The organism is Sphingobium sp. EM0848 (genome assembly GCF_013375555.1).
Classification (GTDB): domain Bacteria; phylum Pseudomonadota; class Alphaproteobacteria; order Sphingomonadales; family Sphingomonadaceae; genus Sphingobium.
Map to the genome: position 1 here is coordinate 115,343 of NZ_JABXWB010000001.1, position 221,786 is coordinate 337,128.

General features: G+C 64.1%; 219 protein-coding genes, 2 tRNA genes, 3 pseudogenes and 1 riboswitch (2 of these 225 running past the window's edge). Of the genes and pseudogenes, 112 read left to right on the plus strand and 112 right to left on the minus strand.

Going from position 1 to position 221,786, the window contains the following annotated elements:
* On the minus strand, window positions 1-1,343 hold the 5' portion of the coding sequence (locus HUK73_RS00475) for an aldehyde dehydrogenase (NADP(+)) (protein ID WP_176590144.1). 235 nt of this gene lie to the left of the window's left edge; the window shows 1,343 of its 1,578 coding nt (coding positions 1-1,343); it begins with the start codon at window positions 1,341-1,343; the stop codon falls past the left edge of the window.
* A 29-nt stretch (window positions 1,344-1,372) separates the two neighbouring features.
* Window positions 1,373-3,175 (minus strand): IlvD/Edd family dehydratase, encoded by a 1,803-nt coding sequence (locus HUK73_RS00480; protein ID WP_176590145.1) that lies wholly within the window; start codon window positions 3,173-3,175, stop codon window positions 1,373-1,375.
* 122 nt (window positions 3,176-3,297) lie between these two features.
* Here HUK73_RS00480 and HUK73_RS00485 point away from each other — a divergent pair, with 122 nt between their 5' ends.
* Complete coding sequence (locus HUK73_RS00485; RefSeq protein WP_176590146.1) at window positions 3,298-4,206, plus strand: 2-dehydro-3-deoxygalactonokinase; 909 nt, start codon at window positions 3,298-3,300, stop codon at window positions 4,204-4,206.
* 3 nt (window positions 4,207-4,209) lie between these two features.
* Complete coding sequence (locus tag HUK73_RS00490; protein WP_176590147.1) at window positions 4,210-4,845, plus strand: 2-dehydro-3-deoxy-6-phosphogalactonate aldolase; 636 nt, start codon at window positions 4,210-4,212, stop codon at window positions 4,843-4,845.
* 46 nt (window positions 4,846-4,891) lie between these two features.
* Here HUK73_RS00490 and HUK73_RS00495 read toward each other — a convergent pair whose 3' ends face one another.
* Window positions 4,892-5,047, minus strand: a complete 156-nt coding sequence (locus HUK73_RS00495) for a hypothetical protein (protein ID WP_176590054.1) — start codon at window positions 5,045-5,047, stop codon at window positions 4,892-4,894.
* A gap of 97 nt (window positions 5,048-5,144) precedes the next feature.
* Here HUK73_RS00495 and HUK73_RS00500 point away from each other — a divergent pair, with 97 nt between their 5' ends.
* The 5 genes from HUK73_RS00500 to HUK73_RS00520 all read left to right on the plus strand — a co-directional run bounded on the left by HUK73_RS00500 (window position 5,145) and on the right by HUK73_RS00520 (window position 9,338).
* Window positions 5,145-6,191: a COX15/CtaA family protein gene (locus HUK73_RS00500; RefSeq protein WP_176590148.1), complete on the plus strand. Its 1,047-nt coding sequence runs from the start codon at window positions 5,145-5,147 to the stop codon at window positions 6,189-6,191.
* A complete protein-coding gene (gene cutA / locus HUK73_RS00505; RefSeq protein WP_176590149.1) occupies window positions 6,188-6,508 on the plus strand; it encodes a divalent-cation tolerance protein CutA in 321 nt (106 codons plus the stop codon). Before HUK73_RS00500 ends, cutA begins: the two co-directional genes overlap by 4 nt.
* Before the next feature lie 130 nt (window positions 6,509-6,638).
* Window positions 6,639-7,118: a 50S ribosomal protein L13 gene (gene rplM / locus HUK73_RS00510; protein WP_176590150.1), complete on the plus strand. Its 480-nt coding sequence runs from the start codon at window positions 6,639-6,641 to the stop codon at window positions 7,116-7,118.
* On the plus strand, window positions 7,118-7,651 hold the full coding sequence (gene rpsI, locus HUK73_RS00515; protein ID WP_087576223.1) for a 30S ribosomal protein S9: 534 nt from the start codon (window positions 7,118-7,120) through the stop codon (window positions 7,649-7,651). The genes rplM and rpsI overlap by 1 nt, the downstream gene beginning before the upstream one ends.
* Before the next feature lie 364 nt (window positions 7,652-8,015).
* A complete protein-coding gene (locus HUK73_RS00520) occupies window positions 8,016-9,338 on the plus strand; it encodes an aminopeptidase P family protein (protein ID WP_176590151.1) in 1,323 nt (440 codons plus the stop codon).
* Here the strand turns inward: HUK73_RS00520 and HUK73_RS00525 are convergent.
* Window positions 9,335-10,708: a sodium:alanine symporter family protein gene (locus HUK73_RS00525; protein ID WP_176590152.1), complete on the minus strand. Its 1,374-nt coding sequence runs from the start codon at window positions 10,706-10,708 to the stop codon at window positions 9,335-9,337. The genes HUK73_RS00520 and HUK73_RS00525 overlap by 4 nt on opposite strands.
* 91 nt (window positions 10,709-10,799) lie before the next feature.
* On the opposite strand from HUK73_RS00525, the gene glmM reads away from it, so the two are divergent.
* The 5 genes from glmM to HUK73_RS00550 all read left to right on the plus strand — a co-directional run bounded on the left by glmM (window position 10,800) and on the right by HUK73_RS00550 (window position 14,454).
* Entirely contained in the window at window positions 10,800-12,140 is a 1,341-nt protein-coding gene (glmM, locus tag HUK73_RS00530) for a phosphoglucosamine mutase (RefSeq protein WP_176590153.1), read from the plus strand.
* Window positions 12,140-12,364, plus strand: a complete 225-nt coding sequence (locus HUK73_RS00535; RefSeq protein WP_176590154.1) for a DUF1272 domain-containing protein — start codon at window positions 12,140-12,142, stop codon at window positions 12,362-12,364. The genes glmM and HUK73_RS00535 overlap by 1 nt, the downstream gene beginning before the upstream one ends.
* Window positions 12,361-13,128: a bifunctional hydroxymethylpyrimidine kinase/phosphomethylpyrimidine kinase gene (gene thiD / locus HUK73_RS00540; protein WP_176590155.1), complete on the plus strand. Its 768-nt coding sequence runs from the start codon at window positions 12,361-12,363 to the stop codon at window positions 13,126-13,128. The genes HUK73_RS00535 and thiD overlap by 4 nt, the downstream gene beginning before the upstream one ends.
* Window positions 13,121-13,720 (plus strand): ribonuclease HII, encoded by a 600-nt coding sequence (locus HUK73_RS00545; RefSeq protein WP_176592740.1) that lies wholly within the window; start codon window positions 13,121-13,123, stop codon window positions 13,718-13,720. The genes thiD and HUK73_RS00545 overlap by 8 nt, the downstream gene beginning before the upstream one ends.
* 89 nt (window positions 13,721-13,809) lie before the next feature.
* Window positions 13,810-14,454 (plus strand): L,D-transpeptidase family protein, encoded by a 645-nt coding sequence (locus tag HUK73_RS00550; protein WP_176590156.1) that lies wholly within the window; start codon window positions 13,810-13,812, stop codon window positions 14,452-14,454.
* Between the two features lie 83 nt (window positions 14,455-14,537).
* On the opposite strand, the gene ahpF is transcribed toward HUK73_RS00550, so the two are convergent.
* The 3 genes from ahpF to betI form a co-directional block, all read right to left on the minus strand.
* Window positions 14,538-16,118, minus strand: coding sequence for an alkyl hydroperoxide reductase subunit F (gene ahpF, locus HUK73_RS00555; RefSeq protein WP_176590157.1), 1,581 nt, complete (start codon window positions 16,116-16,118; stop codon window positions 14,538-14,540).
* 166 nt (window positions 16,119-16,284) lie between these two features.
* Complete coding sequence (ahpC, locus tag HUK73_RS00560; RefSeq protein WP_066559466.1) at window positions 16,285-16,848, minus strand: alkyl hydroperoxide reductase subunit C; 564 nt, start codon at window positions 16,846-16,848, stop codon at window positions 16,285-16,287.
* Window positions 16,849-16,967: 119 nt separating this feature from the next.
* Complete coding sequence (gene betI, locus HUK73_RS00565; RefSeq protein ID WP_176590158.1) at window positions 16,968-17,618, minus strand: transcriptional regulator BetI; 651 nt, start codon at window positions 17,616-17,618, stop codon at window positions 16,968-16,970.
* Between the two features lie 121 nt (window positions 17,619-17,739).
* Here betI and HUK73_RS00570 point away from each other — a divergent pair, with 121 nt between their 5' ends.
* Window positions 17,740-18,216 (plus strand): hypothetical protein, encoded by a 477-nt coding sequence (locus HUK73_RS00570; protein WP_369805413.1) that lies wholly within the window; start codon window positions 17,740-17,742, stop codon window positions 18,214-18,216.
* Window positions 18,217-18,277: 61 nt separating this feature from the next.
* Window positions 18,278-18,517 (plus strand): hypothetical protein, encoded by a 240-nt coding sequence (locus HUK73_RS00575; RefSeq protein WP_176590160.1) that lies wholly within the window; start codon window positions 18,278-18,280, stop codon window positions 18,515-18,517.
* Window positions 18,518-18,634: 117 nt separating this feature from the next.
* Here HUK73_RS00575 and HUK73_RS00580 read toward each other — a convergent pair whose 3' ends face one another.
* From HUK73_RS00580 to HUK73_RS00595, 4 genes are all read right to left on the minus strand, one after another.
* Window positions 18,635-19,162 carry a CarD family transcriptional regulator gene (locus HUK73_RS00580; protein ID WP_150294899.1) on the minus strand — a complete coding sequence of 176 codons (528 nt, stop codon included), beginning with the start codon at window positions 19,160-19,162 and terminating at the stop codon, window positions 18,635-18,637.
* 292 nt (window positions 19,163-19,454) lie between these two features.
* Window positions 19,455-19,793 (minus strand): ferredoxin FdxA, encoded by a 339-nt coding sequence (gene fdxA / locus HUK73_RS00585; protein ID WP_176590161.1) that lies wholly within the window; start codon window positions 19,791-19,793, stop codon window positions 19,455-19,457.
* A 97-nt stretch (window positions 19,794-19,890) separates the two neighbouring features.
* Window positions 19,891-20,187 carry an RNA-binding S4 domain-containing protein gene (locus HUK73_RS00590; protein ID WP_176590162.1) on the minus strand — a complete coding sequence of 99 codons (297 nt, stop codon included), beginning with the start codon at window positions 20,185-20,187 and terminating at the stop codon, window positions 19,891-19,893.
* Window positions 20,180-22,858 (minus strand): helicase-related protein, encoded by a 2,679-nt coding sequence (locus HUK73_RS00595; protein WP_176592741.1) that lies wholly within the window; start codon window positions 22,856-22,858, stop codon window positions 20,180-20,182. Before HUK73_RS00595 ends, HUK73_RS00590 begins: the two co-directional genes overlap by 8 nt.
* A gap of 206 nt (window positions 22,859-23,064) precedes the next feature.
* On the opposite strand from HUK73_RS00595, the gene HUK73_RS00600 reads away from it, so the two are divergent.
* Both HUK73_RS00600 and HUK73_RS00605 read left to right on the plus strand, forming a co-directional pair.
* The gene (locus HUK73_RS00600) at window positions 23,065-24,594 is read left to right on the plus strand and encodes a M23 family metallopeptidase (protein ID WP_176590163.1); all 1,530 of its coding nucleotides are present in this window, start codon (window positions 23,065-23,067) and stop codon (window positions 24,592-24,594) included.
* 36 nt (window positions 24,595-24,630) lie between these two features.
* The gene (locus HUK73_RS00605) at window positions 24,631-25,419 is read left to right on the plus strand and encodes a nucleotidyltransferase family protein (RefSeq protein WP_176590164.1); all 789 of its coding nucleotides are present in this window, start codon (window positions 24,631-24,633) and stop codon (window positions 25,417-25,419) included.
* Here HUK73_RS00605 and HUK73_RS00610 read toward each other — a convergent pair.
* On the minus strand, window positions 25,413-25,754 hold the full coding sequence (locus HUK73_RS00610; RefSeq protein WP_176590165.1) for a helix-turn-helix transcriptional regulator: 342 nt from the start codon (window positions 25,752-25,754) through the stop codon (window positions 25,413-25,415). The genes HUK73_RS00605 and HUK73_RS00610 overlap by 7 nt on opposite strands.
* A 289-nt stretch (window positions 25,755-26,043) precedes the next feature.
* On the opposite strand from HUK73_RS00610, the gene HUK73_RS00615 reads away from it, so the two are divergent.
* From HUK73_RS00615 to HUK73_RS00625, 3 genes are all read left to right on the plus strand, one after another.
* On the plus strand, window positions 26,044-27,168 hold the full coding sequence (locus tag HUK73_RS00615; protein ID WP_304413747.1) for a site-specific DNA-methyltransferase: 1,125 nt from the start codon (window positions 26,044-26,046) through the stop codon (window positions 27,166-27,168).
* Window positions 27,169-27,216: 48 nt separating this feature from the next.
* Window positions 27,217-28,341, plus strand: a complete 1,125-nt coding sequence (gene folP / locus HUK73_RS00620; RefSeq protein WP_176590166.1) for a dihydropteroate synthase — start codon at window positions 27,217-27,219, stop codon at window positions 28,339-28,341.
* A 137-nt stretch (window positions 28,342-28,478) separates the two neighbouring features.
* Window positions 28,479-28,724 (plus strand): hypothetical protein, encoded by a 246-nt coding sequence (locus HUK73_RS00625; protein WP_176590167.1) that lies wholly within the window; start codon window positions 28,479-28,481, stop codon window positions 28,722-28,724.
* A 31-nt stretch (window positions 28,725-28,755) separates the two neighbouring features.
* Here HUK73_RS00625 and HUK73_RS00630 read toward each other — a convergent pair whose 3' ends face one another.
* Entirely contained in the window at window positions 28,756-29,385 is a 630-nt protein-coding gene (locus tag HUK73_RS00630) for a hypothetical protein (protein ID WP_176590168.1), read from the minus strand.
* Between the two features lie 69 nt (window positions 29,386-29,454).
* Window positions 29,455-30,903 carry a sigma-54 dependent transcriptional regulator gene (locus tag HUK73_RS00635; protein WP_176590169.1) on the minus strand — a complete coding sequence of 483 codons (1,449 nt, stop codon included), beginning with the start codon at window positions 30,901-30,903 and terminating at the stop codon, window positions 29,455-29,457.
* Window positions 30,904-31,055: 152 nt separating this feature from the next.
* Between HUK73_RS00635 and HUK73_RS00640 the strand changes: the two genes are divergently transcribed.
* From HUK73_RS00640 to HUK73_RS00660, 5 genes are all read left to right on the plus strand, one after another.
* The gene (locus HUK73_RS00640; RefSeq protein ID WP_176590170.1) at window positions 31,056-31,181 is read left to right on the plus strand and encodes an aa3-type cytochrome c oxidase subunit IV; all 126 of its coding nucleotides are present in this window, start codon (window positions 31,056-31,058) and stop codon (window positions 31,179-31,181) included.
* A gap of 25 nt (window positions 31,182-31,206) precedes the next feature.
* Window positions 31,207-32,325: an NAD(P) transhydrogenase subunit alpha gene (locus HUK73_RS00645; RefSeq protein WP_176590171.1), complete on the plus strand. Its 1,119-nt coding sequence runs from the start codon at window positions 31,207-31,209 to the stop codon at window positions 32,323-32,325.
* Between the two features lie 69 nt (window positions 32,326-32,394).
* Window positions 32,395-32,661, plus strand: a complete 267-nt coding sequence (locus HUK73_RS00650) for a proton-translocating transhydrogenase family protein (RefSeq protein ID WP_176590172.1) — start codon at window positions 32,395-32,397, stop codon at window positions 32,659-32,661.
* Window positions 32,661-33,485 (plus strand): NAD(P)(+) transhydrogenase (Re/Si-specific) subunit beta, encoded by an 825-nt coding sequence (locus HUK73_RS00655; protein ID WP_176592743.1) that lies wholly within the window; start codon window positions 32,661-32,663, stop codon window positions 33,483-33,485. The genes HUK73_RS00650 and HUK73_RS00655 overlap by 1 nt, the downstream gene beginning before the upstream one ends.
* Window positions 33,486-33,526: 41 nt before the next feature.
* Window positions 33,527-34,219, plus strand: coding sequence for an aspartate/glutamate racemase family protein (locus tag HUK73_RS00660; protein ID WP_176590173.1), 693 nt, complete (start codon window positions 33,527-33,529; stop codon window positions 34,217-34,219).
* A gap of 33 nt (window positions 34,220-34,252) precedes the next feature.
* Here HUK73_RS00660 and HUK73_RS00665 read toward each other — a convergent pair whose 3' ends face one another.
* The 8 genes from HUK73_RS00665 to HUK73_RS00700 form a co-directional block, all read right to left on the minus strand.
* Complete coding sequence (locus tag HUK73_RS00665; RefSeq protein ID WP_176590174.1) at window positions 34,253-34,684, minus strand: DUF2147 domain-containing protein; 432 nt, start codon at window positions 34,682-34,684, stop codon at window positions 34,253-34,255.
* 133 nt (window positions 34,685-34,817) lie between these two features.
* Window positions 34,818-35,810, minus strand: coding sequence for a type II secretion system F family protein (locus HUK73_RS00670; RefSeq protein ID WP_176590175.1), 993 nt, complete (start codon window positions 35,808-35,810; stop codon window positions 34,818-34,820).
* A 16-nt stretch (window positions 35,811-35,826) separates the two neighbouring features.
* Entirely contained in the window at window positions 35,827-36,825 is a 999-nt protein-coding gene (locus HUK73_RS00675) for a type II secretion system F family protein (RefSeq protein WP_176590176.1), read from the minus strand.
* 48 nt (window positions 36,826-36,873) lie between these two features.
* Window positions 36,874-38,157, minus strand: a complete 1,284-nt coding sequence (locus tag HUK73_RS00680) for a pilus assembly protein CpaE (RefSeq protein WP_176590177.1) — start codon at window positions 38,155-38,157, stop codon at window positions 36,874-36,876.
* Window position 38,158: 1 nt separating this feature from the next.
* Complete coding sequence (locus HUK73_RS00685) at window positions 38,159-38,815, minus strand: CpaD family pilus assembly protein (protein ID WP_176590178.1); 657 nt, start codon at window positions 38,813-38,815, stop codon at window positions 38,159-38,161.
* A 17-nt stretch (window positions 38,816-38,832) separates the two neighbouring features.
* Window positions 38,833-40,407: a type II and III secretion system protein family protein gene (locus HUK73_RS00690; protein WP_176590179.1), complete on the minus strand. Its 1,575-nt coding sequence runs from the start codon at window positions 40,405-40,407 to the stop codon at window positions 38,833-38,835.
* Between the two features lies 1 nt (window position 40,408).
* Window positions 40,409-41,425, minus strand: coding sequence for a Flp pilus assembly protein CpaB (gene cpaB / locus HUK73_RS00695; protein WP_176590180.1), 1,017 nt, complete (start codon window positions 41,423-41,425; stop codon window positions 40,409-40,411).
* Between the two features lie 51 nt (window positions 41,426-41,476).
* Entirely contained in the window at window positions 41,477-41,950 is a 474-nt protein-coding gene (locus tag HUK73_RS00700; RefSeq protein ID WP_176590181.1) for a prepilin peptidase, read from the minus strand.
* A 42-nt stretch (window positions 41,951-41,992) separates the two neighbouring features.
* Between HUK73_RS00700 and HUK73_RS00705 the strand changes: the two genes are divergently transcribed.
* Window positions 41,993-42,958: an alpha/beta fold hydrolase gene (locus HUK73_RS00705; RefSeq protein ID WP_176590182.1), complete on the plus strand. Its 966-nt coding sequence runs from the start codon at window positions 41,993-41,995 to the stop codon at window positions 42,956-42,958.
* Window positions 42,955-44,058: an FAD-binding oxidoreductase gene (locus tag HUK73_RS00710; RefSeq protein ID WP_176590183.1), complete on the plus strand. Its 1,104-nt coding sequence runs from the start codon at window positions 42,955-42,957 to the stop codon at window positions 44,056-44,058. Before HUK73_RS00705 ends, HUK73_RS00710 begins: the two co-directional genes overlap by 4 nt.
* Before the next feature lie 33 nt (window positions 44,059-44,091).
* Here the strand turns inward: HUK73_RS00710 and rnhA are convergent, their stop codons facing one another.
* From rnhA to ispH, 3 genes are read right to left on the minus strand one after another with little or no spacing between them, the layout of a single operon-like run.
* Window positions 44,092-44,538 (minus strand): ribonuclease HI, encoded by a 447-nt coding sequence (gene rnhA / locus HUK73_RS00715; RefSeq protein WP_176590184.1) that lies wholly within the window; start codon window positions 44,536-44,538, stop codon window positions 44,092-44,094.
* Window positions 44,535-45,512: a homoserine kinase gene (gene thrB, locus HUK73_RS00720; RefSeq protein ID WP_176590185.1), complete on the minus strand. Its 978-nt coding sequence runs from the start codon at window positions 45,510-45,512 to the stop codon at window positions 44,535-44,537. The genes rnhA and thrB overlap by 4 nt, the downstream gene beginning before the upstream one ends.
* Before the next feature lie 4 nt (window positions 45,513-45,516).
* Window positions 45,517-46,464: a 4-hydroxy-3-methylbut-2-enyl diphosphate reductase gene (gene ispH / locus HUK73_RS00725; RefSeq protein WP_176590186.1), complete on the minus strand. Its 948-nt coding sequence runs from the start codon at window positions 46,462-46,464 to the stop codon at window positions 45,517-45,519.
* A 154-nt stretch (window positions 46,465-46,618) separates the two neighbouring features.
* Here ispH and HUK73_RS00730 point away from each other — a divergent pair, with 154 nt between their 5' ends.
* The 9 genes from HUK73_RS00730 (at window position 46,619) to tatC (ending at window position 53,758) form a co-directional block, all read left to right on the plus strand.
* Window positions 46,619-47,227, plus strand: a complete 609-nt coding sequence (locus HUK73_RS00730) for a hypothetical protein (protein WP_176592744.1) — start codon at window positions 46,619-46,621, stop codon at window positions 47,225-47,227.
* A gap of 109 nt (window positions 47,228-47,336) precedes the next feature.
* Window positions 47,337-49,064 carry an arginine--tRNA ligase gene (gene argS / locus HUK73_RS00735; RefSeq protein ID WP_176590187.1) on the plus strand — a complete coding sequence of 576 codons (1,728 nt, stop codon included), beginning with the start codon at window positions 47,337-47,339 and terminating at the stop codon, window positions 49,062-49,064.
* A gap of 20 nt (window positions 49,065-49,084) precedes the next feature.
* The gene (locus tag HUK73_RS00740) at window positions 49,085-49,801 is read left to right on the plus strand and encodes an SPOR domain-containing protein (RefSeq protein ID WP_176590188.1); all 717 of its coding nucleotides are present in this window, start codon (window positions 49,085-49,087) and stop codon (window positions 49,799-49,801) included.
* A gap of 50 nt (window positions 49,802-49,851) precedes the next feature.
* Entirely contained in the window at window positions 49,852-50,865 is a 1,014-nt protein-coding gene (gene nagZ, locus HUK73_RS00745) for a beta-N-acetylhexosaminidase (protein WP_176590189.1), read from the plus strand.
* Window positions 50,866-50,868: 3 nt separating this feature from the next.
* Window positions 50,869-51,651, plus strand: a complete 783-nt coding sequence (locus HUK73_RS00750) for a ScpA family protein (protein WP_176590190.1) — start codon at window positions 50,869-50,871, stop codon at window positions 51,649-51,651.
* Window positions 51,648-52,241, plus strand: coding sequence for an SMC-Scp complex subunit ScpB (gene scpB / locus HUK73_RS00755; protein ID WP_176590191.1), 594 nt, complete (start codon window positions 51,648-51,650; stop codon window positions 52,239-52,241). Before HUK73_RS00750 ends, scpB begins: the two co-directional genes overlap by 4 nt.
* A gap of 28 nt (window positions 52,242-52,269) precedes the next feature.
* Window positions 52,270-52,506, plus strand: a complete 237-nt coding sequence (locus tag HUK73_RS00760) for a twin-arginine translocase TatA/TatE family subunit (protein WP_176590192.1) — start codon at window positions 52,270-52,272, stop codon at window positions 52,504-52,506.
* Between the two features lie 29 nt (window positions 52,507-52,535).
* Window positions 52,536-52,976 (plus strand): Sec-independent protein translocase protein TatB, encoded by a 441-nt coding sequence (gene tatB / locus HUK73_RS00765; RefSeq protein WP_176590193.1) that lies wholly within the window; start codon window positions 52,536-52,538, stop codon window positions 52,974-52,976.
* On the plus strand, window positions 52,973-53,758 hold the full coding sequence (gene tatC / locus HUK73_RS00770) for a twin-arginine translocase subunit TatC (RefSeq protein ID WP_176590194.1): 786 nt from the start codon (window positions 52,973-52,975) through the stop codon (window positions 53,756-53,758). Before tatB ends, tatC begins: the two co-directional genes overlap by 4 nt.
* Before the next feature lie 54 nt (window positions 53,759-53,812).
* On the opposite strand, the gene HUK73_RS00775 is transcribed toward tatC, so the two are convergent.
* Both HUK73_RS00775 and HUK73_RS00780 read right to left on the minus strand, forming a co-directional pair.
* Window positions 53,813-53,941: an entericidin A/B family lipoprotein gene (locus HUK73_RS00775; protein ID WP_176590195.1), complete on the minus strand. Its 129-nt coding sequence runs from the start codon at window positions 53,939-53,941 to the stop codon at window positions 53,813-53,815.
* 393 nt (window positions 53,942-54,334) lie between these two features.
* On the minus strand, window positions 54,335-55,306 hold the full coding sequence (locus HUK73_RS00780) for a cell wall hydrolase (protein WP_176590196.1): 972 nt from the start codon (window positions 55,304-55,306) through the stop codon (window positions 54,335-54,337).
* Between the two features lie 155 nt (window positions 55,307-55,461).
* On the opposite strand from HUK73_RS00780, the gene HUK73_RS00785 reads away from it, so the two are divergent.
* The 28 genes from HUK73_RS00785 (at window position 55,462) to HUK73_RS00920 (ending at window position 86,599) form a co-directional block, all read left to right on the plus strand.
* Window positions 55,462-56,457, plus strand: coding sequence for a cysteine synthase A (locus HUK73_RS00785; protein WP_176592745.1), 996 nt, complete (start codon window positions 55,462-55,464; stop codon window positions 56,455-56,457).
* A gap of 41 nt (window positions 56,458-56,498) precedes the next feature.
* Complete coding sequence (locus HUK73_RS00790; protein ID WP_176590197.1) at window positions 56,499-56,804, plus strand: hypothetical protein; 306 nt, start codon at window positions 56,499-56,501, stop codon at window positions 56,802-56,804.
* Between the two features lie 15 nt (window positions 56,805-56,819).
* Window positions 56,820-58,085 (plus strand): hypothetical protein, encoded by a 1,266-nt coding sequence (locus tag HUK73_RS00795; protein WP_255326148.1) that lies wholly within the window; start codon window positions 56,820-56,822, stop codon window positions 58,083-58,085.
* A 184-nt stretch (window positions 58,086-58,269) separates the two neighbouring features.
* The gene (locus HUK73_RS00800) at window positions 58,270-58,767 is read left to right on the plus strand and encodes a division/cell wall cluster transcriptional repressor MraZ (protein ID WP_176592747.1); all 498 of its coding nucleotides are present in this window, start codon (window positions 58,270-58,272) and stop codon (window positions 58,765-58,767) included.
* Window positions 58,764-59,732: a 16S rRNA (cytosine(1402)-N(4))-methyltransferase RsmH gene (gene rsmH, locus HUK73_RS00805; RefSeq protein WP_176590198.1), complete on the plus strand. Its 969-nt coding sequence runs from the start codon at window positions 58,764-58,766 to the stop codon at window positions 59,730-59,732. Before HUK73_RS00800 ends, rsmH begins: the two co-directional genes overlap by 4 nt.
* The gene (locus tag HUK73_RS00810; RefSeq protein ID WP_176590199.1) at window positions 59,729-60,382 is read left to right on the plus strand and encodes a colicin transporter; all 654 of its coding nucleotides are present in this window, start codon (window positions 59,729-59,731) and stop codon (window positions 60,380-60,382) included. Before rsmH ends, HUK73_RS00810 begins: the two co-directional genes overlap by 4 nt.
* Window positions 60,382-62,082, plus strand: coding sequence for a penicillin-binding protein 2 (locus tag HUK73_RS00815; protein ID WP_176590200.1), 1,701 nt, complete (start codon window positions 60,382-60,384; stop codon window positions 62,080-62,082). Before HUK73_RS00810 ends, HUK73_RS00815 begins: the two co-directional genes overlap by 1 nt.
* Window position 62,083: 1 nt before the next feature.
* The gene (locus tag HUK73_RS00820; RefSeq protein ID WP_176590201.1) at window positions 62,084-63,526 is read left to right on the plus strand and encodes a UDP-N-acetylmuramoyl-L-alanyl-D-glutamate--2,6-diaminopimelate ligase; all 1,443 of its coding nucleotides are present in this window, start codon (window positions 62,084-62,086) and stop codon (window positions 63,524-63,526) included.
* The gene (gene murF, locus HUK73_RS00825) at window positions 63,523-64,911 is read left to right on the plus strand and encodes a UDP-N-acetylmuramoyl-tripeptide--D-alanyl-D-alanine ligase (protein ID WP_176590202.1); all 1,389 of its coding nucleotides are present in this window, start codon (window positions 63,523-63,525) and stop codon (window positions 64,909-64,911) included. The genes HUK73_RS00820 and murF overlap by 4 nt, the downstream gene beginning before the upstream one ends.
* Window positions 64,911-65,984: a phospho-N-acetylmuramoyl-pentapeptide-transferase gene (gene mraY, locus HUK73_RS00830; RefSeq protein ID WP_176590203.1), complete on the plus strand. Its 1,074-nt coding sequence runs from the start codon at window positions 64,911-64,913 to the stop codon at window positions 65,982-65,984. Before murF ends, mraY begins: the two co-directional genes overlap by 1 nt.
* 2 nt (window positions 65,985-65,986) lie before the next feature.
* Window positions 65,987-67,372, plus strand: coding sequence for a UDP-N-acetylmuramoyl-L-alanine--D-glutamate ligase (gene murD / locus HUK73_RS00835; RefSeq protein ID WP_176590204.1), 1,386 nt, complete (start codon window positions 65,987-65,989; stop codon window positions 67,370-67,372).
* A gap of 21 nt (window positions 67,373-67,393) precedes the next feature.
* The gene (locus HUK73_RS00840; protein WP_176590205.1) at window positions 67,394-68,596 is read left to right on the plus strand and encodes an FtsW/RodA/SpoVE family cell cycle protein; all 1,203 of its coding nucleotides are present in this window, start codon (window positions 67,394-67,396) and stop codon (window positions 68,594-68,596) included.
* A complete protein-coding gene (gene murG, locus HUK73_RS00845; RefSeq protein WP_176590206.1) occupies window positions 68,593-69,759 on the plus strand; it encodes an undecaprenyldiphospho-muramoylpentapeptide beta-N-acetylglucosaminyltransferase in 1,167 nt (388 codons plus the stop codon). The genes HUK73_RS00840 and murG overlap by 4 nt, the downstream gene beginning before the upstream one ends.
* Window positions 69,756-71,177, plus strand: coding sequence for a UDP-N-acetylmuramate--L-alanine ligase (gene murC / locus HUK73_RS00850; RefSeq protein ID WP_176590207.1), 1,422 nt, complete (start codon window positions 69,756-69,758; stop codon window positions 71,175-71,177). The genes murG and murC overlap by 4 nt, the downstream gene beginning before the upstream one ends.
* On the plus strand, window positions 71,177-71,374 hold the full coding sequence (locus HUK73_RS00855; RefSeq protein WP_176590208.1) for a hypothetical protein: 198 nt from the start codon (window positions 71,177-71,179) through the stop codon (window positions 71,372-71,374). The genes murC and HUK73_RS00855 overlap by 1 nt, the downstream gene beginning before the upstream one ends.
* Window positions 71,371-72,312 (plus strand): UDP-N-acetylmuramate dehydrogenase, encoded by a 942-nt coding sequence (gene murB / locus HUK73_RS00860; RefSeq protein WP_176590209.1) that lies wholly within the window; start codon window positions 71,371-71,373, stop codon window positions 72,310-72,312. The genes HUK73_RS00855 and murB overlap by 4 nt, the downstream gene beginning before the upstream one ends.
* On the plus strand, window positions 72,309-73,262 hold the full coding sequence (locus HUK73_RS00865; protein WP_176590210.1) for a D-alanine--D-alanine ligase: 954 nt from the start codon (window positions 72,309-72,311) through the stop codon (window positions 73,260-73,262). The genes murB and HUK73_RS00865 overlap by 4 nt, the downstream gene beginning before the upstream one ends.
* Entirely contained in the window at window positions 73,255-74,202 is a 948-nt protein-coding gene (locus tag HUK73_RS00870) for a cell division protein FtsQ/DivIB (RefSeq protein ID WP_176590211.1), read from the plus strand. Before HUK73_RS00865 ends, HUK73_RS00870 begins: the two co-directional genes overlap by 8 nt.
* Window positions 74,203-74,205: 3 nt before the next feature.
* The gene (gene ftsA / locus HUK73_RS00875) at window positions 74,206-75,492 is read left to right on the plus strand and encodes a cell division protein FtsA (RefSeq protein WP_150295162.1); all 1,287 of its coding nucleotides are present in this window, start codon (window positions 74,206-74,208) and stop codon (window positions 75,490-75,492) included.
* Between the two features lie 110 nt (window positions 75,493-75,602).
* Window positions 75,603-77,060, plus strand: a complete 1,458-nt coding sequence (gene ftsZ / locus HUK73_RS00880) for a cell division protein FtsZ (RefSeq protein ID WP_176590212.1) — start codon at window positions 75,603-75,605, stop codon at window positions 77,058-77,060.
* A 121-nt stretch (window positions 77,061-77,181) separates the two neighbouring features.
* Window positions 77,182-78,996 (plus strand): SPOR domain-containing protein, encoded by a 1,815-nt coding sequence (locus HUK73_RS00885; protein WP_176590213.1) that lies wholly within the window; start codon window positions 77,182-77,184, stop codon window positions 78,994-78,996.
* Between the two features lie 10 nt (window positions 78,997-79,006).
* Window positions 79,007-80,161 carry a deoxyguanosinetriphosphate triphosphohydrolase gene (locus HUK73_RS00890; RefSeq protein WP_176590214.1) on the plus strand — a complete coding sequence of 385 codons (1,155 nt, stop codon included), beginning with the start codon at window positions 79,007-79,009 and terminating at the stop codon, window positions 80,159-80,161.
* 59 nt (window positions 80,162-80,220) lie between these two features.
* Window positions 80,221-80,320, plus strand: a riboswitch (glycine riboswitch).
* A 174-nt stretch (window positions 80,321-80,494) separates the two neighbouring features.
* Window positions 80,495-81,646: a glycine cleavage system aminomethyltransferase GcvT gene (gcvT, locus tag HUK73_RS00895; protein ID WP_176590215.1), complete on the plus strand. Its 1,152-nt coding sequence runs from the start codon at window positions 80,495-80,497 to the stop codon at window positions 81,644-81,646.
* Between the two features lie 79 nt (window positions 81,647-81,725).
* The gene (gcvH, locus tag HUK73_RS00900) at window positions 81,726-82,097 is read left to right on the plus strand and encodes a glycine cleavage system protein GcvH (RefSeq protein WP_176590216.1); all 372 of its coding nucleotides are present in this window, start codon (window positions 81,726-81,728) and stop codon (window positions 82,095-82,097) included.
* 51 nt (window positions 82,098-82,148) lie between these two features.
* On the plus strand, window positions 82,149-83,507 hold the full coding sequence (gene gcvPA, locus HUK73_RS00905; protein ID WP_176590217.1) for an aminomethyl-transferring glycine dehydrogenase subunit GcvPA: 1,359 nt from the start codon (window positions 82,149-82,151) through the stop codon (window positions 83,505-83,507).
* Window positions 83,504-85,075, plus strand: coding sequence for an aminomethyl-transferring glycine dehydrogenase subunit GcvPB (gene gcvPB / locus HUK73_RS00910; protein WP_176590218.1), 1,572 nt, complete (start codon window positions 83,504-83,506; stop codon window positions 85,073-85,075). The genes gcvPA and gcvPB overlap by 4 nt, the downstream gene beginning before the upstream one ends.
* Window positions 85,072-85,713, plus strand: a complete 642-nt coding sequence (locus tag HUK73_RS00915; RefSeq protein WP_176590219.1) for a DUF938 domain-containing protein — start codon at window positions 85,072-85,074, stop codon at window positions 85,711-85,713. The genes gcvPB and HUK73_RS00915 overlap by 4 nt, the downstream gene beginning before the upstream one ends.
* 10 nt (window positions 85,714-85,723) lie before the next feature.
* Window positions 85,724-86,599: a hypothetical protein gene (locus HUK73_RS00920; RefSeq protein ID WP_176590220.1), complete on the plus strand. Its 876-nt coding sequence runs from the start codon at window positions 85,724-85,726 to the stop codon at window positions 86,597-86,599.
* Here HUK73_RS00920 and HUK73_RS00925 read toward each other — a convergent pair.
* From HUK73_RS00925 to HUK73_RS00935, 3 genes are all read right to left on the minus strand, one after another.
* Window positions 86,556-88,529, minus strand: coding sequence for an ATP-binding protein (locus tag HUK73_RS00925; RefSeq protein ID WP_255326150.1), 1,974 nt, complete (start codon window positions 88,527-88,529; stop codon window positions 86,556-86,558). The genes HUK73_RS00920 and HUK73_RS00925 overlap by 44 nt on opposite strands.
* A 140-nt stretch (window positions 88,530-88,669) precedes the next feature.
* Complete coding sequence (locus HUK73_RS00930) at window positions 88,670-89,887, minus strand: aminotransferase class I/II-fold pyridoxal phosphate-dependent enzyme (RefSeq protein WP_176590222.1); 1,218 nt, start codon at window positions 89,885-89,887, stop codon at window positions 88,670-88,672.
* Window positions 89,888-89,988: 101 nt separating this feature from the next.
* Window positions 89,989-90,231, minus strand: coding sequence for an acyl carrier protein (locus tag HUK73_RS00935; RefSeq protein WP_176590223.1), 243 nt, complete (start codon window positions 90,229-90,231; stop codon window positions 89,989-89,991).
* Between the two features lie 109 nt (window positions 90,232-90,340).
* Between HUK73_RS00935 and HUK73_RS00940 the strand changes: the two genes are divergently transcribed.
* Complete coding sequence (locus HUK73_RS00940; RefSeq protein WP_255326151.1) at window positions 90,341-90,898, plus strand: Pycsar system effector family protein; 558 nt, start codon at window positions 90,341-90,343, stop codon at window positions 90,896-90,898.
* Here HUK73_RS00940 and HUK73_RS00945 read toward each other — a convergent pair.
* The 4 genes from HUK73_RS00945 to HUK73_RS00960 are packed head-to-tail and all read right to left on the minus strand — an operon-like array spanning window position 90,895 to window position 95,584.
* Window positions 90,895-91,173 (minus strand): ETC complex I subunit, encoded by a 279-nt coding sequence (locus HUK73_RS00945; protein WP_176590224.1) that lies wholly within the window; start codon window positions 91,171-91,173, stop codon window positions 90,895-90,897. The genes HUK73_RS00940 and HUK73_RS00945 overlap by 4 nt on opposite strands.
* Before the next feature lie 58 nt (window positions 91,174-91,231).
* A complete protein-coding gene (gene hrpB, locus HUK73_RS00950) occupies window positions 91,232-93,709 on the minus strand; it encodes an ATP-dependent helicase HrpB (RefSeq protein ID WP_176590225.1) in 2,478 nt (825 codons plus the stop codon).
* 33 nt (window positions 93,710-93,742) lie between these two features.
* Window positions 93,743-94,522: a TSUP family transporter gene (locus HUK73_RS00955; protein WP_176590226.1), complete on the minus strand. Its 780-nt coding sequence runs from the start codon at window positions 94,520-94,522 to the stop codon at window positions 93,743-93,745.
* Between the two features lie 33 nt (window positions 94,523-94,555).
* Window positions 94,556-95,584, minus strand: a complete 1,029-nt coding sequence (locus HUK73_RS00960; RefSeq protein WP_176590227.1) for a polyprenyl synthetase family protein — start codon at window positions 95,582-95,584, stop codon at window positions 94,556-94,558.
* Between the two features lie 160 nt (window positions 95,585-95,744).
* Here HUK73_RS00960 and HUK73_RS00965 point away from each other — a divergent pair, with 160 nt between their 5' ends.
* Entirely contained in the window at window positions 95,745-96,029 is a 285-nt protein-coding gene (locus HUK73_RS00965; protein ID WP_176590228.1) for a chorismate mutase, read from the plus strand.
* 16 nt (window positions 96,030-96,045) lie between these two features.
* Here HUK73_RS00965 and HUK73_RS00970 read toward each other — a convergent pair whose 3' ends face one another.
* Genes HUK73_RS00970 through HUK73_RS00985 form a run of 4 tightly spaced genes read right to left on the minus strand, consistent with a single transcriptional unit; the run spans window position 96,046 to window position 98,664 of the window.
* Complete coding sequence (locus HUK73_RS00970; protein WP_176590229.1) at window positions 96,046-96,942, minus strand: DMT family transporter; 897 nt, start codon at window positions 96,940-96,942, stop codon at window positions 96,046-96,048.
* Between the two features lie 50 nt (window positions 96,943-96,992).
* Window positions 96,993-97,640 (minus strand): heme exporter protein CcmB, encoded by a 648-nt coding sequence (locus HUK73_RS00975; RefSeq protein ID WP_176590230.1) that lies wholly within the window; start codon window positions 97,638-97,640, stop codon window positions 96,993-96,995.
* Window positions 97,637-98,242, minus strand: a complete 606-nt coding sequence (gene ccmA, locus HUK73_RS00980) for a heme ABC exporter ATP-binding protein CcmA (RefSeq protein WP_176590231.1) — start codon at window positions 98,240-98,242, stop codon at window positions 97,637-97,639. Before ccmA ends, HUK73_RS00975 begins: the two co-directional genes overlap by 4 nt.
* Window positions 98,239-98,664 (minus strand): metallopeptidase family protein, encoded by a 426-nt coding sequence (locus tag HUK73_RS00985; RefSeq protein WP_176590232.1) that lies wholly within the window; start codon window positions 98,662-98,664, stop codon window positions 98,239-98,241. The genes ccmA and HUK73_RS00985 overlap by 4 nt, the downstream gene beginning before the upstream one ends.
* Before the next feature lie 74 nt (window positions 98,665-98,738).
* Here HUK73_RS00985 and HUK73_RS00990 point away from each other — a divergent pair, with 74 nt between their 5' ends.
* Window positions 98,739-99,026 (plus strand): 4a-hydroxytetrahydrobiopterin dehydratase, encoded by a 288-nt coding sequence (locus HUK73_RS00990; protein WP_176590233.1) that lies wholly within the window; start codon window positions 98,739-98,741, stop codon window positions 99,024-99,026.
* Here HUK73_RS00990 and HUK73_RS00995 read toward each other — a convergent pair.
* The 3 genes from HUK73_RS00995 to HUK73_RS01005 are packed head-to-tail and all read right to left on the minus strand — an operon-like array spanning window position 99,018 to window position 102,683.
* Window positions 99,018-99,605, minus strand: a complete 588-nt coding sequence (locus HUK73_RS00995; RefSeq protein ID WP_176590234.1) for a hypothetical protein — start codon at window positions 99,603-99,605, stop codon at window positions 99,018-99,020. The genes HUK73_RS00990 and HUK73_RS00995 overlap by 9 nt on opposite strands.
* Window positions 99,602-101,941, minus strand: coding sequence for a patatin-like protein (locus HUK73_RS01000; protein WP_176590235.1), 2,340 nt, complete (start codon window positions 101,939-101,941; stop codon window positions 99,602-99,604). The genes HUK73_RS00995 and HUK73_RS01000 overlap by 4 nt, the downstream gene beginning before the upstream one ends.
* Before the next feature lie 43 nt (window positions 101,942-101,984).
* Window positions 101,985-102,683: an endonuclease/exonuclease/phosphatase family protein gene (locus HUK73_RS01005; protein WP_176590236.1), complete on the minus strand. Its 699-nt coding sequence runs from the start codon at window positions 102,681-102,683 to the stop codon at window positions 101,985-101,987.
* Window positions 102,684-102,772: 89 nt separating this feature from the next.
* Between HUK73_RS01005 and radA the strand changes: the two genes are divergently transcribed.
* Together radA and HUK73_RS01015 are read left to right on the plus strand one after the other, a co-directional pair.
* Window positions 102,773-104,140 (plus strand): DNA repair protein RadA, encoded by a 1,368-nt coding sequence (gene radA, locus HUK73_RS01010; protein ID WP_176590237.1) that lies wholly within the window; start codon window positions 102,773-102,775, stop codon window positions 104,138-104,140.
* Window positions 104,141-104,151: 11 nt separating this feature from the next.
* A complete protein-coding gene (locus tag HUK73_RS01015) occupies window positions 104,152-104,664 on the plus strand; it encodes a CvpA family protein (RefSeq protein ID WP_176590238.1) in 513 nt (170 codons plus the stop codon).
* Window positions 104,665-104,712: 48 nt separating this feature from the next.
* On the opposite strand, the gene HUK73_RS01020 is transcribed toward HUK73_RS01015, so the two are convergent.
* The 6 genes from HUK73_RS01020 to rplU form a co-directional block, all read right to left on the minus strand.
* Window positions 104,713-105,630, minus strand: coding sequence for an NAD(P)-dependent oxidoreductase (locus HUK73_RS01020; protein ID WP_176590239.1), 918 nt, complete (start codon window positions 105,628-105,630; stop codon window positions 104,713-104,715).
* A gap of 3 nt (window positions 105,631-105,633) precedes the next feature.
* Complete coding sequence (proB, locus tag HUK73_RS01025) at window positions 105,634-106,764, minus strand: glutamate 5-kinase (RefSeq protein ID WP_176590240.1); 1,131 nt, start codon at window positions 106,762-106,764, stop codon at window positions 105,634-105,636.
* Window positions 106,765-106,837: 73 nt separating this feature from the next.
* Complete coding sequence (gene obgE / locus HUK73_RS01030; protein ID WP_176590241.1) at window positions 106,838-107,932, minus strand: GTPase ObgE; 1,095 nt, start codon at window positions 107,930-107,932, stop codon at window positions 106,838-106,840.
* Window positions 107,933-108,061: 129 nt separating this feature from the next.
* Window positions 108,062-108,652, minus strand: coding sequence for a GNAT family N-acetyltransferase (locus HUK73_RS01035; RefSeq protein ID WP_176590242.1), 591 nt, complete (start codon window positions 108,650-108,652; stop codon window positions 108,062-108,064).
* Window positions 108,653-108,927: 275 nt separating this feature from the next.
* Window positions 108,928-109,197: a 50S ribosomal protein L27 gene (gene rpmA, locus HUK73_RS01040; protein WP_007683600.1), complete on the minus strand. Its 270-nt coding sequence runs from the start codon at window positions 109,195-109,197 to the stop codon at window positions 108,928-108,930.
* A 29-nt stretch (window positions 109,198-109,226) separates the two neighbouring features.
* Window positions 109,227-109,523 (minus strand): 50S ribosomal protein L21, encoded by a 297-nt coding sequence (gene rplU, locus HUK73_RS01045; protein ID WP_013848855.1) that lies wholly within the window; start codon window positions 109,521-109,523, stop codon window positions 109,227-109,229.
* A 188-nt stretch (window positions 109,524-109,711) separates the two neighbouring features.
* On the opposite strand from rplU, the gene HUK73_RS01050 reads away from it, so the two are divergent.
* The 3 genes from HUK73_RS01050 to ybaL are packed head-to-tail and all read left to right on the plus strand — an operon-like array spanning window position 109,712 to window position 111,982.
* A complete protein-coding gene (locus HUK73_RS01050; RefSeq protein WP_176590243.1) occupies window positions 109,712-110,113 on the plus strand; it encodes a hypothetical protein in 402 nt (133 codons plus the stop codon).
* A 56-nt stretch (window positions 110,114-110,169) separates the two neighbouring features.
* The gene (locus tag HUK73_RS01055) at window positions 110,170-110,310 is read left to right on the plus strand and encodes a hypothetical protein (RefSeq protein WP_176590244.1); all 141 of its coding nucleotides are present in this window, start codon (window positions 110,170-110,172) and stop codon (window positions 110,308-110,310) included.
* A gap of 49 nt (window positions 110,311-110,359) precedes the next feature.
* Window positions 110,360-111,982: a YbaL family putative K(+) efflux transporter gene (ybaL, locus tag HUK73_RS01060; RefSeq protein WP_176590245.1), complete on the plus strand. Its 1,623-nt coding sequence runs from the start codon at window positions 110,360-110,362 to the stop codon at window positions 111,980-111,982.
* Between the two features lie 43 nt (window positions 111,983-112,025).
* Here ybaL and HUK73_RS01065 read toward each other — a convergent pair whose 3' ends face one another.
* The 11 genes from HUK73_RS01065 to HUK73_RS01115 all read right to left on the minus strand — a co-directional run bounded on the left by HUK73_RS01065 (window position 112,026) and on the right by HUK73_RS01115 (window position 122,062).
* Window positions 112,026-113,771 (minus strand): DEAD/DEAH box helicase, encoded by a 1,746-nt coding sequence (locus tag HUK73_RS01065; protein WP_176590246.1) that lies wholly within the window; start codon window positions 113,769-113,771, stop codon window positions 112,026-112,028.
* A 316-nt stretch (window positions 113,772-114,087) separates the two neighbouring features.
* Complete coding sequence (gene rplA / locus HUK73_RS01070) at window positions 114,088-114,786, minus strand: 50S ribosomal protein L1 (protein ID WP_176590247.1); 699 nt, start codon at window positions 114,784-114,786, stop codon at window positions 114,088-114,090.
* 4 nt (window positions 114,787-114,790) lie between these two features.
* Window positions 114,791-115,222 carry a 50S ribosomal protein L11 gene (gene rplK, locus HUK73_RS01075; RefSeq protein WP_176590248.1) on the minus strand — a complete coding sequence of 144 codons (432 nt, stop codon included), beginning with the start codon at window positions 115,220-115,222 and terminating at the stop codon, window positions 114,791-114,793.
* A 119-nt stretch (window positions 115,223-115,341) separates the two neighbouring features.
* Complete coding sequence (gene nusG, locus HUK73_RS01080; RefSeq protein WP_176590249.1) at window positions 115,342-115,878, minus strand: transcription termination/antitermination protein NusG; 537 nt, start codon at window positions 115,876-115,878, stop codon at window positions 115,342-115,344.
* 61 nt (window positions 115,879-115,939) lie between these two features.
* Window positions 115,940-116,146, minus strand: coding sequence for a preprotein translocase subunit SecE (gene secE, locus HUK73_RS01085; RefSeq protein WP_176590250.1), 207 nt, complete (start codon window positions 116,144-116,146; stop codon window positions 115,940-115,942).
* Between the two features lie 168 nt (window positions 116,147-116,314).
* A tRNA-Trp gene (locus tag HUK73_RS01090) sits at window positions 116,315-116,390 on the minus strand.
* 55 nt (window positions 116,391-116,445) lie between these two features.
* Window positions 116,446-117,669 (minus strand): dihydroorotase family protein, encoded by a 1,224-nt coding sequence (locus HUK73_RS01095; RefSeq protein WP_176592749.1) that lies wholly within the window; start codon window positions 117,667-117,669, stop codon window positions 116,446-116,448.
* 32 nt (window positions 117,670-117,701) lie between these two features.
* Window positions 117,702-118,697: an aspartate carbamoyltransferase catalytic subunit gene (locus HUK73_RS01100; RefSeq protein ID WP_176590251.1), complete on the minus strand. Its 996-nt coding sequence runs from the start codon at window positions 118,695-118,697 to the stop codon at window positions 117,702-117,704.
* Between the two features lie 62 nt (window positions 118,698-118,759).
* Entirely contained in the window at window positions 118,760-120,385 is a 1,626-nt protein-coding gene (locus HUK73_RS01105; protein ID WP_176590252.1) for an NAD(P)/FAD-dependent oxidoreductase, read from the minus strand.
* 173 nt (window positions 120,386-120,558) lie between these two features.
* The gene (locus HUK73_RS01110; RefSeq protein ID WP_176590253.1) at window positions 120,559-121,068 is read right to left on the minus strand and encodes a phosphoribosyltransferase; all 510 of its coding nucleotides are present in this window, start codon (window positions 121,066-121,068) and stop codon (window positions 120,559-120,561) included.
* 4 nt (window positions 121,069-121,072) lie between these two features.
* Window positions 121,073-122,062: a bile acid:sodium symporter family protein gene (locus tag HUK73_RS01115; protein ID WP_176590254.1), complete on the minus strand. Its 990-nt coding sequence runs from the start codon at window positions 122,060-122,062 to the stop codon at window positions 121,073-121,075.
* Window positions 122,063-122,172: 110 nt separating this feature from the next.
* Here HUK73_RS01115 and HUK73_RS01120 point away from each other — a divergent pair, with 110 nt between their 5' ends.
* On the plus strand, window positions 122,173-122,928 hold the full coding sequence (locus HUK73_RS01120) for an enoyl-CoA hydratase (RefSeq protein WP_176590255.1): 756 nt from the start codon (window positions 122,173-122,175) through the stop codon (window positions 122,926-122,928).
* Between the two features lie 124 nt (window positions 122,929-123,052).
* On the opposite strand, the gene HUK73_RS01125 is transcribed toward HUK73_RS01120, so the two are convergent.
* From HUK73_RS01125 to HUK73_RS01135, 3 genes are all read right to left on the minus strand, one after another.
* A complete protein-coding gene (locus HUK73_RS01125; protein WP_176590256.1) occupies window positions 123,053-123,943 on the minus strand; it encodes a DMT family transporter in 891 nt (296 codons plus the stop codon).
* Window positions 123,944-124,017: 74 nt separating this feature from the next.
* Window positions 124,018-124,332: a hypothetical protein gene (locus tag HUK73_RS01130; RefSeq protein WP_176590257.1), complete on the minus strand. Its 315-nt coding sequence runs from the start codon at window positions 124,330-124,332 to the stop codon at window positions 124,018-124,020.
* Window positions 124,333-124,403: 71 nt separating this feature from the next.
* Window positions 124,404-124,925: a MarR family winged helix-turn-helix transcriptional regulator gene (locus HUK73_RS01135; RefSeq protein ID WP_176590258.1), complete on the minus strand. Its 522-nt coding sequence runs from the start codon at window positions 124,923-124,925 to the stop codon at window positions 124,404-124,406.
* A gap of 129 nt (window positions 124,926-125,054) precedes the next feature.
* Between HUK73_RS01135 and HUK73_RS01140 the strand changes: the two genes are divergently transcribed.
* The 4 genes from HUK73_RS01140 (at window position 125,055) to HUK73_RS01155 (ending at window position 129,667) form a co-directional block, all read left to right on the plus strand.
* Window positions 125,055-125,129 (plus strand) — tRNA-Gln (locus HUK73_RS01140).
* A gap of 570 nt (window positions 125,130-125,699) precedes the next feature.
* The gene (locus HUK73_RS01145; protein WP_176590259.1) at window positions 125,700-126,536 is read left to right on the plus strand and encodes a SirB1 family protein; all 837 of its coding nucleotides are present in this window, start codon (window positions 125,700-125,702) and stop codon (window positions 126,534-126,536) included.
* Between the two features lie 25 nt (window positions 126,537-126,561).
* Window positions 126,562-127,050: a YaiI/YqxD family protein gene (locus HUK73_RS01150; RefSeq protein ID WP_176592750.1), complete on the plus strand. Its 489-nt coding sequence runs from the start codon at window positions 126,562-126,564 to the stop codon at window positions 127,048-127,050.
* 310 nt (window positions 127,051-127,360) lie between these two features.
* Window positions 127,361-129,667, plus strand: coding sequence for a TonB-dependent receptor (locus tag HUK73_RS01155; RefSeq protein ID WP_176590260.1), 2,307 nt, complete (start codon window positions 127,361-127,363; stop codon window positions 129,665-129,667).
* A gap of 105 nt (window positions 129,668-129,772) precedes the next feature.
* Here the strand turns inward: HUK73_RS01155 and HUK73_RS01160 are convergent, their stop codons facing one another.
* Window positions 129,773-131,035, minus strand: a complete 1,263-nt coding sequence (locus tag HUK73_RS01160) for an MFS transporter (RefSeq protein ID WP_255326153.1) — start codon at window positions 131,033-131,035, stop codon at window positions 129,773-129,775.
* A 14-nt stretch (window positions 131,036-131,049) separates the two neighbouring features.
* On the opposite strand from HUK73_RS01160, the gene HUK73_RS01165 reads away from it, so the two are divergent.
* The gene (locus HUK73_RS01165; RefSeq protein ID WP_176590261.1) at window positions 131,050-131,928 is read left to right on the plus strand and encodes a LysR family transcriptional regulator; all 879 of its coding nucleotides are present in this window, start codon (window positions 131,050-131,052) and stop codon (window positions 131,926-131,928) included.
* Between the two features lie 81 nt (window positions 131,929-132,009).
* Here the strand turns inward: HUK73_RS01165 and HUK73_RS26630 are convergent.
* Window positions 132,010-132,156, minus strand: a pseudogene (locus tag HUK73_RS26630) (IS5/IS1182 family transposase); the annotation flags it as partial.
* 21 nt (window positions 132,157-132,177) lie between these two features.
* Between HUK73_RS26630 and HUK73_RS26635 the strand changes: the two are divergent.
* A pseudogene (locus HUK73_RS26635) lies at window positions 132,178-132,336 on the plus strand (TetR/AcrR family transcriptional regulator); the annotation flags it as partial.
* 6 nt (window positions 132,337-132,342) lie between these two features.
* Window positions 132,343-132,522: pseudogene (locus HUK73_RS26640) on the plus strand (integrase core domain-containing protein); the annotation flags it as partial.
* On the opposite strand, the gene HUK73_RS01180 reads toward HUK73_RS26640, so the two are convergent.
* Together HUK73_RS01180 and HUK73_RS01185 are read right to left on the minus strand one after the other, a co-directional pair.
* On the minus strand, window positions 132,514-133,131 hold the full coding sequence (locus tag HUK73_RS01180; RefSeq protein ID WP_176590263.1) for a TetR/AcrR family transcriptional regulator: 618 nt from the start codon (window positions 133,129-133,131) through the stop codon (window positions 132,514-132,516). The pseudogene HUK73_RS26640 and the gene HUK73_RS01180 overlap by 9 nt on opposite strands.
* A gap of 56 nt (window positions 133,132-133,187) precedes the next feature.
* Complete coding sequence (locus HUK73_RS01185) at window positions 133,188-133,352, minus strand: hypothetical protein (RefSeq protein WP_176590264.1); 165 nt, start codon at window positions 133,350-133,352, stop codon at window positions 133,188-133,190.
* 15 nt (window positions 133,353-133,367) lie between these two features.
* Between HUK73_RS01185 and HUK73_RS01190 the strand changes: the two genes are divergently transcribed.
* The 4 genes from HUK73_RS01190 (at window position 133,368) to HUK73_RS01205 (ending at window position 139,052) form a co-directional block, all read left to right on the plus strand.
* Window positions 133,368-134,663 carry a DUF1214 domain-containing protein gene (locus tag HUK73_RS01190; protein WP_176590265.1) on the plus strand — a complete coding sequence of 432 codons (1,296 nt, stop codon included), beginning with the start codon at window positions 133,368-133,370 and terminating at the stop codon, window positions 134,661-134,663.
* A 27-nt stretch (window positions 134,664-134,690) separates the two neighbouring features.
* A complete protein-coding gene (locus tag HUK73_RS01195; protein WP_176590266.1) occupies window positions 134,691-136,829 on the plus strand; it encodes a TonB-dependent receptor in 2,139 nt (712 codons plus the stop codon).
* 64 nt (window positions 136,830-136,893) lie between these two features.
* Entirely contained in the window at window positions 136,894-137,976 is a 1,083-nt protein-coding gene (locus HUK73_RS01200; protein ID WP_176590267.1) for a Rieske 2Fe-2S domain-containing protein, read from the plus strand.
* Complete coding sequence (locus tag HUK73_RS01205) at window positions 137,973-139,052, plus strand: alkene reductase (RefSeq protein WP_255326154.1); 1,080 nt, start codon at window positions 137,973-137,975, stop codon at window positions 139,050-139,052. The genes HUK73_RS01200 and HUK73_RS01205 overlap by 4 nt, the downstream gene beginning before the upstream one ends.
* Before the next feature lie 493 nt (window positions 139,053-139,545).
* Here HUK73_RS01205 and HUK73_RS01210 read toward each other — a convergent pair whose 3' ends face one another.
* A complete protein-coding gene (locus tag HUK73_RS01210) occupies window positions 139,546-140,718 on the minus strand; it encodes an AraC family transcriptional regulator (RefSeq protein WP_176590268.1) in 1,173 nt (390 codons plus the stop codon).
* Between the two features lie 355 nt (window positions 140,719-141,073).
* On the opposite strand from HUK73_RS01210, the gene HUK73_RS01215 reads away from it, so the two are divergent.
* Together HUK73_RS01215 and HUK73_RS01220 are read left to right on the plus strand one after the other, a co-directional pair.
* A complete protein-coding gene (locus HUK73_RS01215; RefSeq protein ID WP_255326155.1) occupies window positions 141,074-142,351 on the plus strand; it encodes a sulfotransferase in 1,278 nt (425 codons plus the stop codon).
* A gap of 65 nt (window positions 142,352-142,416) precedes the next feature.
* Window positions 142,417-143,598 carry a DUF1214 domain-containing protein gene (locus HUK73_RS01220; RefSeq protein WP_176590269.1) on the plus strand — a complete coding sequence of 394 codons (1,182 nt, stop codon included), beginning with the start codon at window positions 142,417-142,419 and terminating at the stop codon, window positions 143,596-143,598.
* 147 nt (window positions 143,599-143,745) lie between these two features.
* On the opposite strand, the gene HUK73_RS01225 is transcribed toward HUK73_RS01220, so the two are convergent.
* The 3 genes from HUK73_RS01225 to HUK73_RS01235 form a co-directional block, all read right to left on the minus strand.
* A complete protein-coding gene (locus HUK73_RS01225) occupies window positions 143,746-143,889 on the minus strand; it encodes a hypothetical protein (RefSeq protein ID WP_176590270.1) in 144 nt (47 codons plus the stop codon).
* A gap of 173 nt (window positions 143,890-144,062) precedes the next feature.
* A complete protein-coding gene (locus HUK73_RS01230; RefSeq protein ID WP_176590271.1) occupies window positions 144,063-144,833 on the minus strand; it encodes an SDR family NAD(P)-dependent oxidoreductase in 771 nt (256 codons plus the stop codon).
* 31 nt (window positions 144,834-144,864) lie between these two features.
* Window positions 144,865-145,935 carry a Rieske 2Fe-2S domain-containing protein gene (locus tag HUK73_RS01235; protein WP_176590272.1) on the minus strand — a complete coding sequence of 357 codons (1,071 nt, stop codon included), beginning with the start codon at window positions 145,933-145,935 and terminating at the stop codon, window positions 144,865-144,867.
* 136 nt (window positions 145,936-146,071) lie between these two features.
* On the opposite strand from HUK73_RS01235, the gene HUK73_RS01240 reads away from it, so the two are divergent.
* Window positions 146,072-146,830: a helix-turn-helix domain-containing protein gene (locus tag HUK73_RS01240; RefSeq protein WP_176590273.1), complete on the plus strand. Its 759-nt coding sequence runs from the start codon at window positions 146,072-146,074 to the stop codon at window positions 146,828-146,830.
* A gap of 30 nt (window positions 146,831-146,860) precedes the next feature.
* Here the strand turns inward: HUK73_RS01240 and HUK73_RS01245 are convergent, their stop codons facing one another.
* Together HUK73_RS01245 and HUK73_RS01250 are read right to left on the minus strand one after the other, a co-directional pair.
* Window positions 146,861-147,076, minus strand: coding sequence for a hypothetical protein (locus HUK73_RS01245; RefSeq protein ID WP_176590274.1), 216 nt, complete (start codon window positions 147,074-147,076; stop codon window positions 146,861-146,863).
* Entirely contained in the window at window positions 147,037-148,122 is a 1,086-nt protein-coding gene (locus HUK73_RS01250) for a YeiH family protein (RefSeq protein WP_176590275.1), read from the minus strand. The genes HUK73_RS01245 and HUK73_RS01250 overlap by 40 nt, the downstream gene beginning before the upstream one ends.
* A gap of 106 nt (window positions 148,123-148,228) precedes the next feature.
* On the opposite strand from HUK73_RS01250, the gene HUK73_RS01255 reads away from it, so the two are divergent.
* The 5 genes from HUK73_RS01255 to HUK73_RS01275 all read left to right on the plus strand — a co-directional run bounded on the left by HUK73_RS01255 (window position 148,229) and on the right by HUK73_RS01275 (window position 155,383).
* Entirely contained in the window at window positions 148,229-149,107 is an 879-nt protein-coding gene (locus HUK73_RS01255) for a LysR family transcriptional regulator (RefSeq protein ID WP_176590276.1), read from the plus strand.
* Between the two features lie 225 nt (window positions 149,108-149,332).
* Entirely contained in the window at window positions 149,333-149,674 is a 342-nt protein-coding gene (locus HUK73_RS01260) for a hypothetical protein (RefSeq protein WP_255326156.1), read from the plus strand.
* Between the two features lie 68 nt (window positions 149,675-149,742).
* Entirely contained in the window at window positions 149,743-151,005 is a 1,263-nt protein-coding gene (locus tag HUK73_RS01265) for a TolC family protein (protein ID WP_176590277.1), read from the plus strand.
* A gap of 3 nt (window positions 151,006-151,008) precedes the next feature.
* Window positions 151,009-152,172, plus strand: coding sequence for an efflux RND transporter periplasmic adaptor subunit (locus tag HUK73_RS01270; RefSeq protein WP_176590278.1), 1,164 nt, complete (start codon window positions 151,009-151,011; stop codon window positions 152,170-152,172).
* A gap of 4 nt (window positions 152,173-152,176) precedes the next feature.
* Window positions 152,177-155,383, plus strand: coding sequence for an efflux RND transporter permease subunit (locus HUK73_RS01275; RefSeq protein WP_176590279.1), 3,207 nt, complete (start codon window positions 152,177-152,179; stop codon window positions 155,381-155,383).
* Window positions 155,384-155,417: 34 nt separating this feature from the next.
* On the opposite strand, the gene HUK73_RS01280 is transcribed toward HUK73_RS01275, so the two are convergent.
* The 12 genes from HUK73_RS01280 to HUK73_RS01335 form a co-directional block, all read right to left on the minus strand.
* Window positions 155,418-156,065, minus strand: coding sequence for a TetR/AcrR family transcriptional regulator (locus HUK73_RS01280; protein ID WP_176590280.1), 648 nt, complete (start codon window positions 156,063-156,065; stop codon window positions 155,418-155,420).
* 75 nt (window positions 156,066-156,140) lie between these two features.
* A complete protein-coding gene (locus HUK73_RS01285) occupies window positions 156,141-156,932 on the minus strand; it encodes an SDR family oxidoreductase (RefSeq protein ID WP_176590281.1) in 792 nt (263 codons plus the stop codon).
* A gap of 4 nt (window positions 156,933-156,936) precedes the next feature.
* A complete protein-coding gene (locus HUK73_RS01290) occupies window positions 156,937-157,464 on the minus strand; it encodes a VOC family protein (protein ID WP_176590282.1) in 528 nt (175 codons plus the stop codon).
* A 143-nt stretch (window positions 157,465-157,607) separates the two neighbouring features.
* Window positions 157,608-158,597, minus strand: a complete 990-nt coding sequence (locus tag HUK73_RS01295; protein WP_176590283.1) for an NADP-dependent oxidoreductase — start codon at window positions 158,595-158,597, stop codon at window positions 157,608-157,610.
* 147 nt (window positions 158,598-158,744) lie between these two features.
* Window positions 158,745-159,584, minus strand: coding sequence for an SDR family oxidoreductase (locus HUK73_RS01300; protein WP_176590284.1), 840 nt, complete (start codon window positions 159,582-159,584; stop codon window positions 158,745-158,747).
* A complete protein-coding gene (locus HUK73_RS01305; RefSeq protein WP_176590285.1) occupies window positions 159,581-160,246 on the minus strand; it encodes a Dabb family protein in 666 nt (221 codons plus the stop codon). Before HUK73_RS01305 ends, HUK73_RS01300 begins: the two co-directional genes overlap by 4 nt.
* Window positions 160,239-160,595, minus strand: coding sequence for a hypothetical protein (locus tag HUK73_RS01310; RefSeq protein WP_255326157.1), 357 nt, complete (start codon window positions 160,593-160,595; stop codon window positions 160,239-160,241). Before HUK73_RS01310 ends, HUK73_RS01305 begins: the two co-directional genes overlap by 8 nt.
* Before the next feature lie 213 nt (window positions 160,596-160,808).
* Window positions 160,809-162,974 (minus strand): TonB-dependent receptor, encoded by a 2,166-nt coding sequence (locus tag HUK73_RS01315; RefSeq protein ID WP_255326158.1) that lies wholly within the window; start codon window positions 162,972-162,974, stop codon window positions 160,809-160,811.
* An 85-nt stretch (window positions 162,975-163,059) separates the two neighbouring features.
* A complete protein-coding gene (locus HUK73_RS01320) occupies window positions 163,060-164,583 on the minus strand; it encodes a DUF1254 domain-containing protein (RefSeq protein WP_176590286.1) in 1,524 nt (507 codons plus the stop codon).
* A 390-nt stretch (window positions 164,584-164,973) separates the two neighbouring features.
* Window positions 164,974-166,143 (minus strand): TetR/AcrR family transcriptional regulator, encoded by a 1,170-nt coding sequence (locus HUK73_RS01325; protein ID WP_176590287.1) that lies wholly within the window; start codon window positions 166,141-166,143, stop codon window positions 164,974-164,976.
* 171 nt (window positions 166,144-166,314) lie between these two features.
* Window positions 166,315-167,649, minus strand: coding sequence for an MFS transporter (locus HUK73_RS01330; RefSeq protein WP_176590288.1), 1,335 nt, complete (start codon window positions 167,647-167,649; stop codon window positions 166,315-166,317).
* 60 nt (window positions 167,650-167,709) lie between these two features.
* Window positions 167,710-168,933, minus strand: a complete 1,224-nt coding sequence (locus HUK73_RS01335; protein ID WP_255326159.1) for a TetR family transcriptional regulator — start codon at window positions 168,931-168,933, stop codon at window positions 167,710-167,712.
* A 127-nt stretch (window positions 168,934-169,060) separates the two neighbouring features.
* Between HUK73_RS01335 and HUK73_RS01340 the strand changes: the two genes are divergently transcribed.
* Both HUK73_RS01340 and HUK73_RS01345 read left to right on the plus strand, forming a co-directional pair.
* Window positions 169,061-171,367 (plus strand): TonB-dependent receptor, encoded by a 2,307-nt coding sequence (locus tag HUK73_RS01340; RefSeq protein ID WP_255326160.1) that lies wholly within the window; start codon window positions 169,061-169,063, stop codon window positions 171,365-171,367.
* 20 nt (window positions 171,368-171,387) lie between these two features.
* Window positions 171,388-172,446 (plus strand): tyrosine-protein phosphatase, encoded by a 1,059-nt coding sequence (locus tag HUK73_RS01345; RefSeq protein ID WP_255326161.1) that lies wholly within the window; start codon window positions 171,388-171,390, stop codon window positions 172,444-172,446.
* A gap of 92 nt (window positions 172,447-172,538) precedes the next feature.
* Here the strand turns inward: HUK73_RS01345 and HUK73_RS01350 are convergent, their stop codons facing one another.
* From HUK73_RS01350 to HUK73_RS01370, 5 genes are all read right to left on the minus strand, one after another.
* The gene (locus HUK73_RS01350; RefSeq protein ID WP_176590289.1) at window positions 172,539-172,985 is read right to left on the minus strand and encodes a hypothetical protein; all 447 of its coding nucleotides are present in this window, start codon (window positions 172,983-172,985) and stop codon (window positions 172,539-172,541) included.
* A complete protein-coding gene (locus HUK73_RS01355; protein WP_176590290.1) occupies window positions 172,985-173,824 on the minus strand; it encodes an FAD:protein FMN transferase in 840 nt (279 codons plus the stop codon). The genes HUK73_RS01350 and HUK73_RS01355 overlap by 1 nt, the downstream gene beginning before the upstream one ends.
* Window positions 173,817-174,344, minus strand: coding sequence for an FMN-binding protein (locus HUK73_RS01360; protein WP_176590291.1), 528 nt, complete (start codon window positions 174,342-174,344; stop codon window positions 173,817-173,819). The genes HUK73_RS01355 and HUK73_RS01360 overlap by 8 nt, the downstream gene beginning before the upstream one ends.
* Before the next feature lie 8 nt (window positions 174,345-174,352).
* Window positions 174,353-175,285, minus strand: coding sequence for a DUF6662 family protein (locus HUK73_RS01365; protein ID WP_369805414.1), 933 nt, complete (start codon window positions 175,283-175,285; stop codon window positions 174,353-174,355).
* Window positions 175,286-175,446: 161 nt separating this feature from the next.
* Complete coding sequence (locus tag HUK73_RS01370) at window positions 175,447-175,803, minus strand: hypothetical protein (RefSeq protein WP_176590292.1); 357 nt, start codon at window positions 175,801-175,803, stop codon at window positions 175,447-175,449.
* 271 nt (window positions 175,804-176,074) lie between these two features.
* Between HUK73_RS01370 and HUK73_RS01375 the strand changes: the two genes are divergently transcribed.
* From HUK73_RS01375 to HUK73_RS01400, 6 genes are all read left to right on the plus strand, one after another.
* The gene (locus tag HUK73_RS01375) at window positions 176,075-177,454 is read left to right on the plus strand and encodes a hypothetical protein (protein WP_176590293.1); all 1,380 of its coding nucleotides are present in this window, start codon (window positions 176,075-176,077) and stop codon (window positions 177,452-177,454) included.
* A gap of 485 nt (window positions 177,455-177,939) precedes the next feature.
* Window positions 177,940-178,230, plus strand: a complete 291-nt coding sequence (locus HUK73_RS01380) for a hypothetical protein (protein ID WP_255326162.1) — start codon at window positions 177,940-177,942, stop codon at window positions 178,228-178,230.
* Entirely contained in the window at window positions 178,223-178,873 is a 651-nt protein-coding gene (gene alkB, locus HUK73_RS01385) for a DNA oxidative demethylase AlkB (protein ID WP_176590294.1), read from the plus strand. The genes HUK73_RS01380 and alkB overlap by 8 nt, the downstream gene beginning before the upstream one ends.
* Window positions 178,874-179,113: 240 nt before the next feature.
* Entirely contained in the window at window positions 179,114-179,668 is a 555-nt protein-coding gene (locus HUK73_RS01390) for a methylated-DNA--[protein]-cysteine S-methyltransferase (protein ID WP_176590295.1), read from the plus strand.
* Window positions 179,668-180,402 carry a 2OG-Fe(II) oxygenase gene (locus tag HUK73_RS01395; RefSeq protein WP_176592762.1) on the plus strand — a complete coding sequence of 245 codons (735 nt, stop codon included), beginning with the start codon at window positions 179,668-179,670 and terminating at the stop codon, window positions 180,400-180,402. Before HUK73_RS01390 ends, HUK73_RS01395 begins: the two co-directional genes overlap by 1 nt.
* A 172-nt stretch (window positions 180,403-180,574) precedes the next feature.
* Entirely contained in the window at window positions 180,575-184,138 is a 3,564-nt protein-coding gene (locus tag HUK73_RS01400) for a hydantoinase B/oxoprolinase family protein (protein WP_176590296.1), read from the plus strand.
* A gap of 46 nt (window positions 184,139-184,184) precedes the next feature.
* Here HUK73_RS01400 and astD read toward each other — a convergent pair whose 3' ends face one another.
* From astD to HUK73_RS01425, 5 genes are read right to left on the minus strand one after another with little or no spacing between them, the layout of a single operon-like run.
* Window positions 184,185-185,588, minus strand: a complete 1,404-nt coding sequence (gene astD, locus HUK73_RS01405; protein ID WP_176590297.1) for a succinylglutamate-semialdehyde dehydrogenase — start codon at window positions 185,586-185,588, stop codon at window positions 184,185-184,187.
* Between the two features lies 1 nt (window position 185,589).
* On the minus strand, window positions 185,590-186,594 hold the full coding sequence (locus HUK73_RS01410; protein WP_176590298.1) for an arginine N-succinyltransferase: 1,005 nt from the start codon (window positions 186,592-186,594) through the stop codon (window positions 185,590-185,592).
* Window positions 186,594-187,790: an aspartate aminotransferase family protein gene (locus HUK73_RS01415; RefSeq protein WP_176590299.1), complete on the minus strand. Its 1,197-nt coding sequence runs from the start codon at window positions 187,788-187,790 to the stop codon at window positions 186,594-186,596. Before HUK73_RS01415 ends, HUK73_RS01410 begins: the two co-directional genes overlap by 1 nt.
* A gap of 2 nt (window positions 187,791-187,792) precedes the next feature.
* Entirely contained in the window at window positions 187,793-189,217 is a 1,425-nt protein-coding gene (locus tag HUK73_RS01420) for an FAD-binding oxidoreductase (protein WP_176590300.1), read from the minus strand.
* The gene (locus HUK73_RS01425) at window positions 189,214-190,239 is read right to left on the minus strand and encodes a 2-oxoadipate dioxygenase/decarboxylase family protein (RefSeq protein ID WP_176590301.1); all 1,026 of its coding nucleotides are present in this window, start codon (window positions 190,237-190,239) and stop codon (window positions 189,214-189,216) included. The genes HUK73_RS01420 and HUK73_RS01425 overlap by 4 nt, the downstream gene beginning before the upstream one ends.
* Window positions 190,240-190,334: 95 nt before the next feature.
* On the opposite strand from HUK73_RS01425, the gene HUK73_RS01430 reads away from it, so the two are divergent.
* Window positions 190,335-191,231: a LysR substrate-binding domain-containing protein gene (locus HUK73_RS01430; protein ID WP_176590302.1), complete on the plus strand. Its 897-nt coding sequence runs from the start codon at window positions 190,335-190,337 to the stop codon at window positions 191,229-191,231.
* Window positions 191,232-191,234: 3 nt separating this feature from the next.
* Here the strand turns inward: HUK73_RS01430 and hutC are convergent, their stop codons facing one another.
* Window positions 191,235-191,972, minus strand: coding sequence for a histidine utilization repressor (hutC, locus tag HUK73_RS01435; RefSeq protein ID WP_176590303.1), 738 nt, complete (start codon window positions 191,970-191,972; stop codon window positions 191,235-191,237).
* Window positions 191,969-193,342, minus strand: a complete 1,374-nt coding sequence (locus HUK73_RS01440; RefSeq protein WP_176590304.1) for a formimidoylglutamate deiminase — start codon at window positions 193,340-193,342, stop codon at window positions 191,969-191,971. The genes hutC and HUK73_RS01440 overlap by 4 nt, the downstream gene beginning before the upstream one ends.
* A gap of 78 nt (window positions 193,343-193,420) precedes the next feature.
* Here HUK73_RS01440 and hutI point away from each other — a divergent pair, with 78 nt between their 5' ends.
* The 4 genes from hutI to hutU are packed head-to-tail and all read left to right on the plus strand — an operon-like array spanning window position 193,421 to window position 198,623.
* Window positions 193,421-194,617 (plus strand): imidazolonepropionase, encoded by a 1,197-nt coding sequence (hutI, locus tag HUK73_RS01445; RefSeq protein WP_176590305.1) that lies wholly within the window; start codon window positions 193,421-193,423, stop codon window positions 194,615-194,617.
* Window positions 194,614-196,143, plus strand: a complete 1,530-nt coding sequence (gene hutH / locus HUK73_RS01450; RefSeq protein WP_176590306.1) for a histidine ammonia-lyase — start codon at window positions 194,614-194,616, stop codon at window positions 196,141-196,143. The genes hutI and hutH overlap by 4 nt, the downstream gene beginning before the upstream one ends.
* Complete coding sequence (hutG, locus tag HUK73_RS01455) at window positions 196,140-196,952, plus strand: N-formylglutamate deformylase (RefSeq protein WP_176590307.1); 813 nt, start codon at window positions 196,140-196,142, stop codon at window positions 196,950-196,952. The genes hutH and hutG overlap by 4 nt, the downstream gene beginning before the upstream one ends.
* Before the next feature lie 3 nt (window positions 196,953-196,955).
* Window positions 196,956-198,623 (plus strand): urocanate hydratase, encoded by a 1,668-nt coding sequence (hutU, locus tag HUK73_RS01460; protein ID WP_176590308.1) that lies wholly within the window; start codon window positions 196,956-196,958, stop codon window positions 198,621-198,623.
* 16 nt (window positions 198,624-198,639) lie between these two features.
* On the opposite strand, the gene HUK73_RS01465 is transcribed toward hutU, so the two are convergent.
* The gene (locus HUK73_RS01465; protein ID WP_176590309.1) at window positions 198,640-198,948 is read right to left on the minus strand and encodes an alkaline phosphatase D family protein; all 309 of its coding nucleotides are present in this window, start codon (window positions 198,946-198,948) and stop codon (window positions 198,640-198,642) included.
* A gap of 95 nt (window positions 198,949-199,043) precedes the next feature.
* Between HUK73_RS01465 and HUK73_RS01470 the strand changes: the two genes are divergently transcribed.
* Window positions 199,044-199,313 (plus strand): hypothetical protein, encoded by a 270-nt coding sequence (locus tag HUK73_RS01470; protein ID WP_176590310.1) that lies wholly within the window; start codon window positions 199,044-199,046, stop codon window positions 199,311-199,313.
* Window positions 199,314-199,435: 122 nt separating this feature from the next.
* Here HUK73_RS01470 and HUK73_RS01475 read toward each other — a convergent pair whose 3' ends face one another.
* The gene (locus tag HUK73_RS01475) at window positions 199,436-201,061 is read right to left on the minus strand and encodes an alpha-glucosidase family protein (RefSeq protein WP_176592763.1); all 1,626 of its coding nucleotides are present in this window, start codon (window positions 201,059-201,061) and stop codon (window positions 199,436-199,438) included.
* Between the two features lie 147 nt (window positions 201,062-201,208).
* Window positions 201,209-203,155, minus strand: a complete 1,947-nt coding sequence (locus HUK73_RS01480) for an FAD-dependent oxidoreductase (RefSeq protein WP_176590311.1) — start codon at window positions 203,153-203,155, stop codon at window positions 201,209-201,211.
* A gap of 65 nt (window positions 203,156-203,220) precedes the next feature.
* Between HUK73_RS01480 and HUK73_RS01485 the strand changes: the two genes are divergently transcribed.
* A complete protein-coding gene (locus tag HUK73_RS01485; RefSeq protein ID WP_369805415.1) occupies window positions 203,221-203,964 on the plus strand; it encodes a TetR family transcriptional regulator in 744 nt (247 codons plus the stop codon).
* A gap of 2 nt (window positions 203,965-203,966) precedes the next feature.
* Here HUK73_RS01485 and HUK73_RS01490 read toward each other — a convergent pair whose 3' ends face one another.
* The gene (locus HUK73_RS01490; protein ID WP_176590312.1) at window positions 203,967-206,303 is read right to left on the minus strand and encodes an arylsulfatase; all 2,337 of its coding nucleotides are present in this window, start codon (window positions 206,301-206,303) and stop codon (window positions 203,967-203,969) included.
* A gap of 150 nt (window positions 206,304-206,453) precedes the next feature.
* Between HUK73_RS01490 and HUK73_RS01495 the strand changes: the two genes are divergently transcribed.
* Window positions 206,454-206,696, plus strand: coding sequence for a hypothetical protein (locus tag HUK73_RS01495; protein WP_176590313.1), 243 nt, complete (start codon window positions 206,454-206,456; stop codon window positions 206,694-206,696).
* A gap of 6 nt (window positions 206,697-206,702) precedes the next feature.
* Here HUK73_RS01495 and HUK73_RS01500 read toward each other — a convergent pair whose 3' ends face one another.
* The 6 genes from HUK73_RS01500 to HUK73_RS01525 are packed head-to-tail and all read right to left on the minus strand — an operon-like array spanning window position 206,703 to window position 211,646.
* Window positions 206,703-207,380, minus strand: a complete 678-nt coding sequence (locus HUK73_RS01500; RefSeq protein WP_176590314.1) for a cytochrome c family protein — start codon at window positions 207,378-207,380, stop codon at window positions 206,703-206,705.
* A 3-nt stretch (window positions 207,381-207,383) separates the two neighbouring features.
* A complete protein-coding gene (locus HUK73_RS01505; protein WP_176590315.1) occupies window positions 207,384-207,734 on the minus strand; it encodes a cytochrome C oxidase subunit IV family protein in 351 nt (116 codons plus the stop codon).
* A gap of 8 nt (window positions 207,735-207,742) precedes the next feature.
* Window positions 207,743-208,444: a heme-copper oxidase subunit III family protein gene (locus HUK73_RS01510; protein WP_176590316.1), complete on the minus strand. Its 702-nt coding sequence runs from the start codon at window positions 208,442-208,444 to the stop codon at window positions 207,743-207,745.
* A gap of 12 nt (window positions 208,445-208,456) precedes the next feature.
* Window positions 208,457-209,032, minus strand: a complete 576-nt coding sequence (locus tag HUK73_RS01515) for a heme-copper oxidase subunit III (protein ID WP_176590317.1) — start codon at window positions 209,030-209,032, stop codon at window positions 208,457-208,459.
* Complete coding sequence (locus HUK73_RS01520; RefSeq protein WP_176590318.1) at window positions 209,029-210,762, minus strand: cbb3-type cytochrome c oxidase subunit I; 1,734 nt, start codon at window positions 210,760-210,762, stop codon at window positions 209,029-209,031. The genes HUK73_RS01515 and HUK73_RS01520 overlap by 4 nt, the downstream gene beginning before the upstream one ends.
* Window positions 210,762-211,646 (minus strand): cytochrome c oxidase subunit II, encoded by an 885-nt coding sequence (locus HUK73_RS01525; RefSeq protein WP_176590319.1) that lies wholly within the window; start codon window positions 211,644-211,646, stop codon window positions 210,762-210,764. The genes HUK73_RS01520 and HUK73_RS01525 overlap by 1 nt, the downstream gene beginning before the upstream one ends.
* A gap of 504 nt (window positions 211,647-212,150) precedes the next feature.
* On the opposite strand from HUK73_RS01525, the gene HUK73_RS01530 reads away from it, so the two are divergent.
* From HUK73_RS01530 to HUK73_RS01545, 4 genes are all read left to right on the plus strand, one after another.
* Complete coding sequence (locus HUK73_RS01530; protein WP_176590320.1) at window positions 212,151-213,392, plus strand: pilus assembly protein TadG-related protein; 1,242 nt, start codon at window positions 212,151-212,153, stop codon at window positions 213,390-213,392.
* A gap of 1 nt (window position 213,393) precedes the next feature.
* Complete coding sequence (locus tag HUK73_RS01535) at window positions 213,394-213,843, plus strand: TadE/TadG family type IV pilus assembly protein (protein WP_176590321.1); 450 nt, start codon at window positions 213,394-213,396, stop codon at window positions 213,841-213,843.
* Complete coding sequence (locus HUK73_RS01540; RefSeq protein ID WP_176590322.1) at window positions 213,840-214,220, plus strand: TadE/TadG family type IV pilus assembly protein; 381 nt, start codon at window positions 213,840-213,842, stop codon at window positions 214,218-214,220. Before HUK73_RS01535 ends, HUK73_RS01540 begins: the two co-directional genes overlap by 4 nt.
* A gap of 112 nt (window positions 214,221-214,332) precedes the next feature.
* Window positions 214,333-215,373 carry a rod shape-determining protein gene (locus HUK73_RS01545; RefSeq protein ID WP_176590323.1) on the plus strand — a complete coding sequence of 347 codons (1,041 nt, stop codon included), beginning with the start codon at window positions 214,333-214,335 and terminating at the stop codon, window positions 215,371-215,373.
* Window positions 215,374-215,420: 47 nt separating this feature from the next.
* On the opposite strand, the gene HUK73_RS01550 is transcribed toward HUK73_RS01545, so the two are convergent.
* From HUK73_RS01550 to alr, 5 genes are all read right to left on the minus strand, one after another.
* Complete coding sequence (locus HUK73_RS01550) at window positions 215,421-216,428, minus strand: class 1 fructose-bisphosphatase (protein ID WP_176590324.1); 1,008 nt, start codon at window positions 216,426-216,428, stop codon at window positions 215,421-215,423.
* A 133-nt stretch (window positions 216,429-216,561) separates the two neighbouring features.
* Entirely contained in the window at window positions 216,562-217,401 is an 840-nt protein-coding gene (locus HUK73_RS01555; RefSeq protein WP_176590325.1) for a shikimate 5-dehydrogenase, read from the minus strand.
* Between the two features lie 2 nt (window positions 217,402-217,403).
* Window positions 217,404-217,754: a RidA family protein gene (locus HUK73_RS01560; protein ID WP_176590326.1), complete on the minus strand. Its 351-nt coding sequence runs from the start codon at window positions 217,752-217,754 to the stop codon at window positions 217,404-217,406.
* Between the two features lie 17 nt (window positions 217,755-217,771).
* Entirely contained in the window at window positions 217,772-219,025 is a 1,254-nt protein-coding gene (locus HUK73_RS01565; RefSeq protein ID WP_176590327.1) for a D-amino acid dehydrogenase, read from the minus strand.
* The gene (gene alr, locus HUK73_RS01570) at window positions 219,022-220,149 is read right to left on the minus strand and encodes an alanine racemase (RefSeq protein ID WP_176590328.1); all 1,128 of its coding nucleotides are present in this window, start codon (window positions 220,147-220,149) and stop codon (window positions 219,022-219,024) included. The genes HUK73_RS01565 and alr overlap by 4 nt, the downstream gene beginning before the upstream one ends.
* A gap of 116 nt (window positions 220,150-220,265) precedes the next feature.
* On the opposite strand from alr, the gene HUK73_RS01575 reads away from it, so the two are divergent.
* On the plus strand, window positions 220,266-220,736 hold the full coding sequence (locus tag HUK73_RS01575; protein ID WP_176590329.1) for an Lrp/AsnC family transcriptional regulator: 471 nt from the start codon (window positions 220,266-220,268) through the stop codon (window positions 220,734-220,736).
* 99 nt (window positions 220,737-220,835) lie between these two features.
* Here HUK73_RS01575 and HUK73_RS01580 read toward each other — a convergent pair whose 3' ends face one another.
* Together HUK73_RS01580 and HUK73_RS01585 are read right to left on the minus strand one after the other, a co-directional pair.
* Entirely contained in the window at window positions 220,836-221,555 is a 720-nt protein-coding gene (locus tag HUK73_RS01580) for a TIGR02186 family protein (RefSeq protein ID WP_218036483.1), read from the minus strand.
* 41 nt (window positions 221,556-221,596) lie between these two features.
* Window positions 221,597-221,786, minus strand: the 3' end of a protein-coding gene (locus HUK73_RS01585; protein WP_176590331.1) for a sulfite exporter TauE/SafE family protein. 725 nt of this gene lie beyond the right edge of the window; 190 of the gene's 915 nt are visible here — the last part of the coding sequence; its start codon lies beyond the right edge, outside the window — the gene reads right to left on this strand; the stop codon is at window positions 221,597-221,599.

The window sequence follows — 221,786 nt, forward strand, 5'->3', positions numbered from 1 at the left end:
AGGACGCGGCCTACCTTGCGGGAAAGAGTAGGCAGCAGCTTTGCGGCATTGTCGGTGTCGCTTGCATCCATCTGGAGCGTGGCCGTCAACTGGCCCTCCAACCGAGCGATGGTGGCGACGACTTCATCAATGGTCGCGCATTTGACGAGGATCGAGGAAGAGCCGAACACCTCATGCGCCAAAGCCGGGTTGGACCGGAACCGGTCGCCGGTGGTGGCGAACAGCGCATGCCGGCCACGGTTCACGCCTTCGGCTTCGGCGCCGCGCGCCAGGGTGGTGACGCCTTCCGCTCCCGCCAGCGCGGCGACGCCCTGCTCATAGGCGGCGTGGATGCCGGGCGTCAGCATGACCTGCGCGCCATTGGCGGACAGGGCTTCGGCGGCCGAGGTCACGAACCGGTCGAGATCGGGGCTGTCGAGCGCGATCACCAGACCCGGATTGGTGCAGAACTGGCCCGAAAAGAGCGTCAGCGATCCGACAAAGGCCGTGCCCAGCGCTTCGGCGCGGGCCGCGAGCGCGCCCGGCAGCAGCACGACCGGATTGATGCTCGACATTTCGGCATAGACCGGGATCGGTTCCTCGCGGTTCGCCGCGATCTTCATCAGGGCAAGGCCGCCGCCGCGCGATCCGGTGAAGCCGACCGCCTTGATGCGGGGATCAGCGACCAGCGCCCCGCCCAGTTCGTTGGTGGTGCCGGGCAGATAGGAAAAGACGCCTTCATGCAGGCCGCTTGCCTTGACGGCGGCGGCGATGGCGCGGGCGACCAGTTCGCCGGTGCCGGGGTGGGCCGGGTGGCCCTTGACGACGACCGGGCAACCGGCGGCGAAGGCCGATGCGGTGTCGCCGCCCGCGACGGAGAAGGCCAGCGGGAAGTTGGAGGCGCCGAAGACGGCGACCGGACCGACCGCATGGTTGACGCGGCGCAGGTCGCTGCGCGGCAGCGGGGTCCGGTCTGGCAGGGCGGAATCGATGGTGGCGTCCAGCCAGTCGCCCTGACGGACATAGCTGGCGAACAGCCGGAGCTGGCCGACGGTGCGCCCGCGCTCTCCCTCCAGACGGCCGCGCGGCAGGCCGGATTCGCTCATGGCGGTGGTGATCAGCAGGTCGCCAATGGCCATGATCTGGTCGGCCACCGCCTCCAGAAAGGCGGCGCGGTCATTGGGCGTCAGTGTCGAGAAGCTGTCGAATGCGGCGTCGGCCAGCGCGCAGGCGTCGGCAACGTCGCTGGTCGAGGCGTTGTGAAAGGCGACGTCGCCTTTTGCGCCGGTGGCCGGATCGATGGCGTGGAAGGACTCGCCGCCCTGGCGCTCAGTCGCGCCGATGAGAATGGCTCCGTTGAACATGGATGTCTCCTGAAAGTTCGGAATGATGCTCAATGATTGTCGCGCGGCAGGCCCATGGTCTGGGCAATGCGCTGATATTTTTCGGCGCCTTCCAGAATCGCGCCGGTGTTCATCTGACCGACGACGGAGCGCTGGATTTCCTGCCAGGGCGTCTGGGAGGCAGGATATTTGAACCCGCCCTCCGCTACCAGCCTCACCCGGCGCGCTTCCAGTTCCTCATCGGAGATCAGGACGTTCACGGCGCCCTGGTTGAGGTCCATGCGCACCCGGTCGCCGGTCTGAAGCAGCGCGAGGCCGCCCATCGCCGCCGCTTCGGGCGAGGCATTGAGGATGGAGGGGCTGCCGGATGTGCCCGACTGGCGGCCGTCGCCGATGCAGGGGAGTGCGCTCACGCCCTCGGTGATGAGATAGGCGGGCGGCCGCATGTTCACGACCTCGGCCGCGCCGGGATAGCCGATCGGTCCCGCGCCGCGCATGAACAGCAGCGTGTCCGGGGTGATGCCGACCGCCGGATCGTCGATGCGGCGGTGATAGTCCTCCGGTCCGTCGAACACGACCGCCGGGCCTTCAAAGGCATTGGGGTCCCGCGGGTTGGAGAGATAGCGGGCGCGGAACTCTTCCGAAATCACGCTGGTCTTCATCACCGCCGCGTCGAACAGATTGCCCGAGAGGACGAGGAAGCCCGCTTCCTCCCTGAGCGGCTGGGCGAAGGGACGGATGACCTTCTCATCCTCGATCTCCACACCCTTGCAGTTCTGGCCCATGGTCCTGCCGTTGACGGTCATCGCGTCTTCGTGGATCAGGCCCTGTTCGATAAGCTGGCTGACCACCGCCGGCACGCCGCCGGCACGATAATAATCCTCGCCCAGATATTCGCCCGCAGGCTGGAGGTTGACCAGCAGCGGAACCTTGTGCCCGACCGTTTCCCAGTCCTTGAGCGGCAGCTCGACGCCGATATGGCGCGCAATGGCGGCAAGGTGGATCGGCGCGTTGGTCGATCCGCCAATGGCCGAATTCACGACGATGGCGTTGTGGAAGGCATCGAGCGTCAATATGTCCGAAGGCTTCAGATCCTCCGCCACCATCTCGACGATCCGCTTGCCCGTCAGATAGGCGACCTCCTGCCGGTCGCGATAAGGTGCCGGTATGGCCGCCGATCCGGGCAGCATCATGCCCAGCGCCTCGGCCAGCGAGTTCATCGTCGTCGCCGTGCCCATGGTGTTGCAATAGCCGGTCGAGGGCGCCGAGGACGCCACCAGCTTGATAAAGCCCTCATCGTCGATCTTGCCCGCCGCGAGCAATTGCCGGGCGTGCCAGACGATAGTGCCGGAGCCCGTGCGCTCGCCCTTGTGCCAGCCGTTCAGCATCGGCCCGACCGACAGGGCGATGGCCGGGATGTTGACGGTCGCCGCCGCCATCAGCAGCGCTGGCGTCGTCTTGTCGCAACCCGTGGTCAGCACCACACCGTCCAGCGGATAGCCGTAGATCGCCTCGACCAGCCCCAGATAGGCAAGGTTGCGGTCCAGCCCCGCCGTCGGCCGCTTGCCGGTTTCCTGAATCGGATGCACCGGAAATTCCAGCGCGATACCACCCATTTCGCGAATGCCGTCCCGAATACGCTCGGCCAGCACCATATGGTGGCGGTTGCAGGGCGACAGGTCACTGCCGGTCTGGGCGATGCCGATGATCGGCTTGCCGCTGCGCAGTTCTTCCAGAGAGAGGCCGAAGTTCAGATAGCGCTCCAGATAGAGCGCGGTCATGTCGATATTGTCGGGGTTGTCGAACCAGGCGCGACTGCGCAGCTTATTGGCAGATTTGGGCGAATCGTTCATAGGAAGGGCATCCTGACGAAGAAAAGGGCAGATCGAATTGGGGGCACGTTGACGCGCTTTTCTCTCCGATATACTCATACAAATTGGAATTCAAGGATGCTTGAGGACAAGTGCCAAATTTGATGAGTCGATATGTGGTCATCGGCGATTGGGGCACCAGCCGCCTGCGCCTGTTCCGCGTGGAGCAGGGGCGTGTCACGGCGCGCCGCGACGGCCCCGGTATCGGTGCGGTCGGTGGAGCGGGCGGCCACGCCGCCGAAGCCGCTTTTGCCGCCACCATCGCCCCCTGGCTGGAGCAAGGCGCGCCCACCGAAATCCGCCTCTCCGGCATGGCCGGTGCCCGCGACGGCTGGATGGAGGCGCCCTATGCCGACTGTCCCGCCGATATCGAAGCATGGCGCGCCGCCGCTGTCCGATCCGACTGGCGCGGCGTGCCGCTCAACATCATGGCGGGCCTTGCCTGCATGGGCGCCGATGGCGTGCCCGATGTGATGCGGGGCGAGGAAGCGCAGATTTTCGGTGCGATGGCTCGCGATCCGGCGCTGAAGCAGGGGCGTCGCCTCATCGTCCTGCCCGGCACGCACAACAAATGGTCGGTGGTGGAGGATGGCCGCGTCCTGTCGTTCCGCACCGTGCCGACGGGGGAGTTGTTCGCCTTGCTGCGGGATCGTTCCACCCTTGGCCCGAAGATCGCTTCCAGCGATCCCGTGCAGGAGGCGGAAGGCTTTGCCGAAGGGCTGAAACGGGCAGGGGAGGGCCATCTTCTCTCCTCGCTCTTCGCCGCGCGTGTCATGCGCCTGCGCGTGGGCCGCTCGGCGGACTGGGCGACGGGCTATTTGTCCGGCCTCATCATCGGTTGCGAGATCGCGGAAATTCGCGACATGTTGGGAGAAGCGGACGGCATTTTCCTGATCGGGGACGCGAAGCTGTCGGTTCGTTATGCGCAGGCGCTCGGGAAGCAGGGGCTGGCGTCACAACTGCTCGACGGCGATGCCTGCGCGCTCGCTGGCCTCGGTTATGTGGAGACCTGAACGATGACCCTTGACGACCTGCTGGCCGAAGCCGTGCCACCCGTCTGCGCGATCCTGCGCGGCCTGAAGCCCGAGGAAGCGCTGGACATGGGCGCCGCGTTGATCGAGGCTGGCATTCATATCATCGAAGTCCCTTTCAACTCGCCCGACCCGCTGAAGAGCATCGCCGCGATGCAGGTGGAATTTGGCGATCGCGCGCTGATCGGCGGCGGCACGCTGCTGTCGGTCGAGGCGGTGGAAAGCCTCCATGATGTCGGCGGCCGCATCATGGTGACGCCCAATACCGACCCGCAGGTCATTGCGCGCGGCGCGCAACTCGGCCTTGAGCTGCTCCCCGGTTTCATGACCCCCAGCGAAGCCCTCGCCGCGGTCAAGGCGGGCGCGCGCCGCATCAAACTCTTCCCCGCAGCGCGTCTTGGCCCCGCCTATGTGAAGGCGGTGAAGGAGGTGCTGCCCAAATATGTCGGCATATGGGCGGTCGGCGGCACCGGCGCCGGAACGATCGGCGAATGGCTGGCGGCCGGCTGCGAAGGGATTGGCGTCGGCGGTGCGCTCTACCGTCCGGGCGACACCGTGGCGGTGGTCAGGGAGCGCGCGAGGGAACTGGTCGCGGCTTGGACGGCCATCAAAATGTGTTAAATCTTGCCGGCCTGCCGCGTTTCGGCGCGATCCAGCATCTCGCGCATTAATGGCCAGATTCAGCTAACGCTTTTTCCATCCGGTTGACGTCGACATCGATCGGCCAGATGCGTGCGCTCTGGATCGTCTCGACCTCCATGGCCTCGCCCAAAGTCCGGCGCAGCCGCGCCTGATCCTCACCCAGCCAGATGCGCCTGTCCAACCATGTCTATCCTTTGGCGCAGTCGCCATCATGACCTTTTGTCCATGTTCGGCGTTACCCTTGCAACGGGGCGGACAAGGGGGCATGGATCGGCCCTATGACTGCGCTGACCCTTAGCCGCCCGGCCATAGCCGTTCCACGTCCCGCCTCGATCGCGCGCTGGCTGCTGGCTGTCGCGGCTCTGGTCTTTTGCATGGTGGTCGTCGGCGGCATCACCCGCCTGACGGAATCCGGCCTGTCCATCACCCAATGGAAGCCGATCACGGGCGCCATCCCGCCGATCACGCATGACCAATGGATGGAGGCGTTCCACGATTATCAGCAGATTCCCGAATATCAGCAGCTTCGGCAGGGCATGACGCTGGGCGATTTCCAGTTCATCTTCTTTTGGGAATGGGTGCACCGGCTGCTCGGGCGCCTGATCGGCGTGGCCTTTGCCCTGCCGCTGCTGTGGTTCGCGTGGAAACGGGCGATCCCGCAGGGCTATGGCCTGCGTCTGCTGGCGCTGTTGGCGCTGGGTGGATTGCAGGGCGCGATCGGTTGGTGGATGGTGATGTCGGGTCTGTCGGTGCGCACCGATGTCAGCCATTACCGGCTGGCCGTGCATCTGCTGACCGCGCTGTTCATCATGGGCGGCCTCATCTGGACCGCGCTTGACCTGCTGACCCGATCGAAGACACCGTTCGCCAAGCCGGCGATGCTGCACCCCTTCGCGATCGCGGCCCTTGTGGCGTTGCTGGTGCAGCTCATGTTCGGCGCCTTCACCGCGGGACTGGATGCAGGCTATGTCTCCAGCACCTGGCCGCTGATGAACGACCATTTCATACCGCAGGGCATCCAGTGGCTCGGCTCGCTCTGGGCCACGGTGTCGAGCGATCCCTATCTGGTGCATTTCATCCATCGCTGGTGGGCCTGGGTCGCCGCGATCATGCTGATCCTGCTGGCGCGCATGGCGAAGCAGGCCGGGGAGCGCGGCCCGTCGATCGCCCTCAATACCGCCGTCGGCACGCAGATCGTGCTTGGTATCGCCACGGTGATCAGCGGCATCGCGCTGCCGCTTGCGGTGCTGCACCAGGCGGTCGGCGCGCTGGTGGTCGCCTCCGCGACCTGGGCCGCACACAGCCTTGGCGAGCGGCGGGGATGAGCGGCGTCGCGCTGGTCTATACGCTGTTCGGCTCGCGCGAGGCGGCGATGCGGGCGGCGCGCCAGCTTATCGAGGAACGGTTGATCGGCTGCGCCAATCTGTTGGGGGAGGCGACCTCCCTTTATGAATGGAACGGCGTGCTGGAGGAGGCGGCCGAAACCCCCGTTCTCTTCAAGACCACGCCTTCGCGCCGCGACGCGCTCATGGCGCGCATCGCGCAGCTGCATGATTATGAGGTTCCCGCGATCCTCGCTCTGCCGGTGGAGGCCGCCGATAGCACCTTCGCCCGGTGGGTGGGCGACCAGCTCGCAAAGTGACAGGTATTATTTTACCCGTCAGCAAAGCCGCCGAATCTCTTGACTTGGGGCACGTCACCCGTCATTAGCGCGCATCTTCCGAAAGCCGGCGACGGCGATCGGTTTATGCATTTAAACGGAGATTGGCACCATGAAGGCGCTGATGAAGACCACGAAGCCGGCAACCCCGGCAACGGTCGAAAAGAAGTGGATCCTGATCGACGCGGAAGGTCTCGTCGTCGGCCGCCTCGCCTCGACCGTCGCGAACATCCTGCGCGGCAAGCACAAGCCGAGCTTCACCCCTCACGTCGATTGCGGTGACAATGTCATCATCATCAACGCGCAGAAGGTGAAGTTCACCGGCCGCAAGCTGACCGACAAGGTTTACTACAAGCACACCGGCTATGCCGGCGGCATCAAGGAAACCACCCCCCAGAAGGTTCTGGAGGGCCGTTTCCCCGAGCGCGTCCTGGAAAAGGCCGTTGAGCGCATGATCCCCCGTGGTCCGCTGGGCCGCCAGCAGATGCGCAACCTGCGCATCTTCGCCGGTGCCGAGCATCCCCACGAAGCGCAGAACCCCGAAGTGCTCGATTTCGCGTCGCGCAACCGCAAGAACAAGGTGGGTGCATAATGTCCGATAACCGCCAGTCCCTGTCCGACCTCGCGTCGCTGACCGCCAACGCTCCGGCGCCTGCCGCTGCCGAAACCGTCGCCGCCGACGCGCCGATCGCTCCGGTTCAGCCTTCGGCTCCGCTGCGCGCCCAGGAAATCGACAGCCTCGGCCGCGCCTATGCGACCGGCCGTCGTAAGGACGCCGTCGCTCGCGTCTGGGTGAAGCCCGGCACCGGCAAGATCACGGTCAACGGCCGCGATCAGGAAATCTACTTCGCTCGCCCGACCCTGCGTCTGGTGATCAACCAGCCTTTCGGCGTCACCGAGCGCGAAGGTCAGTATGACGTGATCGCCACCGTCAAGGGCGGCGGTCTGTCGGGCCAGGCCGGTGCGGTCAAGCACGGCATCGCTCAGGCTCTGTCGAAATATGAGCCGGCGCTGCGCAGCGCGGTCAAGGCCGAAGGCTTCCTGACCCGCGACAGCCGCGCCGTCGAGCGTAAGAAGTACGGTAAGGCCAAGGCCCGCCGCAGCTTCCAGTTCTCGAAGCGCTGATCGGTTCGATCGAAACGATTTGGGGAAGGGGCCGGATTTCCGGTCCCTTTCTTTTTGTCGCGATGGAATCCGCTTAAAGCCTTCATTTCGCTTCCGAACCCAAGGCAACTTTTCCTTCCGCCCGCTGCTTGGTCCCGCAACAGCAATCGAAAGGATGAACTGACCGACAAGGCAAAGGCGGCTGGCAACAAGGCGGCGGGCGCCATCAAGGAAGCCGTTGGCAAGCATCAGCGCGATCTCGCGCTGCGCTCATCAAAGCAAGGCTTCGCCCCATGGCGAGGCCTTTACTGTATCAGTGCTCTCATACGCCTCTTGCCGCTCGCTCCCTTTCATGCTCCTGTCCGGCGCAGCAAGGGAGATATTCATGTATAATCGGCGGACCATGCTGGCGGGCGCTACGGCATCGCTGGTTCTTTCCACGCGACTCATCGCACAGACATTGCCGCCGCAGGGCTTCGCGACCCCGGCGGGTACATCGCCTTTCACCCCGGACGTGTTCCGTGAGCGCCGCCGCCATGTCATGGAGATGTTGAAGGATGGCGTCGCGGTCGTTTACGGGGCCGGGCCGGTGGAGAGCAGCGCCGCCGTCGCGCCGCCCTTCGTGCAGGACGGCGACTTCGCCTGGCTGACCGGCATCGTCGATGAACCGGGCGCGATCCTGGTGATGGCGCCTGCCGAGCGGACCGTCCGGGAATGGTTGCTGCTCCCCTCCCGCGATCCGGAGGCCGAACGCTGGGAAGTCGAGCGCCTGCCGCTCGGCACGATACTGGAACAGCGCACCGGCTTTGCCCGCGTGTCCCGCACCGGCAGTCTTGGCGGCCTGGTCACGACTCTCGCCGAGCGGTCCAAGACCCTGCATTTCCTCGGTCCCATCGTCGGCGCCTCCGCGCCGGTGCCTCCGGCGCTGGAGCTTTACGGCAGGGTGATGCAGCGGGTGCCGGGCGTCTCGCTCAAGGATGAGAGCGGCCTGCTGCCCTCGCTCCGCATCGTCAAGGAAGTGCGCGAACTTGATCTGATGCGCAAGGCGGCGGCGGCAACCGCGCGCGGCCATATCGCGGCGATGAAGCAGGCGCGGCTCGGTATGACGGAAAAGCAGTTGAAGGCCATTCTCGAAGACGCCTTCCGCGCCGGGGGTGGGGAGGGGCTGGCCTATGACAGCATCGTCGCCACCGGACGCAACGCGGCTTCCCTGCACTATACCGGCGGCAGTGGCGTGATCGGGGCCAATGACCTGATCCTGATCGACGCGGCGGCCTCGGTCGGCGGCTATGCCTGCGACGTGACGCGGACCTTCCCGGCCAACGGCAAGTTCACGGCGGAACAGCGCGCCGCCTATGAACTGGTCCTCGCCGCGCAGGCCGCTGCCGTCGCGAAACTCAAGGCCGGGGTCTATTATGAGGATCTGGTCGAGGCGGCGAAGGACGTGTTCCGCAAGGCCGGCCGGGTCGATGATTTCACCCATGGCCTCGGTCATCTGGTCGGCCTCGACGTCCATGACGCGGGCGATCTGTCGAAGCCGCTGCCTGCGGGCGCGGTCATCACCGTCGAACCCGGCCTTTACGTCCAGTCCGCCAATTATGGCATCCGCATCGAGGATCTTTATCTCATCACCCAAAGCGGATCGCAGCGGCTGAGCGAAGGCATTCCCCGGACGGTCGAGGAAATCGAGGCCGCGATGGCGCGTTAATCCTCTTCAGGCGTCGCCAGATATTCCCGCACGTCGCGCCGCAACTCCCCGCCGCAAAGATAGAGCGCGATCACATTGGGGATCGCCATCAGGAAGAAGCTGCTGTCGACGATGCCGACCACCCGGCCCAGATCGATGGCAGCGGCGGGAGGCAGGGCGACGATGTAGAGGATCTTGTAGGTCCACTGCGCCCTGGGGCCATTGCCGAACAGATAGCCCCAGGCCTGCAGGCCATAGAAACCCCAGGCCACCAGCGTCGAATAGGCGAACAGCACCACGACCACCGCCAGCAACCATGGGAAGGAGGGCGACACCTGCGCAAAGGCGGCGGAGGTGATGGCAATGCCCTCCAGCCCGCCCTGCCATGTGCCCGCGACCACCAGCGCCAGCCCGCCCAGCGCACAGACGATCATCGTGCCGAGCAGCGGTTCCAGCAGCGCGACCAACCCTTCGGACACCGGATGCCGCGCCCGCGCCAGACTATGTGCCATGACCGCCGAGCCGACGCCCGCCTCACTGGCAAACACCGCGCGCCGCATGCCCGCGACAAATGCGCCCACCGCGCCGCCCGTCGCGGCCTGTCCGCTCCATGCTCCGTGCCATATTTCCGCCAGCGCGCCCGGAATGGCGGTGGCGTGCAGGATCAGCACCGTCGCCACGCCGATCAGATAGACCGCGACCTTCAGCGGCGTCAGCCTTTTCGCCACTTCACCCAGCCACGCCGCGCCGCCCAGCGTCACCAGCGCCACCGCCCCGGCGAGGATCGTGCCATAGGCCCAGCCATTGCTGAACCCCGTCACCACCTTCACCTGCGCGAAACTCTGGTTGACCTGCACCATTGGGATGGCGCCGAACAGCGCGAAAAAGGCGTAGAGGCCGCCCAATATCAGCCCGATCTTCGGCCAGCCCCGCGCCGCGCCCACGGCCTTCAGCACATACATCGGCCCGCCATGGACATGGCCTTGCGCGTCGAAGGTGCGATATTTGAGGCCCAGCGTCACCTCGGCCATCTTCACCGTCATCGCGAACCAGCCGATGATGAACATCCACAGGATCGCACCGGGCCCGCCCATGGTCAGCGCCACAGCCACGCCCGCAATATTGCCAAGGCCGATCGTGCCGGACAGTGCCGTGGACAGTGCGCCCCACTGGCTGACATCGCCCTTCGCCTCGCCCTCATGCGGCTGGGTCTTGAGGATGCGCAGCGCCCGGCCCACCGCCGTGACATTGGGGAAGCCGAGCCAGATGGTGAAGAAGAGCATCGGCAGGGCCAGATAGAGCACGATCAGTTCGATCTGCGTCTCCAGCACGGGAACCTTCATGAAGACCGCGCCGGAAAGGGCGTCCACCGCTGCGTTAAATCCGTTCATTTGTTGCGGCATGGCGGCTCTCCAGTGGAAAGTCGAACAAAGATTGCTATGGGAGAAAAGAGCGGCTTCACCGCCAAAGCGGGCAGGGATCATGAGCAGAAAATATTTCGGCACCGACGGCATTCGCGGACGGACCAACCAATGGCCGATGACCGCCGAACTGGCGATGAAGGTCGGTATGGCGGCGGGCAAGCATTTCCAGCGCGGCACGCATCGCCATCGCGTGGTGATCGGCAAGGATACGCGGCTGTCGGGCTATATGGTGGAAAATGCGCTGGTCGCCGGTTTCACCGCCGTCGGCATGGATGTCGTGCAGTTCGGACCGATCCCGACTCCGGCCGTGGCGTTGCTGGCCCATTCGATGCGCGCCGATCTGGGCGTCATGATCTCGGCCAGCCACAATCCTTATTACGACAATGGCATCAAGCTGTTCGGGCCGGACGGCTACAAGCTGTCCGATGAGGATGAACTGAAGATCGAGGCGATGCTGGAGCAGGAAATACCGCTCGCCGCGTCGCAGGACATCGGCCGTGCCCGCCGCGTCGAGGACGCCCGCGGGCGCTATATCCACGCGGTCAAGTCCAGCTTCCCTGCCGATCTGCGGCTGGATGGGCTGAAGATCGTGGTCGATTGCGCCAACGGCGCCGCCTATCAGGTCGCGCCATCGGCCTTTTGGGAATTGGGGGCGGAGGTCGTGGCCATTGGCGTCTCGCCCGATGGCACCAATATCAACGACCGTTGCGGATCGACTTCGCCGCAGCTTTTGCAGGAAACGGTGGTGTCGTCCGGCGCGGATATCGGCATTGCGCTGGATGGCGATGCCGACCGGCTGATCGTCGTGGACGAACATGGCACGATCGTCGATGGCGACCAGATCATGGCGTTGATCGCGGGGAATTTCGCGCGGGCCGGGACGCTGCGTGGCGGCGGGCTGGTGGCGACGGTCATGTCGAATCTGGGGCTGGAGCGTTTCCTGTCCGGGCAGGGCATGGCGCTGGAGCGCACCAAGGTTGGCGACCGCTATGTGCTGGAGCGGATGCGCGAGGGCGGGTTCAATGTCGGCGGCGAACAGTCGGGGCATATGATCCTGTCCGACTATGCGACGACCGGCGACGGCACGGTGGCGGCCTTGCAGGTGCTCGCCGCGCTGGTGCGTTCCGGCAAGCCCGCCAGCGAAGTGCTGCACCAGTTCGATCCGGTGCCGCAGCTTTTGAAGAATGTCCGCTTCTCCGGTGGCAAGCCGCTGGAGCATGAGGAGGTGAAGCGGGTGATCGCCCAGGCCGAGGCGGAACTCAACGGCTGCGGGCGGCTGGTGATCCGGCCGTCGGGCACGGAGCCTGTCATCCGCGTCATGGCTGAGGGCGACCGGGAGGATCAGGTCAAGGACGTGGTCGAGCGCATCTGCGACGCCGTGGCGAAGGCTGCAGCCTGATGCTGGACATGCGGCCCGATTGCGAGCGGTGCGGCACGGACCTTCCCGCCGATGAGCCGGGGGCGTTCATCTGTTCGTTCGAATGCACCTTTTGCGCGCCGTGCGCCGAGGCGCTGGACGACCGTTGCCCCAATTGCGGCGGGGAACTGATGGACCGGCCGACGCGGGTCGGGGACGCGCTGAAGCGGCACCCGGCCTCGACGGAGCGCAAACACAAGGCATGACCGTCGCCCGCATTCTCATCATTGCCGGGTCCGACAGCGGCGGCGGGGCCGGTATTCAGGCCGATATCCGCACGGTGACGCTGCTGGGCGGCCATGCCATGACCGCGATTACCGCGATCACCGCGCAGAACACGCTGGGCGTGCAGGGCGTTCATCCCGTTCCGACTGAGATGGTGCTCCAGCAGATGGAGAGCGTCATCAGCGACATCGGCGTCGATGCGGTGAAGATCGGCATGATCGGATCGGCGGAGACGGCGGCTGCGGTGGCGGAGCGGCTGGCAGTGCTGGAGGGCGTGCCGATCGTCTTCGATCCCGTCATGGTGGCGACCAGCGGGGCGGCGCTGGCGGACGGGGCGACCATCGCGGCTTTTGAAAAGCTGATGGCGCTGGCGACGCTGGTGACGCCGAACATTCCCGAACTTGATGCTCTGGGCGGGGAGGAGGTCGCGATCCGTTTCGCGACCCATGTCCTTGCCAAGGGCGGCCATGGCGAGGGGCCGATGCTGACCGACCGGCTGATCGGGCCGCAGGGCGTGGTGAAGGCATGGAGCAATGCGCGGATCGACACGCCGCACACTCATGGCACCGGCTGCACGCTCGCCAGCGCGATCGCGACCGGGCTGGGGCAAGGCTGGGACCTGATCGACGCCATTGAACGCGGCCGCAAATATGTGCGGGAGGCGCTGAGCCTTGCGCCGGGGCTGGGGCAGGGGCAGGGGCATGGGCCGATGGGCGCACCCTTCGGTTTCCATCATCATGCCTGATTTCTCCCATGAACTGCTGCATCATCCGGGGTTGGTCGCCGGAGTGGACGAAGCCGGGCGCGGGCCGCTGGCCGGGCCGGTGGTTGCGGCGGCCGTCATCCTGCGCGCGGAGGATTGTCCCGACGGCCTCAACGACAGCAAGCAGTTGAGCGCGGCGAAGCGGGCCGCACTGGAAGGCGAGATCAAGGCACGGGCATTGTGCTGGGGGCTGGGCGTCGCTTCGGTCGAGGAGATTGACAGCCTCAATATCCTCTGGGCGACGATGCTGGCGATGACGCGGGCGGTCGAGGCGCTGACTCAGGATTGCGCCCATGTGCTGGTGGACGGCAATCGCTGCCCGCAATGGCGCTGGGCCTCGACGGCGATTGTCGAGGGCGACGCCAAATGCCTGTCGATCGCGGCGGCCTCGATTCTGGCGAAGGAAGCCCGCGACCGGATGATGATCGAGGCGGCGCAGGTCCACCCGCATTATGGCTGGGAAACCAACAAGGGCTATGGCAGCGCCAGGCATCTGGCGGCGCTCCGCGAGCATGGACCGACACCGCTGCATCGCCGCAGCTTCGCGCCGGTCGCGCAACTCAGCCTGCTGTAAATCCGGGTAACATGCCCTGTCTCACGGTGGGATAAGGGAGATGCTCGGCAGGGCTGGCGTGGCGGCAACTTGTAGTTAAAAAAGAGTTTATGGCCCTGTTCCGAACCCTTTTTGCCTTTGCCGCCTTCGCCCTGCTGGCGCTGGCGCCGCCTGTTTCGGCCCAGGATATGGAACCGGGCGCTTATCGCTGGCTGGCGGAAGGGCCGTTCACCGGCCCGCTCTACATGGTCATCAGCATCGAACGGCAGATGGCGCATGTCTATGACGGCGACCGGCTGGTCGGCATGGCCAGCATCTCCACGGGCATGAAGGGCCATCGCACCCCGACCGGCGAATTTCCGATCCTGCAGAAGCGGGAATGGCATCGGTCCAACATCTATTCCAATGCGCCCATGCCCTTCATGCAGCGGCTGACCTGGGACGGGATCGCGCTGCATGCCGGGCATAATCCCGGTCATCCGGCCAGCCATGGCTGCGTTCGCCTGCCCTATGCCTTTGCGCGCACCTTGTTTGGTCTGACGCAGATCGGCACGCTGGTCAGCGTGACATCGGACCGGCTGGGTCCGGCGTTGATGGTGGATGCGCTGGTGGTGGGCGATCCGGGCAGCGCCATCGTTACCTTCACCCCGCCGCAGCCCGCGATTTTGCTCGCGCAACGGGACGAGGCACCGGCCGACGCGCCGGTGCTGGCGGTCGATCCGGGGATTTTCCGGCTGCGGCTGATGCGGCGGTAGTTTCTCGGCAGAAACGCGAAAGAGCGGCCGATTCCTTCGAGGAATCGGCCGCTTTTCTTCCCTGGCCTCGCAGGAGTGGGCGATCAGGCCGCTTCGGCCGTTTCCTCGCTGGTGGGCAGGCGGATGAGATAGTCGAAGGCGGAAAGCGCCGCCGTCGACCCGGCTCCCATCGCGATCACGATCTGCTTATAGGGGACCGTGGTGCAGTCGCCCGCAGCGAAGATGCCCGGCTGGCTGGTTTCGCCGCGCGCGTCGATCTCGATCTCGCCGCGCGGGGAAAGGGCGATGCCGTCCTTCAGCCATTCGGTGTTGGGGACAAGGCCGATCTGGACGAAAATGCCCTCCAGTTCGACATCATGCTCCGTGCCGTTGGTGCGGTCCTTGTAGTTGAGGCCGGTGACGCGCTCGCCATTGCCGTTCACCTTGGTCGTCAGGGCCGAGGTGATGATCCTGACGTTCGGCAGGCTGGCGAGTTTGCGCTGCAACACCGCGTCAGCGCGGAGCTGGCTGTCGAACTCGATCAGCGTCACATGGGCGACGATGCCGGCGAGGTCGATGGCCGCCTCGACGCCGCTATTGCCGCCGCCGATCACCGCCACGCGCTTGCCCTTGAAGAGCGGGCCGTCGCAATGCGGGCAGTAGGCCACGCCCTTGTTGCGATAGTCGTCCTCGCCCGGCACGCCCATCTGCCGCCAGCGGGCGCCGGTGGAGAGGATGACGGTCTTGCCCTTCAGCGAGGCGCCGTTTTCGAGGACGACTTCATGATAGCCGCCTTCGGTCCGGGCCGGGATCAGCCTGGCTGCCTTTTGCAGGTTCATGATCTCGACATCATAATCCTTCACATGCGCTTCGAGGGCGCTGGCCAGCTTGGGGCCTTCGGTGCGGCTGACCGAGATGAAATTCTCGATATCCATGGTGTCGAGCACCTGACCGCCGAACCGCTCCGCCGCGACGCCGGTGCGGATGCCCTTGCGCGCGGAGTAGATCGCTGCCGCCGCGCCAGCGGGGCCGCCGCCGACGACCAGCACCTCGAACGGGTCCTGCGCCTTGATCTTCTCGGCCGCGCGGGCTTCGGCGCCGCTGTCGATCTTCGCGACGATCTGTTCCAGTTCCATGCGACCGCTGGCGAAGGGTTCGCCGTTCAGGAAGACGGTGGGGACGGCCATGACCTTGCGGGCATCGACCTCTTCCTTGAACAGCGCGCCGTCGATGGCGGTGTGGCTGATGCGCGGGTTGAGGACGGCCATCAGGTTCAGCGCCTGCACCACATCCGGGCAGTTCTGGCAGGACAGCGAGAAATAGGTTTCGAAGGCGAAGTCGCCGTCAATGTCCTTGATCTGCTGGATCAAATCCTGCGCCGCCTTGGACGGGTGGCCGCCGACTTGCAGCAGGGCGAGGACGAGCGAAGTGAATTCATGGCCCATGGGCAGACCGGCGAAGGTGACGCCGATATCCGTGCCCGTGCGGCGGATCATGAAGCTGGGGACGCGCTTGTCATTGCCGGTGGCGATGGAAACCTTGTCCGACAGTTCGGCGATTTCCTCCAGCAGCGTCTTCAGTTCACGGCTCTTCGCGCCTTCGTCCAGCGACGCCACCAACTCGATCGGCTGGGTGATGTTCGCCATATAGGCCTTGAGCTGGCCCTTGAGATTTGCGTCCAACATCTTGTTCTCCATGGGGTTGGGCGCGCCGATCCGGGGCACGCGGCTATGCTGTCGCCGCGAAGGGGGGAGGGCGGCGTTCGGCGATAGCGATGAATATCGTGATAAAAACCCCGCCGGGCCGGGGAGGGTGCCTCGACCCGGCCCGGCGGAGTGCCGTTTCAGGTCTTTAGATCTTGCCGACGAGGTCGAGCGAGGGAGCTAGTGTGGCTTCGCCTTCTTCCCACTTGGCCGGGCAGACTTCGCCGGGGTTGGCGGCGACATATTGCGCAGCCTTCACCTTGCGGAGCAGTTCGGTCGCGTTGCGGCCGACGCCTTCCGAGGTGATTTCCATGAACTGGATCACGCCTTCGGGATCGACCAGGAAGGTGGCGCGGTCAGCCAGGCCGACGCCCGGACGCATCACGTCGAAATTGTTGGTGATGGTGCCCGACTGGTCGCCCAGCATGAAATAGTTGATCTTGCCGATCGCCGGCGAGGTGTCATGCCAGGCCTTGTGGCTGAAATGCGTGTCGGTCGAAACCGAGTATACTTCGACGTTCAGCTTCTGCAGCGTCGGGTAGATGTCGGCCAGATCCTCCAGCTCCGTCGGGCAGACGAAGGTGAAGTCGGCGGGGTAGAAGAAGAAAACGGCCCACTTGCCCTTCACGTCGGCGTCGGTGACGTCGACGAACTTGCCCTGCTTGTACGCGGTGGCGGTGAACGGCTTGATGGTCGTGTTGATAAGAGCCATGGGCTTTCCAGTTCCTTTTTAGAGGTTTGCTGTTGCCCGACCTACCTAGGGATGATGACGCTTTGGGGGAAATTGGTTTTATTGAAAGCAGTCATTGAGAAAATCGATCATGGATGGTCTTATTGATCGATCGAGCCATCTCTTGGTTTGCTGAGAACATAGTTCATCGTTTCCTCGATCATGCCCAGCGCTTCCCCGGTGGTGAAGGTGGACGAATCGAGGCACAGTTCCAGCCACAGTCCGTCGATCATTGCGGTGATGGCAATGGCGGCGATGCGCGCGGCGGGGCGGGGAATCTGGGGTGCTGCCTCACGCAACAACACCTCCATGCGTTCGCGCCCGCCGCCATAGGTTTCGGCATGGGTGGCGGCGATGGCGGGATTGGTCTTGTTGAGGCTCCAGAAGGAAATCCAGGTGGCGAGCAGATTGGGGTCCAGCACCGGAGGCTGGAAATTGGCGCGGATATAGGCCCAGAGACGGTCGCGTGGATTGGGTCCGGCCTCCGCCACGGCCTTTTCCATCGCGGCGGAAACTTTTTCCCCGACATCGCGATAGGTTGCGAGGATCAGCGCGTCGACGCCGTCGAAATAATGGGTGAGCAGACCCGCCGATACGCCCGCATAGGCGCAGATCGCCCGGACCGAGGTGCCGCCCGCCCCCTTTTCGGCCAGACAGCGCGCCGTCGCCTCAATCAGCGCCTGCCGCCGGACATCCGCGGACTCCCGAACGAATCGCGCCCTTTCCGGGCGCCCCTCTGCCTTCAGTTCCATCTTTCTTCCCCGCCGCTATCCTGCTTCCCATCGGACTGGCTGACAAGCCGTCCGTCCCCCTGCATGAGAAGATGGATCGAAGAGCCGCGTTCAGCCGTTGACGTCATAAATGCAAGGAGAAATGTGGATGAAGCGCAGGAAAATTGCGTCTGTCCTGCTTCCGGCAATTCTGTTGCTGCCAACCCTTGGTGGCTGCGCCAGGAGCGCGGACAAGGGGAATGTGGCCGACAACGCCACGGCGGCGCCGAGCGTGGAGGCCATCGAGGAGCCTGATGCCGTGAATGCCGGGGCTAATGAAGCCGCCGGACTGCCGACCGACGATTGGGTGGGGCGATGGGCCGGACCGGAGGGGCTGTTCCTTGACATACAACCTTCGCCCGACGGCAAGAGCGGCCATTATGCGATTGCGAACAAGGATAATCTGGATCGTCAGGGCGATTATAATGGCGTGGCCGACGGGGCGACGATCCGCTTCGTGCGTGACGGCAAGGATCTGGCGATCCGGCCCGGAATCGGTGCCGAAACGGGCTTCAAATATCTCGCGGGGAAGACGGACTGTCTGATCGTCGTGCCGGGCCGCGAGGGTTATTGCCGTTAAGGAACCCGGCTGGCGTCCCGAGCATTGATGATGCGGGTGGCGCGGTGAGAGGAGGATGAACATGGCGGATTATCAGGAGCGCCCGACGACGACCACGGTGATTGAGAAGCGTGGCGGCGGCGGCACTATGGTAGCCGTTCTCCTGCTGGTCGTGGTGGTGGCGATTGCCGCCTTCTTCCTGATCAGCAGTCAAACCCGCAAGGACAGTGCCGTGGAAAGCGCTGCATCGCAGGTCGGTCAGGCGGCGAGCGACGTTGGCGCTGCCGCCAGGGATGCGGCCGGCAGTCTGAAGAACGAATAGGCCGGGGTGCGTCGCGATCGACACTGCGTCTGATTGCCGTATAGAAAAAGGGCGCCCCGCCAGGGACGCCCTTTCTTTTGGGATCGGCCTGCCGTTGTCGGCTCGGCCGGGATAGTGTCAGGCTTCCGCCTTCGCATGCTTGGGCGCGGCCTCGTTGAGGATGCGCAGGATCTTCTTGAGCGCGCTCGGCTCGTCCGTTTCCTCCATCGCCGCGAGCTCGCGGGCGAGGCGGCTGGAGGCGGCCTCGAAAATCTGCCGCTCGGAATAGCTCTGCTCCGGCTGGTCGTCGGCGCGGAACAGGTCACGGGTCACTTCGGCAATCGACACCAGGTCGCCCGAATTGATCTTCGCTTCATATTCCTGGGCGCGGCGCGACCACATGGTGCGCTTCACCTTGGGCTTGCCCTTCAGGGTTTCGACCGCTTCCTCCAGCGTCTTGTTGGAGGACAGCTTGCGCATCCCGACGCCTTCGGCCTTGTTGGTCGGAACGCGGAGCGTCATCCGCTCCTTTTCGAAGCGGAGCACATAGAGTTCCAGCTCCATGCCCGCGATCTGCTCCTTCTGCAGCTCGATGACGCGGCCAACGCCATGCTTGGGGTAAACGACATAATCACCAACGTCAAAGGACAGCGCCTTGGCAGCCATTTGAAACCTTTCCATTCTACCGGGGGGGAGCAGTGACATTCGCGTTGCAGGTGCGAAATGCGCACGAGTCGGGGGAACGCGACGCCACCATCAAAACATCAGGCATTTGTCTCCGTAGCGGACGCGACCATGTCCACCTGTTGATGCCTGTTTAGCAGATTCGTAACAAAATTGCCACCCCCGGACACAAAATCCGGGGATGGGGCATCCGATGAAGCGCAATCGGTAGTTTCGGAAGCATCGCCCAAAGCTTTTCGCAACAGCGATGCGGCAATTGCGATTTGCTATGCGATCAGTTGCCCGCGCCGGGTTCGGGGGAGAAAAACTGTTCCAGCTTGTTCTCGACACCCTTCATTGCGTCGGCGTCGGCGGGGGCTTCGCCCTTGACCGTGATATTCGGCCATTCGGCAGAATATTTGGTGTTCAGTTCCAGCCATTTTTCCAGGCCGTTTTCGGTGTCGGGCAGGATCGCCTCTGCGGGGCATTCCGGTTCGCACACGCCGCAGTCGATGCATTCGTTCGGGTTGATGACCAGCATATTCTCGCCCTCGTAGAAACAGTCCACGGGGCAAACCTCGACGCAATCCATATATTTGCAGCGGATGCAGTTATCGGTCACGACGTAGGTCATGGGTCAACACTCTTGGAATAAGGACAATGGGCGCCCTGCTATGCGCGGTCGGCGCGAAGGTCAATGAGGATATTGTTGGGCGGCTGATTGACGAGCTTCAGGCGCCGACCGTCAACTCCTCGTAGCAGGATTGGGCTTCGGGGGCTGGGCCGCGTCTGCCCGGCAGCTGGACGATGCGGACGACGCGGACGCCGCTTGGGTGCGGGAAGGTGATGAGATCGCCTGCCCGCACCGGAGAATGCGCGCGGTCGATCCGCCGGCCATTGAGGCGGATATGCCCGTCCTCCGCCATTTTCTGGGCGACCGAACGGCTCTTCGCAAGGCGCGCGAACCAGAGGAATTTGTCTATCCGCAGGCTTGGCCCATGGGCCGGAGCCATGCCCGCGTCAGCCATTGCGGCCCAGCAGTTCGGCCAGGCCCGCAAAGGCGTGGTTCCCTGCGGGCGCGGGGCCGGACGAGGCGGCGGGGCGCGGTGCCCGGTCGCCGCGCGGCTTGCCCTGGGGCTTGCCCTGCGCGGGCGTGCCCCGCTTGTCGCGGTTCTGCTGATGCTGATGCGGGCGCGGCTTCTGGCGGCCGCGGAAGACCCAGTTGGGGCCGCCCTCGGCGGGGGCGTCGACGGCACGGAAACCGGCGAGGCGCATCAGTTGCAGGAAGGCGTCTTCCGACAGGCCCAGCGAGACGATCTGGGGGCTTTGCGCGGTGAAGGCTTCGTTCTTGGCGATGGCTTCATGCGCGGTGCGGGCCATGCGTTCGGCCATGTCGATGCGCAGCATCTGTTCGCCAAAGCCCCGGAAGCCGGCGATGCGGGCGCCCATCTGCTCGGGCTTCTCGCCCGCGGGGATGAGGGTGAGGCCGGCGCCGGGCAGCGGCAGGCAGGGCTTGCCGAGGCGAGCGGCGAGCAAAGCGGCGCGCCAGCGGGCCGATCCGGGCTTCAGCAGGCCGGGATGATAGATGTCGAGCACGCCGATATCGATCCCGGCGCGGCGCAGCAGGTGCCGCTGGTCCTTGTCGAGATGGGCGAGCGCCGAATCAAGTTCCGTGCGCGCGATCACGCCGCCCGCATCGGCCAGTTGCGCGAAGACGGCGCGGACGACGGCGGGGACCTCCGGGTCGGATGAGCTGGCGACCATCTTGGTCAGCGGCAGCAGGTGTTTTTCCTTCTGCGCATCGAACCATGTGGCCAGCCGTGTCGCGACCTGCTTCTGTACATCCTGGCCCAGCGCCAGAAGCGCGCGATCGAGCCGGATTTCCGGAGTCAGCAGCGCGGGACCACCATGCAGCGCGGCCACCACGTCACCATGCCAGCTGATGCCGGGGGTCTGTCCTGCTTCGTCCATGAGCGCGAAATCAGTATCGGGTGCGCCCAGTAATTCTTCAGCCTTCACTCGCAATATCCTTCCAAGGCGCCGTTCCGCGGCCGCCAACAGCATCTTCCTGTCCTGATGCCGGGTAGCGGGATCGACCGAGAAACGAAATCCGTCAAGTCGCCCGATCGTCTCGCCATCGACGCAGACTGTCCCATCCTGTTCTATTTCGACCGGCAGATTGGCCGCGCTCTGGCCGATATCCCTTAGCAGAACCGTGGTGCGGCGGTCCACGAAACGCTGCGTCAGCGCGGCGTGGAGCGCGTCGGAGAGTTTTTCTTCCAGCGCGCGGGTGCGCTCCGCCATTTCGGCGGGATGGGCCAGCCAGTCGGCGCGATGGGCGATGTAGGACCATGTGCGCGCGGCGGCGATCCGGCCGGAAAGCGTGTCGATATCGCCCTGAACCGAATCGAGTCGTGCGATTTGCTGGGCGAACCAGTCTCTCGGGATATGGCCATGGCCTTCGGAGAGGAAGCGCCAGATGCGGCTGACGGCGCGGGCATGATGTTCCGCGCCCAGCTTCTGGAAATCAGGTAGGCCGCAGGCGGCCCAGAGGCGTTCGACTTGTTTCTTGCCCCTGGCGCGCTCGATCACCAGCGGATCGTCGGCGAGGCGTTTCAGCACCGCGAGGTCGACGGCTTCCGGGGCTGCGCGCAGTTCAGGGCGTTCGGGCTTCTGTTCGAGGTCGAAGAGCAGATGGTCGAGCCGATCGGTGCGCGGCGTGCCGTTGCGCCAGAAAAGTTGCTCCACCGGGGGGAAGCGGTGGGCTTCGATCGCTTCGATCTCTTCGGGGGTGAAGGCGGCTTCGCCATCCTCATGGCCGAGGCTGCCGAAGGTGCCGTCCCTGTGGTGGCGGCCCGCGCGGCCCGCGATCTGGGCCATTTCGCTGACCGTCAGGCGGCGGGCGCGGCGACCGTCGAACTTGCGCAGCGAGGCGAAGGCGACATGGGCGACATCGAGGTTGAGGCCCATGCCGATAGCGTCGGTGGCGACCAGATAGTCGACCTCGCCGTTCAGGAACATCTGCACCTGCGCGTTGCGAGTGCGGGGGGATAGCGCGCCCATCACCACCGCCGCGCCGCCCCGGAAGCGGCGGAGCATTTCGGCGACCGCGTAAACCTCCTCGGCGGAGAAGGCGACGATGGCGGAGCGCTTGGGCAGGCGGGAAAGCTTTTTCGCGCCCGCATAGCTAAGCGTCGAGAAGCGGGGGCGGCCGATGATCTCTGCGTCGGGGACGAGGGTTTTGACCACGCGACTGATGCTGGCGGAGCCGAGGATCATGGTTTCCTCCCGTCCCCGCGCGCGAAGCAGGCGGTCGGTGAAGATATGCCCGCGTTCCGGGTCGGCGCCGAGTTGGGCTTCGTCCAGACCGACGAAGGCGAAATCCTTCAGGCCGTCCTGCCCAGCCTCCCGCCCTCCACCGATCGGCATGGATTCGGCCGTACAGAGGAAATAGCGGGCGCCCGGCGGGACGATTTTCTCCTCGCCGGTGATGAGGGCGACCTGCTGGACACCCTTCATCCCGACCACCCGGTCATAGACCTCGCGCGCCAGAAGGCGCAGCGGAAAGCCCATCATTCCGGAGCTATGGCCGCACATGCGTTCGACGGCGAGGTGGGTCTTGCCGGTATTGGTGGGGCCCAGAACGGCGGTAATGGGCGAGCGGGCAAATAAGGCCATGACCCCCGCTATGTCGGGCATGGCGCGGGCGAGGGCAAGGGGAAAGGGACGGGAAATCCGGATCATGCCGCAAAACGGGGCGTCGGTCGGCTAAGGGGCACGTCCGGTCGCGGAAAGGCGGCTGGAAAAGGCGTCTTTATTTGACTTTAACCTAATGCCTTTACAGAAAACGCCGATGAACGCGCGGCGGGGGTCGTGGCGAACTTGCCCCGGGGGCCTTTTTTACCGTGTTCCATGGCAGTCAGATCAATGCCCAGCAGGGCGGCGCCTCTGCGTCGCTCTGGCTGACTGACTCCCTGCGTCATGCACAGCCGATGGCGGATCGTCGCGGCTGGCGTGAGAAGCTGCGCGACTGGGCCGAGGATGTGGAGCTTGTCCCCGACCTTGGGCAGCGGGTGGGCAGTTTCTCCTGGTTCCGGGGTTTGGCGACCTGTTTGGGGCTGTGCGCTGCGGCGCTTTATCTGTCGCCGGGTTTCCATGCACTGCCCGGCGAGCCGCAGCCGTTGATGGCGTCGAAACAATTTGACGAAGTGCGCAGCCAGATGATCACGCCGCTCGCCATGGGCGCGGACAGCGGACGGCGCATGGGGCCGACCGATGCGGTGCAGCCGCTGCGCGAGACGCCCGAGCGGCCGCAGATCGAATTGCGCGCGCAGATCGGCGGGAGTGATTCGCTGGGGCGGGCGCTGGCGCGGGCCGGGGTCAGCGGCGGCGACGTGGCGACGGTGACGAGCCTTGTCGCGGGCGACACCAGCGCCGGGCTGAAGCCGGGGACGCCGCTCGACATCGTGCTGGGGCGGCGGGCGAGCCGTGATATGCCGCGGCCTCTGGACAAGCTGGCCTTCCGGGCGCGGCTGGACCTGGGGATAGAGATCAAGCGGGTCGGCGGGGTGTTGCAGGTGCAGCGGACCGCCATCCATGTCGACGATACGCCGCTGCGCATTCAGGGTGTTGTGGGCGAAAGCCTATACCGCTCGGCGCGGGCGGCGGGCGCGCCGCCCAAGGCGATCCAGAGCTTCCTGCGCGTCGTGGCGCAGCAGGTCGACCTGGGGTCCATCTCGGCGGGCGATCGCTATGACATCATCACCGAATATCATCGGGCCGACACGGGCGATGTGGAAGTGGGGGACCTGTTGTTCGCGGGACTGCGCCGGGCCAATGGGCGCAGCGTCGACATGCTCAAATGGACCAGCGACGGCCACAGCCAATGGTTCGAGGCATCGGGCGTGGGTGAACGGCGCGGCGTGCTGTCTTCCCCGGTGGCGGGGCGCATGTCGTCCAGCTTCGGCATGCGGCGTCACCCGATATTGGGCTATACGCGGATGCATGCGGGCATCGATTTCGCCGCGCCTTACGGGTCGCCAATCTATGCGGTGACGGATGGCGTGGTGTCCTATGCCGGGCGACATGGTGGACATGGCAATTATGTGCGGCTGGAGCATGGCCATGGGCTGGCCACCGGCTATGCGCATATGAGCCGGATCGCGGCGTCTCCGGGCCAGCGGGTGCGGCAGGGACAGGTGATCGGCTATGTCGGATCGACGGGCCTCTCGACCGGGCCGCATCTGCACTATGAACTGTATCGGAGCGGGCAGGTGGTCAATCCGCTGTCGGTGCGCTTCACCACCACTTCGCAGCTTGCCGGGCGGGAACTGACGGCGTTCCGGATGCGGCTGGGGCAACTTAAGAGCCTGCGCGTCGGCTTGCCGGTGCAGGTGGCGCAGAAGAGCGCGGCTCCAGCGGCGAGCGGGAAATAGCTTTTCGCGATGCGCGGCCTCCGCTAACGGGCAGGCATGACCGCACCAGCTTCCGATATTACCGCAATATTGTTGGCCGGTTGGCGGCCCGTGCCCGATCCTCTGGCGGTGGCGGCGGGCGTCGAGGCCAAACCGCTGGCGCCGGTCGGCGGCGAGCCGATGATCAACCGTCCGGCGCGGGCCTTGCTGTCGCATCCGGCGATCGGGCGGGTGATCGTGCTGACGCAGGCGCCGGAACTGTTTGCCGCCGATCCGGCGACGGCCTGGATCGCCGGGCATCCCAAGGTACGGTTCGAGACGAGCGGGGGCGGCATTGCGTCCTCGCTGGTCGCGCTGCTGGATCGGGGCGATTTGCCTTTTCCCATGCTGATGACCACGGCGGACCATGTGCTGCTGGACGGGGCGATGCTCGATCAGATGGTGCGGGAGGCGTCCGGGACGGACATTGCCGTGGCGATGGTGGAGCGCGGGACGCTGCTGGCGCGCTATCCGGGGTCGCGGCGGACCTGGCTCAAATTTCGCGACGGCTGGTGGTCAGGGGCGAATATCTTCTGGTTCGGGAGCGTGAAGGCCCGCTCCGTGATCGCGCTGTGGCGGGAAGTCGAGCAGGACCGGAAGAAGGGGTGGAAGATATTGTCCGCCTTCGGGCCTTTGGCTTTGCTGGGGGCGGTGCTGCGGATTTCCACGTTGCGGGGAGGCATTGCGCGGGTGGGACGGCGCTTTGGGCTGGTCGCCCGGCTGGTGGCGATGGACAAGGCGGAAGCCTGTATCGACGCCGACAAGCCGGACGATGTGGTGTTGATCGAGAAAATCCTGGCTCAATAGCCTTCCAGATCCTCCAGCGCGGTGAAGCGCTGCGACCAGAGCGCGCCGTAAACGGCCATCCACTGGACAACCGGCGCCAGCCCCTTGGCTCGGGCGGTGTAGAAGGTTTCGCGGCCTGACCTGCGGGCCGTCACGAGGCTGGCCCGTTTCAGCTTGCCAAGGTGGCGGGACACCATGGGTTGCGATACGCCGGAAATGGCGGTCAGGGCGTGGACGCTCTGTTCCCCTTCGCGCACCAGATATTCGAGCAGCGTGCGCCGGGTGCCGTCGGACAAGGCCTTGAAAAGTTCGTCGCAGGAGGCGGAGCGATCCCCCCTCAAAATATGTTCTGTCATCGCTCTTTCATAATCAATGGGTTATGAATTGGTCAAGCGGAGGGCCATTTTTGCGGGTCCCGGCGGCGTTAACCAAAAAAACTTTTTCGGCCTTCCCGGCTGAGTCTTTTGAGTCACACTACTTCATCTTGAGTCTGGCGAGTCGCGCTTGACTCAATATGTCGTGGCTACCCGGTTCGTTCCGGCGCGCGTTAACCATTTTCTGAGGCGTGTATGCTAAGTTGCTGATCTTGACGGCGGACTCTCGAGGACTCATCGCTGGGCCTCAGAAGCAAACGGGGGTCACATAATGGGTGTCATGGAACGCGTCGCGCCGCGGCGGAAGAAGGCGATTGCGCCGGTCGAGATCGAGGCCAATCGCCTGCTGCGTGGCGACTGCATTTCCGAAATGGCGAAGCTGCCCGACGCCTGCATCGACATGATCTTCGCCGATCCGCCGTATAATCTTCAACTGGGCGGGGACCTGTTCCGGCCCGAGGGCAGCCGCGTGGATGCGGTCGATAACGACTGGGACAAGTTCGACACGCTGGGTAGCTATGACCGTTTCACCAAGGCGTGGCTGCGTGAGGCGCGCCGCATCCTGAAGCCCAATGGCTCGATCTGGGTGATCGGCAGCTATCACAATATCTTCCGCGTCGGCACGGCGTTGCAGGACGAGGGCTTCTGGATTCTCAACGACATCATCTGGCGCAAGTCGAACCCCATGCCCAATTTCAAGGGCACGCGCTTCACCAATGCGCATGAGACGCTGATCTGGGCCAGCCAGGGCGAGGACGCCAAATATACGTTCAACTATAAGGCCATGAAGACGCTCAATGACGAGTTGCAGATGCGCTCCGACTGGGTGCTGCCGATCTGCGGCGGGCAGGAGCGGCTGAAGCGCAACGGCACCAAGGCGCACCCGACGCAGAAGCCCGAGGCGCTGCTCTATCGCGTGCTGCTGGCCTGCACCAAGCCGGGCGATGTGGTGCTCGATCCCTTTTTCGGCACCGGCACGACCGGCGCGGTGGCGAAGCGTCTAGGCCGCAAATGGATCGGCATCGAGCGCGAGAACGACTATATCGAGGTCGCGCTGGAGCGGATCGAGGCGGCGCTGCCGCTGGATGAAAGCTCGCTCACCATCATGCAGACCGCGCGGCAGCAGCCCAAGGTGGCCTTCGGCACGCTGGTCGAGACGGGTTATCTCCAGCCGGGCGCGGTGCTGACCGACAGCAAGCGGCGCTGGCAGGCCGTGGTGCGGGCGGATGGCTCGCTCAGCGACGGGACGGATACGGGATCGATCCATAAAATGGGCGCAACGCTTCAGGGTGCGCCGAGCTGCAATGGCTGGACCTTCTGGCATCATGAGGTCGACGGCGCGCTGAAGCCGATCGATACGCTGCGCCAGACCTATTTGCTGGCCAACGAGCCTTAATCGGCTGGCGGGTCGACAGACACGATCCGGCCGGATTAGAGGGCGGACATGACACTCTCCTCCATTCCCGCCGATGCGCGCCTTTATCTGCGCCCCACATGGTTCGTGCCTACGCCCATCGGTCTGCCCGATGGGGCGGCGGCGCGGATGGGCAATGGGCTGATCTGGTTCCAGGGCTATGAACTGACCGCGCGCAAGGATGGCCAGCGCGTGGCGCGGGTGACGATCCCGGTGGCCGAGTTTGCCGATGCCGTGACGGGTCTGCCCGATCCTCTGGCGGAGCGGGCGCAGCGGCTTGCCGCCAATATCTCGGCCCAGCGCCCGCCCTTGGCGCTGGGCGAGCGTATCATTCGTTTCGACGCGCCGCAGGTGATGGCGATCCTCAATATCACGCCGGACAGCTTTTCCGACGGCGGCAAGCATATGGACGATCCGCAGGCCGCCGCTGATGCGGGTTTCGCCATGGCGGCGGCGGGAGCTTCGCTGATCGATGTGGGCGGGGAATCGACCCGGCCCAAGGCGCCGCGCCTGTGGGAAGGCGATGAGATTGCCCGCATCGTGCCGGTGATCGAGAAGCTCGCGGCGGCCGGTATCGCCATGTCCGTCGACACGCGCAAGGCGGCGGTGATGGAGGCGGCGCTGGCGGCGGGCGCGCATGTCATCAATGATGTGAGCGCGCTGCTGCACGATCCCAGAGCGATGGAAGTCGTCGTGGCGGCGGGTTGCCCCGTCATCCTGATGCACGCCCCGTCCGCCGGGGACGATCCGCATGAGAATCCGAACGGCTATGGCGACGTCGTGGCCGATGTGTTCGATTATCTGGAGGCGCGGGTGGAGGCCTGTCTGGCTGCAGGTGTCCCGCGCGAGAAGATCATGGTCGATCCGGGGCTGGGCTTCGGCAAGTCGCTGGCCGACAATCTGGCACTGGTGAATGGTGTTGCGACCTTCCAGGGGCTGGGCGTGCCGTTGCTGTTCGCGGGCAGCCGCAAGCGGTTGATCGGCGCGCTGTCCAATGAGGCGCCCGCGCCGGAAAGGCTGGGTGGATCAGTGGCTCTGGCCTTCCGCGCGGCGGAATTGGGCGCGCAGATGGTGCGTGTGCATGACGTCAAGGAAAGCCTACAGGCGCTGCATCTTTGGCGCGGATTGGCGGATGCCGGATTGAGCGCGGTCTGATCGAGAGAAAAAGTCCGCAAGAATTTTATGGGCAAAACCAAAATCTAATTTGGAGACGTTGACTCGAATCGGCGGGCCAGTCACTTTCCGCTACGGAATGCGAGAAAACATCGCATCCGAATGGAGAGGATGCCACCATGGCGATTATCCAGCCACTTTCGGCAAAGCTTTTTCACGCCCTGTTGATTCAGTGCATCGCGGAAGAGCGCAATCCGACCGATGCCGAAATCGAATCCGTCGCTTCGAAAATCTGGCAGGACAGCCATGGTGCGACCACCGGGCAGGACTGGCTGGACGTCGCGCGTGGCAGCGATGCCCATGCGCAGATGATCAATGCGGCGCGCATGGCCTTTGGTTGTCATCAGGGCGCGGTTGCGGCCTGAGTTCAGCTTCAAACCCGGCGGGATTTAAGCTTTATCGAGGGGTCGCGGCGTTGGCGGCGGCCTCGGGCGCTGGCGTGCCTTCGGGTGTCTGGGCCTTGGGCGCGAAGACATGCAGGCTGTCGAGCGTCTTTTCCGCCATGGCCGAATATTGTTCGCTCAGCATTTCGGGGTAGACGAAACTGGCGGTGACGATGGACCCGTCGGCTTGCTTGATCAGGCGCAGCGCGACATTATTGCCTTCGCCGTCATTCGCCGTGCCGCGATATTCATTGTCGCCGACATAATCGCCGCTGACCCCTTCGGACCCCTGGCTCACGGTTTCGACAATCTGTTGCAGCGTCTGCTCGCCATCCTTCTTCTGCCAGAAGATGCGGACGTCCGCCCCCGCGCCGGGGTCCTGATAGACCACGCCGTCGGCATTGCTGGCCGACGCATCCTTTTCCCAACCCTCGGGGAAGGTGACGGAAAAGCCCCGCTCGACATTCACATAGTTGCGAGAGGCCGGGGTGTCGTTCTTGGCCTTGGCCATTGCTTTTGCGGCGGCGGCGTTGGCGGCATTGGCCAGTTCGTCCTGACTGGGCAGATCCTCCACCGGTTCGGCACGCCCGCAGGCGACCAGCAGCAGGAGAGGCGTGACGGCGGCAAGGGAGGTTTTTTTCATGCCCCCTCCCAAAGCATAGCCGCCGCGACATTTCAACGCCGCAGCCGCAGCGCAAGCGATGGGGCGACGCTATGCCGCGCTGTCGATGCCCAGTTCCGCCAGCTTGCGATAGAGGGTCGATCGGCCGATCCCCAGACGGCGCGCCACTTCGGTCATGCGCCCGCGATAATGGCCGATGGCGAGGCGGATGACGTCCGCCTCGATCTCAGCCAGTTGGCGGACATGGCCATCGCTTTCGAACAGGGTGATGCCCCCGGCTTCGCGATGCGGCTGCGGCACGGCGCGCAGCCGGCCATGATGGGTGTCGCCATGGGCGCGGCCATGGATATGGGCGGCGATCTGCGGAAAATCCTGTGGCGTCAGCGCGTCGCCCTCGCACAGCACGGCGGCGCGGAACAGGGCGTTCTGGAGCTGACGGACATTGCCGGGCCAGTCATGCTGCATCAACAGCGCCAGCGCATCGTCGGTAAGGCCGAGGCCCCGCAGCCCCGGCTGGGTCGCGATGCGGGCCAGCAGGTGGCGGCAGAGGGCAGGCACGTCGCCCAGCCGCTCGCGCAACGGGGGAATGGTGAGCTGCACCACGTTCAACCGATAATAGAGGTCCTCGCGGAAACGGCCTGCCTCTATCTCGTCATGCAGCCGCTTGTTGGTGGCGGCGATGATGCGGACGTCGACATGGATCGGGCGGCGCGCGCCGATGGGCTGGACTTCGCCGTCCTGCAACACGCGCAGCAGCTTCACCTGGGCGTCGAGCGGCATTTCGCTGACTTCGTCGAGGAAGATGGTGCCCATGTCGGCGGCGACGAACTTGCCGACCTGCCGGTCGAAGGCGCCGGTGAAGGCGCCGCGCTCATGGCCGAACAGGTCCGATTCGACCAGATTGGCGGGAATGGCGCCGCAATTGACCGTCACCATGGCCTGCTTGTGCCGGGGGGAGGCGGCGTGGATGGCGCGGGCGATCACATCCTTGCCGACGCCGCTTTCGCCTTCGATCAGCACCGGGATGCGCGCGCGGGCGGCCTTGGCCGCGATGGCGAGCGCGGCGCGGAACTGGGGGGCGGCACCGACAACATCCTCAAAGGAAAGAGAGGCGGAAATCTTCTCCGTCAGGGGGCGCAGTTCGCCCCGGCCATGATCGCCGTTCAGCGTCGCATTGAGCGCGGCGAGCAGGCGTTCGGGCGCGATCGGCTTGGCCAGATAGTCGGTGGCGCCCGCGCGCATCGCCTCCACCGCGACGGCGACATTATTGTGCGCGGTCAGGATCAGGATCGGCAGCGCCGGGCGGCGGGCGTGCAGTTCACGGATCAGGCCGGTCGGCTCGTGACTCGGGCTCCACTGGTCGAGGATCACGGCGTCGAGCCGCATTCCGTCCTGCGTGCCCAGCATGGCAATCGCCGTGTCGCCGTCATTGGCGAAGATCGTGCGCCAGCCCGCACGGGCGGCCAGGGCGGACACCAGCCTGCGCTGCGCGGGCTCGTCATCGATCAACATCAGCATCGGAACGCCGTCGCGCGCCATTCTACCCCCTCATCTGAGAACTTGTCGTCGATGGTAGGGAAAAGGGGTAAAAAGCGGCTTAACCGGAAAGATTTTCTTGTTCGTTCCACGCTTGAGGGGGGCAAGGCTTGAGGATAAGAGAGGCCAGCAAACAGGTTGAGGAGAGATCGGGCATGTCTTCGGAAGGAAATATGGAAAGCGCGACCCAGACTTATGCGGGATTCGTTTCCGTCATGAAGTGGGGTACGATTGCCTCTGCCGTGGTGGCTGCTCTGGTCGTGGTGCTGATCGCTCACTGAAGCGGGCGGCAGCAGGGGGATGTCCATGAAAATTGCGATAGTGAAGGAGCTTGCCGAGGGTGAGCGCCGCGTTTCCGGCACGCCGGAGACGGTCAAGAAGTTCAAGGCGCTGGGTGCCGAGGTTGCGGTGGAGGCAGGCGCAGGCCTGACCGCCGCCATTGCCGACGCCGACTATGCCGCCATGGGCGCGACCGTGGCCGATCGCGCCGCGACGGTGGCGGGCGCGGACATCATCCTGGGCGTGCAGGGGCCTGACGTCGCGAGCATCGCGGGCGCCAGGCCCGGCGCGTGGATCGTCGCGGGCCTCAACCCCTTTGTCGAGCGGGCGCGGGTCGATGCCTATGCGGCGGCGGGCTATGAAGCGCTGGCGATGGAGTTCATGCCGCGCATCACCCGCGCGCAGTCGATGGATATCCTCTCCTCCCAGTCGAACCTGTCGGGCTACAAGGCGGTGCTGGACGCGGCGGCCGAATATGGCCGGTCCTTCCCGATGATGATGACGGCGGCGGGCACGCTGTCCCCGGCCAAGGCCTTCATCATGGGCGTGGGCGTCGCGGGCTTGCAGGCGATCGCCACCGCCAAGCGGCTGGGCGCGCAAGTGTCGGCGACCGACGTGCGGTCGGCCACCAGGGAGCAGATCGAGAGTCTGGGCGCCAAGGCGATCTTCGTCGAGAGCGTCGCGGGCATCGAGGGCGAGGGCAAGGGCGGCTATGCCACCGAAATGTCCGAGGAGTATCAAAAGGCGCAGGCCGAGCTGGTATCGGGCCATATCGCCAAGCAGGACATCGTCATCACCACGGCGCTGATCCCCGGCAAGCCCGCGCCGCGCCTGATTTCGGATGCGCAGATCGCGTCGATGAAGCCGGGCAGCGTGATCGTCGACCTGGCCGTCGAACAGGGCGGCAATGTCGAGGGCGCCGTGCTGGGCGAGGTGGTCGAGCGCCATGGCGTGAAGATCGTGGGGCATAAGAATGTGCCCTCGCGTCTGGCGGCGGATGCCTCGGCGCTGTTCGCGCGCAACCTGTATAATTTCCTCTCGGCCTTCTGGAACAAGGATCAGAATGCGCCGGTGCTGGACGAGGAAATCGGCAATGCCATCCGCGTGACGCAGGGCGGCAAGGTCGTGAACGAACGGTTGCTCTGATCACGGGACGGCCCGGTCCGGCAAGGCGGGGCTTGACCATCGGTGACTTCATGCAATGAGGAGGAACAGATGATCCTGTTCCTCCTCATTTCCTTTTTGGCCGCCTCTGCCTTGGGCGGCGTCCTTGGCTGGCGGATGCGGCCGGAGAGCGGCTGGTCGCTGGTCGCGATTCTGCAACTGCTGTCGTCCGTCATCCTGATCGGCGCGATCATCGTCGCGGCGGAAGCGGGGAGCGCGGCGGCGCGGACCCTGGGGCTGTTGGCCATCGTGGCGAGCAGCGCGGGGCTGAGCGGCGGTATGATCGCGGCCCGGCGGATGGATATGTCGCGCTCGTGATGGAGGCCATCAACCCGACGGTCGCGGTCGGCTGGTCCGTGGCGGCCTTGCTGTTCGGGCTGGCGCTGCTGGCGTCGGTGGGGGGCAGGCTGCGGCAAGGCGCCTATCTGATGATGGCGGGAATAATGGTGATCGGGGCGGTCACGCTCTACAGCCATGATGTCATGGCCATGCCGCAGATCTGCGCTGCGCTGATCACCGGAGGGGCGGTCGGGCTGGTGCTGGGGCAGGGTGTGCCGCGATCGGCGATTCCGGCTGTGCTGACCGGGCTGATCGGGCAGGCGGGGATGGCGGCGGTGTTCGTCGGCGTGGCGGCCTGGCGCAATCCTCATGCTTTCGGGTTGCTGGACGAGACGACGGATCGGATGCTGACCGATGCCGCTGCCTTTGTCGGGCTTGCCATCGCTTTCGGGGCGATGGCCGGTGCGGGCGCGGCGGCGATATTATGGCATGGGATGACGCGGCAGGGCGAGGGGAGGCGCGGACCGCCCCTGTTCGCTGGCGCGATGCTGGTGGCGACGGGCGCTGTGACTTCGGTTTTCGCCTTGTCACCCGACACCGGCTGGCTGATTGGCTCTATCGGAGTCGCCCTGCTGGCCGGGCAGGCGTTGGCGAGATGGGCCATGGGCGTGGGGACGGGGGCTGCGGCGGCGCTGGTCGGTGGACTGGCGGGCTGGGCCGTCGCTGGCTCGGCTTTCCTGTTGGAAAATATGGGGATGGCGGTTGCCGGGGGTCTTGCGGGCGCGGCTGGAACTGTGCTGGGCTTGCGTCTTTGCGGCGGGGCGGTCAGGAAGGGGCTTGCCGATGCGGGGCGCCATCCTTAACGATTTGCGGCAGGAACCTTTGCATTGGGGTAAGCGGATTCATGAAGAAGCTCGGTCTGATAGGCGGTCTTAGCTGGACGTCGACGGCGCGCTATTATCAGATCATCAACCAGGCGGTGTATCGCGCCCGGGGCGGGCAGCACAGCGCGCCGCTGTTGATCGAGAGCCTGGATTTCGCGGATATCGGCCGGTCTACCACCGATGAGGAATGGGCGCATGCGGCGCAAGTGCTGATGGCGTCGGCACGGCGGCTGGAACAGGCGGGCGCCGCGGCGCTGCTGATCTGCGCCAACTCCATGCATCGCGTCTATGACGAGGTACAGGCGGGCGTCGATATCCCGATCATCAACATTGCCGAGGCGGTCGGGCGCAAGATGCAGGCCGACGGCATCGAAAAGGCGGCGCTGATCGGTACGCGCAATGTGATGACCGAGAAATTCTATCGCCAGCGGCTGGTGGCGCACGGCATATCGCTGCTGCCGCCCGACATGGAACTGGCCGAGCGGATCGACCGGATCGTCTATGACGAACTGACCATCGGCAAGATCAGCCGCGAATCCGAACGCTATATGAAGTCGGAACTGACCGACATCGCCAAGGAGCATGTGCAGGCCGCGATCCTGGCCTGCACCGAGCTGGAGATGATCGTCGACGTGAGGGCGAATGTGCTGCCGATCTATGACGGCACCAGCATCCATGCCCGCGCCGGCGTGGATGTGATTTTGGGGGAATAGGGGAGCGGATTACCCGCTCCTCCCAAAATCCGGTTATCGCACGGGTGTCCAGGTCTGCGTCTTGCAGAAGAACATGATGCAGCCCTGCACTTTCAGCGTACCGTCGCTATTGCGGCTGACCTTGCTGTTATAGGTCTTGCCGCTTTCGGGGTCGTAGATCGATCCCTTCCAGAGATCGCCGCCATCGGTGAAGCCGGTGAGCAGCGCCAGACCGGTCAGCGGCTTGCTGCGCAACGCGGGATCGGGATTCTTGATGTCGGTCTGGGGGCGGCCGGGGGTGGGCTTCACGATCTTCTCGATCCGCCCGCAGAGTGTCTGGCCGCAATTGGCGATCTGGACGATGGCCTTGCCGTCGACCGTCGCCCAGCGGCCGGTGATGGGCTGGGCCGCCTCAGCCGGCAAAGCGGCGATCAGGGGCAGGATGAGCAGCGCGGCGCGGGCGGCGATGCGGGGGACAGCGACCATGAATCTCTCCAGTTATGCGTCTTTGCAGGACAGATAAGACAGGATCGGGATCGCCGCCAAGGCGGAAAATCCATGGCTTTCCATCGATTTCGAAGGGACGTTACGGCAACGCAGGAACGCCCCCTCTGAAATTTTAGAAAGCCTTGCTGATCGAGCAGGCCGCCGGGCCCAGAATGACGACGAACAGCGTCGGCAGGATGAAGAGAATCAGCGGCACGGTCATGATCGCGGGCAGGCGCGCGGCCTTTTCCTCGGCGCGCATCATGCGTTCGTGGCGGAACTCGGCGGACAGGACGCGCAGCGCCGAGGCGAGCGGGGTGCCGTATTTCTCCGTCTGGATCATGGTCGTCACCACGCCCTTCACCGCGTCCAGCTTGACGCGGGTGGCGAGGTTTTCGAACGCCATGCGCCGTTCGGTGAGGAAGCTCAGCTCAATCGCCGTCAGGTGGAATTCGTCGCCCAGTTCCGGATAGGCCTTGCCCAGTTCACGGGCGACGCGGCTGAAGGCGGCGTCGACGGTCAGGCCCGCCTCGGCGCAGATCACCAGCAGGTCGAGCGCGTCGGGCAGCCCCTTGCGGATCGCGGCGGAGCGCTTGGCGATCTTGTTGTCGATGAAGATGTCGGGCGCCTTGTACGCCAGCAGCAGCGCGCCTGCGAACGCCATGAAACGCTTGGCGCCGCCCCATTCGGGGTAGATGCCCACCGCATAGAGCAGCAGCGCGGCCAGGCCGCCGATCACGACCGGCAGGATCAGGCGGCCGAAGATCACGGCGACGGCCCAGTCCTTCGACCGGATGCCCGCCTGCGCCAGCTTGATCTGCGCGTCCTTGAGCTGGTCGTCCTGCAACACCTTCAGGCTGGAGAGGAAGGACCGCATCCGGTCGGTCGCCTGGTTCTTCTGCACCAGCTTGGCACGGCGGCGGCCGGTGGAGGCGGTGATGCCGGCCTTGAGCTGTTCGCGCCGTTCGTTGAGCGCCTTGACGCGCTTGGCCATCGGATCGCGGACGGTCATCACCGTGTAGAGCGCGAACAGCACCGCCAGCGTCGCCAGCGCGGCGAGCAACGTGCCGAAATCGGTGGCGGTCAGACCGAACAGGGTGCCGGCGGGGACGGGATTGGTTTCCATCGGGCGGGCTTCCTCGTCAGATCTCGAAATTGATCATCTGTGCCATGATGAACGCGCCGATCGCCATCCAGCACATGCCGCCAATGCCGATGACCTGCATGGTCGAAAGGCCGAAAACCCCCGCCGGATCGGGCGTGAAGAAGGGCGACATATAATTATAGTTGATGTAGCAGATGAGGCCGAAGACCAGAAAGGGCAGCACGCCGATGATATAGGCGGACGCCTTGGATTCCGACGACATGGCGCGAATCTTGAGCTTCATCTGCGCGCGCTGGCGCAGCACGGTGGCGAGGTTCGACAGGGTTTCGGCCAGGTTGCCGCCGGTTTCCCGCTGGATCGCCAGACTGATGACGAAGAACTGGAATTCCGGCGTGCCGAGGCGATCGGCCGTTTCCTGAAGCGCCTGATCCATGGACTTGCCGATCTTGATCCGTTCGGTGATCAGCTTGAATTCCTCGCCGACCGGACCCGGCACTTCGCTGGACACCACGGTCAGCGTTTCGGCGATGGGCAGGCCCGACCGCAGACCGCGCGTCAGCAGTTCCAGCGCGTCGGGGAATTTGGCGTTGAATTTCTGGATTCGCCCCTTGATGAGGCGGCCGATCCACATATGCGGCAGGCCAAGCCCTGCGGCGAGGCCCAGCATCACCGCGAAGAGCGGCGGGAAGCCGCGCAGCATCAGCAGCGCGCACAGGACAAGGAAGATCACCGCGCAGGCCGTCATATACTGGCTGACGGTCCATTTCTTGCCGGTCATGCGGATGCGCTTGGCGAGATTCTCCGGGTTGGGCACCAGCGACACCAGCATGGAGGCTTCATTGCCGACCGGGCGGTTGGAAATCGCCCGGCGCATGCGCGCTTCCAATATCGCGTCGGTCGAATCGCTGTGCCGACCCCGGATCATGTCCATCCGGCGCTTCTGCGCCTTTTCCGGCGACGGGCCGGCAAAGGCCATGACGACCAGGCCCAGCAAGACCGAAAGCAACACCGCTATCAGGATCACATTGCCGTTCATCTGCCTGTCTGCTCCCAATCCGCGTCCGTCAAAGAAGGTTTATCGGCGTCACGCCGAATTCTTGTCCTTGCGGCGCGAGGGGATCATGCTCTTGAGATCGCTGATCTTGCCCAGCAGGGAATCGCCCTTCTTCGCCGGCGCGCCATTGTCATCGGCCTCGCCTTCTTCCACTGCGCCCAGCACGGCGTCGAGCATCGCGGCGCAGGAAGCGCCGACCTTGCTGCCCTTGGCCGTTTCCGCCAGCGTCTTGCCCAGCTTCGCCGCCTGCGCCGCGACCTTGAGGTCGAAGGGGACAAGGATGTCGACCTTGCGCTCGATCGACTGTTCGAAGTCCTTGCGGGTGATTTCCAGCGAACCGGCATGGACGCGGTTGGCGACCACCAGCACGCGTGTCTGCGGTGCATTGGTCTTGAGCCAGGAAAGGATGCGGATCGAATCCCGCGCCGCCGCCAGCGTCAGTTCCGAGACCACCACGGCGACATTCACGTCGCTCATCAGGTGGGGATGCTGGATCAGCATATTGCGCGGCAGGTCTATGATGCTGCATTCGAAGGCGGCGCGAAATTCTTCCAGCAACTGATAGAAGGCGCCGCCATCGGTCAGCATCGGCTGGCTGATCGGCGCTTCGGCCGACAGGATCGCCAGATGGTCGCTGGCGCGGACCATCGCGCGTTCGATGAACAGCCCGTCGATGCGGCTGGGATTCTCGATGGCGTCGGTCAGGCCGCGGCCCGGCTCCAGGTCCATCGCCAGTGCATTGGTGCCGAAATGAACGTCGAGGTCGAGCAACGCGGTCGAGCGCTTCTTCTTCTCGCTCATCAGCCAGGCGAGCGAGGTGGCGAGGCTGGATGCGCCGACGCCGCCGCGCGTGCCGATGACCGCGGTGGTCATGTGCGGATGTTCGGGCGCCGCGTCGCGGGGCGCGAAAAACACCGCCTGAGCCTGTGCCAGCGCGTCGCGCAACTGGTCGGCGCCGAAGGGCTTGAGCAGATAATCCTGAATGCCGCTGGCCAGAAGGTCGCGATAGAGGCGCACGTCATTGACCTGGCCCGCCGCGATGACGACCGTGCCCGGTTCGCACACTTCGGCCAGGCTGTTGATGTCGCCCAGCGGATCGCCGCTTTCCGACATGTCGATGAACAGGATTTGGGGCGAGGCGGTGACGGACAGGCTCTGCACGGCGTTGCGCATGCCGCCCTTGCTCACCTTTTCCGGTGCCCAGCCCATTTCGGCCGCGACCACGCGCAGCAGGTCGAAGCTGTGATCGTCGCAGACGAAGGCGTGGAAGGGATCACGCTGGCCGGTCGCGCCGGGTCTCCAGGGAGCATTCATGTCACTTGCCTCCATATTGCGACTTGAGATCGCCCGCGCCGGTCGGGGCCTTTTCGCGATAGGTCGAGATCGCGCGGTTCGACGTGGCCGTGCGCAGCTCGCTGTCGGTGGTCTGGCCGCGGACCAGATCCTCCGGGTTGGCGACCATGGCGGCGAGATTACCGTTCACGCCGCAGCCGAAATTCTTGGAGGCACCCATCTGCTGGTCGGTTTCGGCCTTGTCCGACCAGTCGGGGCAGCCCGGCACGCGGGCGACCGCGCGGCGCACGACCAGGCGGACGGCGCCCTGCGGCGCGACGCCGGCGGCGGCCGAGCTGTCCTCTCCCACCAGCATGCCGTGGCGGGCGACGACATCGGCAATGCCATCGCGCAGCGAGGGGCTGTAGCTGGCGGTGTCGGTCGCGATCGCGACCTGATCGCCATAGCCAAGGCCGATCGACACGAACCAGTCGTCCAGGCGACGGGCCTCCGCATTGGTCATGCCGCCGTCCGGGCCGGCTGCGACGTCAAAGGTGAAGGCGGTATGGCTGACGATCGGCTGATGGATCGATTCGACGCTGCGATTGGCGCCCTGGTCGGTCTGGCAGGCGGCGAGCGGCAGCGCCATCAGGGCAAGGGCGCCGAAGCGGACGATATTTTTGCGGGACAGAGAAGCCATGTCTTTCGTCCTTCGGATCAGAAGCTGAAGCCCGGCGCGGCGTCCTTCGAACGCTTGCCAGAGTCACGGACGACGGGCGGCGGCGTGACCGAACTCTGCGGTCCCGGCATGGGGACCGGCCCCTCGGGCGCGTGGCGCGGCATCGCGGCGCGGGCGCCGCTGACGCCGTCCTGGCCCTGTTGCAGGAACAGGCCCTGGCCCTCATTGGCGTTGCGGAAGCCGTCGGTCGGCAGGCGCACGTCCGATGCGTTCATCGGCTTCACCAGATAGGGGGTGACGACGATGACCAGTTCCGTCTCATTGCGCTGGAACTGGCGTGACTTGAACAGGCTACCCAGGATCGGCAGGTTGCCGAGGCCCGGAACCTTGTCGATCGTGTTGCCGGTGTCTGCGCTTATCAGGCCTGCGATCATGAAGGCCTGGCCGGAGCCGAGTTCCACCGTGGTTTCGGCGGTACGGGTTTTCAGGGCCGGTTGACTTTGCAGGATGGAGAAGTCGAGCGTGGATACCGTCGGACGGACGCGCAGGGAGATGCGGCCATCGGCCAGCACCGTCGGCGTGAAGGCGAGTTGCACGCCATATTGCTTCCATTCCAGGCTGTTGCCCTGCGTGCCGTTGCTGACGGTATAGGGGAACTCGCCGCCTGCCAGGAAGCTGGCGGTTTCACCTGAAAGCGAGGTCAGATTCGGCTGGGCGAGGGTGGTTGCAAGACCGCTCGATTCCGCGAGATCGAGCGCACCCGCAACATCCATGCCCAACATTTTGGCGACAAAGCCCAAGGTCGTGGAGCCGTCGGTGGGTTGGTTGAACTTCCATTCGGTTGAGCCTGGAAGCGACATGAAGGGCGGTGAAATGGAGCCGTCCGGGTTACGCACTGCGGGGCTGATCGTCGGCTTCGTCACGGTACGCGTAACAAAATCCCGTGAGGATCGGCCGATATAACCCGAAAAGGAACCGGCGCCGCTGCCGAAAGCCGCCAGGTTCATGCCGATCTTGTGCCCGATATCGCGGGCCACTTCCGACACCTTCACCTGCAACATGACCTGCAGCGGCGTCGCGGTGCGCAGACGGCTCACCACGGTCACTTCCTTGCCGACGAAGGCCTGGGTCAGGCGCTCGGCTTCGGCCGCGTCTTCCGGCGCGGCAATGGTGCCGGTCAGCAGGACCATGCCGTTCATCTTGTTAACCGCAATGTCGGCATTGGGCATCGCCAGCTTCAACATCTCATCGACGCTGGCCAGGTTGTTGCCGACGCGCACCGTGCCGGAAAACAGCACCTTGCCGTTGGTCGCCGTCGCGAAGACGGTGGTTTCGCCCGCCTTCTTCGCGATCAGGTAAAGCTGGTTCTGCGAGCGGACATGGACGTCGACCACATCCGGGTTGCCGATCACCACGTCGGACATTTTCGCGGGCAGGTTGATGACCTTGCTGCTGCCAACCGACATCAGGATCGCATTGTCCTGCATCGAAACGGGCGCGGCGTTGAGGGCGGCGGTCGGTACGGCGGCGGCGGCGATCGCCAGCCCCAGCGCGATGGCCGGGCCGAGCAGCGGCCTGGCCGTGCCCGTGGCGTGAACAGGAAACCCCTTCATCTTACTTCCCCCCGACCGGAACGACGGTCACATTGGTGCCGCGGGCGACGCGGATCACAGGGCCCTGGCTGACGATGATATTGGCGGGTGCGCCACCCATGGGAGCGCCGCCTGCGGGCAAGGCCTGCATGGGCTTGGCGGGGACGCTGCTGCGCTGATAGCGCGAGACGTCGGCGCCGGTGGAATAGGTGCCGCCCTTGTCGACCGGGCGGGTGGCGATGCTGGCCAGCATTGTCTTTTCGGCATGGGGATTGCTGCCGTCGGGCAGATCCACATCGCTGCCCGCAATGGCCGCATCCAGTTCCGAGCTGTTGTCGGCCAGCGAGCGCAGGGAGAGCGAGAGCGAGCCGATGGTCTGGGCGACCGCGATCTTCTCCGCGATCTTGGGCGTCACTTCGATAGTGACGTTGGAATAGGTTTGAACGACAGGCTTGCCGTCCGCGCCCAGCGCATCCATGCGCTGGTCGGTGGCGAGCACGCGCAGGTTGCGCAGGATGGTTTCGGAGACCTTGAGCGGATCGCCGTCGCCGCCGCCATTGACGCTTTGAGTCAGGACGAGGTCGACGCGATCGCCCGGAAAGACGAAGCCCGCGACCGAATTGGTGGCCGACACCGGCACGGTCACGGCGCGCATCCCCGGCCCGAGCGCGGCGGCCAGGAAGCCGCGATCACCCGGCTTGATGACCGAGCCCAGCGTCATCGGCTGGCCCGCTGAAATGGCGGTGCGCACGACGCTGCCCACCAGTTTCTGGGGATCGGACTGGCCCTTGAGATAATAGGCCTGTTCGATCAGATCCTTGGGCCAGGGCTGGAAACGGAAGCTTTCCGCGTCGAGGATGGTGCCCACGGGCAGCGCCTTGGTCGCGACCAGCACATGGGGCTGGTCCGCCTCGACCGGCATGGACGACGCGCCTGCCTGAGGCGTTCCCGACGAACTCAGCATGTTGCGTGCAAGCAATGCTGTAGTGACCGCTATGATCAGCGCCCCCACCAGCAGCACGATCTTCTTGGCATCCATGATGAAATTCGCCTCCCTTAATCAGACGAGTTGCGTCTGAAGCCCCGGTTTTCACGCAAATTGGTTAATATATCGTTCGCCAAGAAGCCAAAGCGCGGCGCACGATATGGCTATGCCATAGGGGATTTGCGGCTGCCCCAGCCGCCGGGTCATGCGATGGTGCACGACGGTTATGATGGTGACGAAGCCCCCCAGCACCGCCATCAGCATCAGCATCGACAGGGTCGCCTGCCACGGGAACCAGAGCGCCAGCGCACCCAGCAGCTTCACGTCGCCCCCGCCCATGCAGCCAAAGGCAAAGAGTATCGCAAACAGGATGAACACGATCAGAGCGACCAGCAGTTGCACCGCCATGCCCGGCCAGAGCGGCAGTCCGCATGCCAGCCACCAGAGCGGCGCCAGTCCGGCAACGCACAGGTTCAGGCGGTTCGAAATGATGCGCGACCGAAGATCCGTTACGGATGCCACGATCAGCAGCACGGCCAGGGCGCCGATCAGCGCCAATCTGAAAATATCCCCGTTCATGGGTTCGAAACTGTAGACCGGATGGCTTACCAAAGCGTAACCATGCCGCCGATGGATTCGCCCCGCCTCGTTGCCCCGCCTTTTGATCGTCGTGCCTGGCCCATGGACGGGCGGCTGGACTATTGGTCCGCGCCCGATGGCTGGCCGGTGCGGCGTTACCGGCTCGGCACTGGCGCGCGCGGGCGGATGCTGGTGCTGGGCGGCCGGGGCGACATGATCGAGAAATATCTCGAGGTGATTCAGCATTGGGCTGCGCGCGGCTGGGCCGTCACCAGCTTCGACTGGCGCGGACAGGGCGGGTCGGGGCGGCTGACCGACGATCTGCTCTGCGGCCATATCGAGGATTTCGGCCAGTGGATCGCGGACCTGAATGCCTTTGCCGCCGATTGGCGTGCGCAGGGGGAGGGGCCGGCGGTGATGGTCGCGCACAGCATGGGCGGGCATTTGCTGCTGCGTGCGTTGCTTGAGGGCATGGTGGCGCCCGATGCCGCAGTGACGGTGGCGCCGATGATGGGCGTGCATAGCGCGCCTCTGCCGCGCTGGCTGGCGGTGGCGATTGCCGAGACGATGTGCGCTTCGGGCTTCGGGCGGAAGCAGGCCTGGACGCAGAAGGAAGAGTCGGAACGCCAGCGGCGCATGCGGCAGAAGCGGCTGACCCACGACCCGGACCGTTATGCCGATGAACTTTGGTGGCGCGAACATAGCCGGGACGTGGCGTTGGGATCGCCGAGCTGGAGATGGGTGGAGCAGGCGCTTCATTCGACCCACAGGCTCGCCACCCGGCCGGGGCTGGAGCGGATATCGGTGCCGCTGTTGATGCTGGCGGCGGAGAATGACCAGCTCGTGTCGACTCCGGCCATCCGAAGGACGGCGGCGCGGATTCCGGGCGCGCGTCTGCATGTCTATGGGCATGAGGCGGCGCATGAAATCCTGCGCGAGCTGGACCTGGTGCGGCTGGATGCATTGGCCCGGATCGACGGCTTTCTGGATGAAGTCGCGCCCCGATGAACCGGCCCGATATCGTCATTGTCGGGGGCGGGATCGCCGGAACGAGTCTGGGCGCGGTGCTGGCGGAGCGCGCGCGCGTGCTGCTGCTGGAGATGGAGCCGAGCGCGGGCTATCACGCCACCGGGCGGGCGGTTTCCTTCTGGGAGGAGACTTATGGCGGGCTGGCGGTCCAGCCCTTGACGACGGCTTCCGGACCGATGCTGGCCGCGCCCGATCCCGACTTTTCGACAAGCGCCTTCCTGTCGCCGCGCCGGACGCTCCATGTGGGGCGGGCGGGCGATGCGGCGGCGCGGGACCGGTTGCTGGCGGAATTTGGCGGTAAGGTGGCCTTGCACCCGGTCGATCCGGCCGGGCTGGTGCCGGGCCTGCGGCCCGACTGGACGCTGGGCGTGCTGGAGCCGGGGGTTTGCGACATAGACGTGGCGGCGCTGCATCAGGCCTGGTTGCGGCGGTTCCGGCGCTTGGGCGGAGAGATTCGGCTGGGGACGCCGCTACGACGGGCCGAGGCGCGGGACGGTGGCTGGCGGATCGAAACGGACGATGGCGCGATCGACTGCGGCCTGATCGTCAATGCGGCGGGCGCCTGGGCGGACGATGTCGCCAAAGCTTGCGGGGTGGCGCCGATCGGTATTACGCCCTTGCGGCGGACGGTGGTGCAGTTGCGCGTGCCCGCCATGCCTTCGGCGGACCTGCCGCTGGTCATGGACCTCGCCTCGCAATTTTATTTCAAGCCCGAGGGGGAAGGGCGCATCTGGTTGACCCCGCATGACGAGGTGCCGTCCCCGCCCTGCGACGCCGCGCCGGAGGAACTGGCGGTGGCCGAGGCGATTGCCCGGTTCGAGGCGGTGGTGGACTGGCCGGTCGCGGCGGTGGAACGCAAATGGGCTGGCCTGCGCAGCTTTTCCCGCGATCGGGCGCCGGTCTATGGTTTCGATCCTGCGGAACCGGGCTTCTTCTGGTTCGCGGGGCAGGGGGGATTTGGCATTCAGACGTCACCGGCGGCGGCGCTGTTGGCGGGGAGCCTGCTGCGGCGCGAGGCGCCTCCGCACGCCGTCGCCGGTATCGATGCGTCTACCTATTCTCCGGCGCGGTTTCGGTAGAATTGGGGAAGGGCGGGCGGCGGACCCTGGCGCCTATGTCCGAAAACTCTCCGCCGCGGCGCAGGCCAGCTGATCGGCGCGTTCGTTTTCCGGATGGCCGGCATGGCCCTTCACCCATTGCCACGTCACCTTGTGGCGGGCTGCGGCCTTCACCAGCAACTGCCAGATTTCGGCATTTTTGACCGGCTTCCTGTCCGCTGTCTTCCAGCCGTTCTTCTGCCAGCCGAAGACCCATTTGGTGATGCCGTCCATCACATATTTGCTGTCGGTATAAAGCGTCACCTGACAGGGGCGTTTCAGGGTTTCCAGCGCCTGCACCGCCGCCATCATTTCCATGCGGTTGTTGGTGGTCTGTGCCTCGCCGCCGGAGATTTCCTTCTCCTTGTCGCCAAAGCGCAGCACCGCGCCCCAGCCGCCGGGGCCGGGATTGCCCTTGCACGCGCCGTCTGTGAAGATTTCGACCTGCGGCAGATCGCTCATGCGCCGAGCAGATCCGCCGGGTCGGCGCTGGCGTAGAAATCGAGACGGCGCAGATAGGCCAGCGGGTCCTTGCGCGTCACCAGCGCATCGGCGGGCGTGTTGATCCAGTCATAGGCCCGCGTCAGCAGGAAGCGTAGCGCGGCGCCCCGGCAGAGGACCGGGAAAGCGGCTCGCTCGGCTTCGGACAGGCCGTGCGTGGCCGCATAGCCCGCGCCCAAGGCAGCCGCGCGCTCCGCGAACCAGGTCGCGCCATCATTGCTGAAGCACCAGGCGCTGTGCGTGACCGCCAGATCATAGGCGCGGATGTCGGTGCAACTGAAATAAAAGTCGATGAGGCCCGTCACCTCATCCCCCAGCATCAGCACATTGTCGGGAAAGAGGTCGGCATGGATCACCGAATGGGGAAGGTCGGCGGGCCAGTGCGCGTCCAGAAAGGCAAGTTCCTGACGGACCCGCGCGCCGAGGGCAGGGGCGATCCGGTCGAAATCATCGCCGCATTTCGCCGCCAGATCGTGCCAGCCGGGCAGGTCCAGCGCATTGCGGCGCTCTGCGGTGAAGCCCTCCGCCGCCCGGTGCATCGCGCCCAGCGCCGCGCCCGCCGCGCGGGTCTGGCCCACGGTCGGTTCGGTGACGGAGATGCCGGTCAGAAATTCGATCAGGCAGGCCGGGCGCCCGGCGAGCTGCTGGAGCCGCTTGCCCTCCCGGTCCGCGATGAAGCGCGGCACCAGACATCCGCGCGCACCCAGATGGTCGAGCAGGTCCATGAAGAAGGGCAGGTCCGCCTCATCGACGCGCTTTTCATAGAGCGTCAGTATGTAGCGGTGGCCAGTACCGTCGGCGCCGGTGGTTTCGAGCAGATAATTGCTGTTCTCCACCCCTTCCGCAATGCCCTTGGCGGAGACGAGTCGTCCGGCCTCGTAGCGGGTGAGAAAAGCGTCGATCTCTTCGGCGGGAACCTGGGTGTAGACGGCCATGGACTTACGCGGCCTCCAGTCCGCGGGGGAGTTTGAAGGAGATGTTTTCGCGGGTGGTTTCCACCTGCTCTTCCGTCACTGAAAAACGTTCGCTTATCCGGTTCACCACTTCGCGCACCAGTATTTCGGGTGCGGAGGCGCCGGCGGTGAGGCCCAGGGTGCGAACCCCCTTCAACCAGGCGAAATCGATATCGTCGGCGCGCCCGATCAGGCGGGCGGGGGTGCCTTCGCGTTCGGCCACTTCGACCAGCCGCACCGAATTGGAGCTGTTGGGCGCGCCGATCACATAGAGCGCGTCGCAATTGGCCGCGATCGCCTTCACCGCCGCCTGCCGGTTGGAAGTGGCGTAGCAGATGTCTTCGCCTCTGGGCGCATGGATCGTGGGGAAGCGGCGCTGGAGCGTCGCCATGATCGCGGCGGTATCGTCGACCGAGAGCGTCGTCTGCGTCAGGAAGGCAAGATTGTCGGGATCGGCGGGCGTGAAGGCCTCGGCATCCTCGACCGTCTCGATCAGCGTCATGTGGCCTTCGTCGACCTGTCCGAAGGTGCCGACGACTTCGGGATGCCCCTTATGGCCGATGAAGAGGATATGGCGCCCTGCCTCCACCTGGCGTTCGGCCTGGCGGTGGACCTTGCTGACCAGCGGGCAGGTCGCGTCGAGATAGTCCAGGCCGCGTTCCTCCGCCTTCGCCGGGACCGCCTTGGGCACGCCATGGGCGGAAAAGACCACCGGCAGGCCGTCGGGCACCTGATCCAGCTCTTCCACGAAGATCGCGCCCTTCGCCTTCAGGCTGTCGACCACATATTTGTTATGGACGATTTCATGCCGGACATAGACCGGAGCGCCATATTTCTCGATTGCCCGCTCGACGATGGTGATCGCGCGGTCGACACCGGCGCAAAAGCCGCGCGGGGCCGCAATCAGAAGCTTCAGGGGCGAAAGGGGGGTCATGCGTTGCCGCTTAGGCGAATGTGGCTTCATATGAAAGCCGCTTCCTTTATGGTGCGCCAGTTTCGGTTGCGTGCCGGACAGCCTATGGATAAGAAGCCCAACGCCTGTTCCCAAGGGATTGCCTGTGACCTTTTCTCGAATTGCGCTGACCGGAATGCTGGCCCTGGCCCTCGCGGGCTGTTCGCGGCGGGGGGAAATCGACCCGACCGGCGGTATCGTGGCCGTGCGTTCGGCCTGCCCGGTGGCGGCGATCCCGGCCTATACCGGCGATGTGACCCTGTTCAATCCGGCGGAAAGTACGGATGCCCGCGCCATCGACGTGGTGGCGAACATCACCGATCTGCGCTCGACCTGTGCGGATGGCGAGCAGCTTTATACCGAGGCGACCTTCATCGTGAACGCCCGTCGCAGCGATGCGAGCGCGGCGCGGCAGGTGACGTTGCCTTATTATTCCGCCGTGGTGCGCGGCGGCAATGCCGTGGTCGCCAAGCGGATCGGCCAGGTCGTGCTGGATTTTCCGGCCGGGCAGTATCGCGCCACCGCGACCGCCAAGGCGGGGTCTTATGTCAGCAAGGCGGCGGCCACGCTGCCCGACGATATCCAGCGCAAGATCACGGAAAAGCGCAAGGCGGGCGATGCCGACGCGGCGATCGATCCCTTCGCGCAGCCGGAGGTCAAGGCGGCCTTGCAGCGAACCAGCTTCGAGTTGCTCGTGGGTTTCAACCTGACCCAGGATCAGCTCCGTTACAACGCTACCCGCTAAGCCCATTTTCCCGTTCGGGCTGAGCCAGGTCGAGGCCCCGGTACTTTTGAAGAAAGGACGGCCCTTCGACTTCGCTCAGGGCGAACGGAGTTGAAGGAAAGTTCGTCCCTTGTCTCTTTACAACCGCTTTACCGCTCATCTTGACGCCGTGCTCGACGCACTGGAGGCTGACGGCACGCTGCCTGCTGGCCTCAACCGCAAGCCGGTCACGGTCGAGCCGCCGCGCGACGCCAGCCATGGTGACCTTGCCACCAATGCCGCGATGGTGCTGGCCAAGCCGGCGGGCACCAATCCGCGCGCGCTGGCGGAAAAGATCGTCGCGGGCCTGGAAAAGTTGGACGAGGTCGAGGGCGCGTCGATCGCCGGGCCCGGTTTCATCAACCTCAGGCTGACCGACGCCACCTGGCGCGCCGAACTGGCCGCGATCCATGCCGAGGCGGCCGATTATGGCCGCTCCGCCACGGGTGAGGGCGTGACGGTGAACGTCGAATATGTCTCCGCCAACCCGACCGGCCCCATGCATATGGGCCATTGCCGCGGCGCGGTGGTGGGCGACGCGCTGGCGACCCTGCTCGAACATATCGGGCATAAGGTCATCCGCGAATATTATATCAATGACGCGGGCGGTCAGGTCGACGTGCTCGCCCGTTCGGCGCATGTCCGCTATCGCGAGGCGTTGGGTGAGGCTGTGGGCGAGATTCCCGAGGGACTCTATCCGGGCGACTATCTCGTGCCCGTGGGGCAGGCGCTCGCCGCCGAATATGGCGACAAATATGTGGGTGCGCCGGAAAGCGAATGGCTGGTGGCGTTCCGCACCAAGGCCGTTGCCGCGATGATGGACATGATCCGCAGCGACCTCGCGCTGCTGGGCATTCATCATGACATTTTCTCGTCCGAGGCCGAATTGCAGGTGGCGGGCAAGCCCGATGCCGCCGAGAAATGGCTGCGCGATCATGATCTCGTCTATGACGGCGTGCTGGAAGCGCCCAAGGGCGAGACGCCGGAGGATTGGGAGCCGGTCGAACTGCCGCTGTTCCGCTCGACCAAGTTCGGCGACGATCAGGACCGGCCGATCAAGAAGTCCAATGGCAGTTGGACCTATTTCGGCGCCGACATGGCCTATCATTATCAGAAGGCCCAGACCGCCGACCAGTTGATCGACATCTGGGGCGCCGACCATGGCGGCACGGTGAAGCGGATTCAGGCCGCCGTCGCCGCGCTGACGGAAGGGCGCGCGCGCTTCGACGTCAAGCTGATCCAGATGGTCCGTCTGCTGCGCGATGGCGAGCCGGTGAAGATGTCCAAGCGGGCGGGCAATTTCGTGACGCTGGCCGATGTGGTGCGCGAAGTGGGCAAGGATGTCGTCCGCTTCACCATGCTGACCCGCAAGGCCGATGCGCAGATGGACTTCGATTTCGCCAAGGTGGTGGAAGCATCGAAGGACAATCCGGTTTTCTATGTGCAATATGCCCATGCCCGCATTTCCTCGCTCGGTCGCCGGGCGGAGGAGGCGGGGATCGACCTTCCCGTACCCGACCTGTCCCGCCTTGGGACGGAAGAGCTGGGTCTGGTGAAGCTCGCCGCGCAGTTCACGCGCGTGGTGGAGGGCGCCGCCTCGGCCCGCGAGCCGCACCGTATTGCCTTCTATCTCAATGACTTGGCTTCGGCATTCCATAGCTGGTGGAACCTCGGCAACGACAATCCGCAGGCGCGGGTCATCCTGACGGACGATCCGGCCACCACTTCCGCGCGGCTTTTCTTGAGCCGTGGAATCGGGCAGATCATCCGTAATGGGCTGGCGCTGATGGGCGTCGCGGCCTTGACCGAGATGCAGTAACCGTCGGAGGCACGGACAAGATGGGCGACTTTGCGCGGGGACGGCTGGACCTGGACGATGAAGATCGTCTGCCCTGGCTGGAACCCGCCATTGAGGATGAGGAGGAGCAGGGGCTGTCGCCATTGCGGCTGCTGGGCTTCATCCTGTTCGGGCTGGCGCTGATCGGCGCGGTCGTCGCCGGGGTGTGGCTGATTCAGAACCGTTCGGGCGGGGCTGGCGGCCAGGGCAAGCTGATCGCGGCGCCGGAAGGGGATTACAAGATCCCCGCCAGGGAAGCCGATGCCAAGAAGTTCGAGGGTGAGGGTGACGCCAGCTATGCCGCGAGCGAAGGCGTGGCGCGCGATGGTAGAATCGATCCGACTCGCGTGCCGGAAGCGCCGATCACGCCCAGCGGCGCGGCGGCCAATGCCAAGCCCGTGGTGCAGGGCAAACCCGCGCAGAGCGTCACGGCGCGCGTGACGGACGAAACCAACGTCAAGCCCGCAACGGCGGCGGCGCGGCCTGCCGGTGGCGGGATGATCCAGTTGGGCGCCTATGGCAATCAGGCCTTTGCCAAGGATGCCTGGAAGCGCCTGTCCAAGCGCTTCACCTATCTGGAGCCGCTGCCCATGACGATCGAGGAAGCGCAGGTGGGCGGCAGCACCGTCTATCGCCTGCGCGCGGCGGCGGGTGGGCAGGCCAGCACGCTCTGCGGCAAGCTGAAGGTGGCGGGCGAGAGCTGCATGGTGGTCAATTAAGGGGACAAAGCCCTTCGACAGCGGGGCTTTCAGCCGCTACCATCCTGTCCATGAAACCCGTTATCTTCGGCCTTTCCGGCGAGACCCTGACCGCGGATGAGCGCGCCTTTTTCGCTGCTGCGAATCCGGCCGGCTATATCCTTTTCCGGCGCAATATCGTGGACAGGGATCAGCTTCGGGCGCTGACCGATGATCTGCGGTCGTTGCATGGTCGCGACGACCTGCTCATCATGATCGATCAGGAAGGCGGGCGCGTCGCGCGGATGCAGGCGCCGGTCTGGCCCAGCTTTCCCCCCGGAGCCGTGTTCGACCGGCTTTACGAGGTCGCGCCGTCCAGTGCCATTGCCGCCGCCCGCGCCAATGCCCGCGCCATCGCGACCACGCTGGCGGAGGTGGGCATCACCGTGGATGCGCTTCCCCTGCTCGATGTGCGGCAGGATGGGGCGAGCGACATCATGGGCGACCGGACGCTGGGCGCCGAGCCGATGCGGGTCGCCGCCCTTGGGCGCGCCGTGATCGAGGGGTTGGCCGACGGCGGCGTGGTGGGCATCGTCAAGCATATGCCGGGTCATGGCCGGGCGCTGGTCGACAGCCATCATGAACTGCCCATCGTCACCGCCGACGAGGATGCGCTGGCGGTCGATCTGGCACCGTTCCAGGCGCTCAAGGACGCGCCGATGGGGATGACGGCGCATGTCGTCTATTCCGCCTGGGACCCTGATTTGCCCGCCAGCCTGTCGCCCTCGGTGATCGAGACGATCATCCGTGAACGCATCGGTTTCGACGGGCTGCTGATGTCCGACGATCTCGACATGAAGGCGCTGAAGGGCGGCATAGCCGAACTGGCGGCGGCGACGGTCGCGGCGGGTTGCGATCTGGCGCTCAACTGTTGGGGCCGGATGGATGACATGACCGGCATCGCCGATTTGCTGCCGGAGATCACGCCGCAGGGCAAAGCGCGGCTCGATCGGGCGATGGGGTCGACGCACAGGCTGAAGGAGGGGCCGCCGCTGGAGGAATTGCTCGCTACCCGCGACGCATTGCTGGCGCCGGTCATGGTTTGACAGGTGGACGATCTCTTCACGCCTCAAGCCGTTCCCCGGCCTGAAACGCTAACGGTCAGCTTCGAAAGCTGGGAAGGGCCGCTCGACCTGCTGCTGGCGCTGGCGCGGACGCAGAAGGTCGATCTGCGCGAAATCTCCATCCTCGCGCTGGTCGAGCAGTATCTCGCCTATATCGACGGGGCGCGGAAGCTGAAGCTGGAACTGGCGGCCGACTATCTGGTGATGGCGGCCTGGCTCGCCTATCTCAAGTCCGCGCTGCTGTTGCCCAAGGAGGCGCAGCCTGAACCCGGCCCGGAAGAACTTGCGTTGCGGCTGCAATTGCGGCTCCAGCGCCTGTACGCCATGCGGGAGGCGGGGGCGCGGCTGCTGGGGCGGGACCGGATCGGGCGCGATGTGTTCGTGCGGGAGAAGCCCGAAGGCCTGCGCCTTGTCCGCAAGGCGAAATGGGCGGCGAGCCTGTTCGATCTGATCCAGTCCTATGGGCAGATCCGCGCCCGCACCCAGCCCGTCGTGCATATGGTCGCGGTGCGGCCGGTCATGACGCTGGACGAGGCGATCCAGCGGGTCGGCACCCTGGTCGGCGCGGCGATCGACTGGACCGCGCTGGAAGCCTTCCTGCCCAGCGGGCAGGATGGACCGATGGCGAAATCGGCGCTTGCCAGCAGTTTCGTCGCCGCGCTGGAACTGGCGCGGCAGGGGCGGCTGGAAATCCAGCAGGAGGGGATTTTCGAGCCCATTTTCCTGCGCGCTGCTGTACCGGAACCGACTGCGGGGCGTTTATTGTGATCGAAGAACCGGACGATTTCCTCCGCGCTGTGGAGGCTGTGCTGTTCGTGTCGGAACAGCCGCTGACACTGGCGGAACTCAGGCTTCATGTGGGGGAGGCGGGCGATCTGCCCGGCGCGCTGGCGACGCTCGGCCACCATTATGCCGGACGGGGCGTCAATCTGGTCGAGCGTGGCGGGCGCTGGCATTTCCAGACGGCGGCGGACCTTGCCCACATCCTCCGCCGGGAAAAGGACGAGACGCGCAAGCTGTCCCGCGCGGCCATGGAAACGCTGGCCATCATCGCTTATCATGAGCCGGTGAGCCGTGCGGAGATCGAGGCTATTCGCGGGGTTCAGGTAGCGAAGGGCACGCTGGACGTGCTGATGGAGGCGGGCTGGGTGCGGCCGGCGGGACGGCGCGAAGTGCCGGGGCGTCCGCTGATTTACGCCACCACGCACGAATTCCTGTCACATTTCGGCCTTAGCAGCCGCCGCGACCTGCCCGGACTGGACGACCTGCGCGCGGCAGGTCTGCTCGATCCGGTGGATTTGGCGCTTGAGGGTCTGGGCGTCCAATCCGTTGTGGAAAATGATGAGGAAGATGCCTAGATAGGCGGAGTTTCAGGAGTACGTTCAAATGGGTTCCTTTTCGCTGATGCACTGGGTCATCGTTCTCCTGGTGGTCATGCTGCTGTTTGGCGGTGGCCGGATTTCCGGGCTGATGGGTGACGTTGCCAAGGGCATCAAGAGCTTCAAGAAGGGCATGGAAGACGATGACGATGTCGTCCCGACCAAGCCTGCGACGCGCATCGAGGGCCATCGCGTTCCCGAACAGGACGCGCCGACTGCCACGGAAGAAAAGACCAAGGCCTGATTTTCCTCGGGCCTGGGCGGTAGGCACACATGTTTGGCATCGATTCGTCTGAACTTCTGGTGATCGTGATCATTGCGGTGATCGTCATCGGCCCGAAGGACCTGCCCCGCGCTCTTTACAAAGTGGGGCAGATTGTGGGCAAGGCCCAGTCCATGGCGCGCCATTTCCGCACCGGCATCGACGCGATGGTGCGCGAGGTCGAGCTGGAAGAGCTGGAAAAGAAATGGGCCGCGCAGAACAAGCGGATCATGGAAGAGCATCCGCCCGAAATCACCGGGCAGCCGATGGAGTCGTTGCCGGCTCCCACCGCTGAAGCCGCCATGGACCAAGCGGATATGAAGCCACCCTTCGTTGCTGAATCCGCACCTACCGGCGATGCGCCGCCTCATGTGGCGCAGGTCCAGCCCGCGACGGACGGCCCGCCCTATGTGGCGCAGGAATCGGGGCGGAAGGGTGACGCGGCGGCATGAAGGATATCGACGATAGCAAGGCGCCGTTGCTCGACCATCTGATCGAACTGCGCGGGCGGCTTTTGAAATGCGTCTATGCGCTGTTCATCACGGGCGCGATCTGTTTCTATTTTTCGGAGCAACTGTTCGCGATCCTCGTCCACCCGCTGAAGGAAGCCTTTGGCGACGGTGGCGGGCGGCTGGTCTATACCAAGCTCTACGAAGCCTTTTTCGTACAGGTGAAGATCGCGGTTTTCGGTGCTTTCTGCCTGTCCTTCCCGATCATCGCGAACCAGCTCTGGGCCTTTGTCGCGCCGGGGCTCTATGCGAAGGAAAAGAAGGCGCTGCTGCCCTTCATCATCGCCACGCCCTTCCTCTTCGCCATGGGGGCGAGCCTCGCCTATTTCGTGGTGATGCCGACCGCCTTCCATTTCTTCCTGGAGTTTCAGGGGAACAGCAGCGGCTTGCAGGTGGAGGCGCTGCCGAGCGCCGACGCCTATCTGGGGCTGGTGATGCAGTTCATCCTGGCCTTCGGCGTCAGCTTCCTGATGCCGGTGCTGCTGATGCTGCTCAACCGGGCGGGGTTCGTCAGCCGGGCGCAACTGATTGGCATGCGCCGCTATATGATCGTCGCGGCCTTCATTCTGGCGGCTGTGCTGACACCGCCGGACGTCGTGTCGCAGCTCATGCTCGCGTTGCCGTTGCTGGCGCTCTATGAGATCACGATCATCGCCATCTGGTTCACCGATCGGAAACAGGCGAAGGAACTGGCGGCGTCCGAAGCGGCTGACGCGGCACACTGAAAAAAGGCTTGCCCTTGGCGCGCGCGCCTTTTTTTGATGGAAGCCAGTGCGCTCTTATTTGGCCGCGTTTTCTACTGCTTGCCCGGCGCTCTGCACGTCTTTGCCTGCGCCTTCGACCGTATTGCAGGCTGCGACCATCAGCGAACCGGTTAACAGAAGGGCGGCTAGGATCTTCCTGGTCATCTTCGTCTCCTTTTTCAGAGCCTTTCTTTCGTACATGCCCTTGTCAGGACATGCCTCAACCGGACGCCATGCCGGTGACCATGGAACAACCCATCGATCGGAAAAGCGTTCCGAAGGCGAAAATATCCCTGATTTCTGCGAGGTCCCCGGAAAAATTCTGAGCCCGGAACGCGTCGGGGGGGGGAGATGCGTTCCGGGCTCATGTTTTTTTGGATAGCAAGAGCGGGGGGCAAAAGATTTGCTATCCGGACTACAGAACTATCGGAGAGAGGATTAGGTTCCCAGCGTCGCGAAAATTCATCGGATTTAAATATTGTTGTTTCTCAATGATTTGATTGGTTTATCACCCGTTAACCAGAAAATATTCCACTCCCGCGGAAAAATTTGGAACGATCAGATCAGCGGGCGGCCGCTGTCGCGATATTCCGGCCGGATGTCCGATTGGGGAAGAGCCGGTCCGGGGGCGGGCAGGGCTTCGGTGCCTGTGCGGCCTGGCGCGGGCGCGTTCTGCGGAAGTGGGGCGGCCAGTGCCATGCCCGGATCGAGCGGAACGGGTTTCGTCGACCAGATCGGGCGGGACGGCCCGGACTGTGTTTCCCGGCCCGGATAGGGAAGGCGAAAGGCGGAAGCCGCACCATCGAAGCCCAGGGCACGATAGAAGATATGCGCGCCGATGACGGCAACCGGCCGCATCGTTGCCGCCCAGCCGGGGCGAACCGCCAGCGTGTGATAATGGGTGGCAAGGCCGACCGGCCGGTAGACCAGACCGGCAAGGGCCTGACTCGCAATGCGGCGGGCGCGGCCCCATCCTTCGGTGCTTGCCATGCGCGCCATGGAGCCGTCGCAACTGAAAGTGAACTGGCAGCGGTCGTCGGTGCGCTCCGATCCCTGATAGACGACGCCGCAGACGCTTTTCGGCCAGGCCGGATTGCGCACGCGGTTCAGCACGATCTGGGCCACGGCGCGCTGGCCGTCCTCCGGCTCGCTTCCAGCCTCATAGTAGATGGCGGAAGTCAGGCAGTTGAGCGCCCGGTAGCTGTCGAGAGGGGTGAGGCCCCGAAACGCCATGGCGGGAGCGGCCTGCACCCTGTCGAGGCCGAGGACATGCTCGCTTCGCAGCGCGCCGGGCACGGGATCGAACGCGCCTTGGGCGAAGAAAAAGGCCGATCCGGGCCAGTTCTCACCCGGCTTTTCGGCGGGATCGTCCTGCGTGCCGGACGCCGCCAGCAGGTCGAGCGGCGCGGCGGTGATCAGGCGCGGCACGGCAAGCGCAACCAGCGCCGCTGCGACGATCGCGCCATGCCTCACCGCTGTGCTCCTATCCGCCAAATCTGACTTTTCCTTGAAAATCCGTGCCCTGCGCATCGCCCATAAAGGAAAAGCCTTGCCAATTCCTCTGCGGATTCCGGCCTGTCCCGCCATGGGACGGAGCGGTGAAGCGGAGGGCGACAACCCGGACTTTCGCCCCATCATCATTCCCTTGCTTGGCAAGCCTGCCTCTGGTCCGCTATGCGGAGGACATGCTGGTTCAGAAAGATAGCCTCGCACTGATTGGCAACACGCCGATGGTGCGCCTTGCCGGCCCTTCCGAAGAGACGGGTTGCGACATTTACGCCAAGTGCGAATTCGCCAATCCCGGCGCGTCCGTAAAGGATCGCGCGGCCCTGTTCATCGTCAACGATGCCGAGGAAAAGGGGGTGTTGAAGCCCGGCGGCACGATTGTCGAGGGCACGGCGGGCAATACCGGCATCGGTCTGGCGTTGGTGGCCAATGCCAAGGGCTATAAATCCATCATCGTGATGCCTGAAACCCAGAGCCGCGAGAAGATGGACACGCTGCGCGCTCTGGGTGCGGAGTTGGTGACGGTTCCGGCGGCGCCCTATTCCAATCCGGGGCATTTCGTGCACACCTCGCGCCGTCTGGCGGAGGAAACGGAAGGGGCGGTGTGGGCCAATCAGTTCGATAATATCGCCAACCGTAAGGCGCATATCATCGGCACCGCCGAGGAAATCTGGACTCAGATGGAGGGCCGGATTGACGGCTTCACCTGCGCGGCGGGGACAGGCGGCACGATCGCTGGCGTCGGGCTGGGCCTGAAGGCGCATGACGAGAATATCACCATTGCCTTGAGCGATCCGCATGGCGCGGCGCTCTACAATTATTACGCCCATGGCGAACTGAAGGCCGAGGGCAATTCGGTGGCCGAGGGTATCGGTCAGGGCCGCATCACCGCCAATCTGGAGGGCGCGCCGATCGACACCCAGTTCCGTATTTCGGACGAGGAAGGGCTGCTCTGGGTGCGGCGTCTTCTGGCGGAGGAAGGGCTGTGTCTGGGCCTGTCGTCGGGCATCAATGTCGCGGGCGCGGTGGCGCTGGCGAAGCAGCTTGGGCCGGGCAAGCGGATCGTCACGATTCTGTGCGATACCGGCTTTCGTTATCTTTCAACGCTCTACAATCGCGAATGGCTGGAATCGAAGGGCTTGACGGTCTTCCCCTGGCTCGCGCACAATCGTTGACCGCCGACACGGGTCGCGGCGGCGAAGAAAAAGAGCGCTTCATGGCTGAAACACCCCGCCAACAGGAAGGGTTGCAGCGTGTCCAGATCGGCCTCACCGGGCTGGCGGGCGTGGTGTTGCTCGTGGGTCTGGCGAATATCGTGATCGACAAGGCGCGGATCGACGATCCGGCGGTGCCGCCGCCGACCGTGCCGACGATGGACGTCAATGCCGTGTCGCCCAAGGAGCCGCTGGCGGAACTGGGCGTGCAGCCCGCGCCGGAGCAGGCGCCGATCGTGCCGGACCTTCAGCCGGACCCCAATCTTAAAAAACCCATGGATCGTGAGATTCAACCGGCGTCGCGCTGATTCCGGCCTGATCGCTTGAAATTTCTGGTCCGAACTTGGGTGATGCTGGGCGTGCCGGGGTTGCTGGTGCTGCTCGGTGGGTTGCCGGGGATGTTGCGGACGGGGCAGGTCGATCCGCGGGGTTGGATGCTGCCCGCATTGATGTTGGTTCCAGCGGCGGCCTTGCTGAAGCGCTGGCGGAGTGAGGGTGCGGCCTGGTGGGCGGGGCTGGGAACGGTTGGGGCGGTGCTGTCCTGTGCGTTTCTGGCGAGTTGGCGGGTGCCGGGCTTGGTGCCGGTGGCGTGGCTGGTCGGTGGGATGGCGCTGGCGATCCTGGCGGGGCTGCAATTTAGAGCTTTTCGTACTCCTGCTTTCACAGGAGTACGAAAACTGGTCGGGATAGGGTTGGCTCTGCTGGCGCTGGCGATGTGTTGGCTTGCAGGAGAGCCTCGCATCGAACCTTCGCAAAAGTCGCCGGAACTGGCGGTGATCAGCGGCCTGCCCCTCTTCTGGCGGGAGAATGGGCAGGGGCTGGCGGCCAAGGTTGATGCGCCCATCATCACCCTGTTACGCCAGCGTTTCACGGTCATGCCCCTCGACAGCCCGCTCGCGCTGGAAAAGAGCCGCGCCAAGACGCTCCTTCTCGCCCAGCCGCGCGCCTTTTCGATGGATGAGCTTGTGGCGCTCAATGCATGGATCAGCAGAGGCGGCACAGCGCTGATCCTGGCCGATCCGCAACTGCGCTGGCCGATGGATCTTCCCTTGGGCGACCGGCGCAGGCCACCTGCCGTCACCTTGCTCTCCGCCATGTTCGAAGTCTGGGGCGTAAAGCTGACGCCGCCCGCCGCCGGAGCGGGTGAGGGGCGCCATTTCCTGAGCGATGGGCGGGTGCTGACCGTCTATGCGGCCTCCGGTTTCAAGGATGCGGGGCCGGATTGCCGCATCGTCGGGCGCGGGCTGGTGGCGCGCTGTACGGTGGGGAGGGGGAGTGCGACCATGGTGGCCGACGCCGATCTGATCGATGACCGGCTCTGGCTGGCCGATCCGGCCGCGCCGCTCGACCCCGGTCAGTGGACTGCCGACACGCCGCAATTCATTGCGCAGGCTTTGGGCGGAGAGCTTCCCGCCGGGCACCGCTGGGTCAGGTCGGCCGACGCGCTGGTCAATGCCGTTCGCTGGGCGGTTCTGGTCGGGATTTTCTGGGCAGCCTTGGGCGCGGTGCTGTTTCGGCGGCGGAATCGGCCTCCTTTGGACCGCTCCGTGCCACGTCCCGCCCTGCTGAAACCGGAAAATGGAGACTAAATACCAGAACAAAACAGGATTTCCCGGTTTCTCCCAAAATATCCCTTTTCTTGAACCCCGTGGCTTGGTATTTGATGGCCATAGGGGTTTGTCAGGCTTTGCTAGTCCTGTGGGCCGGGTCGCGAATGGCGCATCCGGACGGCGATGACCTGTGCCCTGGGAACAGAAGGGCAGCGATCCAAAAGTGTCGGAACTCATTCTCTATACGGGCAACGCGTTCAGCGTCGCGGACGGCAAGGGCCGTTTCGTGCTGCCCCTGGAGATGCGCCGGCAGGTCAAGCTCTCCAGCGGCAACGAAACGCGGCTTTTTCTCTCGGTCCATGGTGGCAACCCCTGCGCCACGGGCTTTGGGGAGTCGCACCGCGGCCATCTGTTCACCGAAGTCGAGGAACTGGCCCGCGAAGCGCGCGCTCAAGGGCGCGACTATGATGCCGATCTGGAGCTGGAACGCCGCCTCGGAACCATCGAGGAGGTGAATTTCGACGAAGGCGGCCGCTTCGCCATGCATCCCGACATCAAGGAAGAATATGGCATCACCGACGCCGTGTTCTTCTATGGCGTGGGCCGCTACATCCAGATCTGGAAGCCCGAAACGCTGGTCGACAGCAAGGATCGGCCGGAGTTGATCCGCAACAAGGTGCGCCGCTGGCTGGACCAGCGGGCGGCGGGAGGCGGCAAGTGAGCGCTCCTGTCGATCCAGACCGCCACATTCCGGTGCTCATCGACGAAGTGCTCGACGCCCTCGCCATCAACCCCGACGAGGTCCATGTCGACGGCACTTTCGGCGCGGGCGGCTATTCGGGCGCGATGGCGGGCAAGGGGGCGAATGTCTTTGCGTTCGACCGCGATCCCGATGCGATCCGTGAGGGGCAGGCCTTGGCTGACGAGAAGGGGATCACCCTGATCGCGGGCGAGTTTTCGCGGATGGAAGCATTGCTGGCCGAACGGGGCGTAACCTCCGTTTCGGGCGTGACGCTGGACATCGGCGTGTCCTCGATGCAACTCGACCGGCCTGAGCGGGGTTTCTCCTTTCAGGCGGACGGGCCGCTCGACATGACCATGAGCCAGAGCGGAATGAATGCCGCCGATTTCCTGAACACGGCCCCGGAGCAGGAAATCGCCGATATACTGTATCTCTATGGCGAGGAACCGCGCTCGCGCCGGGTGGCGAAGGCGATTGTCGAGGCGCGCCCGCTGGAGCGCACCGGGCAACTGGCCAGCGTCGTGCGCCGTGCCCTGGGGTACAAGCCGCATGACAAGAAGGACCCGGCGACCCGGACCTTCCAGGCGATCCGCATTCATGTGAACCGCGAACTGGAAGAACTGGAGCGCGGACTGGAGGCGGCCGAGGCGATTTTGGAGGAAGGCGGCCGTCTGGCGGTCGTGACCTTCCATTCGCTTGAGGACCGCATCGTCAAGCAGTTCCTGCGCAAACGGAGTGGCGGGGAGGGGGGCGGATCGCGCCACCTGCCTGAAAAGAAGGCGGGGGATGCGCCGACTTTCCAGAAGCCCGCCAAGGCGGTGCGGCCCGGAGAGGCGGAACTGGCCCGCAACCCCCGAGCCCGATCCGCCACTTTGCGCAGCGCCATTCGGACTTCCGCTCCCGTTTCCCCTCGCCCAACCCAAGACAGGAATCCCCGCTCATGATCGCGGTCAAGAGATTGCAGAGCCTGATCTGGATCCTGCTCGTCGCACTGGGCGCGCTGGGGGCCTATATGGTGTCGCTGAAGGTGGCGACCGAGCGCAACGAGTTGATGAAGGTGCGGGTGCAGATCGCGCGGGCCAAGGCCGATATCCGCTATCTGGAAACCGAGTTCAGCGCGCGCGCGAACATGCGCCAGCTGGAGCGTTGGAACCAGGACGATTTCATGTATGCGACGCCGACCGCCCAGCAATATCTGGCGGGGGAGCGCGCTCTGGCGCATCTGGACGGCGTGCAGCCCAACGGCCCGGACTATGTCGCGCCGCCGGTGATGGTGGCGATGGTGCAGACGCCTGCCGATCTGCCCTCCGCGCCGCAGGCCGTGCCCGCCAGCCCCGCCGCAACGCAGATTCGCAGCGATATCGCCGTGATCCGCGAAGCCCATGCCGCCGACAATGTCGACAAGATCGCCAAGGCCGCGCCGGTCAAGACGCCTAAGGAAAAGGCGAAGGACGATGCCGACACGTCGAAGCCCAACCCCGTTGCTCGCCGTGCCGAGCGGATGGCGATGCTGGACGCGAAGCTGCTGGATGACAGCACCATGGGCGACTTGACCGCGCAGGCGAAGCGCGAGCGCCGGAAGGGGGATCGTTAATGGCGACGATCATCGTCCAGCCAGGCGGTCCAAGGGCGGGTAAACAACGCGTCGACCTGACGGCGATCGCGCATAATCGCCTGATGCTGCTGCTGATCCTGTTCATGGTCATCACGGCGGTCGTGATCCTGCGCCTGACCTGGGTGGGGATTTTCGCAGGCGGTGGACGGGGCGGCGACGTCATGTCCGGCGTGCCTGCCCGTGCCGACATTGTGGACCGCAATGGCGTGCCGCTGGCGCGGACCATGGATGCCTATTCCATCGCCGTTCGGCCGTCCAAGCTGATCAGCGATCCCGCGGACCTTGCCCGCAAGCTGCATGAAATCTTCCCCGACGAGCCCGAGGCGGCCTTCCGCAAGAAGCTGACCGGCAGAGGCTGGGCCTATCTGCGCCGCCGGGCGCTGCCTGAAGAAGTGGCGGCGGTGAACGCGCTGGGCGAGATCGGCATCGAATTCCCGCGGGAGAAGGAACGGCTCTATCCGCAGCGGACGCTGGCGGCCCATATATTGGGTTTCGCACCCAATGCGGACGGCAAGGGTGGCATGGGCGTGGAGGCGGCGTTCAACGACCGGTTGACCGATCCGGCATTGCGCGGCCAGCCCTTCACCATGTCCATCGACAGCCGGGTGCAGGGCGCGCTGGAGAGCGAGCTTTACGCGCAGCTGGTGCAGACCCGTGCCAAGGGCGCCGGTGGCGTCATTCTGGATGCGAACACCGGCGAAGTGATCGCCATGGCCTCGATTCCCGTGTTCGATCCCAACAAGCTGGAAAATTACGCGGGCAAGACATGCAGCGAATCGCCGCTCTGCAACCATATGGTGCAGGCGCGCTACGAATTGGGATCGGCGTTCAAGCCGCTCTCCATCGGCGCGGCCATGGATCGGGGGATCGTCACCTCCATGTCCAAGACCTATGACGCGACCGCGCCGCTCGCGGTCGCCGGTTTCCGCATCAAGGACGACCATCCGCTCGGCCGCTGGATCAACGTGCCCGAAATCCTCGTGCACAGCTCGAACATCGGCACGGCGCGGATCGCGGACCAGATGGGCGCGGAGCCTTTGCAGCATCTTTTCCGGGAGTTGCACTTCAACGATCGCGCGCCGATTGAACTCAATGAGCGCGCCGGGACGCTGTGGCCGGCCAATTGGGGACGCATCACCACGCTCACCGTTTCCTATGGTCACGGCATCGCCGTAACGCCTTTGCATCTCGCTTCGGCTTATGCGGCGCTGGTCAATGGCGGCCTGTGGCGGCCCGCTACGCTGCGTAAATTGAAGGCGGAGGAGGTGCCGGAGGGGCGTCGCGTCTTTTCCGCCGCCACCAGCGCGCGGATGCGGCAACTGTTGCGCATGATCGTCGCGGCGGGTACAGGACGCAGCGCCGACGCCAAGGGATACCGGGTGGGCGGCAAGACGGGTTCGGCCGAAAAACCGCAAGAGGGCCGGTATAACAAGACTTCGCTGGTGACGACTTTCGCTTCTGCCTTCCCGATGGACAATCCGCGCTATGTGGTCCTCGTCACCATGGACGAGGCGACGGGCCAATATGGTCTGCGCACGGCGGCCTGGACTGCCGCGCCAGTGGTGAAGCGGGTGGTGGAGCGCACCGGGCCGATGCTGGGCGTGCTGCCCGACGAGCGGCGCGATGTCGATATTTCCGACCTCATGCCGTTGCTGCACGGCGATAAGGAGAAAGAATAAAATGCGCCTCGGGTCGCTAATCGAGGGGCTGGATGCAAAGCTCGACACCAAGGCATCGTCAGATATGCCGGTGTCGGGCTTTGCAATCGATAACCGGAAGGTCGCGCCGGGCACGGTGTTCGGGGCCTTTCAGGGCGTGCGGGTGAATGGCGAGGACTTCATTCCCGCGGCCGTGCAGGCCGGGGCCGTGGCGGTGGTTGCGCGGCCCGAAGCGAAGGTCGAGGGCGCGATCCATATCGCCCATGACAATCCGCGCCGCCTGTTCGCGCAACTGGCCGCGCGCTATTTCGCGCCATTTCCCGATGTGACCGTTGCCGTCACCGGAACCAACGGCAAGACCTCCACGGTGGAGCTGGCCCGGCAATTGTGGCGGATGCTGGGGCATCATTCGGCCTCCATCGGCACTCTGGGCGTCACCACCTCGGTCGATCAGGTGTCGACCGGGCTGACCACGCCGGACATCGTGACGTTCCTGTCCAACATGGCGGGGCTGAAGCGCGAGGGCATCACCCACGCCGCGTTCGAGGCGTCGAGCCACGGTCTGGCGCAATATCGCACCGAAGGGCTGCGGGTATCGGCGGCGGCCTTCACCAACCTGTCGCGCGATCATCTCGATTATCATGGCGACATGGACAGCTATTTCGAAGCCAAGATGCGGCTGTTCGACGAGGTTGTCGCGCCGGATGGCGCGGCGGTCGTCTGGGCCGATGACGAGTGGTCGGACAAGGTACTCCAGCGGGCTACGAAGCGGGGGCTTCGTGTGCTGAGCGTCGGGGTGCAGGGGCAGGCATTGCGCCTGGCCAACCGCACCCCGACCCAGTTGGGCCAGACGCTGGACGTCGAGGTTGAGGGCAAGCTCTATAAGGTCAACCTGCCGCTGATCGGCGCCTATCAGGCGGCCAATGCGCTGACCGCCGCTGGCCTTGTGATTGCGGGTGGCGAGGATGTGGGCAAGGTGCTGGAACTGCTCGGCCGGGTGCAGCCCGTGCGCGGGCGGCTGGAGCGCGCTGTCATCACCCGCGCGGGCGCGCCGGTCTATGTCGATTATGCGCATACGCCCGATGGCCTGCGCGCGGCGATCGAGGCGCTGCGGCCGCATACGCGTGGGCGCCTGATCGCGCTGTTCGGCGCGGGCGGGGACCGCGACGCGGGCAAGCGGCCGCAAATGGGCAAGGTCGCGGCGGAACTGGCCGACCATGTGATCGTGACCGATGATAATCCGCGTTCGGAGGAGCCTTCGGCCATCCGCGCAGCCATCATGGCGGGCGCACCGGGGGCGGAGGAAATTGGCGGGCGCCGGGCCGCCATCGCCGCCGCCATTGCGCAGGCCGGTGCAGATGATATCGTTCTTCTCGCGGGCAAGGGGCATGAACAGGGCCAGATCATCGGCGACCGCGTGCTGCCGTTCGATGATGTGACCGTGGCGCGGGAATGTGCCGGATGAGCACGCTCTGGACCTCCGAAGAGATTGCGCAGGCAACGGGGGGCGTCGCTTCGGCGCCCTTCGCCGTTTCGGGCGTGGCGTTCGATAGCCGTGAAGTGACCGGCGGCGACCTGTTCGTCGCGATGAAGGGCGAAACGACGGACGGTCATCGTTTCGTGGAAAAGGCTTTCGGACAGGGGGCGGCGGGCGCCATCGTCAGCGAACCGATCGCCCAGCCGCATGTGCTCGTGCCGGATAGCGCGGCGGCGCTGGAGGCGCTGGGCCGGGCTTCGCGTGTCCGGATGCAGGGCAAGGTGGTCGGCGTCACCGGCTCTGTCGGCAAGACTGGCACCAAGGAAGCGCTGTTCCTGGCGCTGGACCGGATCTGCCCCGGTGAGGTGCATCGATCGGTCAAGAGCTACAATAATCATGTCGGCGTGCCGCTCAGCCTGTCGCGCATGGCGCGGGAGTCGGCATTTGGCGTGTTCGAAATGGGCATGAACCATGCGGGCGAGCTGGCCGCGCTGACCCGGCAGGTGCGGCCGCATGCCGCCATCGTTACTGCCATTGCGCCCGCCCATATCGAATTTTTCGGCACCGAGGAGAAGATTGCCGAGGCCAAGGCAGAGATTTTCGAGGGGTTGGAACCCGGCGGCACGGCGATCATCCCCTATGACAGCCCGCATGTCGCGACCCTTTATGCCAAGGCGGAGCAGCATGCCGGGCGCATCCTGACTTTCGGTTTCGACGCGCAAGCCGATGTCTGCGCCCGCGACATGGTGCCGGCGGCGGGTGGCGGAACGCTGGTGACGGCGACGCTGCCGGGCGTGGAGCTGTGCTTCACCGTAGGCGCGCCGGGGGATCATTGGGTGTCCAATGCGCTGGCCGTGCTGGCGACGGTCGAGGCGTTGGGCGGCGATCTGGCGGCGGCGGGGCTGGCGCTGGCGGAAATGCCGGGCCTGCCGGGCCGGGGCGAGCGGCGCATGGTGCAGGCCAAGGGCGGCGAGGCGCTGCTGATCGACGAAAGCTACAACGCCAATCCGCTGAGCATGGCCGCGACGCTCAAGCAGCTTGGCCGGGAGTCGGCCGAACGGCGTATTGCCGTACTGGGCGGGATGCGCGAATTGGGCGACCGCAGTCGGGAGCTTCATGCGGGCCTCGTTGAGCCGCTGATGGGGAGCCAGGTCGACTATGCCATCCTCGTCGGTGACGAAATGCAGCCGCTGGCCGAAGCGCTTGCCCAAGCGCAAAAGGGCGTGATGGCCTTCGATCATGTGTCCGACGCGGCCCGGGCGACCGATCTCATTCAAACCGAAATGCGCGCGGGTGACGCGATACTTGTCAAAGGCTCGAACGGCATCGGCCTCTCCCGCCTCGTCGCCGCGCTACAGGAAGCTAAGAACTGATGCTCTACTGGCTTGCCCAGACTCTGGATTTCGCGGGTGCGTTCAACCTCATCCGCTATTTGAGTTTCCGCGCCGGCGCCGCGATTGCGACCGCGCTGATCATCGGCCTTGTCATCGGCCCGCGCTTCATCGGCTGGCTGCGGGTGCGGCAGGGCAAGGGGCAGCCGATCCGCGACGATGGCCCGCAGACGCATCTTGCCAAACGCGGCACCCCGACCATGGGCGGGTTGATGATCCTCACCTCCATGGTGACTTCGGTGCTGTTGTGGATGGACCTGTCGTCCATCTATGTCTGGGCGTGCCTGTTCGTGACGCTCGGCTTTGGCGCCATCGGTTTCCTCGACGATTATGACAAGGTGACGAAGGCCAGCCACAAGGGGCTTTCCGGTAAGATGCGCCTTGCCTTCGAATTTCTGATCGCGGGCTTCGCGGCGTGGCTGATCGTCAGCCAGCATGGCAATACCGCGCTCTATGTGCCCTTCTACAACGGTCCGGCGATCGAATTGGGACCGTTCTACTTCCTGTTCGCTGCCTTCGTGATCGTGGCGTTCGGCAATGCGGTGAACCTGACCGATGGGCTGGACGGCCTTGCCACCATGCCGGTCATCATCGCCTGCATGGCCTTCATGGCGATCGTCTACCTCGTCGGGCGCGCGGACTTCGCTCATTATCTGGGACTTCCGCATGTGCCCGGCGCAGGCAACCTCACCATATTGTGCGGCGCGATCATTGGGGCGGGGCTGGCCTTCCTCTGGTTCAACGCGCCGCCCGCCGCCGTGTTCATGGGCGATACGGGGAGCCTTGCTCTCGGTGGGACCATTGGCGTGATCGCCGTCACCGCGCATCATGAGATCGTGCTGGGCGTGATCGGCGGCCTGTTCGTGGTGGAGGCCATGTCGGTCATCATCCAGGTCTTCTTCTACAAGCGTACCGGCAAGCGCGTGTTCAAAATGGCGCCGATCCACCATCATTTCGAGCAATTGGGCTGGGCCGAGCCGACGGTCGTGATCCGTTTCTGGATCATCTCCTTCGTGCTGGCGCTCGCCGGTCTTGCAACGCTGAAGCTGAGGTAGGGATGATCGTTTCGGACGCTTTTGCCGGCAAGAAATATGCGGTGCTGGGCCTTGCCCGTTCCGGCCTCGCCACGGTCGAATGCCTCGCGGCGAGCGGAGCCGAGGTCGTTGCCTGGGACAGCCGTGATGAAGCCCGCGCCGCCGTTGCGGGCAAGGCGGAGCTGGCCGATCCCACCGAAATCGACCTCAAGGGCTTTGACGGCGTGGTCGTGTCGCCCGGCGTGCCGCTCAACAAGCATCCTATCGCCATGCACGCCAAGCTGGCGGGCGTGCCCGTCATCGGCGACATAGAGCTGTTCGCGCTCGCCCGTCCGGCGCTGCCGAAGCATCGCGTGGTCGGGATCACCGGCACCAACGGCAAGTCGACCACCACCGCTCTGGTCCATCATATCATCGAGACGGCGGGCATCCCGACCCGCATGGGCGGCAATATCGGCCTGCCGATTCTGGGGCAGGACCCGCTGCCTCAGGGCGGAGTCTACGTGCTGGAGCTGTCGAGCTACCAGATCGACCTGACGCTCAGCCTCGATTGCGATGTGGCGGTGCTGCTCAACATCACGCCGGACCATCTGGACCGCTATAATGGCTTTGAAGGCTATGTCGCGTCCAAGGCGCGGCTGTTTGAAATGCAGTCGGCGGGGCATATTGCCGTCATTGCTGCTGAGGATGAGCCCAGCCGCTCAATTCTTTTATCTGTTCGTCATTCCCGCGAAAGCGGGAACCCATCTCCTGACCTTGCGACTGGGCGCAAGGCTGGGGAGATGAATCCCCGCCTTCGCGGGGATGACGGTGTCGTGGAAGTGAAGGCCGCCGATATCGATCGTGCCGCGCAGGCCGCTTGGCCTTCGCTGCAAGGGCCGCATAATGCCCAAAACGCTGCCGTCGCTATCGCCGTCGCCCGCGCGCTCGGCATTGATGAGGCGATCATCGAGCAGGGCCTGCAAAGCTACGCCTCGCTCCCGCACCGGATGCAGCGGGTGCGCGAACTGAACGGCGTCCTCTACGTCAACGACAGCAAGGCGACCAATGCCGCTTCGACCGCGCCCGCTTTGGCCGCCTATCCGCCGGTCGATGGGCGCAAGCGGTTGCACTGGATCGTCGGAGGCCTCGCCAAGACTGATAATCTGGACGAATGCGCGCCCTGGTTCGGTCATGTCGCGCAGGCCTATACCATCGGTGAAGCGGGGCCTATGTTCGTTGAACTGTTGAAGCCGCATATGGCGGTTGACGATTCAGAAATGCTATCCGCCGCCGTTCGCCGCGCGGCGCGGGTGGCCCAGCCGGGGGATGTGGTGCTGCTGTCGCCCGCCTGCGCGAGTTTCGACCAGTTTCGCGATTTCGAGGCGAGGGGCGATGCCTTCGCCGCTGCCGTCGCGGCGTTGGAATAGGGCCTGAAGGGGTTAAGGGGCATGTTCAGGGCAGGCGAACTTGTCAAAGAGTTCAAGAACCGCACCGTCCCGCGGGAACGCACGGCGCTTGCCATCTGGTTCTGGGAAATCGACCGCGTCCTGCTGTCGCTGATCGTCGCGCTGATGGCGATCGGGCTGGTGGCGGTCGCGGCGGCTTCGCCCGTGGCGGCGATTGACCGGTCGACCAGTGCGGTTTCGGTGACGCCGCTCATCTATTTCTATCGCCAGCTGATGTGGGTGTTCCTCGGCCTGCCGATCATGCTGATCATTTCCATGCTGCCCCGGACGCAGGCGCGGCGGCTGGCCGTGGGCCTCTGCATTGTCTTTGCGCTGGCGCTGCTGTTGGTGCCGGTGCTCGGTTCCGTGGTGAACGGGGCAAAGCGCTGGATCGACCTGCCGGGCTTCCGTTTCCAGCCGTCCGAGTTTCTGAAGCCGGTCTATGTCGTCACCATGGCCTGGCTGCTGTCCTTGCGCGGCAAGGACATGACGTTGCCGGTGATCCCGCTGACGGGCGTGACGACCGCGTTGATCGCGGCGATCCTGATGAAACAGCCGGACTTTGGCCAGACGGTGATCTTCCTTGCCTGCTGGGGCGGGCTGCTGCTGCTGTCGGGCGTGTCGATGCGCGCGATTGGCGTCCTGGCCGGAGCGGCGCTGGGCGGGCTGGTGTTGATGTACATGTTCTATGAGAATGGTCGTCAGCGCATCAACGACTTTCTGGGCATCGGCGTTGCGCAGGACATGGGGCCGGACCAGACCGAACTGGCCTTCCGCACCATTTCCCATGGCGGGTTCCTGGGTGTCGGGCCGGGCGGGGGGCAGGCCAAATTCCGCCTGCCCGAGGCCCATACCGACTATATCTTCTCCGTCATTGGGGAGGAATTCGGGCTGCTCGCCTGCATCGGCATCGCCTGTGTCTATCTGGCGATCGTGGTGCGCGTTTTCCTGCGGATGCTGGATGAGGACGATAATTTCACGATCCTCGCCGCCGCAGGGCTGACGACCCAGTTCGGGTTGCAGGCGATCATCAACATGGGCGTCAATGCGCAGATATTTCCTTCAAAGGGCATGACGCTGCCCTTTATCAGCTATGGCGGCTCCTCTATGCTGGCGCTTTGTATCGGCGTCGGCCTGTTGCTCGCGTTCACGCGGCGCAATCCCTTCATGGGTCGGCACACGGTCGTCAAATGGAGTGGTCGATGAGCATTTCCCGTCACTTCGTCCTCGCCGCAGGCGGGACGGGTGGTCATATGATTCCGGCGCATGCCGTCGCGGAGGAGCTGATGGCGCGCGGCCATCATGTCGCGCTGGTGACGGATGAGCGCGGCGCCAAGATTCCTGGCATTTTCGACAAGGCTCAGGTCCATGTCATGCCCGCCGGGCGCATGACCAAGAATCCGAAGAGCTGGCCGGGTGCGTTGAACGCGATTCTGGCGGGCCGGGCGATGGCGCGGCGGTTGAACGAGACTTTTCGCCCGACCGCCGTGGTCGGTTTTGGCGGCTATCCGGCCATGCCCGCGCTGCTGGGCGCGCTGGCCGATGGCATTCCGACCGCCATCCATGAGCAGAATGCCGTGCTGGGCCGGGTGAACCGCTATCTGGCGGGGCGGGTCGATGCCATCGCGACAGCCTATCCGGTGGTCGAGCGGCTCAAGGACAAGTTCGCCGACAAGGTGCATCTGATCGGCAATCCGGTGCGCGAAGAAGTGAAGCAGCTTCGCGACGAGGAATTTCCCGCGCTGACCGATGAAAGCGTCTTCCGCGTGCTGGTGATCGGGGGCAGCCAGGGGGCGACCATCCTCTCCAGCGTCGTGCCCGATGGCCTTGGCATGTTGCCGCTCAGCCTGCGCCGCCGTTTGCAGGTGACGCAGCAGTGCCGCGCCGAGGATATCGAGCGGGTCCGCAAGCTCTATGCCGACCTCGAAATCCCGGCTGATCTGGCGACCTATTTCAACGATGTGCCGGAAAAGCTGGGCTGGTCGCATCTGGTGATCGCCCGTGCGGGGGCTTCGACTCTGGCGGAACTGACCTGCGCGGGGCGCCCGGCGATCCTGATCCCGCTGCCGAGCGCCATGGACGACCACCAGACCGCCAATGCCCGCGAAATGACCGAGGCGGGCGGCGCGCGCACGATTCCGCAGGCGCGCTTCACGGCGGTCGAACTCGCCAAGCAGATGCAGAAGATGGCGCTGGAACCCGGCGCCCTCCAGAACGCCGCCAAGCGCGCCCGCGCCTGCGGCCGTCCCAATGCCGCGCGCGACATGGCCGACCTGCTGGAAAGCATCGGCACCGCGCCCATCGTCAATGACCCGCTGCGTGTCGGCCCGACGCCGACCAGCCTCAATCTCCAGGGAGTTCCCGCATGAAGGGTGTCGGCACCGACATCGGCACGATCCATTTCATCGGCATTGGCGGCATCGGCATGTCCGGCATCGCCGAAGTGATGCATAATCTGGGTTACAAGGTTCAGGGCTCCGACGTCGCCGAAGGCTATGTCGTGGAAGGCCTGCGCAAGAAGGGCATCCCGGTGATGATCGGCCATAAGGCCGAAAATCTGGGCGATGCCGCCGTGGTCGTGACCTCCACCGCGATCAAGAAGGGCAATCCGGAAGTCGATCTGGCGCTGGAAAAGCGCGTCCCGGTCATCCGCCGCGCGGAAATGCTGGCGGAGCTGATGCGCCTGAAGTCGACCGTCGCCGTCGCGGGCACGCATGGCAAGACCACGACCACCTCCATGGTCGCGGCGCTGCTGGACGCGGGCGGGGTGGACCCGACCGTCATCAATGGCGGCATCATCAACAGCTATGGCTCCAACGCCCGGCTCGGCAAGAGCGACTGGATGGTCGTGGAAGCCGATGAGAGCGACGGCAGCTTCCTGCGGCTCGACGGCACGCTGGCGGTCGTGACCAATATCGATCCCGAGCATCTCGATCATTATGGCAGCTTCGACAAGGTGAAGGACGCCTTTGTCGAGTTCGTCGAAAATGTGCCCTTCTATGGTGCGGCGATGCTCTGTCTCGACCATCCCGAAGTGCAGGCGATCCTGCCCCGCGTGCAGGACCGGCGCATCGTCACTTACGGTTTCTCGGCGCAGGCCGATATTCGCGGCGAGAATGTCCAGCCCATCCCCGGCGGCAATCGCTTCGACGTGCAGATTCGCGAGCGGGACGGCTCGACTCGTCGCATCGAAGGGATCGAAATGCCGATGCCCGGCCGCCACAATGTGCTGAACGCCATGGCGGCGATCGGCGTGGCGCTGCAAATGGGGATCAACGACGCGACGATCCAGACCGGCTTCGCCAAATTCGGCGGCGTGAAGCGGCGTTTCACCAAGGTTGGAGAAATCGCTGTCGAGGGCGGCATCGCGACTGTGATCGACGATTATGGCCACCATCCGGTCGAGATCAAGGCGGTGCTGGCCGCCGCCCGCGAAGGGGCGAAGGGCCGGGTCATCGCCGTGGTTCAGCCGCACCGCTTTACCCGCTTGCGCGACCTGATGGATGAGTTCCAGCAGGCCTTCAACGACGCCGACATCGTCTATGCCGCCCCGGTTTATCCGGCGGGCGAGCAGCCGATCGAGGGTGTGGACAGCGCTGAACTGGTCGCGGGTTTGAAGCGCCGGGGGCATCATCGCGCTTCGACCATCGAGGGGGCGGATGACCTTGCTCGCGTGATTGCGGCCGATGTTCAGGCGGACGATATGATCATCTGTCTGGGTGCTGGCGACATCACGAAATGGGCGGCGGGGCTTGCTCCGGCGGTTACGGCAAAGGAAGCGGCCTGATGTTCGAACTGCTCAATGTCGGCCTCGAAATGCAGAAGCGCATGATCGACGTCCAGATGCAGGGCATCGAAGCGGCGCAGCAGATGGTCGATGCGGCCCAGCGCAATGTGGAAGCCGGCATGGCCGCCAATCAGGCGGGCGAAGCGGGGATGAGGGCGATGAAGGGCTGGATGCGGCTCTGGGGGATGCGCGATTGACGCTGGCGACAACGTCCCTTCCTTCGGTTCGCGGCTCGCTCAAGGCTGATGCGCCGCTTGGCCCCCTCGTCTGGTTCAAGGCGGGGGGCCTTGCGCAATGGCTGTTCGAGCCGAAGGACGTGGCTGACCTCTCCGATTTTCTGCGGGATCTGGCCCCGGCGATCCCCGTGATGGCGCTGGGGCTTGGCTCGAACCTGATCGTCCGCGATGGCGGCGTTCCGGGCGTGGTCGTGCGCCTTGGCAAGCCCTTCGCCAAGGTCGAGCAGATCGATGCGACGGCCCTGCGTTGCGGGGGAGGGGCTTCGGGGATTCTGGTTTCTTCGACCGGACGGGATGCAGGGATTGCTGGGCTGGAGTTTCTGCGCTCGATCCCCGGCACGGTCGGCGGTTTCGTGCGGATGAATGGCGGCGCTTATGGCCGCGAAACCTGCGATATTCTCGTGGAGTGTGAGGTCGTGTTGCGTTCGGGCGAGGTGGTCACGCTGTCGCTTGATGCGCTGGGTTACACCTATCGTCACAGCACTTTGCCCGAAGGCGCTGTGGTGGTGAGCGCGGTGTTCCGGGGCATGCCGGGCGAACCTGCCGCCATTCAGGCGGAGATGGATCGCATCGCCGCCGCTCGCGAGGAAAGCCAGCCGCTCCGCAGCAAGACCGGCGGTTCGACCTTCAAGAATCCCGATGGCCATAAGGCCTGGCAGCTTGTGGACGAAGCCGGATGCCGGGGCCTGCAACTGGGCGGCGCGCAGGTGTCGGAGAAGCACACCAATTTCCTCCTCAACCTGGGTGAGGCGACCAGCGCGGATATCGAGGCTTTGGGCGAGGAAGTCCGCCGCCGGGTGAAGGCAAAGAGCGGCATTGAACTGGAATGGGAAATTCAGCGTGTCGGCCTGTCTGCCGACGACGCCAATCAGGAAAAGCTAGTGGGGTTGTCGAAATGAGCCGTGGTCCTTGGCATGTTGCCGTCCTGATGGGTGGCTGGTCCGCCGAGCGGCCCGTTTCGCTGTCGAGCGGTGAAGGTGTTGCCAAGGCGCTGGAATCGCGCGGGCATAAGGTCACGCGCATCGACATGGACCGTGATGTTGCGGCTCGCCTCACCGAAGCCAAGGCCGATGTCGTGTTCAACGCCCTCCACGGTGTCCCCGGCGAGGATGGCACGGTGCAGGGGATGATGGACCTGATGGGCCTCACCTACACCCATTCGGGCCTTGCCACCTCGGTCATCGCCATCGACAAGCAACTCACCAAACAGGCGTTGGTGCCCCATGGCATTCCCATGCCCGGCGGCCATATCGTGCAAAGCGCCAGCCTGTTCGAAGCCGACCCTCTGCCGCGTCCCTATGTGGTGAAGCCGGTCAATGAGGGCAGCTCGGTTGGCGTCGCCATCGTGACGCAGGACGGCAATTATGGCTCGCCCATCGGCCGCGATGTCGAGGGGCCGTGGCAGCATTTCGACGAACTTCTGGCCGAACCCTATATTCGCGGCCGGGAACTGACGACCGCCGTGCTGGGCGAAGAGGCGCTGCTGGTCACGGAACTCCGCCCGAAAAGCGGCTTCTACGATTTCGACGCCAAATATACCGACGGCATGACCGAGCATGTCTGCCCGGCGGAGATTCCCAATGAAATTGCGGAAGCCTGCAAGGCCATCGCTCTGCGGGCGCATCAATTGCTGGGCTGCAAAGGGGCGTCGCGCTCCGATTTTCGCTGGGACGACAATCAGGGGATAGAGGGGCTGTTCCTGCTGGAGGTCAACACCCAGCCGGGCATGACGCCCTTGAGCCTGGTTCCCGAACAGGCGGCGAAGCTGGGCATTGACTATGCCGAACTGGTGGAGCGCATAGTCGAGGACGCGCTCAGGGAAGGCGCAAAGGGGGCAAAGCATGGCTGAAGCACGCATCCGGCGTGGCGGGACGGCGCGGTTGACGCGCACGACCGGCGCGCGCGGTCGCAGCGGGGGACGCGGGCGTCCGGTCAAGCGCCGGAGCTGGGTCGACAGCCTGCTGAATCTGCTCCCTTTCAGCGAGGAGACGCTGCAACGAATGGCGAGTTGGGCCATTGTGGGCATCGTGCTGGCAGGCGTGGTCGGCATTGCCATGCTGCTGGGCCTTCCCGCCATGGCCGGGCAGAAGGCATCCGAACTGGCGGCGAGTGCGGGTTTCGAGGTCGAGAAGGTCGAGGTCCGCGGCGTCGAGCGGATGGACGAGTTGCCGATCTACAATATCGCGCTGGGACAGGTGAACCGCTCCATGCTGTCGCTCGACCTGCCCAGGGTGCGCGATGAGATGCTGAAGCTCGGCTGGGTCAAGGATGCGCGCATTTCCCGCCGCCTGCCCGATACGCTGGTGGTCGATGTCGTCGAGCGCGATCCCGTCGCGGTGTGGCAGCATGACGGGCAGCTTCACCTGATCGACGTGGCTGGCGTGGTGCTGCAATCGGTGTCGCCGGGCGCGATGCCCGATCTGCCGCTGGTGGTGGGGCCTAATGCCAATCTCCAGACGGCGGGCCTCAACAAGCTGATGGAAAATGCGCCCGCGCTCAAACCCATGCTGGCCGGCGCCACCTGGGTCGGGAACCGGCGCTGGGACCTGCGCTTCCAGTCGGGGGAGACGCTGTCGCTGCCGGAGGGGGACAAGCCCTCCGCCACGGCGCTGGTCAATTTCGCGCGCATGGACGGCGTGAACCGGCTGCTCGGCCGGGGCATCGTCAAGTTCGACATGCGCGACCCGGATCGTTTCATACTGCGTCTGCCGCAAGGCCAAGGAACCAGCGCGACCAGCGAGAAGCCCGCCGCGAGCGCCGACGCGCCCGCCAAGGGCGAGGAAGGCTGACCCATGGCACAACCCAAGGTCGATAAGCTCGTCACCGCGATTGACATCGGATCGTGGAAGGTGTCCGCGCTGATCGCGGGACGCACCGAAAATGGTGAGTTGGCGATTTTGGGCACCGGCCAGCGGGAGAGCCGGGGCGTGCGGCGCGGTTTCATCGCCGACATGGAGCGCACCGAACTTGCCGTGCGCGAAACGGTCGAGCAGGCCGAGCGCGTCGCGGGCACCAATATCGAGGATGTCTGGGTCAGCTTCTCGGGCGGTAGCCTTGTCAGCGATGTCGTCACCGTCGAGCGCGACATGGGCGGCTATCGCGTCGAGCAGGCCGATATTGACGATCTTCTGACCACCGGCCAGCAGGGCATCGATCCCGATGGCCGCGTCGTGCTCCATGCCCAGCCGACCTGCTTCACCATCAATGGTCGCGTGCCGGTGAAGAAGCCGCTGGGGATGCATGCGGACCTGCTGGGCGTCGATATCCATGTGGTGCTGGCCGATGGCGCGCCGCTTGCCAATCTCGACCTGTGCGTGCGCGGGGCCTATCTCAACGTCAATAGCATCGTTGCATCGCCTATCGCCACGGGCCTCGCCTGCCTGTCCGAAGAGGAAAGGGACCTGGGTGTCGCGCTGGTGGAACTCGGCGCGGGCGTGACCAATGTTTCGCTCTATGCAGGCGGCATGCTGGTCGGGCTGCACAGCATTCCCATCGGCGCGTCCGACATTACCGACGACATCGCCTCCGCCTTCGGCATCCGTCGCAGCCAGGCGGAGCGGATCAAATGCTTCTATGGGTCCGCGATGCAGAACCGCCGCGACTTCCGCGACATGATCGAGATCGCCGCCCCCCATGGCGACGTCGCCATTCCGGGGCAAAGCGCCGGTCCCAATGCCGATGGCGGCAAGATCACCCGCGCGGCGCTGGTGGCGGTGATCTGCGAACGGCTCAACCAGATCATGGTAGAGGTGAACGGGGCGCTGGCGGGCATGGGTTTCAACACGCCGACCGGGCGGCAGGTGGTGCTGACCGGCGGCGGGGCGGAGATGAAGGGCATTGCCGACTATGCCCAGGGCGCGTTAGGGCGCGCCGTGCGGATCGGTCGCCCCCGCGGTCTGGCGGCGTTGCCGGAGGCGCATAGCGGACCGGCCTTCGCGACGCTGGCCGGTCTTGCGCTTTATGGCGCTTCAAACCCGGTTGATCTTAGAACGATAGCGCCCGCTCCTCAGACCGTTCATCGTATCGGAGCGCCTGCCTGGTGGCAGAGAATGGTCAAGGCGATGAAGACGAACTATTGAAATAAAGTGAAATCCGGCGAAATTACCTAGTGAAACTCGCCATTATCTGTTGCATTAACCTTCGTTGACAGTTTCGCTCACGTCATCGAAGCTGGAGGGAGCTAAAATTTATGAGCATTGAAATCAGCCCACCGCATGTGGACGAATTGAAGCCACGCATCGCGGTGATCGGCGTCGGCGGCGCGGGCGGCAACGCCATTGCGAACATGATCGCCGCTTCGGTCGAGGGCGTTGATTTCATCGTCGCCAATACCGACGCGCAGGCGCTCAACTCCTCTCCGGCGGAGCGCCGCATCCAGCTTGGCCCGCAGATCACGGAAGGTCTGGGCGCCGGTTCGCGCCCGGAAATCGGCAAGGCGGCCGCTGAGGAAACCATCGCCTCGGTCGAAGAGGCGCTGAACGGCGCGCATATGTGCTTCATCACCGCCGGCATGGGCGGCGGCACCGGCACCGGCGCGGCTCCCGTCATCGCCAAGGCCGCGCGCGATCGTGGCATCCTGACCGTCGGCGTCGTGACCAAGCCCTTCACCTTCGAGGGCAATCGCCGCATGAAGTCGGCGGAGTCCGGCATTGAGGAACTGCAGAAGCATGTCGATACCCTCATCGTCATTCCGAACCAGAACCTGTTCCTGATCGCCAATCCCAACACCACCTTCAAGGAAGCCTTCCAGATGGCGGACGAGGTGTTGCAGCAGGGCGTGCGCAGCATCACCGACCTCATGATCATGCCGGGCCTGATCAACCTCGACTTTGCCGACGTCCGCTCGGTGATGGGCGAAATGGGCAAGGCGATGATGGGCACCGGCGAAGCCGAAGGCGACGGCCGCGCGCTTCAGGCCGCTGAAAAGGCGATCGCGAACCCGCTGCTCGACGGCGTGTCGATGCGCGGCGCGAAGGGCGTGATCGTCTCCATCGTCGGCGGCGATGACATGCGCCTGATGGAAGTCGACGAAGCCGCCAACCATATCCGCGAACTGGTCGATCCGGACGCGAACATCATCTGGGGTTCGGCCTTCAATGACGGTCTGAACGGCAAGATCCGCGTCTCCGTGGTCGCCACCGGCATCGATAGCGAGGTTGGCGCATCAGCTGCGCCCTTGACCCAGCCGTTCAGCTTCGCCAGCCGTCCGGCGGTCGCCGTGCCGACGGCGGCAGCGCCCAAGCCCGCGCCGCAGCCGGCGCCCGCTCCGGTCGCCGCGCCGGAACCGGAACCTGAAACGCTGGAACTGGATGTCCCCGCCGCGCCCGCGCCGGCTCCGCTGACCCCGCCGGCTCCCGTGGCGGCAGCCAAGCCCGCCCCCTTCGCGCCGCCGCGTCCGGCCGCCGTCTTCTCGGACGAAGATCCCTCCCAGGACGAATTGCTGCTGGGCGCGGAGGAAGCCGCGGAAAAGCCCGCACCTGCTCCGGCCCCGGCGCCGCAGGCCGCGCCCCGCGTCGCCACCGGCGGTACGCTGTTCGAGCGCATGGCGGGCCTGACCCGCGGCGCGGAAAAGGGTCCCGCCGCCAGCGATGACGGCGCGTCCACGCCGGATATCCCGCGGTTCCTCAACCGCCAGAGCAACCAGTAATCGGGCGCGGGTTCGCCCCGCACCGACAGGACAAGCGCGCCATCGGCTGCCATGGGCAACCGGGCGCGCTTTTTCTTTTGGCATATTCCCTTGCCCCGCCTCCATCCGCTAAAGGGTCCCTGTGAGACGTTATGACATTTGGATTCTCGGCGGACTGCTTCTGGCGGGAACCGCGCCCTTTCAACCGATATTGGCGCAACCGGGGCAGGTGCAGGCGGTCCGTCCCTCCAGCGCCGAAAATCTCAACAGCAATCTGGCCCGGCTGGCGACCAATCCGCGCGATGTGAACGCGCTGATCGGCGCGGGAGAGGCGGCGCTGGACATGGACGATGCGCGCGCCGCCGCCGGTTTCTTTGCCCGCGCCGACACGCTCCAGCACAATAACGGCAAGGTGAAGGCGGGCCTTGGCCGGGTCATGCTGAAGAATCAGAATCCGGGTGAAGCGCTGCGCCTGTTCGATCAGGCGACCCGGCTGGGCTATCCGGAAACGTCGCTGTTGTCCGACCGTGGTCTGGCCAAGGATATGACCGGCGATCAGGCCGGGGCCCAGCGCGACTATCAGACCGCGCTTCAGCGCACGCCCGACGATGTCGAACTGACCCATCGCTATGCCGCCTCGCTCGGCATATCGGGTCAGGTGGATGCGGCGGAACGGGTGTTGAAGCCGCTGCTCTACAAAAGCGACCGTGCCGCCTGGCGCTATCGCGCCTTCATTCTGGCGATGAACAACCGTCAGGCGGATGCGAAGAAGATTGCCGAGCAGACCATGCCCGCGCAACTGGCGACGGCGATCCTGCCCTATATGCAGAAAATGCCCTATCTGACCCCCGCGCAAAAGGCGGCGGCGGTGCATTTCGGGCATTTCCCGGCCAATGTCGGCACGACCATCGCGGCGGTCACGCCGACATCGCCCGCCTTCGCCTCGGTCGAGCCGACGCAGGCGCCGACGGTCCAGACGCAGCCGCAGGCCGCCAATGCGACGCGCCAGAATCGCCGCGCGCGCCGCAATGGCGAAGGCGCCACGCTGGCGCAGGCCGATATGCCGCGACAGACGGCCCCGCTGCCATCGGCGGCGGCCCGCACGCCGATCCCGCAGCAACCGGCACCGCAGGCGGTGCAGCGTGCCGCTGCCCCCGCCGCCGGGCGCGATGTGCAGGGGCCGCCAGCGCCCGGCTTCGAATCCGCGCCGACCACGCCGCCGGCGCCCGCCAGTTCGTCGGCCAGCCAGCTCAATGCGATCACGCTGGCGCAGGCCTCTGTGCCTCGCTCGTCCACGCCGGAGCCGCAGAGCGCGCCGCCCCAGCGCTTGTCGGCGCAGACCGCACCTTCCACGCCGCCCGCGCCCACGGCTGAACCCGCGGCCGCGGCTGCGGCTCCGCAGCCGCAGATCGACCCGCAGGTTACGCGCTCGCTGGCGGACATCATCCACGCCATCGACGTGCCCGACTCGGAGCGGCAGTCGAACGTGGCTGCCGTTGATCTGACCGAAATCGCGCAGATTCAGGCGACCCGTCGCGCGGAACGGCAGGCGGCCGCGACCGCCGTCGCGGAAAAGGCGAAGAAGGCCGCGGCCGCCAAGGCGAAGGCCGAAGCCGACGCCAAGGCCAAGCAATTGGCCGAGGAAAAGAAGAAGGCCGCCGAGGAAAAGGCGCGTCTTGCCGCCAATCCGTCGCGCAACTGGCTTCAGGTGGGTACAGGAGCGAACAAGGGCGCGCTGGCCTTCACCATGAAGGGGCTGCGCAAGAAATATGACTCGCTTGAACCGCAGGATGCCTGGGTCGCGACATGGGGCCGTACCAATCGCCTGCTGGTCGGACCGTTCAGCAGCTTTACCCGTGCCAAGGCATTGGAGGATAAGCTGAAATCTGCGGGTGCGGACGTGTTCGCCTGGAAAAGCGATGCCGGGGAGGTGGTCGAACGGCTCTCCGGCCAGTAAAGGGCGCCGCATGACGCTGCTTGCTTCCTATGCTTCCCACCCGGACCGGAGCCGGGGCCGCCTCCACGCCGAACCCGGTGGTGAGATGCGCGGCCCGCGCGACGTGTTCCAGCGCGACCGCGACCGCATCATCCATTCCATCGCCTTCCGCCGCCTGCGCCACAAGACGCAGGTGTTCGTCTCGCCCGACGGCGATCATTTCCGCGTCCGCCTGACCCACAGCCTGGAGGTCGCGCAGATCGGCCGCACCACGGCGCGGACGCTGGGGCTGAACGAGGATCTGACCGAAGCGCTTTGCCTGGCCCATGATATCGGCCATCCGCCCTTCGGCCACGCGGGCGAGGATGCGCTGGAGGCGGCGCTCGATGCCCATGGCGGCTTCGACCATAATGCCCATACGTTGCGGACGTTGATGCTGCTGGAAAGTCCCTATCCGTTGTTCCGGGGGCTGAACCTCAGTTGGGAAATGCTGGAGGGGTTGGCCAAGCATAATGGCCCGATCACCGCGCCCGGCTGGGCAATGCGGGAGGTGGATGCGCTGTTCCCGCTCGACCTGCCCAGCCATGCCTCGCTGGAGGCGCAACTGGCGGCGATTGCGGACGATATCGCCTATGACAATCACGACATCGATGATGGCCTGCGCGCCGGTCTGCTCAGTCTCGACCAGCTTTTGAGCGTGCCGTTGGTCAAAAGCTGTTGGGAACGGGTGCGTGCCCGCTATCCCGACATAGCCGAAGACCGCCTCCTGCGCGAACTGGTGCGCGAACAGATTGGCGTCATGGCCAACGACCTGATCGCCTCCACCCGTGCCAATATCGCGGCGGCGGGGGTCGAGACGGTGGATGATGTCCGCAATGCGGGGCGCACGCTGGTCGCTTTCTCGCCCGAACTGGCGGTGCAGGAACGCGACCTCAAGCGCTTCATGTATGCGGCGCTCTATCATCATCCCTCGCAACTGGCGGCGGCCGACCGGGCGCGGGTGATCGTTACCGACCTCTTCCGCGCCTATCAGGCCGATCCGAAGCTCATGCCGGAGGAATGGAGTCAGGATTGCGTGACCGTTGAACCCCGGCGCAGCCGTCATATCGCGGATTTCATTGCGGGCATGACGGACCGCTACGCCGAAAAGCGCCATGCGGAAATCTTCGGCCGATTGAGCGATTGACGCCGCGCCCGGTTTCACGCAATGCGAAAATATGTCGCCGGAGCCGAGGATTCGACTCCGGACTTGATGCGGGAGAGCATGGGAAGCCTTTCAGGCCACCCCGTCGCCGAAGGAGCAACCGCCCCGGAATCTCTCAGGCCAAAGGACCGCATCATGGGCAGGCACTCTGGAAAGCGGACGGTTCCGGCCGTCCCACCGAAGGGGTAAGCCATCCGGTCGATTGGCCGGTGGTCAAAGCTCTCAGGTTCCGTGACAGAGGGGGTGGCAGGCGCAATGGGTCCGACTCCGGACATGCGCGTTGTCGCCCATGATCTCGCACGGAAAGGCCGCCCCATGTCAGGCAATGACGACATCGCCCATATCGAAGAAGAATTGCCGCTGCAGGACCTGCCGCTTGACGCATGGCATCGCGCCAAAGGCGCGCGCATGGTCGGCTTCGCGGGCTATCACATGCCGATCCAATATGAAGGCATCATGGCCGAGCATGGCTGGACCCGCGAGCATGCCGGGCTGTTCGACGTCAGCCATATGGGCCAGCTTCTGTTTTCCGGCGAGGGCGTGGACGAGGCGCTGGAGCTTCTGCTGCCCAGCGACATCAAGGGGTTGAAGCCCTGCCGTCAGCGCTATTCGATGCTGCTGGATGACGAAGGTGGCATTTTGGACGACCTGATGGTGTCACGCCTCGACGGCGCGGCGTTCGATGGCGCCGATATCTATATGGTCGTCAACGGCGCGACCAAATATGACGATATCGGCTGGATGATCGAGCGTCTGCCCGACGAGGTCGTCATGAACCATATGGACGATCAGGCCCTGCTGGCCCTGCAGGGGCCGGAAGCGGGCGAGGCGCTGGCTGCGCTGATTCCCGAAACCGCCGATCTGGTTTTCATGCAGTCGGCGCCCTTCATCTGGCGGGGCGTGCCGCTGTGGATCAGCCGTTCGGGCTATACCGGCGAGGATGGCTTTGAGATCAGCGTTCCGGCGGCGGACGTGACTTTGTTGGCGGATGCGCTGTGCGAATTGCCGCAGGTGAAGCCCATCGGCCTTGGTGCGCGGGACTCGCTGCGCCTTGAAGCGGGCCTGCCGCTCTACGGCCACGACCTGAGCCCCGCCGTCAGCACCATCGGCGCGGATCCGGGCTTCGCGATCCAGAAGCGCCGCCGCGAGGAAGGCGGCTTCATCGGTCATGCCCGCGTGATGAAGGAACTGGCCGACGGGCCCGGATCGAAACGGGTGGGTCTGAAGATCGAAGGCCGCATGCCCGCTCGCGAGGGTGCGCCGATCTATGCCGGCGGCACGCAGGTGGGCGAAGTGACCTCCGGCGGCTTCGCGCCGACCGTAGGCGCGCCGATCGCCATGGGTTGGGTCAGCCTGCCGCACAGCGCAATCGACACCGCGCTGGAGATCGAAGTGCGCGGCAAGCGTATCGCCGCGACCGTTGCGCCGATGCCGTTCGTGCCGCACCGCTACCGCCGCAAGGCCTGATTTTCCGTTTTTTGCTGGTCGTGATTTTCAAGCAAATCGCACAGTCTGTTACCGTGATCACTTCGAGGGGAGTAGAACCATGAGCCGTTATTTCACCGAAGAACATGAATGGATCGATGTCGAAGGCGACATCGCCACCGTCGGCATCACCGACTATGCGCAGGAGCAGCTTGGCGACATCGTGTTCGTCGAACTGCCCGCCGAAGGCACCAGCTTCGAAAAGGGCGATGACGCCGCCGTCGTGGAATCGGTCAAGGCCGCCTCGGACGTCTATGCGCCGATCTCCGGCGAAGTCGTCGAAGCCAATGGCGCGCTGGAAGATGAACCCGCGTTGGTGAACAGCGATGCCGAGGAAGATGGCTGGTTCTTCAAGCTGCGCATCGGTGACGCTAGCGAGCTGGAAGGCCTGATGAACGAAGCCGCCTACAAGAAGTTCGTGGCCTCGCTTTGATCGACAAACGTCATCCCCGCGCAGGCGGGGATGATGAAGCAGGAAAATAACATGCGCTATCTACCCCTTACCGACACCGACCGGCAGGATATGCTGTCCGTCATCGGCGCCGCTTCGGTTGACGATCTGTTCGTGGACGTCCCCGCCGAAGCCCGTCTTTCCGACAAGATTGCGGGCCTGCCCGATCACGCCAGCGAACTGGCGGTCGAACGCCACATGGCGGCCCTCGCGCGGAAAAACCTGTCGGCAGGGGAGGCGCCCTTCTTCCTCGGCGCGGGCGCCTATCGGCACCATGTCCCGGCAAGCGTCGATCATCTGATCCAGCGCGGCGAGTTCCTGACCGCCTACACGCCCTATCAGCCCGAAATCGCGCAGGGCACGTTGCAGGTTCTGTTCGAATTCCAGACTCAGGTGGCGCGCCTGCTCGGTTGCGACGTCGCCAATGCGTCGATGTATGACGGCTCGACCGCCTGCTGGGAAGCGATCGGCATGGCCCGCCGCATCACCAAGCGCGGCAAGGCGATCCTGTCCTCCGGCCTGCACCCCCATTATGTCTCGGTCGCCAACACCATGGCGAAGTTCACCGGCGACGCGCTGGTGCATGCAGCGCCGACCCTCGACGCCGCTACCGACATCGACGCGCTGATCGCCGGGATCGACAAGGATACGAGCTGTGTCGTCGTCCAATATCCCGACATTCTGGGCCGCATCGCCGACCTGACCCCGCTTGCCGACGCCGCTCATGCAGCGGGCGCGCTGCTGGTCGCGGTCGTGACCGAGCCGGTTGCGCTGGGGGCGATCAAGGCGCCGGGCCATATGGGCGCGGACATCGTGGTCGGCGAAGGCCAGTCCATCGGCGTCGGTCTGCAATTTGGCGGTCCCTATCTCGGCCTGTTCGGCTGCAAGCAGAAATATGTCCGCCAGATGCCGGGCCGCCTCTGCGGCGAGACGGTGGACGCGGCGGGCAAGCGCGGCTTCGTGCTGACCCTCTCGACCCGTGAGCAGCATATCCGCCGTGAGAAGGCGACGTCGAACATCTGCACCAATTCGGGCCTGTGCGCGCTGGCGTTCAGCATCCACATGACGCTGCTGGGTGAGAGGGGGCTGCGCGAACTGGCGGCGCTCAACCATGGGCTGGCCTGTCAGGCGGCCGACCGTCTCCGCCAGGTGCCGGGCGTGAAGCTGCTCAACGACAGCTTCTTCAACGAGTTCACGCTGGTCCTGACGAAGGATGCGCGCGAAGTCGTCCGCAACCTCGCCGACAAGGGCGTGCTGGGTGGTGTTTCCCTGGGTCGCCTGTTCCCAGATGCGTCGGAAATCGGCCACGGTCTGGTCGTCGCCGTCACCGAAACCGTGACCGCGGAGGACATCGAAACCCTTGCCAAGGCGCTTGAGGAGGAACTGGCATGACCATGCTGAAGGAAGGCCGCCCCACCGCGCCGCAAGCCGTCAACGAAGCGGACAGCGCGCCTGCCACCGTCACCGGCAACCGCGCGCTGATGCTGGAGGAAGCGCTGATCTTCGAGATCGGTTCGATCGACACCACCGGCGTCGATTTTGCGGAGGCCCCGAAGGTCGCCAGCCGTCTCGGCAATCTTGCCCGCACCGACGGCATCGGTCTGCCCGGCCTGTCGGAGCAGGAAACGGTGCGCCATTATACGCGCCTCAGCCGCCAGAACTACGCCATCGACCTTGGCCTGTTCCCGCTCGGCTCCTGCACGATGAAGCACAACCCGCGCCTCAATGAGAAGGTCGCGCGCATGCCCGGCTTCGCGGACCTCCATCCGCTCGCGCCGCAATCGACGGTGCAGGGCGCGCTGGCGGTGATCCATGAACTGGCGCAATGGCTGGTCACGCTGACCGGCATGCACTCGGTCGCGATGAGCCCTAAGGCAGGCGCCCATGGCGAGCTTTGCGGCCTGCTTGCGATCCGCGCCGCGCTGGAAGCGCGCGGCGATGCGCGCAGCGTCATCCTTGTCCCCGAAAGCGCCCACGGCACCAACCCCGCCACCGCCGCTTTCTGCGGATATAAGGTGGAGGATATTCCGGCGACCCCGGATGGCCGCGTCGATCTGGAAGCCCTGAAGGCCCGCCTTGGCCCGGACGTTGCGGCGGTGATGATCACCAACCCCAACACCTGCGGCCTGTTCGAGCGCGACATGAAGACGATCTCCGACGCGGTGCATGCCGCCGGGGCGTTCGTCTATTGCGACGGCGCGAACTTCAACGCCATTGTCGGCCGGGTGCGCCCCGGCGACCTTGGCGTCGACGCGATGCACATCAACCTGCACAAGACCTTCTCGACGCCCCATGGCGGCGGCGGTCCCGGTTCGGGTCCGGTGGTGTTGTCGGAGGCGCTCACGCCCTTCGCGCCGCTGCCCTTCGTGGAGAAGCAGGGCGACCGCTTCGTGCTGGTCGAAGAGGAAACCGCCGAGGAGCATCACGGCCAGACCTTCGGCCGCATGGTCGCCTTCCATGGCCAGATGGGCATGTTCACCCGCGCGCTGACCTATATCCTCAGCCACGGGGCGGACGGCCTGCGTCAGGTCGCGAGCGATGCGGTGCTGAACGCCAACTACATCCTGCGCAGCCTGGACGATGTGCTGGATGCGCCCTTCGGCGCCAGCGGCCCGTGCATGCATGAGGCGCTGTTCAGCGATAAGGGGCTGGCCGAGGGCTTCACCACGCTCGACATCGCCAAGGGGCTGATCGACGAGGGCTTCCACCCGATGACCATGTATTTCCCGCTGGTCGTCCATGGCGCGATGCTGGTCGAACCGACCGAGACGGAAAGCAAGGCCGCGCTGGACCAGTTCATCATGGCGCTGCGCAGTCTGGCGGAACGCGCCAAGGCCGGGGATGAGGCGCTCAAGGGCGCGCCCTATTTCGCCCCGCGCCGCCGCCTTGACGAGACGCTGGCAGCGCGCAAGCCGGTCCTCACCTGGACCGATCCGGCGCTGGCGCAGGCCGCCGAATGACGGACAGGCCGGAGCCGTGGGAACCCGGTTCCGGCCCCGTGGCGGCGGGCAAGCGTCATGCGCCCGCCACGGAACGCAACCGTGACGCCATAGTCGCGGTTTTGCGCGAGGAGTTGCCGCAATCCGGTCTTATGCTGGAGGTGGCGAGCGGCAGCGGCGAACATGCGATCCATTTCGCCGCCGCCTTTCCCGATCTCGACTGGCAACCCAGCGATCCCGATCCGGTCGCGCTGGCGTCCATCGCTGCGTGGCGGGAGGAAGCGGGCCTCTCCAATCTTCGCCCGCCGGTCAGGCTGGATGCCGCTGCGCCCTGGCCGGCGGAACGCGCCGACGCGATCCTCTGCATCAACATGGTCCATATTTCGCCATGGGCCGCGACGCTTGGCCTGCTGCGCGGGGCAGGGGCGTGCCTGTCTCCCGATGGCCTGCTTTACCTCTACGGCCCCTATGTGCGGGAAGGCGTGGAAACGGCGCCCAGCAATCTTGCCTTCGATGCGTCGCTCAAGGCACGCGATCCGCGATGGGGCCTGCGCCGGGTGGAGGATGTGATCGCTGCCGCCTATGCCGAAGGGCTGCGCTTCGACCGCCTTGTGGAAATGCCCGCCAACAATCTGTCGCTTCTGTTCCGGCGGCGCTAAAGCCAGGCCGATGCCCGAAACTCTTCTCTCCCTCGTCACCGCTGAACTGACCGCGCCTGCCGATCCACGCGCCGCTGCCATGGCTGGCGCTTTGGCGGCCAAATATCCCCATGCGTCGCGCGCCGTGCTGTTCTACGGCTCCTGCCTGCGGGAGAAGAATCTCGACGGGTTGATGCTCGATTTCTATCTGATCGTGTCGGATTATCGTGCGGCTTATGGGAAGCGCTGGCTCGCGACGGCCAATCGGCTGATCCCGCCCAACGTCTTTCCTTTCGAGCATAACGGTCTGATCGCCAAATATGCCGTACTGTCGGAGGCCGATTTCGCTCGGCTGAGCAGCCCCGCCGCCGACAATGTCTCGGTCTGGGCGCGCTTTGCCCAGCCCGCGCGGTTGCTCTGGGCGGCGGACGATCTCGCCCGCCAGCGCGCCATTGCCGCCGTCGCCAGCGCCACGCCCACGCTGCTTTCCCTTGCCAGGCCGATGACGCAGGAAGGGGAAGCGCTTTCGCTCTGGCGAACCGGCTTCACGCTGACCTACAATGCGGAGTTGCGGGCGGAGAAAAAGGGCCGCTCACTCTCCATCGTCGATGCCGATCCGGATCGCTACCGCCGCTTCGGGGAAGCCGCATTGGCGCAAGGCCTGCCGCCCTCGCCACCGGACGCACCCACGCGCTGGCGCCAGCTTCAGCGGCGCGGCAAATGGCTTTCCATCATCCGGCTCGCCAAGGCCAGCTTCACCTATGCCGGCGGCATCGATTACCTTGCGTGGAAGATCAACCGACACGCCGGAACGCAGATAGAGATCAAGCCCTGGCAGCGCCGCTGGCCGCTGATCGGCGCGCTTACTCTGCTGCCGCGGCTGTTCCGGGGTGGTGCGATCCGCTGAGCGCGTTGGACAGCGCGTGCGACAGACCCATCAGCGTATAGGGCTTGCGCAGCACTTCATGCCCCGCGAAATCCGCCCGTTCGGCCGTATCGCCGGCATAGCCGGTGACGAACAGCACCGGCACATGGGCATGGGCGGCGGGCAGGGTGCGGATCATTTCCGGCCCGGTCATCTCGGGCATCAGCACGTCGCTGACGATCAGGCCGATGTCGCGATGGCTGGTCAGCAGTCTGGCGGCCTTTGACGGATGGTCGCAGGCGATGGGCAGATGCCCCAGTTCCGCCAGCGCCGCCATGGTCTGGTTGAGCACGCGGGGATCGTCCTCCACCACCAATATGCGCGTGGGCGGTTGCAGCACGGGTTCGCGCTCCGGCGCATGGGCGTCCATGCCTGCCTCGCCCTCGGCACCGATATGGCGGGGCAGGTAGATGTGGACGCTGGTGCCCTTGCCAATCTCGGATTCGATGCGGATCTCGCCCTCGCACTGGTGGACCAGACCGAAAATCTGGCTGAGGCCAAGACCCGTGCCCTTGCCGACCGGCTTGGTGGTGAAGAAGGGCTCGAACACCCGCGACAATATTTCCGGCGTCATGCCGCAGCCATTGTCGCTGACGGTCAGCGTCACATAGTCGCCCTCGACGCATTCGCCGATCTCGTTCGCGGCCAGATGCGCCTGACCGGTGCGGATGACCAGATGGCCGCGCCCCTCCATCGCGTCGCGGGCATTGACGCAAAGGTTGAGGATCGCATTTTCCATCTGATGCTGGTCGACGAAAATGCGCCAGCCCTTCGCGCCATTGTCGAAGGCCATGGTGATCTGGTCGCCGATGGAGCGGTCGATCAGCTCGCCGATGCCCGACACCAGCGCATCGGGATCGATCGCGCTCGGCAGCAGCGGTTCGGACCGGGCGAAGGCCAGCAGGCGGCGGGTGAGGGCAGCGGCGCGATTGGCGCCCTCCATCGCATTGTCGAGATGACGGCTCGCCTCCTGCGGCTTCAGGCGCAGCTTGCGCTTGGCCAGTTCCAGCCCGCCGACCACGACCGCCAGCATATTGTTGAAGTCATGGGCGATGCCGCCGGTCAACTGGCCCACCGCGTCCATCTTCTGCATCTGGCGCAGATTTTCCTCGGCCGCGGCGCGCTCGGCGGTTTCCTTCTTGAGCTGCTCATAGGCGTCGGACAGTTCCACCGTCCGCGCCGCCACCGCTGCTTCCAGCCGGTCGGCGCGCGCGGTTTCGTCATCCGCCTGTCGCCGTGCGTTGCGCCGCTCGGTATAGGCGGCATTGGCCAGCCACAGCGCGAACAGCACGCAGACCAGCAGCACCAGCCCGAAGAGCTGCGACGTCTTGCCCACCCATTCATTGCGGTCCCCGGCCAGCGACACCGCTTCGCTGCGTTCCTGCAACCGGGCGTTTTCAGCTTCGATGACGCGGTCGAGCAGCATGGTGATCTGCCGCAGATCCTCCGACTTGCCCGCCTGATGGAACTTGGCCAGCGCCGCCATCTTCTGGTCGTAGGTGGTGCGCAGGCCAATGTCGCTCAGCGTCTTGCCGCGCTGGTCGAAGGCGACCTGCAAGGCGCTGACATTGTTCTGCTGCCACCCCGACTGGCGCGTGGCATAGCTCATCGTCTTGAGCAGGCTGGCGGCACCGCGCCACTGGTCCTGGAACAGGCGGCCGGTATCGGGGTCGAGGCTGATGACGTAGCGGGCCAGCGTCACCTCCGCCCGCGCGGTCTTCGCTTCGAAGGCGCGGGCGAGGGCGATGATCTCATAGCTGCGGCGCTGCTCGTCCAGCGCCTGCTGATGGTCGCGGGAGGCATTGCTGGCGCTGTAGAGCAGCGTGCCCAATGATCCGATGAGAAGGATCACAAGCAGGGGCGGCAGAAAGCGGCGTATCGCTGCTCGCCATCCGGTCGCCTGGTCATCCATGAAAAAGCCGTCCGTCATCGACAGTTATACTAGACGAACAGCATTACGCGAGAATGGGCGCAGGTGAAAGGTTCCGATTGGGAGGGAAATTCCGTCGCATTAAATAACCGCCTGAGCGAGACGCGGGGATGAAGGCGCGATCAGCCAATCGCGCCCGTCGCCTTGCCCGCCGCTTCGAACATCGCGATGATCTGCTCGACCTGTTCGTCGCTATGCTCCGCGCAGAGCGAGCAGCGCAGCAGGAAGGTGCCGGCCGGGGTTGCCGGGGGGCGCGCCATGTTGACGTAGAGGCCCAGTTCCAGCAGCGCCTGCCACATCGCCACCGCCTGCGTCTGGTCGGTCAGGATGACGGCGATGATCGCGGACTGCGGCGTTTCCGTGCCCAGCTTGAAGCCGAGATCGGTCAGGCCCTTGTGCAGCCGCTGGCTGTTCTTCCACAGATGGGCGCGCTTCTCGCCCGCATGCATCAGCTTGCGGATCGAGGTCGCGGCGGTGGCGACGACGCTGGGCGGCAGCGAGGCGGTGAAGACATAGGGACGGCAGACGAGGCGCAGCACCTCGAACTTGGGGTGGTTGGAGACGCAGAAGCCGCCGACCGTGCCAACCGATTTGGAGAAGGTGCCGACGACGAAATCGACATCCTTTTCCACGCCCTGCTCTTCATAGACGCCGCGGCCATTGGGACCGAAAAAGCCCATGCCATGGGCCTCATCGACCAGGATCATGCAATTGGGATGTTTGCGCACGGCGGCAACCATGTCGGGCAGGGGGGCGATGTCGCCCAGCATCGAATAGACGCCCTCCAGCACCACCAGTTTCAGCGGGTCGGCGGGCAGGCGGCCAAGGCGCTTGTCCAGATCCTCGACGCTGTTGTGGCGGAAACGGACGATCTCCGCATTGCCCAGACCACAGCCGTCATAGATGGAGGCATGGCTGTCGGCGTCCAGCACGACATAATCGCCCTTGCCCGCCAGGGTGGAGATCATGCCAAGATTGGCCTGATAGCCGGTGGAGAAGACCATGGCGCCGGATGTGCCGTAGAAGTCCTTGAGCGCGTCCTCGACTTCCTTATGGCCCTGATAGGTGCCGTTTAGGACGCGGCTGCCGGTCGTGCCCGCGCCGAATTCGTCCAGCGCCTTCTTGCCCGCCGCGACCACGTCGGGGTCGAAGGTCATGCCCATATAATTATAGGTGCCGAGCAGGATCGTGTCCTTGCCCTTGATGACGGCCTGCGTCGGGGACTTCACCTCATCCATGACGATCGCGAAGGGATCACGCACGCCGGTCGCCAGCAGCGCCTCGCGTTCGGCGATCAGCGAATCGAATTTGGAGAAGAGGTCGCGGGTTTCGGTGGTCATGTCGTAATCCCAATAGCCGTTCGTCCGGGGCGAAGCCCGGCGGACGTTACGCGAACGGGCAGGCACTGTCTGCCTGCGCCGAGGAATAAATTAGGGCGGCGTCAGCCCTTCAGCTTCGCCACGGCATCGACAAGCTGGCCGACGGTTTCGATTTCGGCCTGCATGTTCATGGTGATGATGATGTCGAATTCATCCTCGATCGCCGCGACGAAATCCATCACGGTCAGGCTGTCCCACTCCAGATCGCCCGCGAAAGTGGTGGCCTCGGTCAGGTCCGCGCCCTTCTTGTTGAAGGGAGCGATCTGGCTCAAAACGCTGTCGAAAATCTGCTGGCGATCCGTCATTATCCGTGGTGCTTTCCGTGAAAGAGCGGCTTTTGCCCTCAAGCGTCGCTCTTTGGCAAGGGAATAAGGCGGCAATCAGGCATGACTGTCGCGAAAAAGGGGGGAGAGGATGATGACCGAGGCAGGAAATGCGCCGATACCCAATGTGCCAATGTCCAGTGCGCCCGTGCCCAATGCGATCCATCTGCTGCGGACGGCGGTGCAGACCAACATGCAGTTGAGCCAGATGGCCGATCAGAAGGCGAATATGCTGATCGGCGCGTCGATGGTGATCTTCACTTTATCGGTCGCGCAATTGCGGTCGGGCGCGTTGGTCTGGCCGGTGGCGATATTGGCCGTGGGCGTGTTTCTGGCTGCGACCTGCGCCATTCTTGCCGTTCTGCCGAGTGTGGGCCAGTCGCGCGGGAGCGTGACGGAGAGCGACAATCTTTTGTTTTTCGGGATTTTCACCCACCTCAGCGAGAGTGAGTTCAGCGCGCGCATGATGCAACTGGTAGCCGATGACGAAGCGCTGTGCCGCGCTATGCTGCGCGACATGTATCAGAACGGGCAAGTGCTTCAACGCCGCAAATATCGCTATCTGGGCTACGCCTATCGCCTGTTTCTGACGGGCGTGGTGATGAGCTTCGTGGCGCTCGTCATCGATCTGGCGCTAGGCGGGAGTTAGCGGAAATTATCCGCGTAAGCCTGAATCTTCAGCGTCTTGGGTGCGGTCGCGATCACCGAATAGGCAATCCCCTCCCGCTCGGCATAGGCGCGGGCCGCTTCCTCCGACGAAAAGGTCAGCCTGATCTGCTGCTTCATGTCGCCGGAACCGGCCCAGCCGGTCAGCGGATCGGGCTTCTTCGCTTCGGCGGGCGCATATTCCAGCACCCATGTGTGGGTCAGCGCCTTGCCGGACTGCAGGGCGTTTTTCTGGATCTGATAGATGCGCGCGCTCATCGCGGTAAGACTCCTGGCGGGATTTCGGTGCTGCGTTGCACCAGCGCATGCGCCCAAGTCAAGGCTTGCCCTTGGCGTCGGCGCGTTTCGTGCGCAAAGTGGCATTGGCCGCCGCCGGATCGTCGGGCCAGGGATGGCGGGGATAGCGCCCGCGCATTTCCTTGGCCACCGCGCTCCAGCTTCCGGCCCAGAAGCCGGGCAGGTCGCGCGTCGTCTGGATCGGGCGGCCAGCGGGGGAGGTGAGCGAGAGGACCAGCGGAATGCGCTGGCTGCCCACCACCGGATGCTCGCCAAGGCCGAACAGCGCCTGCACGCGCAGTTCGACGCGCGGTCCCCCTTCGGCGGCATAGTCGATGGCATGATTGCTGCCTGCGGGGGAACGAAAGTCCGGTGGTGCGAGCCGGTCGATCTGCTGCTTGCCGTCCCAGCCGATCAGTCCTTCGAGTACGCCGGAAAGCTGCGACCTGTCGATGTCGGACAGGCGGCGCCTGCCCTGAAGCAGCGGCGGCAGCCATTCGTCCAGCGTCTCCATGAGAGCCGCGTCGGACAGCGCTTCCACCCCGGCGAAATCCGCCCGCATCCTGAGCGATTGTGCCGCCTCGGACCATGGGAGCAGGTCCAGTCCGCCCCGCCGCACACCGTCGGTCAGCGCCTCGACCACCGCGTCGGGATCGGGCCGGTCGTCGGAGCCGGAGGAAAGCCGCACCGCGCCCAGCCGCCGTTCCCGAAGGGCCTCGATCCCGCCATTGGCGGCACGGAAGCGCACGGTGCGATGCTCCGCTATGCGGGTGCCGAACAGGGCGATCACCTCGGCCTCGCCGATCGGCGCGGCGGAGAGGATGCGGGCGCCGGCGGCACTGCCCTGAACCTCGCCCACGGCCAGCCATTCCTCGCGGGCGAGCGGGCTGAACGGATCGAGCCGGAAACCGCGCCCGCCGACGCTGGCCCAGTCCGCACCGTCGCCGGAGCGGCGCTTGGCCACCCGATCGGGGAAGGCGAGGGCAAGGCAAAGCCCCGCCGCATGGTCGGCGCCGACATCGGGGGCGCCCGCCCTGACCAGCTTCGCCCACCGCTTCGCGAGGCTCCGCGCCGCATCCGCGCGCTTCCCGCTTTCCCGCCGCCAGCGTATCCGCCGCTGCGACAGGTCGGTGTCCTGCCCGCCAACCCCGCGCTCACCCAGCAGCACGGCGACCTCTGACGCGACCTCCGCCAGCCCCATCTCGCCTGCCCGCACCAGCATATGGCCGATGCGCGGTTCCAGCGGCAGGCTCGCCAGCGCCTTGCCATGCGCGGTGATCCGCCCGTCGGAATCCAGCGCCTCCAGCACCGTCAGCCGCTTGCGCGCTTCGCTCACCGCAGCGGCCGGCGGGGCGTCCAGCCAGCGCAACTCCGCCGGATCGTTCACCCCCCAGAGCGCGCAGTCGAGGATCAGGCTGGAAAGATCGCTCTCCAATATCTCCGGCGGGTCGAAGGGCGGCATCCCCGCCGTCGCCGCCGCTTCCCACAGCCGATAGGCGACGCCCGGCCGCTGGCGCGCGGCGCGGCCTGCGCGCTGGGTCGCCGCCGCCTGACTGGCGCGCTCCGTCACCAGCCGGGTCACGCCAGCCGCCCGGTCATAGCGTGGCCGCCGCGCCAGCCCGCTGTCGACCACGATCCGCACGCCGTCGATGGTCAGGCTGGTTTCCGCGATGGAGGTGGCGAGAATGACCTTCCGCTGCCCCTCCCGCGAAGGCCGGATCGCCGCGCGTTGCGCCGCCGGATCAAGGGAACCGTGCAGCCTGTGCACCTCCACCTCGATGCTTTCCAGGCGTTCCGCCGTCCGCTCGATCTCCGCGACGCCGGGCAGGAAAGCGAGCAGATCGCCCTCGGCCTCCTCGCTCAGCGCCCGGCGGATGGTGGCGGCCATCTCATCCTCGATCCGCTTTTCCGATGCGCGCCCGACAGGACGCAGTTCCAGCGGCTGGATGCGCCCCTCGCTCTCCACCACCGGCGCGCCGTCGAGCAGAGCCGCAAAGCGCGCCCCGTCCAAAGTCGCGGACATGGGCACGATCCGCAGATCCGGCCGCAGCGCACCCTGGGCATCGAGCGCCAGCGCCAGCCCGAAATCGCTGTCCAGGCTGCGCTCATGCACCTCGTCGAAGAGGACGGCGGAGACGCCTGAAAGCTCCGGATCGTCCTGAATCCGCCGGACGAAAATCCCTTCGGTCAGCACCAGCAGCCGCGTTCTGGCGGATTGCTTCGAATCCATCCGGGTTGCGTAGCCGACCGTGCCGCCGACATCCTCACCCATCAGTTCGGCGATCCGCTCCGCCGCCGCCCGCGCCGCCAGACGCCGGGGCGAAAGCAGCAGCACCTGTCCCGTGCACCATGGTTCGTTCAGCAGGGCAGGGGCCACGGCGGTCGTCTTGCCCGCGCCGGGCGGCGCCACCAGCACGGCATTGCTCCCTTCGCGCAAGGCGGCGAGCAGGTCGGGCAAAACGGCATGGATGGGCAGGAGGGGCGGCAGCGTTGGCATCGCCGCTCCCTCTCGCGCCATTCGCGGTTCAACGCAATGATTCAGCTTTGGGGTTTAGGCGAACAGCAGCGCGTGGATCGGGTTCTTCGGGTCCAGCAGCATCTTGGCGGTCAGCGCCAGCGACATGACGATCAGCAGCGGGCGGATCAACCGGCTGCCGAAGCGCATGGCAAGGCGCGATCCGATCTGCCCGCCGGTGATGCTGCCCACCGCCATGGCGAGGCCGACGATCCAGATCACATGGCCGCCCATGATCATGATGAGCAGCCCGGCAAGGTTGCTGGCGAAATTGGCCGCCTTGGTCTGCGCCGTTGCCCGGACAAGGCCGAGGCCGCCCAGGGCGATGAAGATGGTGGTATAGAATGCCCCCGCGCCCGGCCCGAAAAAGCCGTCATAAAAGCCGATTGCGCCGATCAGCAGGCTGAGCGCGACCATGCCGACCCGCTGATGCCGGTCCATTTCGCTCACCTTGGGCGAGAAGGTGAAATAGGCGGCCAGCGCGATCAGCAGCGCGGGCATCAGCCCGGCGAGGATCGAGGGATCGACCCGCTGGATCAGCCACGCCCCGCCCGCCGATCCCAGAAAAGCGGCGATCAGCGGCCATCGATAGGCCTTCAGATCCATATGTCCCGCCCGCGCATAGGCGATGCAGGCGCCGAAAGTGCCGAGCGAGGATTGCAGTTTGTTGGTCGCGACCGCAGGAACGGGCGGAATGCCGGCGGCGAGCAGAGCGGGCAGGGCGATCAGCCCGCCACCGCCCGCCATCGCGTCGATGCACCCCGCCATCAGCGCGGCGGCCATCAGGAAGGCGATGGTTTCAGGGGAGGGGATCATGCGTTGCCCGAACGAGTGCGGCGCGCAAAATCCTCAATAAGCCCGTGCAATCGCGAACTCGACCGCTTCGGTCAGCGCCGCCTTGGCCTTGCCATTGTCGAACATGCCGAGTGCATCGATCGCCCGCTGGCCGTAATGGCGGGCGCGGGCGAGCGTGTCGTCAATCGCCCCCGTCTTGCGCAGCAGGCCTGTCGCATGAGCGAGATCCTCGTCGCTCACCCGATTGCCCGCAATGGCCTGTTTCCAGAAGGTGCGGTCCTCTTCGGAACCCCGCGCATAGGCCAGGATCACCGGCAGCGTCACCTTGCCGTCGCGGAAATCGTCGCCCGCATCCTTGCCCATGGTCGCGCCGTCCGACTCATAGTCGATGGCGTCGTCGATCAACTGGAAGGCGATGCCGAGATTGCGGCCGTAAACGTCGAGCGCCTGTTCCTCCGCGTCGTTGCGATCCGCGACAACCGCGGAAATCCGGCAGGCGGCGGCGAACAGGGCCGCCGTCTTGGCGCCGATGATGTCGAGATATTGCTCTTCGCTGGTGTCGATCTTGCGCTGGGCGGTGAGCTGGTTGACCTCTCCCTCCGCGATCACGGCGGAGGCGTTGGAGAGGATCTTCAGCACCTTGAGCGATTCCGCCTCGACCATCAGCTCGAAGGAGCGGGAGAAGAGGAAATCGCCCACCAGCACGCTGGCGCTGTTGCCCCAGATGATGTTGGCGGTCTTGCGGCCCCGGCGCAGCCCCGACCCGTCGACCACATCGTCATGCAGCAGGGTCGCGGTGTGGATGAACTCGACCGCTGCGGCCAGCTTGTAATGGCGCGACCCGGCATAGCCGACCAGATCGGCGCAGGCGAGGGTCAGCATGGGCCGCATCCGCTTGCCGCCGCCCGCGATCAGATGGCCGGCCAGTTCGGGAATCAGGGGAATGCGCGACTGCATCCGGTCCAGAATGACGGCATTCACCTGGTTCATGCCCTCGGCGACCAGCGCCATCATGGGAGCGAGCGAAGGCGCGCTGTTGGCGCGGCCGATGGGGTGGACATTGCCGGTGGCGGATGCAGTCATGACAAGCGCCATGTGGCGGCCCAAAATGCTAAAGGCAAGCGGGAATAGCTTGCGCGGGCGCCCGGAAGCGGCAAAAAGCCTCCGGATATGTGATTGACGCATCGTGGGGGACGAAAAAGCGGTTCCCATCTTTCGCGCGATGCTCTGCCGGAGGACGCAAGTGGACGAGACTTTGAAGCGCTATCGCGAGAGCATCGACAATATCGACGCGGCGCTCGTCTTCATGCTGGCGGAGCGGTTCAAGATCACCCAGGCCGTGGGCGAGCACAAGGCGACGCACGACCTGCCGCCCGCTGATCCGGGGCGGGAAGAACGCCAGATCGCGCGCCTGCGCCAGTTGGCCACCGACGCCAATCTGGACCCCGACTTCACCGAGAAATTCCTGCGCTTCATCATCGACGAAGTGATCCGTCATCATGAGCGGCTGCGGGAACAGCAGGGCTGAGGCTGGGAAAGTTTGTTTAGGCCGGTTCGGTGATTTCCTGATTGCGCGCGGGCCGGGTTGAGCGGCCCAGCATCACCCCGCCCAGCGCCAGCGCGAAGCCGACGATCTGCACCGGCCCCAGCCGCTCCCCGAACAACAGCCAGGCCTCTATCGCGGCGAGCGGCGGCACCAGCAGCAACAGCATCGACATGCGCGTCGGCCCTTGATGACGCACCAGCCAGACCAGCAGCGACAGGCCGCCCGCCGACAGCCCCAGCACCGCCCAGCCAAGGCCCATCCATAAAATCGGGCTGCCGTCCCAGCGATAGTCGTCGACGATCAGCGTCGCGGCCAGCGCGACCAGCGCGCCGCCCGCATTCTGCACCGCGCCTGAAATCGCGATGCCGTCCCCGGCGATGGCGCCCCGCTGGATCAGCGTTCCGCCCGCCATGCCCAGAACCGCGCCCATGCCCGCCAGCGCCGGCCAGATGGTGATCGACCCCGCGCCCGAACGCTCGATCGCCGGAAGCAGCACGCAGCCGACCCCGGCAATCGCGATGGCGAGTCCGCCCCAGGCCCGCCCCGGCAGCCGGTCGCCCAGAAAGGCGACGCTCGCCACCGCCACCATCAGCGGCTGGAGCGCGCCCAGCAGCGACATGATCCCGGCGGGCATGCCGTTGTTCACGGCCCACCAGCTCAGCGTCAGGTAAAAGCCGTGCAGCATCGCGCCCGCCGCCAGATGCAGCCCCAGCCGCCGTCCGCGCGGGACTGCCTGACGCGCATAGAAGGCCGCGCCGAAGAGCAGCAATGTCGTCAGCGTCAGCCGAATCGCGAGAATGAGTTCCGGCGCGGCATGGGGCACCATCGCCCGCGCGACGATGAAGCCGGTGGACCAGATCAGGACGAAGAGGGCGGCGGCAAGGGCGGCAAACATGCGTGCGCCTTTGGCCTATCGGCACCAGCCTGTCGAGTTGCGATCTAAATCTATTCCCGCCCGGCCCGGATCGCCGCGCCACCGGCAAAGGGCGTGATCGCGACCAGCAGCAGCGACGCCGCGCCCAGGAATTTCAGCGCCGCCCCGCTGCCATCGCCCAGGGTTCCCGCCCCGAAGATCAGCAGCGGCACCGCCAGCGGCAGGGCAAGCAGGCCCGACAAGGCGCCGCTCGACCGCAGGCCCGCCGTCAGCGTCGCCACCAGCAGTCCCAGTGCCGCCAGCGCCGGTGTCCCGATCAGCAGGCCCGTCTCCAGCAGGGCGATGGTCGTCCCGTCCAGCTTCAGCAGGGCAGCGGCGGGCAAGGTCGCGATCATCAGCGCCGGACCGAAGCCCAGCCAATGCGCGATCAGCCGGGCGAGGACCACCATCTCCTCCCCGATGCCGCGCAGCGCGATCTGGTCCAGCACGCCCGAATCCCGGTCCGGCGCGATCAGCCGGTCGACCGGCAACAGGCTGGCGAGCAGCGCCGCGATCCACAGCATTCCCCCGCCGGTCCGGCCAAGCAACGCCGCATCCGGCCCAACCGCAAAGGGATAGAGGCTCGCCACCAGCAGCAGGAAGGCGACCGGCAGCCACAGTCCCGCCGACTGCCAGGCCTGCCGCAGGTCCCGCGCGGCGAGCGTCAGGAGGATGGTCAATCTCCGTCCTCCGCCGGGGCATGATCCTGCATCGCCATCACCACCGGCGTCACCAGCGGCAGCGGCTGGTGCGACGCCGCGATGACGACCCCGCCCTTGGTCAGATGCCCGGCCACCGCATCGCCCAGCAGGCCCAGCGCTGCGTCATCCAGCCCGTTGCCCGGTTCGTCCAGCAGCCAGATCGGCGCGCCCGACGCGATGACCCGCGCCAGCGCGGCGCGCTTGCGCTGCCCTGTGGACAGCATCCGTACAGGGACCTGCGCCAACGGTCCCAGCGCCATCGCCTCCAGCGCTCCGTCCAGCGCCTGCGCCGCCGCTCCGTCCAGCCGTGCCCAGAAATCCAGCGCGGCGCGCAGGGGCTGCTCCATGTCCAGCGCCAGCCGTTCATCGGTCAGCGCAACCCCGCCATGCCGTTCCACAATGCCGGCCGATGCGCGCAGCAGTCCGGCGCAAATCCGCATCAGGCTGGACTTGCCGATGCCGTTGGGGCCTTTCAGCAGGGCGCTGCCGCCCGGTTCCATTGCCAGATCAACGCCCCGGAACAACAGCCGCCCGCCGCGCACGCAGGCGACGTCCGACAGGCGCAATCCCACGCGGCTCATAAGGTGACCATGTCCTCCAGAACATGCATGTCGAGGTCGGAGAGGCCGAAATGATGGCCGATTTCATGCACCACCACATGGGTGATCAGCATGTCGAGCGGCACCCCGGTTTCCACCCATTCGTCCAGCAGCGGACGGCGGAACAGGTGGATGGTCGGCGGCATGTCGCCGGTCTGCGCCGCCTCACCCACGGGGCGCCCGGTGTAAAGGCCGGTGAGGCCAAAGGGATCGTCGATCTCCATGTCCTTCAACACCTGCCGATCGGCGAATTCCTCGACGAACAGCACGACATTGGCCAGATGAGCGCGAAACGGCTCGGGCAGGCGCGACAAGGCGTTCAGCGCCAGGCTTTCGATATCCTCGCGACTGGGCGCAAAACGGGGAGGTTGACCGGCATCGTCCATAGCGGAGACATAAAGCATGTTCCGAATCGTCTGGAAACAGGCGAAGGTCGGGAAAATGCGTTAACAGCGCGTATCAGTGGAGAGGACGGCAAGTGATTGCAAAACTGGATGAGGAAGAACGGGCTCTGGCGCTGAGGAATTTGCCCGAATGGGCCCCGGTTCAGGAGCCGGAGGGTATCCGCCGGTTGTTCACCTTCAAGGATTTCGTGACCGCCTTCGGTTTCATGACGAAGGTCGCGTTGCTGGCGGAAAAGGCGGACCATCATCCCGAATGGTCGAACGTCTATAATCGCGTCGACATCACGCTGACCACCCATGATGCCGGTGGTCTGTCGCGCCGCGACATCGACCTTGCCACGCAGATCGACGCCTTATTGTGACGCATTCCCCTCGATCCGGTCCTCATAGCCGCTGAGCGCGGCCATGACCGCCGGGTCCTGGGCATAGCGTTCGCGCAGCCGGGCCAGTCGCGCGTCGGTGCCGGTGCACAGTTCCACGATATTTTCCTGAAGGAAGGCGCGCCGCTCCATGTCATAGGCCTCCTCACCCCGGAAATGGTCGCAACTGTCGCGGTCGACCATGTAGCGCGTCACTTCCTCCGGAAAGGGCCGGGGGTCGGCGGCGCCCATGGCGGGCGGCAGATCGGGCACATAGGCCGGGGGAGGGATGTTGACGACTGACGGCTTGATTGGCGGGATCATCGCCTGACCGGCCGCCTGCGGCGTTTCCTTCGTCCTGGCAGCAGGCAGGCGTTTGCCGGTCACGGTAGGATCGAGATCGGGAAGAATGCGCATGGGTTGCGCATCCGGCGCGGGCGCGTCCGCCATCATCCTGTCCTCCAGGGGCGTCGCGTCGGGCCGTTCACGCCCGCCGGCGTTGCCATGGCTTGTGGAGGCAGGCGAGCAGCCGGCGGCCAGCGCCAGCACCATCATCGGAAACAGCTTCTTCCCTGCGTTCACCCGATCTCCTTCCGCAAACTGGCGATCAGGTCCGCGGCATGCTTCAGCCGCTTCTCTTCCTCATCGAGAATCGCCATGAAAGCGGTCCGCCTATAGTCACGCACCGCATCGGGCGAAAGGCGGTTTGCCGCGGGCAATGCCGAAATCACGATATCCAGCAGCCGCTCCACCCCATGGAGCCGCCCCCAGAGATAGTCATTCTCCCGATAGGCGCGGCTGAAGAAGGCGCCGAAATTGTTGAATTCAATGCCTTTCAACGTCGCTTCCGCGCCTCCTGACCGGATCGCGCTGCAATCTTCGGGCGAGATGCGGTCGACTTTGATCGGGTCATATTCGTCCATGGCGTGGCCCTGAAGCAACGGCAGGGTCGCGATGTCGTAGAAGGGAAAGCCGAGATAGGCGAGCAGCATGGTCCGTCGCGCCGCCTTGGGCAGGGCGGCCATCGCATCGGCCAGCATCATGTCCGCCGCCTCGTCCCGTTCGCGCAGGCCGCGCAGCGTTGCCACCGCCTCCAGCGCGGCGCCCGGATCATTGGGCACTTCGCGTGCCGCCGCCCGGATTTCCCCATTGTAGAAGTCGATGCCCTCGCATTCGGTATAATGGGACAGCGCGGCATAAATGGCGTCGTGCATCTTCAGGATCGCCGCCTCGTCCGCCGTCGCCTCCACCTCCAGCGTTTCGGCCAGTCGCCGCGCCAGAAAGCGCAGGCGGCGGATGCGGAAGGTCAGGTCATGCAGACGGAAGAACGACACCGGCGCGGAATCCCGCCCCACATCCTCGGTCAGCCGGTCCGCGCCGATGCCACGCACATGGCTCCAGAGCGCCTGACGATAGCTTTCCCGCATCAACGGGCTTTCCTCCGCGCCGAGGCGGAAGAGCAGGTCGGCCAGATCCTCGACAATGCCGGAAAGCTTGAGATGGCCATAAGCGGGGAAGGCGAAGCCGGCGGAACTGGCGGCGCGCTGCTGCGCCTTGCTGCGCCATGCCGACAGCCGCGCCGGGGTCGGCCGGTCGAGGAACAGCATGCCGCCGATGGCGTTTTCCACCTCCGCCTCGATGCCGGGGCGCAGCGCGTTCAGGATACGCACCATCCGCCGGATGCGCCCGCTATGCTGGTCGATCGCGTCCAGATTGTCGCGGATCGGCTGTTCGCGCGGAATGTCGCTCAGGGCGCCGAATATGGTGCGGAAGAAGCCCGGCAGCGGCGTATCCTCGCCGGTGGGAACGGCCTCGCCCTGCCGGTTGAGCTGGATGGAACGATGGCCGGGCTTGGGATCGATATAGACGAAGCGCCGGTCGACCTCCCGCCGCGAGGGACGGTTCTTGAGCGCGCCGATGGCCTGGGCGAAGGGGGCGTTGGCCAGCACCGACCCGTCGATCAGCACTGCATCCTCGGCCCGTCCCTGCGCCGTGTGGCGGGGCAGGGCGCGGGCCAGGAACGCGTCCCGCGTCGGCCAGGCGCGATGGCGATGCTTCAGCACGCGGTCCAGCTCGCGCACGGTGAAGGGCGGGAAGGCGCCGGGAAAGCTGGCCGTCGCCCGTGCCGCGAAGGCGAGTTCGGCGGGATCGGCGAAATTGCGGTCCTTCCCGCTGCTCTTGGGACCGCGCGCCCGAAAGCCGATGGAAAGACGATGTTCCGTCTCCACCACCTGCGGGGGGCTGTTGAGATTGAGGCTTTGGGGATGCCCCTCGAAATCGGTGACGGTGACGAACAGGTCCAGCGGGTGGCCGGCAGGCAGCAGCGAGGGGCCGCGCCCGGTCGCCTCCATCGCGTCGAAGGCATCCAGGATCATGGCGGTGAAGATCTCCCCGCCAAAGGGCGGCTCGAACCAGCGGGAACGGATGAAGTGGGACAGTTTGTGCCGCACCTCCTCCCGCGTGTCGGGGGCGACGGTGCGTTCCACCGTGTCGCCGGGATGCCGCGCCGCCATCCAGACCAGCGGCGTCGCCCAGATCTTGGTGATGCGCCGCGTGGGCCGCGCATCGGGGTCGAGCAGCTTTTCGACATCGGCATTGTCCAGCCACATGTCGGTCAGCGGATCGAGCGACTGGCCGGTTTCGATCGCCTGCGCCAGGAAGATGCCGTTGATCCCACCTGCGCTCGCGCCCGCGATGATGTCGGGCATGACGCGCAGCCTGATGCCGCTTTCCTTCTCCAGTTCTTCCAGCAGGCGACGATAGACCGCCTCACTGCTGTTCCCCGACGGCTCACCATCGTGAAACGCCCGGCTGGCCCGCGCCAGATGCCAGATTTCCTTGGTGATGCCGTGCATGTAGACGGCCAGGCTGATCCCGCCATAGCAGACCAGTGCGAGCCTGAGTTCCCGCTCTTTCATAGGCTTGAGAGTCGCAGAGCCGGATGGACTTGTCGAGGGGGCCTCAGGATAGTTTGAACTCCGCCCAGATCGGAAGATGGTCCGACGCCCGCCGCGCCGCCGCGCTTTCATGCACGCCGCTGTCGACCAGCTTCAACTGCCCGCAATGCATGATCCGGTCGAGCCGCGCCACTGGCCGCCGCGCATGGAAGGAGCGCCCGCAGGGCGCGAAGCTGAAATGCCGGGCGAAATCGGCAAGGCATCCCCGCCCGGCGCTCCATTCGTTGAGATCGCCCATCAGCACCGTCGGCATGGCGTCGCCCAGCCCGGCCGCATGGATCACCGCCGCCGCCTGCTTGCGCCGCCACAGGCCCGACAGGTCGAGATGCATGCCGAAGATTCGCAGGCTTGCCGTGTTCAGCGTCACCTCCGCCATGGTTGCGCCGCGCGGCTCCAGACAGGGCAGGTGCAGGATGTCATGCGCGCCGACTTCCGCCTCCTTGCGCACCAATATGGCATTGCCGTGCCAGCCCATGGAATCGACATGCACGTTGAGCGGCACCGGCTTGTAGGGGCTTAGGGATTCGAGCAGCCAGGGTGGGATCGCCGCCGATCGCACGCCGAAACGCCGGTCCGCTTCCTGAAGCGCGATGACATCGGCATCGACCTCGTTCAGCACGTCGATCACCCGCTCCGGCACCCGGCGGCGGTCGGTGCCGATGGCCTTGCGGATATTGTAGCTGGCGACGCGAACGGTCCTCATGTCGAAACAATGCGCCACTCCGCACGCGGTTTCCACGGGAAGATGCAAAGAGGATTTGTGTTCCACATATGTTCTGATATGCGTGGCCCATGGCAAAGGCAAAGCGCAAATTCGTCTGTCAGCAATGCGGCACCGTTTCCAATCGGTGGCAGGGGCAATGCGACGATTGCGGCGAATGGAACAGCATCATTGAGGAAGCGGCCGAGACGGTCTTTTCCGCCCGCCATGACCTGCATAGCGGCGGTCGCGCGCTGACGCTGGTGGGTCTGGACGACAAGGTCGAACTGCCGCCGCGCACCACCACCGGCATTGCCGAATTCGACCGCGCCCTGGGGGGCGGCATTGTCCCCGGCTCCGCGACGCTGATCGGCGGCGATCCCGGCATCGGCAAGTCCACGCTGCTTTTGCAGGCCGCCGCGCGCATCGCTACGGCCGGGCACAGCGTCGCCTATATCAGCGGCGAGGAAGCGTCGGATCAGGTCCGTCTGCGCGCGCAGCGGCTGGGTCTGGGCAATGCGCCCGTGCAACTCGCCAGCGCCACCTCCGTCCGCGACATATTGACGACGCTGGGGGAGGGGGCGCCGCCCGCGCTGCTCATCATCGATTCAATCCAGACCATGCACAGCGACCTGATCGAGGGCGCGCCGGGCACGGTGAGTCAGGTGCGCGCATCGAGCCAGGAACTGATCCGCTTCGCCAAGCAGCGCGGCACGGCGCTGATCCTCGTCGGCCATGTCACCAAGGACGGCAGCATCGCTGGCCCCCGCGTGCTGGAGCATATGGTCGATACGGTGCTGAGCTTTGAGGGCGAACGCAGTCATCAATATCGCATCCTGCGCGCGATCAAGAACCGCTTCGGGGGCACGGACGAGATCGGCGTCTTCGCCATGGTCGCGGAGGGGCTGGAGGAGGTTGCCAATCCCTCGGCCCTGTTCCTCACCCATCGCGATGAAACGGTGACGGGCGCGACGGTCTTTCCCGCGCTGGAAGGCACCCGCCCGGTGCTGGTCGAAATACAGGCGCTGGTCGTTCGCCTCTCCAGCGGCGCGACGCCCCGCCGTGCCGTGGTCGGCTGGGACAGCGGCCGTCTGGCGATGATCCTTGCCGTGCTGGAGGCGCGTTGCGGGCTCAGCTTCTCGACCTGTGAAGTCTATCTCAATGTCGCGGGCGGCTATCGCCTGTCGGACCCCGCCGCCGACCTTGCCGTCGCCGCCGCGCTGATGTCCGCGCTCTCGGAACGGCCGGTTCCGGCCGATGTGGTTCTCTTCGGGGAAATCGCCCTGTCGGGCGAACTGCGTCCCGTCGCCCATTCGCCGCTGCGCCTGCGCGAGGCGGCCAAGCTGGGATTCAGCCGCGCCTTCGTGCCCGCCGCCGTGGCCGACGGGGTGAAGGGTATTTCGATCAGCGGTTATCGCGCGCTCGCGCAACTTGTTGACCAGATGCTTGGGCGCGGATAGCGACCAACGCCATGAACGCGATCGATATTCTCGTCCTGCTGCTGATCGGCGGTTGCGCCATTTTCGGCCTGTTGCGCGGTTTCGTGCAGGAAACCCTGTCACTGATCGCATGGGTGCTCGCGATCTTCGCGATCCGCCTGTTCCATGCCTCCGCCACCGGAATGCTGGATGGCTTCGTCGGCACCACCAGCGGCGCGGCGGTCCTTGCCTTCGTGCTGGTGTTCGGCGTTACCTTCGGCGCGGGCAAGCTGCTCGCCCACGCCATTGGCCGCCGCACGCGTCAGTCGGTCCTCGGCCCGGTGGACCGCGTGCTTGGCGCGGGCTTCGGGGCGGTCAAGGGGCTGATCGGCGCGACCCTGATATTCCTGGCGTTCAGCCTCGTCTACGACACCTTCTATGGTGGTGGCTCTCGTCGCCCGGACTGGCTTTCCGACGCGCGCACTTTTCCGCTGCTGAATGCGAGCGGTCAGGCGATCAGCGAATTCGTGGCGGAACGCCGGGCGCACAAGCCTTCCGAAAGCTGATCGGCCTGTCCTGATCGGCCTGTCCTAAACCCTGACGTTCAGCCGGCCCTACAGCCAGCCCTTCGCCCGATAGGCCTCGACCGTCGCCTTCAGCCCTTCCTCGGTCGGCACCTTCGGCACCCACAGCTTCTTGGGCGGTTGCTTGCGCTTCTGCACCACCCAGTCGGGGTGGCAGAAATAGCTCACCCGGTCGAGCGTCAGCTTGGCATTCCGGCCGCGTACCATCCGGTCCAGCCGCGCGCCAATGCCCAGCATCCATTCCGGCGTCGAGAAGGTCCGCACCGGGCGCCCGACCGCACGGCCGATGGCATGGGCGAACTCCAGATGATCCCAGCCGCCCGGCGTGCCGTCGTCCACTTCATAGACGTGGGTCAGGCTCTTCATGTCCTTCTCCACCGCCAGCGTCAGGAACAGCCGCGCCAGATCGCTCACCTCGATCACTGACAGCCGGCCGCCCGGCGGCATCAGCATGATCCCGCGCCGGGCCATGCGGAACAGCTCCAGCATTTCGCGGTCGCCCGGCCCATAAATGGCGGGCGGGCGCACGATGGTCCAATCCAGCCCGCTCGCCTTCACCTGCCGTTCGGCCAGTTCCTTCGACCAGCCATAGTCCGACAGTTCCGGCTCCCGCGCAGAGAGCGACGACACATGGATCAGCCGTTTGACGCCGCGCTGCCGCATGGCGTCGACCACCGCCATGGTGCCGCGCGCATTGCCGGTTTCGAACCCCTCGCGGTCCGACGCGTTCACCACGCCCGCAATATGGATCACCACATCGGCATCGCGCACCAGCGTGTTGAGCGCTGCCCGGTCCTCCAGCGCGCCCGGCACCCATTTGAGGTGCGCGCGCGGGGGCTGTGCGCGGCGGGTGATGGCGGTGACATGATGTCCCGCCGCCAAAACCTGATTCAGCGTTTCGGCGCCGACGAAACCTGTCGCGCCCGTCATCGCAATGCGTAGAGACATGGATCAGACCATCGCCATATGATCGCGGTGGACCAGTACGGAACGGGGCAGGTGGCCCAGCAGCGCGGCGATATCCTCGCTGCGCTTGCCCGCGATCCGGACGGCTTCCTCGCTGTCATATTCGATCAGGCCGCGCGCGATCACCCGCCCGTCCTCGGCCAATATGTCGACCACATCGCCGCGCGCGAAAATCCCTTCCACGCGCGCCACGCCCGCGGGAAGCAGGCTGTTGCCGCGCCCCAGCGCCGCCTCCGCGCCCGCATCGACCATCACGCGCCCGCGCACCGTCAGGCGCCCGGCCAGCCACCCCTTGCGCGCGCCCTTGGCCTGCGCCGCGAGGAAGATCGACCCTTTCCCGCCATTGCTCCAGTGCGACAGCGGCGAATCCACCTTGCCGGAAATGATCGCCAGATGCGCACCCGCGCCGGTCGCAATGCGCGCCGCCTCAATCTTGGAAGTCATGCCGCCCGACCCCATGCCGGAAGCCGAACCGCTGTCCGCCATCCCGGCGATGCGCGCGTCGATGCGCTCGATTGTCTCAATCAGCATGGCGTTCGCATCGACATGCGGATTGGCGGTGTAAAGCCCGTCGACGTCCGAAAGCAGCACAACTGCGTCAGCCCGTGCTGCCTGTCCGATGCGCGCCGCGAGCCGGTCATTGTCGCCGAAGCGGATCTCCGCCGTCGCCACGCTGTCATTCTCATTGACCACTGGCACGACGTCCAGCGCCATCAGCCGCTCCAGCGTGGCCGAAGCGTTCAGATAGCGTCGCCGGTTCTCCAGATCGTCCAGCGTGACGAGCATCTGTGCGGCGGTGATGTCCTTTTCGTGCAGCAGGCTTGCCCAGCATTGCGACAGCGCGATCTGGCCGGTCGCCGCCGCCGCCTGCGCGTCTTCCAGACTGCCGCGCCCGCCCTTGGGCAGCTTCAGACGCCGCGCCCCCAGAGCGATGGCGCCGGAGGACACGATGATGATCTGCTGCCCCGCCGCCTTGCGCGCCGCGACATCGGCGACCAGCGTGCGCAGCCACGCCTCGCGCACCTGCCCCTGCGAATCGACCAGCAGCGCGGACCCGATCTTGATGACCAGACGGCGGATTTGAGAGGGCGGGAAACCGGAGAGGGTAGCGGTCATTTGCGTTTTCCTCCCCTCCCTTTGAAGGAGGGGGTGGGGGAGAGTGCGAGGGAGGCGAGTCTGGGATGCCGGGTCAGATCGGCGACCACGGCGCGTCGCCTTCCTCACCGGCTTCACCATCCTCATCGACGCCGGGCTGGTCCAGCAGGGGCAGCACTGCGTCCATCAGGGCCGGCACGCCTTCCCCGGTCGCGCCGGAGATGATGAACACATCCTCCACCCCGGCCTGATCCCGAAGCTGTTCGGCAATGTCCTCCATCAACTCCTGCCCCAGCAGGTCGCCCTTGTTGAGCGCGACGATCTGCGGCTTCTCGTCCAGCCCGCCGCCATAGGCTTCCAGTTCATCCTGCACGATGCGGAACTGTTCGACCGGATCGTCGCCGGCCGCGTCGATCAGATGCAGCAGCACCCGGCAGCGCTCGATATGGCCCAGGAAGCGATCGCCAATGCCCGCACCCTCGGCCGCGCCCTCGATCAGCCCCGGAATGTCCGCCAGAACGAACTCCCGGTCGCGGTGCAGCACCACGCCCAGCTGCGGCTTGGTCGTGGTGAAGGCATAGGCGCCGACCTTCGCCTTGGTATTGGTGACCTGATTGATGAAGGTCGACTTGCCCGCATTGGGCATGCCCACCAGCCCGACATCGGCCAGCAGCTTGAGCCGCAGCCACACCCACATCTCCTGTCCCGGCCAGCCCGTGCCATGCTGGCGCGGGGCGCGGTTGGTGCTGGTCTTGTAGGACAGGTTGCCGCGCCCGCCGTCACCGCCGCGCAGCAGCACGATGCGTTGCCCGACCTCGGTGAAGTCGGCCAGCAGTTCCTGTTCGAACTCCATGGTGCCGTCCTCGTCCTCCGTGCCCTCAATGGGCGTGGGATCGGACAGGATCTGCGTGCCCACCGGCACCTTGACGACGAGGTCCTCGCCGCCCGCGCCATAGCGGTTCTTGCCCGCGCCGGGCAGGCCGCGCTGCGCCTTGAAATGCTGCGTGTAGCGGAAGTCGATCAGGGTGTTCAGCCCTGCGACCGCTTCGAAGATGATATCGCCGCCCTTGCCGCCATTGCCGCCGTCCGGCCCGCCATATTCGATATATTTTTCGCGCCGGAAACTGACCGCGCCGGGACCGCCCCAGCCGGACTTGATGTAAATCTTCGCTTGATCGAGAAAGTGCATCGCGCGCCCATAGCCGCTTATGCGACAAAGTTAAACCACGCGTGCCGCAAAAGCGGCTGCTTTTCCCACGGCAATTTCAACGCGGCCGCCAACAGCCTGCCGATCTGCGAATCGTCCGGCGCTACGGCATCAGGCCGCGAGCGCCGGAAGCGAATCCCGGTAAAGGTCGATCGATGAATCCGCCACCATGCGGGCGGCCCGGCCTTCGGCGAGCGCGCCTTCTTCAAAGACCAGACAATCCGCAGCAGCGCCCCGACCCAGGCTGAAGCGCCTTTCGACCCGTCCGCTGTAGCGGAAACCGATCTTGCGCAGGACGTTGCCCGATGCCGGATTGTCGGCGAAATGGGTCGCCTGGATGCCGCTGACCCCCAAAGCCCGCGCCATGTGCATGACGGCGCGCGCCGCTTCGGTTGCGAAACCCAGTCCCCAATAGGGGCGGGCGATCCAATAGCCCAGTTCGGGCGCCCCATCCTCCGCCAGGTGGATGCCGCAACCACCCACCAGACGCGGTGCGCCCTTGGTGCGGGTGAAGGCCAGCAGGCGCGGCAGGCGTGCTTCCTGGGGCAGCGCCAGAAAGGCTTCGGCATCGGCCTGCCCGTAGGCGGCGGGCACGCGGGTCAGATTGCGCAGGACCGACGGATCGCCGATCGCTTCGGCCAGCGCGGGCGCATCTTCCATCCAGCCGGGCCGCAGCAGCAGGCGAGGGGTACGGGCGAACATTCAAACATCTCCTGATTTCCGGCGCGCCAATGGCCGCAAAAAGTTACGGCTTGACGACGCTTGGCTCTGGCTGAGGCCCCGCCGTTTCGACGTGCGAGGGAGGCGGGGGTTCCGGAGCCTTGAGGGAAAGTGAGGGGAGACGCCGACGAACGGAAAAAGGGGCGCTCCCAGATGGGGCGCCCCTTGTTTCCCTCGAACGCTGGCGGAGTGACTAAAAGTCGTTCCGCCAGGAGGATCGCCCCGATTGCGAGGGACGATCCGTCATCGATCGTCCGTTATTCGGCTGCTTCGGCCATGGCGTCGACCGACACATATTTGCGGCCGAGCTTGCCGGTGTGGAATACCACACGGCCTTCACCCAGCGCGAACAGCGTGTGGTCCTTGCCCATGCCGACATTACGGCCCGGATAGACGCGCGTGCCGCGCTGGCGAATGATGATGTTGCCGCCGATCACTTCCTGACCGCCGAACTTCTTCACGCCAAGGCGCTTCGATTCCGAATCGCGACCGTTACGCGACGAACCGCCAGCTTTCTTATGTGCCATGACTCAAACTCCTCGAACTATGCTGCGGCTCAGGCGATCGACACGATCTTGAGGATCGTGTGATTCTGGCGGTGGCCGTTGCGACGACGGTAGTTGTGCCGGCGGCGCTTCTTGAAAACGATGACCTTCTCGCCCTTCGCTTGCGCGATGATTTCAGCGGCAACGGTCAGCTTGGCTGCGTCCTTCACGTCGCTGCCTTCGCCGGCGAACAGGACGTCATCCAGAGTCACCTTGTCACCAGCCTCACCGGCCAGCTTCTCGACGACGATCTTGTCTCCGGCGGCGACGCGATACTGCTTGCCGCCCGTGCGCACGATTGCGAACATGGCTCTTCTCTTCTCGTTCAAATCTGCTTTACGCAGATCGACGAGGACATGAAGCCCTTCCGACCCGCGCGGGAATGTGGCCCGCTACTGGAATGACTCGCTTCTGTCAACCGGCAACGCCGGTATTGGGGGCTGGTTTTTGGCGATATCCGTCCCTATCTTGTTTCGCGGAAGGGATCGTATCACGCATGAGGCCAGCGCCATACAGGAATGAAGCCGGGCGGAGTCGCCTGTTCTTCATCCTGTCCCTGCGGCTGTCCCTTGCCGTGGCGCTGTTGAGCGCCCTGGCGCCTCTGGGGCCGCCGTCCAGCCGCTTCACCGGCTCCGCCTTCAATCCGGCGACCACCAGCGTGGTGCTGAAAGCGCGCGCCCAGGCGAAGCCGGCTGTCGTGCGCGTGACGGAACCGGATGGCGATGGGCGCGCGTCCGTGCTGGTGTCCGTCCCGGTCTGGCTCATGGCTCTGGCGGCGCTGATGCAGGGCGTTGCGCTGTTCGGCTCCTCCGGTCGATTCTCTCGGTCCTTCCCGTCCTTTCCGGCGGTCCACCGTTTTTCCCGTCTGGGCGCCCGCGCGCCGCCCTCTCTTTCCTGACCTATCGCTTCAGGCGGGCCTTTTGCGGTCCGCCGTCAGGAAAAAAGGAGCCTGCCATGACCCGCGGAAGATCGCGATGCGGCAATCACGGTTCGTCCCGGCGCCGCCCGCCCCAGTGGTTCATGCCCGTCGTCATGGCGGCACTGGGCATTGCGGGCGCACTGCTGTCGGTGGCGATGCTCGCCATCGCCGAATAATGTATCACGTCGCCGCGCACTTCCACCGGCGGCCAGGGAAAAGCACTATATGCCCCATCACACGCCCCTGATCGGAACGATCGTAGCGGGCCTTGTCGTAGCCTTCATCATGGGGGCCATCGCCCATCGGCTGAGATTGTCGCCGCTGGTCGGCTATCTGGTCGCCGGTATCATCGTCGGGCCGTTCACGCCGGGAATCGTCGCCAATAGCGGGTTGGCCAATGAACTGGCGGAAATCGGCGTCATATTGCTGATGTTCGGCGTCGGGCTGCATTTCTCGCTGCGTGACCTGCTCTCGGTCAGGAATATCGCGGTGCCGGGCGCCATCGGCCAGATCGCGGTCGCCACGCTGATGGGCATGGGACTTGCGCATTTTATGGGCTGGCCGCTGATGGGCGGTCTCGTCTTCGGCCTTGCGCTCTCGGTCGCGAGCACGGTCGTCCTGCTGCGCGCGCTGCAAGGCGCCGATCTGGTGGAAACGCGTCGGGGCCGCATCGCGGTCGGCTGGCTGATCGTCGAGGATCTGATGATGGTCCTGGCGCTGGTGCTGCTTCCCGCGCTGGCGGGCGTCATGAACAATACCGACGCGTCGGGCGGGGCAGGGGCCTTGCTCGCGCCGCTGTTCGGCACTTTGCTCAAGGTTGCGGGCTTCGTTGCGTTGATGCTGGTCGTCGGCCGCCGCGTCATCCCCTGGGCGCTGCACTGGGTCGTCCAGAGCGGCTCACGCGAATTGTTCCGCCTTGCCGTTCTCGCCATCGCATTGGGCGTCGCCTTCGGTGCGGCCGTCGCTTTTGACGTCTCCTTCGCGCTGGGAGCCTTCTTCGCGGGCATGATATTGGGCGAAACCCCGCTCAGCCGCCGCGCGACCGAAGAAACGCTGCCCTTGCGGGACGCATTTGCGGTGCTCTTCTTCGTGTCGGTCGGCATGTTGTTCAACCCGTCGGTGCTGGTCGAACAGCCGCTCCCGCTGCTGGCTACCGTGGCGATCATCATCGTCGGCAAGTCCATCGCCGCCTTCGCCATCGTGCGCGCCTTCGGCCATCCCGGCGACACCGCGCTCACCATCGCGGCGAGTCTGGCGCAGATCGGGGAATTTTCCTTCATTCTCGCCTCTTTGGGGACGGGCCTGGGCGTTCTGCCCGCTGAAGCGCGGGACCTGATCCTGGCGGGCGCGATCGTCTCCATCCTGCTCAACCCGCTGATCTTTTCGGCCGTCGTGCGCGGCCACAAGCCGGAAGAAGAGGAAAAAGCGCCGGAAAAGCCCCTTATGGGCCATGTTATCCTGGTGGGCTATGGACGCGTCGGTAAGTTGATCGCCACCCGTCTGGCCGAGCGCAACGTCCATTTCGTGCTGATGGAGGGCGATGCCGACCGCGCCGAGGAAGCGGAGGAGGCCGGCTTCTCGGTCGTGCGCGGCAGCGCGCTGGAGGACCGCCATCTGCTCGCCGCCGGGATAAACGAGGCCCGCCGCCTGCTGATCGCAGTGCCGGAGGGGTTTGAAGGGGGCGCGATCCACGACCATGCGCGTCGCCTCAACCCCGATCTCCAGGTCATCGCGCGGGCGCATTCGGATGCCGAGGTCGCGCATCTGGAGGGGTTGGGCGTGCCGCATGTCGTCATGGGCGAACGTGAATTGGCGGCCAGGATGCTGGCGCTCTGCGGCGCGGCGTAAAAGTGAAAGGGGCCGCCCCATTGTGAGGAGCGGCCCTTTCCTGTCAGCGCGGCTTGCGCGGCCCGCCCCGCTTGGGGCCGCCCTTGAAAGGACGCGGGCTGTGCGCAGGCGGGCGCGGGCCGCGCTCGCCATTGGGACGGCCCTTGCCGCGCGGACCTTCGCGCCGGTTTTCGCGGGCGGCCTCGCGGGGTGTGCCTTCAACCTGCTCGAAGGCGACCTCCGCGCCTTCGTCGCTCGCCTCCCCGGTGCGCTTCACCGCGCCGATAAAGTGTGAGGCAATGGCGCTTGGAATCTCGAACAGCGTCTCATTGGCGGCAATGCGAATCGCGCCGATGTCCTGCCGCGACACATGGCCCCGGCGGCAGATCAGCGGCAGGATCCAGCGCGGATCGGCATTTTGCCGCCGCCCGATATCCATGCGGAACCAGACCGTGTCTTCGAACCCCGGACGCGGTCCGTCGCGGCGCTGCGGCGCCTCGCTGGCGTCCAGCAACTCTTCCGGCGCGGGGAGGGCGGCGCGGGCGCTCTTCACCAGCATAGCCGCGATTTCCTTGGCGGACTTCTGCTCCAGCAACTCGGCGCCCAGCGCCCAGTCCTGCTCGTCCAGTTCGGCCCGCTCCATCAGCTTTTCGCGCAGGCGGGCATTATCCTGCTCCTGAATCGCTTCCTTGCTCGGCGGGGTGCCCCATTCGACCGGGATCTTCGCGCCGCGCAGCATGGATTCGACCCGGCGGCGGCGCGGATAGGGGACGATCAGCACGGCCGTGCCCTTCTTGCCCGCGCGCCCGGTGCGGCCGGAACGGTGCTGCATCGTCTCCGCATCGCGCGGAATTTCGACGTGGACGACGAGGGAAAGGTTGGGAAGATCGATACCGCGCGCGGCCACGTCGGTCGCCACGCAGACCCGCGCCCGACGGTCGCGCAGCGCCTGAAGCGCATGGTTGCGCTCATTCTGGCTGTGTTCGCCCGACAGCGCCACCGCCGCAAAGCCGCGCTCGGTAAGGCTGGAATGCAGATGGCGCACATTGTCGCGGGTCGCGCAGAACAGGATCGCGGTTTCCGCCTCATGATAGCGCAGCAGGTTCACCACGGCATTTTCGATGTCGGCGGGGGCGACCGTCACGGCCTGATAGCTGATGTCGCCATGGCCGCGCTCGTCGCTGACCGTGGAGATGCGCAGCGCATCCTTCTGATAGCGCTTCGCCATCGCCACGATGGGTTTGGGCATGGTGGCGGAGAAGAGCAGAGTCCGGCGCTCTTCGGGCGCGCCATCGAGAATCTCCTCCAGATCCTCGCGGAAGCCCATGTCGAGCATTTCGTCGGCTTCGTCGAGCACCACGGTCTTGAGGCCCGACAGGTCCAGCGCGCCCCGCTCCAGATGGTCGCGCAGACGGCCCGGCGTGCCGACGACGATATGCGCGCCATGGCTGAGCGCCCGGCGTTCCTTGGCGGCGTCCATGCCGCCCACGCAGGTCGCAATACGCGCACGGGCCTCGCCATAGAGCCATTCCAGCTCGCGGCTGACCTGCAGCGCCAGTTCGCGCGTCGGCGCGATGGCAAGGGCGAGGGGCCGGCCCGCGACGGGGAGGCGGCTCTGCTCGCCCAGCAGTTCGCCCGCCATGGCCAGGCCGAAAGCGACGGTCTTGCCCGATCCGGTCTGCGCCGAGACGATCAGGTCGCGCCCTTCGGCTTCGGCCTGGGTGACTTCGGCCTGCACCGGGGTCAGATTTTCATAGCCCTTCCGCGTCAGCGCGTCGGAGAGGAGGGGAGGGAGATGTTCAAAACTCATTCTTTATATCCGTCGGAGTGCGACCCGCCTCTGCCGACGGTATCTTCTTCTGTGTCGGGCCAAGTTCCCAACGTCCCATCCGGGCAGCGTTCCATCCCCTCATCCGTTCGGGCCGGGCTTCATGAAGCCCCGCTCTTTCTTATGAAGTAGCAGAAGGTGGAACGACCCTCGGCCTTGGCAAGCAAGGCGATCTTGGCACCCTCGAACAGGAGGGCGAAATCGAAAGGCCCTATATCACAGGGCTTCCTGAAAAAGAAGAAAGCCTCCTTCCCCGCATGGAGGAAGGAGGCTCCCCTTAACATTTCAATCCGTCAGATCAGACCGAAGCGACTTCCGCCACGTCGACCTTCACGCCCGGACCCATCGAGGACGACAGGGCGATCTTGCGGACATACTTGCCCTTCGAACCCGACGGCTTCGCCTTGACGATCGCGTCGACGAACGCGTCGAAATTCTTGCGCAGGTCTTCGGCCGAGAAGCTCGCCTTGCCGAGGCCAGCGTGGATGATGCCGGCCTTTTCAACACGGAATTCGATCTGACCGCCCTTGGCAGCCTTGACCGCTTCAGCGACGTTCGGGGTGACGGTGCCCAGCTTCGGGTTCGGCATCAGGCCCTTGGGACCCAGAACCTTACCCAGACGGCCGACCAGACCCATCATGTCGGGGGTCGCGATCACGCGCTGGAAATCGATGTTACCGGCCTGGATCGATTCCAGCAGGTCTTCGGCACCCACCACGTCGGCGCCAGCGGCGGTCGCGGCATCAGCCTTGTCGCCACGGGCGAACACGGCGACGCGGACGTCCTTGCCGGTGCCGGCGGGCAGGGTGACGACGCCACGGACCATCTGGTCGGCGTGACGCGGGTCGACGCCCAAGTTGATCGCGATTTCGACGCTTTCGTCGAACTTGGCGGTCGCGTGGGTCTTGATCAGGCCCAGCGCTTCGTCAACGCCGTGCAGCTTTTCCTTGTCCACGGCAGCGGCCAGGGCCTTCGCCTTCTTCGTCAGCTTTGCCATGCTCTTAGCCCTCCACCACGTCGAGGCCCATCGCGCGAGCGGAGCCTTCGATGATCTTCGTTGCCGCGTCGATGTCGTTCGCGTTCAGGTCGGCCATCTTGGCCTGCGCGATTTCGGCGAGCTGCGAGCGGGTGATCTTGCCGGCGACGACCTTGCCCGGCTCCTTGGAGCCCGACTTCAGGTTGACGGCCTTCTTGATCAGGTAGGTGGCGGGCGGCTGCTTCGTGACGAAGCTGAACGAACGGTCCGCATAGACGGTGATGATGGTCGGCAGCGGGGTGCCCTTTTCCATCTTTTCCGTCGAGGCGTTGAACGCCTTGCAGAATTCCATGATGTTCACACCGCGCTGACCCAGCGCCGGACCGATCGGCGGCGAGGGGTTGGCGGCTCCAGCGGGCACCTGGAGCTTGATATAGCCCGTAATCTTCTTGGCCATTTTCACTCACTCTGTTGCTGGGAGAAGGGCAAGCCCGCCTCCCGGTTCAAGTTTAGCGGTCTTGACGGATCACCGGAGCGACCCTCCCGCAGCTATTCCGGGCCAATGCCCGAAAATCCTTACTTCGAAAGCTCGACCTGCTCGAAGTCCAGCTCGACCGGCGTGGCGCGGCCGAAGATCGACACGGACACCTTGACGCGGTTCTTTTCGAAATCCAGCTCCTCGACGGTGCCGTTGAAGCTCGCGAAGGGACCGTCCAGCACCTTGACGCTGTCGCCGATTTCGTAATCGACATTGACCTTGTGCTTCGGCGCCGCTTCTGCCGCCTTCTGCGCGCCGAAATAGCGCGCCGCCTCGGCTTCGCTGATCGCCTGCGGCTTGCCGCTCGATCCCAGGAAGCCCGTCACCTTCGGCGTGTTCTTGACGAGGTGATAGATGTCGTCGTTCATCGCCAGCTTGGCGAGGACGTAGCCGGGCATGAACTTGCGCTCGACCTGGACCTTCTTGCCGCGCTTCACCTCGGTCACGGTCTCGGTGGGGACTTCCACCTGCTCGACCAGCTGGGAGAGGCCCATGCGCTCGGCTTCGGACAGGATCGATTCCTTGACCTTGTTCTCGAAGCCCGAATAGGCGTGGATGATGTACCAGCGCGCCATGTTACCGTCTCAAACTCCCGATCTTAGCGATTTACTTGAAAATCGCGGCAATCAATAAAATTCAGGCCTGACCAGCGGCGAATGCCAGCAGCCACTGAACGATCGCGCCGAAGAAGGTGTCGATGCCGAAGAAGAACAGGCCCAGCAGCGAGGTCATGATGACCACCATCACGCCCGTCATGATCGTTTCGCGGCCGGTGGGCCATACGATCTTGTTGGCTTCGGTCCGCACCTGATTGACGAATTCGCTTGGAGAAACCTTCGCCATCGCCTGTCTCAAACCCTTCGAACAAACACCAAAGCGCGAAGCAACAGTCCGCCCTCCCGATCCCGCCTGTATCGGCGTCCGGGGGTGCGGCCGCGCTCCGCGACCCATTCTTCGTCTGCGCACTTAGCCGCGAAACCTTGGTTTTACAAGGTTTCGCGGCTTAATGCTTGGCAGGAGTGGAGGGACTCGAACCCCCGGCATTCGGTTTTGGAGACCGACGCTCTACCAGCTGAGCTACACTCCTGTGCCGGCGAAGGAGGGCGCTTTAACGTGGCCCGCCGGGTAGGGCAAGGGGGAAATCAGAGGAAAGTGCCGCCCTTCATGATCTTGCGTGCGCGGCCCTGCACCGGCACGCGATTGAAGGGCGTATTTCCGGCCTGTGCGGCCATTTTCGTCGAATCGACGATCCAGGGTGTGTCGGGATCGATGAAGATCAGGTCCGCCGCGCTGCCCGGCGCGAAGCTGCCCGCGTTGACGCCGAGAATCTTCGCCGGATTGGCGCTCAGCAGGGTCATCAACCGATTAATGCTAAGATGCCCTTCCCGGACCAGATTGAGCGAGAGCGCGAGCAGCGTTTCCGCGCCCGCCATGCCGGGAGCCGCGTCGGCGAAGGGGAGGCGCTTGTCCTCCGGCCCGCGCGGATCGTGGCTGGAGGTGATGACATCGACCGTGCCGTCCGCGACCGCCGCGATCGATGCCTTGCGGTCATCCTCCGATCGCAGCGGCGGCGACAGGCGCGCAAAGGTGCGGAAATCCGTCACGGCGTTATCGGACAGGAACAGATAGGCGGGGCTGATCCCGCACGTCACCTTCAGCCCTTCTGCCTTGGCGGCGCGGATCAGGTCGAAGCCCGCCCTGGTCGTCACCAGCCGGAAGTGGATGGCGGCGCCTGTCACGCGGGCGAGCATGATGTCGCGGGCAATCGCCATCGCCTCGGCGCAGGCAGGGGCGTGGGGCAGGCCCAGGCGCGTCGCCGTCTCACCGCTGGTCGCGACGGCCTTGGCCGCAAGACCGCCATCCTCGGCATGGGTGATGACGGTCAGTCCCAGCCCGGAAGCATAGGACAGCACCCGCATCATCACGCCCGAATCGGCGATCCACTGGCGCCCGGTGCCTACGGCCTTGGCGCCTGCCGCCTGCATCATGCCGATTTCGGCCAGTTCGGAGCCCTTCAGGCCCCGCGTGGCAGCAGCAATCGGATGCACCCAGAAATCCGGCTTCCCCGCCCGCGTCGCCTGCCGGATGAGGCCCGCATCGTCCAAGGGGGAGGACTGGTCCGGCATCAGCGCCGCCCGCGTGATCCCGCCGAAATGGAAGGCTGGCTTGTCCGTTGCGAACACGCCCAGATCGATGAGGCCCGGCGCGACCACCAGTCCGGCTGCGTCGATCTTTTCCGCATCGGCTGGCACGGCGACATTGCCTGCTGCGACGATCCGGTCGCCTTCGATCAGGATGACGCCCTTGCTGACATCCTCACCCGCCGGATCGGCCAGCTTCCCGTTGATGATGGCAAGCTTGTTCATGGCCAGCGAGTCCTTGTTGTTGGTCGGGATGCTCAAGACCATCCCTCCACACCACGCGCGCCTCGGGTGAGCACGTCCAGACAGGCCATGCGAATGGCGACCCCCATTTCCACCTGCTCGGTAATGGCGGAGCGCTCCGGATGGTCCGCCACCACGCTTGAAATCTCGACGCCCCGGTTCATCGGGCCGGGGTGCATCACCAGCGCATCGGGCTTGGCGATGGCGAGCCGCTCCGGCGTCAGCCCGTAGAGCATGTGATATTCCCTCGGGGAGGGGATGAAGGCCCCGTCCATCCGCTCATTCTGAAGGCGCAGCATCATCACGACGTCGGCGTCCTCCAGTCCCTGATCCATCCGGTGATAGGGCGTCGCGCCCAGCATCTCGACCTCCGGCGGCATCAGCGTCGGCGGCGCGACAGCGCGGACCTGCGCGCCCAGTGCGGCAAGGCACAGCATGTTCGACCGCGCCACCCGGCTATGCAGCACATCGCCGCAGATCGCGACGATCAGCCCCTCGAACCCACCCTTGCGCCGCCGGATGGTGAGCGCGTCCAGCAGGGCCTGCGTGGGATGCTGGTGCCAGCCATCGCCCGCGTTCAGCACCGGGCAATCCACCTTGTCCGCGATCAGCGCGACGGCGCCCGAACTGGCATGGCGGATGACGATCACATCGGCGGCCATGGCATTCAGCGTCATGGCCGTGTCGATCAGCGTCTCGCCCTTCTTCACGCTGGACTGGCCTGCGTGCATGTTGACGACGTCCGCGCCCAGCCGCTTGCCCGCAATCTCGAAGGAGAGCAGCGTGCGCGTCGAATTTTCGAAAAAGGCGTTGATCTGGGTCATGCCGGCAAGGCGGTCGTCATGCTTGCGCGCGCCATTCCGGTTGCTCTTCGCCCAATGCTCGGCCTCATCGAGCAGGAAGCGGATTTCCCAGGGCTTGAGGTCGGCGATGGACAGCAGATGCCGATGCGGGAACAGCGCCCGGCCTTTGAGGTCAGGCGAGGCGGGAGGAACGATGATATCGGGCATGAGCCGACCCTTTAGGCGAGCGCAAGGGGGAGGGCAAGGCGCGGCGTCGATGGACGGGTGGTTTACCCCCGCCCGAACCACCGCCCCAGCAGCGTGCCGTCCTTCATCACTTCGCGCGCCGCATTATGCCCCGGCGCGCCGGTCACGCCGCCGCCCGGATGGGTTCCCGCGCCGCACATATAAAGCCCCTTCAAGGGCCCGCGATAGGCGCCGTGCCCCAGCACCGGCCGCGCCGCCCAAAGCTGGTCCAGCGTCATATTGCCATGCATGATGTCGCCGCCCACCAGCCCGAATTTCCGTTCCAGATCGAGCGGCGAGAGGATGTCCCGCGCGATCACCGACCGGGCAAAGCCGGGCGCATAAGCATCCACCGTCGCAATGATATGATCCGCCGCCGCCTCGCGCTCCTCATCCCAGCTTCGGGGCGTACCGTCTTTTCTGGGGGGCAGTTCCGGCGCGAATTGCTGGCAGAACAGGCTCGCCACATGGCATCCTTCCGGCGCCAGGCTGTCATCCACGGTTGAGGGGATCAGCATCTCGACGATCGGTTCCTTCGACCAGCCGTCGCGCTTCGCATCGGTAAAGGCGCGGTCCATATAATCCAGCGTCGGCGCGATGATGATCCCGGACTGATGATGCTCGCCCGTGCCGGGCAGGCAGGCAAAGGCTGGCAGCGCCGACAGCGCCACATTCATGCGGAAGGTGCCTGACCCCGCCTTGAACCCTCGGATGCGTTTCAGGAAATCCGGCGGCAGGTCGCCGGGGGCCATCAGTCGCTCATAGAGCAGCTTCGGTCCGACATTGGCGATGACGGCTTTGCCGATCACCTCCTCGCCGCTTTCCAGCCGCACCCCGACAGCCCGCTCGCCATCGACCAGCACGGACGCGACCGGCGCCTCCAGACTGATTTCCACGCCCAGCGCCTGCACGACCCGCGCCATGATCTGGGTGATCGTCCCCATGCCGCCGACGCTATGGCCCCAGCAGCCCTTTTTCCCGTTCACCTCGCCAAAGACATGGTGCAGCAGCACATAGGCGCTGCCCGGCGTGTCGGGCGAGGCATAGTTGCCGACCACCGCGTCAAAGCCGAAAGCCGCCTTCACCGCCTCGCTCTCGAACCAGCCGTCGAGGAAGGCGCGCGCCGATTTGGTGAACAGCGCCAGCACGTCGCGCTGCTGCTCGAGCGTCAGCCCACCGAGCCGCCGGCCCTGGCCGAGCGCGCTCACGATCATCGACAGGCCGTCGCCCGCATTGGGCGGCGCCTTCAGCGTCATGTCGCGCAGCACGTCGGCCACAACCTCCAGCGCGTCATAATAAGCGGGGAGGGCGGCGGCGTCCTTTGCGCTGAACCGGGCGAACTCGGCCTGCGTCCGCTCGACCCCGCCGCCGAGTTTGAGGTAGCGCCCATCGGGTTGCGGCAGGAAATTGCTGATCGGCCGCTCCAGCACGCGATAGCCATGATCGGCCAGCGCCATGTCGCGGATCACCTTGGGATGGAGCAGGCTGACGGTATAGCTCGCCACCGAATTGCGGAAGCCGGGATGGAACTCCTCGGTGACGGCGGCCCCGCCGACGATGGCGCGGCGTTCGAGGATACGCACCCGATAGCCCGCCCGGGCGAGATAGAAGGCGCAGACGAGGCCATTATGCCCGCCCCCGATGATGACGGCATCATAATGCCGCGTCATGGTGCCCGGCTCCGCCCCGCGTCGGGATGATGTTCCAGATCGATGCTGTCCGTTGTCAAGCGCCCCGCCCCACGCTGTCGAAGTTATACGTTCGTACAACAAAGCCGAAGGCGCGACAATGCGGACGGCTCCATAGAATTTCTGTTCGCCGCCTTATTCCTGGTTTGACGGTTTTATTGCGTTCGTTCGGGCACGGCGCTCCAGTCGGCCACCATGCTCTCGCGGCTGGCCACCGCTTCCCAGGGGAAGACGAACCAATCCTTGGTCACGGCGCGATCAATCGTCTCCGCCCGGTAATCGACCTTCGCCGCCGATCGGATATTGTCCATCAGCACTGCGAAGCGCGCCGCTTCCGCTCCCTGCATGGCGTCGCGCACGGCATTGATGGTCCGCCCGCTGTCGTTGATATCGTCTATGAACAGCAGCTTCTCGCCCGCCGCCGCGCGGACCGCCAGCTTCGCCAGCAATGCCTCCCCGAAATCGGGCAGCTTGGCCGACATGTCGACCGACAGCATTGGAAGGTCCGTCGCATGGCTGAGATAGGTGGCGGGGACCAGTCCCCCGCGCCCGATGCCGACCAGATAATCCGGCCGCCATCCCGACGCCTTCAAGGCTGCCGACAGAGCATCGATCTGGCGAAGGAAGCTGTCCATCGTCACCGGCGTGAAGATTGGCTGGTTCATGATCTTATTCCGCCGCCGCCAGCCGGGTTTGCTCTTCGGCCCGTGCGCCATAGCGCCGCGCGAGTATTGCGCAGGCCATCAACTGGATCTGATGGAACAGCATGATCGGCAACAGGATCGGCCCGACCGCGCTGGCGGGGAACAGCACGCCCGCTATCGGCACGCCCGACGCCAGGCTCTTCTTCGACCCGCAAAATTGCAGCACGATCGCATCCTCCCGCGCAAAGCCGAGCAGGCGGCCGAGCATGGATGTGAACAGCAGCACCACAATCAGGATCGCGATGCTCAGGACGGCGAGCAGCAGCAGTTCGTCCCGCGATACCTTGTGCCACAGTCCTTCGACCACCGCCGCGCTGAAGGCGGCATAGACCACCAGCAGGATTGACCCCCGGTCCACCCGCGCGACCAATGCCCTGCGCCGGGCGACGAAGCCCCCGATCAACGGCCGCGCCAGATGGCCGACGACGAAGGGCAGCAGCAGTTGCAGCACGATATCCCTGACTGACGAGAGCGAGATCAGGTCGCCTGTTCCGCTCCTTTCCATCAGCAACGCCACCAGCAGCGGTGTCAGCACGATGCCCAGCAGGTTGGAAAAGGATGCGCTCACCACGGCGGCGGCCACATTGCCCCGCGCGATGGCGGTGAAGGCGATCGATGACTGCACGGTGGAGGGCAGCAGCGTCAGGAACAACAGTCCCGCCCGCATGGATGGCGGGATCGCCGTCACCTGTTGCGTCAACAGGCCGATCAGCGGAAAGGCGATGAAGGTCGTTCCCAACGTCGCCAGATGCAGCTTCCACGCCTTGGCCCCGTTCCAGATCGCCTCGCGCGACAGTTTGGCGCCGTGCAGGAAGAACAGCAGCACGATACCCGCATCGGCGGCGGCCCCGGCAATGGACGCCCCTTGTCCCCGCGCGGGCAGGAAGGACGCCAGCGCCACCGTGCAGATCAGCAACAGCAGAAACGGGTCGAAAAGGTCGCGGAAGCGGTTCATCCCGTCGCCTTTAAGGAGTATGGTCGGAAAAGGATAGACGCGCCGCCGGCGATCCGCCAACAGCATTGAGCAGTAAATTTGGGCACCGTGCAGTAAAGGAGAGACTTGCCGTGAGCGAAGGGATCGCCATTGTCGAAAATCAGGGCGTCATCGAAATCCATATCGACCGTCCTGACAAGAAGAATGCGCTGACCGCCGCCATGTACCGCACCATGACCGCCGCGCTGGCCGATGCGTCGGCGCGGGCCGACATCGGTGTCGTCCTCTTCGCCGGCAAGGGCGATGCCTTTTGCGCGGGCAACGACCTGAAAGACTTCATGGCCGGGCCGGAGGGCGGAGAGGCCGCGTTTGACTTCATTCGCGCCATTGCCGCTTTCGACAAGCCGGTGGTCGCCGCCGTTCAGGGGTTGGCCGTGGGCGTCGGCACGACCATGCTGTTCCATTGCGATCTGGTATATGCGACGTCCGACGCGCGCTTCATAACGCCCTTCGTGAATCTCGGCATCGTGCCGGAGGCGGGAGCCAGCCTGCTCGCGCCCGCGACGTTCGGCTATGCCAAGGCGGCCTCGATGCTGCTGCTGGGTGAGCCGATGGATGCGCAGACGGCGGACCGCGCCGGTTTCGTCACGGCCATCGTTCCGGTTGACGGCTTGCTCGACCATGCCCGGCAGAAAGCGGCCGCGTTGATGGCGAAGCCGCCTCAGGCCCTCGCCGCGACACGCCGGTTGATGAAGGGTGATCTCGCCACGCTCAACCAGCGGATTGAGGAAGAAGCGCGGCTGTTCCGGGAAACGCTGGCCTCTCCTGAGGCGCAGGAGGCGTTCGCGGCTTTCTTCGAAAAGCGGCCGCCTGTCTTCCGCCGCTAGAGCGCGCTGCGTTAAATCGTACGCAGGAAGCACGCTCTAAGTTTTTGTTGTCGCATCGTTTGAAGCGGAAAACCCGAGCTCGGAGTCACGTGCCTCCGGCTCGCCCACTTTTCCGCACGATGCTCTAATCTTTACCGAATCGAATCTCGCTGACGATCATGGCGGCGACCACCAGCGCGCCGCCCAACAGGGCGGTGGCCGGCAGGCGGTCGCCGGCGATCCAGCCGATCAGTCCCGCCCACACTGGCTCGCCGGTATAGATCAGCGTCGCGCGGGTCGCGGACACGCTCTGCTGCGCCCAGTTCATCACCAACTGGATGACCGCGCTCATCAGCCCCAGCCCGCAGGCGGACAGGATGACGACCCATGAAAAGGGCGGCACGGCCTCGCCCGCTGGACCCATGCTGGCAAAGGCCAGGATCGACGCGGTCATGAGCTGGATCAGCGTCACCCGCGCGACATTCACCCGGCCCGCCCACAGGCTGATGAAGATGATTTCCAGGGCGATGGGAAGGGTGCTGATCAACGTCAACGCCTCTCCCTTGCCGAGCGAAAGCCCTTCCTGGGGCGCCGCGATCAGCAGCAGTCCGACAAAGGCCAGCGCCACGCCCACCCAACTCGCCAGCCGCGGCGGTCGCCGCAGGATCAACCACTGGAATATGGGCACGAGCGGCACATAGGCGGCCGTGATGAAGGCGGACGTGCTGCTGGGGATGCTCCTGAGTCCCCAGGTTTGGAGCGAATAGCTCGCGAAAATGCCAAGGCCGATCATCCCGCCCGCCAGCCATTCGCGCGCCGTCACCCCGCGCAGCGCCGGCAGGGCCAAAGGCAAGGCTATCAGCGCGGCTGTCCCGAATCGCAGGCCGACGAAGAAAAGCGGCCCGCTGTGCCGCATCGCCTGATGCACGATCAGGAAAGTGCCGCCCCATAGCAGCGTTGCACCGATCAGCGCGAGTTCCGGGCGGCCGATCATCAGCCGGGAATGGAAGGGGTCGGGGGAAGCGGCGCCATGCATGGCACAAGCTGGTGCGGCCGATAGGCGCGGAGGTCAAGCGCCGCCCCGGCGGAAAGGAGGGGCGGCGCTGCCCGTCAATCCTTCTTCATGTCATTGCCCGCGCGTTCCATCGCCGCGCCAACATTATGCTTGGCCTCATCCGCCTTGCGCTTGGCGTCTCGGGAGGCATTGTCGATCGCCGTGCCCATCCGGTTGGCGCTCTCGTCGATTGCATTGCCCGCCTGGTTAAGGCCCTTGTCGATTTTCGCGCCCGCCTTGTCGATGGCGTTGCCCATATCGTTGCTCATGGCCGATCCGGCATTTTCCAGATTGTCGGAGGCCTTTTTCGAACAGGCCGACGCGCCCAGCACGATCAGCACCGACAGGGCGGCCAGAAATGATTTGCGCATGTTAAGTCCTCATTGCCGTCAATGGACCGGTAATAACCGTTGCAGAGGCGAAAAGGTTGCGCCGGGCGTCGTCAGCGGCTGCGCAATCCGAAGACCATCGATCGATCCTCATCGGGAATCAGCCCTTCCAGCACGCGCCAGAAGCCGGTGACGGACCCTTGCCCCGCCTGTACATAGGCGGCGGCCATCTTCTCCCGCAGCGCGCGGAACAGCTCGGCCTCCAGCGCCTTTCCGCTGGGGCTGAGGCGCAGCAATTTCTGCCGCCGGTCGTTCGCGCCCTGCCGGGTTTCGATATAATCTTTCTCGATCAGATCGTTGAGGACACGCCCCAGCGATTGCTTGGTGATCGCCAGCAGCCGCAGCAGGTCCTTGACGGTCAGATCGGGCTGGCGCGAAATGAAATAGAGCGCCCGGTGATGCGCCCGGCCCAGCCCCTGCGCCGCCAGCCCCTCGTCGATGGAACGGGTAAGCGCTGAATAGCCGAAATAAAGCATCTCGATCCCCCGGCGAATCTCGTCCTCGCGCAGGAACAGCGGCGAAGCGGGCGCGATCTGGGAGGGTGATGCGGCCGGTGAAGAGCTTGGGACGGACATGCCGGCTTGTTCCAATATGAGGGGCGGACGGGTGAGCATATTGGCGTCTCAGGAAAATAATGACTAGGCTTTCCTTTCGCGCAGGAGCCGCTATATGGCGGTCCGCGCCGGCGATGGCCGGTTCGATGCTGGGGCGTAGCCAAGCGGTAAGGCAGCGGTTTTTGGTACCGCCATGCGCAGGTTCGAATCCTGCCGCCCCAGCCAGCCGAATCCTCTAGTTTCGGCCCGTTTCCAGTGATTTATGCGAAAATCATCATGGAAGGGAGTTGGGCCCGGTTCGGCCCATTTGGACCGGATTTGACACCTCTTTTATCGCGATTTTATCGGGGGAGGGGCCGATCAGGATGTCGGACTATGACCCGCATGCCTACTCTCACCCCTTCGCTCATCGATGGATTGACGAAGGGTTCGCTCAATGACGCGCTCATGCCGGGACTATCGATCCAGATTTCTGCTGCAAATTCATGATCTCGATATGGTGTATAGATAGCTGAGTCCCGCCGCCTGCTCCCCGACGCAATATGCTCATGGCTTAACGTCGCTACGTCCTCGTTCCGCCGCTAACCGCACGACATTTCTGTGAGGTTGGTGGACAGCTCCGGTCTGCAGCCCCATCTTTATGGTCGAACGGAGAATTGTCTTGGACAGGCTATCACAGATCGACGGCGCGATCGCGCGACTGACGCTCGAACACTATCAGATGATTAAACTGAACGGTGCTTGAGCGCCCAGGCAGAGGTGGAGCGCCTTTCGGCCGTGAGTAAAGGATATCAGTTGAACGACAGCATCGCATATCTCGGTCTGCTCGCCGATGAGGAGATCGAACTGGACAGCGCCGCATTGATGTTGAGCGCCCTCGACCATGAGGGCATGGATATAGAGCCCTATCTCGATCAGTTGCGCGTGATCAATGCCGCCGTCGAAGCGGCGGGCGAGGGCATGGACGCCGACGACTTGCAATCCGGCGAGGCGCAGGGCGCCCTGCTCGCGCAGGTGATCGGCGTCGATTTCGGTTTTGCCGGCGACAGCGAAAGCTATGACGCGCCACTCAACGCCGATATGATCCGGGTGCTCGACCGACGGCGCGGCCTGCCCGTCAGCCTGTCGATCCTCTATGTGGCGGTCGCGCGGAGGATGGGCTGGACGGCCAATGCGCTCAATACGCCTGGCCACGTGCTGGTCAGCATAGGGCCGCAAGAGGCGCCGGCGCTGATCGATCCCTTCCGCGGCGGAGCGCCGGTTGAGCCTGAACGATTGATAGTGCTGCTCAAGCGCGCGCTGGGTCCAGGCGTCTCGCCCGATGAAACGCATGTTGCGCCTATGTCCAATCGCATGACGCTCATACGCCTTCTGGCCAACCAGGCGACCCGCGCAGAACAGGCTGGCGACACTGCGCGGGCCTGCGCTCTTTACGAGCGCATGACTGTGGTCGCGCCGGAACACAGCGTTGCCTGGGGGGAAATGGCGAGGTTGCAACTGACGCATGGGGACGTGGGCGCGGCGCGTGCCAGCCTGAGCGCCATGCTGGAGATCACGCGCGACCCGGAACAGCGGAGCCAAATCCATGCTGCACTGGCCCGGCTTGCCGGGCAACGATCGAGTGGCGTATGAAATGATAGACATGCCTCAGACCAATATGCCCCCAATTCTTATCGATGCTGACGCTTGCCCGGTGAAGGACGAGATCTACAAGGTGGCGTGGCGGTATGATGTGCCGGTCATCGTCGTCAGCAACAGTCCCATCAGGGTGCCGGCGCATCCGCTTGTTTCACGAGTGGTGGTAAGTGAGGGGTTCGACGCGGCGGATGACTGGATCGTAGAGCATGTAGAAGCTGGCTCGATTATCATCACCGCCGACATATTGCTGGCCGACCGATGCCTGAAGGCTGGCTGCGGCGCGGTGATCGCGCCGACGGGGAAGCCCTTTACCAATGCGTCCATTGGCAATGCCGTGGCGGTTCGGGCGATCATGGCGGATTTGCGTGCCGGGGCAATGGCCGATGTTGGCGGGCCGGCGCCGTTCGGGAAGGCAGATCGATCGCGTTTTCTGTCGATGCTGGATGAGGCAGTGGTACGGCTCCGCCGGGAAACTGCGGCACGAAGTCGTTCGTCACCCATTCCCTAAGTAACGACCCAATCCGGTCGCTGAACGACCAATTCTGGTTTTCCAGCTGTGGGCCGGCTGCTTTTTGATCATCGTCCCTCAAAGCCGACCGATCCCGGAATGGCGGTTGGGAAAGGTAAACAGAACCGCCCATTGCCTTATGTTGCTGTGCAGCAACAGTTCAGGAGAAATTATACGTCCGTCCGGCAACCGCCGCCCCTTGTCACCAAGCCGCCACAATCTGCTCCTACCCGCCACACCGCCTGCGGCGAGAAATGATCAGGGAATCCAAGCGGCTGGCGTGAACAACAGGAATCTGGGGGAAATCATCTTGGCCAAATCCCACTTCGGACGCTCCGTTCTGCTGCTGACTTCGGCCTTGGCCGTGCTGTCGGCCGCGAACGCTGCCCATGCGCAGGAGGCGGGCGCCGCCGCCGGCGGCGCGCTCGACGAGATCGTCGTCACCGCTGAGCGCCGCTCGGAAAATCTCCAGAACGTCCCCGTATCGGTCGGCGTGGTCCAGGGCGATCAGCTGCGCGGCTTCCAGTCCGGCGGCGGCGACATCCTCGAACTGGCGGCGCGCGTGCCCGGCCTTTATGCCGAAACCACCACCGGCCGCATCTTCCCGCGCTTCTACATTCGCGGCCTTGGCAATATCGACTTCTACCTCGGCGCGTCGCAGCCGGTATCGATCATCCAGGACGATGTCGTGCTGGAACATGTGGTGCTGAAGTCGAACCCGGTCTTCGACGTCAATCAGGTGGAAGTGCTGCGCGGCCCGCAGGGTTCGCTGTTCGGCCGCAACACCACGGCGGGCATCATCAAGTTCGATACCATCCGCCCCTCGATGGACTGGCAGGGCCGCGCCTCAGCCAGCTATGGCAGCCATAACACCGTCACCTTCGACGGCGGCATCGGCGGCCCGATCGTGGCGGACAAGCTCGCCTTCCGCGTTTCGGCGCTTTACCAGCATCGCGACGACTGGGTCGACAATGCCTATAGCGGCACCAGCGCAGACGGCACGGTTTCGCCGAAAAAGGACGCCATGGGCGGCTTCAACGAAAAGGACGTCCGCGTCCAGCTGTTGATGACGCCGTCGGAAACGCTGTCGATGCTGACCAGTTTCCATTATCGCGATTATGACGGCACCTCGACCCTGTTCCACCGCGCCGCGCTGAAAAAGGGGTCCAACGACGTCAGCGCCGAACCACGCGGCATCGTTTCCTATGACGAGGCGATGAACAATCCGCAGGCCTACAAGACCTATGGCGCGTCAGAAAATATCGCGCTGGATTTCGGCCCGGTCACGCTGACCTCGATCACCGCCTATGAAACCACCAGCGGTTACAGCCGTGGCGACACCGATGGCGGTGCGGCCGCGAATTTCCCGGTCGGCGGCGTTCCCAACGGTTTCGGCCAGAGCCAGGGCCAGGTGCGCGATCTCGACCAGCTGACGCAGGAAGTCCGCCTCGCCAGCAATGGCGACAGCGCCTTCAAATGGCAGGTCGGCGGCATGTATTTCGACTCCCGCGACGTGACCGATTTCTATCAGCGCGCCTATTTCCTGACGACCGCCGCGCATAACCCCAACAACTGGGTCCGTCTGCGCAACATCAACACCAGCTGGGCGCTGTTCGGTCAGGCGAGCTATGAGATCGTGCCGGGCCTGACCCTGACGGCGGGTGGCCGCTATACCGAGGACGAGAAGTCGACCCGCCTCGTCCGCGCCACCGCCAATGCGGCGGGCGTCTCCACCTATACGGGCCGTCGCTATGTGAAGCTGAAGGGCGATGAGCCGAGCTGGGACGTCAGCCTGCTCTATGCGCTCAGCCCGGAAGTCAGCCTCTACGCCCGTGTCGCGCGCGGTTTCCGTGGCCCGACCATCCAGGGCCGTTCGGCGGTGTTCAACAGCGACTTCACCACGGCGGATTCGGAAACGATCATGTCCTATGAAGGCGGCATCAAGACAAGCCTGCTGAATAACCGGGTCCGTTTCAACCTGACCGGCTTCGCCTGGAAGGTGAAGAATATCCAGCTGAACGGCAATGACGTCAACGGCAACGGTATCCTGTTCAACGCGAAGGCGGCAAAGGCCTATGGCATGGAAGCCGATCTGGAAGCGCGCCCGATCGACAATCTGACCCTTTCGGCGGGCCTCAGTCTGCTGCACACGGAAATTGACGACGCCAATGCCGAAGCGCAGGTCTGCGCCCTCAATGGCGTGGTGGTCTGCACGGTCGAAAACCCGCTGCGCACCGTGTCGACGGCGTTCGGCCCGGTCTATCTGGCGAAGATTGACGGCAACCCGCTGCCCAACGCGCCCAAATATACGGCGAACATCGCGGCCCGCTATGACGTCCCGCTCGCCAATGGCGGGAAGGCCTTCATCGCGACCGACTGGAACATTCAGGGCTATACCAACTTCGTCCTCTACAAGACGAAGGAGTTTTATTCGAAGGGCGACTTCGAAGGCGGCCTGAAGATCGGCTACACCGCGCCGGGCGGTAAATATGAGGTCGCCGCCTTCGCCCGCAACATCACGAACGAGAAGAACCTCAAGGGCGTGATCGAAAACTATATGGCGGCAGTCTTCAACGAACCCCGTATCATTGGCGTGTCATTGAGCGGCAAGCTGTAAGGTGAAGCCCCCAATCCTCCCCATGCTCGCCATGGGGAGGATTGGAACTGAGGTAAGCGCGAGCCCGCCCGGCCGCCTTTTTGATTCCCGGTTGCGGAACGTCCGCTAACTGTGCCTGGGGCGAGTGAAGATCGCCCCAAGGCTTAGCAGCATGCCGATGGCTGCTACGGCAATCCAACCACCAATCCGCCAGCCCTGCATGCCGACAGCCGATCCCAAGGCAGCGCCAAGAAACATGGTGGTCATGAACAGCGTGTTGATCCGAGCCCTCGCTTCGGGCCGCAGTGCGAAAATGATGTGCTGGTGCGAGATCAGTGTCGACTGTACGGCGAAGTCCAGCAGGATCACACCTGCCACCATGCCCGCCAGCGTCCCCCACGCCCCCAGCAACAGCCAGCCAATCAGGGAAACGGCGGAACCGGCCGCGATCACGCGATAGGGGCCGTGACGATCTGCGATCCGCCCAGCGAGAGGTGCAACAAATACTCCCACGGCGCCGATAATGCCGAACAATCCTGCACCTGCAGCACCGATATGGAAAGGCGACTCCGCCAAGCGCAGGGCTAGAACAGTCCAGAAGGCCGAGAATGCTCCAAACAGGGATGCCTGTGTCAGCGCCGCGCGACGTAGCTCGGGAAGATCACGCCACAGGTCGAACATCGATGCTATGAGTGAACGATAGGGCAGGCGTTCCGCATTATGCAGTTGGGGCAGTATAAGGGCCAGCGTCAATGCCGTGAGCAACATCACAGGAGCAGCGGACAGGAACACGGCTCGCCATCCCCAATGGGCCGCAATCAGCCCTGCCAATGTGCGGCTGAGCAAAATTCCGATCAGCAGACCAGACATGACCGTGCCGACCGTCGCACCACGCTTCTCCGGCGCAGACAGGTGTGCGGCCAACGGAACCAGTTGCTGGGCAACGCTGGCCGCAAGACCGAGCAGCACCGAGGCAGCCACCAGAAAGCCTGCGGACGGCGCAACGCCGGTCAACAATAGCGCCATGGCGAGAAGAAGAAACTGTCCGATGATCAGGGGCTTGCGATTGGCGATATCGCCGAAGGGCACGATGAAGAACAGGCCGATCGCATAGCCGATTTGCGTGGCCATCGGGACATAGGCCGTCGCGCGCTCGCCTAGTGACTGGACCATGAGTAGCAGCATCGGCTGGTTGTAATAGATGTTCGCGATTGCGAGCCCTGTCGCCAGCGTCAGCACAAACAGCAGGGGCTGGTTCAACTGCACGGCTCGCACGTCTCTTTCGGCGGTAATAGTTGTCATGATCGCCAATCCATAAAATGATGTCGCGGCGGATATGGCCATATATCGATTTTCGTTGTAGTCATGAAATATGATGACCCGGAACATCAAAAATTGATACAATGAACCTGTCTGACGTCGCCCTGTTCGTTGCTGCTACCGAAGCTGGCAGCCTTGCCGGTGCCGCCCGGCGCAGTGGCACAAGTGCGTTGCAGGCGTCGCGGCGTATAGCGGCGCTGGAGCAGGATATGGGCATCCGCCTGTTTCATCGGACGACCCGCGCCTTGACGCTGACCGACGAAGGGGAACGGTTTCTGCCCTATGCCCGCACCATCATGGATGCGCACATAGAGGCACGCGCTGCGCTCGGAGTTGAAAGTGGTCAAGTGACCGGGACACTGCGCCTCACTGCCTCCCTGGCATTCGGCCGCAAAGTGGTCACACCTGCGCTTATCGACTTTTTGAAGCTTCATCCGCAACTTGAAGTCAATCTCGTGCTATCGGACCACGTCCTTGATCTGGTTGCGCAGGGGCTGGACCTGGCCATCCGCGTCACATCCCGGTTGCGGGATAGCAGTCTTGTCGCCCGTCGGTTAGCCGACAATCCACGCGGGCTATATGCTGCTCCTTCTTATGTGGCGGCTGCGGGCATGCCGCAGAGCCTGGCCGAACTGGCGACACATGATTGTCTACCCGACGGATCCACCACTTTTTGGACTTTTCGAACGGGTGATCGGACGATCCGACAAAAGATCGGCGGGCGCCTGTCGACCCACAGCATCGACGCTATTCATCAGGCCTGCGTGGAGGGCGCTGGAATCGCTCTTCTGTCGGAATGGGACGTGAAAGAGGATCTCGCTTCCGGCAAACTCATACCCGTGCCGATAGCGAATGCGAAACCAGAACCGATGGTGATCATGGCAGTCTATCCGTCCGCGCATCTTCTTCCATCAAAGGTGCGCCTCTTCATAGACTATATGCGCTCCCGACTTTCACTTTGATCGCTCGGCTATCGTAAGCTTGGAAAGAGATCGCCTCCGGCACCGACCCTTGCCGGTCACTCAACGGCTGATTTCCTGCTCCTCAATGCGGACGGGCATCGCGAGCTTGCGCAGGTTCTGGGCCGCATCGCCATAACCCGTGTCGGCCGCCAGGCGCTGAAGGCAGATGCCGAAGCGCTCCTGTGTCCTGTCGATCGCCGTCACCTCGGCCTGACGGATGGCCGTGCTGACGGTTCGCATGTCGCTCATCGGTTTGAGGAACTCTTCCGCAGGTTGGTGGATGAACTGCCGCTGCCATCACATATCGATCGCTCGATCTATCGCAATATTCTCCTCTCGCAGCTTAACTCAGCAGCCGACTGGTATCGACCCGGCCGCTTCGCACCCCACGAAATCGCTGCCCAGATCGTCATCACCCTCCACGTCGAGCCCGGCAACCCTTGAGAGAATGGCTATATCGAGAGCTGCAATGCGCGCCTGCGGGATGAACTGCTCAATGGCGAGATCTTCTACAGGCTCGAGGAGGTGCGGATCGTTACCGGCTGGTGGCGCGATCATTGCAACCGGGCACGCCATCGCGCGAATCTAGCTCACATTCAAAATCGTCCGAGCGGTCTTCCGGAGGATGCCCTTGAATGCGGCCAGCTCCACTGGGTCGTCGGGTCGATAGAGATGGTCGTCGCCGAGCTGATCGGGATTGCAGACATAGTGCAGGATACTCCCGCTCAGCAGATTGACGAGATACATGGAATGCACGTCCGCGAAGCGGCCGGTTGCGATACCCTCCCGGATGATGCCGCGCAGCAGCGCCAGGGCGTCGCTTGAATAGGCGGCCGGATAATTTTCCGAATATGCGGCATCGGCGCAGGCCCTGAGTACGAGTCGGGCGGCCGTCGGTCGCGTGACCATGAAATCGAGCCACGCTTCGACCAGCAGCATGAGCTTTTCCCAGGGATCCGTCGCGTCCGCCAGTCGCTCATGCGTCTGCCGGATCAGGCCGACATGAATGTCGCGGGTCAGATCCTCGAACAATTCCTGCTTGTTACGGAAATAATAGAAGATCGCTGCGCGTTTGATGCCGACCGAATCCGCGATCGTCTCCAGCTTGGCGGCGTCGTAACCCTGCTCGGCAAAGCATCTCTCGGCGGCGGCGAGGATGTTCTGGCGGGTTTGCTCGCCCTTGCTGAGCTTGGTTGCATGCACGTTCGATCACTCTGCCACATAAGAGGGCTGATCCATCGCACGCCGGTCCAACCCTGTCAATTGACTTGCCTGAAAGTCATAAATTGCAGCAATTTCAAAGAATGTCCAAAATTCTGACCAGCAATGTGGCGATGTAGCCATTTTTCTGACTTGCGAGTAAGTAATTTAATTGATAGTGAGAGCATGACAAACGCATCGCTGGCGTTGACCGGCATGCCCATCAGGAGAGTGCATCCATGAACATCGGAGACGAGGAGGCGATGAGTTTCTCACGCCGGCATCTGCTGGCAGGGAGTGGGGGGCTCGGGGCGTTTTTGATGGCAGGATCGATCCCATCTGCTGACGCGGCGGGCATCGCGGGCGATCCCCAGATGCTGCAAGCTTTCGATGCAATGCTGGCCCGCATCGGGAAGATCGCAGAACTGGCCTTTGCAAGAAGCACGGCCCGTTATCCCGATGCGCGCGCGGCAGGGCTGCTGCACATCATGAACAATATTGCGCTCGGGCTGTCGATGAATCTGCACAATGCGGATCCGATGAATCCTGAACTGTTTCACTTTTTCGATCCGACCCGCAAGCAGGGCGGCGACAATTCCGATGCGCTGTATCTGGCGGCGGCGATCGACGGATCGCAGGAATATCGTCTCCATGGCGATCGCGGCACGGCGAAGCATTTGTCGCTCACCACCGTGGATAAGGGGCCTCCCCCCTGGGGTGGCAAAACGGGCGGCGCGTTGTACGGGCGGGACATGGTCGTCGGCGCAGACGGTCGCTTCGAGGTCATCCTGAGTGCGCGCGAACATCCCGGTAATTGGCTGAAGCTGACGCCCGATGTCTTTCGTCTGACCATTCGTCAATTCTTTGCCGACTGGGAGAATGAGCGTCCCATGACGGCGAGGATCGAACGGCTTGGCCCACCTGCGGCGCCACCCGACATGTCCGCGGACCGGATCATGGCGGCATTGGATGCAACCGTGGTCTGGATCGAGAGCACGGTTCGCTTCTGGCAGGATACGATGGACCTCTTCCGCAAGACGCCGAACCAATATGTCGATTGGCGCAAGATAACCGGCAACAAGGTCAATGCCACGCCCGGCGGCGATCCGGCCTGCTGTTACTGGCAGGTGCCCAAGGGTAAGGCGCTGATCCTGCGCGTGACGCCGCCCGCCTGCGAATATTGGAACATCGAGTTCAACAATCCCTGGTGGGAAACCAACGATTATCGATATCGGCATACGGGTATCAACGGTCACAGCGCCGTGCTGGAAGAGAATGGTGAACTGATCGCGGTCGTCGCGCATCAGGATCCGGGGCTGCCCAACTGGCTCGATCCCTCGGGGCACACCGAAGGCATGATGGGGCGGCGCTGGATGTTCGCCGAGAGTGCGCCGCAGATCGAGACCATGCTGGTCGATCAGACGGATATCAGGAAGCATCTGCCCAAAACGGTGAAGATAATTTCTCCGGAGGGGAGGCGGGAGCAACTCGAGCGCAAAAGGCGCGGCCTGTACCGCCGCTTCCATTGGTTCTGAGCAGTAAATGATGTGGGGAGAGGGAAAATGAAATATTCAGCAATTCTATTGGCATCGGTGGCATTGACATCGGCCGCACAGGCGCAGGAAAGCAAGGACGAGAGTCAAGGCCAGAGCCTTCAGGAAATCATCGTCACGGCGCAGAAGCGCTCTGAGTCACTGCAGGACACGCCGATCTCGATCGTTGCGCTCGACAGTGCCGCGCTGGAATCCAAGCGTATCGCTTCGCTGACAGATATCGCTTCGGGGGTTCCCAATCTTCAGCTTTCGCCGCATCCGAACAGCTCTGTGTCGGTTCGGCCGATCATTCGTGGCGTGGGCGAACTGTCCAATGTGGTCACGCGCGATTCCCCCAACGCCATCTATGTCGATGGCGTTTATGTGGGACGCACCCAGGGCCTGGGAACCGATCTCGCCGAACTGGAGCGGATCGAGGTGCTTCGCGGGCCGCAGGGCACGCTGTACGGGCGCAACGCGACCGGCGGCGCGATCAGTTTCATCACGAAGGCGCCTGAACTGGGCGAAACCTGGATCAAGCAGGATCTGGGGATCGGCAATTTCGATCAGTTCCGGGCGCGGACGATCGTCAACCTCGGCTTCGGCGACAAGGCCGCGTTCCAGATTTCCTACCTTAAAAATCAGAAGGACGGATTTGTCCGTAACCTTGGCACCGGTTCGTCCCGCTTTGGTGACATCGACCGCGATGCCGTCCGTGCGGCGCTGCTCTGGAAGCCGACCGATGCTCTCGAAGTGCGTTATACCTACGATTCCGCATGGATAAATGACACATCTCCCTTCATTCAGATGGTGCCCCTTTATCCGGGCGAGGTGCAGCGGGTACGACAGAGCAACGCCGCCGTTCGCAATTTCCAGCCCAATGACACACAGGTCCAGGGTCATAATCTGACGCTGTCCTGGGACGTTGGTGACGACCTCACGGTGAAGTCGATCACCGGCTACCGCAGACTCAATTCATTCGAATATCAGGATTATCACAGCGGCGTTCTGGGGGCTTTCCCTATCTTCACCGTCAGTGACCGGGTCAATCAGGAACAGTTTACGCAGGAATTGCAACTGATCGGGAGCGCCTTCGACAAACGGCTCAAATATGTCGCCGGGCTTTATTATTTCACTGAAAATGGTGACGGCTTCAACCGGTCGGTGACGCCTGGCGGCGGCTCTACCAGTGCGGTCGAATTCGACAATAAAGCCTATGCCGTCTTTGGTCAGGCGACCTATACGCCTGCGATCCTCGACGACCGGTTGCATATCACCGCAGGGGCGCGCTGGTCCAAGGACAAGCGCGACGCCACGCTGGTGAAAACCAACTTTGCCGGTACGGCGCCAGGTGTCGTCGTCATCAACAATCGCGGTCGCCGCAGCTTCGATGATTTCGCTCCGACGCTCACCCTGGCTTTCGACATCAATCGCGACGTGAACATCTATGCCAAGGTCGCCAAGGGTTACAAGACGGGCGGGTTCAACCCGTCGGCCTCCTCGGCCGCGACTTTTGCTCGCGGATTTGGGCCGGAAACGCTGGTTTCCTATGAAATGGGTCTGAAGTCCGAATTCTTCGATCGGCGCGTGCGCTTCAATCTTGCCGCCTTCTATAACGACTATAAGGATATTCAGCTTAACGTCCTTGATCCGGTCAACCCACGCGTCAATGACGTCCTCAATGCTGGTAAGGCGCGGATTCAGGGTCTGGAAGCGGATATTTCCGCACGCGTCTTCCGGGGTATGACGTTGTCCGCTTCTTATGGCTATGTCGATCCCAAGTATAAGAAGGTCGTCGATTTCAACGGCAACGACGTCACCAGCGCTTTCCATTTCACGAACGCGCCCAAGAACAGCTTCACGCTGGCGGCTGACTATGCGTCTCCCCTGACGCCGATCGGCAAGTTCGACGCCAACGTGAACTATGCCTGGCAGGACCGCTATTTCGCGATTGCGAATGACCCGCGGTACATCGTCCGGTCGAACGGCCTGCTCGGCGCCCGTCTCGGACTGTCCGAAATACCGGGGCTGAAGGACGTGAAGCTGGCGGTCTGGGGCCGCAATCTGACGAACCGCAGCTATTACGCCGCCTCTTTCCCCGCAGGCGTTCCAAGCGCCATCTTCGGCGAACCGCGGACCTATGGACTCGACGTCAGCGTAAAATTCTGACGCATCGCCGGCGCGCGGGTGCGCGCCGGCCACTGCCCCGCATTGCGGGAAAGGAAAAATGAAAATGGCTCAAACAGCGGACTATGGCCTGGGCGAATTTGCCTATCCGCGCGGCTGGTTCATGGTCGCGGCATCCGATGAACTCCAGGGGGGGCCACTCGCGCTTCGCTATTTTGGGCAGGATATGGTGCTGTACCGGGGGCAAAGCGGCCGCGTTGTGCTGATGGATGCCTATTGCCCGCATATGGGCACGCATCTTGCCTACAGCAGCACCTCCTATATCGTCCGCGACGGCGTGCAGATCGACGGAGATTCGATCCGCTGCCCTTATCATGGCTGGCGCTTTGGGCCTGACGGCCGATGCGACGAGATTCCCTATTCGCCCGCGCCCATCCCCAAGGCGGCGTGCATTCCGACCTGGCCCGTTGCCGAGCGCGCGGGATGCGTGTTCGTCTGGCATGATCCCGAGGGCGGCGCGCCCGATTATGATCTGCCGGCCTTCGCCGAATGGGACGATCCGCAATGGGCCAACTGGACCATTGATCAGCTGGGCGAGCTGCCCTGCCATCCGATGGAGATCGTCGATAATATCGGTGACAAGGCGCATCTTGAGCCGATCCATGGCAGCATCGACATCCAACTCTTCGAAAATGTCTTCGAAGACCATGTCGTCTGGCAATATCTGCGCGCTGGCCATCGCACGCTTGCCGGAGACGACGGCGATGTTATGGTCAACGACACCTCCTATACCGGCCCCGGCATCCTCCAGTCCTGGATGAAGGGCGAATTTCCTTCGATCATGCTGTTCTGCCATACGCCGGTCGACGAAAATCGCGTCAAGCTGTGGCACGGCCTCACCGTGAAATCGGCCGAAGCCGAGGCCAGCCCGGAAACGATCGCGGCCATGCGCCCCTATCAGGAGGCCAGTTGCGCCGCCCTGTCGCAGGATGTCGAGGTGTGGGGCCGCAAACGCCCCTGCATCAACCCCATGGCGGTGCAGGGGGACGGGCCTTTCGGCAAGGTGCGCATCTGGTACAGACAGTTCTTCAATCCGCGCGCGCGTGCCGGAGAGTTTCAGAAACGCGTCAATGGCAAGGTCGTGACGAAGGGTACGGTCGAGGCCCCCTGGCCCGAGGCGGTCGCATGAGCATGGCGACGCTATTCGATCCCGTATCGCTGGGTGATATCGCGCTTGCCAATCGCATCGTCATGGCGCCGATGACGCGGAGCCGGGCAGGCGAGGGGGACGTGCCCACCGCCCTCATGACCGAATATTACCGCCAGCGCGCCTCGGCGGGTCTTATCATCACCGAAGGAACGCAGCCGAGCGCCGATGGCAAGGGCTATATGCGCACGCCGGGTATTCATAGCGATGCCCAGATCGCGGGATGGCGGGCCGTGACCGACGCCGTCCATGGTGAAGGCGGCCGGATCGTGTTGCAGGTCATGCATTGCGGCCGGATTGGAAGCACGCTCAACAAGGCGCCCGGCACGCGAACTGTCGCGCCGTCCGCGATCCGTGCGAAGGGCGAAATCGTGACCGAAACGGGGATGATGGCGTTCGACGCGCCGCATGCGCTCGAACTGCACGAAATCCCTCAGGTGATAGAAGAGTTCGCGCAGGCGACGCGCAACGCACTCGCCGCCGGTTTCGATGGGGTCGAACTGCATTGCACCAGCGGCTATCTGCCGGCCCAGTTCCTGTCATCGGGAAGCAATCAGCGCACCGACGGCTATGGCGGGAGCGCAGCCAACCGCATCCGCTTCGTCGTGGAGACAGTCGAGGCGATGGCGGCAGTGAGCGGTGCGGGGCGCGTCGGTTTCCGCATCTGCCCCGGCAATCCCTTCAACGACATCTGGGACGAGAATCCGGCGGAGACTTACGGCGCCTTGCTGGAAGCGCTCTCGTCGCAAGGGCTCGCCTATCTGCATCTGATCGATGTCGCCAATCCGCAGGTGGACAGTCTTGACCTTGCCAAGAGGCATTGGCGAGGGAGCTTGATCCTCAATGAAGGCATGACGCGCGCGCGCGCTGAGGCGCTGCTTGCGGATAACATGGCGCACGCCTTCTCGTTCGGGCGCCCCTTCATCGCCAATCCCGATCTCGTCAGCCGTCTTGAACGTGACATCGCCTTGGCCGATTTCGACCCTTCAACGCTCTATGCGCCTGGGCCTGAAGGCTATGTCGATTATCCTCCTGCATCTGCTGCACAGATGAGCTGAGCGTCGGAATATTTTCAGAGGCGGAAATTTTCTCCCTTCCGCTGGCTGATCCTGACCCTGGGGCGATGAAGGGGGAAGCCCCAGGGTGCTCTTTGCGTTTCAAGCGCACTGCGTCTGACGACGAATTCGCGAAGGCTGAGCAGGCGCGCGGCAAGATTATTACGAAGGTGGCGAATACGACGTTCGATGAATATCACCGAATTGTTCACCAATGACCTCCGGGATTCGCTGTATCAGAGGCAAAGGGATAGCGCCGGATGGGCGTTGTCGTTTTACCATTGGTGTCTACGCTACCTGACATTGCCATCAACTTAGAGCATTTTCTAGTCAGATGGGATCATCTGACGACTCGGAAAATGTGGAAAACAAAAGACAATCTGAGCATAATCCGATCCAATCCGATCGGATTATGCTCTAGTGCGCGGGCGTGCGACGAGAAGAAGACGGAAGGCGCACCGTGGCCGGCGCCGCAGTGCCGATATGCACATATTATCTAACTGTGATGGCTCTTTCGGTATCTGGAAGGACTCATGCCCGTCCATTGCTTGAACTGCTGCCGGAAGCTATTGATATCGCGAAAGCCAGAACCGATGGCGACTTCTTCTATGGATATTCGTTTTTGCCGTAGGAGGTTCGCTGCGGCTTCGCGCCGCGCCGCTGCTTTGAGAGCGCGTATTGTTAATCCTTCGTCTGCCAGATAGCGACGAATGGTGCTGACGCTCCGACCTGTCATTCGAGCAAGTTCGGACAGGGACGGCACCCTATTGTCCCGTACCAGATGAGTTGTGTAAACGGCACGGATGCGGTCGTGCAGCGCGACGCCGCTTGGATTTTCCGCCAGGAAATCGAACGGAAATTCGGTTAGAAGCTTGTCCAGCTCCAGAGGCGTTCGAAGGACCGGCATGTCGAGGAAGTTTTTCGGGAACGAAATCCTGTTATTTTCGGACCCAAATTCTATTTCTCCCTTGAAGAAATCATTGACCGGATCGTTGGCGTAGTTCGGGCTATAGAAGAGCTCGACATGAAAATAGGAGTTGCTCATCCCAATGAGCCAGCTGTAGAATCTTGTGAAAAATGAAACGCCTGCAAGATCGGACAGAAAGGTCCCAAAATTTTTGCGCCTTCGCATGGTATCCATCGTCAATATTGCGACCTGATCGTCGGTATCCAATTGCAGATGTGCCAATTTGTCGCCACGCGTTCCGAAAAACTGTATCTGCCGGTCGATCACATCCTTGAATGTACGGCAATTGATAACGCAATGGCACATCAACCGAAATTCGTCGGGATGCATTCTGGGACGGCTGTCAAGCTGGCTCGAATGCATGCCGATCGTGACAACACATTCGCGATAGATCGCGGTCAAATCCCCATGGGACACATGTTTGACATTGCCAGCGAGCAAATCGAGATAATTGAAAGGTGCGCCGGCACCCGATAAAATCGCATCAGGGCGGCCACCCACGCGCTCGATCTTGCTGAGCAGTTCGATAACGCTTTGGCTTGCCGTGTCAGCTTTGGCTGGCGCCTTTCCTGATGCTTTCATGTCGCCTGTCTGAACAAATAACCATGGGAAACTGAATATAATCTCTTTCTCCAGCGAGGCAACGAGGCCTCGACCCGTGGTGACGCCGCTCGATCCGTCCGCACGGCGTGGCCCGGACATATCTCGTTCACCCGCAACCCACGCTCAGCAAAGACACGCGCATCACCTTGAACTTCCAAGTCGTTTCGCTGTCGCCATCCGTACAAGCCAACGTCATCGTCTCGTGTGATAGTGCCCAGTGGCGGCGAAACAAATCGGATTACTGATCAAATATACATGGATTTATGGTCATACGCCATTGCTCTGGCGCGAGTGACCCCGTGCCGGGCCGAGAGAAGAAGGGATAGGCATGATCAAAAACCACAGTAAATTTGCTCGAAAACCGCGTTCGCTTTCGGTCTCGTCGCGCTAGATTGCGTGCATGAGATGGCGGCGCGTCCGAGCGATCGCCGGTGATGCCAAAGAGAGCAAGGCAATGACAAACAGGTCGATGGAAGATCGTTCCAACTCCGAGGTGGGGCCTTTCTGGTCTCCGCCACCGCGTCCCGAATGGCTGGCGCGATTTCTGGAAGAAACCCGGTCCTGGGATGCGCATGGCGTATCGCCGCTCGATCCGCAGGAATTGATCGAAACCGCCCGGTGCAATACCGGTCTGACCGACTTTGGCGCCGACGATTGGCGCGAACCCTTCGAGATACTTCTCAAGGCAATCGAGGAAGAAGCCGATCTGCACCTGTTCGGCCGGATCTGGACGCGGCAGGAGATGCTTCTTTTCCTCGAGAACCGCCTGCGGATCGAGGATGTCTATCAGAGGCATCCCGAGATCGACGACGAGGTGATCGAGAAGCCGATATTCATCACGGGGCTTCCGCGCTCGGGTACGTCGCTGCTTTTCGAGCTCATCGCCCGGGACAAGCAACTCATGGCACCGGCCAATTGGGAGTTCGTATTGCCCTGTCCGCCGCCCGAGGCGGCCACTTACCGAACCGACCCGCGGGTTCCGACGGCACAGGACCTCATCACGCAAATGCAAAGGGTGGCGCCGAGCTACCAGGCGATGCACGAGATGGGGGCCTGGATACCCAATGAATGCGGCGTCGCCTTCCGGATGAGTTTCCGATCGCAGCATCTCGCGGCCGCCTATCAGGTTCCAAGCTATTCGGGGTGGCTCTTCGCCGCAGACCCGGCGCCGGCCTATCGCGACTATAAACGCCTCCTGAAATTGCTGCAGTGGAAGAACCCGCGGCGGCATTGGCTGCTCAAGTCCCCCGAACATCAATCCTGCCTGCCGACCCTGTTCGACGTTTTCCCGGATGCCCGGGTGGTCGTGACGCATCGCGATCCGGTTCGGGCTCAGGGGTCGGTGACGAACCTGCTCGGCACCTTATACTGGATGCGAAGCGACAAGCGTTTCGACGCGGCGGCTTTCGAGCAATTGCTTACCCCCGAAGGGACCGCCGCGCGGCTCGACCAGATGATCGACTGGATCGAGACAAGGCGGATTCCGTCCGTCCAGATATTCCATTCGCGCTACGCCGATTTGGTCGATACGCCGATCGAAACCCTGGAGGGCCTCTATGCGCAGATGGGTCTTGAGGCGAGTGAGGCCTTCCTTGCCGAAGTCAAAACCTATCTTGCCGGCAAGCCAAAGGGCAAGTTCGGCGCGCATCGCTACGCCGTCGACGATGCGCCCGAAACGCGCGGCGTCTTTCACCGCTATGAGTCCTATTTCGACGTTCCGCGCGAGGCATGAGCGCTGCATCGCGCTCGTAGCGCTTCGCTGCTTTCATATGAAATCCGGGAAATGAGGGAAAAGCCATGAACAACGACCATGATCCCGTCCTTCGCAATGCGTGGCATCGCTTCTGTGACGACCTCAAGGCATCGGGCGATATCGCCTTTCGCGAGACGGCAGCCAGCAATCCGGTTGACCGGGCGGCGGGCATCCGCCTGCTGTCGCGCAACATTGCCCTGGCGCTGGCCTTCGAGTTCGAGAACAAGGATTCCGCTCACCCCGAATTGATGCATTATTTCAATCCGATGCGAAAGCAGGGGGGCGACAATAGCGACGCCCTTTATGTGGGCGCTCCCATCAACGGCACCGACACCTATCGCGTGACGGGCCATCGCGGCACGGCGCGCTATTTTGGCGTCACAGTCGTCGAGAAGGGGGATACGCCCTGGGGCGGAGGCGTCGCGGGAACGCTGTTCGGCGACCAGATCGAGGTCGCGGCCGACGGCAGCTTCGAGCTTTATCTCAGCCCCGACCCGCAGCCGGGCAACTGGATCAAGACGACACCTGAAACATTCCGGGTCACCTTCCGCCAGTTCTTTGCCGACTGGGAAAATGAAAAGCCAATGGAGGCGCGGATCGACCGGCTGACCGGCGATGGCACGCCGCCCCAGCTTTCGGTTGACAGTGTCGTGGAGGGACTTGCCGGGGCCGCCGACTGGGTGGACCGATCGGTGATCTACTGGGCCGACATGATCGACAAATGGAAATGCCAGCCCAATATTTTCCTTTCCTATCGCCAACTCGACGACAACAAGATCGACGCCACTCCGGGCGGCGAGCCGCTGATTGCCTATTGGAAGTTGCCCGAGGACGAAGCGCTGATCATTCGCGTCCGGCCACCCAAAGCACAATATTGGGCGGTAGAGTTCGGGAACTATTGGTGGGAGACGATGGATTATCGATATCGGCTTGCAAACACCAATTGCCATTATGCCGCACTGGAGGATGACGGCGAGTTGATCGTCGTCATCAGCCATGATGATCCCGGCCTACCGAACTGGCTCGATCCCTCCGGCCACAGCGAGGGCTATGTCACCTATCGCTGGATGCTTGCCGACCATTATCCGGTGCCGACTTGTCAGCAGTTTAAGCGGAGCGAACTCTTCGCGCATCTGCCGGACGGGGTGAAGCGGATCGGCTCCGACGAGCGCCGCGATCAACTCGCCGAGCGGCGGCGCGGTATCGTGAAACGCTTCAAATGGTGAGCGCGTGTTTACGCCGGGCTGATCTGCGTTTGCCGCCGCTGTCGGACTGGGCGCTGCGGTCGCCCATGGACGTCATATTGCGCCATTGCCCACTTCCAGTTGTTCAGCTGGAACTGCACAAACTGGCTGTAGCTATCGACATGACCGTCATAACGGCCGCAGGAAGAGCTTCGCCTTGTCGGCGGCAATCAGGGCCGGAACCCTCTTAAAGCCCAACCGACGTGCGGCTTCCACGCGGGCCTCGCCAGCAAAGATCATATGATCGGCATCGACGACCAGCACCGGCCACAAAAGAGGCCCCGTGTCCGACCAGGCCGATTTGGGTGTCCTACGGTTTTTGAAACGGGCGGGTCTGGAAGCCGGTTGCTCGGCGCTGACCATTCCAGTCGAGCGGGGATATCGTCACCCGGTTGAGGGCGCGCAGCGTCTTTCTGTGTCGACCTGCGCGCTGCCCAGGGTGATGATCAGACCCCAAAGCCCCCCGCGACCGAAATGGTCTGGCCGGTGATGTAATTGGCATCGTTGGAGGCCAGGAACACGGCGGTCTTGCCAATATCCTCCGCCTTGCCCCAGCGCTTGATTGGCAGCAGCTTCTTGACCTCGCGCTCCCAATTTTCGTCGAAATAGCCTTCCTTCTGGCCGACCTTGAACTGGCCCGCGTCGATCACGCCGACCAGCACGCTATTGGCGCGGATTTCGTGCACGCCCTCTTCCTTGGCGATGCCCTTGACCAGCGATTCATTACAGGCCTTGGGCGCGACCGACAGGCCGTCGAGATGCGGCCACCAGTCATGCCCGCCCGAACCCAGATGGACGAAGGAACCGCCGCCCTTGGCACGGAAATGAGGGATCGCGATGCGTGCGGCATAGTAGAAACCGAAAGCTTCGATCTCCATCGACGCGCGGAACTGATCGAGGCTCCAGTCGGCGATATTGACCTGTGCCACGATCGGTCCGGCGCCCCAGACGATGCTGTGGATGCGGCCATGGACCTCCACTGCGCTGGAAAAGCCGGCTTCCAGTTCCTCATAGCTGCGGGCGTCGGCCTGATGGATGCTCGCCTTGCGGCCCATGGCGCGGATTTCCGCCGCCGCCGCCTCTGCGCTTTCCTTCTTCGAGCGGTAGAAAATCGCGACGTCCGTGCCAGCCTTGGCGAATTCCAGCGCGACATCCTTGCCGATACCGCCGCTGCCGCCAAAGACCGCTACTGCGCCTTCAGGAAAATTCCTGTCCATTGTCGTCTTTCCTTAAGAGAATTGGAGTTGCTTATTCGACGGTTTCCAACCCCGGCGCGGGCGCCATGCCGCTGGTGTGGTGGATGCCGTTGGCGCGGGCCTGATAGTCGGCGGCCTTCGCGCGCGGATTGTAGAATTGGCGATACCAGGCCCGGACGCGATGGAAGGGGCCATCGGTCGGCAGGCGTAATATGTTGAACGCAGGTCCCTTCGTCCGCCAGATCGCGAAATCCTGGGAGAAGGCGGCAAGCCCCGCCTGATGATATTGGTCGCGCAGGGCCGCATCCTCCGCAGTTGGCGGCGTATTGAGCGCGCGCGTGATGATGCTGTGCCAGACCTGCGTCACGCCATCCTCCTTGGGCGTGTGGCAGATGATCTGCACCGCATCGGTTTCGCCAGAAAAGCGGGCTATGAGGATGCCGGGGCCAGTGTAAAAGGCGTCGACGTCCAGCACGCCGCTCTCGCTTGTCATGGTTTCATGGCCGCCGCCGGAGATCTGTTTGCCGACCACGCCATCAAACAGGGAGTCGAAATAGGCGAGTTTCTGTCCGTGGATCGGCCCGAAATGCCGGGTGTCGACCAGATTGTCGAGAATCTCCTGAGGGTGAACGTCAAGCGTGCCGAGGTCATCATAATCGCCGTGCATCCATTGCGGGTCGTCCCATTCGGGCAGGGCGGGCAGTGCATAATCCGGCGCTCCTTCCTCCGGATCATGCCAGGCGAAGACGCAGCCGAAGCGTTCTTCGACCGGCCAGGCGCGCAGCTTGGCGGCGGGCGGGATGGCGCCGTCATGATAGGGGATGTGGTCGCACTTGCCGTCCGGTCCGAAGCGCCAGCTATGATAGGGGCAGCGGATCGAGTCCCCTTCGACCCGTTGGGCGGCGGCCCCGGAGGTCTGCTCGGCGGCGAGATGCGCCTGCATGTGCGGACAATAGGCGTCAAGCAGCACGACCCGCCCGGATTCGCCGCGATAGATCACCAGTTCCCGCCCGAACATGCGGAGCGCGCCGGGAATATGGGTCACGTCGGCTGCGCGTGCCACCATCAGCCAGCCGCGCGGAAATGTGAATTCGCCCAGATTATATTCTGCGGTCGTCGCCATCTGTCCTCTCCCGCGATGAATTGTCTCAACGTCTGAGGGCGAAAGTGGCGGGTCGCAGGGGCGACAGCAATCAACTTGTGCAGCATTCCATCATCAGGCAATTGAATCCCATCGTCAGTTGATAGGATTGTCAAAAATGTCAAAGGCCAGACGACCGGGCATCGCCACCATCCTCACCGAATTGCGGCGGGAACTGAAGGGGCAGGGCGTGCGCGTGGGGCAGTTGGCGCAGTTACTGGATGTCGCCGAGCCGACTGTGTGGCGGTGGCTGCGCGGCGATGGACTGACGCTCGACCGGCTTGACGAGATTTGCGCTATCGCGGACATCGACCTGCGCGACTTGCTGGCGCGGGGGGATGAGGAACAGGAGAGCTTCACTTTGGCGCAGGAGCGGGTGCTGGCTGCGGACAGAGGGCTGGCACTGGTGTTCTTTGCCATCCTCCATGGCGCGCAGCCCCGCGATCTGGAGCAGGAATTCGGGCTGGGAACGGAGCGACTGGAGAGCCATGTCGAAAGGTTGAAACGGTTGGGGCTGATCGAGGCGTCGAAACGGGGACGGGTGCGGCCCAGGGTGCGTCGCTCCGTGCGGTGGCGCCGGGGCGGGCCGCTGTCCATGGCGTTCGAGCGGACGGTGAAGCCGCTGTTCATCTCGATGGATTTCGGTGCGCCGGAATCGCTCTATGTCTCAGACATGGTCGCCATGAGCGAAGCGGGCCGGGCGCGTGTCCATGCGCTGTTCGAAACGCTGCGCGAAGATATTCATGTGATCGGTGAGCAGGAGCGGGCGGCGCGGCTCGACCGGCGGGACTGGAGCGGCATATTGATGATGATCCGCCCCTTCGACATCGCTGAAATGACGTCTGAATGGCGGGGCAAAAGAGGAAGCGACCGTTAAGGCCGCTTCCAGTCCCCCTTCACGCCATGCTCACCATTTGAAATTGAGGGTCGCGCCAAATTCGCGCGGGTTCATCACATTGACGAGGCGATAGCCCGAGTCATAGGAGATCGCGCCTGCCGGACCCAAGGGCTGGAACGTCGGGACGATCCCGGCGCCCAGTGAAATGATCCGCTTCTGATGGAGCAGGTTGCGGGCAAAGGCGGTCAGTGGAGAGCGGAAAGCAGAGCCAGGCTGATCCCGCATAGACCGAGCAGAGACAGGATCACCGCCGCCGTCACACGGCAACCGGCCTTTGCCACTGTGCGCACGTCCACTCCGAGGCCGAGCGCGGCCATGGACACTATGGTCAGCACTGTCGCAATATGGCTGATCGGCGCAATGGCTGCTGTCGGCACAAGCCCCAGCGAGCGGCATGCGACCAAGGTGAGGAAGCCGATGATGAACCACGGCACCAGATGCGCAATGCCGGGTTGCTTCATCTCTGTTCTGTCGGCGACCGCCTTGCCATGGCGGTCCACCGGCCGGGCAAGGTGGGGAGCGATCAGCGACAATATCAGGCAGGTTGGTCCAAGCATCAGCACACGCACCAGCTTCACCAACATGCCCATCTGGACGGCCGCCGCGCCCAGCGGAGAAGCGGCTGCGATCACCTGCGGCACGGCATAGACGGTCAGCCCAGCGAAGACACCGAAAGCGATGCCGCTCAACCCGAGCGCGATCCCGAGCAGCGGAAGGCCGAGCACCACGACCACGCCCAGCACGGCAGTAAAGGTGATCGAGGCCGCCACATCGTCGCTGTCGGCGCCGATCACGGGCGCAACCGCCGCGATGGCCGAGTTGCCGCAGATTGAGTTGCCGCATGCGACCAGCAGTGCCATGCGAACCGGCAGCCCAAGCAGCCGACCGATGCCGAAGCTCAGCAGCATGGCGCTCGCCACCACGCCGGCAATGCCGAATAAAAGTGCGGGCCCCGCCGCCAGGATCGTGGCGGCGCTCACCGACACGCCGAGCAGGACCACTGCCACTTCCAGCAAATATTTGGCGCTGAAATCGATCCCGGCCCGCCATTTGCGATCCGGCGTCCACAGGCTGCGCAAGGCGGTGCCGAGCAGGATGGAAAGGACCAGCGCTTCAAGCCACGCCTTGCCGGCCAGCGCTCGTTCACTCGCCTCCAATCCATAAGCGGCTGCCGTCAGCGCGAAACAGAGGCCCACGCCCGGTAACAGGCGAATGCATTTGCCAGCCAATTGTGCCGGCGATGTTGGATGACGATCGGCAAGAGCGACCATGGCGGTTCCTTTCGCCGCCCGATCTATGCTCTGCCAATCGTTCGATCCAATGCATGATTTTTGTCATTTCAATCGTGATTTACGATTGATTATGCCATGATCGAGTATGACCCTCGATCAACTCCGAATCTTTGTTGGAGTGGCCGAACGCGAGCACATGACGGCCGCGGCTCGTGCCCTTCATGTCACGCAGTCCGCGGCTTCCGCCGCGATAGCCGCTTTGGAGGAGCGGCACGCGGTGAAGCTGTTCCACCGGATCGGGCGGGGCATCGCATTGACCGAGGCAGGGCGGCTTTTCCTGGTCGAGGCACGCGGCATACTCGCGCGCGCCGCCGCCGCGGAGAATATGCTGGGCGAACTGGGTGGGCTGAAGCGCGGCACGCTTCGTGTCGTTGCCAGCCAGACCATCGCCGCCTATTGGCTCCCCTCCATTCTGGCCGCCTTCCGCGAACGCTATCCCGCATTGGAGATCGATCTGGCGATCGCCAATACCGAGGGGGCTGCGGCACGGGTCCGCAATGGCGAAGCCGACCTGGGCATAGTCGAAGGCGAGATAGATGATCCAGCACTTGCCCATTGGCCGATCGGCGAGGATCGGCTGGTGCTGGTCCAGGCTATCCCATTCGAGGTTGATCACATCGATGCGAATTGGTTGCGTGACGCATGCTGGGTACGGCGTGAGCCGGGTTCCGGTACGCGATCGACATTCGATCATTATCTGGCAGCGGTTGGTGTGGATTCAGAAACCCTGAACGTGGCGCTTGTCCTCCCATCCAATGAGAGCGTCCGGACAGCCGTCGAGGCGGGCGCTGGGGTGGCGGTTCTCTCCTCCCTTGTCGTGGCGCCGGCGATCGCCGCGGGGACGTTGCATATCGCGCCCATTGAGTTTCCACCGCGGCCGTTCTTCGGTCTGCGCCATAAAGAACGCTATCGTTCCAGGGCAACCGATGCATTGCTGGAGCTTGTTGGATCAGCGAGCGGATAAGGTCATGTTCCGCCGGAATCATATTGGGCCTGCACCTTAAAAGTCGCTGCTGATATTTTAAATGGCTCTGGATCAAATTTCAGATATTTTTCTAATTGGAACAAGAAAAGGCAATGATGTTACCATATAACGTTATGCGGCAATCCTGAATACACTTCATGGCGGATGGGTTTAACCTGCTCCCCACGGGTTATTTCCCCGTGACATCTTGGCAGGCATCGACTAATGCCCAACGCCATGCGTCGACTGGGTTATTATCTCCTCTGCCTGCTGACCGCGTCGTTGCTGACGACGACGGTGGTGCATGCACGTGAGATTCCCAATGGTCCGACCATCGAATGTTCGGGCTATGTCCACACTGACAGCGATTCGGATCAGTCGCAGGGCGACGCCGACAAGGCGATGCCCCATCACCATGGCAGCTGCCATGGCTCCGCTGCCTTTGTACCCATGACGGCCAGCGATGCGCTCCTGCCCGTTCCTGTGGACATGCCCTCACGCGCCCCAACGGCAGTTGTTCCCAAGCGCTGGGCCATCGGCCCCGGTTTGCGCCCACCCATCGCCTGAGAAAGCCATAGTCGATCCGTCCGCCGCCGTGACGGGTCATTCATGACTTTCGATCAGGAATTTCATACATGGTTCGAACCCTTGCAGCCTTGCTGGCTGCCGCGTCTTGCGTCGCCGTGGCGCAAGCGCAGGACATACCCACAGCGGTCGCCAGTTCGCCGTCCCTGACACTTGATGATGCCGTTGCGGCAGCGGGCGGAAGTGCGCCGGCACTCGATGCGGCGCAGGCCGGCGTAGAGGCAGCTCGCGCAGGCCGAACCGTCGCGGGTTTGCGACCCAATCCCACCGTACAGACACAGGTGGAAAATGTCGCCGGAACCGGCCTTTATCGCGGCGTCGGGGGTGCCGAAGCAACCGTCAGCGTAGCCGTTCCCATCGAGTTGGGCGGCAAGCGCTCCGCCCGGATTGCAGTTGCCAATGCGCAAGCCGATCGCGCCTTGCTGACGCAGGCCATCACGCAGGCGGACATTCGTCTTCAGGTCATCCAGCTTTATGTGGAGGCCGTGGCATCCGAACGGCGGCTGGCCACGGCGCGCGATCAGGCGAGGATTGCCACCGACGCGGCCAATACGGCGCGGGTGCGGGTCGAGGCTGGCCGCGCTTCACCCATTGAAGAGCAGCGCGCCAGCGTTGCCAGGATCAATGCCGACGCCCATGTCGAGCGCACGAAGCGGCTCGCCGCCGCCGCCCGCGCCAATCTGGCTCGCAGGATCGGCCAGCCCCTGCCGCAATCGCTCGACCTTGCATGGCTCGACCATTTACCGGCCAGCCACGGACCTGGGCGCCCCGTCAGCGCGACGGGAACATTGGCGCTCGCCGCCGCCGACGCCAATCTCGCCGTTGCCGATGCAGCTGTGCGGCTGTCGCAATCGCAACGGATGCCGGATCTGGAAGTCGGCCCCGGCGTGAGGCATTTCTCGCAGACGAATGACACGGCTTTTGTCTTCACCGTCAGCATGCCGATCCCGATCTTCCATTCGGGCAAAGCCGCCGTCGCCCAGGCACGCGCGCAACGCACGTCGGTCGAAGCGCAGAAGCGCCTGACCGCGCTCGATATCGAGCAGGCCATCACCGATGCACAGGTGGCGGCGGACAATGCCGCGATCACCGCCCGGACGACGAGCGGCCCGGCCTTGGCCGCCGCCCAGGAGGCAGCGCGCATCGCCCGCATCGGTTATCGGGAGGGCAAGTTCGGCCAACTCGATCTGCTCGACGCCGAGCGCACCCTTGCCGACACGCGCGTTGCCGCGATCGACGCGCTCGCTGCCTATCAAAATGCCCGCGCGCAACTGGAGCGCCTGACCGCGCCCGCGCCGGAACAAGGGAACTGATTCATGCTGTCCAGGACATTCATTGCGGTGGCCCTCCCACTGTCGTTGGCGCTGACCCTTGCCAGCTGCGGCGGCGGCGAGGCTGCCAAAGAAGCCTCCGCCACCAGTGAAGGGGCGGGGGAAAAAGCTGCCCATATCGATGAAGGCAAAATCACGCTCAGCACCGATCAGATTGCGGCCGCCGGAATCCAGATCGGCCGTCCCACGATCGGCGGATCGGGCACGATCGAACTGCCCGCGACGATCGACGGCGATCCTCAGGGGACACAGGTCGTCTCGGCCGCCATCGGTGGCCGGGTGGTCGCGCTCACCCGCAATCTGGGCCAGTCCGTTGGACGGGGCCAGACGCTGGCCATCATCGAGAGCCGCGAAGCCGCCTCGCTCAATGCGGAGATCGAGGCCGCCCGCGCAAGGCTGGCGCTCGCCAATTCCAACCTTTCCCGCGAGCAGCGCCTGTTTGCCCAGCGCGTCTCGCCTGAACAGGATCTGATTGCCGCCCGTACCGCCGCGACCGAGGCACGCATAGCGCTTCGGCTCGCCCGGCAACAGCTTGCCGCAGCCGGTGCCGGAGGGGGTGGTCTCAATCGGATCGCGATCACAGCGCCGATTTCGGGTCAGGTGATCGGCCGCAGCGTCGTGTTGGGGCAGACCGTGGCCGCAGATGCGGAGCTGTTCCGGGTCGCGAACCTCTCGAACCTGTCCCTCTCGCTCAACTTGCAGCCGCTGGATGCCGGCCGTGTGCGTCCCGGCGCGGCCGTCACCGTCAAGGCAGCGGGCCGCGAAGCAACAGCGCGGGTCAGCTTCGTCTCTCCGGCGCTCGACACCAATATAAGGCTGGTTCCCGTCATCGCAACGCTCGACAACCGGCAGGGCCAGTGGCGCGTGGGCGAACCGGTCACGGCCGCCGTGGAGTTCACCGGCACCGGCACCGGCGGCGATGGCGCAATCCGCGTGCCTTCGACCGCAGTTCAGACCCAAAAAGGCAAGACGATAGTCTTCGTGCGGACCAGGACCGGCTTCGAGGCGACACCCGTCGCCGTAGGGGACCGTTCCGGCGACAGCGTGATCGTCCGCTCTGGCCTCAAGGGCAGTGAGGAGATCGCCACCACCAACAGCTTCACGCTCAAGGCCGAACTCGGCAAGGGCGAAGCGGCGCACGAGGATTGAGCCGATGATCGCCCCTGTCGTCAACTGGGCGGTTCACAAGCGCTGGCTCGTCCTGCTGCTGACCGCCATCGCCGCCGTGATCGGTGCCGTGGCCCTGTACCGGCTGCCGATCGATGCTGTGCCGGACATCACCAACAATCAGGTGCAGATCAATATCCGCGCGCCTGCGCTCTCGCCCGAACTGGTGGAAAAACAGGTCGCCTTCCCGATCGAAACCGCGCTCGCCGGCGTTCCGGGCCTTGAATATACCCGGTCGCTCAGCCGCAACGGCTTTGCCCAGGTCACCGCCGTTTTCTCTGATGCGACCGATATCTTCTTCGCCCGCCAGCAGGTCGGCGAACGCCTGACCAGCGTCGCGGACAACCTTCCCGATGGCGTGAGCCCGGAAATGGGTCCGATCGCAACGGGACTGGGCGAAGTCGCCATGTGGACCGTTCGCCTCGAACATCGCAAGGATGACAGGCATCTGCCCGGCGAACCGGGGATGCAGCCTGACGGCAGCTATATCACCCCCGAGGGCGAACGGCTGACCAATGACGCGGACAAGGCGACCTATCTGCGCACGGCACAGGACTGGATCGTCGCGCCGCTGCTCAAGAACACCCCCGGTCTGGCGGGCGTCGATTCGATCGGCGGTTACGCCAAGCAATATCTGGTCGTGCCGGATGTGCAGCGCCTGGCTTCCATGGGCATATCGCTGAGCGATCTTGGCACCGCACTCGAACGCAACAATAGCAGTGTCGGCGGTGGCTTCGTCAATCGTAATGGCGAGGGGCTTGCGGTTCGCGCCGACGCGCTCGTGCGCAACGCCGATGAGCTGTCCCGGATCGTTGTCGCCACCCGTCAGGGCGTGCCGATCACGCTGGGGCAGGTTGCGACGGTCCGCACGGGCCAGGCCGTTCGCATGGGGTCGGCTTCGGAAAATGGCACGGAGGTCGTCGTCGGCACCGCCGTCATGCGGATCGGCGAAAACAGCCGGACGGTGGCGACGGCGGTCGCCCGGCGGCTTGAGGAGATCAACGCCTCTCTACCGCCCGACGTCATCGTCCAGCCCGTCCTTGATCGCACGGCGCTGGTGAATTCGACCATCAGGACGGTAGCGAAGAATCTTGGCGAAGGCGCACTGCTTGTCATCATCGTGCTGTTCGCCCTGCTGGGGAATTTCCGCGCGGCGCTGATCGCGGCTGCGATCATTCCGATCACGATGATGCTCACCAGCTTCGGCATGCTGCGTGTCGGGGTGTCGGCAAATCTCATGAGCCTTGGCGCGCTGGACTTCGGCCTGATCGTCGATGGCGCAGTCATCATCGTGGAAAATGCACTGCGGCGCATGGCGGAACGGCAGCATCATCAAGGCCGCCTGCTGACGGCGCAGGAGCGTCTCCATGCCGTGACGGCGGCGGCGCGCGAGATGATCAAGCCGTCGGTCTATGGTCAGGCCATCATCATCCTCGTCTATGTCCCGCTGCTGACGCTGACGGGCGTCGAGGGCAAGACATTCGTACCCATGGCGCTTACCGTCATCATCGCGCTCGTCTGCGCTTTTGTCCTCTCGCTCACCTTCGTCCCGGCAGCCATCGCCCTTTGGCTCTCGAAGCGGATCGAGGAGAAGGAAGGGCGGATCATGAACTGGCTCAAGACCCGCTACGAACCCGGTCTTGATCGGGCGATGGCGCGCCCATCGATTACCATCGGTGCGGGCGTCGGCGCTTTTGGCGTGGCGGCCCTTGCTTTCATGGCTTTGGGTCAGGTGTTCCTGCCCCAACTTGATGAAGGCGACATTCTCATTCAGGCCCTGCGCATTCCCGCGACGTCGGTGCAACAGAGCCAGGCCATGCAGGTGCCGATCGAGCAGATGATGGCAAGGCAGCCCGAAGTGAAGTTCGTCTTTTCGAAGACCGGCACGGCGGAACTGGCATCCGATCCCATGCCGCCCAATGCCACCGACATGTTCGTGATCCTCAAGGATCGAAAGGACTGGCCCGATCCGAGCCTCACCAAGGACGATCTGATCAAGCGAATGGAAGGCCAGCTCCAGAAATTTCCGGGCAATGCCTATGAAATCACCCAGCCGATCCAGATGCGCTTCAATGAGTTGATCGCGGGCGTGCGGGGCGACATCGCCGTCAAGGTGTTTGGCGACGACTTCAACGCCATGAATGCCACGGCCGAGAAGATCGCCGGTGTGCTTCGGCGCACCAAGGGAGCCGTGGACGTCAAGGTCGAGCAGACGACCGGCCTTCCCATACTCGACATTCGGGTCAATCGTGATGCCATGGCGCGCCTTGGGGTCACCGCGCAGGATGTTCAGGATATCGTCACCGCGACCATCGGCGGCCGCAAGGCCGGCATGATCTACGAAGGCGACCGTCGCTTTCCCGTGGTCATTCGGCTGTCCGATGCGCAGCGGGCGGACATGTCGCTGCTCAGTCAGGTTCAGCTTCCAACGCCGGGCGGGCAGTTCGTGCCGCTTGCCAGCGTCGCGGACATCCGGATCGTTGATGGCCCCAACCAGATCAGCCGCGAGAACGGTAAGCGCCGCGTGGTCGTTCAGGCGAATGTCCGTGGCCGCGACGTCGGCACTGTGGTCGAAGACGCCCGGAATGCGATCGCCCGTGACGTTCGTCTTCCCTCGGGCAGCTATCTGGAATGGGGCGGCCAGTTTGAAAATCTGGCTTCGGCCCGCGAACGACTGCAACTCGTCATTCCGGCCTGTTTCGCGCTGATCATGCTGCTCCTCTATGGAGCGCTGGGATCGGTTCGTGACGCGGCGATCGTGTTCACCGGCGTTCCCCTGGCTCTGGTGGGCGGCGTCCTTGCGCTGCTGCTGCGGGGCATGGACTTTTCGATCTCCGCAGCGGTCGGGTTCATCGCTCTGTCCGGGATCGCGGTGCTGAACGGGCTGGTGATGGTGTCCTCGGTTCAGGACCTCATGCGAACGGGCATGGACCGGGCGCAAGCGGCAAGGGCAGGCGCTCTTCAGCGCCTTCGCCCGGTGGTGATGACCGCGCTGGTCGCGAGTCTTGGCTTCGTCCCCATGGCATTGGGAACCGGAGCGGGCGCGGAGGTGCAGAAGCCGCTTGCGACCGTGGTGATTGGCGGCCTTGTCTCGGCGACGTTGCTGACCCTTTTCGTCCTGCCCACTCTCTACGCCCGCTATGGGCGGGAGGCGATGGTGGAACGCAGAAAAGCTGCCAGCCCCGCAGGGTGAAGCCGCTGCGCCACAGGCGTGTCCTGAAGCTCGGCTATTCGTGCATTTCCATGAAGCATCGCAATTCGTCGGCTCCTGCCGTGACATAGAGCGATTGTTCGGCAAGGGACATGATGCTGCCTGCGGCAAGGTCTGAACAGATCTGGTCGAGCCGGGTCAGGATCAGGCGCGCGCGGATGCGCTCCGCATCTCCCGACAGAGCGGCGCGAAATCCACCGACGCCCGCGCTGCCCAGCATGTCTATCAAGCGGTCGCCGTCGCTCCGCAGCCGCTGCCTGAAATTGGGTTCGAAGGTCGCCAGCTGGATGACGAGCGAGGTGATGTAACCATGCTCGATATAAATCTGCGCCAGCCGGCGAAGCCAGTCTTCGAGCACGGGTTGGCTGGGCCGGGCCATGTTCGTGAGCTCGCGGAAAAGCTCCTGCCAGTCGGCCTCGATCGAACCATAGATGGCGAGCGCAAGCGCCAGCTTCGAATCGAAATGGGTGTAGAAGGTGGCCCGGCTGACCCCGGCTGCGGCGATCAGTTCGTCGATCGTCGCGAACACATAGGGAGTGGTGGAAAATACAGTGGCCGCACCCGCCAGGATTGCCGCGCGCGTCTGTTCCTTGCGCTGCTGCTGAAATCCATTCCGCCCGCCGACGCGCAGCCCTTTGGAGCGGGAAGGTTTGGCGCTGTTCATGCCCGGCCCCTATTACATCCGCCGCGATTAGGGAATGAGAATGATCTTGTAGCGGAGGCCGTCACCTTCCATCGATCAGCCCGCCGCGCCGTAGGCTGCGTAAACCTCGCCGATCGAGGGGTTGCGGCGCAGCGTCTGACCGCCGCTGACATGGATGGTCTGGCCGGTGACGAAAGCGGATTCTTCGCTCGCGAGCCACAGCGCCGCGTCGGCGACATCGGCGCATTCTGTGCTGCGGCCCAGCGGCACCTCGCGCCGATAGAGCGCGGCGACATTGTCCAGCATCAATCCGCCGCCCGACATCGGCGCGTCGATGATGCCCCCCGGCGCGATCGAATTGGCGCGGATGCCCTGATGGCCGAATTCATGCGCGATACAGCGGATGACATGATCGATCCCTGCCTTGGTGCCCATATAGGCGGCGTGATTGTCGAACATGATCGTCGCCGTGACGGAGGAAATCTGGATGATCGACCCGCCCTGCGGCATAGCGGCGACAAGCGCCTGAAAGAAGCGGAAGGGGCCGGTGAACTGGACCGCGTTCATCGCGTCGAGGTCGGCGCGGGTCATGTCGAGAAAGGGCTTGATCAGCCCCCAGCCAGTCGCGTTGATCCCGATGTCGAGCCCACCCTGGCGCGCCGCTGTCTCCGTGACAAGCCGCTCGGGCGCGCCCTCGACTGTGATGTCGCATGCCTGCCAGTCGGCGCCGATCTGCGCCGCCACATCGGCGACGGCGTCTGCGCGGCGGCCCGAAATGGTGACGCGCGCACCCTGTTCGATGTAGCGCCGCGCGATTGCCTCGCCGACATTGCCGGGGGCGACACCCAGCACCAGCGCTGATTTTCCGGTGAGCCGTCCGTTCGTCATCCCATCACTCCCCTGTCTCGATCGTCGTCACCGGATTGCTGCCGTCCCAGCCGCGCGCCGCTGCGATGCCAGCGGCGACCATCTCGCGCATTCCGGCGCCTTCAATGAACTCGTACAGAACGCCCGGATCGTCCTTGGTTTCGAGATAGGCGACGCGGGTTGATGGGTTGGAGGCCTCGAACAGGACCGACAGCCCGCGCGCGGTCGCTTCCGCGACCGCGGCATCAAGGTTGTCGACGATCCACGCTATATGATGCATCCCGCACAACGGCGCGCCGCTTTCGTCGCGATAGGGGGAGGCGGCATTCCCAATCGGCTGGATCAACTCGATCTGGACATCGCCCTGATAGGCGAGCGCGACATCTATCACGACGCGCGTCAGCTGGCCCCGGAATCGCCCGTCGAGCGTCACGCCGCGAAAGACGGTCCAGGGGCCGAGGCCGATCTGCCGCATCCGGCAGGCTATCGATTGGTCGAGGTCGTCGACCACAAAGCCAATCTGGTCGATCGATCCGAATAACGCTTCCGCCATCGCTATTTCTTCCCTTGTATCCCGGCTTCGCGATTATACTGAACTGATAGTATGGTCAATCAGTATGAAATGCCGGACTGGAGGTCGATGGCGGAGCTATAGCTTGGGGCAAGGGCGATCATCCCACGGGCATGAGTCGCCGTTCAGAAGCCGCCATCACCGCGAACATCGAGCAGGATCTTGCCCCGGACATGGCCGGCCGCCACGCGTTGCTGGGCTTCGGCTGCGGCATGGAGCGGCATGACATGGATTTCCGGCGCCCGGATACGACCCGTGGCCAAGGCGTCCACCAACCCGTTCAGCTGGCGCGGCTGATTGGGAAATGTCGATGAAGCCACCGTCACCCTGACCCCCAGCGCCTCTGCCTGCGTCATGTCGGGCATGGGTTCATCCGCGATCAGTGTCGAGATCTGGACCACCAGCCCTCCGCGCTTCACCATCTCGATGGACTGGAGCAGGCTGCCCTGGCCAACCGTATCGATAATCAGATCCACACCGTCGGGGGCCCAGGCGCGGACTGCATCCAGCACAGCGCCCTTGCGATAGTCGATGGCGAGATCGGCGCCGAGAGCGCGGACATAATCGAGGTTTTGCGGACCGCAGGTCGCCGCTACCTCGGCACCGGCCATGCGGGCGAGTTGGATCGCATAGCTGCCGGTTCCGCCAGCTCCGCCATTGATAAGGACTTTTTGACCGGGGGCCGCGCCGCCGACATCGAAGACGGCCTCCCAAGCGGTCATGCCTGCCGTGGGCAAGGTGGCCGCATCCCGCAGCGATACATGATCCGGCAGCTTGACGACCCGCTCCTGATCGGACGCGACATATTCGGCATAGGAGCCGCGCTCACCGCGCCCCTGATTGGATGCCGTGACGACGCGATCCCCGACGGCGAGGCCGTTCACGCCGTCTCCGATTTCGGCCACGATGCCAGCCGCATCGAAGCCAAGGACAAAGGGGAAATGGTAATCGAAGAAAGGCGCAAGCCAGCCCTCCCGTGCCTTCCAGTCGGCAGGGTTGACGCCCGCGAACGCAACCTGAACGACCACGCCTCCGGGCGCGGCGCGTGGCCGTTCGATCTCGGCTGGTTGCAGCACTTCGGTTCCACCAAAGCGGTTCAGGATGATTGCCCGCATTGTCATTCCATCAGTCTCCAAATTAGCGTTGACCGTTCGTGGCCTTCAGCGATTCCCTAAATGGCGGATTATCGGCGCTCTGTTTTGCGCTCTTCTCCTCCCACGGCGTCGAACGTCTGCATCCGATCGTAGCGTGAAGGCGGGGAGCTATAGCAATGTCCGGCTATCCTCGGTCAGGTGGGGGCGATGATCGCCGATCAGATATTCCGCACGGGTCCTGGCCATCGCTTCCGTCAGTTCAGGATGCGTTGGCACCCAGAATTGTCCAGCGGCGATGCCATCGAGAATGATTTCGGCGGCCTCATCCGGCGTCAGCCCGTGCGTTCGTAGCATATCCGCCATGATCGCGCGATGCTTGCCCGAAGCCTTGCCTTCATCGCCCTCGACCGCATCGTCGAAGATGCGGGTGGCGACGGGACCCGGCAGGACACAGGAAATGGAGATCGGCGCCCCGATCATCTCCATTTCAAGCGCAAGGCACTCGCTGAAGGACAGTATCGCATGCTTGCTCACCATATAGGGTGTCTGGATCGGCATCATGCCCAATGATCCGATTGATCCGACATTGGCGATCCATCCGCGCTTACCTGCCGAGATCATGCGCGGCGCGAAGGCGCGCACCGACTGGATGACGCCCAGGACGTTGATCGCAATCGTCTTGTTCCACGTCTCGGCGGGAATGTTCCAGACATGACCGAGCATTTCGATACCGGCATTGTTGACAAGGAGGGTCACATGACCAAAGGCGTCATAAGCCCGATCCGCCAGCCGATCGAGTGCGGTTGCGTCCGAAACATCGGTCGCCACGGCCAGGGCGGAGCCACCCGCTGCGCGAATGGACCTTGCCACAGCTTCCGCGCGGTCGACAGCAATATCGGCAATCACGACCTTCATGCCGCGTGATGCTGCCGCGCGCGCAATGCCTTCTCCGATTCCGCTGCCGGCTCCTGTCACAACGGCCACGCCGCCATTCCATTCGTCGTTCATTGCCTGGCCTCCTGATTCAATATCGCCTGGTCGGTCGCACAGAAGCTATGCACCAGTCGTGGAGCGACCAGATAATCGGGATATTCGGTGTCGAACCACCGTTCGACATGCGCCCAGTGGACGGGATGGAGCATATAGGCGCCCTCCAGTCCCGCGCGATCGGCATATTCCTGTTCCCATAGATGGGTCCAGGGCATTGCCCCCGAAGCCGTGGCCGCCTGCGACAATTCCCAGCGGAGGATGGTGCGAACATGGGCGGGCATGACCAGCGTGTCCCGCGTGAAAGCGGCCAGTCGCTCCGGTGTCGGGTCGCGGTTCGCGCAGAACATCGCAATCCGATAAAGTCCTCCGGCCGCATCCTGACAGCCGCCCGCATGGCCGGTTTCGAACTCCGCCTCGTCGAGCGATATCACCATCGCATTGTTCGCGGTCAGTTCCCGGATTGCAGCGCCAGGCTCGCTTGCCATTGCTGCATTGGCAGCAACATCGTCGGCAAAACTGACGCGCCAGATGAAATCGCCCCCATTATAAGTCCCAGGCAGAGTTGGCGCGGCAAGACAGCGGATCGCGCCGGGCAAGCACCGGGATAGCTCGGCGAGCGTTGCGCCGAACCCGTTCTGATGGCCATTGGCGACACCGATCACCTTGAGAAGATTATACATTGTCGAACTCCGTCAGCGCGGCGGCCTCGGCCAGCGTATATCGCTGTCGGGTCTCGATGAACGCAGGCGCCTCTTCCTGCCACCAGTGTTCGACATCGGGATCAAGCCGCGCGCGTTGTTTGGCGCCCCACACCGCGCCCAGATCCGACTGCGCCCAGATGAAGAAGAGGCGGTTGGTGCCTTCGGGCAGCCACATGGCCGGCTCAACGAGCTGATGAACGAGCGTCATGCCGCGTTCCTGTGCGCCGGGAACATAACGCGCCATATAGGCATCGCAGAATATCTTGCCCTTGCCGGGTTTTGCGACGATTTCATCGATCACGTAGATCAATCTGTGTTCAACGGACATTGGGCGTACTTCCTATGGTGGTGCTTCAACAGTTCCGGGCGCTCGACACGCTGCCTGAAAGGCGAACGGATGGGTTTCGGGTTCACCAAAAATATGTGCCATCGTCTTCGCGAAGGTCCCCGGGAGCATGATGCTCCCAGGGACATGGCTGCAAAAGCGCGCGGGATAGGGTGCGCGCCCGCAAGTGGAATGTCCTGGTCGATCAGGACTGGCTCAATATTCGAAGACCAGCTCAAGCCCATAGGTTCGCGGTTCGCCAAAGATCGCGCCGGGAAGTCCGGTGTTGAAGTGAGCGACATAATATTCCTTGTCCGTCAGGTTTTTCCCGAACGCCGACAGTCGCCATTTGCCGAAGCCGACGGGAATATCGGACAGGGTCAGGCGCGCATTGAGCAGACCATAGTCGCCGATAATATATCGCGGATCGCCGGTCGCGGTCGATTTCTTGCTCTGCATGAAATAGTCCACATTGGCGGTCAGCACGCCGATCGGCGTTTCGGGGAAGACATATTCAACACTGGTCGTCAGCGTGTGCTTGGGTGCTTCCACGAAAGTATATCGGTTGGTGATGTCCGCGCCCGTCGCGGGGTCGGTGATCTTCTGAAACTTCGCGTCCAGATAGGCATAGTTGGCCGTAAAGGTCAGGCTGTCTGCGGGCTTTGCGGTCAGTTCCAGTTCAAGACCCTGAATTCGGGCCTTGCCTGCATTGAAGATATCCGTGACCGCCGCATTGTTGGGGTCGGTCTGAACATTGGTCTGGATATCCTTGTAGTTCGAACGGAACGCCGCAATGTTGAAGCGCAGCCGGTTGTTGAGCCAGGTCGATTTCAGGCCCAGTTCGAAGGAATCCAGTGTTTCCGGGCCAAAGCCTGCATCGAAGCGCTGAACCGTGCTGGCGCGCAGATTATAGCCGCCGGTCTTGTAGCCCTTCGCATATTTGGCATAGAGATTGATATCGGGCGTGAAATTATATCCGATGACTGCACTGGGGGCCAGATTGGAGAATGTGTTGTTGCCACGGCCCGTCGGCAGCACGATCGGCGCGCCCACCAGCGGGGTGCTGGTCTGATCGAGCGTTGCGTGCCGTTCGTCACGCGACCAGCGCAGCCCGCCAGTGACATAGAGGCCGTCGAGGAACTGCGGACGCCAGGTCGCCTGACCATAGAGCGCGTAGGCACGGTTATCGACCGTCACCGCGCGATCGAGCCGCGCACGCCCCGCAGGGATGCTGAAATCCGTGCCGTCGGCCTTCTCATCGAAATAATAGGCGCCCAACACATATTCGATCTGCCTGTCGAAGGCCGAGCCGATCAACTGCAATTCCTCGCTCCACTGCTTCTGATGCTGGGTGAAGCCGGTCAGGAAGATCGGAAAAGGACCCACCGCCCCTGTCAGGTAATTCTGATTGGTGTTGTTCGAAAGCTTGCGGTAGCCGGTCAACGACTTGACCGTGAGCGTGTCGGAAACTTCCCAGCTCGCGGTGAAATTATGACCCTGCGACGTGACATCGTTGCGCGCGAGATTCTTCACAAAAGGCGAGCCCGCGCTCGGGCGGTCCACGACGCGCGGATAATAGGGCGCCGCAACGATATAGGGCGGCGTATCCTTGATGTCCGAGCGGTCATAGCTGTAGCGCAGGTCGAGTCCATCCACCGGCTGCCAGCGCACGGCGGCGCGATAGCCGTCGCGGCGCTGGTCGCCCCAACGGTCGACGCCCGTACCAAGATTCTTGACGAAGCCGTCCTTCTGGCTGTGCAGATAGGCGAACTCGACGGCGAGCGTGTCGCCGACCGGCACGTTGACGCTGGTGCGTGTGCGGAACTGGTCATAATTTCCGTAAGCCAGACTCTGCTTGGCATGGAACTCGCCCAGTGTTGGGGCGCGGGTGATATAGTTGATCGCCCCGCCCGTGGCGTTGCGGCCATAGAGCGAACCCTGCGGACCACGCAGCACCTCGATCCGTTCGACTTCGGCGATTTCGGCCGACAGTCCCTGACCGCGTGCGATGTAGATGCCGTCCAGATAGATGGCGACGCTGGGATCGACCGTGATCTGGTCGTCATTATTGCCGACGCCGCGAATGAACACGCGTGCGGTGGTCGCGCTGTTGGGGTGCGGGGTCACCTGAAGCGCGGGCACCTGCGAACGCAGGTCGGTCAGATCGACAATGCCCTTTTTCTCCAGCATGGCGCTTGTCATCGCAACGATCGAGATCGGCGTTTTCTGGAGCGATTCCGACCGCTTCTGGGCAGTCACGACGATATCCGCCAGCCCGGAATCCGGAGAGGCACTAGCCGAAGCGGCCTCTTGCGCCATCACTGGCGTGGTTAAAATGGCTACCGCCAGGGCGGCGACAGCACTTGTTGTCCTGTAGTTCATCTGATCAATCTCCCCTCATTTTCATTTTGAATATTGCGACGGATGCGGAACGGCACTCCATCCTGTCTTGACGGTCCCAGGTGGCTCAGGGGGCCGGTTCGATCCTTGGCATTGGGTAGCTGCCGTCCACCAAAGGCGCTTTCGGGCCATAGAAGCGTGCCGCCAGCTGGAATGTATCGCCGCGCGCGGTAGGCAGCCAGTTGCGGGCCTTGTCCGGATCGGCCGGCCGGTCGGGCTGGAGGTAGAAGGTGACTTTGTTGTTGCGCACGGTATAAGCACCACTCGCCAGCAAATAGCTCGTCGCGCTATAGCGGTTGATGGAATTGGGAATGAAATAGCCCGCCGAATCATAGACAGGCAATTCCCAGAACTCCGTCACCGGCGGCAGATTGGCGAGATCGAGCGTCAGCGTATATTGACGATTGCCGTCAAGCGGCTTTCCATGACTGTCCTGAAAGACATAGGCGATGCTATGGGACTGATAAGGAACCGGCGTGCCCCAGGCGACATCATCGGCGCCGGCTTTGGCGACATAATCCAGATCGTCATAAAACAGGCTCGATTGCAGACGCCAGCCGTTCATATCGACCAGGCTCGCTTCAAGGGCTTGCTTGGCCTTGCGACGCGCGATGTCGAATCCCGCTTGCGCCGCCGCCATGTCAGCAGGCGAAAGTCTGGCCGGGTCCAGCAGCGCGCCTTCGCGAAGGCCCAGCCGGGCCAGCCGGGCCAGGGTCGCGGTTTCCTTGACGGAATCGGTGCGCCGGGTGATGGCCGGATCGTTGATGGCGAAGCTCAGCAATTGCAGGAAGTCAGTCGCCGTCATCGACCGTCCATAATCGACGATCTGCCGCATCCGGGGGAAGGTGCGGTAGCTGCCCTTGACGGCCGGTTGCTTCGCCAGTGGGGGAACCTTGCCGCCATTGGCCAGCCATTGGCTGAGCGGTGCGGCGGCAACGCCATGGACGACTTTGCGCGCCCCTTCCATGTCGGCTTCGTCGCGTGTCGTGACCGCTACACGCGTCGTGAGCATGAAGCTGTCGGATGTCGCCCGTACAATCTCCGTCGAACGGAAACCGGCGGGGATGGCGCCTCGCCAGTGTGGCCCGACGACAAGATAGCGCTGCGCGCCATTGCCGGTGAATTGCGATCCGACCATCAGGAACCAGTTGACGTTTTGATCGAGCGCCTGAATGCTCCAATAACGTTTGTCCGTAACGGCAGGCGCCTCGATCACAATGGGTTCCCGCGACACGTCGAACGCGCCGCCCGAATAGAGCGTCGATGCATTGATCGTCGTCGCATAGCGCGCGGACGCATCCATCAGCTTATCGTTCGCCTGCAGCCGGTTGACGCCGTGGAACACGGGACTGTCTTCCATCTGCGTGTAGACGTGACGCAGTTCATAGAAGCCCGCGATGTTGAGTCCCCAATAAAAGGCCTCGGCGCTCAGCGCTTCGATCTCCGTCCTCGACAGGCCGGCATCGAAGCCTGTGGAGGGTAAAGGCGCCAGTGCGGTGGCGGCGGCCGTGGCGCCGTTCATGGGACTCGCGGGCAGGGTCGAGGTCGCGAGCATTGAGGCGGCAAGGGAAGCCATCAGGCGATAGGACATGGTCGACTTTCACGCAAAAATGCAGCTCCGGAACCGCAATTCGGCCGGACCTTGAGTTGAAATCAGACTGGCGGCGTCGCGATGGACGATGAACCAGCGCTTTTGTCGCGATAGGCCTGCTTGCCGATCCGGCGATGACGGTGCCATTGCGGAACGGGTGCCGGCGTTCGGGCGGCGCCTATTCCGGCGCGCAGTATCCTTGCTGTTTCCTATATTTCATCCTCATCCTTCTCCCACGGCCGCGCTTCAAACTGCACAAATGAACAGTCACCCGAAGCCCCAATCTGCCGATCTCTTGGCAATTTGCGTAGAATATATCGTTATGTACTAAGCATATGCCTAGTTCTACCCCTTGGTCAAGGGGTTTAGTGCACGAATGTACAGTGGTGCTCAGCCAAACAGACGAGTCAGCCAAGCATCTGAAACATTGTCCAGAAAGGCGGCGCGCTGGGGCGGCGGTTGCAGCAGGGCTTGCTGTGCGAGGAATACCGAAGCAGCGGCCCAGACGATTCCGTCCAGCCGATCGGTCTGGCGGTAACCACGCGCGGCGAGCCAGCGAATCCCGTCGAGACCACGGACGCGCCGCAAAGCCGTGGCGAGTTGCTCCAGTTCGGGAATGCGGATCGCGGCCGTCATGAAGGCGGTCAGCGCCGCCATTTCGGCTCGTTCCTGTTGTCGGTTATCCAGCATGATCCGCGACATGAAGACGGGTGGGGGGACGCTGCCGTCGACGACCGCATTCATTGCCCGCGTCTGCACGTCATTGGCGGCGTCAGCAACAATGTCGTCCTTGGCAGGGTAGAAATAGGTCGTCGATGCAACCGAAAGCCCCGCCTCTGCGGCGATCTTTCGATGGGTCAGCGCTTCAATGCCGCTTTTGCCGCTCAGCCTTATGGTCGCATCCACAATCTGCTGCTTGCCTGCTGGGCGGACCGCCTTCGCAATGGGTTCGGGCGGACTGGAAGGCGGGAGCAACGCGACGTCGCGCCGGGCCAGCCGATCCGCGAGGCGCGCCACTATGCGAGCGATGCGGGCGTCGCGGGTGACGGGATTCCGGTCGAGCATGACCAGCGGAATCATGCCTTGAGCGGTGGCTGCCCAGATGGCGCGTCCCTCACGATCTTCATCCGCAATGACTGGCAGGCTCTGCCAGAATCGATCGGCGCGCTCCCAGGCTCTGGACATGATCGTTTGAGCGGCCTGCTCGGCATCACTGCCACGCAGCAATCGGTCAATCTCGGACAGCGCGATGATGGCGAGGCCCTGCTCATCGAGCAGGCGACGCATGATCGCCGTGACACATGCCGCCGGCCCGGCAAAGGCCCATTGTTCCTCGTCGAACGCATCGGCCAGACGCTTTCGGCTGTCGGCAACGACATTTTCGATATGATCGAGCAGCGCCACAAGCAGGCGTTCCCGCGTCTTGAAATGATAGACGATGGCCGAGGATGTGACGCCGGCCGCTGCCGCCGCTGACCGCATCGTCAATGCTCCCAGCCCTTGGTCCAGGCAAAGCCGCATTGCTGTCGACAGGATGTGATCGGCCTGATTGCTCACCATTTGCTCCCATTCAAGCGAATGGCCGCTTACTCGCCAAGCGGCAAGCCCCAAAAGGTGATCGCAATTGCCAGAGGGATCGGCTTCGTCCGCGGGAGGGGGGATGCCGGTCCCGAGCGGACTCGCTGCCGGTCGTGTCTAAGAAGGGCTGCAAAGGGTCGATGACAGGAAGAGTCAGGTAAAAGAGTCCGGATATGGCCGCCCGAAATCTCTGTTCGTGCCCCGGCGCAACAATGGTCGCCTCCGCAATATCAGCAGTGCTGCGAGGGCCGCTGCACAACTTGGGACGGAATAAGCGATACGGATCATGGTTGCCGCCTCTTGCGACAATATCGGCGACTTCGCGTCGAAATGTGATGAGGCGATCAGCCAGACGGCGCAGGCCGCTCCCAGCCCCATCGCGATCTTCAGCACGATGCTGGACAGCGCATAATATAGCCCGGCGCGGTTCGTCCCCTGTGCAATGTCCCGGTCAACCGCATCGGCGACCATCGATCGCAGCAGGGCATAATCTACGCCCCAACTCAGATTGCGAACCGACAGAAAGGCGGTTGCGGCGGCGAGGTTGTTTGCCGGCAACAGAAGCGCCAGCGGGGTCGTGAAAAGTTGCCAGCCATAGCTCAGCATCAGGATTCGCTCTCGACCATGATGTTGGCTTGCCTTGGTCCACAGCGGCAGGGTGATCAGCACCACAACCGGCTGGATCACCATCATCGTCGCGCCCCAGCCGCGCAACTGCAGCACATTGTCGGTGAAGAAGAGGAAGCAGGCGGCGCTCGACGCGTCCGCCACTCCCAGCAGCAGATAGAGGGCCAGGGGCTTGTGCAGCAGCGGATTGCCGAAGATCGCCCGGATGGTTGCGAAAAGCGGAACCGCGGGCGCGGCCTTCACTTGCTCTCGCTCGCGGAACAGCGAGGTGACCGGCAGCACGGTCAGCGGCGCGAGCAACGCGATCAGGATGCCCAGCATCGTCGCGACGCCTGCGCGGTTGACGGAGAACCCGCGCTCCAGCAGGGCGATGATCAGCAGGATTCCGATCGACCCGGCGGACGCGAACCAGATCTTGGCGCTCATCAGGCGGGTGCGCTCATGCACGTCGCGGCTGATTTCCAGCCCCCATCCGCCATGCGGAGTAACGATCAGCGAATAGCCAAGATGGAGCGCAACGCTGGCCAACAGGACGGCCATCACGCTCGCGCCCGATCCTGCGCAGAACAGGCAGACTGCGCCCGCCGAAACCAGTGGCACGCCCAGCAGCATCCACGGCCGCCTCCGCCCGTAGCGCGTGTCGACATGATCGCTCACCCATCCCATGATCGGATCGGCGATGGCGTCCATGCACCGGATCGCCACCATCAACAGGCCCACGCTGGCAAGCGACAGGCCGATGGTCGCTGTCAGATGCTGCGGCAGCCAGGCCCGCCATGCCAGTTCGATCGCCTGGAACAGGATGACCGGCAGGGAAAAGGCGGCGATGCGTCCAGCGCTCCATCGATCGGAATTATCCATGGCTGCCCGCTGCCCCCCACGCGACTGATTCGGTAGCGCGGCTAATCCGGCCACATGACTCTATTGTGAAACAGCGCCGCGCGGCATGACAAGGCCCAGCAACTGTTCCAGTTCCTGCCGGACATGCGATCGGAAAAGATCGCTTGGCTTGGCCTGGTGCGTTCTCAACTGCCCGGACAGGAAGCCGGAAAACAGCGCAGCTTCCAGCGGTGAGACGGTCCGTGACGGTCCGAAAATCGCTTGCAGCTGGGGGCCTGATGTCCGTCCGCGCAGATAGCGCAACTGCGCGGCGAAATGGCGCAGCGACGGGTCGCGGGCGACCGCCAGAAGCAGCTCTTCCGGCCCGAAATTGCTGGCGCTGCGCTCAAGCGCGCCGACCACCCCGTTCAGCGACCAGAGACTGTCGCTGCCTCCCTTCTCTTCGATCGAGACATTGCGGAGATAGAGCGCCTCAAATGCTGCGCCCATCAGCTCTGCGATGGTGCGGAATTTGTGCGATACAATGCCCAGTGTCAGCCCTGCCTCGGCGGCGACGGCACGGTGGGTGAGGGCGGCAGTGCCCCGTTGCGAAACGATGGCGGCGGCGGCCTGCGCGATCCGGCTGGCCGTGTCGTCCCGTTCAGGCAGCGCCGGAAATTCCCGCAGCGCTTCGGCGCGGGCAAAGTCGCGATGGGGCGCTGCGGGCACCGGCCTGCCTTCCAGCCACACCGCCCAGCCGCGTGCAAATTCTTCCAGCCCGGCCCGGTCCACCACCCGACGCCAGCGGATCATGTGCAGGAAGCTTTCGCTCTCGAACAGCCGCGCGGTCAGCATGGCGCTGTTCTCCAGCCCGAAGCGCGGGCAGACTTCGTGCCACAGTTCGGTCCAGATCGTGTTCCAGCGCGCCATCGCGGCCTGAAAGTGCGGAGAACGAAAGGCCAGTTTCTGCCCTTCGCGGGCGGCAAAGGCCAGCCGCCTTTCCTGATAGGCCCAATCGTCGATCAGCGCCGCAAGCAGGGGGCCAAAGGCTTGCCGGTCCATCCGCGCCCCCTTCAAATCGTGCAGATGCCGGTCGCGCCACGCTGTGGCGCAGGCGCACGCATGCTCCTGCGCTACGACAAACAATTGTTCCAGAGAGCCAAAATGATGGTAGATTGAAGATACCGGCACAGCAGCCGTTTGGCTCAGCATTCGTACGGACAAGCCGGTGCTGCCGACCTCTTCCCAAAGCTGAAGAACAGTGTCGATAATGCGGTCTTTTGAGGAATTATGCGCCTCTGACATGGGCGCTGACTTGTCATGCATGGTCTTCTCCACGCCGCACCATAGCAAGCTCCGGACGTGAGAAGAAAGCAAAATCAGGCCGGGACAAATGTAACATAAGGGACATACAATCGTTCTAGTTCGCCGCCGACTCATTAGGGGAATCACCATGAAAATGTCGGTTGCGAAGAAATTTTATGCCTCCGCTCTGGCGGGAAGTGCGCTGTCTGCGGCGCTGCTGTCCACCACAGCCTGGGCCGATACAGTCGATACAACGGTGGCGGCTGCTGCTTCGGCCGATGCCGTCGACGTCGAAGGGTTGGGGGCGATCGTGGTGACGGCGGAAAAGCGCCAGACCAATTTGCAGGACACGCCCATCGCCATTGCGGTGATGAGCGATCAGGATCTTGCCAACCGCCATGTCCAGTCGCTGGAAGATCTGGGCGACGGCTCCATTCCCTCGCTCCGCATCGCGCCTTTCTTCTCGCGCAAGTCGGCGCTGACGCTGGGCATTCGCGGCGTCGGTGCGCTGGGTGATGCGAACCAGCCCGCCCGTGATCAGGGCGTCGGCGTCTATGTCGATGGCGTCTATCTCGGCCGCGCCCAGGGTCTGGGGGCCGCCTTGTTCGACGTGCAGCAGATCGAAGTGCTGAAAGGGCCGCAGGGGACCCTCTTCGGCCGCAATACCGAAGGTGGTGCGGTCAGCATCACCACCCGCAAGCCGAGCGGCGAATTCCACCTGAACGCCACCGCCGGGATCAGCAATTATGGCGGCTATGAAGGCATCATCCATCTCGATCTGCCCAGCTTCCACAATTTCAGCGTGAAGCTGGACGGCCTGGTCGAGCGGCGCGGCGGCACGGTCGACAATCCGATGGCGGGTCAGCCCGATTTCAACGGCTTTGACCGCCGCGGCGTCCATGCCGCCGTGAAATGGGAGCCGGCGCCCAACTTCACCGCGCTCTACAGCTTCGACAAGAGCTATGACGCAACCACGCCCTATTATGTCCAGCTCTTTTCCAAGGGGTCGCTGGCGCTCGCTCCGATCATCAAGCTTCAGCCGGATCGTGCCACGATCGCCAATGTCGGCGTGCCGATGGAGAAAAGCGTCGGCAAGACCTGGGGCCATCAGCTCAATCTCGACTGGGATGTCGCCGACAATCTGAAGCTGCGTTCGATCAGTTCCTATCGCGACCTTAACCAGAGCCAATATGATAATGGTTCGACCGTGCTTTCGGTCTATGCGCCCAATGCCAATTTCAGCCGTTACAGCATCGCGCATTTCGACCAGTATCAATATAGCGAGGAATTGCAGGCGATCGGGGAGTTCCCGGAAGTCACCTATGTCGCTGGCCTCTTTTATTATCACGAGCATGTCAGCGACGATGCCTGGGCGCCCAATACACTGAAGTTCAATGCGGACGGCACCGGCTATACCGTGCTGTCCTCGCCGGTCGCCTCGACGCCCTTCCCGGATCGCGCCAGCACGGCCGTCACCGACAATTTCTCCGCCTTCGGCCAGTTCACCTGGACCCCTTCGGCGCTGAATGATCGCGTCCACCTGACTGCGGGCGGCCGTTACAGCCATGACAAGAAGCAAGGCCATCTCTATCTGGTGAACGGAGCGACCCCGACGGTGAACGGCGTCACCGCGCCGCTGCCGCTGGACCTGAAGGCCGACCGTTTCGACCCGCTGGTCACGCTGGCCTTCGACGTCACGCCGAAGATCAACATCTATGGCAAGTGGAGTACCGGCTACAAGGCGGGCGGCGCCAATTCGCGTTCACTCACCTATCGCGCCTTCGGCCCGGAATCGGTGTCCTCCTTCGAGATCGGGTCGAAGATGGATCTGCTGTCCGACACCGTCCGGCTGAACCTGGCCGCCTATACAACCCAGTACAAGAATGTGCAGATCGACTTCAACGCGGTGATCCCCGGCGCCAATCGCGGCACGCTGGAAACCACCAACACCGACGGCAACGGCCGCATCAAGGGCGTGGAAGCGGATCTCACCGTCGCGCCGACCAAGGGTCTGACGCTCTCGGCCAGCTATGCCTATACGGATGTCCGCCTGCCGCCCGCGCCCAATCCCTTTGTCACCGGCAATCCGTTGGTCGCGGTCTATCCGGTTTATGTGCCCAAACATTCGTCCAGCGGCGCCATCGACTATGAACTGCCTGTCGCGGGCGGGGATGCAAGGATCGTTGCCCATCTCGACGCCAATTTCGCCAGCCGCCAATATGGCAGCGCCAATGACAAGACGCTCAGCGACCGGACGTTCCTGGTCAATGGCCGCCTGTCGCTGGCGGACATCGACCTGGGCGACCATGATGCGAAGCTGCGCGTCTCCGTCTGGGCGCGCAATCTGCTTGATCACCAGTTCGCTTTCCTGCGCAGCACCAGTTCGGCGCTGGGCGTCTATGGCATTTACAATGAGCCGCGCACCTTTGGCGGCGAAATCAACGTCCAGTTCTGAAAAGAGGAGAGCGAGAAAGAATGACGAAGATGCGCGCCAATGTGCTGATGCTGGGCTTCACCGCCCTGTCGCTGGCTGCCATTCCCGCATCGGCCCGTGTGGCCGATGCGAAGGCGGAACGGCTGGCCGACGACAAGGTGAAACTCAGCTGGACCGCAACCGGCAAGGTCGATGTCTATCAGGCGGATCGGCCCGATGCAGACGTCGGTTCGGCCCAGCTGATCTCGGCCGCCAATGGGGGCGGGAGCCAGCAGGCCACCGTCGATCCGCTTAAACGGTCCTATTTTCTTTTGCGTGATCGGTCGGACGATAGCGTCACCACCTTGTCGGAGCGACTCGTGCCGCTTGCGCAGGGTTCCAATTTCCGTGACATTGGCGGTTATCGCACAATGGACGGGCGGCAGGTCAGATGGGGGTGGATCTATCGCTCGGGCGGCTCCGCGATGCTGACCCCTACCGATCTGGCCAAGGTGAAGGCGCTCGGTCTGCGCAACATGGTCGACCTGCGTTCGGACGAGGAACGTCAGCTCGCCCCCAGCAAGATTGACGGCGTTCCCACGACCGCCGTCGGCTATTCCATGACGGCGATTGCCAAGGGCGGCATGCAGAATGGCGCCGCCGTCTACCGCAATTTGCCGGCCCAGCTTGCACCGCAGATGCGCGTCCTTTTCGATCTGCTCAAACGGGGGCAAGGGCCGATCGAATATAATTGTTCGGCGGGGCAGGATCGAACCGGCTTTGCCACGGCGCTGATCCTGTCGGCATTGGGCGTGCCGCGCGAGGTCATATTGCAGGACTATCATCTCTCGACCAGCTATCGCCAGCCGCGGTTTGAACTGCCGCCGATCAATGCGGCCCTTTATCCCGATAATCCGGTGGCGCAGATGTTCGCCGGTTTTCAGGGCAATCCCGCCTATGCGAAGGCGCAGCCGCTGAAGGATTCGAACGGCAAGGCTTTCCTCGCCAGCGCCTTTGAGGAAATCGACGGTCGCTGGGGGTCCGTTGAAAATTATCTGCAGCAGGAAATCGGCGTCAGTGCCGTGGATATTGCGGCGCTCAAGCAAGCCTATCTGCGATAGGATAGTTGGTCCGCTCCGGCCGGCCTTGACGGGCTGGCCGGCGTTGGCAGCTTATAGACATCGGGGACATATCGGGCGGAAATAATATCGGATTAGCTCTTCTGAATTCGTTTGCCCTGCCGATAGTGGAGGACAAACAGAGGCAGCGCCATGATTCCGAGAAGCCAGTGTATCAGGGCAGCATTCCCGCGCAGACCGTCTTCCGTAAGATAGTAGAGCAGATATCCGGTCAGGATCAATATTGTGGAAAGGGCAGTCATCACGCCGCCGAGCAGACGCTGACTGCGATAGGTCCAGCCCCGCCAGACATGGACCACCAGCAGACTGCCCAAGGCTAAGATGGTCACCAGCATGGCCGCGCCATGCATGCGCAGAAGCCAGGGTTCCGCCGGGTTGGCCTCGGGGCCAAACTCGCCCTCGATCTGGAAGAAATTGTGCAGGATGAGCCACGCCGCGCCGGTGCCCCATAGCAGGCCGCCGCTCCAGCAGAGCAACCGGATCTGCCACCGGGCCAGTTTCGCTGTCTTGAGGTGCAGCATCAGAGGGCTCTTTCCCTGACAGGGCGTGCCACGATCTCGCCGCCCAATGTTTCCAGCATGCTCTCGGCCAGAGCGGGATCGGCAAGCGCAATCTTTGTCATGGCGTCGGCAATAACGCATCGATCGGCGCAAATGGTGACGGCCCGGTCTGCCCATATCGGCTGGCGGTTCCGTCCCAGATGAGGACTTGCGACGCTCTGACCAATCCTCCGCTGGGCATATTCGCTGCTTGAACTGGCGATCGCGCCATTGGCGAGTTCGATCGCGCCGATCACGGAGCCATCCGCCTCGCGCAGATGCACCGTTTCCGGTGTATCGCCCAGCACGCGCAAATCTCCCCCGGCATTGACGACGGCCTGTGGCACAGCTGCGACGGCGAGGGCCTCCACCGCGCAATCGACGGCATAGCCCTTGGCGATGCCGCCCAGATCGATGAGCATCGGGCGAGCACAGACGGCATGCATGTCGTCAACGATGACGATATCGCCGGTCGTGCCAATCCAATTTCCGTCCGCATGGCAAGGGGGCTGAGGCAGAAGTCCCGATGCGACAAGTTCCGCCCCGACAGCAACGTCGAACAACCCGCCCGAACGGGCATGAAGATCGCATGCGATGCGAAGGACCGTGATGCTGTGAGGATCGACGGCCACCGCCGTGCCGGCAGGCGCCCGGCGCAGCGCGGCAAGATCGCTGGCCTCTTCATGGAAGGACATGCGCGCATGGACATGGGCGACGGCGGCAAAGCCATCGTCAATGGCGCTTTCAAAGCCGGCGGGAACCGCGATTTCGACAAAGGTGCCCAGCAACGGCCGGCACCTTCGTATCAGTGTATCAGCCATGCGCCAGCACGGTCGCATAGGTCGCCAGCAGGCGCCGGACACCATCCGTCACATGCTTGGAAGACAGCGTCGCGCCCGAGATGTTCTTGATGTCCGCGCCCAGTTTCAGCGACTGGCCGGGGCGCTTGCCGATGAACTGGCGCCGCCAGCGGGGATCGCGGACTTCGCCTCCATAAGCCTCGCGATAGTCGAGTATTTCGACGTCCCGCACAACTCCGGCGGCATCGAGCGACACGGCATAGGTGATGAACTCATGCTTGCCCACCACCTCATCGACGATGAACCATCCGCCGTCGGCGGCCCGCCAGGCCTTGAGCTTCTTCGACAGCGGGCTTTCGCCCGACGCCTTGCGGATGGCGCTCACCTGGTCGGGCGTCAGGTCGCGGAAGCTCTGCGTCAGGGCCTGATGCGGGAACATCTGCGCCTGCGCCTGCTCGACCGTCATATAGACGGTGGCATGCGCCGGAAAGGGAAGAGCCAGCGCCGCAAGCGGCAGTATGCGGTAAGGAATACGGGTCATGGGCAACCTCAGAAATAATAGCCAATCTTCAGGCGGAAGCGGTATTTTTCGAAATCATCGGCATTGGTGATGCCGTTCACGATAAAATTGTCAGCGGCCGGATTGGCATAATCCTGCGCCCAGGGCAGTTGGAACAGGGTGGTGAAGGTCGCGAACATATGGCGACCGCCATAGTGGATGGTCGGCCCCGCGTACCAGGCGAGGTTGGTACGGTTCGACGCCTTGAACGGATCGAGTCCGGCCCATTCCCGTTCATTCTGAAGCTCCGCGCCCAGCGACCAGTTGGAGGTGAAGCGGTAACTGCCGGCCAGGCCGAAATTGACGTCGGTTTCCTTGTCCCAATGGGTGACATAATCGACGCTGGCCGGATCGGCGCCGGGATCGCCCTGCAACTTGCGCCATTCATAGCCGAGCGTTGCGTTCGCCGCGAAGACGAGGCGATCGTCGAGGAAATTCTTCTGGACGATCAGGCGTGCCTCAAGTTCACGGGTGCGCGGACCGATGGACGGTTCGAGATAGAGCGCCACGCCCACGCCCGAGGTATAGGGGCTGGATATGCGGTAGAGCCCTTCCAGCGACACGGACTCGAACCGGGTCTTGCGAAAACGGCCGTTGGGATCGGCGGCAAAATCGGCAAAGACTTCAGGCGGGGCCGTCTCGCCGCTCGGCGTGTTGCCCTTGGCATCCGCCCAGGCCGCGTTGACATAGCCGGAAAGCTGGAAATTGTCCGTGACGCCGTGCGAAATCTCCGTACGCGTCTGGAGCAGGTGGAAATCGCCCTGCGACCGGCCCTCGCGCAACGTCGCCCATTGTTCCACCTCGGTCTTGCCCTTGGGCAGCGTGTCGGTAGTGTAGATATAGCCGAACAGCGGCTCATCGGCCCGCGCGGGTGCGGAGGCAAGGCATATGCCGATCATTGTCAGAAAAAATGCCGCGCGCACCGCATACTCCCCATTTACTTGCAACAGAGTTGCAATAGCGGGGTTTGCGATCGTGCCACATTACAAATCGGTAATGATGATCGGCGGCGCAGCGTCAGGCCAAGCTCTGCCGGATAGATGATCGAAGCGGGTGCGCCGACATATATCCGGACACGCCCAAATCAATCGTCGTCATCGCGATCATGGTGGTGACGCCAATGCCGGTCATAATCGCGATACACTCGCCTGTCATAATAGCGCGGATATTCATCATAATAATAATTATATGATCGATAGTGCGGACGATAATATCTTTCGCGGTAATAATAATCGTCACCATAATAATATCTTGGCCGGTCGGACGCTATCGCAGCTCCAATCGCCAGGCCAATAATCCCGGCGCTCACAGCGACCGCCGCATCATTGTCGTAATGGCGCGAATAATAGCGATAATGATCACGCGCCTCGGCGGGCGCTGCGCCGATCGGCATGGATGCCGCCAACGCCAGGCCCAGGGCCGTGTTGCGGAGGATTTTCATCTCTGCTTCCTACTCCTTGTCCTGTCCGCACCGGCGGAAGGGATAGGGCGGCATGTTAGTGCGGGCGCGCTGAACTCGATCTGAACTTTGTGGACGCATGCGGGACGTGCACGCTCTGCGACTGAGCCGGGCATCCGCGCCCGAGCCAATGCCTCCCGCCCGGAAGGGGGAACGGCAGAAATTCATTAAACTTTTGTAACATTTGCGCCCAATATTGCTACTCCTTTGCATTAGTAATAGCTCGTGGCCCATCGGGATTGCGGAGGGGTGCGTGAAGAGATTGGCCATGCTGATGGCGGGAACCGCGTTGACGGTTGCGGCGCCTGCTCTTGCCGATGAGGCATCGCTGCAGACCGAAGTCGCGGCACTAAAGGCTCAACTTGCGGCGCAGAAGGAGCTTCTGGCGGCGCAGGCGGATCGGCTGGACCGGCTTGAGAGGCAGATGAAGGCTGGCCAGGAAATGGCTGCCGTCGCGACCGGCAAGGAGCCGGGTGCCGATGGCGTGCTGGCCGCAGGCGACGGCACGGCGGCTGCAGAGCCGGCACCGATGATGGCGTCAGCATCCCAGACCGGCTCCGATACGACGATCGGCGGTTATGGCGAGATCAGCTATAATGGCTATATTCATGACGCCAGCCGCAATCAGGCGGACCTCAAGCGTTTCGTTCTGTTCTTCGGCCATCGCTTCAATGACCGGCTGAGCTTCAACAGTGAAGTCGAGGTCGAACATGCTGTATCCAGCGCCAGCGATCAGGGCGAGGTCGAAATCGAGCAGGCTTATCTCAACTATGCGTTCCGGCCCGCGCTGAACCTGAAGGCCGGGCTGTTTCTGATGCCCTTCGGCTTCATCAACCGGAATCACGAACCGCCCGTCTTTTTCGGCGTGGAGCGCAACGAGGTCGAAACCCGCATCATCCCGTCGACCTGGCGGGAAGGTGGCGTCAGTATCTGGGGCGACACATCCTTCGGCCTGTCCTACGATGCGGGCGTCACCACAGGCTTCGACGTGGCGAAGTTCGACGAGGCGGCCAAGCCTCTGGCCGCCGCGCATCAGGAGCTGCAATTCGCCAAGGCAGCCAGTCTCTCCTACTATGGTGCGCTGGAATATAAGGGCATACCGGGGTTGTTGGTCGGCGGCGCCATTTTCCATGGCGGCGCGTTGCACAGCAATGCGGATTTCCGCGCCGACAATAGCCAGCCGGACTTTGCCGGTATCCATTCCAGTGTGACGTTGTGGGATGTCCATGGCCGGTGGCAGCACAAGGGGCTGGACCTGCAAGCGCTCTACGCCCACGGCACCTATAGCCGGGCCGACCGGATCGACAGCATTTTGCTGGCATATAATGCCGCTAATAGCACAGACCGGCCGCTGGCGCCGTCGTCCTTCCATGGCTGGCTGGTCCAGGGCGCTTATAGCGTCACGCTCGGTGGAGATGTCAGCATCGATCCCTTCGTCCGCTATGAGATGTTCAACACTCAAGCAACGCTGCCGCTGGGTCTGGCGGCCGATCCCGCCAATCGCGACCGGGTACTGACTGGGGGCTTCTCCTTCCACCCTCTGCATGAGGTGGTGGTCAAGCTCGACTACCAGCATTTCATCGAAAACAGCAATAACGACAGGGTGAATGTCGGCCTGGGCTATATGTTCTGATGGAATGATCCGAACTGCCTCGGTTTGCGGGAATTAGAGCATCGTGCGGGAAAGTGGGCGAGCCGGAGGCACGTGACTCCGAGCTCGGGTTTCCCGCTTAAAACGATGCGACACCAAAAACTTGGAGCGCGCATCCTGCGTCCGATTTAACGCAGCGCGCTCTAGTTCGTCGCCATTGGCCTTGCTCCATACGCACGGGTTGAGGAGTGCAGGACCGGCCTGCCTGATAGCGTCGAGCAGTTCTCCCAGGCTGTGCCGGTCCTTGCGGACGTCAATGATCGCGCCGTCGGCCGGGCGGACCGTTTGCGATCGCATCTCAGGAAAATGAATTTAACAGCAAGAATCGGAGTGCGCCCGGCAACGAAGCGCGTCACTCTGTTCCCGACCGTTGCAGATCAGAAATACAGGGACCATGCCCGCAAAGCTTTCCCCCAAACGGCCGCTTCCCGTCGCCGACGATCCGCGATGGTCGCGGGAGTAGTTGAATGCCTCTTCAGAACCGCGTGACACCCTTTGGCGATGTCGTCGCGATTGCCCAGCGCGGTCTGTTCACGGGCAATCGCGGCATCATTCACGCCCCCTTGAACAAAAGGCTGCTGAAGCGGCGTTGGACCGGCAAGGCGTGGCCGATCTGCACCTGCGATTTCAAGGGGCGCCGCCGCGATGTGATGGGTGGGCGAAGCTGGACGGAATTGTTCTTTTTCGATGAGGCGGTCGCGGTCGCCGCTGGCTATCGCGTCACTGTTCATCCTTCGGTCGGGGCGCGTCATGCGTGACCTGTTTGAAGGGCATTTTGCCGCCGAACCGGCGGCGGAGGGGATGGGGGAGGGTGCCGTCCTGCTGCGTGGTCTTGCGCGCGACTGTGCGGCTGATCTGCTCGGCGCGCTGCACGATATCCTCGAAGTTTCGCCTTTCCGGCATATGGTGACGCCCGGTGGCTACAGCATGTCGGTCGCACTGACCAATTGCGGCGCGGCAGGATGGATCACCGATCGCAGCGGCTATCGCTACGGCGCGACCGATCCGCTGACGGGATCGTCATGGCCCGCCATGCCGGATTGCTTCCTTGCACTAGCCGCGACGGCTGCCGAAGCGGCTGGCTATGTCGGGTTCCGGCCCGATGCCTGTCTCATCAACCGCTATGTTCCGGGCGCCCGGCTGTCGCTCCATCAGGATCGCAACGAACGCGATTTTGCGCATCCGATCGTCTCGGTTTCGCTGGGTCTGCCGGCGACCTTCCTCTTCGGGGGATTGAAACGCAGCGATCCGGTCCGGCGATTCCTGCTCGGGCATGGTGATGTCGCCGTCTGGGGCGGGCCGTCCCGCCTCCGCTTTCATGGTGTCGCGGACCTCAAGGACGGCGACCATGACGTGCTTGGCCGGCAACGCATCAATCTCACCTTCCGGCGCGCGCTCTGATGGCGCCGCATGGCCCCGATACCCGTGCCATGCGGCATATTCCGCCCCGGTTTCTCGCGAACAGTGAAATCCGCGTGAACCTGTTTTCAGGTGAGGTGTTCCTGTTTGTCACAAGCGGAATGCCGCGGATGGCATGAGGAACCGGCAGATCGTTTCCGATTCAAAAGCAAGGACCGGAGTTCGCGCGATGCCCTGACAGTCCAACTCTTCGCCTATCGAAACAGGAAAGGAGTGATCGCAATGAATATCATGGTTTCAGACCGGGTGCCGGACGCGCGCGCCGCCATGAAGGCAGGTGAGCCGATTGCCTATTCGACGGCCTCCTCGGCCTTCGGCTTGCTGTTGGTCGCGCGAAGCGCCGCAGGTGTCTGCTCAATCCAGATCGGTGAGGATCGCCAGACCCTCGAAGCCGAACTGGTGGCCGCGTTCCCGAATGCCCGGCTGGTCATGGATCATGGCGCCGTCAGCGAGGATATCGGCAAAGTCATGCGTTTCATCGAGACGCCCGCCGCGGGGCTCAACCTCAAGCTCGATATGCGCGGAACGCCGTTTCAGCGGAAGGTCTGGGACATGCTGCGCACCATTCCGGCGGGCGTGACGGTCAGCTATAATGAGCTTGCCGAACGCCTTGGTGAACCGGGCGCGGCTCGTGCGGTCGCGAGCGCCTGTGCGGCCAACAAACTTGCGCTTGCGGTGCCATGCCATCGGGTGGTGCGGAGCGATGGCAATCTCGCCGGTTTCCGCTGGGGGATCGAACGCAAGCGCCACCTGCTCGACAGGGAGGTTGCGGCGTGATGGCTCTCCTTCAGGCTCCAGTCGGTTCGACCGTGGAGGATCGCGTTGCCGCCTATGACTGGCCGGCGATCATGAAGGAACTCGACGGATTTGGCTGCGCGATCCTGCCGAAACTGCTTTCGGCCGAGCAATGCCGCGCAATGGCGGCGCTCTATCCGGACGAGAGCCATTTCCGCAGCCGCGTCATCATGGGCCGTCATGGTTTCGGCAAGGGCGAGTATCGCTATTTCCGCTATCCGCTCCCCGATCTGGTCGGCGATCTGCGAACGGCGATCTACCCCCACCTTGCCGACCTCGCCAATCGCTGGAACGAACGGATGGCGGCGGGGCAACGCTATCCGGCGGACCATGCCGCCTATCTCGCGCAGTGCCGTGAAGCCGGACAGACGCGGCCCACGCCCTTGATGCTTCAATATGGACCGGGCGACTATAACTGCCTGCATCAGGACCTGTACGGCGATCTTGTCTTCCCGATTCAGATCGCGATCCTGCTGTCGGAGCCGGGGGAGGATTTCACCGGCGGCGAGTTCATACTCACCGAACAGCGTCCGCGCATGCAGAGCAGGGCCGAGGTGGTGCCGCTTCGACAGGGCGATGCGGTCGCCTTCGCGGTCCACAACCGTCCGGTCCAGGGGACAAGGGGAAGCTATCGCGTGAACATGCGCCATGGGGTGAGCCGGCTGCGCTCCGGCCAGCGCCACACTGTCGGGATCAGCTTCCACGATGCCCCATAGCTGATGATCGACAGATGCCGTAAGCGCAGCAGCGGGCGAGCCGGTGCTGACAGGCGTTGCCGGTCAAGGTCAATCCGAACTCGACTTCCGATAATTCGGGGGATGCTCCTCAGGCGAGATAGGCGTAATTTATCAGTCAATTATCATCATAGCCTGAATAAGGGAGCAATCTGTGTCGGGTTGGCAATTCTGGATCGATCGGGGCGGCACGTTCACGGACATTATAGGCCGTTCGCCCGATGGCGTGATAGCCACGAAGAAGCTGCTGAGCGAGGACCCCGCCCGCTATCGCGACGCGGCGACCGCTGGCATTCGCAGCATGCTGGGTCTGGAGCCGGACGCGGATATCCCACCCGGCCTCGTCACGGAAGTGCGGCTGGGGACAACCGTCGCCACCAATGCGCTGCTGGAGCGCAAAGGCGCCCGGACCTTGCTGTTGGTGGATCGGGGCATGCGGGACCTGCTGCGCATCGGGCATCAGTCGCGTCCGGCGCTTTTCGATCTCGATATCCATTTGCCTTCCCAACTCTATGAGGCGGTTGAAGAGGTCGGCGGGCGTATCGCCATGGATGGATCAAGCCTGGGCGCCCTTGATGAAGATGAGGTTCGGGCAATGCTGGACGATTATCGTCAGCGTGGCTTCGAAGCATGCGCGATTGCGCTGATCCACGCCTGGAAATATCCCGCAAACGAACTCCGCCTCAGCCGGATCGCCCGCGCCGCGGGTTTTGCGCAAGTGTCGGTCAGCCATGAGATCAACCGCATGGTCGGCCTTGTCGCGCGGGCGAGCACCACGGTTGCCGATGCCTATCTGTCGCCCGTCCTGCGCCGCTATGTGAATCAGGTGGTGGCCGAGCTTGGCCCGGTGCCGCTCTATTTCATGCAGTCCAACGGCGGCCTTGTGCCGGCCGGGAATTTTCAGGGGAAGGACGCGCTTCTTTCCGGTCCCGCGGGCGGGGTCGTCGGCGCGGCGCATACGGCGGCGGAGGTCGACGAGAAGCGGATTATCGCCTTCGACATGGGAGGGACATCCACGGACGTCGCCCTTTTCGCCGGTGAATATGAACGGACGCTCGATACCGAACTGGACGGCGTCCCGTTGCGCGTCCCGATGATGGCCATCGATACGGTGGCCGCGGGCGGCGGATCGATCCTGTCCTTCGACGGTGTGCGTTTCCAGGTCGGGCCGGAGAGCGGGGGCGCCAAGCCCGGACCTCTTGCCTACCGTAACGGCGGGCGGTTGACCGTCACGGATGCCAATATCCGCTGCGGGAAGATATTGGCCGCGCGCTTCCCCGCAACATTCGGCGCAAACGGCTCGGACCCGCTGGATGTGGAAGCTGTGAAGCGCGCCTTCGACATGCTGGCTGGTCAGGTTTCGGACCCCGAAGCTCGCAATGTGGCAGAAGGGTTCCTGAAGATCGCGGTCGCCCAGATGGCCGGTGCGATCAAGCGCGTGGCGTTGGCCCGGGGGCAGGATGTCACCGCCTTCACACTCCAATGCTATGGCGGTGCGGGCGGGCAGCATGCCTGTCTTGTGGCCGAGGAACTCGGCATGTCGCGCGTGCTGATCGACCCGCTTGCCGGTGTCCTGTCCGCCTATGGCATTGGCGTCGCCAAGGAAGCGCATCTGCGACAGCAGGCGGTGCAGGAAGTGCTGACGACAGAGGTACGCGAACGCGTGGGCGCACTGGCAGACCGGCTGTTTGACGAATGTGCCGGCCATTTTGCCGATGTCCGTGCAGAGCTACTGGAGCGCTGCGTCACGGTTCAGCTTCGCTATGACGGGACGGACACGACGCTGGACGTGGCTCTGGGCGACATCGCGTCGATGCGCACTGCTTTTGAGGATATGCACCGGGCACGCTTCGGTTTCGCGACGCCTGATCGCCCCCTGATCGTCGATGCCGTCATGGTGGAAGCGCTTCGCGGTCGTCCGGCTGTCGCGCGGCGGGTGCCAGCCTCTTCCCGTATGGCGGAGCCCGTCGATGAAACCGAAATCTGGACACATGGGCGGGCGTGGAAGACGTTGGTCTATGAGCGGGAGGATCTTGGCGTCGGCGCGACCGTCACCGGCCCCGCCATCATCTGCGAGTCCATTGGAACCATCGTGGTGGAGCCGGGCTGGCGCGCGCAGATATGTGAGAATGGCGCGGTCATTCTGACACGGGGATCGGCGGGCGTAGAGGAACGGCAATTGTCCGAACCCGTGCTGATCGAACTGTTCAACAGCATGTTCACGAGCATTGCCGAACAGATGGGCGCGGTGCTCCAGAATACGTCGACAAGCGTCAACATAAAGGAACGGCTGGATTTTTCCTGCGCGCTCTTCGATGCCGAAGGGGGCCTCATCGCCAATGCTCCGCATGTGCCGGTGCATCTGGGTGCGATGGGAGAGAGTGTGCGGACGGTCATTGCAAGCCGGGAAGGTTCGTTTCGGCGCGGGGACGCCATCGTCCTCAACAACCCCTTCAATGGCGGGACCCATCTGCCGGACGTGACCGTCGTCACGCCTGTGTTCGATTGCGACGGGGATCGTCCCCGCTTCTTCGTCGCCAACCGGGCGCATCATGCCGATATCGGGGGCAGCGTGCCGGGATCGACCCCGCCAAACTCGCGCTCGCTCGCCGAAGAGGGCGTGGTGATCGACAATTTCCTGCTGCTGCGGGATGGCCTGCTTCAGGAAGACGCGCTCCGCACCCTGTTGGGTTCCGGCCCTTATCCGGCGCGCAATGTCGATGGCAATATCGCCGATCTGAAGGCGCAACTTGCCGCCAATGCCGCCGGAGCGCGGGAGATCGAAACGCTCGCCACCCGGCAGGGATGGGATCAGGTCGAACTCTACGCCGCCCGCGTCATGGACTTTGGCGAGGAATGCGTCCGCCGCGTCATCGCGAAGATAAAGCCGAGCAGCTTTGATTACCGGATGGATGACGGGAGCATGCTGCGCGTTGACATCAGGCCGGACCCGGTCACGCGCAGCGCGGTCATCGATTTCACGGGAACCAGCGATCAGCGGGACGGCAATTTCAACGCGCCCAGGGCGATCACCCAGGCGGTGGTGCTCTATGTTTTCCGCTGCATGGTCGGCATATCCATCCCGCTCAATGAAGGGTGTCTGCGTCCGCTGACGATCGTCAGCCCCGATGGCAGCTTCCTGGCGCCCGAACCCGGCCGGGCCGTCGTGGCGGGCAACACCGAAGTCAGTCAGGCGGTCTGCAACGCCATGCTGGGCGCTCTGGGCGCCGCATCGGCATCGCAGGCGACCATGAACAACCTGTTGTTCGGCAATGAACGCTTCCAATATTATGAGACGATCTGCGGAGGCACCGGGGCCGGGCCGGGTTTCGCGGGGACCGGCCCGGTGCATAGCCATATGACCAACACCCGCATCACCGATCCTGAAATCCTTGAGCTTCGCTATCCCGTTCGTCTGGAGCAGTTCGGGGTTCGTCCGGAATCCGGGGGGAAGGGGCAATGGCGCGGCGGCGACGGGGCCGTTCGACGGATACGCGCGCTGGAGCCGCTGACGCTTTCCTTCATCGGGTCCCGACGCACCGTCGCGCCGTTCGGGTTGATGGGCGGAGAGGATGGCGCGACGGGCCGGCAATGGATCGAGCGCGCCGATGGGCAGGTAGAGATGGTGCCGGGAGTCGTCGAAGCCGATTTGCAGCCCGGCGATCAGATCGTCATCGAAACGCCGGGCGGCGGTGGCTACGGCAACGCTGAAAACTGAGCATGGGGAAACCGGGCATTGGCGATGCCCGGTTCCTCCCGCACGGTCATGCCATGCCGGGAATGGCCAGCGCTTCGATATTGGCGGCTTCAAAACTGGCTGCGGGAAAGGCGCAATAGTCGGCGGCGTAATAGGCACTGGGTCGGTGGTTGCCGGATTCGCCAAGGCCGCCAAAGGGCATGGCGGAGGCGGCGCCGGTGGTCGGCCGGTTCCAATTGACGACGCCCGCCCGGATTTCGGTGCTGAACCGGTCCCAGAGCCGGTCGTCCGACGATATCAGCCCTGCCGACAGGCCAAAGGCGGTGGCATTCGCGGCCCGCATGGCGGCGTCGAAATCGGGCACCCGGATGATCTGCAATACCGGGGCGAAGATTTCCGCATCGGGCACGGCAACGCCCGTTACGTCAAGGATGGCGGCTGACATGAAGGCTTCGCTGCGTCCGTCCGGGCGACCCGCCGACAACAGGCTGCGCGCGCCTGCCGCGATGAGCGCATCGGTCCTGCTGCGCGCATGGGTGGCGGCCCGGCCGGAAATCAACGGTCCCATGAAGGAATTCGCGGGATCGTCCCATGCGCCGATGGGCAATGCCGCTGCCTGCGCAACGACGGCGGAAAGGATTTCGTCGCCCGCCTGGCCTTGGGGCAGGATCAGGCGCCGCGCGCAGGAGCAACGCTGGCCGGTGGTGATGAAGGCCGAATGGCTGACGAGCGAAGCGATGGCCTGCGCGTCGCCATCCCATGCGACCAACGGGTTGTTGCCGCCCAGTTCGATCGCCAGGATCACATGGGGACGGTCGACAAAGGCCCTGCGGAAATGGCGGCCTGCCTGTGCGGACCCGGTGAAGAGCAATCCGTCAATATCCGCCTCCACCAGTGCCGCGCCGGTTTCGCGTCCGCCTTGCACGACCTGGAAAACATGGGCTGGAAGGCCTGCCTCGGTCCAGAGCCGCGCCATCCGCTCGCCGGTCGCCGGGGTTTCCTCCGACGGCTTGAACAGCACGCAGTTGCCGGCCAGCAGGGCGGGGACGATATGTCCGTTGGGCAGGTGGCCGGGGAAATTATAGGGCCCCAGCACCGCCATCACGCCATGGGGCCGATGCCGCAGCACGGATCGGCCAAAGGGCATGGCCTGTTCGCGAAAGCCCGCCCGTTCGGCCTGTGCCGTGATCGAGATTTCGACCTTGCCGATCATCGCGGCGACCTCGCCCCGGCTGTCCCAGAGCAGCTTGCCCGTCTCGCGGGAAATCAGTGTGGCGAGATTTTCCGTCTGTTCCTTCAGCAGGGCGGCGTAGCGCCGGGCAATGGCGATCCGCTCCTCCAGCGGCGTGCGTGCCCAAGCCGGGAAGGCGGCACGGGCCCTGTCGACGGCAGCATGGCAGGCGGCGGCATCCTCTTCCTGTCCTTCCCAGAGAAGGGCGCCATTTGCGGGGTCGATTGATCGCAGCATCATCTCATTCACTCACCATCAGAATTTCACCATCGGCCACGCCCAGCGCCGCGGCCTCGGCGGCTGGCAGGATCAGGGCGTCGTCGTGACGCTCGGCCATCGCCCGGACCGCGCGGAACCTGCCGGGCACGGTCGTCGCGACCAGCAGTGGCGCGGGCATCGCCGGTTCGCCCAGACGTGCCGGCAGTCGACGGGCGTGCCGGATGGTCGCGATAGTATCGCGGGCCGCGGTCATGGTCGGCCCGCCATCGAATATGTCGATCAGCCCGGATCGCGTGAAACCCTCCCTCTCCAGCATGCGCAGCGCGGGGACGCCATGGCGGTGCACGGCGCTGATCGCCTCACGCGCACTGGTGTCGACCAGTTCCAGATAGATTGGATGGCGCGGCGCAAGATCAAGGATGAACTGACCATCGGTCGATGTAATCATCCGATCCGCCTCCTCGAAGGGCAGGCGAAAGAATTTGCTGGCGATGCCGTCCCAGAAGGGGCTGTTGTCCTGATCGTCGAACCAGCCGCGCAGTTCGGCCATGATCGTCGAGGCGAACCGTTCGGGCGCCGCGCCGATCAGCATGTAACGCGCCCGCGCAAGCAGGGCACCCGCGCCGTTTTGCCGTTTCCCAGGGCGCAGGAACAGCGATCCGACTTCCGAACAGCCGCTGCATTCATTGACGAGGACCAGCGCCTGATGGTCGAAGCGCGTGCTGGTGGCGGAGGAATATTGCGCCAGCGTCATCACGCGGAAGGAAAAATGAGGGCGGTTGATGCCGACACCGCCCTTGACCCCTGCGATCCCGTCGATCTGGCCCGTCTCGCTGTCTTCCAGCATCAGCACATACCATGCCTGATCGGCGGGAACGTCACCGGCAAAGCTGCGTTCGGAAAGGGCCAGTCGCTGGATCAGTGTCGCCCGGTCTTCCGGCAGGCTGGTGAACCCCCTGCCGGAAAGATAGGCCAGTTCCAGCAGCGCATCGATATCGGCAGGGCCCGCCGGACGGACGAACTGCATCAGGCCGCCTTGGCAAGCGCGGCGCGGGTCGCGGCAAAACTTGCCTCGATCCGTTTGAGGACTTCATCGGCCTCGTCCATCGTCATGGTCAGCGGCGGCAGAAGGCGGATGCAATTGTCGCCGCCGCCCGCCACCAGCAAGGCATGATCGCGCGCCGTCGCCATCATGTCCCGATTATGGGGGATCAGCTTGATGCCGATCAGCAGCCCCTTGCCCCGCACATCGACGGCAATGTCGGGAAAACGGCCGACGATGGCGCCAAGGCCTTCGACCAGATGAGCGGATATGGCGCGCACATTGGCCAGCGTTTCCTGCTTTGCGATCTCGTCAAAAGCGGCGATGCCGACCGCCATGGCCAGCGGATTGCCGCCGAAGGTCGATCCATGGGTGCCGACGGTCATGCCCTTGGCCGCCTGTGCCGTGGCAAGGCAGGCGCCGATTGGAAAACCGCCGCCCAAAGCCTTCGCCACAGCCATGATGTCGGGGGCAAGGCCATCGAACCATTGATGCGCGAAAAGCTGGCCCGTGCGGCCCATGCCCGATTGCACCTCGTCAAAGATCAGCAGGACGCCGTTTTCGGTGCAGAGCCTGCGCACCCAACGCAGCCAGTCCTCTTCCAGCGCCCGCGCACCGCCTTCGCCCTGAACCGGCTCCACGATCAGGGCTGCGGCGGTGGGACGGCGGATCGCTTCCTCGATGGCGGGGCGATCGTCGATCGACAACTGGACATAACCGGGCAGACGGGGGCCGAAGCCTTCCAGATAGGTTGCATTGCCCGATGCGTTGACCGCCGCATAGGTGCGGCCATGGAAGGACCCGGCAAAGCCGATCACGTCGATCCGTTCCGGTTCGCCATTGGTGAAATGATAGCGGCGCGCGGTCTTCAGCGCGCATTCGATGGCTTCCGATCCGGAATTGCCGAAGAATAGGACATCAGCGAAGCTGGCATCGGTCAGCCGCCGTGCCAGCGCTTCCTGCTGGGGGATACGGAAGATGTTGGATACATGCCACAGCTTGCCGGCCTGTTCGGTCAGTGCGGCGATCAGCCGGGGATGGGCGTGGCCCAGGCTGTTGGTCGCGATCCCCGACACGCAATCCAGAAAGCTGCGCCCGTCGCTGCCGTGCAACCAAACGCCTTCGCCCCGTTCCACTTCGACCGGCGCGCGGTTGTACACGGCCATCAGTTCGCTCGACATGTTCAGGCTTCCTCCATCATTCCAAAATCGACGCGCCCTATCGGAGTGGGCGCCATGACATATTGTATTTCACCCGCCAGACGGCGCAGGGCGGCCGGAACGAAGCGGGGGTAATGGGCGATATTGCGCGGGCCGATCCCGTGTTCGGCGCTGAAACTGCCGCCAAAATCGTGGACGACCGTGTCGAAGACCAGCGTCCGTGCGCGGTCGGCCAGCGACGGATCGAGCGGGCCGCGCTCCTCGCTCCAGACCAGATTATAATGCAGGCCGCCGTCGCCGACATGGCCGAAATCATGGGGGATCAGCCCCGGTGTCTCACGCGCCAATATCCCGGCCATATGATGGCGGAAGCGCATCACATCGCCGCGCCGCATGGCAATGTCGCAGGCGATGACGGTGCCGCTGGCGCGCAGACCCTCCGGCACTGCATGACGAATGGCCCAAAGGCCGCCCCGATGATCGATGGCGATGTCGATGACCGGCGCGTCGAAGCCATCCATGAAGGGCGCAAGACCATGCGCAAGCCGGTCCTCCAGTTGCGTTTCATCGAATGCGTTGCCTGCGGACAGTTCGATCAGCACGGCATAGGGCGGCAGGCTGTCAAACGGCCTGCGCAATGTGGGGACATGGCTGAAGGCTGCGGCCATGGCGGCATGGCTCATCCCCTCGAAGGCGGAGAGCAGGCCGCCGAAAGCAGCCTCGGCGGCTTGCAGGATGGGCAGCGCGGCATCGGCATCGCGTAGCGCCACGAGGGCGGTCGTTTGTGCGGCGGGCAGGGGCTGGAGCGTGACCGTCGCCCGCGTCACGATGCCGAGCGAACCGCCGCTGCCGACCAGAAGATGTTTGAGGTCGAGGCCCGTATTGTTTTTCCAGAGGGGCAAACCCAATGTCAGCACCTCCGGCTGGGGGGCGGCGCGCACGACGTCCAGCGTGAGCAGATTGGCGCGCATGTCGCCATGGCGCAGCAGCCGGGCGCCGCCGGTATTGGATGCGATCATGCCGCCGATCGTCGGGTCCGCGCCAAGGTCGATGGGCAGGAACAGGCCGTGTGACGCCGCCGCCGCGTTGAGCGCGGAGAGGCGGACGCCCGCGTCGACGCAGGCCGTGCGGTTGGCGGGGTCGATCTCGACATGCCGCGACAGGCGTTCGAGATTGATGATGAGCTCACCTCCACGATCGGAGGGGAGGCCTGCACCGACCAGTCCGGTACGGCCACCCTGTACGACGATGCGTATATCCCAGGCCATGGCCAGCCGGATCATTTCGCAGATGGCGGCTGCATCGGCCGGGCGAACCACGGCGACGGGATGTCCGCCGCCGCTTCCCCGGCCGTCGGTGCGATAACCGGCAAGCTCGTCACAGTCCGTCAGCACATGCGCCTTGCCGACTATATCGCGCAGGGCTTCAATCAGGGCGCTGTCGCTCATGCGGCCTTGGTCATGGCGAAGATGCCCGTCGCATTGCCGCTGTCGAAGGACAGGTCCAGCGTGCCGGTCGCCGGATCACGGTCACGGGTGATGAATTCATAGAAGGAACCGGGCACCGTGACGATGCGATCCCCGCCATCTTCCGTGCGAAAGCGGCGTTCGACCAGATCGGCCCGGAAAGCCGTCTGACGCACCTGACCGTTGGCGGAAATTTCAACCCGCTCCTTCATCGGACGGCCCAGCGTCTTTTGCTGCGCGGCCAGCGCCGCCACGTCCGCAACCCGATCGGTGGCATGGTTGAAGGCATTGCCCTCGGTCGCGATCCAGGCCGCTTCGCCCGACGATTGTTTGAGAAGCTCGTAATCGGTCATCATCGGCCGGTCATGATGGCGATCGAAGGCGCCGACGATGACGGGCAGGGCCGCGGCCGCCGTGGCAGGATCCACCGTCTGTCCAGCCGCGAAGCGCGCGAGCAGCGCATGGGCCTGGGCGTCCAGCGGGTCACGCGTGGAGCCGAAGACCCGCGCCGCCGCCGCTGCGAAGGGGCCGTCGAACTGGTCCACATGCAGTTCGCTGACGAAGAATTGCGGGATGGTTTCGGGAAAGTCGCGATGGCGATAGGCCCGGCCGGTCATGCGCAGCCGGGGCAGGGGATAGAGCGCGGCTTCCTCATAGCCCAATGGCTCCAATATGCGGCGGAAGGCGAGTTCCCCGCGCGGCAGCGCGCCGGTGCCCCCGTTCGGCAGGCAGACGGTGCGGATGGCGCCATGGTCGAAGCAGACGCGGCGTCCCCCTGCGGTGACGTCCCGGACATAGGCGGCCCCGGTCGGAACGCGTTGCAGCAGGTCCCGGAAAAGGAGCATGTTCATCGCCGCGGCGAATTCCGCGCGATCGATTTCCGCCCCCTCGCGCCGGTCCACCGGCAACATGGGCGAAAGGGTGGCGAAAATATCCGCCGCCGCTTCCTCGCCAATGGCGTGCCGAACCAGCGCCTGTGCGCCGCATTCATTCAATCGGATCATGAAGAGATGCCTCGAATTATGATGTTTCCATCTCTATGCTTTGGGATTTCGTCCATGCTAAATGGATTAGCATCATCTGTTGATGAGGAAATGGAATGAACGAAACGCGCCGCTTTCTGCCGCCCATGGCCGCGCTCAACAGTTTCGTGGCTGCCGCGCGGCATGGCAGTTTCTCCCGCGCCGGGGAGCAGGTCGGCCTGACGCAAAGCGCGGTGAGCCGTCAGGTGGCGATATTGGAGGATTGGCTCCAGAGCAGCCTGTTTGAACGGCATGGCCGCCGCGTCGTGCTGAATCCGACGGGGGAGGCCTATGCCGAACATATCCGACTGGCGCTTGATCGGATTCGATCCGCGACCGAACAGGTCATGCGTCAGACGGAGGGGCGGGAACTCAATATCGCCACCTTGCCGAGTTTCGGCATGCGCTGGCTGGCCCCCCGATTGCCCGATCTGACCGCGCGGCATCCCGACCTGACGGTCAATTTCGCGGCGCAATCCTTCCCCTTCGATTTGCGCGACGGGGGGTATGATGCGGCGATCCATTTCGGTCAGCCCGATTGGCCCAACGCGTCCCATCTCTTTCTCTTCCGGGAGGAGATGGTGGTCGTCTGCGCCCCGGACTGGCGCGATGCCCATGCGGTCCGCCAGCCCGCGGATCTGATCGGCAAACCGCTGCTTTTCCAGACCTCCCGCCGTTCGGCGTGGAACCGATGGTTCGACGGTTGCGGCCTGAGCGACATTCCACCGCCCAAGGGGCCTGTTTTCGAACATTTCCTGATGCTGGCGCAGGCTGCGGCCTCGGGGGCGGGGGCGGCGCTCATCCCCCGGTTCCTGATCGGGCCGGAACTGGATTCGGGCGTGCTGGTCACGCCATTCGATCAATCGCTCCGGGACGACGATGCCTATTATCTCGTCCGCAGGGACGATTGGGCGTCCAACCGCGCTCTGGTCCAGTTCAGCGATTGGATCGCGACGCAGACGTCGGGTACGTAAGGCCTATAGCTGCTGCGGTTCAGCGCCGGTGCTTCCCTTGGCCGGTCCGAACCGGGCGACGAGGTCGTAGGCGGTGCCCACAAAATGTTGATGGACCAGCGTAATGCCATCCGCGCCGCGCCAGGTGCGCCGCTCGATGGACAGGCAAGCCGATCCGATGGGCAGTTCAAGGCGGGCCGCTATGGTCCGGTCCGCGGCCACCGCCGCGATACGTGTCTCAGCCTCCGTCCATGGAACATGTTCGAGCAGCCATGCGCCGGGAGAGATTTTGTCGAACATCTGCGCCGCGATGTCGGGCACCGCCGCCAGGCTGATCAGGCGCCTTTCGCAGGCGAGCGGACGGTCATCCGCAAAATGAACACCCTCCAGTCGAAGCAGATCGCTATTGCCGGCAAGTTGCAGTTCTTCAGGGTAGTCGGGGTCGGGCTGCTTCACTTCCCGGCCTGAAAGCTGGAAGCGATAACGCTGTCCTCGCCGGACGACCTCCTGCTCAAGATCGGGGATGTCGAGCACCATCGAATGAACTTTCGGTTGCGCGACCGATGATCCCGCGCGCTTGTTCCGGTCGACAAGGCCGGCCACCGCAAGGGCAGAAAGCGCCTTGTTCACGGTCATGCGCGAACAATCATAGCGCTGCATCAGTTCGTGTTCGGTGGGAAGACGGGCGCCGGGGCGCAATGTCCCCGACAGGATGGCCGTCTCGATTTCGCTGCGGATACGTTCGTGGAGCGGCAGCTTCACGCGGCAAAGGCCTCCAGGACCTTGCGATATTGCGCCGCAATGCGGTCCCGCGCGACATGGCGGCCGTCGCTGACCACCAGATCGCCCCTGCGCCAGACATTGCGGATCGCCTGCCGCCCGGCGGCGAACAGCAGGGAGTCCATGATGGATGTGCCCCCTCGGCCGACGAGGGAAGGGTGGTTGGCGTCGAGACTGACCATGTCCGCGACATGCCCCACCGCAAGACCCGCCGCAACCCCAAGCGCCTGAGCACCGCCTTCCAGCGATGCCTGAAATATTTCCTGCCCGGTGGAGCGGCCCTGGCCCGATGCCAGCACATTGCGCGTGCGCGCGTCCAGGCGCTGGCCATATTCCAGCCACCGCAATTCTTCCGTCATATCGATCAGGATATTGGAATCGGAACCGATGCCATATTGGCCGCCCGCTTCCTGGAAAGAGGGGGCGGGAAACAGGCCGTCACCCAGATTGGCCTCCGTCACCGGGCAAAGCCCGACGACCGCCCCGCTGCGCGCCACTGCCGCGATTTCGGCATGGGTCATATGGGTCGCATGCACGAGGCACCAGTTCCTGCCGACAGCGGCGTGGTCCATCAGCCATTCGACAGGGCGACGGCCACTCCAGGCGAGGCAGTCGTCAACCTCCTTCATCTGTTCCGCAATATGGATATGAATGGGACCCGCTCCGCCAAGTTCTTCCAGACGTGCCAGTTCGTCGGCGGTGACGGCGCGAAGGCTGTGGGGCGCGATGCCGACAATCGCGTCCGGCAGCGCCGTTGCGGCCTTGCGGATCGCATCCAGCAGGCGCGCAAAGCGGTCCGGATCGGTCACGAAACGGCGCTGGGCCGGGCTCGCTTCGGTTCCGCCGAAACCGGCATGCGCATAGAAGACCGGAAGATGCGTGAGGCCGATGCCCGTATCGGCGGCGGCAGCCATGATGGCCTGCGACAGTTCTGCCGGATCGGCATAGCTGGTGCCGTTCCTGTCATGGTGCAGATAGTGGAATTCACCGACGCGCGTGAACCCGGTTTCCAGCATTTCGACATAGGCCAATGCAGCGATAACATGCAGATGTTCGGGGGTTATCCGATCGACGAAGCGATACATGATGTCACGCCATGTCCAGAAACTGTCGCTGCCGGGGCCACGCCTTTCCGCAAGTCCGGCCATGCCGCGCTGAAATGCATGGCTGTGAAGATTGGACATGCCCGGAATGCCGATCGCATGGCGCTCATCGCCCGGCTGCGGCTCCGCATGCGTCGACAGGGTGGCGACCAGGCCGTGCCGGATGCCGATGCGCACATTCTCTTCCCAACCCGTTGCCAGCAGCGCCTGTTGGAAATGGATCATACGCACATCATTGGCCGCATTCATGGCAATTCGCTCCCGTTGTTCATTTATGTCTATACATTATTCGCAAAGAATGCAATTTATCTCGGAAGGGAGATTCTGATGCGATGCGATAGGCTATGGCGCAATGCACGGCTGGCGACGATGAGAGGGCCTGGACTGGGTCCTGTCGAAGATGGCATGCTTGCATCGCTGGACGGGATGATCGTCTATGCGGGGCGCGCGGATGAAGCGCCCGCATTCGAACCCCGTGAGACGATCGACTGCGACGGCCGCTGGATCACGCCCGGCCTGATCGACTGTCACACCCATCTGATCCACGGCGGCGACCGCGCACGGGAATTTGAGATGCGGCTGGACGGCTCCACCTATGAGGAGATTGCGCGGGCGGGCGGCGGCATCCTTTCGACCATGCGCGCCACCCGCGCCGCCAGCGAGGATGATCTGGTCGCCACCGCTCTGCCTCGTCTCGACGCGCTGATCGCGGAAGGGGCGACCACCGTGGAGGTGAAGTCGGGCTATGGCCTCGACCGCGACACCGAAATCCGCATGTTGCGCGCCGCCCGGCGGCTGGGGCGGGAACGGCCGGTCCACATCGCCACGACCTTCCTTGGCGCCCATGCCGTGCCGCCGGAATATGCCGATGATGCGGACGGTTATATCGCCATGCTGTGCGAAGAGGTCCTGCCCGAAGTTGCGGCGCTGGGCTTCGCCGATGCCGTGGACGCCTTTTGCGAGGGGATCGGCTTCACCCCGGCGCAAACGCAGCGGATGTTCGACGCGGCTGCCCGTCATGGCCTGCCCGTGAAGCTTCACGCCGACCAGCTTTCCAACCTCCACGGCGCGGCGCTCGCCGCCGGTCGTGGCGCGTTGTCCGCCGATCATCTCGAATATCTCGACCAAGCGGGGATCGCCGCCATGGCCGCCTCTGGCACGGTCGCGACACTGTTGCCCGGCGCCTATTATTTCATGCGCGAAAGCAGACTGCCGCCCATTGAGGCGCTGCGCGCTGCGGGCGTGCCCATCGCGCTCGCCACGGACTGCAATCCCGGCACGTCACCGCTCACGTCGCTGTTGCTGGCGATGAACCTGGGCGCCACGCTGTTCCATCTCACTGTCGCCGAATGCATCACAGGCGTCACCCGCAACGCGGCGCGCGCGCTCGGTCTTGCCGATCGCGGCACGCTGGAAGTCGGCAAGCGCTGCGATCTCGCCATCTGGGACGTCGAGCGTCCCGCCGAACTCGTCTATCGCATGGGGTATAATCCGCTCCATGCCCGCATCTGGAGTGGTCAATGAAGGATATTCTGCTCATCCCCGGCAACGTCACGCTGGCGGGCTGGCGAGACGTCTATCGCGGCGCCCCGGTCCGGCTCGACCCGGCCTGTGCCCTGCATGTCGCCGAAAGTGCTGCCGCCGTTGCCCGGATTATCGCGAAGGGCGAGCCCGTCTACGGCATCAACACGGGTTTCGGGAAGCTGGCGAGCGTCCGGATCGGCGATGAGGATCTGAGCACCCTCCAGCGCAATATCGTCCTCAGCCACGCCGCGGGGACGGGCGCGCCTTGTCCCGTCCCGGTGGTTCGCCTGATGATGGCGCTGAAACTCGCCAGCCTTGCGCAGGGCGCGTCGGGCATCAGGCCCGAAACGGTCGCGCTGATGGAGGCGATGCTGGCCAAGGGCCTGACACCTGTCGTCCCGGCTCAGGGTTCGGTGGGCGCCAGCGGCGATCTGGCGCCGCTTGCGCATATGGCGGCAACCATGATCGGCGTGGGCGAGATATTCCTGGGCGACGAACGCCTGCCAGCTTCGGAAGCGCTGGCCCGCGCCGGATTGTCGCCGGTCGATCTTGGCCCCAAGGAGGGGCTGGCCCTGCTCAACGGCACGCAGTTTTCCTGCGGCCTTGCGCTTGCGGGACTGTTCGAGGCCGAACTGCTGTTCCGCTCCGCCCTTGTGACCGGCGCGCTTTCAACCGAAGCGGCCAAGGGGTCCGATACCCCCTTCGACCCGCGCATCCATCGGCTGCGTCGCCACCGGGGCCAGATCGAAGTGGCGGACGCGCTGCGCGGACTCATGGCGGACAGCGCGGTCCGCGCGAGCCACAGGGATAATGACGCCCGCGTGCAGGACCCCTATTGCCTGCGCTGCCAGCCGCAGGTGATGGGCGCCGCGCTCGACCTGCTGCGGCAGGCGGCGACGACGCTGGAGATCGAGGCGAACGGCGTCTCCGACAACCCGCTGATCTTCCTGGAAAGTGATGAGGCGCTGTCCGGCGGCAATTTCCATGCCGAGCCGGTGGCCTTCGCCGCTGACATGATCGCCATGGCGATTTGCGAGATCGGCTCCATCGCGGAACGCCGCATCGCCATGCTGGTCGACCCGGCGCTGTCGGGCCTGCCGGCCTTCCTGACGCCGCGCCCCGGCCTCAATTCGGGCTTCATGATCCCGCAGGTGACGGCCGCCGCGCTCGTCAGCGAGAACAAGCAGCGCGCCTATCCGGCCAGCGTCGATTCCATCCCGACCTCCGCCAATCAGGAGGATCATGTCTCCATGGCCGCGCACGGCGCGCGACGCCTGTTGGACATGGCGGGCAACGCGACCGCCGTGCTGGGCATCGAATGGCTGGCGGCGGCGCAAGGCGTCGATTTCCATGCGCCGCTCCAGTCCAGCCCGACGCTCGAAAAGGCCCGCGCCTGTCTACGCGAAACCGTACCGACATTGGCTGACGACCGCCATTTCCACCCGGATATGGAGGCCGCCAATGCACTGATCCGGTCGGGCGCGCTGGCGACGCTGGCGGGCGATCTGCTGCCCGGTGTCGCATGACCGACTGGCTTGCCATTCACCGGGGCGATGCGCCGCTGGTGATCGCTGTTCCCCATGCCGGGACCGATCTGGCCGATGTGGGGGAGGGATTCCGCTCGCCTTGGCTGGCGCGGCGGGATGTGGACTGGTGGGTGGACCGGCTCTACGGCTTTGCGCGGGACATGGGGGCGACCCTGATCCAGACGCGGATCAGCCGCAGCGTCATCGACCTCAATCGCGATCCTTCGGGCGCGTCGCTCTATCCCGGACAGGCGACGACGGAACTGTGCCCAAGCATGACCTTTGACGGTGAGCCGCTCTATACGGACGCCTTGCCGGACGAAGCGGAAATCGCGCGGCGTCGGTCGCGCTGGTTCGATCCCTATCATGCGGCCCTGACCGAAGAGATGGAGCGGCTGCGTGCCCGGCATCCCCATGTCGTGCTCTATGACGCCCATTCGATCCGCAGCCGCATTCCCCGCCTGTTCGAAGGCGTCCTGCCTCAGTTCAACATCGGCACGAATGACGGGGCCACCTGCGCCCCCGCGCTGTCGGCGGCGGTCGAGCATATCTGCGCCGCGAGCGGTCGGGGCCATGTGCTCAACGGCCGCTTCAAGGGCGGCTGGACCACACGCCACTATGGGCGGCCCGAACAGGGCGTCCACGCCATCCAGATGGAACTGGCGATGCGGGGATATCTGGACGAGCCGGACGCGCCGACCGAGGCCAACTGGCCGCCCGCCTTCGACCCCGCCCGCGCCGCCGGTCTTCATCCCATCCTTGCCGACATCATGAAGGCCTGTCTTGCCTTCGCCCTTCAGAAAGCGTGAACCATGACCCGGATCGACAACAGCCGCATCATCAAGCCCGCAACCGGCACTGACCTCAGCGCGAAAAGCTGGCTCACCGAAGCGCCGCTGCGCATGCTGATGAACAACCTGCACCCCGACGTCGCCGAGCGTCCAGAGGAACTGGTGGTCTATGGCGGGATCGGCCGCGCCGCCCGCGACTGGGAAAGCTACGACCGGATCGTCGAGACGCTCAAGCGCCTCGAAGCCGACCAGACGCTGCTCGTCCAGTCGGGCAAGCCGGTCGGCGTGTTCCGCACCCATGCCGATGCGCCGCGCGTGCTGATCGCCAACAGCAACCTCGTACCGCACTGGGCCAATTGGGAGCATTTCAACGAACTCGATAAGCGCGGCCTCGCCATGTACGGCCAGATGACCGCCGGTTCGTGGATCTATATCGGCACGCAGGGCATCGTGCAGGGCACCTATGAAACCTTCGTGGAGATGGGCCGCCAGCATTATGATGGCGACCTGTCGGGCAAATGGCTGCTGACGGCGGGCCTGGGCGGCATGGGCGGGGCGCAGCCTCTTGCGGCGGTGATGGCGGGCGCTTCCTGCCTCGCCATCGAGTGCCAGCCCAGCCGCATCGACATGCGCCTGCGCACCGGCTATCTCGACGTCGCCGCCTCCACCATCGAGGAAGCGATGGCGATCATCGGGAAGGCCAATGCCGAAAGGAAGCCGGTTTCGGTCGGCCTGCTCGGTAATGCCGCGGAAATCCTGCCTGAAATGTTCGCACGCGGCATCCGCCCTGACCTTTTGACCGACCAGACCAGCGCGCATGACCCGGTGAACGGCTATCTTCCCGCCGGATGGACCGTCGCGGAATGGATCGAACGCCGCGAGCGGGAGCCGGAAGCGGTGGCCAGGGCCGCCAAGGCAAGCATGGCCGCGCACGTCCGCGCCATGCTGGATTTTCAGGCCGCAGGCGTGCCGACGACCGACTATGGCAACAATATTCGCCAGATGGCGCTGGACGAGGGCGTGGAGAATGCCTTCGACTTCCCCGGCTTCGTCCCCGCCTATATCCGCCCGCTCTTCTGCCGGGGGATCGGGCCGTTCCGCTGGGCCGCGCTCTCGGGCGATCCGGAGGATATCTACAAGACCGACGCCAAGGTGAAGGAACTGCTGCCCGACGACGCGCATCTGCACAACTGGCTCGACATGGCGCGGGAGAAGATCCACTTTCAGGGCCTGCCCGCGCGTATCTGCTGGGTGGGTCTGGGCGACCGTCACCGGCTTGGCCTCGCCTTCAACGAAATGGTCGCGAAGGGCGAACTCAAGGCCCCGGTCGTGATCGGCCGCGATCATCTCGACAGCGGATCGGTCGCCTCCCCCAATCGCGAAACCGAAGCGATGATGGACGGGTCGGACGCGGTCAGCGACTGGCCGCTGCTCAATGCGCTGCTCAACACCGCGTCGGGCGCGACCTGGGTGTCGCTGCACCATGGCGGCGGCGTCGGCATGGGCTATTCCCAGCATTCAGGCATGGTCATCGTCGCCGACGGCACGCCCCAGGCAGCCACGCGTCTGGAGCGCGTGCTCTGGAACGATCCCGCGACCGGCGTCATGCGCCATGCCGATGCAGGCTATGCCATCGCCCGAGATTGCGCGGTCGAGCAGGGCCTCGACCTGCCCGGCATATTGGGATGAGTCCGATGCGGATCGATCATTCCATTTTATGCTTCATGCACTTCCGCTGCGGATTGTCTGACAGGTCGCGCTCCACTTCGGACAGGGGCGCGCCATTGCCGTTCGACGTGATGGAGGTGGCAAGAAATTCGATCGCCGCCTGCTTCCCGTCCGGCGCGTCCTCCCGTTCCGGGACGGTGCCGACGAAATTGCGGTGAAAATCGCCCGACGCGATGACGACATTGCTCAGCTGGTGGCGACGGATGCTGTCGATCAACCGCGCACGGGCCGGGCGATAGGCGGTGACCCCCTGCGGGCCGGGCAATTGGGCGCGGCGCACCGGCATATGTTCATATCAGACCTGAAGCGCGGCCAAGCGACACAGGTGGTGGATGAGCGTGCGGCGCTCATCCTGATCTCCATGCGGCCCTTGAGCATGAGATGGAGGTCGTTCTGCGACACCTCCTCCCGCGCGGTGATCGGCTGGGACCGCGTCTGGGCTTCTCACAGAAAATCGATGTGCTGGCGGCGGCATGGCAGGGCGAAGGGGAAACGATCGATAACGTGTGTGCGACCCTCGGAGGCGCACTTATAACGCAAGCCGTTGTTGAGGAGATCGGCAAGGTGTTCGCTGAGGTGGTTCACGGCATCAAATCGCTCTTCGACGCCTTCCAGGCTAAGGCCCAGGCGAAAGCGATTGCCAACGACTAACTATTCGGTGCTACAAAAGCTCTTGTCTCGCACTCAAAGAGCTTTTGGCGCGCTTCATCGATCGGTCGAAGTCAGCTCACGATTCCCCCCTTGGAACGCAGCGCAGCTAGCGGGGGCAGTTGTCATTTTTGCGACGGTAATCCTGACGCACCTCCTGTCCTGAAGGTGATGCCGGAGGCGGGGGGGAAATGCCATGCCTCGACCGCCCCGGCGGCGAGCAGCGGTTGCCAGCGTTCGGCGGCGCGCGGCATCCATGTCACGGCTTTGTCGCCAAGGTTGAAGACGCAAAGCATCCGTTCATCCTCATGCCCACGCTCGAACGCCAGCAGTTCCTTGGGCGCGTCGAGGAAATCGATGCTCCCGACGCGCAGGGCGGCCGATCCGTTGCGCAGCGCAAGCACCTTGCGGGTCCAGTGGAGCAGGGATTGCGGTTGCGCTTCCTGCACATTGACGGCCAGCGCCCGATGCGCGTCCCCTATGGGCAGCCACGGCCGGGTGTCCGAAAAGCCCAGATAGGGCGCGTCCGACCGCCAGGGCATCGGCGTGCGCGCGCCGTCGCGGGACAGGGTCAGCGGCCAGTTGGCGATGGCTTCGGGGTCCTGCAGATCCTCAAAGGGAATATCCACCTGCGGCAGCCCCAGTTCCTCGCCATAATAAAGGAAGATGTTGCCGCGCAGGCACGCCAGAAGCAGCATCTTCATCCGGCAATAGGCGTCCGGGTCCACCCCCTTGGCCCAGCGCGACACGGCGCGCGGCGCATCGTGATTTTCAAATGCCCAGCTTGGCCAGCCCGCGTCCTTTTCCGCCGGCCATTTCACCAGCGCGGTCCTGAGCACGCTGGCGGTCAGTTCCGGCGCATAGAGGAAGTCGAAGCCATAGGCCGTATTCAGGCGCCGATTGCCCTGCGTAAAGGCTTTCATTTCCTTATCGCTGTCATCCCCGCCGACTTCGGCCACGGTAAAGCGGTTGTCATATTCATCGAACACTTGCCGCACCCTTTCGAGGAACAGCGGAATGTCCGGATGGCTCTGGCTATATTTCCTGATCTGGAAGTCGAAGGGGCGCGTGCGGACCTTGCCATTATCCGGCGCGGGCGGATTGTCGCGCAATTGGGGATCGTGCATCGAATGGTTGATCGCATCGATGCGGAAGCCGTCCACGCCCCGGTCCAGCCAGAAGCGGATGATGTCGAACACCCGCTCCTGAACCTCTGCCTTGTGCAGATGCAGTTGCGGCTGCTCGCGCAGAAACTGGTGCATATAATATTGGCCGCGCCGCGCGTCCCATGTCCAGGCCGGGCCGCCGAACACCGATTGCCAGTTGTTGGGCGGGGAGCCGTCGGGCTTCGGATCGGCCCAGACATACCAGTCCGCCTTGGGATTGTCGCGGCTGGACCGGCTTTCGATGAACCAGCCATGCTCTTCGGACGTATGCGCCCAGACCTGATCGATGACGATGCGCAGGCCCAGTTCATGCGCCCGCGCGACGAGGGTGTCGAAATCCGCCAGCGTGCCGAAGATCGGGTCGACATCGCAATAATCCGACACGTCATAGCCGAAATCGCGCATCGGGCTCTTGAAGAAAGGGGACAGCCAGATCGCATCCACCCCCAGCGACGCGACATAGGGCAGATGGGCGGTGATGCCCGCCAGATCGCCAATGCCGTCGCCATTGGAATCGGCAAAGCTGCGGGGATAGATCTGGTAGATGGTGGCGCCGCGCCACCAGGGCAGGGCGGTATCGGTCATCGGATCGTTCAGCCCGGCAAAGTCCCCCATGGTCGCACTCCCGCCCGAATAGCTCATGTCCCTGTGCTTATGATATAAAGCGGATCGTCGAGCCAAGCCGGAACTTTACCGCCGGTGCCGGAAACAGGCGCCGCGACCGGGATTTCATTACAGACTCTTGCCCAGAGCATAGCCCTGCTGCGTCGCGAACACGATCCGCCGGGGCGCATAGGCATCCCCCAGCACATGCACATCCGCCCGCGCTTCCTCCAGCCGCGCGAACAGCCCCGCCTCCGGCATCCCGCCACAGGCCAGCACCACGCTGTCGAAGCCGGAATGCACCGCTTCCCGCTGCGAATAGATGTTGCGGGTCCGGATGGCGGGCAGGTCGATGGCCGTCACCGCCTCCATGCATATCAGCCGCGCCCCTGCTTGGGACAGGCGTCCCAGCAGCGTCCCGATGGAATAGCGGCTGACCAGCGGGGCAGGGCCGTTGGTCTGAATGAACAACGTCACCTGTTTTCCCTGCCGCGCCAACAGGTCGCCAAAGGCGAGCGGCGCGACATGATCCTCCTGCACCACCAGCGCGACCTTGTCTCCCACCTCGACCTCGTCGCGCAGCACCTGCCACATGTCGCAGACGGCGGGATGATCCGCACCCTCAATGGCGGGCCGCCGCGCCGTCGCACCCGTCGCCAGCGCGATCACATCCGCCCCATGGTCGGCCAAAGCCTCATGGGTCGCCTCCGTCCCGAGCCGGACGGTCACGCCCAGTTCCTCCAGTCGCCGCGCCTGATAGCGGACCAGATCGATGAAAGCGGCCTGACCCGGCAGCTTCGTCGCCAGCAGCACCTGCCCGCCCAATTCGTCGGCTTTTTCCCAAAGCTCGACCTGATGCCCCCGTTCCCGCGCCGTGATCGCAAGCTGCATCCCCGCCGGGCCGCCGCCCACGACCAGCAAATTCCGCGCTTTCTCCGCCGGAGCCAGCGCCGCTCGGTCCCCCAGTCCCAATGCCGGATTGACCGTACAGGCAAAGGGCAACCCCTCCGCCACCCCGCGATTGATGCAGTCATTAGTGCCGATGCAGGGCCGGAACAGCCGCGCGTCATCGCCCCGCGCCTTGGCGACGAAACCGGCATCGGCCAGATGCGCGCGTCCGACCGCCACCATGTCGGCATGGCCCGCCGCCAATATCTCTTCCGCCACCTCCGGTCGGTTGACGCGCCCGCCATAGATCACCGGCAGATCGAGTTGCCGCTTGAAGCGCCCCGCCATATCGGCCCATTGGCCGGGCCGGAAATGCCCGGTCTGGATGTAGCTCGGAAAGCCCCAGCCGGTTCCCATCACGCAATGCACATAGTCGACATGGCCGGTCTGTTGCAGCCAGCCCGCAATCGCCAACCCCTGCGCGGCATCATAACCGCCCGGCTCCGCCTCCGTCATGTTGAGCCGAACGCCGACCGTCAGTTGCCGCCCCACGCCCTCGCGGATTTCGGCCAGGATCTCGCCCAAAAAAGCCATGCGCTTTTCGAAACTGCCGCCATAATCGTCGCTGCGCTGGTTGGTGAGCGGCGAGAGGAACCATTCGATCAGATCGTCATGATTGGCGTGCAGTTCGACCGCACCCAGCCCGGCGGCCAGCGCCTGCTCGGCGGAATGGCGATATTCCGCGACGAACCAGCCGATCTCGCGCCTTGTCAGCGCATGGGGGATGAGGTTGATGACCGGCCCCGACAGCGCAGGGGAGGGGCCATGCGGCATCCCGCCCTGCATGATCATCTGCGTGCCGACACAGGCGCCCAGCCCCTTTGCCTCCGCCGCCAGCCGTCCCATCCGCTCGATGAACAGCGGGTGCCGGAACACGCCGCCCTTGCGCGACCCCACGCCCTGCGGGTCGAAGCCGGGCGGGCAGATATTCTCCACAAAGCCGTTGAGCGCGACCAGATAGCCGGTGCCGCCCCGCGCCAGCGACGCCCAATAGGAAATATAGCGTTCCGCTTCCTCCTCCGTGCCCAGCAGCGCACCCAGCATCGCCGCATGGGGCGGCGCGGCGATCCGGTTGCGGACGGTCATCCCGCCGATACGGATCGGTTCGAACATCAGGGCCAGCGCCATTTTCTCTCTCCTCTTTGCGGGCGAGTTTATGAAATATATCCCATTGTGCAATATTTAATCAGGCGGTGACGGCCAGATTTTTGCGCTATAGCCGGTCCATGGCCGATGCCCGCAAACCGCCCGTCCAATCCCGCAAGCGTCACGCGCTGCCCGCGCCCGCGCGGCTTGTGCAGGCGGCGGAGGCGCTGTTTGCCCAGAGGGGCATCGATGCCGTTTCAATGCGCGAGATCGCGACCGCCGCCCAATGTGGCGACACCAATGCGGTCAGCTATTATTTCGGATCGAAGCAGGGGTTGCTTTCCGCCATTTTCGCCCATCGCGCCGAACAGATGGACGGGTTGCGCGGCGAGATGCTGGCAAAGCTGGCGGAGCAGGGGCGGCTCGACGATCCGCTGGCGCTGCTGGGCATCCTGTTCCTGCCGCAGCTTGATCTGGTCGATGAAGATGGCCGCCATCCCTATGCGGCCTTCATGCTGCACTTCGCGACGCAATATTGGTCGCTGACTTCGGCCTTGTTCGCCCATACCCGCGACCGGGCGCCCCATTTGCTGCGCCTGATGCAGCATCTGACGGCGCTGACCGGACATGTGCATCCCGACATCGCCCGCAACCGCATTCTCCTGTGCAACATGATGCTGCAATGCGTGCTGGTCCGCTGGGACCATGGCGCGCCGGAGGATCGCCCGGTGCCGCTGCACCAGCATGTGCGCGACGTGATGATGACGGCGCGCGCCAACCTTCTCGCGCCGTCGGGGGAGGGGGATGCGGTCCCGGCTTCGGTGGAGGACTGGTTCACCGGGTTGGGCTGAGCCTATTTCAAAGTCACCCCGACCCTCTCCAGCGTCCCGTTGAACCGGCTTCCCGCACTGTCATAGGCCGCCGGATCGACCGGACTCACCAGGTCCATGCCGACATCGAAATCCTCGGTATGCGACATCACCTGCGCGAAGGTCCGCTCGACCCGCCCCTGCGCCACGGCCTTGCCGTCGACGCTCAGCGTGACATTGGCCCCACTGGTCGGCGTTTCCTTGTCCATCGCGAAGTCCAGTCCGATCGCATGCGCCCCCGCCGCTACTGGAGAGGACGCCACGATCCGCGTCATATGCGCGGGCGTCAGATTATAGGTGAAGGCGATCCGCCCCCGGTCGAAGAACAGGCTATACCCCCCGAAACGTCCCCCCTGCGCGACGATGACGCCCTTGCCACCCTCCGCTGGAATGGAGAGCTTCGCCGCCACGCCAAAGGACCGGCCCACCAACGCTGGCGCGGCGCTTTCCGGTATGTGGCTGATGGGCGCGTTATAAACGAACTGCGTGCGGCCCTGATTGAGATCGGGCCGCCCCTTCTGTCCACCCTCGCTGCCATGGATCGGCAGGATGTTGGACAGCGAAGCCTCCGCCCAGAACAGTTCCTTCAGAGCCTCCAGCTTCTGAGGATTGGCGGCGGCGATATCATGCGCCTCGCTGAAATCGCTGCGGACATCGTAAAGCTGCCATGTCCGGTCATCCAGCGCCACCGGCTTGGGAGGCGTCCGTTCCCAGGGCGTCACCATCGGCACGGTCGCGGCGACCCAGCCATCCTTGTAGATGCTCAAATTCTGCGCCATCGCCGATACCTGCATGGTGCGGTGGGAGGGGGCCTCCCTGGCCGTGAAGGTATAGCCCATGCTGACGCCGGTGATCGGCTGCTGGGGGATGCCGTCCAATATCTCCGGCGCCTTCACCCCGGCGGCTTCCAATATGGTCGGCATGATGTCGCTGACATGGTGGAACTGGCTGCGCAGGCCCCCGGCATCCTTGATATGCCCCGGCCACGCCATCACCATCCCGTTGCGCGTGCCGCCGAAATGCGATCCATAGCGCTTCGCCCAGGGGAAGGGCGCGTTCATCGCCCAGCCCCAGCCGCCGGGCATCAGATTATAGGCGTCCTTCGTCCCGATTTCGTCAATATGGGCGAGCGCATAGGCCGGGTCCTCCTTGACCCCGCTCAGCGCCGACTGTTCGAACAGCTTGCCGTCGAAACTGCCCTCCGCGCTCGCGCCATTGTCACCCTGAATGTAGATGATGAGCGTATTGTCCAACTCGCCATTGTCGCGCAGCTTCTGGATCACCCGCCCGATCTGCGCGTCGGCAAAGGCGAGCGAAGCGGCATAGGCCTCCATATAACGGGCATAAAGCCGCTTCTGATCGGGCGTCAGGCTATCCCAGCGCGGCAGCGTGTCGGGATGCGGCGCATCGTCGGTGCCGGGGGGAATGACGCCCAGCTTCTTCTGTCGCGCCACCGTTTCGGCGCGCAGTACATCCCATCCCGCATCGAACTTGCCCCGGAACTTCGCCAGCCAGTCGGCGGGCGGCATATTGGGCGCGTGGGCCGTTCCCGTGGCATAATAGAGCAGGAAGGGCTTGTCCGGCGACGCGGCATGCTGGCTGTCGATCCACGCCATGGCATGATCGGCGAGGTCGCGCTCCAGATGATAGGCCGGGTCGGCGGGCGGCGTGACGGGACTGATATTCTCCACCAGATTGGGTTCCGCCATGCTGCTGTCGGCGCCCAGAAAACCGTAAAAATATTCGAAACCCAGCCCCGTGGGCCAGCGATCGAACGGCCCGGCGCGGCTCATCTCCCATTCGGGCGTGATATGCCCCTTGCCGATCATGGCGGTGTTGTAGCCATTTTCCTTCAGGATCTGGGCCATCGTCCCCGCGCTCTTGGGGATCACGCTGTTATAGCCGTCATAGCCGGTCGCCCAATTGGCGACATAGCCCATGCCCACCGCCTGCGGATTGCGCCCCGTCAACAGCGAGGCCCGCGTGGGCGAGCAGATGGCGGTGGTGTTGAACTGGTTATAGCGCAGCCCGACCTTCGCCAGCGCGTCGAAGGTCGGCGTCGGCACCGGCCCGCCAAAGGTGCTGCTGGACCCGAAGCCGACATCGTCGGTCATGATGAGCAGGATATTGGGCGCGCCCTTCGCCGCTCGCACCGGCTGCGGCCAACTGGGCGCGGAGGATTCGGCGGGCGTGCGGCCATAGACTTTCTGCGCGGACGCATCCTGCGCGACGGCGGGCAGCGTTGCGCTGCCCAAAGCCAGCAGCGGCAGCGCGGACAGGCATTTTCGGACAAGCGAGGCCGACAGGCGGGGGCAAGACATGGGCTCTCCTGAAAAGTCGGTAAATTTCTATCCTATGGTGCAATTTTATATTAACGCAACTGATTGAAGTCAAGTGCCGCATCCCACTTGTCGCGCAGTCCCCGCCACACCATATTCAGGCGGTGCAGCATGTGCGCAGAGAGGCGAGCCATGGAAAGACGGCTACTTCAAATCGAGAAGGCCTGGGAACAGGCGCTCGGCGATATTTTCCAGCCCTATGTCGACCTGAAACGCGAACCCACGGCCAAGGCGATGGAGGCCTTCCGCGCGGTGCTGGGGTCATCCAGCGACAACGACATCCGCCGCCATATCGCCAAGACGGCGGCGCGGCAGGGATCGACCTTCCTCAGCCGCTATCTGGTCGAGGAGGACTGGCGCAGGCCCACGCCCTGAACGCCCCTATCGGGCGGCGATCGCCTTGGGCTGCGGCAGCGGCGGCGCCCCCGTTCCCAAAGTGGCCAGATATTTGATGACCGCCGCCCGGTCAGCCGGATTGCGCAGGCCCGCGAAGGTCATCTTCGTCCCCGGCACCTCCCGCCCTGGCGCGGCGAGGAAAGCGAACAGATTGTCATAGCTCCAGTTGCCGTGACGCGCCTGCATGGCGGACGAATAGGCAAAGCCGGGATGGCTCGCCACCGGCCGCCCAACCACGCCCCACAGGTTCGGCCCGATGCGATTGGGACCGCCCTGACTGAAATCATGGCAACTCATGCAAAGCTGCACCTTCTGCTTGCCCGCGCCCGCGTCCGCGCTGGCGAGCAGGGCGCCCAGATCGGGCGGCGGGGCCGCTGCGGCGCCGGGTGCTGCGCCGGCCGCGGGCGCCGGCGCCTTGCCCTGCATGTCGCGGTGATAGGCGATCACCCGGCTGCCTTCCCCCGCTTCGCTGAAACTGGCGGGCCAGTCGCGCTGGATAGAGGCCATGTCGACGCGCGGCGGCATGTCCTCCATCGGCTTATAGGCCAGTTCTCCCGGCCTGACCCGTGTATAGAGCTTGTCGCTGAACCAGCCGAGGCCCAGCGCCGTCACCGACGCCCCCGCCACGCACAGCGCCACCGTCATCCCGACCATTCGATCCATGATTCAGCCCCCTCCGCCCATGAAGATCGCGCGGGTCCAGAAGGCATAGTTCGCCTCGATCGTCATGATCCGCACCAGCACCAGCAGCACCAGCGGCGGCACCAGTATCGCATAGATCAGCGACAGCCGCTCCCACGCCATATGCATGAAGATCGACACGATCAGCCCGGCCTTCAGCAGCATGAAGGTCACGATCAGCGTCCAGCGGACGATCCCCTGCACATGCATATAGTCCACCAGATAGGACATGGCGCTGAGCAGGAACAACAGGCCCCAGACCTTCAGGTACAGGCTGATCGGATGTTGCTGGCCGTCATGGGCGGCATCGGCGGCGATAGGCGGACTGTCCTGCATGGCGCACCTCACCAGAGATAGAAAAAGGCGAAGATGAAAACCCAGACGAGGTCGACGAAATGCCAGTACAGCCCGGCAATCTCGACCGCGCTATAATCGCCCGCCCGGTCATAATGCCCCCGCGCGACCTTGGACGCGATGATCAGCAGCAATATGACGCCGCAGGTCACATGCAGCCCGTGAAAGCCGGTGATCATGAAGAAACTGGCGCCGAATTGCGGTGCGCCCATGGGATTATACCATGGCCGCACGCCTTCCTCGAAGATCAGCTTGCTCCATTCGAAGGCCTGCATGCTGAGGAAGGTCAGGCCGAACAGCGCGGTCAGCAGCATCAGGCCCGCTGTCTTCCGTCGGTCGCGCCGGTATCCGTAATTGACCGCCATCGCCATGGTGCCGCTGGAACTGATGAGCGCGAAGGTCATGATCGCGATCAGGACGAGCGGGATTTCGTGCCCGCCGATATTCAGCGCGAACACCTTCGCCGTGTCGGGCCAGGGCAGCACGGCGGACGACCGCATCGTCATATAGCCGGTCAGGAAACAGGAGAAGATGAAGGTGTCGCTGAGCAGGAAGATCCACATCATCGCCTTGCCCCAATGGGTATGGCGGAAGACTTCCTGATCGGCGGACCAGTCGGCGGCGATTTCCCGCAGGGCAGGGGCGATGACTTCCCGGTCCGCCAGGGTTTGGGCCGATATGTCTTGAGTCATGGCGATACATCCTCAAGTCAAAAGGAGCAAAGCGGCCAGAATCAACCAGATGACCAACAGAAAATGCCAGTAGATCGCGCACAGCGCGACGTTGCGCATATTCGCCGCCGCCAGCGCGCGCCCGGCGGCGACCAGTCCGCCCACTATGTGCAGCCCGTGCAGCGCCGTCAGCAGATAGAAAAAGGCATTGGCCGGATTGGTGGACAGATAATAGCCTGCCGCCTGATAATGCTGCCACAGCAGCACCTGCCCAGCAAGGAACAGCATGCCCAGCGCCGCCCCGGCGATCGCCGCGCGGATATCGCCCCTGCGCCGCGCCCCCTCCCACGCAAGGCTGCTCGCGATCAGCACCAGCGTGTTGATCCACAGCAGCGGCGGGTGGGGCATGGGTTTCCAGTCATGGACATGGTCCACGCCGCCATGCAGGCCCATGCGCATCAGATAGGCCGCGACCAGCAATGTGAACATCACCGTCGCCACGGCGAAATAGGCCAGCGTCCCGACCGTGCCCGCCGAGGGGCGCTCCCGCTCCACCGGCTGCTCGCCCGGTTCCCAGCTCTTTTCCGTCAGGCGGGCGAGGATGCTCATGCGCGCGGCTCCGGCTCTCGCGGCTCCGTCTGGGGGATGAAGTCGCGCGGCGCTCCCGGCACGCTATAGTCATAGGCCCAGCGATAGACGACGGGCAGATGCGGCCCCCAATTGCCATGGGCGGGCGGCGTATCGGGCGTCTGCCATTCCAGGCTCGCTGCGCCCCAGGGATTGGGATCGGCGCGCGGCCCCCGGAACAGGCTCCAGATCATGTTGAAGAAGAACAGCCCCTGCGCGCAGAAGACGATCAGTGCGGCAATGCTGATCCATTCATTGGCCAGATGCACGGACGGGGGAATGAAGTCCGCCTGACCCAGCGCATAATAACGGCGCGGCACGCCCAATATGCCGAGATAATGCATCGGCAGGAAAATCGCATAGACGCCAAGGAAGGTGATCCAGAAATGCAGCTTGCCCAATGTGTCGTTCCACATCCGCCCGAAAATCTTGGGATACCAGTGATAGATGGCGCCGAAGATCACTAGCACCGGCGACACGCCCATCACCATATGAAAATGCGCGACGACGAAGAAGGTGTCGGACAAGGGCACGTCAACACTGACATTGCCCAGAAACAGCCCCGACAAGCCGCCATGAATGAAGGTGAAGATAAAGGCGATGGCGAACAGCATCGGCACGCGCAGATGGATGTCGCCGCGCCATAATGTCAGCAGCCAGTTATAGACCTTGATCGCCGTCGGAATGGCGATGATCAGCGTCGATGTCGCGAAGAAGAAGCCGAAATAGGGGTTCATGCCCGACACATACATATGATGCGCCCAGACGAGGAAGCTCAGCGCGCCGATGATGACGATCGCCCACACCATCATGCGGTAACCGAAGATATTGCGCCGCGCATGGACGCTGATCAGGTCCGACACGATGCCGAAGGCGGGCAGGGCGACGATATAGACTTCGGGATGGCCGAAGAACCAGAAGAGATGCTGGAAGAGCAGGGGGCTGCCGCCCTGCGTCGGCGTGATCGCGCCCATGGACTGCATGGTCGGCATGAAGAAGCTGGTGCCCGCCAGATGATCGAACAGCATCATGATCGCCGCGACGAACAAGGCGGGGAAAGCGAGCAAACCCATCACGGACGCCGTAAAAATCCCCCATACCGAAAGGGGCATCCGCATCAGCGTCATGCCCTTGGTCCGCGCTTGCAACACCGTGGTCACATAGTTGAGGCCGCCCATAGTGAAGGCCGCGACGAAGATAGCGAGGCTCACCAACATGGTGACGATGCCCCACTGATGCCCCGGCGTCCCCTCGCTGATGGCCTGCGGCGGATAGAGCGTCCAGCCCGCGCCCGTAGGCCCGCCCGGTACGAAGAACCCCGTCACCAGCACGATCACTGAGAGCAGATAGAACCAGTAGCTCAGCATGTTGACGAAGGGGAACACCATGTCCCGCGCCCCGATCATCAACGGGATCAGATAATTGCCGAACCCGCCCAGCAGCAGCGCCGTCAGCAGATAAACGACCATGATCATGCCGTGCATCGACACGAATTGCAGATAATTGTCGGGCTGGATTGCCGGAAAGGCCCCCGGAAAGCCCAGTTGCAACCGCATCAACGCCGACAGCACCAGCGCCACCAGTCCAATGGCGATGGCGGTGCAGCTATATTGAATGGCGATGACCTTGTGATCCTGACTCCAGACATATTTTGTGACCCAGCTATGCGGATGATGCAGCGGGCGCAGGTCGTCAGCCAAAGTGGTAGCCATCAGCGAATGCTCCAGGAGGTGGGCGTAGAACAGGCATTGGCTTTGATGATCAGGATCGACATGGCGGCCGGCGGCGCTTGCGCCAAAATCTGGCTGAAGCTGGTCTGCTGCGCCTGCCATTGGGCGAAGGCCTTGGGCGTTTCCACCACCACCCGGCCGCGCATGGCGTGATGGCCCGTGCCGCACAGTTCGGCGCAGAGAATGTCGAACGTGCCCGTCTTCGTCGGCGTCAGCCAGAAATAGGTGACGATGCCGGGCACCATGTCCATCTTTGCGCGAAATTCCGGCACATAGAAATCGTGCAGCACATCCTTGGACCGCAGCACGACCTTCACCGGCTTGCCGACCGGCAGATGCAGGTCGCCGCCCTCCACCACCAGATCGTCGCGCCCATAGGGGTCGAGCGGATCGAGCCCCAGCCCGTTATCCGGCGTGATGAACTTGACCCCCGCCGCGCCCAGCACGCCATCGGGTCCGGGATAGCGGAAGGACCATTGCCATTGCTGGCCGACCGCCTCGATCACGGTGGCTTCCTTGGGCACGGACACATATTTGCCCCATGCCGCCAGCCCCGGCGCCAGCATCCCGGCGATGCCGATGGCGGTCCAGAGCGTCAGCCGCTTCTCCAGCGAAGGATTTTCCGGCTCATAATGCGCCTTATGCCCCAGCCCCCGATATTCTGGGCGATGGCGATATTTGACCAGCGCCCAGGCGAGGAAAAGGTTCAGCCCCACGAAAGCCGCCGCGCAAATCCACAGTGTCACGTCGAGCGCGGAATCGATCGATCCCCAATTGGATGCGATGGGCGTGCGCCACCACGGGCTGAACAGGTGAAAGGCGACAGACCCGATCACGAGCATGGCGATGGCTACCGCAACCGGCACAAGCCCTCTCCCACATATGCAGACGCTCGCAGCCTATCCGTTGGGCATTTCGAGTCGCCCCGGTAATAACCAACGGGCAAAATACAGAAAAAGTGCCGATGGGGAAAGCGGTCGGCAGAGGGCCTCGCTGCTGCGTCCATAGGTGAGGTCGATGGCGCGCTATTGTTTCGCCTGCGATCTATAAAACAGCGGCCCTTGATAGCTGTCATGTCAGGGCGCATGATTTCATGAATTTTATAAGATGGTCGCGCCTCAATATAGGAATATAGAAAAATTTCATTTCGGAAAATCTCGAAATATTCCGCCATATATAGGAATATTATTCAGAATTATTCAAAATAATGACTTATGAAATGGCGATATATTTTAGATTATACTTTCTATATCCTTGGATATAAACTTTTCAACAGGCGTGCTAACGGAAAAATAAAGATTTTGTTAACCGATAATATTTAAAATCGTCCCCGGTCTGAAGGGATGCCTTCGGTACAGGAAGGGAATGGCATGTTCGGCGGATCGATGGGGCGATTGCTGCGGGACAGGACAGGCAATGTCCTGATGATGGCGGCTGCCTCCATGCCCATATTGGTCGGCGCAGCCGGTCTTGCGACCGATACGGTGCAATGGACCTTGTGGAAGCGGCAGGTTCAGCGCCAGGCGGATTCCGCCGCGCTGGCCGGGGCTTTTGCCCTGGCGCAGGGTTTCAGCGCATCGGACAGCGCGACGTCCGACATCAACCGCATGGCGCTTGTCACGCTGTCGCAGACGCCGACCATCGAAAACGCCCCAACCGCAGGCGCCTATGCCGGCAATAACAGCGCGGTGCGCGTGGTGCTGCAAACCACGCAGGAACTGCCCTTTTCGAAGATGCTGGGGGTCAAGGCGCCGATCATTTCCGGCGAAGCGACGGCGGCGGTCATCAGCCAGGGGGAATATTGCGTCGTCTCGCTCGAAAAAACGAGCGCGGTCGGCATCACCCTTCAGGGCAATGCCACGGTCGATCTGGGCTGCGGCATCGCCACCAACTCGCACTCGTCCAACGCGGTTTCCGCGGGTGGCAGCAGCACGGTGACGGCGACCCCGGTCGCGGCGGTCGGCGGTCTGCAATCCAGTTCCAACTATGTCGCGCCGACCACGCTGCTACCCTATAGTATCCCTCAGCCGGACCCATATGCCGCACTGCCGACGCCCAGTGTCTCCGGCTGTTCGGCCAAGGTCAGCGTCAATTCGAACGGCACCAGTTCGATCAATCCCGGCTGCTACAAGGGCTTCGACATCAAGGGCACGCTGAACATGGCGCCCGGCATCTATTATGTCGACGGCAGCAGTTTCAGCGCCAATGCGCAGGCTGTCATAAACGGCACCGGCGTCACCATCATCCTCACAAGCAGCAGTGCCGCCACCAATCCCAGCCAGATCGCCACGGTGAGCATCAATGGCGGTGCGACGATCAACCTGTCGGCGCCGACCAGCGACACCTATTCGGGCATCCTCTTCTATCAGGACCGGCGCGCGCTGGATTCGGGCGTCAACAACATCAACGGCAATTCCCTTTCCTCCTTCCAGGGCGCTTTCTATTTCGCGTCGCAGGAACTGCAGTTCAACGGCACGTCGGGCATGACCACCAAATGCGTGAAGATGGTGAGCCGGCGCGTCACCTTCACCGGCAACAGCAAGATCGTCAATCAATGCACCGGGACGGGGACTACGCCGATAACCGGCTCGCTGGTAAAGCTGGTCGGCTGACATGAAGCGTCTTGCCACGGACCAGTCAGGCACCAGCACCGTCGAACTGGCGATCATCATGCCGGTGCTGGCGCTGCTGACCTTCATGGCGGCGGATATCGCCATGGCCTTCAAGGCGAAGATCGGATTGCAGCGCGCGGCCGAGCGCACGGCGCAGATGGCGACCGCCGCGGGCATCAACGGCGCGGCCTATGGCACCGACAATCTGAAAGCCGATGCCGCCGCCGCGGCGGGCGTTGCGACGGGCAATGTCAACGTCACCAAGACCCTGCTGTGCAACGGCGTCCAGAGCGCCTCCGATCCATGTCCGGACGGTCAGCAGATATCGCGCTATGTCGCGATCAGCATTGCGGAGACATATATGCCCATGTTCGCCAAGCTCGCGCCCGGCACCACATGGTCGGCCCAGGGGATTGCGCTGACGGGCTCCGCATCGGTGCGCATGCAATGATCCGCCTGCTTCGCAATCAGCGCGGTGCGGCCGCAATTGAATTCTGCCTCGCCTTGCCGCCTTTTCTGATGCTGCTGATGGGCGCGCTTCAACTCGGCATCATCGCCTCCGCGCGCACCGGCCTGCAACATGCGGTGGATGAAGGCGCGCGCTATGCGTCCATCTATCCCGCGCCAACCGACGCGGATGTCATCGCCAAGGTGAAGAGCCGTGAATTTGGCCTGGACCCGGCTTATACCAACGACCCGACGATCGTGCAGGGCACGCAATATGGCGTTTCCTACAGGGAAATCACGATGACCTATTCCCGGCCGCTGAATTTCATCGTCTTCCAGACGGCGCCGCTGTCGATCAGTTATACCCGCCGGTCTTACTGAGTCCTCAACTGGCCTCACTTACCGGACGGGCTGTCGCACCGCTCTTCTGCCGGGCAGGACGACTATGCAGGGGGAGCCGTCCCGCATTCCAGCACAGATTGTCCCCCCATCGATGAAACTGCCGCGCTTCTTTTCCTCGTCCGCCTGCGACATGGCCATCGACCTTGGGACCGTCAACACGGTCATCTATGTGCGCGATCGCGGCATCGTCCTCAATGAACCCTCCGTCATCGCGATCGAGACGCGCGACGGCATCCGCAAGGTGAAGGTCGTCGGCAACGAGGCCAAGCTGATGATGGGCAAGACCCCGAACGGCATCCAGGCGATCCGCCCCTTGCGCGACGGCGTGATCGCGGACCTTGAAGTCGCGGAACAGATGATCAAGCATTTCATGGACAAGGCGCTTGGCGGCCACAGCCGCTTCGGCCGCCGTCCTGAGGTGGTGATCTGCGTGCCCACCGGGTCCACCATGGTGGAACGTCGCGCCCTGCGCGATGCGGCCTCCAACGCCGGGGCGTACAAGGTCCAGCTGATCGAGGAACCGATGGCCGCCGCGATCGGCGCCGACCTGCCCGTCACCGAACCGCGTGGCGCAATGGTGGTCGACATTGGCGGCGGCACGACGGAGGTGGCGGTCCTGTCGCTGCGCGGCATCGCCTACAGCAGTTCGGTGCGGGTCGGCGGCGACCGGCTGGACGACGCCATCGCCTCCCATATTCGCCGCACCCATAATCTGATGATCGGGGAAGCCACATCCGAACGGGTGAAGTGCATGCTGGGCGCGGCCACGCAGCCTGAAGGCGAAGGCCGCCGCATGGTCGTGAAGGGCCGGGATCTGGTCAACGGCCGTCCAGCGGAAATGACGATCGGCGAGGCGGAGATCGTCGACGCCCTGTCGGAGCCGGTGGGCCAGATCAAGATGGCGGTGATGACCGCGCTGGAACAGACCGCGCCTGAACTGTCCGCCGACATTATCGACGAAGGGATCACCCTGACCGGCGGCGGGGCACTGCTCCAGCGCCTCGACGAAGCGCTGTCCGATGCGACCGGTCTGCCGGTGACGGTCGCGGACTCGCCGTTGATCAGCGTCGCGACCGGCGCGGGCAGGGCGCTGGAAGACCGCGCCTATGAAGGCGTTCTGACGGTTTCCTGACTATTCTCCCCGTTCCCGCGCAGGCGGGAACGGGGAAGGATCAGCCCTTATCCCTGCCGCCCATAGGCGACCACCGTCTCCACCTCGGCCTTGTCGCCCAGCACGACGCCGACCCGCTGGTGCAGTCCCGTCGGCGTGACTTCCATGATCCGGTCGAAGCCGTTGCTCGCCGCGCCGCCGGCCTGCTCGACCAGGAAGGACATGGGGTTCGCCTCATACATCAGGCGCAGCCGCGCCTTGCCGGCTTCGCGATGATCGGCGGGATAGAGGAAGATGCCGCCCCGCTTCAGGATGCGATGCACGTCCGCCACCATCGAAGCGGTCCAGCGCATGTTGTAATCCTTGCCCAGCGGCCCCTCGGTGCCCTGGATGCGCTCCTCGATATAGCGTGCGACGCCCGGCGACCATTGCCGCCGCCGCGCCATGTTGATGGCGAATTCGGCATTGCCCTGCGGCATCCGCATCGGCCCGTCGGTCATCCGCCACGACCCGATTTCCCGGTCCAGCGTGAACTCGTAAACCCCCGTGCCGACGGTCAGCACCAGCAGCGTCTGCGGCCCGTAGATCGCATAGCCTGCCGCGACCTGCTGCGTGCCGGGCTGGAGGAAATCCTGCTCCGTCACCTCGCGGCCCGAACATTCCTCCGGCGCCTTGAGCACGGAGAAGATGGTGCCGACGCTCAGGTCGACATCGATATTGCTGGACCCGTCGATCGGATCGAACATCATCAGATATTCGCCCTTGGGGTAGCGATTGGGGATGCGATGGATCGTCTCCATCTCTTCCGACGCCATGGCGGCCAGATGCCCGCCCCATTCATTGGCGTCCAGCAGCAGTTCATTGGCGATCACGTCCAGCTTCTTCTGGACTTCCCCCTGCACATTCTCGCTGCCCAGGCTCCCCAGCACCTCGCCCAGCGCACCCTTGGACACGCTATGGCAGATCGTCTTGCAGGCGCGGGCGACCGTCTCGATCAGCAGACGCAGTTCGGACGGAATGGCATTGGCCTCTCGCTGCTGCTCGATCAGGAAGCGGGTCAGGGTGACGGACTGCATAGGCGGTGTACTCGCTCAAGAGGGAATGGCGGGCGGATGCGCGCCATGCAAGGAAGTGGTGAACGCCGTAGCCGCCGGAACGGCAACAGAAAAGGTCCAATTCACGATGCCCCCATAAGCGGGGACGACCCGTTCAGCCATCAAGGCTGGCCGCCACCTCCGCGCCATGCGCGAACCGCGTCGCTTCCCGCACCTGCTCAGGCGAAGGACGGATGCCGGTATAGAGCAGGAACTGCTCCACGGCCTGGAGCACGACGACCTCCCCGCCGGAAATGATCGCCTTGCCCGCCGCCCGCGCCGCGCGGATGAAGGGCGTTTCGACCGGCAGCGCCACAACGTCGAAGGCTACGTCGCAGGCGGTGATGAATGCCGCGGGAAAGGCCATCGCCTCGCTGTCCGGTCCCTCCATGCCCAGCGGCGTCACATTGACGAGCAGCGCCGCCGCCGCATCGGGCAGGTCCGCCCGCCATCCATAGCCATATTGCGCCGCCAGCGCCCGGCCCGCCGCCTCGTTGCGTGCGACGATGGTGCCGTCCGCAAAGCCCGCGTCGCGCAGCGCCGCCACCACCGCCTTCGCCATGCCGCCGCTGCCCCGCAGCAGGAAGGGCAGGGGCCTGGCGATCCGCCGCTCCAGCAGATCGCGCACCGCCGCATAGTCGCTATTATAGCCGGTCAACACGCCGTCATCGTTGACGATGGTGTTCACGCTGTCGATGACCCGCGCCGACTCCTCCAGACCGTCGATCAGCGGAATGACGGCTTCCTTGAACGGCATGGAGATGGCGCATCCCCTGATCCCCAGCGCCCGGACGCCGCCAATCGCCGCGGGCAGGTCCGTGGTGCTGAAGCTCTTGTACACATAATCCAGCCCCAGCAGTTCATAGAGCCGGTTGTGCAGCCGCGACCCCGCATTGCCGGGGTGGCCTGACAGCGACATGCACAAACGGGTATCGCGTCCAATCGGCGGTTTCATGATTATTTCGCTTTGGCGGCGGTGATGATGATCTCCACCTTATAGTCCGGGCTGGCCAGCTTCGCTTCGCCGGTCGCGCGGGCAGGGGCCTCCGCATCCGCGATCCACGCGTCCCAGACCGCGTTCATCTCCGCAAAGTCATTCATGTCCGCCAGCCAGATCTGCGCCATCAGCATATGGTTCCTGCTGCTGCCAGTACGTTCCAGCAGGGCGTCGATCTCGGCCAGAACGGCCTTGGTCTGCGCGGTCACGCTCTCGCCCGGCGCGCCAATCTGTCCCGCCAGATAGATGGTGTCGCCATGGATGACGGCCTCGCTCATGCGCGGGCCACGGTCGATGCGGGTGATGGTCATGGTGATACTCCCTTCCGTTAAGAATAGCGGCTGATGGCAAGATCGGCCGTCTCGATGCCGGGCCTCCGCCCGCCGATGATGTCCGCGATCACATGCCCCGACCCACAGGCCATGGTCCATCCCAATGTACCATGCCCCGTATTGAGGAAGAGGTTGGAAATCTTCGTCGGCCCGATGACCGGCGTGCTGTCCGGCGTCATCGGCCGCAGCCCGGACCAGAAACTGGCCCGTGACAGATCGCCCGCGCCGGGGAACAGCGATCCCACAGAATATTCCAGCGTGTCCCGCCGCGCCTTGGGCAGCCCCCTGGAATAGCCGGACAGCTCCGCCATCCCGCCGACCCTGATCCGGTCGCCCAGCCGCGTGATCGCCACCTTGTAGCTTTCATCGAGCAGCGTCGACACCGGCGCGCGCCCTTCCTCGACGATCGGCACGGTGATCGAATAGCCCTTCACCGGATAGACCGGCAGCCTGATCCCCAGCGGCGCCAGCATCAGCGGCGAATAGCTGCCCATCGCCACCAGAAAAGCGTCGGCAAAGACATGCCCCTTGTCGGTTTCGACATGGCTGACCTTGCCGTCCTTCACCGCGATCCGTCCGATGGTCCGGCCGTTGAGGAAGGTCACGCCCTTGGCCTTCGCCATCTCCGCCAGCGCATTGGTGAATTTGAAGCAATCCCCCGTCTCGTCATTGGGCAGACGCAGCCCGCCCGCCAGCGGCACGCCGCTGCCCGCCAGTCCCGGCTCGGCGGCGATGCAACCCGCCGCGTCCAGCACTTCGAAGGGCACGCCATCCGCCTTCAGCACGGCAATATCCTTGGCGATGCCGTCCAACTGCTTCTGCTCGCGGAACAGCTGCAACGTGCCCCGCGACCGTTCATCATAACTTATGCCGGTTTCCCGCCGCAGGTCGATCAGCCGGTCGCGGCTATACTCCGCCAGCCGCACCATCCGGCTCTTGTTGACCGCATAGGCCCGCTCATTGCAGTTCCCCAGCATCGCCACCATCCAGCGCAGCATCGCCAGGTCCATCTGAGGCCGCAGGATCAGCGGGGCGTGACGCATGAACAGCCAGCGCAGCGCCTTCATCGGTATCCCCGGCGCCGCCCAGGGCGAGGCATAGCCCGGCGAAATCTCCCCCGCATTGGCAAAGCTGGTTTCCAGCGCCGGGCCGTCCTGCCGGTCGATCACCGTCACCTCATGCCCGGCCTCCGCCAGATACCAGGCGGATGTGACGCCGATCACACCGCTGCCGAGAATAGTGACCTTCATGCCATGATGCTCCGCTTGTGGGGGACAGTCGCCGCCTGAATTTCCCGGCAATAGCGTTGCCCGAACTGGGTCAGTATTTCATAGGAAATGGTGCCGGCGTCGGCGGCGACATCATCGATTGTCTGGTGGGGACCGATCAGTTCCACCGGCGCGCCGGGATAAAGAAGCGCATCCGGCACATCGGTCACGTCCAGCGTGATGCTGTCCATCGACACCCGTCCGACGATCGGCACGCGGATGCTCCCGATAAAGGCCGAGCCGACATTGCCCAGATGACGCGGCCAGCCATCGGCATAGCCGATCGGAATGGTCGCGATCCGCGTCGGACGCTCGCAGCGATGGGTCAGGCCATAGCCGACGCCCGCACCCGCTGGAATCCGGCGCAATTGCGTGATCCGCGCTTCCAGCGCCACCACGGGCCGCATCGGATTGGGCGCGCCCTGCGGCGCCCCGCCATAGAGCGCGATCCCGGCGCGAACGAGATCGAAATGCCCGCGCTTCAGGAAAGCGCCGCCGCTATTGTCGAGTGCGCGCGGCACATCGGGGAAATGCCGGGCCAGCGCCTCGAAATTGCCCCGCTGCACATCGTTGAACGCCGCATCGGGATCGTCCGCGCAGGCCAGATGGCTCATGATGAGTTTGAGGTCGATGCCGTCCAGCCACTCAGGCTCGGCAATCAGGATCGCGACCTCCTCCGGCGGCAGGCCCAGCCGTGACATGCCGCTATCCACCTGCAGCGCGGCAGGTAGGCGCCGCCCCAGCGCACGCGCCTGCTTCGCCCAGCGCGCAATCTGGTCGAGAGAGTTCAGCACCGGGATCGCGCCGATTGCCGCGCATTCCCCTTCCGCACCCGGTTGCAGCCCGTTGAGGACGAACAGCGCCACGCCTTCCCGCAAGGCCGGTTTCAGCGCCACGGCCTCACCCAGCAGGGCGACGAAGAAATGGCGGCATCCCGCGTCCATCAGCGTCGCGGCGACATGCTCGACGCCCAGACCATAGCCGTTGGCCTTCACCACCCCGGCGACCGTCGCGGGCGCGACCTGACGCTGGATGATCCGGTAATTGTCGGCCAGCGCTTCCAGATCGATGCGCAATATGGCTCCGGCGGTATCAATGGACGGCATGGTGCTTCCTCTCCATGCCATGCTACCGGGCTATGACGCGAATAGGCTCCCATATGTTCGAAGGATCGTCTAATAATGGCGAATTATCGGACGATCCTTCACAGGAAATGCAATAAATGACAGAATCGCTCGACGCCGTGGACCGCTCGATCATCCGCCTGCTGCGCCTCAACGCCCGCCGTCCCAATTCGGAGATCGCCGCCGAAGTCGGCCTGTCGCCGTCCGCCTGCCATCGCCGCATCCGCATGCTGGAGGATGCGGGCGTCATTCGCGGCTACACCATCGTCACCGCCCCCATCGAACAGGAAGGCCGCGCCGTGGACGTGCTGGTGCAGGTGACGCTGGACCGCCAGACCGAGGATTATCTCGCCCGCTTCGAACATGCGGTGCGGCAATGCCCGGAAATCCGCGAATGTTTCCTGATGACCGGGGGGGTGGATTACTGGCTGCGCGTCCAGACCGAAAGCGTCGCCGCCTATGAAGCGATCCACAGCGAGATATTGTCGCGCATGCCCGGCGTGACCCGCATCAACAGCAGCATCGCCATGCGCGACGCCCTGCGTCCGCGCAAATCCGCGCGGCGCTAGAGCGGTTTTCGATCTGACTGAGTCAGATCGGACGCTCTATTCTTTTGTTTTACCGCGATTTCTTAACCGTCAGATGATGCCATCTGACTGGAAATTGCTCTAAATCCGCTTGGCGATCGCGCCCGCCGCCCAGCCCATGCCGACCGCCAGCATCATCGCCACCAGCCCGTAGAAAAACGGCCATTGTTCCGCCGCGACCGCCATGAAGCGTTCGAACCCCGACTTGCGGATGGTGATGTCGCGCACCGCCGCCGCGACCACGCGGCCATCCTGCACCAGAAAGGTTTCCGCCGTATAATCGCCCACGATCACCCGCGCCGACAAAGGCAGCCGCGCCCGGTAAAGCACGCCGTCGGTGATCTCCACCGTCCCCTGCTGCTCGACATACAGGCCCGCGCGCTGGCGCAGGTCGATCAGCCCCTTCTGGAACCTGTCCAGTTCCGCGCTGTCATTGAGCGAGGAGGGGGAAAGCTGGAGCTTGTCCACGCCCATTTCATAGATCGCCGCCGTCCGCTCATCGACCACCTTGGCGATGGGCCGGGAGGACGCGATGGCATAGAAACTCGGCGCCGACCGGAACCGCGTGCTGTCGGCATTGACCCAGATGCCCGCGACCTTTTGCTTCTCGCGCATGGTGATCGACTGGTCCGGGCCTTTCAGCACCACCATGACGTCGGCGGGCTTTTTGGGCCGTCGCCCGTCAGGATAGACGATGGCGCCGAACAGCAGCAGGTCGGCGCCGGTGAAGCTGTACTGAATCTCGACATCGCGCTGCGACACGTCGGGCACCAGCATCGGTTCGTCCGCCCCGATGAGCATGGGCGTCAGCAGCAGCAGGGCCGGGAGCAGGGCGAGCCGCTTCACCGGACCTCGACCGTATAGAGCTCATCAGGCCGGAATCCGAGGCCCAGCGCCATGCGCGCCGCCACCAACAGCACGATGGCGGCCAGCAATATGCGCAGATATTCGGGCCGGATCGTCATGGAGAGGCGCGTCCCCACCTGCGCGCCGGTGACGCTGCCGATCAGCAGCAGCATGGCCAGCACCAGA

What these genes read in the sequence shown, in the direction of transcription:
- HUK73_RS00480 (WP_176590145.1), bottom strand. Translation starts at nt 3,175, where the DNA reads ATGAACGATTCGCCCAAATCTGCCAATAAGCTGCGCAGTCGCGCCTGG.
- HUK73_RS00485 (WP_176590146.1), top strand. Translation starts at nt 3,298, where the DNA reads ATGAGTCGATATGTGGTCATCGGCGATTGGGGCACCAGCCGCCTGCGC.
- HUK73_RS00490 (WP_176590147.1), top strand. Translation starts at nt 4,210, where the DNA reads ATGACCCTTGACGACCTGCTGGCCGAAGCCGTGCCACCCGTCTGCGCG.
- HUK73_RS00500 (WP_176590148.1), top strand. Translation starts at nt 5,145, where the DNA reads ATGACTGCGCTGACCCTTAGCCGCCCGGCCATAGCCGTTCCACGTCCC.
- cutA (WP_176590149.1), top strand. Translation starts at nt 6,188, where the DNA reads ATGAGCGGCGTCGCGCTGGTCTATACGCTGTTCGGCTCGCGCGAGGCG.
- rplM (WP_176590150.1), top strand. Translation starts at nt 6,639, where the DNA reads ATGAAGGCGCTGATGAAGACCACGAAGCCGGCAACCCCGGCAACGGTC.
- rpsI (WP_087576223.1), top strand. Translation starts at nt 7,118, where the DNA reads ATGTCCGATAACCGCCAGTCCCTGTCCGACCTCGCGTCGCTGACCGCC.
- HUK73_RS00520 (WP_176590151.1), top strand. Translation starts at nt 8,016, where the DNA reads ATGTATAATCGGCGGACCATGCTGGCGGGCGCTACGGCATCGCTGGTT.
- HUK73_RS00525 (WP_176590152.1), bottom strand. Translation starts at nt 10,708, where the DNA reads ATGAACGGATTTAACGCAGCGGTGGACGCCCTTTCCGGCGCGGTCTTC.
- glmM (WP_176590153.1), top strand. Translation starts at nt 10,800, where the DNA reads ATGAGCAGAAAATATTTCGGCACCGACGGCATTCGCGGACGGACCAAC.
- HUK73_RS00535 (WP_176590154.1), top strand. Translation starts at nt 12,140, where the DNA reads ATGCTGGACATGCGGCCCGATTGCGAGCGGTGCGGCACGGACCTTCCC.
- thiD (WP_176590155.1), top strand. Translation starts at nt 12,361, where the DNA reads ATGACCGTCGCCCGCATTCTCATCATTGCCGGGTCCGACAGCGGCGGC.
- HUK73_RS00545 (WP_176592740.1), top strand. Translation starts at nt 13,121, where the DNA reads ATGCCTGATTTCTCCCATGAACTGCTGCATCATCCGGGGTTGGTCGCC.
- HUK73_RS00550 (WP_176590156.1), top strand. Translation starts at nt 13,810, where the DNA reads ATGGCCCTGTTCCGAACCCTTTTTGCCTTTGCCGCCTTCGCCCTGCTG.
- ahpF (WP_176590157.1), bottom strand. Translation starts at nt 16,118, where the DNA reads ATGTTGGACGCAAATCTCAAGGGCCAGCTCAAGGCCTATATGGCGAAC.
- ahpC (WP_066559466.1), bottom strand. Translation starts at nt 16,848, where the DNA reads ATGGCTCTTATCAACACGACCATCAAGCCGTTCACCGCCACCGCGTAC.
- betI (WP_176590158.1), bottom strand. Translation starts at nt 17,618, where the DNA reads ATGGAACTGAAGGCAGAGGGGCGCCCGGAAAGGGCGCGATTCGTTCGG.
- HUK73_RS00570 (WP_369805413.1), top strand. Translation starts at nt 17,740, where the DNA reads ATGTGGATGAAGCGCAGGAAAATTGCGTCTGTCCTGCTTCCGGCAATT.
- HUK73_RS00575 (WP_176590160.1), top strand. Translation starts at nt 18,278, where the DNA reads ATGGCGGATTATCAGGAGCGCCCGACGACGACCACGGTGATTGAGAAG.
- HUK73_RS00580 (WP_150294899.1), bottom strand. Translation starts at nt 19,162, where the DNA reads ATGGCTGCCAAGGCGCTGTCCTTTGACGTTGGTGATTATGTCGTTTAC.
- fdxA (WP_176590161.1), bottom strand. Translation starts at nt 19,793, where the DNA reads ATGACCTACGTCGTGACCGATAACTGCATCCGCTGCAAATATATGGAT.
- HUK73_RS00590 (WP_176590162.1), bottom strand. Translation starts at nt 20,187, where the DNA reads ATGGCTGACGCGGGCATGGCTCCGGCCCATGGGCCAAGCCTGCGGATA.
- HUK73_RS00595 (WP_176592741.1), bottom strand. Translation starts at nt 22,858, where the DNA reads ATGCCCGACATAGCGGGGGTCATGGCCTTATTTGCCCGCTCGCCCATT.
- HUK73_RS00605 (WP_176590164.1), top strand. Translation starts at nt 24,631, where the DNA reads ATGACCGCACCAGCTTCCGATATTACCGCAATATTGTTGGCCGGTTGG.
- HUK73_RS00610 (WP_176590165.1), bottom strand. Translation starts at nt 25,754, where the DNA reads ATGACAGAACATATTTTGAGGGGGGATCGCTCCGCCTCCTGCGACGAA.
- HUK73_RS00615 (WP_304413747.1), top strand. Translation starts at nt 26,044, where the DNA reads ATGGGTGTCATGGAACGCGTCGCGCCGCGGCGGAAGAAGGCGATTGCG.
- folP (WP_176590166.1), top strand. Translation starts at nt 27,217, where the DNA reads ATGACACTCTCCTCCATTCCCGCCGATGCGCGCCTTTATCTGCGCCCC.
- HUK73_RS00625 (WP_176590167.1), top strand. Translation starts at nt 28,479, where the DNA reads ATGGCGATTATCCAGCCACTTTCGGCAAAGCTTTTTCACGCCCTGTTG.
- HUK73_RS00630 (WP_176590168.1), bottom strand. Translation starts at nt 29,385, where the DNA reads ATGAAAAAAACCTCCCTTGCCGCCGTCACGCCTCTCCTGCTGCTGGTC.
- HUK73_RS00635 (WP_176590169.1), bottom strand. Translation starts at nt 30,903, where the DNA reads ATGGCGCGCGACGGCGTTCCGATGCTGATGTTGATCGATGACGAGCCC.
- HUK73_RS00640 (WP_176590170.1), top strand. Translation starts at nt 31,056, where the DNA reads ATGTCTTCGGAAGGAAATATGGAAAGCGCGACCCAGACTTATGCGGGA.
- HUK73_RS00645 (WP_176590171.1), top strand. Translation starts at nt 31,207, where the DNA reads ATGAAAATTGCGATAGTGAAGGAGCTTGCCGAGGGTGAGCGCCGCGTT.
- HUK73_RS00650 (WP_176590172.1), top strand. Translation starts at nt 32,395, where the DNA reads ATGATCCTGTTCCTCCTCATTTCCTTTTTGGCCGCCTCTGCCTTGGGC.
- HUK73_RS00655 (WP_176592743.1), top strand. Translation starts at nt 32,661, where the DNA reads ATGGAGGCCATCAACCCGACGGTCGCGGTCGGCTGGTCCGTGGCGGCC.
- HUK73_RS00660 (WP_176590173.1), top strand. Translation starts at nt 33,527, where the DNA reads ATGAAGAAGCTCGGTCTGATAGGCGGTCTTAGCTGGACGTCGACGGCG.
- HUK73_RS00665 (WP_176590174.1), bottom strand. Translation starts at nt 34,684, where the DNA reads ATGGTCGCTGTCCCCCGCATCGCCGCCCGCGCCGCGCTGCTCATCCTG.
- HUK73_RS00670 (WP_176590175.1), bottom strand. Translation starts at nt 35,810, where the DNA reads ATGGAAACCAATCCCGTCCCCGCCGGCACCCTGTTCGGTCTGACCGCC.
- HUK73_RS00675 (WP_176590176.1), bottom strand. Translation starts at nt 36,825, where the DNA reads ATGAACGGCAATGTGATCCTGATAGCGGTGTTGCTTTCGGTCTTGCTG.
- HUK73_RS00680 (WP_176590177.1), bottom strand. Translation starts at nt 38,157, where the DNA reads ATGAATGCTCCCTGGAGACCCGGCGCGACCGGCCAGCGTGATCCCTTC.
- HUK73_RS00685 (WP_176590178.1), bottom strand. Translation starts at nt 38,815, where the DNA reads ATGGCTTCTCTGTCCCGCAAAAATATCGTCCGCTTCGGCGCCCTTGCC.
- HUK73_RS00690 (WP_176590179.1), bottom strand. Translation starts at nt 40,407, where the DNA reads ATGAAGGGGTTTCCTGTTCACGCCACGGGCACGGCCAGGCCGCTGCTC.
- cpaB (WP_176590180.1), bottom strand. Translation starts at nt 41,425, where the DNA reads ATGGATGCCAAGAAGATCGTGCTGCTGGTGGGGGCGCTGATCATAGCG.
- HUK73_RS00700 (WP_176590181.1), bottom strand. Translation starts at nt 41,950, where the DNA reads ATGAACGGGGATATTTTCAGATTGGCGCTGATCGGCGCCCTGGCCGTG.
- HUK73_RS00705 (WP_176590182.1), top strand. Translation starts at nt 41,993, where the DNA reads ATGCCGCCGATGGATTCGCCCCGCCTCGTTGCCCCGCCTTTTGATCGT.
- HUK73_RS00710 (WP_176590183.1), top strand. Translation starts at nt 42,955, where the DNA reads ATGAACCGGCCCGATATCGTCATTGTCGGGGGCGGGATCGCCGGAACG.
- rnhA (WP_176590184.1), bottom strand. Translation starts at nt 44,538, where the DNA reads ATGAGCGATCTGCCGCAGGTCGAAATCTTCACAGACGGCGCGTGCAAG.
- thrB (WP_176590185.1), bottom strand. Translation starts at nt 45,512, where the DNA reads ATGGCCGTCTACACCCAGGTTCCCGCCGAAGAGATCGACGCTTTTCTC.
- ispH (WP_176590186.1), bottom strand. Translation starts at nt 46,464, where the DNA reads ATGACCCCCCTTTCGCCCCTGAAGCTTCTGATTGCGGCCCCGCGCGGC.
- HUK73_RS00730 (WP_176592744.1), top strand. Translation starts at nt 46,619, where the DNA reads ATGCTGGCCCTGGCCCTCGCGGGCTGTTCGCGGCGGGGGGAAATCGAC.
- HUK73_RS00740 (WP_176590188.1), top strand. Translation starts at nt 49,085, where the DNA reads ATGGGCGACTTTGCGCGGGGACGGCTGGACCTGGACGATGAAGATCGT.
- nagZ (WP_176590189.1), top strand. Translation starts at nt 49,852, where the DNA reads ATGAAACCCGTTATCTTCGGCCTTTCCGGCGAGACCCTGACCGCGGAT.
- HUK73_RS00760 (WP_176590192.1), top strand. Translation starts at nt 52,270, where the DNA reads ATGGGTTCCTTTTCGCTGATGCACTGGGTCATCGTTCTCCTGGTGGTC.
- tatB (WP_176590193.1), top strand. Translation starts at nt 52,536, where the DNA reads ATGTTTGGCATCGATTCGTCTGAACTTCTGGTGATCGTGATCATTGCG.
- tatC (WP_176590194.1), top strand. Translation starts at nt 52,973, where the DNA reads ATGAAGGATATCGACGATAGCAAGGCGCCGTTGCTCGACCATCTGATC.
- HUK73_RS00775 (WP_176590195.1), bottom strand. Translation starts at nt 53,941, where the DNA reads ATGACCAGGAAGATCCTAGCCGCCCTTCTGTTAACCGGTTCGCTGATG.
- HUK73_RS00780 (WP_176590196.1), bottom strand. Translation starts at nt 55,306, where the DNA reads ATGCGCAGGGCACGGATTTTCAAGGAAAAGTCAGATTTGGCGGATAGG.
- HUK73_RS00785 (WP_176592745.1), top strand. Translation starts at nt 55,462, where the DNA reads ATGCTGGTTCAGAAAGATAGCCTCGCACTGATTGGCAACACGCCGATG.
- HUK73_RS00790 (WP_176590197.1), top strand. Translation starts at nt 56,499, where the DNA reads ATGGCTGAAACACCCCGCCAACAGGAAGGGTTGCAGCGTGTCCAGATC.
- HUK73_RS00810 (WP_176590199.1), top strand. Translation starts at nt 59,729, where the DNA reads ATGATCGCGGTCAAGAGATTGCAGAGCCTGATCTGGATCCTGCTCGTC.
- HUK73_RS00815 (WP_176590200.1), top strand. Translation starts at nt 60,382, where the DNA reads ATGGCGACGATCATCGTCCAGCCAGGCGGTCCAAGGGCGGGTAAACAA.
- HUK73_RS00820 (WP_176590201.1), top strand. Translation starts at nt 62,084, where the DNA reads ATGCGCCTCGGGTCGCTAATCGAGGGGCTGGATGCAAAGCTCGACACC.
- murF (WP_176590202.1), top strand. Translation starts at nt 63,523, where the DNA reads ATGAGCACGCTCTGGACCTCCGAAGAGATTGCGCAGGCAACGGGGGGC.
- mraY (WP_176590203.1), top strand. Translation starts at nt 64,911, where the DNA reads ATGCTCTACTGGCTTGCCCAGACTCTGGATTTCGCGGGTGCGTTCAAC.
- murD (WP_176590204.1), top strand. Translation starts at nt 65,987, where the DNA reads ATGATCGTTTCGGACGCTTTTGCCGGCAAGAAATATGCGGTGCTGGGC.
- HUK73_RS00840 (WP_176590205.1), top strand. Translation starts at nt 67,394, where the DNA reads ATGTTCAGGGCAGGCGAACTTGTCAAAGAGTTCAAGAACCGCACCGTC.
- murG (WP_176590206.1), top strand. Translation starts at nt 68,593, where the DNA reads ATGAGCATTTCCCGTCACTTCGTCCTCGCCGCAGGCGGGACGGGTGGT.
- murC (WP_176590207.1), top strand. Translation starts at nt 69,756, where the DNA reads ATGAAGGGTGTCGGCACCGACATCGGCACGATCCATTTCATCGGCATT.
- HUK73_RS00855 (WP_176590208.1), top strand. Translation starts at nt 71,177, where the DNA reads ATGTTCGAACTGCTCAATGTCGGCCTCGAAATGCAGAAGCGCATGATC.
- HUK73_RS00865 (WP_176590210.1), top strand. Translation starts at nt 72,309, where the DNA reads ATGAGCCGTGGTCCTTGGCATGTTGCCGTCCTGATGGGTGGCTGGTCC.
- HUK73_RS00870 (WP_176590211.1), top strand. Translation starts at nt 73,255, where the DNA reads ATGGCTGAAGCACGCATCCGGCGTGGCGGGACGGCGCGGTTGACGCGC.
- ftsA (WP_150295162.1), top strand. Translation starts at nt 74,206, where the DNA reads ATGGCACAACCCAAGGTCGATAAGCTCGTCACCGCGATTGACATCGGA.
- ftsZ (WP_176590212.1), top strand. Translation starts at nt 75,603, where the DNA reads ATGAGCATTGAAATCAGCCCACCGCATGTGGACGAATTGAAGCCACGC.
- HUK73_RS00890 (WP_176590214.1), top strand. Translation starts at nt 79,007, where the DNA reads ATGACGCTGCTTGCTTCCTATGCTTCCCACCCGGACCGGAGCCGGGGC.
- gcvT (WP_176590215.1), top strand. Translation starts at nt 80,495, where the DNA reads ATGTCAGGCAATGACGACATCGCCCATATCGAAGAAGAATTGCCGCTG.
- gcvH (WP_176590216.1), top strand. Translation starts at nt 81,726, where the DNA reads ATGAGCCGTTATTTCACCGAAGAACATGAATGGATCGATGTCGAAGGC.
- gcvPA (WP_176590217.1), top strand. Translation starts at nt 82,149, where the DNA reads ATGCGCTATCTACCCCTTACCGACACCGACCGGCAGGATATGCTGTCC.
- gcvPB (WP_176590218.1), top strand. Translation starts at nt 83,504, where the DNA reads ATGACCATGCTGAAGGAAGGCCGCCCCACCGCGCCGCAAGCCGTCAAC.
- HUK73_RS00915 (WP_176590219.1), top strand. Translation starts at nt 85,072, where the DNA reads ATGACGGACAGGCCGGAGCCGTGGGAACCCGGTTCCGGCCCCGTGGCG.
- HUK73_RS00920 (WP_176590220.1), top strand. Translation starts at nt 85,724, where the DNA reads ATGCCCGAAACTCTTCTCTCCCTCGTCACCGCTGAACTGACCGCGCCT.
- HUK73_RS00925 (WP_255326150.1), bottom strand. Translation starts at nt 88,529, where the DNA reads ATGGATGACCAGGCGACCGGATGGCGAGCAGCGATACGCCGCTTTCTG.
- HUK73_RS00930 (WP_176590222.1), bottom strand. Translation starts at nt 89,887, where the DNA reads ATGACCACCGAAACCCGCGACCTCTTCTCCAAATTCGATTCGCTGATC.
- HUK73_RS00935 (WP_176590223.1), bottom strand. Translation starts at nt 90,231, where the DNA reads ATGACGGATCGCCAGCAGATTTTCGACAGCGTTTTGAGCCAGATCGCT.
- HUK73_RS00940 (WP_255326151.1), top strand. Translation starts at nt 90,341, where the DNA reads ATGATGACCGAGGCAGGAAATGCGCCGATACCCAATGTGCCAATGTCC.
- HUK73_RS00945 (WP_176590224.1), bottom strand. Translation starts at nt 91,173, where the DNA reads ATGAGCGCGCGCATCTATCAGATCCAGAAAAACGCCCTGCAGTCCGGC.
- hrpB (WP_176590225.1), bottom strand. Translation starts at nt 93,709, where the DNA reads ATGGCGCGAGAGGGAGCGGCGATGCCAACGCTGCCGCCCCTCCTGCCC.
- HUK73_RS00955 (WP_176590226.1), bottom strand. Translation starts at nt 94,522, where the DNA reads ATGATCCCCTCCCCTGAAACCATCGCCTTCCTGATGGCCGCCGCGCTG.
- HUK73_RS00960 (WP_176590227.1), bottom strand. Translation starts at nt 95,584, where the DNA reads ATGACTGCATCCGCCACCGGCAATGTCCACCCCATCGGCCGCGCCAAC.
- HUK73_RS00970 (WP_176590229.1), bottom strand. Translation starts at nt 96,942, where the DNA reads ATGTTTGCCGCCCTTGCCGCCGCCCTCTTCGTCCTGATCTGGTCCACC.
- ccmA (WP_176590231.1), bottom strand. Translation starts at nt 98,242, where the DNA reads ATGAGCCGCGTGGGATTGCGCCTGTCGGACGTCGCCTGCGTGCGCGGC.
- HUK73_RS00985 (WP_176590232.1), bottom strand. Translation starts at nt 98,664, where the DNA reads ATGCTTTATGTCTCCGCTATGGACGATGCCGGTCAACCTCCCCGTTTT.
- HUK73_RS01000 (WP_176590235.1), bottom strand. Translation starts at nt 101,941, where the DNA reads ATGAAAGAGCGGGAACTCAGGCTCGCACTGGTCTGCTATGGCGGGATC.
- HUK73_RS01005 (WP_176590236.1), bottom strand. Translation starts at nt 102,683, where the DNA reads ATGAGGACCGTTCGCGTCGCCAGCTACAATATCCGCAAGGCCATCGGC.
- radA (WP_176590237.1), top strand. Translation starts at nt 102,773, where the DNA reads ATGGCAAAGGCAAAGCGCAAATTCGTCTGTCAGCAATGCGGCACCGTT.
- HUK73_RS01015 (WP_176590238.1), top strand. Translation starts at nt 104,152, where the DNA reads ATGAACGCGATCGATATTCTCGTCCTGCTGCTGATCGGCGGTTGCGCC.
- HUK73_RS01020 (WP_176590239.1), bottom strand. Translation starts at nt 105,630, where the DNA reads ATGTCTCTACGCATTGCGATGACGGGCGCGACAGGTTTCGTCGGCGCC.
- proB (WP_176590240.1), bottom strand. Translation starts at nt 106,764, where the DNA reads ATGACCGCTACCCTCTCCGGTTTCCCGCCCTCTCAAATCCGCCGTCTG.
- obgE (WP_176590241.1), bottom strand. Translation starts at nt 107,932, where the DNA reads ATGCACTTTCTCGATCAAGCGAAGATTTACATCAAGTCCGGCTGGGGC.
- HUK73_RS01035 (WP_176590242.1), bottom strand. Translation starts at nt 108,652, where the DNA reads ATGTTCGCCCGTACCCCTCGCCTGCTGCTGCGGCCCGGCTGGATGGAA.
- rpmA (WP_007683600.1), bottom strand. Translation starts at nt 109,197, where the DNA reads ATGGCACATAAGAAAGCTGGCGGTTCGTCGCGTAACGGTCGCGATTCG.
- rplU (WP_013848855.1), bottom strand. Translation starts at nt 109,523, where the DNA reads ATGTTCGCAATCGTGCGCACGGGCGGCAAGCAGTATCGCGTCGCCGCC.
- HUK73_RS01050 (WP_176590243.1), top strand. Translation starts at nt 109,712, where the DNA reads ATGAGGCCAGCGCCATACAGGAATGAAGCCGGGCGGAGTCGCCTGTTC.
- HUK73_RS01055 (WP_176590244.1), top strand. Translation starts at nt 110,170, where the DNA reads ATGACCCGCGGAAGATCGCGATGCGGCAATCACGGTTCGTCCCGGCGC.
- ybaL (WP_176590245.1), top strand. Translation starts at nt 110,360, where the DNA reads ATGCCCCATCACACGCCCCTGATCGGAACGATCGTAGCGGGCCTTGTC.
- HUK73_RS01065 (WP_176590246.1), bottom strand. Translation starts at nt 113,771, where the DNA reads ATGAGTTTTGAACATCTCCCTCCCCTCCTCTCCGACGCGCTGACGCGG.
- rplA (WP_176590247.1), bottom strand. Translation starts at nt 114,786, where the DNA reads ATGGCAAAGCTGACGAAGAAGGCGAAGGCCCTGGCCGCTGCCGTGGAC.
- rplK (WP_176590248.1), bottom strand. Translation starts at nt 115,222, where the DNA reads ATGGCCAAGAAGATTACGGGCTATATCAAGCTCCAGGTGCCCGCTGGA.
- nusG (WP_176590249.1), bottom strand. Translation starts at nt 115,878, where the DNA reads ATGGCGCGCTGGTACATCATCCACGCCTATTCGGGCTTCGAGAACAAG.
- secE (WP_176590250.1), bottom strand. Translation starts at nt 116,146, where the DNA reads ATGGCGAAGGTTTCTCCAAGCGAATTCGTCAATCAGGTGCGGACCGAA.
- HUK73_RS01095 (WP_176592749.1), bottom strand. Translation starts at nt 117,669, where the DNA reads ATGAACAAGCTTGCCATCATCAACGGGAAGCTGGCCGATCCGGCGGGT.
- HUK73_RS01100 (WP_176590251.1), bottom strand. Translation starts at nt 118,697, where the DNA reads ATGCCCGATATCATCGTTCCTCCCGCCTCGCCTGACCTCAAAGGCCGG.
- HUK73_RS01105 (WP_176590252.1), bottom strand. Translation starts at nt 120,385, where the DNA reads ATGACGCGGCATTATGATGCCGTCATCATCGGGGGCGGGCATAATGGC.
- HUK73_RS01110 (WP_176590253.1), bottom strand. Translation starts at nt 121,068, where the DNA reads ATGAACCAGCCAATCTTCACGCCGGTGACGATGGACAGCTTCCTTCGC.
- HUK73_RS01115 (WP_176590254.1), bottom strand. Translation starts at nt 122,062, where the DNA reads ATGAACCGCTTCCGCGACCTTTTCGACCCGTTTCTGCTGTTGCTGATC.
- HUK73_RS01125 (WP_176590256.1), bottom strand. Translation starts at nt 123,943, where the DNA reads ATGCATGGCGCCGCTTCCCCCGACCCCTTCCATTCCCGGCTGATGATC.
- HUK73_RS01130 (WP_176590257.1), bottom strand. Translation starts at nt 124,332, where the DNA reads ATGCGCAAATCATTTCTGGCCGCCCTGTCGGTGCTGATCGTGCTGGGC.
- HUK73_RS01135 (WP_176590258.1), bottom strand. Translation starts at nt 124,925, where the DNA reads ATGTCCGTCCCAAGCTCTTCACCGGCCGCATCACCCTCCCAGATCGCG.
- HUK73_RS01150 (WP_176592750.1), top strand. Translation starts at nt 126,562, where the DNA reads ATGCCCCCAATTCTTATCGATGCTGACGCTTGCCCGGTGAAGGACGAG.
- HUK73_RS01160 (WP_255326153.1), bottom strand. Translation starts at nt 131,035, where the DNA reads ATGTTCCGGGTCATCATATTTCATGACTACAACGAAAATCGATATATG.
- HUK73_RS01165 (WP_176590261.1), top strand. Translation starts at nt 131,050, where the DNA reads ATGAACCTGTCTGACGTCGCCCTGTTCGTTGCTGCTACCGAAGCTGGC.
- HUK73_RS01185 (WP_176590264.1), bottom strand. Translation starts at nt 133,352, where the DNA reads ATGGGCATGCCGGTCAACGCCAGCGATGCGTTTGTCATGCTCTCACTA.
- HUK73_RS01190 (WP_176590265.1), top strand. Translation starts at nt 133,368, where the DNA reads ATGAACATCGGAGACGAGGAGGCGATGAGTTTCTCACGCCGGCATCTG.
- HUK73_RS01195 (WP_176590266.1), top strand. Translation starts at nt 134,691, where the DNA reads ATGAAATATTCAGCAATTCTATTGGCATCGGTGGCATTGACATCGGCC.
- HUK73_RS01200 (WP_176590267.1), top strand. Translation starts at nt 136,894, where the DNA reads ATGGCTCAAACAGCGGACTATGGCCTGGGCGAATTTGCCTATCCGCGC.
- HUK73_RS01205 (WP_255326154.1), top strand. Translation starts at nt 137,973, where the DNA reads ATGAGCATGGCGACGCTATTCGATCCCGTATCGCTGGGTGATATCGCG.
- HUK73_RS01210 (WP_176590268.1), bottom strand. Translation starts at nt 140,718, where the DNA reads ATGTCCGGGCCACGCCGTGCGGACGGATCGAGCGGCGTCACCACGGGT.
- HUK73_RS01215 (WP_255326155.1), top strand. Translation starts at nt 141,074, where the DNA reads ATGACAAACAGGTCGATGGAAGATCGTTCCAACTCCGAGGTGGGGCCT.
- HUK73_RS01220 (WP_176590269.1), top strand. Translation starts at nt 142,417, where the DNA reads ATGAACAACGACCATGATCCCGTCCTTCGCAATGCGTGGCATCGCTTC.
- HUK73_RS01230 (WP_176590271.1), bottom strand. Translation starts at nt 144,833, where the DNA reads ATGGACAGGAATTTTCCTGAAGGCGCAGTAGCGGTCTTTGGCGGCAGC.
- HUK73_RS01235 (WP_176590272.1), bottom strand. Translation starts at nt 145,935, where the DNA reads ATGGCGACGACCGCAGAATATAATCTGGGCGAATTCACATTTCCGCGC.
- HUK73_RS01240 (WP_176590273.1), top strand. Translation starts at nt 146,072, where the DNA reads ATGTCAAAGGCCAGACGACCGGGCATCGCCACCATCCTCACCGAATTG.
- HUK73_RS01245 (WP_176590274.1), bottom strand. Translation starts at nt 147,076, where the DNA reads ATGCGGGATCAGCCTGGCTCTGCTTTCCGCTCTCCACTGACCGCCTTT.
- HUK73_RS01250 (WP_176590275.1), bottom strand. Translation starts at nt 148,122, where the DNA reads ATGGTCGCTCTTGCCGATCGTCATCCAACATCGCCGGCACAATTGGCT.
- HUK73_RS01255 (WP_176590276.1), top strand. Translation starts at nt 148,229, where the DNA reads ATGACCCTCGATCAACTCCGAATCTTTGTTGGAGTGGCCGAACGCGAG.
- HUK73_RS01260 (WP_255326156.1), top strand. Translation starts at nt 149,333, where the DNA reads ATGCCCAACGCCATGCGTCGACTGGGTTATTATCTCCTCTGCCTGCTG.
- HUK73_RS01265 (WP_176590277.1), top strand. Translation starts at nt 149,743, where the DNA reads ATGGTTCGAACCCTTGCAGCCTTGCTGGCTGCCGCGTCTTGCGTCGCC.
- HUK73_RS01270 (WP_176590278.1), top strand. Translation starts at nt 151,009, where the DNA reads ATGCTGTCCAGGACATTCATTGCGGTGGCCCTCCCACTGTCGTTGGCG.
- HUK73_RS01275 (WP_176590279.1), top strand. Translation starts at nt 152,177, where the DNA reads ATGATCGCCCCTGTCGTCAACTGGGCGGTTCACAAGCGCTGGCTCGTC.
- HUK73_RS01280 (WP_176590280.1), bottom strand. Translation starts at nt 156,065, where the DNA reads ATGAACAGCGCCAAACCTTCCCGCTCCAAAGGGCTGCGCGTCGGCGGG.
- HUK73_RS01285 (WP_176590281.1), bottom strand. Translation starts at nt 156,932, where the DNA reads ATGACGAACGGACGGCTCACCGGAAAATCAGCGCTGGTGCTGGGTGTC.
- HUK73_RS01290 (WP_176590282.1), bottom strand. Translation starts at nt 157,464, where the DNA reads ATGGCGGAAGCGTTATTCGGATCGATCGACCAGATTGGCTTTGTGGTC.
- HUK73_RS01295 (WP_176590283.1), bottom strand. Translation starts at nt 158,597, where the DNA reads ATGCGGGCAATCATCCTGAACCGCTTTGGTGGAACCGAAGTGCTGCAA.
- HUK73_RS01300 (WP_176590284.1), bottom strand. Translation starts at nt 159,584, where the DNA reads ATGAACGACGAATGGAATGGCGGCGTGGCCGTTGTGACAGGAGCCGGC.
- HUK73_RS01305 (WP_176590285.1), bottom strand. Translation starts at nt 160,246, where the DNA reads ATGTATAATCTTCTCAAGGTGATCGGTGTCGCCAATGGCCATCAGAAC.
- HUK73_RS01310 (WP_255326157.1), bottom strand. Translation starts at nt 160,595, where the DNA reads ATGTCCGTTGAACACAGATTGATCTACGTGATCGATGAAATCGTCGCA.
- HUK73_RS01315 (WP_255326158.1), bottom strand. Translation starts at nt 162,974, where the DNA reads ATGAACTACAGGACAACAAGTGCTGTCGCCGCCCTGGCGGTAGCCATT.
- HUK73_RS01320 (WP_176590286.1), bottom strand. Translation starts at nt 164,583, where the DNA reads ATGTCCTATCGCCTGATGGCTTCCCTTGCCGCCTCAATGCTCGCGACC.
- HUK73_RS01325 (WP_176590287.1), bottom strand. Translation starts at nt 166,143, where the DNA reads ATGGTGAGCAATCAGGCCGATCACATCCTGTCGACAGCAATGCGGCTT.
- HUK73_RS01330 (WP_176590288.1), bottom strand. Translation starts at nt 167,649, where the DNA reads ATGGATAATTCCGATCGATGGAGCGCTGGACGCATCGCCGCCTTTTCC.
- HUK73_RS01335 (WP_255326159.1), bottom strand. Translation starts at nt 168,933, where the DNA reads ATGCATGACAAGTCAGCGCCCATGTCAGAGGCGCATAATTCCTCAAAA.
- HUK73_RS01340 (WP_255326160.1), top strand. Translation starts at nt 169,061, where the DNA reads ATGAAAATGTCGGTTGCGAAGAAATTTTATGCCTCCGCTCTGGCGGGA.
- HUK73_RS01345 (WP_255326161.1), top strand. Translation starts at nt 171,388, where the DNA reads ATGACGAAGATGCGCGCCAATGTGCTGATGCTGGGCTTCACCGCCCTG.
- HUK73_RS01350 (WP_176590289.1), bottom strand. Translation starts at nt 172,985, where the DNA reads ATGCTGCACCTCAAGACAGCGAAACTGGCCCGGTGGCAGATCCGGTTG.
- HUK73_RS01355 (WP_176590290.1), bottom strand. Translation starts at nt 173,824, where the DNA reads ATGGCTGATACACTGATACGAAGGTGCCGGCCGTTGCTGGGCACCTTT.
- HUK73_RS01360 (WP_176590291.1), bottom strand. Translation starts at nt 174,344, where the DNA reads ATGACCCGTATTCCTTACCGCATACTGCCGCTTGCGGCGCTGGCTCTT.
- HUK73_RS01370 (WP_176590292.1), bottom strand. Translation starts at nt 175,803, where the DNA reads ATGAAAATCCTCCGCAACACGGCCCTGGGCCTGGCGTTGGCGGCATCC.
- HUK73_RS01380 (WP_255326162.1), top strand. Translation starts at nt 177,940, where the DNA reads ATGCCTCTTCAGAACCGCGTGACACCCTTTGGCGATGTCGTCGCGATT.
- alkB (WP_176590294.1), top strand. Translation starts at nt 178,223, where the DNA reads ATGCGTGACCTGTTTGAAGGGCATTTTGCCGCCGAACCGGCGGCGGAG.
- HUK73_RS01390 (WP_176590295.1), top strand. Translation starts at nt 179,114, where the DNA reads ATGAATATCATGGTTTCAGACCGGGTGCCGGACGCGCGCGCCGCCATG.
- HUK73_RS01395 (WP_176592762.1), top strand. Translation starts at nt 179,668, where the DNA reads ATGGCTCTCCTTCAGGCTCCAGTCGGTTCGACCGTGGAGGATCGCGTT.
- astD (WP_176590297.1), bottom strand. Translation starts at nt 185,588, where the DNA reads ATGATGCTGCGATCAATCGACCCCGCAAATGGCGCCCTTCTCTGGGAA.
- HUK73_RS01410 (WP_176590298.1), bottom strand. Translation starts at nt 186,594, where the DNA reads ATGCAGTTCGTCCGTCCGGCGGGCCCTGCCGATATCGATGCGCTGCTG.
- HUK73_RS01415 (WP_176590299.1), bottom strand. Translation starts at nt 187,790, where the DNA reads ATGTCGAGCGAACTGATGGCCGTGTACAACCGCGCGCCGGTCGAAGTG.
- HUK73_RS01420 (WP_176590300.1), bottom strand. Translation starts at nt 189,217, where the DNA reads ATGAGCGACAGCGCCCTGATTGAAGCCCTGCGCGATATAGTCGGCAAG.
- HUK73_RS01425 (WP_176590301.1), bottom strand. Translation starts at nt 190,239, where the DNA reads ATGATCCGATTGAATGAATGCGGCGCACAGGCGCTGGTTCGGCACGCC.
- HUK73_RS01430 (WP_176590302.1), top strand. Translation starts at nt 190,335, where the DNA reads ATGAACGAAACGCGCCGCTTTCTGCCGCCCATGGCCGCGCTCAACAGT.
- HUK73_RS01440 (WP_176590304.1), bottom strand. Translation starts at nt 193,342, where the DNA reads ATGAATGCGGCCAATGATGTGCGTATGATCCATTTCCAACAGGCGCTG.
- hutI (WP_176590305.1), top strand. Translation starts at nt 193,421, where the DNA reads ATGCGATGCGATAGGCTATGGCGCAATGCACGGCTGGCGACGATGAGA.
- hutH (WP_176590306.1), top strand. Translation starts at nt 194,614, where the DNA reads ATGAAGGATATTCTGCTCATCCCCGGCAACGTCACGCTGGCGGGCTGG.
- hutG (WP_176590307.1), top strand. Translation starts at nt 196,140, where the DNA reads ATGACCGACTGGCTTGCCATTCACCGGGGCGATGCGCCGCTGGTGATC.
- hutU (WP_176590308.1), top strand. Translation starts at nt 196,956, where the DNA reads ATGACCCGGATCGACAACAGCCGCATCATCAAGCCCGCAACCGGCACT.
- HUK73_RS01465 (WP_176590309.1), bottom strand. Translation starts at nt 198,948, where the DNA reads ATGCCGGTGCGCCGCGCCCAATTGCCCGGCCCGCAGGGGGTCACCGCC.
- HUK73_RS01470 (WP_176590310.1), top strand. Translation starts at nt 199,044, where the DNA reads ATGGAGGTCGTTCTGCGACACCTCCTCCCGCGCGGTGATCGGCTGGGA.
- HUK73_RS01475 (WP_176592763.1), bottom strand. Translation starts at nt 201,061, where the DNA reads ATGACCGATACCGCCCTGCCCTGGTGGCGCGGCGCCACCATCTACCAG.
- HUK73_RS01480 (WP_176590311.1), bottom strand. Translation starts at nt 203,155, where the DNA reads ATGGCGCTGGCCCTGATGTTCGAACCGATCCGTATCGGCGGGATGACC.
- HUK73_RS01490 (WP_176590312.1), bottom strand. Translation starts at nt 206,303, where the DNA reads ATGTCTTGCCCCCGCCTGTCGGCCTCGCTTGTCCGAAAATGCCTGTCC.
- HUK73_RS01495 (WP_176590313.1), top strand. Translation starts at nt 206,454, where the DNA reads ATGGAAAGACGGCTACTTCAAATCGAGAAGGCCTGGGAACAGGCGCTC.
- HUK73_RS01500 (WP_176590314.1), bottom strand. Translation starts at nt 207,380, where the DNA reads ATGGATCGAATGGTCGGGATGACGGTGGCGCTGTGCGTGGCGGGGGCG.
- HUK73_RS01505 (WP_176590315.1), bottom strand. Translation starts at nt 207,734, where the DNA reads ATGCAGGACAGTCCGCCTATCGCCGCCGATGCCGCCCATGACGGCCAG.
- HUK73_RS01510 (WP_176590316.1), bottom strand. Translation starts at nt 208,444, where the DNA reads ATGACTCAAGACATATCGGCCCAAACCCTGGCGGACCGGGAAGTCATC.
- HUK73_RS01515 (WP_176590317.1), bottom strand. Translation starts at nt 209,032, where the DNA reads ATGAGCATCCTCGCCCGCCTGACGGAAAAGAGCTGGGAACCGGGCGAG.
- HUK73_RS01520 (WP_176590318.1), bottom strand. Translation starts at nt 210,762, where the DNA reads ATGGCTACCACTTTGGCTGACGACCTGCGCCCGCTGCATCATCCGCAT.
- HUK73_RS01530 (WP_176590320.1), top strand. Translation starts at nt 212,151, where the DNA reads ATGTTCGGCGGATCGATGGGGCGATTGCTGCGGGACAGGACAGGCAAT.
- HUK73_RS01535 (WP_176590321.1), top strand. Translation starts at nt 213,394, where the DNA reads ATGAAGCGTCTTGCCACGGACCAGTCAGGCACCAGCACCGTCGAACTG.
- HUK73_RS01540 (WP_176590322.1), top strand. Translation starts at nt 213,840, where the DNA reads ATGATCCGCCTGCTTCGCAATCAGCGCGGTGCGGCCGCAATTGAATTC.
- HUK73_RS01545 (WP_176590323.1), top strand. Translation starts at nt 214,333, where the DNA reads ATGAAACTGCCGCGCTTCTTTTCCTCGTCCGCCTGCGACATGGCCATC.
- HUK73_RS01550 (WP_176590324.1), bottom strand. Translation starts at nt 216,428, where the DNA reads ATGCAGTCCGTCACCCTGACCCGCTTCCTGATCGAGCAGCAGCGAGAG.
- HUK73_RS01555 (WP_176590325.1), bottom strand. Translation starts at nt 217,401, where the DNA reads ATGAAACCGCCGATTGGACGCGATACCCGTTTGTGCATGTCGCTGTCA.
- HUK73_RS01560 (WP_176590326.1), bottom strand. Translation starts at nt 217,754, where the DNA reads ATGACCATCACCCGCATCGACCGTGGCCCGCGCATGAGCGAGGCCGTC.
- HUK73_RS01565 (WP_176590327.1), bottom strand. Translation starts at nt 219,025, where the DNA reads ATGAAGGTCACTATTCTCGGCAGCGGTGTGATCGGCGTCACATCCGCC.
- alr (WP_176590328.1), bottom strand. Translation starts at nt 220,149, where the DNA reads ATGCCGTCCATTGATACCGCCGGAGCCATATTGCGCATCGATCTGGAA.
- HUK73_RS01575 (WP_176590329.1), top strand. Translation starts at nt 220,266, where the DNA reads ATGACAGAATCGCTCGACGCCGTGGACCGCTCGATCATCCGCCTGCTG.
- HUK73_RS01580 (WP_218036483.1), bottom strand. Translation starts at nt 221,555, where the DNA reads ATGCTCATCGGGGCGGACGAACCGATGCTGGTGCCCGACGTGTCGCAG.